Source organism: Pseudomonas sp. Snoq117.2 (assembly GCF_900110545.1).
Lineage (GTDB): Bacteria > Pseudomonadota > Gammaproteobacteria > Pseudomonadales > Pseudomonadaceae > Chryseomonas > Chryseomonas benzopyrenica.
In genome coordinates this window covers 562,014-753,460 of the sequence record NZ_FOED01000002.1, presented here as the reverse complement: position 1 = coordinate 753,460, position 191,447 = coordinate 562,014, and the positions used below count along the sequence as shown (strand labels likewise).

Genomic DNA, 191,447 nt, shown 5'->3' with positions numbered 1-191,447 from the left:
GCATGGGGTAGCCGGAGGTGTTGCCCCGGGCAACAGTGGGTACAGGCCAGGCAGATGTGTTGCCCCGTGCAACAGGGTGCATGGGGCAGTCGGAGGTGTTGCCCTGGGCAACGGGGCGCACAGGGCAGCCGGAGGTGTTGCCCCGGGCAACAATGGGCACAGGCCAGGCAGATGTGTTGCCCCGGGCAACAGTGAGGCCGTGGTAGCCGGGGTTGTTGCCCCGGGCAACATCACGAATGACGAAAATTGCGCGGCTATGCGCCGTGACGGTTGTGCGAAGGATCATCTGCTGACCCCACCACGTCCCATCATGGACCTGAGTTTATGCAAGGCATCACGGCCAGTCTGGGCGTCGGCTACAGCTTTTGGCTGGGGAGCGGCTGGCTCAAAGTGGGGAATAGTTGGGGCTGCAGGGGTTGGCTGGGCATGAGCGACTTGTTGTACCGCAGCGGGCTGCCAAACAGCGTTGAAGTCACCGGTCTGCGCTTTCTGGATGAGTCCCATGAGATAGGCGAAAGGCTTGGAGACCTTGCCAGAAGCGCAGCGAACACCCCATTGCTTGACTAGAGATGCCCGAATTTCAGCGGGAACGGCCAGTATCGCCAGCTGGGCCCGCTGCTGCTGCTCCGACGCCATCCGCTGATAGGCATCCGGCCACACAAGGTCCACGTCTGCCTGCTCGCGCAGTACAGAGCTTTTAGATACATCAGTATTTGTATTCGTATACGTACTAGATGAGTTCGGATTCCGAACTAAGGGCGAAACCCCCTGATTTGCACTGAGTTCGGAATCCGAACTGAGGCTCGAAGCCTGATCAACAATGCTTTTTTGACTGAGTTCGGAATCCGAACTCAGGTGATTCATAGCTGCCAACACCGGAGTTCGGAATCCGAACTCAGCGGGAGCGGTCGCAGCACGTGCCGGATCTTCGAGCCCCTGGGCGCGAAAGCGCTCTCTGAACACTTCCACGCGGGTGGGCAGGTCCTGGGTCTCGCTGACCAGCATCTCGTCAAAGGTTAGGCTGGCGATCTCGCGGACTGAGGTGTTGGTGTGCTCGAGGCCATTAGCCACGAGTGGCAGAAAGTCGTGATCGAGTTGGATGGCCTCGGAGTAGGCCACGGGCTCGTCGTGCAGAATGTAGATGTTGCCTTGGACCTGGCCGGTAATCGCGTCGCGAACACGGCGGCCGAGGCTCAGCCAGCGAGTCAGGCGCAGTACGGTCAGGGCCTTGGCCACGGTCTCACGCGAAGCAGGACGGCCTGGGTTATTGCCTAGGTGGGGACGCAGCTGATCGTAGGTTGGGAATGCAGTGACCCCATCACCATTCATGAGCAGGCGAAACACCTGCCAGGCATTGCGCTCAAGGGGCGAGAGGCGATCATCGAGCAGCAGTCGGCGAGGAACGGTCTCGTGAGGGTTACCGCTGAAAACGATGCCGGCGAATTCCCTGGGTAGGTCTTCGCCGGTTTTTTGCTTGTAGTCGCGCTGTGCTTGGACATGGACGTTCAGGTGTGACGCTGCAACGTCCAGGGCGCGACCGAGTAGATGGGAGCCGCGTGGAGCAGTGGTTTTCACCTATTGTCGCCTTCTGCCGAATCCAGCTCGATCAAGCTCATTTGCCCAAGGGCAGCGGACTGATCCTCTTCTTGTACTTGGGGCAGGGCATCGCCAGCGGCTTGCTCATCACCAAGCTGCCGATCTCGCCGCTTCCGAGCATCTGAAATCAGCAAGAGCGGTGCCCGGGCAATCTTGGGCGGATATAGGCCTTCGTTGAGCCAGGTCTGTACGAGATTCCAGATGAGGCCAAGGGTGATCTGATCGTGCTTGTCCTTGATGGACTCGAACGGGCCGTTGAGCTCCTCGGTGATCATCATGCAGATGTCGAGCAGAGCGATGGCGTCCTTGTGATCCACCTCATGAGTGCTCATCAGGTCCAGAAAGCGATACCAGACCTGATCGGTATCGTTGAGCCCTGCCACCCGGCCGGAGCGACCGGGGACGTTCAGAAGCTGGCGCACCACGCTGATCTCGCTGGGGGCCATGCCGAAGAACTCGCGGATCATGCCGTTGGTGGCACCCAGCTGGATGGCGCGATGCACGAGGCGGGTCTCGCGCTCATCGCGTTCGCAGTTCTCCAGGAGCTTCTTGACCATGTCGAGATCGATCTGGATCTTGCACCAGCGCGCCGGGGCATTTTTCAGGATGCTGTGAGCCTGGGGCTGACGCAGCAGGTTCAAGACTTCGACGTCTAGGCCAATGTCCAGGCAGCGCTGGACCTGGCCGTTGCGCAGGTGATGGAGGATCAGATCCATCAGCGCCTGGTTCATGGGGTTGTACTTCGTGGACATATGCGACTTCCTAATGCAGGTCCAGAAGGTGACCGGGCTACTGCCCGGCCTCGAGTTCGATTAGCCGGCGGGCGAGACGGATCACCCGGAACAACTTCACGACGGCGGCATCGGTCATGCGGCCTTCGGTGCTGGCTGGCTTGCTATCGAAAAGGGGATCGCCAAGGAGCAACTGGCCCAGGTTCAGGGCAAAGGTCGCGTTCTCTTCCGCGATGCTTGCCTTGAGCTCCTCGGCAGTGTCTGGATCACGCGACACCACGTAGCTGTACATGCCGGTCAACGACTGCAGGAATTGCCAAGACGTTGTTCCGCGTGCGGTCAGCTCTGACTGAGGGGTAGAAAGCGTGAAGCCGAGTGCGAAATCGGTGGGCTTGAGCAGCTCACCAGGAACGTCGCACAGCTGGGCAATTTCGAAGACCAGCGTTCGCAGGACCTTACGCAACTCCTCAGGGGTATCGGTGTTGCGCTCGATGTACCAGACATCCGAGATGGCATGCAGGCCGCCGGCTTGGACCGGGATCGCACGCAAGGCATCACTGTTGAAGTCAGGCAGGGTCTCGCCGTGCTCGGCCGCGATGCGGCGCTGAACGTCCCGCACCTTCTGACCAATGCCATCGGGCGTGACAATGTGGCCGTTCAGGCGAGCGGCACGTTCTTCTTCTGAGAGCTGCTCGGGAGCCGGCGGAGTGTGCTGCGGCGGGGTGGTGTCGACTGCACCTGAGCCACCGGTACGCTCAGGGGGTGGCGGTGGGGTGGAAGGGGAGACAGCTCCCTGCTTCTGCTTGCTAGGCGCTCCTGACGGTTGTTCCTGCGTAGTACTGTTTCCCGGCGCGTGCGCGATAGCACCGTTAGTAGGAACCTGCTGAACCTGACCGTCAGGTACCTGCACCCCTACCAGCTGCGAGCGGCGGCTGCTGTCCTGATGATCGAGGACTGCCTTGAGCACTTCCTCATAGCCTACTTTAAGCGCCCTGCGGATCTGACCGATCAGCTCGTCTTGGATGGCCTCGAAGACGAAGTTGTCAGTGGGGCCATCGAAGCTGTTGAGCACATCTTGATAAAGGAACTCGAAATCATCTTCCTGCCCATCAAAGCTCACCCATGCTTTTAAACCTGAGCTACGCAGCGTTAGGAGCTTCTCGACCTGATGCTTGCCAAGACCGCTGTACAACAAAGCAGGTATGGCAGGTACAAGCGTCCTGAGCGCTTCTTGCATTCGACTGATATGGGAGTTGGAGATCGAATAGCCATCCTGTTTGAGCAATCTCGCCAGCTCGCGTTGGGAGATGTCCTTGCCCAACTCTTCTGCATACAGTTGCCTCGCATTTTCAATGCTGACTGCGCGCTCGATGAACATGAGGTTGCCCCGCAGATCATTCTCTGCGAGGTGGCCAGTCAGCGAGACGATCTCGCCGCGGTCAGTCCAAGGACGGAACAGGCAATGGATGCGGTAGTAACGCTCGTCCCGGGTTTCCTTCCAGAGTTCATTGAGGATGGCCAGGCGTGTGTTGCCACCAGTACGGATGATGTAGTGATCCTCACCGGGCCGTTTGGTGACTGGCGGAGGCGTGTCCAGCCCCCGGGCCTGGATGGATGCTTTGATCTCATCGTGCAGCGGGTTTCGGGTGGTTCGGGGGTTGCGGTTGTAAGGGGCCAGCTCATCCAGCGTTAGGACCATGGGCGTTTCTTTGATCGGATCCGCCAGGCGTGCAACAGGAGTGCTCGAACCGGCAAAGCCGCCGGCCAACAGACGCTGAGTGACTGCTTCGTTGCTGGGCTTGCTCATGCGTGGATCTCCTGAGCGGCACGACTTACCGGCCGGCTGGGCTCATCATTGGCGGCCAGCAGTTGGTCGATGACGCGCTGCAGGCGAAAGACCTCATCCTCGAGCTCGAGCGTGCGGCCCATGCGGCTGATGATCTCGGCGTTCATCGACCGATGGGCCTGCTTGGCGGCCTCGGCGATTTGAGGACGAAGTCCCTTGGGAAAGCGGACGACGAACTTCTCATCCTCTGTTGCAGATTTCCGTACGGATGGCTTGCGCTTGGTTGCGGTAGTCATAGGGTTTGGTCCAATTCGTTCATAGGCTGGGCGCGGCGCAGCAGGGCGCGGGCATTGAGGCCGGCGCGGCGATCGCTGGGCGTGAAAGACGTGAAAATGGGGCAATAGCCGACTTTCAAGAACTTGACGTGGCCGCCCTTGGTACGAGCGACGATCCAGCCTTCATCCAGGGCGAAGGCCACCAGGTCCTGCAGGTTCTTGTTGGCACCGCGTAGGGCATGGGCGGGCGTCGTCATGAGCGGCTACCCCCTTTCACGTACCCGACTTTGAAAGGCAGGCGATGCGCTCTGGCAAGGGCATGACAACGCTCCAGGGGCTGCTGTAGGCGCTTGGACGCGGTACGCAGGGTATCTCCGAGCAAGGCGCGGGCTCGAAGGAGCCGCACCAGATCCTCTTCGGAGGCTTCGGTCGCCGGCTTGGCCTCGGCCAGCTGGCGCAGCTCTTCGCGCTGCGCGCTGATGACGAAGCTGGGACCGCCGGCGGCGCGCTCGGTGGGCTTCACTTCAACGACCTGGCCACCATTGGCCAGGAAGTCGTTCAGCGCTGCATCCAGCCTCTTCCGGTCACGTTCGCGACCGGTATGAGAGGGGAGATCCTGTTCCGGGGTGTGATAGGGGAGCATGTCATTGGCCTCCCGCCCGGTGCTGGAGCTGGTTACCCGACTCAATGGCAACGATCTCGGCAAGTCCATCGTCCTTGAACAGCAGATCCAGGGTCTTGATCAGCCCTGCCGCGTCATTGCGGGAGCCGGCGACGCGGAATACCACGGTGGTTTCGTGGTAAGGGCCAGGCTCGGGCTGCTCTACAGGCTCCAGCGGCTCTACATCGAACGAATGGCATACGCTGCAGACGAGGAGCTCATCTGGCGTTAGGGAGCGACGGCAAAAGTGATGGCCGCAGTGGCGGCACTGGTGAGTAACCCCAGACAACATAGCTTGCGGGCTCATCGAGCAGCTCCTTGCCGGCTCCCGCCGGCGAACGATCGAGGGGAAGGGCAGGGAAGAGGGTTGCGACTCATCGGTAATGGGCACGAGGGCATCGAGGATCATGCGTTCATCTCCTGCCAGGCCTGCGCGCTCAGGTTCTCGAAGCGCGTCTGCTTGGCGATGAAGGCGGCGCGGACCGTGCCGACTTCGCCGTTGCGGTGTTTGCCAACGATCAGCTCAGCAATCCCCTTGAACTCGGTTTCCGGGTGGTAGTACTCGTCGCGGTACAGGAACATGATCACGTCCGCGTCCTGCTCGATGGCGCCTGACTCACGTAGATCGGCAAGGCCAGGGCGCTTGTTCGGCCGGGACTCTAGTCCCCGGTTGAGCTGGGATAGCGCGATGACAGGGCACTTCATCTCTTTGGCGAGCGCCTTGAGCGAGCGAGAGATCTCGGCGATCTCGTTGGCGCGGTTCTCCTGGCCTTCGCAGCGCATCAACTGCAGGTAGTCGACCAGAATCAGCGCAGGCGGGCCGAAACGACGCGCGGCGCGACGGGCTCTGGCACGCAGCATCGTGGGGGACAAGCCAGCCTGGTCGTCGATGACCAGGCGATCGCCAAAGCCGTTGATGGTGTTGACCGCCATGGTTAGCTTCGGCCAGTCCTCGTCCTCCAACTGCCCAAGCTTGAGCTTCGTAGCATCGATGTGCCCGATGATCGCCACTAGCCTGAGCATCAGCTGTTCAGCCGGCATTTCCAGGCTGTAGACCTGTACCGATTTGCCAAGCGCATGGTGGAGCGCTTTGGTGATGCAGTTGAGCAAGAAGGCGGTCTTGCCCATGGCAGGACGGGCACCGACGATGATCAGGTCGGTGTCCTGCCATCCCGAGGTGAGGGTATCGAGGTCGGTAAGACCTGAAGGAACGCCCGTCACCGGCATAGGGTTGTTGAAACGCTCGTCGATGGTGTCGATCAGCTTGCTCAACGTTGCCGTGACGTTGCAGAACTCAGCGCCCTTGCGGTCTTGGCCAAGCGCGAACAGCCGCTGCTCTGTCTGCTCCTGCACTTCGGCGGCATTGGCACCTGGTGCTGACGCCTCGCGGCTGCTGGCAAAGCCCAGCAGGATCAGGCGGCGCAGATGCGCGCGCTGGGCGACGATCTCCGCGTAGGCGACAATGTTGGCCACCGAGGGGGTGTCCTTGGCCAAGGTCCCCAGATAGGCAAGGCCGCCTACCTCGTCGATGTCGGGCATCACCTCGGCAAGAGTCACGACATCGAAGGGCCGCGACTGTGAGGCGAGCAGGCCGATTCTCCGAAATATGAGCTGGTGGTGCCGGAAGAAGAAGTCTTCTTCCAGTAGGACGTCAGCGATCAGGTCCCAGGTGCTGTTGTCGAGCATCAGTCCGCCCAGGACGGACTGCTCGGCTTCTTGAGAGTGAGGTGGGACCAAGCCGGCCGCTACGCGCTCAGCGTCTGAGACATGCACGGAGTGATCGTGGGCGGGGGCTTCCAAGAGCTGAACGACGCTCATGGCCGACCTCCCAGCGCAACTTGGTCGCCGCGCTGGCCAACGCCGCGGTGGAGCTGTGCTTGAGTCCCCAGCTCGTAGCCCTGATAGCGCGCTCGCACATCGTGGCCTTTGGCCTCCAGGTGCTCAAGCTCCACGGTGGTCAGGTCCGGATGGTGAACGGCCAGGTAGGCATCGATGACGCGCTGGGTCTCATCTGGCTTGCCTTTGGCAAACTGGTGGACCTTGAAGCTGACCGCTTCGATCCAGCCTTCGGCGAAGACCTGGCCACGACGGCGTTTTGTGGCCAGCTTGCAGCGCGTTTGACTGCGGACGAAGACCTTGCGCGCGGCCAGGAGCTGCTGGTGGAGCGCGGAATAGGCGTAGCTGGCCATCTCAGGCCCGACACCAATACCGACGAACTTGAAAGCCCAGCCCAGGCGCTGATCGCGAAAGGCCAGGGGGTCGCAATCGAATGCCTGGGCGCACACCAGTGCAAGCTGGTGAAGCCAATGGGCGGGCGCTTTGCGGGTGCCGGTGGCAACGACTGACTCGCTGGCCAGCACCGCCTGGACGTCAGCGTCCATGAGGTTGTGCTGCTGCATGAGCTTGCGCGCTTGACGCAGCGCGATTTCAGCTTCGTTCGGCGCGGCGCCGGCGTCCTTGGCTAGAGCGAAGCATTTGGCAACCCGCTCCAGGATCTTCTGCTTGTTGGCATCCATTCACTTGCCCTCTTTCACCAGGGCATGCACGGCAGCTTCGTCTAGGGCCGTGAAGCGATCAGTCCACTCAGGGAAGAGTTCGATGGCGAGGTCACGTATGACCTGCAGGGCCGCAGGAGCCTTACGATCCGAGGGTTGGCGGTATTCAAGACGGTGAGCTGGGATACCACGGGTCGCGGACTCTCGGTAGACGACCGCCTTAGGAATGATGGTGCTCGTTACCTGAATGTCGGGATGATCTCTGAAGGTCTGGCGGATCGTCGCATCCAGCTGGCGAGCGTCTGAGGTGAGATCAAGGCCGTTCACGACGGCCTTGATGGGCGGTATCGGCAGCCCAAGGCGAGCGTAGGGCCGAAGTCCCTCCAACATCTGGAGAGTGCCGCGGTTGAATTCGCGGGCAGACAGCATTTCGGGGGGGAGGGGGGAGACGGCGAGATCCGAAGCGAGCATCACCATCTCGAGGAGAACGGTACGGGCGCCCTGTGTATCGATCAGCACCAGGTCGAAGTCGTCCTGGAAGATGTCCTTGAGATGAGCCAGGCGAAGCCGGCCATCAGGCGCCTGCAGGAGGAGGTTGATCAGGTGGTTGTGCGGATCGTTGGAATAGATCAGCGACAGGTTATGGATATTCGTCTTGGAGACGATGCGGTCGAGGCGTGTCTCGTTGCTGGCGATCAGCTCGAAGACGCCGCAGGAGGCGGGCTCTATGAGGTCGTAGTAGGACGAGAGGGAAGGCTGGACAGGATCCAGATCGATCAGTAGGGTGCGCAGCCCTGCATCGGCACAGAACGCGCCTAGGTTGGCTACCGACGTTGTTTTTCCGGTGCCACCCTTGCCAGAAATCTTGGATGTAGTTTTCAAATTTGCAGCCTCTAATGGGTTCATTAGAGGCCGCTTGTTTTCGCTGAGAGGTGCGTCGCGCCTGGGTGTAGCGGTGGATCAAAAGCAATTGGCTTTTAACCAATTGGTCGTAGGTTCGAATCCCACACGACCCACCATCTTCACCAGAAACCCTCCGCAAGGAGGGTTTTTGCGTTTCAGGGTGTTTGAAAGGCCGCGATCGGTACGTTTGATCCCTAGTTACACTGCCGCTTGCCCACTGAATGATGTGGCAGAGGCGTGACGATCCTTGCCGTGTCAGGCCATGAGTCGAGAAGAAGGCTTGCATACCGCAAGATCTTACGATCTGGGTGCGTTCTACTTAACCGACCCGCCACCTCAGGGTGCACTTTCTTCACACCATCACGGAGCACGGCAATGAGCCCAGATAGCAGCGAAGTGACAGAGGGTTTCCTCCTGCTAGGGTACGCAGATGCCCGGTTGTTGAAGCTTTACCGAACTGGTGAAGTGGACACCCTTGAACTGGTGCGTGATATGGCTTCGCTGACCCTCAACGCCGAGGGCAGTGGGGAAGCGGTACCTGTTTATGAGCAGACCCTTGCCTACGACTCCTTGCCCCAGGCGTGCATGAACAAGACCATTTGCCTTGCCGGAGCGAATGAGGAAGGCGCTATGGATACGCTGATTCGGCATCTTGAAGAGGGTCCCGCCGAAGGCCTTGAATTGCATCCGTTCGATGAGCATGAGCAGCGACTGGATCTGCCGGAGGAGGAGTTCGCGGATTACTCCGAAGAAGATCTGATTGAAGCCACGCGCCTGGCCATGGCGGAGCTCGCAGCTGATGAGGAGGCTAGCGGAGCGAGTTACCAGGGGCTGCCTCCCAGGTCCAAGCGCTAAGGGTTCTCGTAAAGCTGCCTTGATCAGCCTTTAGCCAAGATGGTAGGTCCTCACACCCTGCGGAGGATTGGCAACGGAGCCAGGAGCGCCTGACTGTCCGGCAGGCATTGAGCGAATGGCGTATCCAACGAAGTCTCGCTGCAAAAAAGGACGTAGTGGCAATTGGCTACTCTGACAGGTAAGGTTAATAACCTTAACATCGACCTGTGTCATTCTTAGTACCTTCTCAGCCTTTTCTCGTACGTATGACTGCCTCACGAAGACCTCCCCGCGGCGCGGGCCGCACCGCCAAGCCCGATTCGCTCCGCGCTGCCCACGAGCAGATCACCCGCAACAACGGCACGCTCGCCGATATCGCCGATCTTATCGAGATGGAGGGCAAGGCCAGGCCTGGGCGGCAGCAACCTGACCCTTCCAAGCGCTCCCGTTCCGCAGCCGACAGCCCGACCGGTACGCCCCAGGCGAAGACGGTGGAGCAGGGCAGTCATGGCTCTTTCCTCGCGCAGCCAGTGTTCGGAATCCCATTGCTGGCGCTGCTGGTTTGCACACTGATCCTGGGCGCTGCCGTCGGGGTGCCTCTCGGTGTGGTGACCTACGGAACCGCGCTCTACACGGCGGTGCTGGACGGAATGGCGATCTTCTAGGTTCTGTAAGAAAAATCGCCGAGCGAAGGTCAGGCGAGGCGAAAAAGGCTGAGGAAGCGGAGTTTACGAGCGGTAAATGAGCATTCCGAAGCCTGTTTCAACGAAGCGTCACCGAGCGTAGGCATTTTTCGTACAAAACCTAGGCAGTCTGTGGTGGGGCGTCGTGGTCGCCGCTCGGAACGAGTCGAGGGCAGTGGCTGGTTATTGCGCGTCAGGCTTCCAGAGACGCCGTAAGCTGCCGCTCCTGGCCATCCGGATCTGCCTCGGGTCTGCCCAGCAGATAGCCCTGGGCGAGCCGCACGCCCAGGTGTCGCAGCTGCGCCAACTGATCAGCAGTTTCCACACCCTCGCAGAGCACTTCCAGTTTCATGGCCTCGCCGAGCAACAGCAGGGAAGTCAGGACCTGGCCGCGCTGTTCTTCATCCTTGATCGCCAGAATCCGGCGATCAAGTTTGATCAGCTGAAAGGGCAGCTCCAGGATGGGGCCCAATCCAGCATAGCCACTGCCGAAATCATCCAGGGCCATGCGGATGCCCAGCAACTGGAGGAGGGCGAAGGACTGACGGGTCTTGGTATCTATGACCAGTTCCACGCCTTCGGTGACTTCCAGGACCAGCCGACTGGGGGCGAGACGGGAGAGCCTGAGCGCCGCGGATACCCGTTCGTGCAGCATGGGGTCGGCGAACTGCAGCGGTGAAAGATTGATGGAAACGCTCAGGTGAGGCGACCACTGGCTGGCTGCCAGGCAGGCCTCCTTCACTACCCATTCGCCCAGGGCGATGATGAAGTTGCCCTGTTCGGCCAGCGCAATGAAGATGTCCGGCGATACCATGCCGAGGGTGGGGTGGTTCCAGCGCAGCAGCGCCTCATAGCCGATCACCTGCTGCGGCTGAACGCGATAGATGGGTTGGTAGTGCAGCAGGAATTCATTACTGGCGAGTCCCTTGCGGACATCGTCCGGCGTGAGCAATGCCGCATGCTCAAGAGGCGCACCCAGGACGGCCTCGACACCACCTTCGAACACCCGATCACGGCCATCGCGTTTGGCGCGGTAGAGGGCTCGATCCGCGCAATCCAGCAGATCGTCCGCGGTACTCAAGCCGACGATGCCGCTACGCGCGATGCCTATGCTGACGGTGACATAGGTCTTGTCGTCTTGACGCCCCTGATGCGGAATCTGCAGGTCACGAATGCGTTGCAGGATGGTTTCCGCCGCAGCGAGTGCCTGAGCCGGACCGACGTGCCTTAGGATGACGACAAACTCTTCGCCTCCGTAACGGCCAACCAGGTCGCCAGCGCCTAGGCCTACTGCCAGGGTGGTAGCCACGGTGCGTAGGCATTCGTCTCCGGCGAGGTGGCCATAGTGATCGTTGTAGCGCTTGAAATGATCCACGTCGATCAGGAGCACGGCGCCTTGCTCACCTGCCAGGCGCGATTGCCAGAAGGCTTCGAGCAGCGGACGCAACTGACGGCGATTGGCGAGGCCGGTGAGCGAATCCGTTTCCGAGAGGATCTGCAGGTCCTGATTGGCCGAATTCAAGGACGCCAGGCGGACTTCTTCGCGCAACTTGTACAGATAGGTGCGACGACCCTCGACATTGAGCCAGTAACTGGCCAGAAGGGAAAAGAACGCCATCACGACGGCATTGGTGATCATCAAACCGCCCACGATGGCCGATACGGGGGCTTCGTGAACGGCGATGCAGATGACGGTTAGCGCGAAGCCGTTGAACGCAAGGGCAGGCGGCAGAGCGCTCTTCATGCAGGTGTTGACGAAGGTGAGCATCAGCGGCCAGGTGAAAATGAACAGCGTCTGGTTCATTTCCTTGCCGGCCGGGCCATTGATCACCAAGTTGTAGACCACCAGCAGACCGACGTAGAACGGTAGCAAGGCCAGAGCTTCACGCCAACGAACGGGGACTACCCGCAGCAGGCAGATGACTAGCAGTGTGAAGGGGGTGGCTATTCCCAGCATCTGGCCGGCTGCCCACGGCAGGGCATCTTCCATCAGCAGCCACCACCAGAGCAGGAAGCTGTTGTAGCTCAGGGTCCCGATGAGGAGGCAGCGCGTGAGATGGCGGCTACGCTGTTCATGGATGTCCTGATGAAACAAGCGCTCCAGCACCGGCGCGAAGGAAAAGGGCCCCACGGGCACGGCAAGCGTCTGATCGACGAGCCGACCAAGCTCTGGAGAGGTTTTCATAGGGGGTCCGGGCTGACAGGGTGAATAGCAAGGTCCGAAGGCTGACGTTTGGTGGCAATATGATGGCACTTTGTGACCGGCCTCTCGGTTAGAGATTCAGCCCACATGACCGGCGGTTGAGTTGGAGAACCTGACGGCTCGCCCCCTCCGCACCGCGGAGGAGGCTAGGGTCTTTTCAGACCTTGAAGCGAGCGGTCGTCTCCTGCAGCCGCACCCCGATACGTGCCAGTTCCAGGCTTGACGAAGCCGTCTCTTCGCTGGCCGCAGCGGTCTGTTCGGAGATGTCGCGGACAGTGGTGACGCTGCGGCTGATCTCTTCGCCCGCCGCACCCTGCTGTTCCGCGGCGCAGGCGATCTGGCCGTTCATCGACTCGATGTCCTTGACCGACTGGGTGATCCGCTTGAGCATCTCGCCCGCCTCGCGGGACAGGCCGACGCTGCTGTCGGTCAACTGCACGTTATGGTCGAGCACCGTCGCCATGCGGTCGGTGCTCTGGTGCAGACCGGTGATGAGCTGGGCGATCTCGTCCGTCGAGGAGCGGGTACGCTGGGCCAGACCGCGGACCTCGTCGGCGACCACGGCGAAGCCGCGTCCCGCCTCGCCTGCGCGGGCGGCTTCGATGGCGGCATTGAGCGCCAGCAGATTGGTCTGTTCGGCCACGGCCTTGATCACGTCGAGCACGCCGCCAATGCTGTCGGCGTGGCCGCGCAAGGTGGTCATGGCGATCTTGGTCGACACCATCTCGCTGGCCAGCAGCTCAATCTGGGCGACGGCCTTGCTGACGGCCTGGTCGCCCTGCTGAGCCTGCTGACTGGCTTCCAGCGCCGAGCGGGCGGCTGCCCCGGCATTGCGCGCCACCTCGTGGGTAGTCGCCGTCATTTCCTGCATCGCGGTGGCGATCTGATCGGTTTCGCTCTTCTGGGATTGCACGCCGGCGCTGGTCTGTTCGGTAACCGCCGAGAGCTGTTCGGCGGCACTGGCAACCTGGACGACGCCGTCCTTCATCTCGCCGATCAGCCCACGCAGGTTGGTGGTCATCTGCTGCATGCTGATCTGTAGCGCGCCCAGTTCGTCCTTGCGGGTCACTTCCAACTGACGGGTGAAATCGCCGTTGGCGACCGTTTGCGCCAGGAGGACGGTGTCCTTCAGGGGATGGACGATGGACCGCGTGATCAGCCAGGCGCCGATGAGGCCCAGGGCGATCGCGATGGCCAGCCATACCAGCAACAGCTGACGTGCACCGCTTACATCCGTCAGCTGCAATTCCTTCTGGATCGCGGTGAGCTTGTCGGCAATCGACAGCAGCGACGTGATGGTCGTGGTGATACCGGCCTGACCCTGATCCACCTGTACCTGGGTGGTGATCAGTTGCTGCAGGCGTTGCTGGTAGCCCGCGATTTCATTGCCAAGTGTCTGCAGGGCCTCGGTCGGCAGGCCGCTGGTCGTGCCGAGCAGCTTGACCTTTGCCTGAATCTCATCCAAGGCGCGGTGGGCAGCGCTCTCGTTTTCCTTGCCGGGCGTGGTGGCATAGCTGCGCAGGGCAATGCGCATCTGCTGCAAATCGATGAAGAGGGCCGCCACCTGCTGGCGGTCTTCGAAACGCCCCTCCTGGGCATTGGCTGCTGTGGCTAGGGCCAGCAGATAGGTGTTGGCCGCTTCCGCCGTGGCGGTGGCAGCCTGCTGGACGGCCGCGCGTTCGCGGGTTGCCGTCACCACCTGGTTGTAGAAGTCCCGATAGCGCTTGAGGGCGGCCTTGGCTTCGCTCAGCAGGGCTTCGTTGGCCTTCGAATTGAAGTTGGGCGTGACGCTCTGCAACTGAGCCTCGATCTTGTCGAGCGCGGCCAGCCATTTGGCCGCCTGGGTATCGTCGGCCTTGACGATATAGACGAGCCGCTCGATGCGCATGTCGCGCGCCAGGGTACTGAATCCGGAGATATCGCTGATCCTTTCACTGCGGTCGCGCAGAGCGTCCGTGGCCTGCCATCCGGTATAGGCAACCAGCAGGATCATGCCAATGAGTAGGGAGAAACCAAGCGTCAGCTTGGCCCGAACGCTGATGTTGCTGAGAAGATTCCAGCCATTGTGCTGCATGGTGACTACCTGGATAGGGGGCGGGGTTGAGTGAGCCTCAGCCGGACATACATTTTTTGTTATCGCAATACCTATCGGTGTAAGAGGGCACCTGGAATAGCTAGCGCGATGGAGTGTGATTTTTTGCTACCAGCCGCTCACCAGATCTGTGCAGTGATGAGCCCAGTGGCGCGCGTCTTTACGGACAACCTAAATGTTGCGAGTTAGTCTGACCTTAAGAGTGAAAAAGTGATCCATGTCACAGCTTTTGGGGGGATGGCTGGCGGTTATCTCTGGATAGACGGCTTATTGCCATTCTGGCTGATGGCTCGGGGCTGATCAGCCGAACGCAGGCGGAGTAGGATCCATGACCTTGACTCGGGGCCGTCAGCAAATCGAGGTGCTTGGCCTGGAGCGTTCGTCTGGCGTCAGTGCAGGAGAACGCTTGTTAGGCAATTGCCGTTCGGCGCTGGGCACCTCTGCCCGCACCACCGGTTCTGCTGGTGTCCGGAAACTTGCCAGTCGCCTGGATCGAGGGCTACTGTGTAAATAGACAGTTATGGAGCCTGTGCCCATGGCTCATAGCCAGCCGCCCCAGCCGACCTCCTATGAGCGCCTGACGATGCGAGTGTCGCGGCTGGTCAACAATGCGCGCGGGATCCTCGACAAGCACGTGCACGTGGAGCGTCTGGCGGCGAGCCGTGAGGACTGGGCACTGTTGCTGGAAGCCTTTGGCGAGACCGAAGGCCTGATCGTGGCCCATCGCGATGACGGTAGCATCGACCTGTTCTGGAGGGTCAGCTACGACGACTACTGAGCGAAGGCGCGGCCGACAGCGCCGGACAGGCGTCGCACGACGTGCCGGATCGTGACATTGTCGCAGGTCGAGAGCTGGCGACGTCACGGCCGTGCAGTAGGGCTGGCTTAGATGCCATTTCAGGGATCGTCGCTTGGAAGGAGATCAGGATGGACATCCAGCGCTTGGGAACGGCCTGGGCTCCGGCCTATCGGCAGCTGATGTTGGAGGCTTACACCGCACATCCGGAGGCCTTCACTTCGAGCCCGCAGGAGCGGGAGAGTCTGCCGCTCAGTTGGTGGGAGGGTCGTCTGCAGGAAGGCGCCCAGGCGGGCGAGCGGGTCTGGGGTGCGACCCATGGCGCGGATCTGCTGGGCGTTGTCGGCCTTGGCCTCGAGACGCGGGAAAAGGGCCGGCACAAGGCGATTCTGTTCGGGATGTACGTGCCCATCCAGTACCGGCGCCTGGGCATAGCGAAGGCCTTGCTGGACGAGCTGCTGGCCCATGCGCAGGAGCTGTCCAGGCTCAGGGTCATTCAGCTCACGGTCACCGAAGGCAACCATGCCGCTCAGGCGCTCTATGAACAGGCAGGCTTCACGGTCTTTGGCCGCGAGCCGCTGGCAGTCGCTGTGGGCAATACCTTTGTCACCAAGCTGCACCTCTGGTGTGATCTGGACACCCTGAGGCGCCGCTAGCGCTCAGGCGCTGGACTGCGTGACCGGGACCGGGCCAGGATCAGGGCTTTCAGCCAGCAGCACTATCGGCAGCGACCCGGGGCATGCCTTTCCTGCCTCGACCCTGGGTCGCCGTTCTGTACTCTATAAGATGTCGTAAAACCGCCTCGAAAGAATTGTCATAGCGTCACATCTGCCCTCTAGGCTCGCCGCCCCAGACAACTTGTAACAAGTTGTATCAAAGAGGCTAAGGGGAAGAGTCGGTGAAACGTTCAGGCAATAAACCCGCGGTAATCACGGCCGTGTTGACGGCATCACTGCTGGCGGTGTCGGTGCAGGCCGCTAGCCGCTCGGGTAGCAATGCCACCAATGGGGTCGATCTGCTGTCGGGATACAATAAGCTCTGGACGCCGGGCGCTACCTGGAATACTGGATCCCCGACCGCCCTGGGCGCGCCCATCCTGCAGCGCAACGTGCAGTATGTGATCGATCTGTCCCACACCCGTACCCACGACCAGGAAGTGGCTGCCTATTACGACGACCGTCGTGACCAGAGCTACAGCCTGATCAGTGGCCTGGGTCCCTTGGCCGAGGCCTATCGAGTCGGCGCGGGAGCCTTCACCACCATTCCCCAATTCGACGCCTCGACCCAGACGGTCAAGTACGAAGACCAGGGCAATGGCTCGGGCGACATCCATTCGCGCCTGGGCAAGGTCGCCCAACTGGTCAAGGCGATTCGCGACGACGCCTCCACCAGTTCGGCGAAGAACTTCTATCAGTATCCTCGGCCCTGGAGGCAAACCAGCGAAGACATCGTGGCGCCGTCCCTGCGTCCGGCGCGCAGCCAAACGCCCGCGAGCGATGGCGGCTTTCCCAGCGGCCATACCAATGCGGCCTATCTGGCCGGCATCGGCTACGGCTACGCCGTGCCTCAGCGCCTGGGAGAGGAACTCTTCCGCGCCTCTGAGCTGGGCAACAATCGCATCGTCGCCGGCATGCACTCGCCGCTGGATGTGATCGGTGGGCGCATCACCGCTACCTATTTCGCCATCGACAACCTGGTCAACAACGCCCAGTTGCGCAGCGATGCCTTCGCCCAGGCCCAGGCCTACTTCGCTCAGCAGTGTGGCGGCGACATCAACAACTGCGTGGCTCAAGTCGATCCGGCTACCGACCAGCAGTCGCAGCACGCGCGGGACCGGGCGCTGTACACCGCCCGCATGACCTACGGCTTCGCCCCCGTTGGCCCGACCAATCTGGCGCCGGTGGTACCGGTCAATGCCGAGGTGTTGCTGGAAACGCGCTTCCCTTATCTCAGCGCCAGCCAGCGCCGCGACATCCTGGCTAGCACCGAGTTGTCCTCGGGCTATGTGGTCATCGACGAATCCAACGGCTACGGTCGGCTCAACCTGATGGCTGCGGCCGATGGCTACGGCGCCTTTAACGGCAACGTCAGCGTCAACATGGATGCGAGCCAGGGTGGCTTCAACGTCCTCGATGCCTGGCGCAACAACATCGGTGGCAGCGGCAGCCTGACCAAGAATGGCAGTGGCGAACTCACCCTCACTGGTCTCAACATCTACAGCGGTGGCACGCTGATCAATGGCGGTACCCTGCGTGGCCATGCCCAGGCCTTCGGCAGCGGCGACATCACCGACAACGCCACCCTGATACTGGAGCAGTCGGTCAACGACAGCCTAGCCAACAGACTGCATGGCACTGGCAGCCTGGTGAAGACCGGGGTCGGCTCCCTGAGCTTGACCGGCAATAGCGATTTCGCCGGTACCACCCGCATCGATCAGGGTCGCCTGGCCATCAATGGCAACCTCGGCAACTCGGCGGTCACCGTCAATACCGGCGCCACCCTGGGCGGTAACGGCAGTCTGGCCAGTCTTCACGTCGCCCAGGGCGGCATTCTCGCTCCCGGCAACTCGGTAGGGCAGCTCGACGTCAACGGCAACGCCACCCTCGACCAAGGCTCGATCTATCAGGTCGAGACCGGTGCCAGCAACCGCGCCGATCGCCTGGTCGCCACGGGCAGCATCGCCGTCAACGGCGCCACCCTGGCACTGGTTTCCAGCCCCTACTGGCAGCCCCTGGGCAGCTATCAGCTACTCAGCGCCGGTAACCGCCTGAGCGGTCGCTTTGGGCAGATCCAATCCGATTTCGCCTTCCTCACCCCGACGCTGAGCTACAGCGCTAACCAGGCGATCCTAAGCCTGCCACGCAATGGCGTGGCCTTCGCCGACCTGGCCGATGGCCGCAATGCCCGGTCCGCTGCAGAGGGGCTGGATAAGGCCGGCGCCGGCAATGCGCTGTGGAATCAGGTCGTCGCGACCAATGCCACTGGTGCTCGCTCGACCTTCCAGAGCCTGGGCAACGAACTACATGCCTCGACCAAGACGGTGCTGGTGGAGGACAGCCGCCTGGTACGCAACGCCATGGCCGAGCGTCTGCACGACGCCCAGGACGACGCTCCGTCCGGTTCCGGCATCCAGGGCTTGGCCGGCAGCCCCGAGCGCGGCCTGGTCTGGACCCAGGCGCTCGGTGCCTGGGGCCGCAACGACGGCAGTCACGACGCCAGCAGCCTGGACAGCCACAGCCATGGCTTGCTGATTGGCAGTGACATCCCGCTGGACAACGGCTGGCGCGTCGGGGGGCTGGTGGGCTTGGGTCATACCGATCTGGATCTGCGCGACGAATCCGGCTCGCTCGACAGCACCAACTACCACCTGGGGCTCTATGCCGGCCAGCATTGGGATGCCTTTAGTCTCAAGCTGGGCCTGGCCCACAGCTGGCATTCGGTGGCGGCGCAGCGCGACCTGGCGGTCCTCGGCAGCAATCAGCACCTGGCGCCGGACTATGACGCCGACACCACCCAGGCCTTTGGCGAACTGGCCTATCGGATCGACGCGGGCAGCCTGAACCTCTCGCCCTTCGCCAACCTGGCCCAGGTGCACCTGCGGACCGACGGCTTCCACGAGCGCAGTGGTGCCTTGGCGCTGGACAATCCGCGGCAGAACACCGACGTGACCTTCAGCACCCTCGGTCTGCGCCTGGCGAGCAAACCGCTAGGTGACTGGAAGGTGGTGCCGAGCGCCACCCTGGGCTGGCGCCATGCCTATGGTGATACCACGCCCGAGCACGAGGCGGCCTTCGCCGGTGGCCCGGATCTCAAACTGATGGGGGCGCCCATCGCGCGTGAGTCCGCCGTGATGCAGGGCGCGCTGGACATGGCGCTGAGCGAGACGGTGTCGCTAGGCCTGGGCTATGACGGGCAACTAAGTGGCCGGACCAAGGACCAGGACCTCAAGGCTCGACTCAGCTGGCGATTCTGAACGGGGCGTGCCAAGTGCCGGAACGGGCAGGGCGCGCAGTTAAGCGCGAGGCGAGGCCGCCGAAGAAGGACGACCCCGCTGCGGCCAAGGGCTAGAAAGACGCCAGGTTGTCCGGGGTGATCAGCTGGAAGGGCACCTGGGTGAGCGTGTTGCTGGTGGGGCCATTGGCCAGGCGCAGCGCCATGTCCACCGCGCCTTCGCCCTGGCCCTTGGCATCCTGCAGGACGCTGACCGCCAGCTTGCCCGCGCGCATTTCCTGCAACCCGTCGGGCGTGCCGTCGATGCCGCCCACCAGGTATTGCGCCAGTGGCTTGCCGGCCTTTTCCAGACCCCGGATCGCACCGATGGCCATCTCGTCGTTGTTGGCGGCGACGATGTCGAAGGCCACGCCCTTGTTGACCCACTGCATGACGAGATCGGTAGCCTCGCTGCGCTGCCAGTTGGCCGAGGCCTTAACCACGACCTGCATGTCCGGGTACTTGGCCACCACCTTCTCGACGCTTTCGGTACGCAGCTTGGTCGCCGGGTGGTGCGATTCGCCCATCAGGATCGCCACCTTGCCCTTGTAGCCGGCGCGGCGGGCCAGCTCCTCCATCTGCATCGTCGCGGCTTCCACCTCGTCCGAACCGACGAAGCCCGCATAGGCCGGCAACGGCGAGACGTTGGGGCGATAGTTGATGAACACCAGCGGCACCTTGCTGCTCATCGCCAGGGACAGCATCTCCTGGGTGTTGCTGTCATCGATGAGATTGACGATGACCGCATCGACCCGGGCGGCGATCAGGTTGCGGTACTGGCGTAGCTGCAAGGCGCTGTCGCTACTGGCGTTTTCCAGGAACAGATCGGCGTCCAGGGTACGGGCGCGTTCCTCGACATTATTGATCAGCGCGGTACGGAAGTTGTCGCGCTTGGAGGTCAAAACGCCGATCAACGGGGCACTGGCCTGGGCCACGTTGACGCAGGTGGCGGCCAGCATGAAACCGGCGAGGAGACGAAGCGTTGGCTTGAACATGAGTCGATCCCCGATCAGACACTGAAACGTTGCAGCAGCTCGCGCTGCCGGCTGGCCATGAGCGAAAGGTCCTCGCTGCTGTGCGCGGCACGCTCGGCGCCTTCTGCAGCCCGGAGCGCGGCGTCGTTGATCTGCACCATCATGCGGCTGGTTTGCTGCACGGTGACGCTCTGCTCTTCGGTCGCGGCGGCGATCTGGGTGTTCATCTCGCGGATGGTGCCGACCGCCTGGCTCATGTTCTGCAGAGCTTCGCGGGTGGAGGAGGCCAGTTGCACGCACTCCCCGGAGTGGGCGCGACTCACCCCCATGATGTCCACTACCGAGTGGATCTTCTGCTGCATCTGTTCGATCTGCTGCTGGATCTCGCTGGTGGAGCTCTGGGTGCGACTGGCGAGGGAGCGTACCTCGTCGGCGACCACAGCGAAGCCGCGCCCCTGTTCACCGGCGCGGGCGGCTTCGATGGCGGCATTGAGCGCCAGCAGGTTGGTCTGCTCGGCGATATTGCGGATGGCATCGACGATGCCGTCGATGCTCTGGCCATAGCCCTGCAGTTCATCGGTGGCCTGGGCGGCGACCTGGATCTGCTGGGCCTGGCGCTGGATGCTGTCGATGGTCTCGGCGACGGTGGTGCCGGTCGTGGTGCTCAGCTCGAAGGTGTGGTCCACGGCATCCTTGGTGTCGAGCGCGCGCTGGGCCACCTCGGCCACGGTGCTTTCCATCTGAGTCATCGCCGAGGCGGCGGACCCGAGGCGTTCGGTCTGCTCCTCCACGGCGCGGGTGGTGCTGGCGCTGATGTCGGCATTGGCCTGGGCGGTACGACGGAGGTCGTCGGCCGACTGGGTAAGGGTGGTCACCGTGGTTTGCAGCGAGCGGATCAGTTCGTTGAGATAGCCGCCCAGCTCGCTGAATTCGTCGTTGCGACTCACATCGAACTGGACCCGCAGATCGCCAGCCGTGACCTGGCGCAGCGATTCGCGGAACGCCTGCAGCGGACGCCGCAGGCCGCGCGCGACCCACAGGCCGATGAGCACGGCGGCGCAGATCGCCAGCAGGGCGACGATTAAGAGTACCTGGCGACTGGTGGCCACGCTGGCATCGGTATCGTTCTTGGCTTGCTGCGCCACGGCGACGGCCCCGCCGCTGAGGGTGCGCAGGGCATCCAGGGTCGCCTGCAGCGCCGTGCTGGTACGCTGGCGTTGGTCGTCGAACTGGGCTTCGGCCGCGGCCTGCCGCTCATAGGCCTGGCGCAGCCCATCGGGCGCGGTCATCTCGTGCAGCAGGCGCGTGACCATCACGCCCACGATACGCGCGTTGCGCTCGTCGAGGGCGGCCAGATCGCGCAGCCGGTCGGTGATGACATCCTGCTGCTGGTTGAGCGCCACGGCCAGGCTCGGCAGATCCACGCGTGCCGCCTGGGCGGCGAAGGCGGCGTAGGTCTTGTCCGTTTCGATCAACAGCAACTGGGCGGCACGGACCGCCGAAGTGGCGCCTTCCGCCTTCCGTTGTGCGCTGTAGGCCTGCAGGTAGCTGGACAGTCGATTGGCCTCGGGCGTGGCATAGCCCTGCAGGGTCCGGGTTTCACGGCGCACGGTGACCAGCTGGCGGTAGCTGTCGATGAGGATTTTCGCCTGCTGGCCGTAGGCATTGCCCAGTTTCTGCTCTTGATCGAGTGCCTGGACCAGTTGCTCGTGGTCGCGCAACAGCGCCGGCAGGCGCTGGTGCAGCTGCAGGTAGTTGGCGAATTGCTGGTGGAATTGTTGTTCGCGCGTGGCGATCTGAGCGGTATCGGACTCGGCTAGCAGACCGAGCAGGGCTTGGTTGGCGCTCAGCAGCTGCACGTTGATTTCGCCGACCGCCTGGCCGAGCGGGGCGGACTGCTCAGTGATGACCGTCAGCCGTTCATGGATGGACTGGGTACTGTTGAAGCTCACGGCGACGATGCCCAGCAGCAGAAACACCAGGAGAGCGATGCCGCCGACTACCCGTTGAAGAAGCGTCATGGTTGTTCCCTGCTTTATTGGCGATGTTGAGGCAGGAGGCCAACGGCGGCAGACGTCATGGCGCGTCTCGATGCCTGTCCATGGCCAACAGCTCCGCAGCCTAGTCGTATCACCCGACCTTTCCGCATCGTCTGCGGACGTGCGGCCTTCGCCGGGCGACCAGCTGTTGTCGATAATGATCAGATGCGCGCGCTAGAGCCTGGCGGTGCGGTTCAGGCGCTCGACGACTATCAGCTCGCTGGGCAGGCATGCGGGTTCCGCCACGCCCACCGTGCGACGGACACCTCAGGTCGCAAAGCCGGTGCGGCGGGTCAGAAACCAACCAGTGCTTCTCCAGGTCTCTGAAAGGTCTCTTTTCACAGGAATACCCGATGTCGAAAGTTCTGCTGTGCTCCCTCGTACTGGCTACTGCCGCAACCCTGGCGGCGTGCGACAAGACTTCCGAAGACCATGCCCGGGAGGCTCAGGTCCATAGCCAGAAGGCCGAGGAAAAGGCTGCCGAAGGCAAGGTCGACCGGGCTGCCCAGGAGCAGACCAAGGCCCAGGAAGACCGTGCCCAGGCCAATGACGCCGCAGCCAGCGAAGGGCGCCACTCGCCTCCCGATTCCGCCGTGCCCGGCTACATCAAGACGCCCAGCAAGGAAAATCCCTGAGTCTCGTCCTCGGTCCGCTGTCGGTTTCGGACCGGTAGCAGAGGAGGGGAGGTGAGCGCGATACGGGCGGGCACAGCGGCTGCTGTCACTGATCGCGGGGGCCGCTCCTGGCGCCTCGCGAGTCGGAGTGCCCAGGGGATGAGGTAAGAAGGCCATGGCAAGGCCTTGCCCGGGCGCAGGACAACACCCCTGGGCGAGCGGATGACCGCTATCGCCCAGGCGCGCAACGGCTGTTTACATCCGGGCCAGGAGGATTAGAGTAGGAAGCCACTTCGCCATCACTCGCCTCTCCCTGGAGCCGCCATGAGCCCTTCGCGACCGATCCACTGGTATCGTACCCGCAGCACGCTCGAACTCGTCGTCCTGGGGCTGGGCGTCATCGCTCTGGTGGTTGCGCTCGATCAGGGGCTGCGCAACTCGCCTTCCGAACACCTCGCCGACTATCACGCCTGCAAGGGCGATGGTGGTCTGGCACGCATGAATGCCATCGGTGAGATCGTTTGCCGGCTGCCCAGCCCGGTGATCGGTCAGGTGGCGGCCAAGACCCCCGCGGTGTCCGGTCTCTAACGACTTCGCCGGCTTCTCTGGGGCCTGCTCAAGCCAGGCCTGATTCCCCTCCGGTCGGACCGTGCACGTTCGACCGCGGCTTTCTCCCTCCTTTCTTCTCCATTGCGCCCGCAGTACCAGGCGTGGATCACGGCTGCCTGTTCGCCGCAATGCAAACAGCTATTACTTAACGTAACATTTGATAATGAGAGTTTTTATCATTTAAAGTGCTGGCCCTCGCGCGATGCCGCGAAGAGCAGCCTTCAAGTGCACGGCGTCGGCTGCAACGCCACGGTCACAAGGATCACCATGAACACCCAAGGAACCCTCTGCCAGCCCATCCGCCTTCCTCGCGCGGCCCTTCGTCAGTTGCTCCTGATCGGCGCGCTGATTCCCTTTCCGCTGACGGCCCTGGCCGCCACGGTGGCCGAGCAGAACGCCACGGAACTGGACACCCTGACCATCGAAGGCAATCGCCTCTACGACATGGCGCCCTCGGAACAGACCGGCGGCTATACCGTGGATTCGGCGACCGTGGGCACCAAGACGCCGGCCGCCCTGCGCGACATTCCCCAGTCGATCACCTCCTATACCAGCGACTACATCAAGGATCGCAACTTCAACACCCTGGACGAGCTGGCCAAGTCCACGGCCGGGTTGCGGGTGCTGACCAACGACAGCGGGCGTTCCTCCATCTATTCGCGCGGCTACGAGTACGACGAATACAACATCGACGGCCTGCCGGCGCCCATGACCAGCATCTTCGGTACCGTGCCCATCCTCTCGCCCTTCGACCGGGTCGAGATCATGCGCGGCCCCTCGGGGCTGTTCAACAGCACCAGCGAACTGGGCGGTATCGTCAACATGGTGCGCAAGCGCGGCACCGACGAATTCCAGGGGCATATCACCGGGCGCTACGGCTCCTGGGACACCAATTACCAGGAAATCGACCTGGCCGGTCCGCTCACCGCGAGCAAGAACGTCCGTGGCCGCTTCGTCGCCTCCCGCGCCGACAGCAATGGCGAGGTGGATTACAACGCCAATACCGACCAGAGCTACTACGGCGATCTGGACATCGACCTGTCCGACGCCACCCAGATCTCCTTCGGCCTGATCCATCAGGTCAAGAACCTCACCCCGCACAACGGCTATCCCACCGATACCCAGGGCAATCTGCTGGATTTCAGCCAGTCGCGCTTCCTGGGGGCGGACTGGAACTACTTCGACGGCAAGACCACCGACGGCATCTTCGAGCTGACCCACAGATTCGATAACGGCGGCTATGGGCGCATCGCCGCGCGGGCGTCGCATCGGGAAGCGGATTACCTCTATGCCTTCACCGCCCAGAACAACGACGCCTATCGACTCCAGGCCAGCAACCGCGATTTCGGGCAGGATGCCTACTCGCTCGACGCCAGCTACAGCCAGCCATTCGAGGCGTTGGGACAGGTCAGTGAGTTCGTCGTAGGTGCTGATTACAAGCATTACGACACCGACTATCGCAATGGCAACATCAATCTGGGTAGCATCAATCTTGCGACCTATGGGCCGACACTGTTTGCCAAGCCGGCGAAGAGCTATCAAACCCGGGTCAATAGCGATGAGAAGGAATTCGGTCTCTATTCCAAGCTGACCTTCCGCCCACTAGAGCGACTAGCGCTGATCGGTGGCGCCCGGATCGGCTGGTACCGCGGTGAGGCTAATACTAGGACCTTCGCCACCGCGAGCGCCCCGGAACGTAACGCGCCTGCCGATCAGAGCCACGACGGCTATGTGACGCCCTACGCAGGCCTGGTCTATGACCTAGACGATCATCATTCGCTCTATGCCAGCTACTCAAGGGTCTACAAGCCGCAAACTTCTTACCTAGAAGCAGACGGCAGTCCTATCGATCCGCGCGAAGGCGAGCAGTACGAGACCGGTATCAAGGGCAGCTATTTCCACGGCGACCTGAATACTCGCCTGTCACTGTTCCAGCTCACAGATGAAAATCGCGCCAGCGCGCTGCTCAACCCGAACGGTACCTCCACCGGCTTCTACACCAACTCGGGCAAGACGCGGGTACGGGGCGCCGAGATTGAGGCCAGCGGCAAATTGACAGAGCAGTGGGAGGTGCTGGCCGGCTATACATACATGCGCAGCGAAAATCTCAGCGGTGTGGCCAATACCCTCTTCGAAAGCATGCCCAAGCACATGGCCTCGCTGTGGACCAAGTACACCCTGGCCGGTGGTCCGTTAACCGGGTTGAGCATCGGCGGTGGGGTGACCGCGATGAGCGATTTCTCGCAGACCAACAATAACGTCACCGTGTCCGCCCCCGGCTATGCCACCGTGGATGCCAAGTTCTCCTATCCGGTCACCAAACAACTCACCGCGACCCTGGACGTGAACAACCTCCTCGACAAGGAATACTGGTCGCGCGTAGGTTCGGTCTCCACCTTCAACTTCCAGGGCCCCTCGCGTAGCGTGATGGTCGGCGCGCGTTACGACTTCTGAGGTCCAGGCCGACCCGGGCCAAGCTCGGGTCGGTCGGCGCGATACAGGCCATGACGATCTCTTCCACGATGCACTGAGATGCGATGAAAGATTCACTCTTCCAGCGGGACGATGTGGGCAGCGAGTCCTGGTGGCAGGCCGTCGCCTGCCGCGGCACGCCGCTGATCGAACCCACCGTGGGCGGGCGCTATCGCCTGACCTTTGTCTGGCGCGATCCCGAGGGTTTGGCCGAGCGCTCCGGTACCCAGCGGGTCTGGCTCAATATCACCGGGGTCACCGACCACCATCAACCGGGCCTGCCGCAGAGCCTGCGGCGTCTGCCAGGCACCGATGTCTGGGCGTGGGAGACCGAGCTGGAGGGTCGCTGGCGCGGCAGTTACTGCCTGATCCCCAGTGGGGAGCCGGCGCCCTTCGAAGGCGAGGTCCAGCCTGATCTCCAGGGCATCCGCCTCTGGTGGCGCAGCGTCTTTCCCCTGGCCCAGGCCGACCGGCTCAATCCCCGCCGCGCCTGGCAGGGTGGCCGCGGGTTGGCGGTGTCGGGCGTGCATCTGCCGGATGCGCCTGCGCAACCGGCCTGGGCGGCCTTCGACACCGATCGCACCCTGTCTCCCGCGGCCTGGCCGAGCCTGCAGCAGTTCCAGTGGGACAGCGCCAGACTGGGCAACAGCCGCCCGGTGTGGCTCTTCGCTACCGGTAATACCACCCCTATGGAGCGGCCGCTGGCCATTCTGCTGGATGGGCAATTCTGGGCCCAGACGATGCCCATCGGCGTGCCGTTGCAAGAGCTCACGGATGCCGGCCAGTTGCCGGAAGCGGTCTATCTGCTGATCGACCACAGCGATCGCGCCCTGCGTGGTAGCGAGTTGCCCTGCAATCCCGAGTTCTGGCTGGCGCTGCAGGAAGAGCTGCTACCCCAGGTGCGCGACTGGGCGCCCCATGCCCAGTCGGCCACCTCGACCGTGGTCGCCGGGCAGAGCTTTGGCGGGTTGGCGGCGCTCTATGCCGCCTTGCACTGGCCGGAGCGCTTCGGCTGCGCGCTGAGCCAGTCCGGTTCCTTCTGGTGGCCGCAACGCGGCAAACCAGGCCGACTGTTCGAGGCGCTGGAAAGCGGGCGGGGGAGGGGGTATCCCTTGCGGCTGTTCATCGAGGCGGGGCTGCGCGAGCCGGCCATCCTCGAAGCCTCCCGGGCCTTGGTCCCGCGCCTGCGCGAGCAGGGCCACGCGCTCGACTATCGCGAGATCGATGGGGGCCATGATGCCCTCTGGTGGCGCGGAGGCCTGCTCGACGGCCTGGTCCGGCTCTGGCAACCCCTGGTCGCCGCCGACGCCCACCGCTAATCCCTACTGCCAGGAGGTCCGATGGACGCTCTCAATCCCTTCGACGATCCCGCGCAGGTGCTGCTGATCCTGCGCAATGCCCGGGGCCAGTGCAGCCTCTGGCCGGAGGCTATGGCCGTTCCCGCCGGCTGGGCGCCGGTGTTCGGGCCCGCGCCGCGCGCGGCCTGCGACGACTGGCTGGCCAGCCACTGGCGCGATATCCGCCCGGTCGCCTCTCTGCTTTCCTGACTGGAGTTCCTGTGTCCTCTACGCCCTCTTGCGTCTTTCCCGAGCTGCCCCTGGTCGCCGCCCAGCCCGGTATCTGGATGGCCGATCAGCTGTCGCCCCATGCCAATGCCTTCGCCGTGGCCCATCTGGTCGAGTTGCGCGGGCCGCTCGACGCCCAGGCGCTGCTGGCGGCCATCGTCCAGGGCCTCGGCGAACTGGACAGCCTGCAGCTCAGGTTCGCCGAGCGTGAGGGCGAACTGGTGCAGTGGATCGACCACACTGCGGTGATCACTGCGCCCGAGTGGCTGGATCTGCGCGATGCGGCGGATCCCGAGCATGCGGCGCGAACGGCCATCCGCGCCGATCTCGACGGCGACCTGCGGGCCACCAGTGGCGGTCCGCTGTGGCTCAACCGGATCTACCAGCTGGGCGACGATCACCTGTTCTGGTACCAGCGTTATCACCACCTGCTGATCGACGGCTATGGCTTCGCCGCCCTGGCCAAGCGGGTGGCCGCCCTGTACAGCGCCGCGATGCGGAACGAGACGGCCGAGGCCTCGCCCTTCGTCTCCTTCGCCGAGGTGGTGCGCGAGTATCAGGACTATCAGCAGTCGGCCGTCCGCGAGCGCGACGAAGCCTTCTGGCGCGAACGCGGTGCGACCTTGCCGCCGGCGGCCTCCCTGGCGCCGGGTGGCCTGTCGGGACAGGTGCCCACGCCGCGGGTGGTGGAGGCGCGCGCCCGGGTACCTGCCGAGGTCTTCGCCAGACTGGCCGAACAGGGCAAGGCCCAAGGGGTGACGCCAGCGGATCTGGCTGTGGCCCTGGCCGCCACCTGGTTCGCCCGTCTCAGCGGGCAACCGGCCTTCAGCGCCGGCTTCATCTTCATGCGGCGCATGGGGTCGGTGGCGCTCAAATCCGGTGGCGCGACCCTCAACGTCCTGCCGCTGGGCGTGCGTACCGACTCGACCCAGAGGCTGCCGGAGCTGGCTGCCGGGTTGGCCGCCGAGCTCAAGAAGGTGCGTCGCCACCAGCGTTACGACGCCGAGCAGATCGCCCGCGATCTCGGCCGGCCGGGCGATGCCGAGCCGCTGACCGGACCAGTCATCAACCTCAAGCTGTTCGATTTCGCCCTGGATTTCGCCGGGGTGCCGGGCATCACCCACGAACTGGCCTCGGGGCCGGTGCGCGACCTGGAGATCGCCCTCTACCTGGAGGCGAGCGGTGCCCTGGACATCAAGCTGCTGGGCAATGCCGAGCGCTATGCCGCCGAGCTGCTGCAGGGACACGCCGCGCGCTTTGGCCTGCTGGCGGAGCAATTCGCCGATCACCCTGGCCTTACCCTGGGTGAAGCAGACCTGTTGGCCCCGGCAGACCGGAACTGGCTGGCCGCGATCAACGCCACTGAGCGCGCGCTACCGGCGACCACCCTGGTGACCCTGTTGGCCGACCAGGCAGCGCGCACGCCGTCGGCGCCCGCGCTGGCCGATCTGCAGCACGCCTTCAGCTATCGGGAAACGCGCCAGCAGGTGCTGGCCCTGGCCCAACGGCTGAGCGCGGCCGGGGTAGGGCGGGGCGATATCGTTGCCGTGGCCCTACCGCGTTCGGTGTTCCTGTCCCTGGCGCTGCTGGCCACGATCGAACTGGGCGCCGCCTACCTGCCGCTGGACAGCGGCTATCCTGACGAGCGCCTGCAACTGATGCTCGACGACGCCCGGCCACGGGTGCTGGTGACCGATGCCAGCCAGCGCGGGCGTTTCCCGGGGTTGGACGATAGCCAGGTGCTGATTCTGGATGCGCCCCTGAAGGGGTTGGACCAGGATCCGGTGTTCGAAGGGCCGCGCCCCGGCGATCCGGCCTATCTGCTCTATACCTCCGGCTCCACCGGTCGCCCCAAGGGCGTGGTGGTCGGCCATGCCGCCATCGTCAATCGCCTGCTGTGGATGCAGGACAGCTATCCCATCGGCGCCGGCGACACCGTCTTGCAGAAGACACCGAGCAGTTTCGATGTCTCGGTCTGGGAGTTCTTCTGGCCGCTGCTAGTGGGCGCCCGGCTGTACCTGGCGCCGCCCGAGGCCCATCGCGATCCCGCGGCGCTGCAGGAGCTGTTCGCTCGCGAGCGGGTGACCACGGTGCACTTCGTGCCGTCGATGCTGGCGGCCTTCGTCGCCAGCCTGGACGAGCCGGCCGCGGTGGCCCGCTGCGCCAGCCTGCGTCAGGTGTTCTGCAGCGGTGAAGCCCTGCCCGCCGAGCTGGCCCGTACCTGGGAGCGCCGGGTCGGCGCGCCCCTGCACAATCTCTATGGCCCCACCGAGGCCGCGGTGGACGTCTCCTACCATCCGGCCCATGGCGCCGCCCTGGCGGCTGTTACCGGCAGCAGCGTGCCCATCGGCAAGCCGGTGTGGAACACCGGGCTGCACATCCTTGATGAACGCCTGCGTCCAGTGCCGCCGGGTGTGGCGGGGGAGCTCTATCTGAGCGGGGTGCAACTCGCCGATGGCTACCTGGGCCGACCGGAGCTGACCGCCGCACGCTTCATCGCCGCGCCGGACGGGCAGGGCGAGCGGCTGTATCGCACCGGCGACGTGGCGCGCTGGCTGCCGGAGGGCGTCGTCGAGTACCTCGGGCGCAGCGACGACCAGGTCAAGCTGCGCGGGCAGCGCATCGAACTGGCGGAAATCGACCATGCCCTGCTGGCGCTGCCAGGCGTGGCCCAGGCGGTCACCCATGCCCGGGTGCTGGGCGAGGCGGCCAACAGCGCGGGTGGCGATGCGCGCCAACTGGTGGGTTATCTGATCGCCCAGCCGGGCGCCGCACTGGACCTGGAGCGCCTGCGCACGCGCCTGGGCGAAAGCCTGCCGCCGCATCTGGTGCCAGTGGCCCTGGTGGAGCTGGACACCCTGCCTCTGGGGGCCACCGGCAAGCTGGATCGCAAGGCTCTGCCGGCGCCCCAGGGCGTGGCCAGGGCCGCGAGCCGACCCCTGGCGCCGGGGCTGGAGAGTGAATTGGCGGCGGCCTTTTCCGAGGTGCTCGGCTGCGCCATCGGTGGCGCGGACGATGACTTCTTCGCCCTGGGCGGTCATTCGTTGCTGGCCATGACCCTGGCGGCCAATCTGCGGCGGCGGCTGGGGCAGCCGGTGTCCATCGGCCAGATCATGGTGGCCTCCAGTGTCGCCCGCCTGGCGCGCCAGCTGGAGCAGGACGCGGCCCGCGAAACCCGTGCCGGCTTCGAGACCCTGCTGCCGCTGCGCCCGGGCGACGGTCCCACGCTGTTCTGTTTCCATCCGGCCTCGGGCTTCGCCTGGCAATTCAGCGTGCTGGCTCGGCACCTGGATCCGCGCTGGTCGTTGCTCGGTATCCAGTCGCCGCGTCCGGACGGCCCCCTGGCCCAGGGCGCCGATCTGGAAGCCGTCATCCAGCGCCATCTGCGCACCCTGCGCGAGGTGCAGCCGCAGGGTCCCTATCATCTGCTCGGCTATTCCCTGGGCGGTACCCTGGCCCAGGGCCTGGCGGCGCGGTTGCAGGCGGCCGGGGAGCAGGTCGCCTTCCTTGGCCTGCTCGATACCTATCCGCCGGAAACCCAGAACTGGCAGGAGCGCGAGGGCCAGCGCGAGCTGGATCCGGAGGTGCTGGCCGAAGTGAATCGCGAGCGCGAGGCCTTTCTCGCCGCCCAGCAGGGGCTGGCCGATCCGGCGCTGGGGGAGGGGGCGCAGCTGTTCGCCACCATCGAGGGCAACTACGCCGATTCGGTTCGGCTGCTGGCCACGGCGCGCAGCGCTCGCTTCGACGGCGAAGCGCTGATGTTCGTTGCCCGCCGCACCCTGCCCGCGGGAATGGACGTCAAGGCCACCTGGGCGCCCTGGATCACCCGCCTGCAGGCCCATGAGGTGGATTGCGCCCATGTCGACATCATCGCCCCGGCCCAGCTGGCGCAGATCGGTCCGGTGCTGAATCGGGCGCTGAAAGGACTCTAGCCAGCCGAGCGCCGTGCCAGGGGCACCACCATGGGTGTCCCGGCCACCGGGTCGTCGATGATCAGGCAGTCCAGGTCGTAGACCGCCTTGATCAATTCGGGGGTGACCACGTCGCGCGGGCGGCCGGTGGCCAGTACCTTGCCGCCGCGCATGGCCACCAGGTGGGTGGCGTAGCGGCAGGCGTGGTTGAGGTCGTGCAGCACCATCACCAAGGTATGGCCCTGCTGGCGATTGAGGTCTTCCAGCAATTCCAGCAGGTCGATCTGGTGGGTGATGTCGAGCCAGGTCGTGGGTTCGTCCAGCAGCAGCAGGGGTGTTTCCTGGGCCAGGGCCATGGCGATCCATACCCGCTGGCGTTGGCCGCCGGAGAGGGTGTCCACCGCCCGGTCGGCCAGTTCGAAGACGCCGGTGGCCTGCATGGCGTGGGTCACCGCACGCTCGTCGTCGGCGCGCACGCCGCCGAACAGGGTCTGGTGCGGATAGCGTCCGCGGGCCACCAGATCGCGCACCGAGATATCGCCCGGGGCCTGAGAGCTCTGCGGCAGCAGGCCCAGACGGCGGGCCACCTCCTTGGTGCGATAGCTCTGGATCGCCTGGCCGTCGAGCCAGACCTGGCCCTGGCTGGGCGCCAGCAGCCGGCTCAGGGTGCGCAGCAGGGTCGACTTGCCGCAGCCGTTGGGGCCGATGATGACCGTCAGTTCGCCATCGGGAATGGTCAGCGAGAGGTCCTCGGCGATCAGCTTGCGGCCGTAGCCCAGGGTCAGGCGCTCGGCGTGCAGGCGCGAGGAAGGGGCGTCGTTCATGAGCGGCGGGACTCCCAGATGAGCAGGCCGATCAGGTAGAGCCCGCCCAGGCTCACCGTGACCAGGCCCACCGGCAGGACATAGGGCAGGAACAGGCGCTGGGCGATGAGATCCGCGCCCAGCAGCAGGACCGCGCCGGTGAGGGCGGCGGCGGGCAGCGCCAGACGCTGGGTGCCGGTCAGGCGGCGGGCGATCTGCGGCGCGGCCAGGGCGATGAAGGAGATGGGGCCGGCCACCGCGGTGCCGGCGGCGGTGAGCACCACGCCCAGGCCCAGCAGCGACAGCCGGGTGCGCTCCACCGGCACGCCCAGGGCGCAGGCGGTGTCGTCGCCCATCTCCAGCAGGAACAGCCGGCGACTCAGCGCCAGGCTGGCCGCACCCGCCAGCAGGATGAAGACCACCGCCGGCCAGGCCTTGGCCCAGGTGATACCGTTGAGCGAACCGGCACTCCACAGGCCGGCGCTGAAGGCGGCTTCCAGGGAGGCGTGGACGATCAGCCAGGTATTGAGCGCCATCAACAGGGCGCGCACGCCGATGCCGACGATGATGAGTCTGAGGGTATCCACACCGCTGCCGCGCCAGGTCAGGGCATAGACCAGCGCCGCGCTGAGCAGGCCGCCGATCAGGGCGGCGGTGGTGCTCCAGAGGATGCTGGCCTGGAACAGCACCAGGGCGACCAGCACGCCGCTGTAGGCGCCGGTGTTGAACCCCATGATATCCGGGCTGCCGAGAGGATTGCGCAGCAGCGACTGGAACAGCGCCCCGCTCAGGCCCAGGGCGGCGCCGATCAGCAGGGCCAGGGCCACCCGCGGCAGGCGCCACTGGGTGACCACCAGTTCGATGCCGCGCGGCGCTTCGCCGAGCAGGGCGGCCACTACCTGGGCAGGGCTCAGGGCCAGGCTGCCGCTACCCAGGGCGAACACCGCCAGCAGCAGCGCGCCGCCGAGCAGGGCCAGCAGCACGGCGGGTAGGCGCAGGCGACCGGGGCGGTTCATGCTCGACCTCCCTGGCGCTGACGGCGCGCCAGCCAGATCAGCAGGGGTGCGCCAAGGAAGGCGGTCACCACCGAGACGCGCAGCTCGTTGGTGACCAGCAGGCGGCCGACGATGTCGGCGGTGAGGAGCAGGCTGGGGGTGAACAGCAGCACGAAGGGCAGCAGCCAGCGATGGTCCTCGCCGATGGCCCAGCGGCCCAGGTGCGGCACCATCAGACCGACGAAGGCGATGGGTCCGACCGCCGCGGCAGCGGCGCCACAGAGCAGGGTGATGGCCAGCAGGCCGAGCAACTGGGTCTGACGGACCCGGGTGCCGAGGGCCACGGCCAGGTCGGTGCCCAGGCTCAGGGCATTCAGTGCCGGAGCCAGCAGCAGGGCGATAGCCACCCCGCCCAGTACCGGCGGGCTGGCGCTGCGCAGCAGCTCCAGCTGACGCACGTCCAGCGAGCCGAATTGCCAGAATCGCAGCTGATCGTAGACCTGGGGATCGAGCAGGGCGATGCCCGAGCTGACACCTTCGAGCATGGCCCCCAGGGCCACCCCCACCAGCACCAGACGCATGGGATTGAAGCCGCCGCCACCGGCGATACCGGCCAGCAGCACCACCAGGCTGGCGAGCAGGGCGCCAGCGAAGGCATAGCCCAGGTAGTGCTCGGGACCGCTGGCGCCGAACAGGGCGATGCCCAGCACCACGGCGAAGCTGGCACCGGCGTTGACGCCGAGAATGCCCGGATCGGCGAGGGGATTGCGCGTCAGCGCCTGCATCAGGGTGCCGGCCACGCCCAGGGCCGCGCCGGCGAGCAGACCGGCGAGGGTCCGTGGCAGCCGTGCCTCGCGCACGATCAGACAGGCCGGATCGCTGCAACCGTGGCCCAGCGCCTGCCAGACGTCGGCCAGCGGTATGGCGGTGGAGCCGAGCGCCAGGCTGGCAGCCATCACCAGGAGCAGCAGGAGGGCGGCGCAGCCGAGGATGAAGAGGCGGCGCCTGGTCATCCGGGACGACCGACAGGAAGGGGAGTGGATGAGAACAAGGCGTATTAACACATGATAGTCTGTATTACATGCTAACAGCCTTGCCTCGGCGGCTCGATAGCGTCCCCTGTGTTTTTCCGGTGATTCATGTCCAAGACGTCCTTTCTGCTCGACTTCGGCCTGCTCAGGTCCCACGCCGCCTTTCGTACCCTGTTCATCGCCCGTCTGGTGTCCGTGCTGTCCCTCGGCCTGCTGGCCGTGGCGATACCCATTCAGGTCCAGGCCCTGACCGACTCGCCGCTCAAGGTGGGCCTGGCGCTGAGCATGGCCGGCATCGGCATGTTCGTCGGCCTGCTCACCGGCGGGGTGCTGGCCGATCGCCTGGAGCGGCGCCGGCTGATCCTCGCCGCCCGCTCCATCTGCGGCCTGGGCTTCATCGGCCTGGCGGTCAACGCCAGCCTGCCCGAGCCATCGCTGACGGCCATCTACCTGCTGGCGCTGTGGGATGGCTTCTTTGGTGCCCTGGGCGTCACCGCGTTGCTGGCGGTGACGCCGATCCTGGTCGGTCGGGAGTCCATGGTGCAGGCCGGCGCCCTGAATATGCTCAGCGTGCGGGTGGCGGCCATCGTCGCGCCGCCGTTGGGCACCTTGCTGATCGCCCAGAGCGGCGTGGCCTGGAACTACATGCTGACCGCCGGCGGCACCCTCATCACCCTGCTGGTGCTACTGCGCCTGCCGCCGCTGCCCCCGCCGGAACAGCCGCGCGAAACGCCCTGGCAGGCCCTGGGAGGCGGCATCGCCTTCCTCTTCGAGAATCGCCTGCTGGGCGCGGTCGCCCTGGTCGGCGCCCTGGTGACCATGGCCAATGCGGTGCGGGTGCTCTATCCGTCGCTGGGCGAGAGTTGGGGGCTGGATACCGGACACCTGGGCTGGCTCTATGCCGCCGCACCCCTGGGCGCGGCCATCGGCGCCCTCACCAGTGGTCGACTGAACCAGGCACCACGCCCCGGCCGTACCCTGCTGATGACCGCGGTGGCCACCTTTCTGGCGGTGGCGGTGTTCGCCCTGTTGCCCGGCTTCTGGCTGTCAGCGCTGTGCCTGGTGCTGTTCGGCTACCTGGGTGCGCTCAATTCCCTGGTGCAGTACGCGCTGATCCAGCGCCTGACCCCGGATCGCCTGCTGGGGCGCATCAATGCGCTGTGGACGGCGCAGAACATCGGCGGCGAGGCCATCGGCGCAGCGCTGTTCGGCGGCCTGGCCAGCCTGCTGCTGCCGGCGCAGGCGGCCTGCGTCTTTGGTCTGGTCGCCACCGGGGTGGCCGCCCTCTGCTGGGCGCTGGCCCGCGGCCTGCGCCGGGCGGAAAGCCTCGGCGCCTGATCCGCTCCGGTGCGTCTTGCGTAGTGTGGAAAACCGCGTAGCGTTTTCCACGATTTCTCGGTTCAAGGCTTGGCGTAGCGCTGTTCCAGGCGATCCAGCAGCAGGTTGGCGCTGTAGGGGTCGAGGCGGAAGGTCTCGGCGCCCAGGGCTTCCACGCGGTTGTCCTTGACCGCCGGCAGGTGCGCCAGCAGCGGATTGCCGCGTACCGCTTCGGCTTCCTTGGTGTCCGCGGCGAACAGCAGAAAGGTCTGGCCGGTGAGGCCGGTGGCGACGTTTTCGCCGGCCAGCTGCAGGATGTCGTGGCGCTGGCCCTGGCTGTGTCCCGTGGTCAGCCCGGCCGGCAGCGTCGCCAGGGTGAAGCCCAGGCTTTCCAGCAACTGGCCCTGGGACGAGGCCGCGGTCCAGAGATTGGCCTGGCGCGTCGCCGGGTTGTAGACGAAGGCGGACACCGGTTGCGGCGGTAGCTGCAGGCGCGCCTTGAGGTCGGAGACCCGCCGGTCGAAATCTGCGACTACCTTGGCAGCAGCGTCCTCGCGACCGGTGGCCTGGCCGAGCAGTTCCACCACCTGTTGCCAGCTGCGATTGTCGTAGCCCACCACCAGTACCGGGGCGATGGCCTTGAGCTGATCGACCAGGCGCAGCGCCGAGTCGTTACCGGCGGCACTGACCAGGATCAGGTCCGGCGCCTCGGCGGCCACCGCCTCCGCATTGGCCTCGCCGATGTACAGCCGCTTCACCTCGTGTTGCTTGGCGACCTGCCCCCACTGGCGCAGGAACCCCTGGTCATCGGCGAATCTGTTGTTGGGCGAGGTGGCGCCGCTGGCCACCACCGGCGCGCCGATGGCGAGCAGGGCGCCGGTGAGGGTGACGCTGGTGGAAACGATGCGTTGCGGCTTGGCCGGCAGGGTCACCTGATTGCCGTCGGCGCTGATCTGTCGGGGCCAGTCCGCCGCGCGGGCGGTACCGCCCAGCGCCAGAATGGCGAGGATCAGCGGGGTGAGAATGCGAAACACTGACGACGAGCTGAACATGGACGCCTTCCGGTTGTAAGATAATCACTCTCATTTTCAAAGATGCACCTCGCTACAGCAAGGGCTGTCGATGGCGGCCAGGGGCGAGCGCGCGCAAAGCGGAAGGCCAGAGCGGTCCGACAGTCTTGCCGATGTTCTGCCCAGTGGCGATTTGCCGACCAGATCAAAGGGTTGCGTGCTGTAGAGGGAAACCGTTTGGCAGCTAACGAATTGACTTCCGCTGATACAAAAGTTAATTTCTGCTTATTGATAAGCATTATCATTTGTGTAGAGGTCCGTAGCAATGTCGAGTAAAAGGGCTGACGTGGTCGGGCAGATCGCCACCGAGCAGCAGGAGCAGGCCGCCTTCCTGTTCCAGTCGGGTGACCGTGTCCTGCGCGGACGCGGCATCTGTGCCCGGGTCGAGACGCCAGCCAGCGGCGGCGCGCACCGGGACAGTCTGTTTTTGCATGCCGTGGAAGAGGCCTTCGCTCGTGCCCGTCAGGCCGGCATCGCCGAGCCGGTGATCATGGGCGCCATTCCCTTCGATACCACCAAGCCCTCCTGCCTCTATGTGCCCCGCGAGCATGCCTGGATGGCGCGCCCGGCACCGGTCAGCAGCGCACCGGTGACCCCGGCGCAGGTGCGCGAGGTGCGCAACCTGCCCAGCGCGGACGGCTTCTGCCTGGCGGTGGAGGAGGCCATCGAGGCCTTCCGCCGCGGTGAGCTGAGCAAGGCGGTGCTGTCACGCATCCAGGAAATCCAGCTGGCCGAGCCCGCCGACGTGGAGGCCATCCTCGCCAATCTGGCGCGGCAGAATCCCACCGGCTATCAATTCCGCATCCCTACCGCCGAGGGCGGCGAGCTGGTCGGGGTCAGCCCCGAGTTGCTGGTGCGCAAGCAGGGCGCGCTCGTCCATACCAATCCCCTGGCCGGTTCGGCCAAGCGCCGCGCTGATCCCCTGGACGACCAGCGGGTGGCCCGCGAACTGCTGGAGTCCAGCAAGGACCATTACGAGCACCGCCTGGTGATCGAGGACATCCGCCAGCAGCTGGCGCCCCTGTGCAGCCGCCTGGACGTGCCCGAGGCGCCGTCGCTGCTCAGCACCAACGCCATGTGGCACCTGTCCACCGCCATCGACGGCGAACTGGCCGACAGCCGCACCTCGGCGCTGCAACTGGCCTGCCGGCTGCACCCGACCCCGGCGGTCTGCGGCTTTCCGACGGTGGCCGCGCGCCAGCTGATCGAGCGCATCGAGCCCTTCGACCGTGGCCTGTTCACCGGCATGGTCGGCTGGTGCGATGCCCAGGGCAACGGCGAGTGGGTGGTCACCATCCGCTGTGGCACGGTGCAGGGCGACTGGCTGCGGCTGTTCGCCGGCGCCGGTATCGTCGAGGCCTCCGACCCCGCGGCGGAATGGGCCGAGGTCACCGCCAAACTGGGCACCATGCGCGCCGCCTGTGGCTTGCTCGACGAGGAGAACCCCACGTGAGTCTGGAATTCACCCCCTGGCCGGAAGACCTGGCCGCCCGCTATCGCGCCCTCGGCTACTGGTCCGACCTGCCGATGACCGAGATCCTGGCCCGCAGTCGCGCGGCCCTGCCGGACGCCCCGGCGATCCTCTGTGGCGAGCGCCAGCTGAGCTATGCCGAGCTGGACGAGCGCTCCAGCCGCCTGGCCGCCCACCTGCAGGCCGCCGGTCTGCGCCGCCACGACACGGCGCTGGTGCAGCTGCCCAACGTGGCCGAGTTCTATGTGGTGTTCTTTGCCCTACTCAAGGCCGGCATCGCCCCGGTCAATGCGCTGTTCAGTCACCAGAAGCTGGAGCTGCTGGCCTATGCGCGGCAGATCCAGCCGCGGCTGTTGATCGCTTCCACCGAGCACAACCTGTTCCGTGACGATACCTTTGTCGCCGAGTTGCGTGACGTGGCGCCCGGGCTGAGCGAAGTGCTGCTGGACGGCGCGCAGGATGCACGCAGCCTGCAGCAGCGCCTGGATACCCCCCTGGAGGGTTATCAACTGACGCCCACCGCGGGTGGCGAGGTGGCCTTCTTCCAGCTTTCCGGTGGCAGCACCGGTACACCCAAGCTGATCCCGCGCACCCACAACGACTACTACTACAGCCTCAGACGCAGCGTCGAGATCTGTCAGCTGACCCCGGCGACGCGCTTTCTCTGCGCCTTGCCGGCAGGGCACAACTACACCCTCAGCTCGCCCGGCGCCCTGGGCGTCTTCATCGCCGGCGGCTGCGTGGTCATGGCCCGCGATCCCGAGCCGCTGCGCTGCTTCGCGCTGATCGAGCGCCATCAGGTGGACTGGGTGGCCCTGGTGCCGCCGGCGGTGGCGCTCTGGTTGCAGGCCGCGGCGGCGCCTGAGCAACGCGCGCGACTGGCCAGCCTGCGCATGGTGCAGGTGGGCGGCGCCAGCTTCGCCGAGGCCCAGGCCCGGCGGGTGCCCACCGAACTGGGTTGCCAGCTGCAGCAGGTGTTCGGCATGGCCGAGGGCCTGGTCAACTACACCCGTTTGGACGACGAACCCGAGCGTCTCTTCACCACCCAGGGCCGGCCCATGAGTCCGGATGACGAGGTGCGCATCACCGACGAAGACGGCCAGCCGGTGCCCGATGGCCAACCTGGTCTGCTGTCCACCCGCGGTCCCTACACCTTCCGCGGTTACTACCGCAGCCCCGAGCACAATGCCCAGGTGTTTGATGCCGAGGGTTTCTACTTTTCCGGGGACGTGGTCCAGCGCGATGCCGCCGGTTACCTCAAGGTGGTCGGCCGGGTGAAGGACCAGATCAACCGCGGGGGCGAGAAGATCGCCGCGGCCGAGATCGAGGGCCTGCTGCTGCGCCATCCCGGTATCACTCACGCGGCCCTGGTGGCCATCGCCGACGAGTTGATGGGCGAGAAGAGCTGTGCCTGCCTGGTGGTTAGCGATCCGGCGCTCAAGCCGGTGGCCCTGCGCCGCTATCTGCGCGAGCAGGGCGTGGCCGAATACAAGTTGCCCGACCGTTTCCAGTTCCTCGACCAGCTGCCGCTCACCGCCGTCGGCAAGATCGACAAGCGCCGCCTGCGCGAGCAGCTGCAGACCCCTTCCACCGAGCGTCTCTAAGGTTTCCCATGGCTATTCCCCGTCTTGCCTCCTATCCCTTGCCCCAGCCCGACGGCTTTCCTGCCAATAAGGTCGACTGGACGCCCGCGGCCGACCGCGCCGTGCTGCTGATCCACGACATGCAGCGCTATTTCGTCGAGTTCTATGGCGACAGCAGCCCGCTGATCGACCAGGTGGTGGCCAACATCGCCGCCCTGCGCGCCTGGGCCGACGCCCAGGGCGTGCCGGTGGTCTATACCGCCCAGCCCACCGACCAGCCGCCGGCCGATCGCGCTCTGCTCAACGACATGTGGGGTCCGGGTCTGACCCAGGCCGATCCCGCACTGCAGCAGGTGGTGGACGAACTGGCACCCAAGGACGGTGACGTGGTGCTGACCAAGTGGCGTTACAGCGCCTTCCACCGCTCCAACCTGCAGGACCTGATGACCGAGTGGCGACGCGACCAGCTGATCGTCTGCGGCGTCTATGCCCACATCGGCTGCCTGACCACCTGTACCGACGCCTTCATGAGAGACATCCAGGCCTTCCTGATCGGCGACGCCGTGGCCGACTTCAGCGAAGAAGAGCACCGCATGGCGCTACGCTACGTGGCCACTCGCTGTGGCAGCACCCTGAGCACCGCCCAGGTCACCGGCGCGGGCGCGGTCGTGCTGGACGAAGCCTGGCTGCGCGCCCAGGTCCAGCCGCTGCTCGATGCCGACGACGAGGAGCCGGCGCTGGACGACAACCTCACCGACTTCGGTCTGGATTCGGTGCAGGTCATGACCCTGGTGGGGGAATGGCAGAAGCGCGGCCTGCCTGTCACCTTCGCCGATCTCGCCGCCCAGCCGACCCTGCAGGGCTGGCTGGATCTGCTGCGCGCTCGCGCCTAGGGAGCCGCTGATGACGCAACTGGATTTCACTGGCAAGCGCGTCTGGGTGACCGGCGCAGGGCAGGGCATCGGCCTGCAGGTGGCACGCCGCTTCCAGGCGGCCGGCGCCGAGGTGATCGGCCTCGACCGGCACTTCGCCGAGAGCAGCTATCCTTTTCGCATTCAGCTGCTGGATGTCGCCGACGCGGCCCAGGTGGAGGAAGTCTGCCAGGCGCTGCTGGCGGAAGAACGCCGGCTGGACGTGCTGGTCAATGGCGCCGGCGTGCTGCGCCTGGGCACCAGCGACAGTCTGAGCCTGGACGACTGGCAGGCACTGCTGGACGTCAACGTCTCCGGGCCCTTCTATCTGTTCCGCCAGCTGGTGCCGCTGTTCAAGGCCCAGGGCCGCGGCGCCATCGTCAACATCGCCTCCAACGCCGCCCATGTGCCGCGCCTGCAGATGGCCGGCTACTGCACCTCCAAGGCGGCGCTGGTGTCCCTGAGCCACTGCGTGGCCCTGGAACTGGCGGGCTCGGGCGTGCGCTGCAACGTGGTCTCGCCGGGTTCCACGGCGACCCCCATGCTGGCCGGCATGCTCGGCTCGCCCGAGGGTTATCAGCGCCTGGTGGACGGCCTGCCGGAAGACTTCAAGCTGGGCATCCCGCTGCGCAAGATCGCCCAGCCCGACGAGATCGCCAACACCGTGCTGTTCCTCGCCTCGGACCTGGCCAGCCATATCACCATGCAGGACATCGTGGTGGACGGTGGCGCAACCCTGGCAGCGTGAGGGCTTTTCGTAGGTTGGGTTGAGCGTTAGCGAAGCCCAACAGGCGTTGTCCGGCGACCGCCTGTGTTGGGCTTCGACGATGAGGCTGTCTCAGCCCAACCTAGGGGATGACGTCGAACCGGTAGGCCCGTAGGTTGGGTTGAGCGTGAGCGAAGCCCAACATCCCTATCAAACGAATCGCGGCCATGGGCCGCTCCTACGGTTCTGTAGGAGCGGCCCATGGCCGCGCTAGGTATCACTGAAGGGCTTCGTTAACGAAGCCGTTCCACTCAACCCGCCACCAGCACCCGAATGGCTTCCAGCCGCAGCGAGGCCTTGTCCAGGTAGGTCAGGCCTTCTTCGCGCTGCTGGCGCAGGCGGTCGATCTCGTCCTGGCGGACGCTGGAGTTGACCGCGCGCAGGGCTTCCAGGCGGGCGATTTCCTCGTCCATGCCCGAGAGGTACGCCTGGCGTGCTTTGGCGACGCGCTCCTCGTGGCGCGGCAGGGCCTTGCTTTCGCCGCCGCCGATCAGCTTGGCCAGGGAGTCGCGCTGGGCCTGGACGAACTTGTTGGCGCTGGTGCGTGGCACACTTTCCAGCTGGTCGTTGAGGGTCTCGAAGGCCACCCGGGCAGCCAGGTCGTTGCCGTTAGCGTCCAGCAGGCAGCGGATCGCCAGCGGCGGCAGGTAGCGACCCAGTTGCAGGGCGCGCGGCGCCACCGCCTCGCTGATGTAGATCAGTTCCAGCAGCACGGTGCCCGGCTTGAGCGCCTTGTTCTTGATCAGCGCCACGGCGGTGTTGCCCATGGAGCCGGACATCACCAGGTCCATGCCACCCTGGGCCATGGGGTGTTCCCAGGTCAGGAATTGCATGTCCTCGCGAACCAGGGCCACGTTGCGATCGTAGGTGATGGTCACGCCTTCGTCGTCGCCCAGGGGGAAGCCGGCGTCAAGCATCTTCTCGCTGGGTTTGAGGATCAGGGCGTTATCGGAGTGGTCCTCGCTGTCGATGCCGAAGGCGTTGAACAGCTCTTCCATGTACATGGGCAGGGCGAACTGATCGTCCTGCTCGAGGATGTCCTCGACCAGCTGCTCGCCGGCACCGGCGCCGGAGGAATTGAGCTCCAGCAGGCGGTCACGACCGTTGTGCAGCTCGGTTTCCAGCGCCGCGCGCGCCTGGGCGCCCTGTTCCAGCAGCGCCTGCCAGGTGGCGTCATCGCCGCCGGCCAATTGCTCTTCCAGTTCGCTGGCGAAGCGTGCCTGCAGGGCGCTGCCAGTGGGCGAGGTGGCCAGGAAGGCGTTCAGAGCCTGGTGGTACCACTGGAACTGGCGTTCCTGGCGGCTGCCTTCAAGGTAGGGCACGTGCAGCTGGATGGTGTGGCGCTGGCCGATCCGGTCGAGACGGCCGATGCGCTGCTCCAGCAGGTCCGGGTGGGCCGGCAGGTCGAACAGCACCAGGTGATGGGCGAACTGGAAGTTGCGGCCTTCACTGCCGATCTCGGAGCAGATCAGCACCTGGGCACCGAATTCCTCGTCGGCGAAGTAGGCGGCGGCGCGGTCGCGTTCGAGGATGCTCATGCCCTCGTGGAACACCGTGGTCGGGATGCCGGACTTGAGGCGCAGGGCGTCTTCCAAATCCAGAGCGGTTTCCATGCGCGCGCAGATGACCAGCACCTTGTGCGGCTTGAGCGCCTTGAGGGTATCGATCAGCCACTCGACGCGGCCGTCGTGGCGCCACCAGCGATCATTGTCGTCTTCCGGGGCGAATTCGGTTTCCGGTTGCAGCGACTGGCCGGGCATGACGCCCTCGTCCAGGTAGGCATCCGGGAAGGGCAGGGCATGGGCGTGCAGCTCGCGCTCGGGGAAACCCTTGACCGCGGCGCGGGTGTTGCGGAACAGCACGCGACCGGTGCCGTGGCGATCCAGCAGCTCGCGCACCAGGCGGGCGCGGGCCTCGGCATCGCCGGCGGCGGCCGCCCCCAGCAGGGTCTCGCCTTCCTGGCCGAGGAAGCCACCGATGGCGTCCTGGGCAGCCGGGCTCAGGGCGCCGGCATCGAGCAGTTCCTGTACCGCTTCGGCCACCGGGCGGTAGTGCTGGGACTCCTGCTGGAAGGCGGCGAAGTCATGGAAGCGGCTGGGGTCGAGCAGGCGTAGACGGGCGAAGTGACTGTCCTGGCCCAGTTGTTCGGGGGTCGCGGTCAGCAGCAGCACGCCGGGAATGACCTCGCCCAATTGTTCGACCAGGCTGTATTCGCGGCTGGCGCCCTCGGGGTGCCAGACCAGGTGATGGGCTTCGTCGACCACCAGCAGGTCCCAGCCGGCGGCGAAGGCCGCATCCTGGGCCTTTTCGTCGCGCACCAGCCAGTCCAGGGAGACCAGCGCCAGCTGGGCGTCCTCGAAGGGATTGCCGTCTTCGCTGGCCATGAAGCGCTCGGCGTCGAACAGCGCTACTTCCAGGTTGAAGCGGCGGCGCATCTCCACCAGCCACTGGTGCTGGAGATTTTCCGGGACCAGGATCAGCACCCGGCTGGCGCGACCGCTGAGCAGCTGGCGATGGATCACCAGGCCGGCCTCGATGGTCTTGCCCAGGCCCACTTCGTCGGCCAGCAGGACGCGCGGCGCGACGCGGTCGGCCACGCTGCGGGCGATGTGCAGCTGGTGCGGGATCGGCTGGGCGCGGGTGCCGCCGAGGCCCCAGAGGCTGGACTGCAGCAGGCGGTTGCGGTGCTCGTGGGTGTGGTAGCGCAGGCCGAACCAGGGCAGGGGATCGATCTGCCCGGCGAACAGGCGGTCGCTGGCCAGGCGGAACTGGATGAAGTTCGACAGCTGGGCCTCGGGCACGCTGCGTGCCTCGCGCTCGGCGGTGAAGCCGTGATAGGTCAGCAGGCCGTCCGCTTCGGAGACCTCGCGCACGGTGAGCTTCCAGCCCTCGAAATGGGTCACCTCGTCGCCCGGCGCGAAGCGCACCCGGGTCAGGGGCGCATTGCGCTGGGCATACTGGCGCGTCTCACCGGTGGCTGGATAGAGCACCGTGAGCAGGCGGCCGTCCAGGGCCAGGATGGTTCCCAGGCCCAGTTCGGCCTCGCTGTCACTGATCCAGCGTTGTCCCGGTTGATGTGACGCCATGTAGAAGCCTCTCCCCTGCTATCAAAAAGCCGGCTATTTTAGCCAAAGCGGAGTCATAAGCCCAACCTGCTGTTTTGACGCAGAGCCTGTTCAAAATCTCGCGAGCTAGAGCCAAACAAGGCGAAAAGGCCTGAGGAAGCGGAGTTTACGAGTGGTAAATGAGCATTCCGAAGGCATTTTCAACGCGGTTTGGCCGACGCGCAGCAGATTTTGAACAGGCTCTCAGTTCGCTAAATTCGAGGTGCTTGTCATGATCCCCATCATTCCACCCCTTGGCGTGACCCCACCGAACCAGTTGGACCCGGTCCCGGTACGCCCACCCGTGGCCCCGGTGGCGCCCGTGGAACCGGCGGCCGAGACGGCCCATGCGCCCCTGGAAGACGAAGCCACCCTGGATCGCGAGGCGCGTCGTCGCCGCCGGCAGCGCGAGGCCCTGCGCCAGGGCCTCGGCGCCGAACGTGCCCAGGCCCTGGAAGAGCCGGAGCAGGTGGGCGTCCAGGTGGATCTGCGGGTCTAACCCATGGTCGAGCACCTGGAGCTGGAAGACGCCGAGCTGGCCTTCTACCCGCAGTGGCTACCTCTGGAACAAGCCGACGCCTGGTTGCAGCAGCTGGAGGACGAAACCCCCTGGAGCCAGCCGCAGGTGCGGGTCTTCGGGCGCTGGCACCCGGTGCCGCGGCAGGTGGCCTGGTACGCCGATCCCGGCGTGTTCTACGGCTATGCGGGCCTGGATCATGCCGCTTTGCCCTGGACGCCGCTGTTGCAGCGGATTCGCGACGCCGTCGCGGCGGCCTGTGGTCAGGCCTTCAACGGCGTGCTGCTCAATCGCTATCGCGACGGCCAGGATTCCATGGGCTGGCACAGCGACGACGAAGCCAGTCTCGGCGCCAATCCGCTGATCGCCTCGCTCAATCTCGGGGCCGCGCGGCGCTTCGATTTCCGTCGCAAGGGCACCAGCCGCATCGGCCATTCCCTGGAACTCGGTCACGGCAGCCTGCTGGTCATGGGCGGCGCGACCCAGCATCATTGGCAGCACCAGATCGCCAAGACCCGCAAAGCCAGTGGGGTGCGGCTGAATCTCACCTTTCGCCGGATAGCCCCATGAGCGACGACAGCAATCTCATCGACTTCACCACCGAGCGCGGCAAGCGCATCCACGACCTCAAGGAGCGTCGCCTGCAGGAGGTGCGCTCGGCCTTCGAGCAGGCCCTGCCGCTGGCCGCCGCCAAGAAGAAAAAGCGCAAGCCGAAGAAGAAATAGCGGCACTACCGTTCGTCGGGATTGGCCCTTGAAATTTTTTGGGGAATTCCTATCTAGGTTCGTGCGGGATGCCGAAGTCGGGTCCCGCAGGCAATACCGAAACTTGCTGAACCTATCAGGAGATTCACCATGAGCAATGTACTGTCCCTGGCCCCGCTGTTCCGTCATTCCGTTGGCTTCGACCGGTTCAACGACCTGTTCGAATCCGCGCTGCGCAACGACGCTGGCAGCTCCTATCCGCCCTACAACGTCGAGAAGCACGGTGACGATCAGTATCGCATCGTGATCGCCGCCGCCGGTCTCCAGGAAGATGACCTGGACATCGAAGTCGAGCGTGGCGTTCTCACCGTCAAGGGTGGCCGGCGCGAGAACAGCGCCGAGAGCGTGACCTTCCTGCATCAGGGCATCGCCCAGCGCGCCTTCAAGCTGTCCTTCCGCCTCGCCGACCATATCGAGGTGAAGGGTGCCGATCTCAAGCATGGCCTGCTGAGCATCGAACTGGTGCGCGTGATCCCGGAAGAAGCCAAGCCCAAGCGCATCGCCATCTCCGGCCAGCGCCCGGCCCTGGACAACTGATCGTCCAGGCGTCCTGCCCAAGAGCCCCAGCCCCGCGCTGGGGCTCTTTCGTTTGTGGCGACTGCGCTAGCGATGGTGGCTGAAGAGCTCCAGCAGCACCCCGCGCAACCAGCGATTGCCGGCATCCTGGTGATAGCGCGCGTGCCAGTGCTGCCTGACCGCGAAGCCCTCGACTGGCAGCGGGCATTCGTGGACCCTGAGGCCGTAAGTCTGCGCCAGGGTGGTGCCGATGTGCCGCGGCAGGGGGACGATGAGGTCGGAGTTGCCGACCACCGCGCCGACGCCCAGAAAGCCGGGTAGCTCCAGCACGATGCGGCGCTGCAGGCCACCGAGTCCAGCGAAAGGGCACGGCTGGCCCGGGCGGCCAATGCGCTGAAGTTCGAGGGCGAGCGGGTGCTGGCGGAGAACTTCGATGGCATCGGCCTGCTGCGCGACATCGAGGTCAATCTCGGTCAACCCCTGGCCGGCAAGCGGGTGCTGTTGCTGGGCGCCGGTGGTGCGGTGCGTGGCGCCTTATTGCCCTTGCTCGCGGCGAAGCCGACGGAGCTGGTGCTGGTCAATCGCGACGGGCAAAAGGCGACGACGCTCGCCCAGGAAATCGACCATCCGCTGCTGAGCCTAAAGAGCTACGCGGCGTTGGAAGGGGAGACATTCGATCTGGTGATCAATGCCACCTCGGCCAGTCTGGTCGGCGAACTGCCGCCGGTGCCGGCAGGCGTCTTCGCCCAGGCCGCGCTGGCCTACGAGCTGGCCTATGGCAAGGGGCTGACGCCTTTCCTGCGTCTCGCCCGCGAGCAAGGCGTGGCGCAACTGGCGGACGGCGTGGGCATGCTGGTGGAACAGGCTGCCGAAGCCTTCGCCTGGTGGCGCGGCGTGCGCCCCGAGACCCGGCCGGTCATCGACCAGCTGACCCTTCCCCTGACCTGAGCGAACCCATGAAGATCCTGATGCTGCACGGTATCAACCACAACATGTTCGGCAAGCGCGATCCGCTGCAGTACAGCACCGTGACCCTGACGGAGATCGACGCCAGGCTAACGGCCCTGGGTGCTGAACTGGGCGTCGAGGTGGAAAGCTTCCAGAGCAACCACGAAGGGGCGATGGTGGAGCGCATCCACCAGGGCCACGAGGAGGGCGTGGATGGCGTGCTCATCAACGCCGGCGCCTGGACCCATTATAGCTACGGCATCCGCGACGCCCTGGCGATCCTCACCGTGCCGGTGGTGGAGCTGCACATGTCCAACATCCACGCGCGCGAGAGTTTCCGCCATCACTCGGTGTTCGCCGAGATCGTCCTGGGGCAGATCGCCGGCTTCGGGGTGGACAGCTATCTGTTGGCGCTGCGTGCGGCGGTGAGCGTGGCCCAGGCCAGGCGGTAGTGAACCCCTGGCCCTCTTCCTCGAGTAGAGGGGAGCTCCCGTAGGTTGGGCTGAGGCGGCTCTATCGCCGAAGCCCAACAGGGGCGGGTAACCATCGACACCTAAGTGTTTGGGAGCAGGCCGTGTTGGGCTTCGCTGCGCTCAGCCCAACCTACGAAAACAGGCCGCCAACGGGTGCCGCTATTCATCGGACGCCTGCGCCCTACCCAAATGCGGCCCCAGCTCCCGCTCAGGGCAGTCCCGCCACTGCTTATCCCCAAGACTCGCGGTGAATTCCGGATGCAGCGGATAGTGCAGCCGATTGTCCGCCCGGCTGGTATCGCCCACCACCAGCAGCTCCACCGGCTCCGCGGTCTCGTTGATGAAGGTATGGGCGACGCCGTCGCCGGCCTTGAAGCCCACGCCGTCCCCCGGCTTGAGCCGGTGGGCGTGACCGTCGATCCAGGCGGTGGGGTGGCCGGCGATCACATAGATGAATTCGTCCTCGGTGGCCTCGGCATGGGGCCTCGAGGTGCGGCGGCCGGGTGGCAGCCATTCATGATGGATACCCAGGCGGGCGAAGCCGAAGTGGCGGCCGAAGGCGGCGCCTAGGGAAAAGCGTTCGTCACTGTCGGGATAGCCCGGACCGTCGGGGGCCTGGAGCTGGGACCAGTGGACGATCTTGTCGAAATCTTTCCGGGATTGCATGGGGTGCTGCGCCTCGCGGGAAAATAGCTCAAGCTTGGTCATTTAGGCGGACATCACCGCCCAGATCTCTTTCGGTAGCGGAACGCGATGCCCAGACTGTCCAGACACCTTTTCGCGCTGTCGACCCTCGTGCTGCTCGGGGGTTGCTCACCCGCTGATACGCCGATCAACAGCCCCTATCGCGCCGGGGCGGAGGGCCAGAATACCCTCTATACCGCCTTTACCACCCGCTCGCCGAAATACTTGGATCCCGCCAGCTCCTATTCCGGCGACGAGACCAATTTCACCTACAACATCTATGAGCCGCTCTATAGCTATCACTATTTCAAGCGGCCCTATGAGTTGATCCCCCGCGGCGCGGAGCGGGTGGTCGCACCCTATTACCTGGACGCTCAGGGCCGGCGCCTGCCGGACGATGCGCCGCCGGCGCAGATCGCCCAGAGCGTCTATGACATCCCCATCCGCCGCGACGCCCGCTATGCGCCCCATCCGGCCTTTGCCCGCGATGCCCAGGGCCGCTATCGCTATTTCCCGATCACGCCCGAGGACCTGGCCGACCGCTACCAGATTCCCGACTTTCCCGAGACCGGCAGCCGCGCCGTCACCGCCGCCGACTACGCCTATGGCCTGCGCCGCCTGGCCAGTCCTCGGCTGGTGTCGCCCAGCTACGCGATCTTCGCCGAGCACCTGGTAGGGATGCAGGCCTTTGGCGATGGCCTGCGCGCCGCCGACAAGGCCCTGCGCGCCAGCCTGCCCAAGGGCGCACCGCTACTCTGGCTCGACCTGCGTCAGGGCGAGCTGCCCGGGGTGGAGGTGCTGGACAACCACACCCTGCGCCTGCGGGTGATCGGCAAGTACCCCCAGTTCAACTACTGGCTGGCCATGACCTTCGCCGCGCCGGTGCCCTGGGAGGCGGAGCGCTTCTACAGCCAGCCGGGTATGGCCGAACACAATCTCAGCCTGAACAGTTGGCCGGTGGGCAGCGGGCCCTATCGCCTCGCCGAATCCATCCCTAATCGCCGCCATGTGCTGGAGCGCAATCCCAACTACCGCGCCGATCCCTATCCCTGCGAGGGCGAGGCCGAGGATCGCGAGCAGGGCCGGCTGGACGACTGCGGCAAGCCCATGCCACTGATCGATCGGGCGGTGTTCAGCCTGGAAAAGGAAGGGGTGCCGCTGATGGGCAAGTTCATCCAGGGCTATTACGACGCGCCGCAGATCGAACGCGGCGAATACGGCGTGGCCTTGCGCACCCGCGCCGGTGACTCGCTCGACTCCGCCGAGCTCTATCGCGAACGTGGCCTAAAGTTGCCCACCGCGGTGGAGGCCTCCAACTGGTACCTGGGTTTCAACTGGCTGGATCCGGTGGTGGGGCAGGGTGCCACGCCCGAACAGCAGGCGCGCAATCGCAAGTTGCGCCAGGCGCTGTCCATCGCCTTCGACTGGGAGAGCTACATCACCGTCTTTCTCAACGGCAACGGCCTGGTCGCCAACGGCCCGCTGCCGCCGGGCGTGCTGGGCTATGAGCCGCCGCCGGCCGGCACCAACCCCGTGGTCTATCGGTTGGTGGACGGCAAGCCCGAGCGGCGTCCCATCGAGGAAGCCAAGCGGTTGCTCGCCGAAGCCGGTTACCCCGACGGTCGCGACGTCCAGAGCGGGCGACCGCTGATCCTGCAATACGATGCCCAGACCAGTGGCGACAGCGCCATGTTCGACTGGATGCGCCAGCAGACCGCCAAGCTGGGCATCCAGCTGGAGCTGCGCGGCTCGGACTACAACAGATTCCAGGACAAGATGCGCAAGGGTGCGGCGCAGATCTTCTTCTGGGGCTGGAACGCCGACTATCCCGATGCCGAGAACTTTCTCTTTCTCTTCTACGGTCCCCAGGGCAAGGCCAAGCATGGGGGCGAGAATGCCGGCAACTACAGCAATCCCGAATTCGACCGGCTGTTCGAGCAGATGAAGAGTCTCGACGACGGCCCGGAAAAGGTGGCGTTGATCCGGCGCATGGTCACCATCGTGCAACAGGACGCGCCCTGGCTGTTCGGCTGGAATCCCCTGTCTGGTGGCGCCTACCACCAGTGGGTCTACAACGCCAAGCCGACCCAGATGGTGCGTGACCAGCTGCGCTACCTGCGCCTGGACCCGGCCCTGCGCGAGCGCAAGGTGCTGGAATGGAACCAGCCGGTGCTCTGGCCGCTGTGGTTGCTGCTGGGCGTGGCCCTGCTGCTGGTCTGGCCGGCCTGGCGCATCCTCAAGCGCCGCGAGCGGCAGACCGCCTTTGGCGACTCGGCAGGGGAGGAGCGGCCATGATCGGCTATCTGCTGCGACGCCTGGCCTATGGCGTGCTGATCCTCATCGGGGTGAATCTGCTGACCTTCGTGCTGTTCTTCACCGTCAATACCCCGGACGACATGGCGCGCCTGGCCATCGGCGGCAAGTACGTCACCGCCGACGCCATCGAGGACTGGAAGGCGGAGCACGGCTACGACAAGCCACTGCTGATTAATACCACCCGTGAAGGCGTCGAGCGATTCACCGATACGCTCTTCTTCGAACGGTCGGTCAGTCTGCTGGTGTTCGATTTCGGCACCGCCGACAACGGACGCGACATCGGCCGGGAGATCGCCGAGCGCGCCGGACCGAGTCTGGCGCTGGCGCTGCCGACCTTTGTCCTCGGTCTGCTGGCCAGCGTCGGTTTCGCCCTGCTGCTGGTGTTCTTTCGCGCCACCCGGCTGGACTTCTGGGGCGTGGTGCTCTGTGTGGTGCTGCTGTCGATCTCCTCGCTGTTCTACATCATCGCCGGCCAGTGGCTGTTCGCGAAGATCCTGCGGCTGGTGCCCTATTCGGGCTATGAAGAGGGCTGGAACCTGTTGCGCTTCCTGGCGCTGCCGGTGGTGGTGGCGGTGATTTCCGGCCTGGGCAGCCAGGCGCGCTTCTATCGCGCGCTGTTTCTCGAAGAGATCGGCAAGGACTATGTGCGCACCGCCCGCGCCAAGGGCCTGGCCGAGCGCCAGGTGCTCCTGCGCCATGTACTGCGCAATGCGGCGCTGCCGATCCTTACCGGGGTGGTCTCGGCCATTCCGCTGCTGATCATGGGCAGCCTGATCGCCGAATCCTTCTTTGGCATCCCGGGCCTGGGCAGCTACACCATCGACGCCATCAACGGCCAGGACTTCGCCGTGGTCCGCACCATGGTGTTCCTGGGGTCGGTGCTCTACATCGTCGGCCTGATCCTGGCGGACCTGTCCTACACCCTCGCCGATCCGCGCGTTCGCTTCAGGTAGCCGCCATGCCGAAATTCGTCTTGCTCTGGACCGACCTCGCCCTCTACCTGCTGGTGGCCGGCAGCCTGTTCTATGCCTGGCGTGCGCGTCGCCAGCCGGCGCTGCGCGCCAGTTGGCGACGGGTGCTGCAGGATGCCCCGGCGATGAGCGCGGCCGTGGTGCTGGCCAGCTTCGTCACCATTGCCCTGCTGGATTCGGTGCACTACCGGCCGCAGTTGCCGGCCGCGCCCGGTGCCACGGCGCCGATCTATTCGCCCACGGTGCTCTCCGCCTTCGATGGCCTGCTGGCCGACACCAGCCTGACCCAGCGCGAAAAGACCTATTCCGCGCCCCTGGCCACCCACCAGTTCACCAAGGAAACCTTGGGCACCAGCGCCGAGGGCACGCCGCTGCGCGACTTCCCGCGCCTCAAGCACGCCGGCACCACCCTGGGCGATCCCGCCCGCGAATGGCGTGGCGACGTGCTCCGGCGCCTGGGGCTGGGCCTGCTCGGTGGTCTGGGGTTGGCCCTGGCCACCGCGGCCCTGGTGGCGGCGCGGCTGCGCGAAGGGGGCAGCTTCGCCGCGCGTACCGGACTCATCCTGCGCGGCCATACCGCCACCCCCTGGCGCGCCATCCTGCTGACCTGGCTGGGCGTCTGCCTGGTGGCCGGCAGCGTGATCGCCCTGGCCAGCGGCTATCACGTGCTGGGCACCGACAGTACCGGCAACGACGTCCTCTACCAGTCGCTCAAGAGCATCCGCACCGCCTTCGTCATCGGCAGCCTGACCACCCTGGCCATGCTGCCGCCGGCGATCGTTTTCGGCCTGGCCGCAGGCTACTTCAAGGGCCGGGTGGACGACGTCATCACCTATCTCTATACCACCCTGACCTCCATTCCCGGGGTGCTGCTGGTGGCGGCCTGTGTGCTGATGATGCAGGTGTTCATCGACCGCCACCCGGAGCTGTTCGACACCGGTGCGGCGCGCGCCGACCTCCGGTTGTTCATGCTCTGCCTGATCCTCGGCCTCACCGGTTGGGCCGGGCTCTGTCGGCTGCTGCGCGCCGAGGCGCTCAAGCTACGCGAGCTGGAATACGTCCAGGCGGCGCGCGCCTTCGGCGTCTCCCATTTCACCATCCTGCGCCGGCACCTGCTGCCTAATGTCTTCTACCTGGTGCTCATCACCCTGACCCTGGAATTCTCCAGCCTGGTGCTCTACGAAGCGGTGCTGTCCTACCTGGGGATCGGCGTGGACCCGACCATGAATTCCTTTGGTTCCATGATCAACGACGCCCGCACCGAGATGTCCCGTACCCCCATGATCTGGTGGAATCTGTTCAGCGCCTTCGCCTTCATGCTGGCCCTGGTGCTGGCCGCCAATCTATTCGCCGATGCCGTGCGCGACGCCTTCGATCCACGCAGTCGCCGGCTGAGGTCCGCCTGGCTCAGACGCCGTCCCGGCCAGGGTGAGGTGCAGCCATGACCCCGGTGCTGGAGATTCGCGATCTGGAGATCCTGGTCGAGGGCGAGGAGGGCACACGGCAGGCGGTCCGTGGCCTGAGCCTGGCCATCGCCCGTGGCGAGACCTTCGCCCTGGTAGGCGAGTCGGGCAGTGGCAAGAGCGTCACCGCGCTCTCGCTGTTGCGGCTGCTGCCACCGTCGCTGGGTATCGCCCGCGGCGCGGCGCTGCTGGCCGGGACCGACCTGCATCGACTGCCGGAAGGACGCCTGCGCGAACTGCGCGGCGGGCGCGTCGGCACCATCTTCCAGGAGCCCGCCACCAGCCTGAATCCGGTCATGCGCATCGGCGAGCAGATCGAGGAAACCCTGCGCGCCCATACCGCGCTGCGCGGTGCCGCCGCCCGTGCCCGGGTGGTGGAATGGCTGCGCCGGGTCGGCATTCCCGAGCCGGAGCGGCGGATCGACGACTATCCCTTCCAGTTCTCCGGTGGCCAGAAGCAGCGCATCATGCTCGCCCTGGCACTGGCCGCCGAGCCGGACCTGCTGATCGCCGACGAGCCCACCACGGCGCTGGACGTCACCGTCCAGACGCAGATTCTCACCCTGCTGGCCGACATCCAACGCGAGCTGGGCATGGCCATCCTGCTGATCACCCATGACCTGGCGGTGGTGCGCCAGGTGGCCGATCATGTGGCCCTGATGCGCCATGGCGCGATCGTCGAGAGCGCCCCGGCGGCGGAATTCTTCCAGGCGCCCCGGCATCCCTATGCCCGCGAGCTGTTCGCCGCCATTCCCACCTTCGCCAAACGCGGCCAGACCTTGACCGGTAGCCCACGCACCCTGCCCGAGCGCCAGCCGGGCGACCGCTTGCTGGAGGTGCGCGACCTGGCCGTGCACTATCCGATCCGCCGCGGCGCCTGGGGCCGGACCCGCGACTGGGTCAAGGCGGTGGACGGCGTGAGCTTCGACCTGCACGCCGGCGAGACCCTGGCGCTGCTGGGCGAATCCGGCTGCGGCAAGACCACCACCGGCAAGGCGCTGCTGCGGCTGCTCGATGGACCGCGCATCAGCGGCAGCGCCCAGCTGGGCGGCGAGGACCTGCTCACGGCCGACCGGCGCACCCTGCAGCGGCTACGGCGGCAGATCCAGATCGTCTTCCAGGATCCCTTCGCCTCGCTGGATCCGCGCATGCGCATCGGCGCCACCCTGGAGCAGGGCTTGCTGGCGCTGCGTCCCGAGCTGGATGACGCCGAGCGCCAGCGCCGCGCCGCGGCCCTGGTGGAGCGGGTCGGGCTGCCCGGCGACACCCTGCAGCGCTTCGCCCACGAATTTTCCGGCGGCCAGCGGCAGCGCATCGCCATCGCCCGGGCGCTGATCGTCGAGCCGCAGGTGCTGGTATGCGACGAACCCACCTCGGCGCTCGACGTCTCGGTGCAGGCGCAGATCCTCGATCTTCTGCGCGAGCTCCAGGCGGAGCGGGGGCTGGCCTATCTGTTCATCACCCACAATTTCGGCGTGGTCGAGTACCTGGCCGATCGCATCGCGGTGATGGACGGCGGCCACATCGTCGAACAGGGCAGCGCCGAACGGGTGCTGCGTGCGCCCGCCCACGCCATGACCCAACGCCTGCTGGCCGCCGTGCCGCGCCTGGATTTCGGGACCCCGCCATGAATCTTCCACCGCGCATCGCCCTGGCCGACTTCGCGCTGGTCTGGCCGCAACCGCGCCTGGCCGAGGCTTTCGCCGAGGCGCTGAACTGGAGCTATGCCGAGCATCGCCGCTTCCTCGGCTGGGCCCGGGAACACACCACGGTCGCCCAGGCCCGCGACAGCCTGCTCGCCGCGCGCGGTGCCTTCACCCTGGCCCAGGGCGAGAAACGCTACTTCCTGGTGCGCGGTCACGCGTTGCTCGGCTGCCTGGGGCTCACGCCACTGGACGGCGGGCGGCGCTACGAGATCGGCTACTGGCTGCACAGTCTGCATACCGGCCAGGGCCTGATGACCACCGCGCTGCGCTACTTCGTCGAACAGCGCGGCGAAGTGGGGCTCTATCTCACCACCTCGGCCGCCAACGACTCCAGCCAACGGCTCGCCGAACGGGTGGGTTTCCGGCGCGTCCGGGTGCTGGAAAACGATCGGGAAGGCCCGGACGGGCAGCGCTGCGCCACCTGGGTCTACGAATTGCCGCCGCAGGTCAGGTCATGACCGCCCTGAGCGTTCCGCTGCAGTATCCACCCCGCTTCGCCGTGACCGAGGCGGTGGAGCTGATCGACCTGACCCTCGCCGATCCCGCCGCGGTAGCCGACTACTATCGGCGCAATCGCCAGCATCTGGCGTTGTCGATGCCACGGCGCTCCGATGGCTTCTATACCCTGGCCCAGTGGCAGGGGCAGGCGGCCGCCTATCGTGCCGGTGGACCGGGCCTGAGCGATTTGCGCCTGGTCCTGCGGACGGGGCCGCTGGTCATCGGTACGGTTAATTTCAGTCAGATATTCCGGGGTGGTTTCCAAGCCTGCTACCTGGGCTACGGCCTGGATGAAGCCTGGCAGGGACGCGGGCTGATGCGCAATGCCGTCCGCCTGGGCCGCGATTTCGTCATCGCCGAGCTGGGCCTGAATCGCATCATGGCCAACCATCTGCCGGATAACCTGCGCAGCGCTCATCTGCTCCAGAGCCTTGGCTTCGAGCGCGAAGGCCTGGCGCGGCGCTACCTGGAGATCGATGGGGTCTGGCGGGATCACGTGCTGACCAGCTATGTACGTCCCGCCACCTGAACGACGAAACCCGGCGGATCGATCCGCCGGGTCCTGGTTCAGACGCGTGCCGCGGTGACCGCCGCCGAGCCCCAGGTGGTGCGCCAGCGGCGCTTGACGCTGAGCAGGCCGAACCAGGCGAGTACGCCGAGGGCGGCGAACAGCCAGAGGCCCAGCTGATAGTCGCCGGTGGCCTGCTTGACCGCGCCCAGGCCGGCGGTGAGGGCGAAGCCACCGATGCCGCCCGCCATGCCGATCAGCCCGGTCATGACGCCGATTTCCTTGCGGAAGCGCTGGGGCACCAGCTGGAATACCGCGCCGTTGCCGGCGCCCAGGCTGAGCATGGCCACCACGAACAGGGCCAGGGCGGCCATGGCGCTGGGCAGGTGGAAGCCCACCGCGGCGATGCAGATGGCCGCCACGGTGTACATGCCGAGCAGGGCGCGGATACCGCCGATACGGTCGGCCAGGGCGCCGCCCAGGGGCCGCATCAAGCTGCCACCGAAGACGCAGGCGGCGGTGTAGTAGCCAGCCATCAGCGGATCCAGACTGTACTGGTCATGGAAATAGCCGGGCAGGGTGCTGGCGAGGCCGAGGAAGCCACTAAAGGTCACGCTGTAGAAGAACATGAACCACCAGCTGTCCCGGTCGTTCAGAGCGCGACCGTAGTCCGCCAGCTTCTTCGGCGCCGGACGTTCCGGCGCGTTGCGGGCGCAGAGCACGAAGACCACCAGGGTCAGGATCAACGGGATCAGCGCGAAGCCGAACACGTTGGTCCAGCCAAAGGCCTTGGCTAGCGCCGGGGCGAAAAGGGCGGCGAACACCGTGCCGGAGTTGCCGGCACCGGCGATGCCCAGCGCCTTGCCCTGATGCTGCGGCGGATACCACTGCGACGCCAGCGGCAGGGCCACGGCGAAGGAGGCCCCGGCGAAACCGAGGAACAGCCCCAGCAGCAGGGTCTGCTCATAACTGTGCACGCCATGCAGCCAGGCCACCAGCAGGGCGAGAATCACCACCACCTGGCCGATGATGCCGGCGGTCTTGGGCGACAGCCGATCGGCGACGAAGCCCAGGATCAGCCGCAGGACCGCGCCTGCGAGGATGGGGGTGGCAACCATCATGCTGCGCTGCTGGGTGGTCAGTTGCAGGTCGGTGGCGATCTGCACGGCCATGGGGCCGAGCACGTACCAGACCATGAAGCTCAGGTCGAAGTAGAGAAAGGCGGCGAACAGGGTCGGCGCATGGCCGGCTTTCCAGAAACTGGGACTCATGGAGGCACCTCGGGCACGTCACGGGCATGAAAAAGGCGCCAGTCCCCCTTGCCCGTTGCCGGGAGGTGAACTGACGCCTTTGTCGGTAAGGTGACCGCCGTTGGCCACCGCTATCCGGGTCTTTGCAAGAGCGAAGCCAAGTCGTCCGAGCCCTGGCCAGATCGCGCCTGGGAGGATCGGGGGTGGGTATCAGGGGTAGGTTGCCGCCCAAAGATTGGGCGCTGCTCCAGACCTTCGCCCTTTATTGGCGCTCTACAGCGCCGTGCCATGGTCGCGACCGTCGATGTAGGTTGGGTTGAGCGGCGCGAAGCCCAACAGTGCCGCTGGCTCCATGGCACTGTTGGGCTTCGACGATAGCGTCGTCTCAACCCAACCTACGATCCGCCGCTGTTACTTCGCGTACTTGGTCTGCAGCGCCTTGGCTTCCTGGAGGTGGTGCTCCAGCTTCGGCAGGGTCTTCTCGGCGAAGGCCTTGAGCGCGGCGTCATCGCCGGTCTTGGCTTCGTTACGGAAGATCTCGATGGTCTGCTCGTGGGCCACGACCTGATTGTTGGCGTAGGAGCGATCGAAGGAGTCGTCACGCACCTGCAGGATCATGGCCTTGGCCTTGTCCATCAGCTCGGCGTCGGTGGAGACCTTCAGCTTCTTCTCCTGGGCCAGGCTCTTGAGTTGCTCGTTGGCCTTGGTGTGGTCGTCGATCATGCTCTGGGCGAAGGTCTTGATGTCCTGGGACTTGCTCTTTTCCAGGGCCAGCTTGCCTGCTTCGATCTCGGCGATGCCCTTGGCCGAGGCGTCGTCGACGAATTCGGCCGGAGACAGCTTGTCAGCGGCCTGGGCCAGACCGGCACCGGCAGCCAGCAGGATGGCGAGGGACAGGCTGGAGGCTTTCTTCAGCATGGGCGTCATGGACGTGCTCCTGATTTTCTTGGGCAGTTAGGGAAGGGCATCACCGCAGGGCAGTGAAGGCGCCTGCAAAATGGGACCTGCCTAAAAAGTCATACGTTCCCTGGAAAACGATACGAAGCCACATCAGGTGCGGCTTACGCTTGAGCGAAACGCTTCGTAGGCGTCGAAATCGAAGCGCGTCGCCGAGACGATCTGGCTCTGTTTCAGGGTCAGGTAGATGTCCTTGCCCTTGTCCGCATAGTGGGTGGTGAAGGTCACCCAGAGTTTGTCCTTGTCGCGGTAGCCGCTCATGATCGGCTTGATGCAGACGTCCTGGTCGGCCCCTTGCGTTTCGCTCGGTTCGCCCAGGGTGGTGATGCGGCCGACGTACACCTTGCGCTCTTCCAGGGTCAGCATCAGCGTCTCCCGGTTGATCGAGGCGGTCATCAGCAGATCGTCCAGCGGACTGTCCTTGAGGATGCCGGCCAGGATGAAGGTGCGGTAGTTATCCTCGGTGAGGCCGTACTTGCGCTTGATGGTCCAGCGCGCCAGTGCGGCCCAGGCCGTGGGGATGAGCAGGGCCGTCACCGTTACCAGCAGGATCCAGGCGGCCTGCAGCGGATCGTCCAGGGTACCGGTGCGGCGCAACAGCTCGGCGAGACCGGTGAAGTAGTCGAGGGAGAAGGTCCACCCGCCCAGCGACCAGCTACGTCTCTGCAGCAATTGGGCGATGCCCAGGTGCAGGACCACGGCGAGCAGGGTGCAGAACAGACCGAAGCGGGCGCTCTGCAGATAGAGGTACTGGCCCTCGTAGCGATGCAGGCGATAGAAGTACAACGGATGCTTGTGACAGACGAGAAATCCGCTGACCAGGATCGGCAGGAGCAGCAGCAGGAACATCAGCGGGTGATGAGCCGCCGGGCGCGGTCCAGGTCTTCCTTGAATTCGGGGGAGTCGAAGACCTCCGCCGGATCGATGCGCAGGGTGCCGCGGCCGACCACGCGCATGGACTTGTAGGAGTTGTTGATGCTCGCGGCCAGCTTGAGATCGTCCGCGGAGGGCGATTTGAGCAGGTTGAACAGGCCTTTCAGCATGACGATATCCCGAGGGTGCACTAGGCGCTTATAGCTTGGAACACCAGAACCGGCAAGGATTCGCCGCGCCGCCGGTCGACGGCGCGGCGCGGGCTCAGGCCGGTTCGACCCCGGTTCTACGCGCGGCTGCCTTGGGCAGCAGGCCGTCGGCGCGGAACATCTGCTTGATGCCGCGCACCGCCTGGCGGATGCGGTCCTGGTTCTCGATCAGGGCGAAGCGCACATGGTCGTCGCCATAGTCGCCAAAGCCCAGGCCCGGCGAGACGCAAACCTTGGCCTCGGCGAGGAGCTTCTTGGCGAACTCCAGCGAACCCAGCTGGGCGTAGGGCTCGGGAATCTTGGCCCAGACATACATGGAGGCCTTGGGATTCTCCACCATCCAACCGGCCTCGTGCAGGCCGCGCACCAAGACATCGCGGCGCTGCTGGTATTGCTGAGCGATGTCGCGCACGCACTGCTGGTCGCCTTCCAGGGCGGCGATGGCCGCCACCTGCAGCGGGGTGAAGGTGCCGTAGTCGTGATAGCTCTTGATGCGCGCCAGGGCGGCGACCAGCTCGGGGTTGCCGACCATGAAGCCGATCCGCCAGCCGGCCATGTTGTAGCTCTTGGACAGGGTGAAGAACTCCACCGCGATGTCCTTGGCCCCGGGCACCTGCATGATGGAAGGCGCCTGCCAGCCGTCGAAGACGATGTCGGCATAGGCCAGGTCGTGCACCACCAGCACGTTGTAGCGCTTGGCCAGTTCCACCACGCGCTCGAAGACGTCCAGCTCCACGCACTGGGCGGTGGGGTTGGAAGGAAAGCCGAGGATCATCATCTTCGGCTTGGGAATGCTCTCGCGAATGGCCCGCTCCAGCTCGGCGAAGAAGTCCATGCCCTGCACCAGGGGCACCGAACGCACCTGGGCGCCAGCGATCACCGCGCCATAGATGTGGATCGGATAGCTGGGGTTGGGCACCAGCACGGTGTCGCCGGCATCCAGGGTCGCCAGCATCAGGTGCGCCAGGCCTTCCTTGGAACCTATGGTGACGATGGCTTCGCTGTCGGCATCGATTTCCACCTGGTAGCGGTCGCGATACCAGTGGGAGATGGCGCGACGCAGGCGGGGAATGCCCTTGGAGCTGGAATAGCCGTGGGTGTCTTCGCGCTGGGCGACCTGGCAGAGCTTCTCGACGATGTGCGGCGGGGTAGGGCCGTCGGGATTGCCCATGGACAGGTCGATGATGTCCTCGCTCCGACGGCGTGCGGCCATCTTGAGTTCGGCGGTGATGTTGAAGACGTAGGGGGGCAGGCGATCGATGCGCGCAAAGCGGCGCACGGGACTGGAATCAGTCATGCGTTCCTCGAAGTACGTAAGCGCCCGGAACCGTCCGAGCGACGTGGGTCACGGGAGGTGACCTGCAGCGGACATTAGCCGCAGGCCGCTGCGCTTGTCGAGGACTTTGTCCGCTCCAGACGCACCAGGGGCCGCAGCGCCTCCAGCCGGGCGTCGATCAGGGGTGTGAGCAGGGCATAGCAGCCTTCCGGGCTGAGCCTGACCTGGGGCGTGTCCAGCACCTCCTTGTTCAGCCGCTCCAGGGCCTGGGCCAGCGCGGGTTCCAGCGGGCCGTTGAGCAATTGCTCGCAGAGGTATTGCAGGCGTACCCGCAACGCCAGGGGGCAGCGCGAATGCCCGGCCGCTCTTACGCCGATGCCGCGGATCAGCCCCAGATTCTCGATGGCCTGGCAGTGCTCGACCAGTGACGGCCGCTGGGGATGCAGCGCTCTCAGGCGCAGTTCCAGCAGCCGCCAGCGCTGCAGCAGGTTTTCGATCAGTTGGCAGTGGGCCTCCAGATCGGTCGGTGCCTGACGCACCTCCTGCCAGCGCCGGTACTGACCGTCGTCGTCCCATAGCTGCCACAGCGGCTCCAGGCGCTGGTGCAGGGCCGTGCGGCGCTGCTGCGCCTCACGGCTGGTCTGGCCGCCAAGTCCGCGGTGTTGCTGGATGCCCTGCAGCAGATCGAGGCCTACCTGCAGACCCAGAATCAATTCCTGGCTGGCGTCCTGGTCTCGCCGGCGTTCGAGCAGGTTCCAGCCGACCACCCATCCGGCGGACAGAGTGGCAGCGGTGAGCAGCGTACCCAGCATCGTCATGGCTGCACTCGCCTGGTCAGCTTGCGCAGATAGGCGGTGAGGCCATGCAGGGCTTCGCGCTGTTCGGCGTAGGCCTGGGCGCCGAGATGCAGCTGGTGCAATTGTTCGCTCAGCGCATGGTTGGCCTGGCCATGTTCGGCCAGCGCCTGGCGCATCTGGCCCAGTTGTTCGAGATTGCGGTGACTGCGCTGGGCAATGGCATCCAGCTCCTTGGCCAGACCTGCGCAGCGGTGCTGCTGTTGACCCAGCAGACCCTCGTGCTCGTCGACCTGGCTGGCGACCTGGCGAATGGCGGCGACGATGGTGCCGGTGACGTCGGTGATGCTGCGGGTCGCCTGATCAGTGGCCTGGGCGAGATGCCGCACCTCCTCGGCGACCACCGCGAAGCCGTGGCCCTGCTCGCCCGCCCGTGCCGCCTCGATAGAGGCGTTGAGTGCCAGCAACTGGGTTTGCCGGGCCAGTTGCTGGATGGCCACCACGGCCTGTTCCACGTGCTGGGTGCCGCTGAGCAGGGTGCCTACGGTGGTCGCAGTGGCGTCCAGGCTGTGGCGGATGGAGGCCATGCCCTCACCCAGCTGGCCGGCACTGGCATGGCCGGCGAGGCTTTGTTCGTGGCTGTCAGCGAAGGCCTCGCCGGCGGCCTCGGCGAGGCCGCGAATGCTGGCCAGGGTACGTTCGATTTCCTCGGCCGCGGCGGCGATCATGGCGATGCCGCGCGCCTGCTCGTCGCCCTGACGGCGTGACTCTTCGCTCAGCTGGCCCAGGGCCTGACCGGCGTAGTCCGTCTCGCTGCGGATGCGCTCGCTACGTTCCAGCCGTTCGGCCGCGGCGACCAGCAGGGCGGCAGGATCGATGTCGGCCGGTGTCTCGAGCAGCCGGGCAAGTTCGGCGTGCCAGAAGCACTGTTGACGGTGATGCTGGTGCAGCGCCAGGTGGAAGCGCCAAGCCAGCAGCAGCAACAGCCCAAGGCTGCCGACCGCGGCGCTGGCCTGCGCGTTGCCTGCCAGCAGGGTCGACAGGGTCGCCAACAGCACGCCACCCCCCGGGCCCATGGCGAGCCTTGAAGGCAGGGCGGTAGCGGAGGGTGGACGCCGATCGAGAGCGGTGGACGAGGCGCTGGCAAAGGAGGGTGCGGTCATGACGACTCCAGTAGGGGCGGCATCCAGGGGCGACCGCGCTAGAGCGGTTGAGCGGGTTCCTCGACCAAGCAATACCTTTGCCAGAGAGCCAGGAACGCGGCCAGTCCGTCTCTCTCGTGATCGCCGCCGCCGCGCGCTGCACCAGCTTCGATCGAGGTGCTCCACGGCGGGGCGCTGTACCGCACCGCGATCCGCCAGGTGGCGGCTGCATCCGACTGTGCCGCTGGCGCCAGCGCCGGTATTGGCTGGCACCCACCATGGACCGTTGCCGACCCGGAGTGCCAGCAGGGATGGCCGCGCCGGTACGATCCGGGTGGCCACTGCTTCCCGCGCCATCCCAGGGCGAACCGGCGTCCCAGCCGGCGGGTTGCCGCGCCGCGTTCAGGTCACTCAGGGCTGACGGATGGCATCCAGCAGATCCAGGCGTTGCCACTGCTCATGGGCGGGGTCCAGGCCCAGTTCGGCGACGCCATGGGACTTGGCCAGACGGGTCTGGGCCGTCGCAAGGGATAGCGTGGGGGCCATGGCCTGGAGCAGCGCTGGCGCCCCTTCCGGGACCTGGACCGGCCGCCCGGCGGAACCCGCGACAGCAGGTAGGCCATAACTCAGGGTGTAGTGCTGGAAGGCCACCGCCGCCTGACTGTTCCAGGGGTCCTGGTCAGCGGCGCTACCTGCCGCGCACTGGGCCAGCGCCATCCCACAGGCCTTGGTCAGCGCCGTGCGCAACTGCTCGCGCGCCTCGTCGAACAGGCGGCGATAGGCCGGATCGGCCAGGTAGTGGGCGACGTTGTACTGGGCGATCATCCGGCCGCCGATGACGTCCAGCGGGTAGTGCACCCCCAGCACCTGGCGCGAGTAGCCATAGCCGGCACCGCGCGCCAGGATCGCCGTGGCGCGCTCGGGCAGCATGGCGGCGAGCAGCAGGGTGTCAGTGTAACCCACGGTGCTATGGCCGCTGGGGAAGGCGCCCGCCGAGGCCAGGTAGGGCTGGTGGTTACCGAGCACGACCCGGTCCTGGACCAGGGTCACCGGGTGCTCGGGGCGCAGGAAGGGCCGGGGATAGTCGAAGTGTTTCTTCGCCGGTGCCGTGCTGACTTCCGAGGCCTTGATCAGGGCGGCCGCCTTGCCCAATTCACCTCTTTCGTAGGCGTCGAGAAACGCCTGGCCCAGGCGCGGGCCCAGGGCATCGGCGGTGAAATACAGGAAGGCGATCCCCTCGGCATCGAGCAGCGCGCGATCCTGCAAGGCCGGTGAGGCGTCGTGGTTGATCCGGGCGACGGTGGCGGTACTCGCGGTCAGCAGGCTGGCGGGCAATTGGCGGAAGCCTTCGAGGACCTGGATATCGGCCTGCTGCAAGCCTTCCTTGGCGAAGTCGTAGTGCTGGGCGGTCAGCCAGGCCTGGTCGGCCAGGGGCGTACCCTGCTTGACCCGTTCGATACCCGGCTGATCGAAGGGCTGGGCGGACTGGCGCAGGCGCTGCACCAGCAATTCCCGCTGGCGTTGTTCCAGTTGGGCGAAGGCACCTTGCTCGCCCGCCTGTTCCAGGTTGGCGAGAAAGGCCTGTGGCTGAGTGCTGGCCGCCTGGGCCAGGGGGGTGAGCAGGAGTCCACAAACGAGGGGCAGTAGGGTAAGGCGCATGCTAGAGCTCTCGGAAAGGTTGAGCTCCAGTTTCGGCTGTCCCAATTGCAAGAATGTTACAAGGTGTGTCAGCCCAGCAATTCGCTCATGGCGATAATCTGGTCGGCTACCTGGATCAGCTTCTGTTGCTTGCTCATGGCCTGGCGGCGCATCAGGGTGTAGGCCTCGTCTTCGCTGCAGCCACGCATCTTCATCAGCAGACCCTTGGCCTGGTCGACCTTCTTGCGCTCCAGCAACTGCTGCTCACGGGCCTGGAGTTCGGCGCGTAGCGCCTGGTCGGTCTCGAAGCGGGCGCGGGCGACGTCGATGATGGCCTGCAGGCGACTGGTCTGGATGCCCTCGACGATGTAGGCGCTGACCCCCGACTGGATGGCCCGGCGCATCACCGCCGGGTCGTGCTCGTCGGTGAACATGACGATGGGGCGCGGCAGATCGCGGGTCACCAGGCAGACCTGCTCCATGACGTCGCGTCCGGGTGATTGGGTGTCGAACAGGATGACGTCCGGGCGCAGCGCCTCGATGCGCGCGGGCAGGTCGATGGTCAGGCCGGATTCCTCGATGACTTCGAAACCGGCCTCGATCAGCGCGGCCTTGAGGCGGCCGACCTGCTTGGGGGTGTCGTCGATGAGCAGAATGCGCAAGGTCGTTCTCCCTAGTGATCGCTGAGCGCGTGGATGGCGAAGCTGCGGACATAGCCGGCTGGGTCGCTGCCGTCCCAGGTGCGCCCGTCGAACAGGGTGCTGCTGCGCCGGGTGGGCGGAATCGCCAGGCCGGCGTCGATGGCCGCCTGCCGGTACAGCTCGGTGCACTGCACCGCCTCGGCGATGTCCAGGTAATCCGGATCCTCGCGCAGCAAGCCCCAACGACGGAACTGGGTGAGAAACCAGAGGCCGTCGGACAGATAGGGCGGATTGACCTCACCCTGGCGATGGAAGGCCAGCGGGTGCTGGTCTTCCCAGCGGCCATCGAGGCCGTCTTCGTAGTGACCGAGAAAGCGCTGGGCGAGCAGCGCCGGGTCGGTGTTCACATAGTCGGCGCCGCTGATCAGCTGGGCGGTGCCCAGACGATTCTCGCGACTCTCCTCGATGAAACGACTGGCGTCGAGCAGGGTGCGGATCAGCGCCCGGGCGGTGTTGGGATAGCGCTCGGCGAAGCGGCCGGTGCAGGCCAGCACCTTTTCCGGGTGGTCCGGCCAGATGGCCTGGGTGGTGGTCAGGGTGAAGCCCTGGCCGCGGGCCACGGCAGCAGCGCCCCAGGGTTCGCCGACACAGAAACCGTCGACCCGGCCAGCGGCCAGGTGCTCGGGCATCTGTGGGGGCGGCACCAGGGCAGTGCGCACATCGCGCAGGGGATGGATGCCCTGGGCGGCCAGCCAGTAGTAGAGCCAGAAGATATGGGTGCCGGTAGGAAAGGTGTGCGCCAAGGTCAAGGGCCTGGCGTCCGGTTGGCGGATCCGCTCGACCAGGGAGGCGGTATCCTGCACGCCTTCCCGGGCCAGGCTGCGCGCCAGATTGAGGCTCTGGCCGTTTTGCGCTAGCCCCATGAGCACCGCCATCGGCGTAGCGGCGGTGCCGCCCAGGCCCAGATGCGCGCCATAGACCAGGCCATAGAGACAATGGGCGGCATCGAGCTGGCCATTGAGCAGGTTGTCGCGCAGGGCCGACCAGGAGGGCTGGCGATGCAGATTCAGCGTCAGGCCATGGGGTTCGCCGAAACCCTGAGTCGCCGCCACGATCAGCGAGGCGGCGTCGCTCAGGGGCAGGAAGCCCAGATTGAGTTCGGGCTTTTCCGGGGCATCCGAACCCGCGACCCAAAGATTCGCGGCATGAGGGGAAGACAGGGCAGGCATGGGGTCTCCGGCAACTAACGGACGCCAGGGCACCTCTCTGTGCACCGCCATGGACGTCTCGACTGGGGCCTGCACCATTATGGTGACAGACACGGCACCATCACCGGGCGCCTTCGCGGTCAGGGCGCCTGCGGGAAAGCGCCTCCGCAGCGGTCCGCAACACGGCCTAAAGAGGCGATACCGGCTAAGGTTTGCCAGGAGACCGGCAAAACCCGCGCCAAGTCGCGGGCTGCCAGCGGAAAAGGCTACCGTTGCGGAATCAGCAGCAGGCGGTCGCGCCCATAGACGCGCTCCAGATTCTGCGGCTGCAGCGGCAGACTCTGGTACTGCCCCTTCGCCCAGCCCTTGCCCGGGGTGCCGGCCTGACTCGCCTGCAGGGGCTCGGCCAGGCTGAAGTCCACCACCAGGCGCAGCGTCGGCGCCAGCCAGGCCTGGTCATCGCCGCCCCAGTGGCTGGCGGTCAGGTCCAGGGTCGAGCCGTCGCCACCGCTCGCCTGGCCGTCCAGGCGATGCAAGCGGCCCCACTGCCAGGCGGCGCGATTGCTGCCCAGCTTGGCCTCGCAGGTTTCGACGGCTCCGGCCAGCGCGCGGGCGAAGATCGCCGGCTTGTCTTCACGGGTAGGCGTGCTGACGTCATCCCAATAGGGGCTGTCGTCACGGGCCAGGAGATGATCGACGATGGCGTTGTAGCCGGTATCGCTGAGGGTGGTGAAGGCCTGCCAGGCCGGGCTCCTGGTGCCCCCCAATTCATCGGCGAAGGTCTTTTCGGCCAGGGCCTGCAGGAAGGCCTCGTAGAGCGCCGCATCCGCGGAGCCGGCGGCCAGGCGACCGTCGAAGCCCTGCAGACGGCGCAGGGCTTCTTCCGCCTGCTGGCGCTGGGTGGCCGGCAGGGCGGCGATGGCCTGGCGCAGTGGCGCGGCGAAGCCGGGGGCGTCGAGCTGCGTCTTGAGCTTGGCCGCCAGGGTGGTGGTCTGGTCCTGCTGCAGGGCCATGGCATCGCGGGTATCGAGGCGCGCGGAGCGCCCGGCCAGTTGCGCCAGGCGCTCCTGGCGCTCGGGGCCCGACCAGTTGCTGGACAGCTGCATGCCGTAGCCGCGCGGTACCACGCGCTGGTTGGCGGCGCCCAGCCAGCCCTGGGCCGGATCCTGGTCGTAAGGGTGCAGCATGGGATCGGCGTAGCCATCCCAGGCGTAGCGCTCGTCCCAACCGGGCGAGGGCAGCAGCCCCAGACCGCTGCGGCGATTGGGATAGCGCCCGGTCACCTGCCAGCCGACGTGCTCGGCATCGGCGAACACCAGATTCCAGTCACTGGCGCGCAGCTCGCGGGCCAGTTCGAAGGCGCGCTCCACGTCCTTGGCGCGGGTGAGGTCGAAAAGGGCGTCCAGGCTCTTGTCGGCTTCCAGGCGGCTGCTGCGCAGGGCCAGGCCATAGCCGTTGGCGCCCGGCGCCAGGGCCAGGTTCAGCAGAGGGCCGCGTGGGCTGGTGTAAAGGGTCTCGCGGCGCGGTTTTTCACCGCGGACGAAAAAGGTTTCCACCCGCTCGCCGGCGGGTTGCCACTGACCGCCGCTCTGCACCTGGAGACGACCGCCCTGGCGTTGCAGGCGCTCGAGGTAGAGGTCCTGGCTGTCGCCCATCAGGGTCGCGGCGCCCCAGGCCAGCTTGCCGTTGTAGCCGTCGAGCAGCAGCGGCAGGCCGGGCAGGGTGGTGCCCACGGCCTCGAAGCGCGGCGCCCTCAGGGTCACCAGGGTAAAGGGCGACTGGCCGTTGAAGGCGCTGACCTTGTCCACCGCGAGCAGGCTGCGCCCACTGCGGGTATGACCCGGTGTCGCCGCCCAGGCGGTGCCGGTGGGGCCGCCGAAAGGGGCGAGCTGAGCCAGCTGGCGCTGGACGTCCAGCAGGGCGTCGAGGCCGGGCAACTGGCCACGCAGATTCAGGCCGCGCAGCTTGGCGGTCTCCTCTTCCGGCAGGGGTTCGTCCGGGTAGGTGGGCAAGAGCCAGGCCAGGCGCTCGGGGCCGACCTGAGTGGCCAGGGCCAGCGCCGCGGTCTCCTTGCGCAGGTCCACCGCCTGGGCGAAGTTCAGCAGCTCGAAGAGCAGGGCGCTGTCTTCGGCTTTCCAGTATTCGGCGCGGTAGTCGTGGCCATCCAGCTCGACTCGCTCGCCGGCGCGATAGAGATAGGCGTTGACGCCCCGGGCATAGACTTCGAAGAAGGTCTTCAGACGCGGCGAGGCATTGCCGTAGGCCACCTGGGCAGCCTTGCGCAGATCCACGGTGCGCATGAAACGGTCGCTGTCCAGGCGGCTGTCACCGTAGGCCTCGGCCAGTCGACCCTGGGCCAGCAGGCGCAGCTCGACCATCTGCGCCAGGCGCTCGCTGGCGTGGACATAGCCGAGGGCGAAGAGGGCATCGTGGAAGGTGGTGGTCTCGATCAGCGGCTGGCCGTCGGCGTTGCGGCGCACCGAGGCGGTCTGCGCCAGGCCGCGCAGCGGCAGGCTGCCCTTGACTTGCGGTTGGCTGTGGGTCGGCTGCTCTTCGCCGAAATACTGGCAGCCGGCAAGGGCGGTCAGCAGGCCGAGGGTAGCGAGGCGCAGAGGCGCACGCGGGCGAAACAGCAGAGGCGAGACCATGAACAGCGGACACTCCGGGCGGATGGATGCGAACGGGTGGCTACGTTAGCAGGGTCCGCCGGGGGAGCAAGCCTCGGGCGAGGGGTGGCGCCTGGGCGCTGCCGACAGGTCGTCTGCAGCGACGTCTAGCGCAGCGCCATCCAGATCAGCAGGGCGGCCTGGAACAGGCAGAACACCGCCAGGCAGCCGATGGCGAAACGCAGGGAGATGTCGTCACGGCGATAGAGGGCGATGCGGTCCTCCAGTTGGCGCAGGCTGGCATCGCGCTCGTCGATCACCCGGTCGCACTGCTCCAGCAGGGTGGCGCCGTCCAGCAGCGACAGCAGCTGGACCTTGTCGGCGTTCCAGTCCTCGCGCAGCTGGCTGACCCGCGCTGCCCGGCAGAGCTGCTGACGTTCGTCGTCCGTTGCGGTTTCGATGGTGAAACCCTGGGCGCCGAGCACGTGGTCGCGGCGTTTGCGGCTGTCTTCGTCGAGGGCGTCGCGGCGCGCCAGGGGCAGGTCCTGCACCCCGTAGTGGCTCCAGCGCAGGCGCGCCCAGGCGGCGGCCCGGGCCAGCAGGAAGCGGCCCAGGCCACGTTCTTCCGGCTCAATCTGCAAGCCGCGTTCGGGCCCCAGGCGGATCTGGCCCTGGCGATGGTCGACCCAGACCTCCAGCACGTTCACCTCGCGGTGCAGCAGCTGACCAGGAATCTGCACCGTCAGTCGCAGCAGGCTCTCCTCGTCGCCATGGCGCTCGACCAGGCCGAGTTGCACGAAGCGCAGGGGGCGTGCCCCGACCCGTCGATCCGCGGGCTGGGGCATCAGTCGCAGCAGCTGAAAGCGCTCCGGCGGCAGGCTGGCCCAGGGATGGGGTTCATGGGGCGCGGCTTCGACGGCCGGCGATGCTTGGTCAGGGGTTTCCACGGGCAGGCTCCAGCTGTGCGCCTCCTGGGCGCCTTTGCCGGCTTATCGGCCAGTGGGCGGGGAACCTGAGCGCGCGACGAAGGCGGTCACGCGCTCGACCAGCGCGCGGGCCAGCGGCAGGTTGGGGTTGTCGTAGGTGGGCAGTTGCGCCTGGAAGTCCGCCGGGGCGATACGCAGCACATGGTTCATGCCGGCAATGATGGCCAGTTCCGCATCCGGCTTGGCCCGCTGCAGGGCGCGGGCATCGTCCACCTCCACCTGGACGTCATGGGTGCCCTGGATGATCAGCGCCGGGGCGTGGATGCCGGCGAAGGCCTTGGCCGGATCCTGGCGGAACAGCGAGATGAGATAGGGCTGGACGCTGGGGCGGAACAGCACCAGCAACTCCTTCGGCACCTCGGGCACCGGCGTGCCGCGCAGCAACTGGTCGATGATCCACTGGGCGCTGGCCAGACCGGCGGGCGACAGCTTGCCGGCCAGTTGCTCGCGCAGCACCACGTCGATGGGACGGCCGCTGCCGGCCAGGGTCACCACCCCGGCGACCGGCACCCGGTCGGCGGCCAGGCTGGCGATCAGGGCGCCTTCGCTGTGACCGAGCAGGATCACCTTGGAAAAGCGTGGATCGGCGCGCAGCAGGCGGATCCAGCCAACCAGGTCGTCGACATAGCGCTCCACGCTGAGACGACTCTCGTCCGGCTCGGCGCCGCGACTCTCGGCCACCCCGCGCTTGTCGAAGCGCACGCTGGCGATCCGCTGCCGGCCCAGGGCCTCGGCCAGTCGCTGCAAGGCCGCGTTGCGCGCGCCGGGTCCGTTGCCGTTGCGGTCAAGGGGCCCGGAGCCGGAGACGAAGAGCACCACGGGTTGCGGCCGCTCGCTGCGCGGCAGGATCAGGCTGCCCTTGAGCACGCCGCTGCCGGTGTCAAGCTGGACGGGGCGATAGAGCACGGGGTCGGCCGCGGTGGCGAGGGCGGGCAGGGCGAGGCACAGCAGCAGGGAGAACAGCAGACGCATGACGAAGAGGGCACCGGAGGGCTGGGGTGTGAGGGCCTATCCCGCACACAATCCGTGTAAAAGACCACGGCGCGTGTAAAATCGCCCATTCCCATTTTGCATCCATACCTTTCACCCGTAGCGCGGAGCCCTCGCATGTCCGGCAATACCCTCGGCACGCTGTTCACCGTCACCACCGCCGGCGAAAGCCATGGCCCGGCGCTGGTCGCCATCGTCGACGGTTGCCCGCCCGGACTGCCCCTGGACATCGCCGACCTGCAGCGCGACCTGGATCGGCGCAAGCCCGGCACCAGCCGCCACACCACCCAGCGCCAGGAAGCGGACGAGGTCGAGATCCTGTCCGGGGTCTTCGAGGGCGTCACCACCGGTACCCCCATTGGCCTGCTGATCCGCAACACCGACCAGAAGTCCAAGGACTACTCGGCGATCAAGGACCTGTTCCGCCCAGCCCATGCCGACTACGCCTATCACCACAAGTACGGCCTGCGCGACTACCGCGGCGGCGGTCGCAGCTCGGCGCGGGAAACCGCCATGCGCGTGGCGGCCGGTGCCATCGCCAAGAAGTACCTGGCGACCCAGGGCATCCGGGTGCGCGGCTACATGAGCCAGCTGGGCCCCATCGAGATCCCCTTCAAGACCTGGGACAGCGTGGAAGAAAACGCCTTCTTCAGCCCCGATCCGGACCGGGTGCCGGAGCTGGAAGCCTACATGGACCAGCTGCGTCGCGATCAGGATTCGGTAGGCGCGCGCATCACCGTGGTCGCCGACGGCGTGCCGCCGGGTCTGGGCGAGCCGATCTTCGACCGCCTCGACGCCGAACTGGCCTATGCGCTGATGAGCATCAACGCGGTGAAGGGCGTCGAGATCGGCGCCGGCTTCGCCAGCGTCGCTCAGCGCGGCACCGAGCACCGTGACGAGCTGACCCCGGAGGGCTTCCTGTCCAACAACGCCGGTGGCGTGCTGGGCGGCATCTCGTCTGGTCAGCCCCTCGTCGCCCACCTGGCGCTGAAGGCCACGTCCAGCATCACCACTCCGGGGCGCTCCATCGACGTCCATGGCAATCCGGTGGATATCATCACCAAGGGCCGCCACGATCCCTGCGTGGGCATCCGCGCCACCCCCATCGCCGAAGCCATGATGGCCCTGGTGCTGATGGATCACCTCCTGCGCCACCGCGCGCAGAACGCCGAGGTGAAAGTGCACACGCCCGTCCTGCCCCAGCTCTGATCCGCGGACGGACGATGCCGGTTCCCTATTGGCGGCTGTCGGGCTTCTACTTCGCCTACTTCGCGCTGCTGGGGGCCACGGCGCCCTACCTGGGGCTGTATTTCCACCACCTGGGCTTTTCCGGCACCGCCATCGGTCAACTGGTGGCCATCCCCATGCTGATGCGGGTGCTGGCACCCAACCTCTGGGGCTGGCTGGCCGATCGCACCGGCCGCCGGCTGAGCATCGTCCGCCTCGGCGCCGCCTGCACCCTGCTGTGCTTCTCCGGCATCTACCTCGGCCAGGGCTTCGCCTGGCTGGCGCTGATCATGGCCGGTCATGCCTTCTTCTGGCACGCGGTGCTGCCCCAGTTCGAAGCCATCACCCTGGCTCATCTGCGCGATCAGCCGCAGCGCTATGCGCGCATCCGCCTCTGGGGCTCCATCGGCTTCATCGCCGCGGTGGCGGGGCTGGGCTGGGCCTTCGAGTACGTCAGCCTGGATCTCTATCCGGCCTATCTGCTGCTGGTGATGGCGATCATCCTGCTGGCCTCGCTGGCGGTGCCGGGGGTCAAGGTCGACCCCGGCCAGCGGCCCGAGGCGCCGGCCGAGCCCTTCCTGACCACCCTGCGCCAGCCGCGGGTGCTGGCCTTCTTCATCGCCGCGGCACTGATGCAGCTGTCCCACGGCCCTTACTACACGGTCTTCACCCTGCATCTGGAAGAACTCGGTTATGGCCGCGGCGTCATCGGTCAGCTCTGGTCGCTGGGCGTGGTCGCCGAGGTGCTGATCTTCCTGGTGATGCCGCAACTGCTGGCGCGGATCGCTCTGACTACCCTGCTGGTCGGCGCCTTTCTGATCGCCGCCGGGCGCTGGCTGCTGCTAGGCGCCCTGGCCGACCAGTTGCCAGTGCTGTTGTTCGCCCAGCTCCTGCATGCGGCCACCTTCGCCTGCTTCCACGCCGCCGCCATCCAGTTCGTCCAGTCCCATTTCGACCGCCGCCGCCAGGGCCAGGCCCAGTCGCTCTACGCCGCCCTGTCCGGAGCTGGCGGTGCGCTGGGCGCGCTGTATGCTGGCTATGCCTGGCAGGTATCCGGCGCCCTTGCCGCCTTTGCCGGCGCCTCCCTGGCGGCGCTGGCAGGCGCCTTCCTCATCCTCTTGTCCGTTAGGAGAACCCTCCATGATCCAGCAGCGTGAGCAACTGGCCCGGGAAATCATCGATGCCGGTCGCTTCCTCTATGGCCGCGGCTGGTCGCCGGCCACCAGCAGCAACTATTCGGTACGGCTGTCCGACAGTCGCCTGCTGTTGACCGTCTCCGGCAAGCACAAAGGTCAGCTGGAGCTGGACGACATCCTCGCCACCGACCTCGACGGCACCCCGCTGGAGGCCAAGAAGCCTTCCGCGGAGACCGCGCTGCACACCCAGCTTTATCGCTGGCAGCCGGAGATCGGCGCCGTGCTGCACACCCACTCGGTGAACTCGACTGTGCTCTCGCGCCAGCTCGAAGGCGATCGCCTGGTGCTGGACGGCTACGAATTGCAGAAGGCCCTGCATGGCGTCACCACCCACGACGTGCGGGTGGAGATCCCGGTGTTCGACAACGACCAGGACATCCCGCGCCTGGCCGACCAAGTGCAGACCTGGCTGAACGTGCATCCCGACTGCGTGGGGTACCTGATCCGCGGGCACGGCCTCTATACTTGGGGCCCGCGCATGGCCGATGCCTTGCGCCACGTGGAAGCCTTCGAATTCCTCTTCGAATGCGAACTCAAGACCCGGAGCCTGCGTCCATGAGCCGACTGACCGTCTACCACGATGCCGAACCCCGCCAGCCGCTGAAGGTGATCAGCGATGGCGAGCACATCGCCGCCACCCTGGCCGAGGTTGGGGTGCGTTTCGAGCGCTGGCAGGCCACCGCCCCGGTGGCGCCCGGCGCCAGCCAGGAGGAGGTGATCGCCGCCTACCGACCGGAGATCGATCGCCTCATCCAGGAGCGCGGCTACCAGACCGTCGACGTCATCAGCATGCATCCCGAGCATCCGCAGAAGGAGGCGCTGCGCGCCAAGTTCCTCGAAGAACATCGCCACAATGAAGACGAGGTGCGCTTCTTCGTCGCCGGCCAGGGCCTTTTCACCCTGCACATCGACGACCAGGTCTATGCCGTGCTCTGCGAGAAGGACGACCTCATCTCGGTGCCGGCCGGTACGCCGCACTGGTTCGACATGAGCGAGTCGCCGTCCTTCGTCGCCATCCGCCTGTTCGACAATCCCGACGGCTGGGTCGCCCACTTCACCGGCGTGGACATCGCCCAGCGCTTTCCGCGCCTGGAGGTCGAGGCGTGACGATCAAGGCCATCCTCACCGATATCGAAGGCACCACCAGCGCCGTCAGCTTCGTCTTCGACGTGCTCTTCCCCTATGCCCGCGCGCACCTGCCGGCCCATGTGCGCGCCCATGCCGGAGAGCCGGCGGTGGCCGAGCAACTCGATGCCGTGCGTGCCGAAGCCGGCGAGCTGGACGCCGACGTGGAGCGGGTGATCGCCATCCTGCTGGAGTGGATCGCCACCGACCGCAAGGCCACGCCGCTCAAGGCGCTGCAGGGGCAGGTGTGGGAGCAGGGCTATCGCGCCGGCACCCTCCGGGGGCACGTCTATCCCGACGCCGTCCAGGCCCTGCGCCAGTGGCATGCCGCCGGACTGCCGCTGTACGTCTATTCCTCGGGCTCGATCCAGGCGCAGAAGCTGATCTTCGGTTGCTCCGAGCATGGCGATCTCACGCCTTTGTTTTCCGGGTATTTCGATACCCTGACCGGCGGCAAGCGTGAAGCTGCGTCCTATGCCCGCATCGCCTCGGCGACCACCCATGCGCCGGCGGAACTGCTGTTCCTTTCCGATGTGGTGGAAGAGCTGGATGCCGCGCGCCAGGCCGGTCTGCCGACCTGCGGCCTGGTGCGTGCCGGTGGCCAGCTGGGCGACCATCCGTGCGTGGCGTCCTTTGCTAACATCGATCTCACCGCCTTCGGTTGAGGCCCATGGCCGGCGTCGCTGCCAAGCGAGCCGGCCGAACTCCACGCCCTCATCGCCAGTCCCAAGTGACGAGACCTGTGTCCTCGCAACGGGAGTCGCGACATGATCAATTCCACCATCGGCGGTGTACTGGGCTTCATCGTCTTCCTGCTCGACATCTGGGCCATCGTCAACGTCATCCGCAGTGACAGCACCAGCAATGCCAAGATCGGCTGGACCGTGCTCATCATCGTGCTGCCGGTGATCGGTCTGATCGCCTGGGCCGCCGCCGGTCCGCGCGGCAATCGCTCGGCCACCGCGCCTACCCATAAAGGCTAACCAGCACAACGCTGGAGCCTGTCACATCCAGCTCTTACAATGCCCGGCTTTTGGCCGGGCATTGTCTGTCTCGGCCCGCCACCTGCGGAGATCGACATGAGCGACTACCTGGAAACCCTCTACGACGGCTATGGCCAGAGATTCACCGTCGAGCGCCTGCTCCACGAGGTGCGTACCGAGCATCAGCACCTGGTGATCTTCCAGAACGCCGTGCTGGGCAAGGTGATGGCCCTGGATGGCGTCATCCAGACCACCGAGGCTGACGAATTCATCTATCACGAGATGCTCACCCAGGTGCCACTGCTCGCCCATCCGGCGCCGAAGCGGGTGCTCATCATCGGCGGTGGCGACGGCGGTATCCTGCGGGAGGTGGCCAAGCACCGGGGTGTCGAGCACATCACCATGGTCGAGATCGACGGTTCGGTGGTGGAAATGTGCAAGGAGCACTTTCCCGGTCATTCGGCTGGCGCCTTCGAGGATCCGCGGCTGAATCTGGTGATCGACGACGGCATGAATTTCGTCGCCAACACCACCGAGCGCTATGACGTCATTATCTCCGACTCCACCGATCCCATCGGTCCGGCCGAGGTGCTTTTCTCGGAGAACTTCTACCAGGCCTGCCATCGTTGCCTGAACGACGGCGGCGTGATGGTAGCGCAGAATGGCACGCCCTTCCTGCAGCTGGACGAGGTCAAGACCACCGCCAGCCGGATGTCCGGGCTGTTCGCCGACTGGCACTTTTATCTGTCAGCGGTGCCTACCTACATAGGGGGCGTGATGACCCTGGCCTGGGGCAGCAAGGACGTGACCTTGCGTCGGCAAGGTGCCGAAACCCTGGCGCAACGCTACAGTGATACCGGCATCCAGACCCGTTACTACACCCCGGAGCTGCATGCCGCCGCCTTTGCTCTACCTCGATACGTGCTGGAGGCCATCGGCAAGGCGTAAGCCCTGACGGTCGCGGCACCGTTCGAGTGCTCAGCCGCAACTCGCCGGGCGTCGGTAGCGACGGCTCGGCGAGAAGATCATCCGAACCAGAGGAGGGTTGTCCTATGTCCTTGTCGTTTGCCGATGATGTGAGCTTGAACCTGCTGCAGCGGATGAAGGAGGGTGGTTTCGACTTCGCCCGCTTCCATCCCATCGACTTCTTCGCCATCTTCGCCGACGAAGGCAAGGCCCGCATCGCTGCGGACCAGTTTCACGGCGAGTCCCTCAACACCCAGGTAATGCCCCACGAAGAGGGGGGCTGGCATCTGCAGGTCAGCAAGGTGATGTTCGCCACCCACGCCACCATCGATGATTTCGAAAGCGATCTCGAGGCGGTGGTGGTGCCTCTGGGCGGCCAACTCGATGGCTGGGGCGTCACCCAGGAAGTCAGCCGCAGCTCCGCCTGATCCCTGGCTTGTCGAGGCGGCATCCCGAAGGGGATGCCTGTCTCACTCTCTGTAATCACTCCGCCGCTCAATCATCGCACTTTCCGCCGGGCGCACCGTCTTAGGCTCATGACGGAAACGTTGCGGTGCATGCGCACGCTTACGTGCCTGGCTTTGGTGCACCGCGCGACCCGCCGCCTCGCAAGAGCTTGATCCACAAGGCTCTGGTGCTGGCACGCGGCTTGCGAAGCTGCACCGTGGGTGACAAGGAGATCGGCATGAGCCGCCAACTGTATAACGAGATGTATGACGCCCAGGCGCACTGTCGACCGCACTACGGTCGCTATGCGCAATGGCTGAGTGAGACACCCCCGGAACTCCTGGCCCAGCGTCGTCGCGAAGCCGACCTGCTTTTCCATCGCGCCGGTATCACCTTTACCCTCTATGGCGACGAGCAGGGCACGGAGCGCCTGATTCCCTTCGACGCCCTGCCGCGAGCCATCCCCGCCAGCGAATGGCAGATCATCGAGCGCGGCTGCATTCAGCGCGTCCAGGCGCTGAATCTCTTTCTCCACGACCTCTATCACGACCAGCGCATCATCAAGGCCGGGGTCATACCCGCCGAGCAGGTGCTGGCCAATGACCAGTACCAGCTGGCCATGCAGGGGCTGGACCTGCCCAATGGCATCTATGCGCACATCGCCGGGGTCGACCTGGTGCGCGATGGCGACGGCGCCTACTACGTACTCGAAGACAACCTGCGCACTCCCAGTGGGGTGTCCTACATGCTCGAGAACCGCAAGATGATGATGCGGTTGTTTCCCGAGCTGTTCACCCTGGAGCGCATCGCGCCCATCGACCACTACCCGAACATCCTGCTCGATACCCTGCGCAGCTCCACCCCGGTCAACAACCCCACGGTGGTGGTGCTCACCCCGGGCCGGTTCAACAGCGCCTACTTCGAGCACGCCTTCCTGGCGAGGGAGATGGGCGTGGAGCTGGTGGAGGGGGCCGACCTGCTGGTGCGCGACGAACAGGTGTTCATGCGCACCACCTCGGGCTTTCGCAAGGTCGATGTCATCTACCGCCGTCTCGACGACGCCTTCCTCGATCCCCTGGCCTTCAATCCGGACTCCCTGCTGGGCGTACCCGGCCTGCTGGCCGCCTATCGCGCCGGTAACGTCATCCTGGCCAACGCCATCGGCACCGGGGTGGCCGACGACAAGTCGATCTATCCCTATGTGCCGGAGATGATCCGCTTCTACCTCAGCGAAGAACCCATCCTCTACAACGTACCCACCTGGCAGTGCCGCAAGCCGGACGAGCTGTCCCATGTGCTGGCCAATCTGCCCGAGCTGGTGGTCAAGGAGGTCCATGGCTCCGGCGGCTACGGCATGCTGGTCGGCCCTACCGCCAGCAGCCTGGAGATCGAAGCCTTCCGCGCGCGGCTCAAGGCCAATCCCAGCGCCTACATCGCCCAGCCGACCCTGTCGCTGTCCACCTGCCCGACCTTCGTCGAGAGCGGTATCGCACCGCGGCACATCGATCTGCGGCCCTTCGTGCTGTCCGGGCGCAAGACGCGCCTGGTGCCCGGGGGCCTCACCCGGGTCGCCCTGCGCGAAGGCTCGCTGGTGGTGAATTCCTCCCAGGGCGGCGGCACCAAGGACACCTGGGTGGTCCAGGACTAGATCGCCAAGAAACAGTGGCCGCTACGGCGGCCTCGCAAGGACCTTTGAAAGGCGACCCCACCATGCTGAGTCGTACCGCTGCCGATCTGTACTGGATGTCCCGCAACCTGGAGCGCGCCGAGAATCTCGCGCGGATGCTGGACGTCAGCTATTCGCTGTCGATGATGCCGCAGAGCGGGCAGGGCGGAGGCCTGGACGAGCTGGCCATGCCGTTGCTCATCACCGGCACCCTGGATGACTACCGGGAAAAGCACGGCGCCCTGCACCCCGAGCGCCTGCTGCATTTCTTCGCCTTGGACGAGCGCAACCCCGGCAGCATCTATTGCTGTCTGCAGGCTGCGCGCAGCAATGCCCACGCGGTGCGTGGGCGCATCACCGCCGACATGTGGGAGAACGTCAACTCCACCTGGCTGGAGATGCGCGAGATCGCCGTTACCGGCCTGATCCGCTTCGGCATCAGCCGTTTCTGCGAGTGGGTCAAGGAGCGTTCCCATCTGTTCCGCGGCGCCACCGTCGGCACCATCATGAGAAACGACGCCTATCGCTTCATCCGCCTGGGTACCTTCGTCGAACGCGCCGACAATACCCTGCGCATGCTCGACGCCCGCTACCAGGTGCTCGGCGAAGAGGAAGCGGAAGCCATCAGCGATGCCTCCGCCCGCGGCTTCTATCAGTGGAGCGCCTTGCTGCGCGCCCTGAGCGCCTTCGAGGCCTACACCGAGCTCTATCGCGATGCCCTCAACGTGCGCAACGGCGCCGAGCTGCTGCTGTTGCAGGAAGACCTGCCGCGCTCGCTGCTGGCCTGCGTGATCGAGCTGCACCGGGTGCTGGTCAGTCTGCCCGGGGAGAATGGCCGCGAGGCCAAGCGTCTGGCCGCGGGTCTCGAGGCGCGGCTGCGCTACACCAGCATCGACGAGGTGCTGGACGAAGGCCTGCACGCCTGGATCGGTGATTTCATCGTCCATGTCCGCCAGCTCGCCAGCGCCATCAACACCGCTTACCTGGAGGCCGTATGAGGCTCGCGATCCATCACGAAACGCTTTATCGCTATGCCGATCAGGTCCGCGCCAGCATCCAGTACCTGCGCCTCACGCCTCAGGACGATGCACGCCAGAAGATCCTTGGCTGGGAGCTGGCCTTGCCACGGCCGGCGCGGGCGCAACGCGATCCCTTCGGCAACATCCTCCATGTGCTGACCCTGGACACCCCGCATGACGCCATCACCATCACCGCCAGTGGTCAGGTGGAAATCGACGAGGGCTTCGAATCCGAGCCCTGCCAGGCCTCACCCTTTCCCTTCCTGCGTCAGACCCGGCTGACCGAGGCCGACGAAGCGCTGACCGCCTTCGCCCGCGAGGTCTGCGACGGGCGCCAGGATCGCGACAGCCTGATCCAGCTGATGGAGCGCCTGCACGAGCGCATGATCTATGTACCCGGCTCCACCGAGGTGGACGGCAATGCCGCCCAGGCCTTCGCCAAGGGCGCCGGGGTCTGCCAGGATCATGCCCATGCCTTCCTGGCCTGCGCCCGCAGCCTGGGCATCCCGGCGCGCTACGTGTCCGGCTATCTGTGCACCGACGACAGCGCGCACCTCTCCAGCCATGCCTGGGCGGAAGCCTGGCATGACGGCGCCTGGTACAGCTATGACGTAACCAATCGCCTGACCCGACCGGAGCGCCACCTGCGGCTGGCCATCGGCCTGGACTACCTGGATGCCTGCCCGGTACGCGGCATGCGCCGCGGTGGTGGGGTGGAGCACATGGAGGCCAAGGTGCTGGTCGAGCCGTTGCAGCAGGTGCAGCAACAGCAATAATCAGCACTGCCGGCAGCGTACGAAGAGACGGCCAGGGGCCGTCTTTCTTTTTCCTCGCCGCTGCGGCAAAAATCGTCTCGATACCCGAGGTTCGCATGACCTATTGCGTCGCCATGAAACTGCACGACGGCCTGGTGTTCGTCGCCGATTCCCGCACCAATGCCGGAGTCGACAACATCGCCACCTTTCGCAAACTGCATCTGTTCCGGATTCCTGGCGAGCGCCTGATCGCCATCCAGTCGGCAGGCAACCTGGCTACCTCCCAGGCGGTCATCAGCCTGTTGCGGCAGCGCCTGGACAGCGAACAGGACAACCTGCACGGAGTGCCCACTCTGTATGAGGCCGCCCGCTTGCTAGGGCAGACCTTGCGCGAGGTCCTGCAGCGCGATGCCGAGGATGCCCCCAGCGGTCATGGCCTGGATCTGAGCTGTTCCTTTCTCCTGGGCGGGCAGATCCGCGGCGCGGAGCCGGAGTTGTTCAACCTCTATCCGCACGGCAATTTCATCGGTGCCACCGAGGACACGCCCTATTTCCAGATCGGCGAGAGCAAGTACGGCAAACCCATCCTGGATCGGGCGCTGACCTTCGCGACGCCGCTGGAAGAAGCCCTGCGCTGCGCGCTGCTGTCCTACGACGCCACCATTCGCAGCAATCTATCGGTGGGGCTGCCGTTGGATCTGGTGGTCTATCCGCGCGATGCGCTGGCGCAGGTTAGCAGCCATCGAATCGACGAGCACGATCCCTACTTCCAGGCCTTGCGCAAAGGCTGGGGAGAGGGGCTGCGTGACCTGCTGGCAGCCTTGCCGGCAGCACCAGCGGATTATTGGCGCTAGGGATCAGCCAAAGAACCGGGAAAGATTGGGGATGACCAGTACGACGGTGGTGACGATGAGCACGAAACTCGCCTGACGCCACTTGGGGACGGGATTCTTGAACATGACTCGGGGCCTTTATTGTTAGCTGTTTGAAGCCTTTACGTCTTCAGCGGGAAGCGCTTGCGCGACAGCGGCATGCAGTTACTGATACCCGCAGGCTTGAGCACTATCCAGTAGCTATAGAACATAAATTTCAGTTTTGTGGCGATGACCGGCCAGCCGGTTATCAAAAATGTCGCACTAGACGATTTCTCCTTTGCTTTCAGGCAATTGGAAAAATGCTTGCGACGCTACCGTTGGTCGGAGGTATAGAAGGTAACGCAGGGCAGAGAGGCGACTGACCGGTCATCCCGTGAACGGCGCAGAGCAGCGGACTTTCCCAGCCCTGCGTGCAAATGTATGAATCGATTGAAGAAAAAGCTTGCCATCGAAATCGCCTTTGCCTATAGTTGCGCGCCTCGGTGATGCAGATGCAGCCGCCGAGCAAATCTGGTGAGGTGTCCGAGCGGTTGAAGGAGCACGCCTGGAAAGTGTGTATAGGAGAAATCTTATCGAGGGTTCGAATCCCTCCCTCACCGCCAGATCTGAGAGAACCCCTGAGAGCCCAGCTCCAGGGGTTTTTTCTTGCCTGCGATTCGGCCAGGCTTCGGTGGATCAGGCCGCCTGGGCGAAGGTCGCGGCGGTGTCCCGCGCGTTGGGCAGCACGGCCGTCAGCTGTTCCAGGTCGATGCTGGCGAACAGCGGACCGCTCAGGTCCTGCACCTTGCTGTCACCGACATTCTCCTGCAGCACCTCGGCCACGGCGACCGCCTGGGCCACGATCAGCGCATAGCCGTTGCCTTCCGGTGCCTGCAGCGGGCGGGCCTGGTAGCCGATGGCGTCGCGCAGGACCTGGGGTAGCTGCCAGCGGCGGGCGAGTTCGGCACCCACTTCCGGATAGCCGAAGCCCAGTTGCAGGGTCTCGTCGGCGGCGCGATGGCTGCTGGCGGTGGCGCGACCGGCCAGGCTCGGTGCCAGTTCGGGGGCGCCGCTCTGGATCAGCAATTCGCCGATGTCGTGGAGCATGCCGCAGGTAAAGGCGGTTTCCTGGTCTAGGCCGGCCTGCTTGGCCAGTGGCTTGCACAGGCTGGCGACCAGAAAGCTGTTGTACCAGAAGGCCTGCAGATCGAAACCGGGCGCGGCCTTGAAGCCGCCGGCGAAGGCCGAGGCCAGTACCAGGGTGCGCAGGGTGTTGAAGCCCAGGCGCAGGGCGGCGTCTTCGATGCTGGTGGATTCACGGGCGCCGCGGAAGCGCGCCGAGTTGGCCAGGCGCAATACCTTGGCGGCGATGACCGGATCGCGCGCCACGGTGCGCGACAGGGTTTCGATGCTGGTGTTGGGGTCGTCGAACTGCTGGATCAGGACCTGCGCCACTTCGGGGACGTTGGGCAGGTTGTGCAGCTGGGCAAAGAGGGTGTCGAGTTGCATGGGCGTCTCCGCGGAAAAGGGTTACATCTCCTTACACCCTCGTCATCGGTCACCCGTGCGGATTTCTGTAGCGACCATGTGACGATCGGTCGCAGTCCTGGCAGCGGCGATCTGGCAGGCGCGCGGAATTACCTTTTAGGCCAGTCACTTGTCGCGAAAAAGCCAGGTACGCCTGGTGAAGGCCTTACCGTTCGTCGAGGGCGAAATCGACCTGGCTCAGGCCCGCTTCGCTGGCTTCCAACACCCAGCCACGGCGGTCCCAGTCCCCCAGCACGATACGCTCGGCCGGCTGGCCATCGAGCAGCAGCTCATGGTGGGCGGGTCTGTGGGTATGACCGTGGATCAGCGTCGTCGCCCGGGCGGCGCGCAGTTCGCGCTCGACTTCGGCCTCGGTGACATCGGTGATGTCCATGGCCTTGGCGCGGGTCTGCTGGCGACTCTCGCTGCGCAGCTTGCGCGCCAGCTTCTGGCGGCTGGCCAGCGGCAGGTGGCGCAGGACGAAGAGGGTGAGGGGATGGCGCAGGATGCGACGCAGCTTCTGGTAGCCCTCGTCGCGGGTGCAGAGGGTATCGCCATGCATGAGCAGCACGCGGCGACCCGGGAAGTCGGCGATATGGCGATCCGGCAGCAAGCGGCAACCCGCCTGGCGGCAGAAGGCCTTGCCGATGAGGAAGTCGCGATTGCCATGCATCAGATAGACGGCCGTGCCGCTGTCGGCCAGCTGGCGCAGGGCGGTGGCGATCTCCTGCTCGAAGGGCCCCATGGCGTCATCGCCGATCCAGGCTTCGAACAGATCCCCAAGGATGTACAGCGCCTCGGCACCGCGGGCACGGGTTTCGAGGAAATGCAAAAACGCCCGGACCAAGTCCGGGCGTTGCGGTTCGAGATGCAGGTCGGAGACCAGTAGAATCACTCGACGATCTCGGCCTTCTCGATGATCACGTCTTCGCTCGGCACGTCCTGGTGACCGGCCTTGCTGGTAGTGGCGACGCCTTTGATGGCGTTGACCACGTCCATGCCCTCGACCACCTTGCCGAACACCGCATAGCCCCAGCCCTGGCTGGTGGGCGCGGTGTGGTTGAGGAAGGTGTTGTCGGAGACGTTGATGAAGAACTGCGCCGAGGCGGAGTGCGGATCCATGGTGCGGGCCATGGCGACGGTGCCGATCGCGTTGGAGACGCCGTTGTTGGCTTCGTTCTTGATCGGGGCGCGGGTCGGCTTCTGCTTCATGCCCGGCTCGAAACCACCGCCCTGGACCATGAAGTTGCTGATCACGCGGTGGAAGATGGTGCCGTCGTAGTGACCGCTCTTGACGTATTCCTTGAAGTTGGCCGCGGTTTCCGGCGCCTTGTCCTCGAAGAGTTCCAGGGTGATGACGCCGTGGTTGGTGTGCAGCTTGATCATGGCAGCGAATCCGTAGCTAAGGGGGACAGCATCCAGACCCGGCGAGGGCCTCAAGGGTTTCGCCGGGACTTGACGGGTTGGGCTATGATACGGGTTTACCTTTGCCCGGCCTACCCTGGCCGTGCGTCTGCCCAGTTAAGGATCCCATGAGCAAGCCGACTTCCGACTCGTCCACCGCCGCCAAAGCCGCCCCCGCGCATTTCCTGCGGCAGATCGTCCAGGCTGACCTGGACGCCGGCAAGCAGGCCAAGATCGTCACCCGTTTTCCCCCGGAGCCCAATGGCTACCTGCACATCGGCCACGCCAAGTCGATCTGCGTGAACTTCGGCCTGGCCAAGGAATTCGGCGGCGACTGCCATCTGCGCTTCGACGACACCAACCCGGCCAAGGAAGACCAGGAATACATCGACGCCATCAAGAGCGACGTGCACTGGCTGGGCTTCGACTGGGCCGGCGAGGTGCGCTATGCCTCCGCCTACTTCGACCAGCTCTACGCCTGGGCGGTGAACCTGATCGAGCAGGGCCTGGCCTATGTCTGCGACCTGACGCCCGAGCAGGCTCGCGAATACCGCGGCAGCCTCACCGAGCCGGGTCGCAACAGCCCCTTCCGCGACCGTTCGGTGGCCGAGAACCTGGACCTCTTCGCCCGCATGAAGGCCGGCGAGTTCAAGGACGGCGAGAAGGTGCTGCGCGCCAAGATCGACATGGCCTCGCCCAATATGAACCTGCGCGATCCCATCCTCTATCGCATCCGTCACGCCCATCATCACCAGACCGGCGATGCCTGGTGCATCTATCCGAGCTATGACTTCACCCATGGCCAGTCCGATGCCCTGGAAGGCGTGACTCACTCCATCTGCACCCTGGAGTTCGAGGACCACCGTCCGCTGTACGAGTGGTTCCTGGCCAAGCTGCCGGTGCCGGCCCAGCCACGCCAGTACGAATTCGCCCGCCTCAACCTGAACTACACCGTCACCAGCAAGCGCAAGCTCAAGCAACTGGTGGACGAGGCTCATGTGCACGGCTGGGACGACCCGCGCATGTCGACCCTGTCGGGCTATCGCCGCCGTGGCTACACCCCGGCCGCCATCCGCAACTTCTGCGAGATGATCGGCGTGACCCGTTCCAATGGCGTGGTCGACGTGGCCATGCTGGAATTCGCCATCCGCGAGGACCTGGACCAGAACGCCCCGCGCGCCATGTGCGTGCTCAAGCCGCTCAAGGTGGTGATCACCAACTACCCCGAAGGCCAGGTAGAGAATCTGGAGCTGGCACGGCATCCCAAGCAGGATCTGGGCGTGCGCCAGCTGCCCTTCACCCGCGAGCTGTACATCGACCAGGGCGACTACGAAGAGAATCCGCCCAAGGGCTACAAGCGCCTGGAGCCGGGTGGCGAGGTGCGCCTGCGCGGCAGCTACGTGATCCGTGCCGATGAGGCCATCAAGGATGCCGACGGCAACGTGGTCGAACTGCGTTGCAGCTACGATCCGGACACCCTGGGCAAGAATCCCGAGGGCCGCAAGGTCAAGGGCGTGATCCACTGGGTGCCGGCCGAGGGCAGCGTGGAGTGCGAGGTGCGCCTCTACGATCGCCTGTTCCGTTCGGCGCAGCCGGAGAAGAGCGAGGAGGGCGGTAGCTTCCTCGACAACATCAATCCTGATTCCCTGGTGGTGCTCAAGGGCTGCCGTGCCGAGCCGTCGCTGGCCCAGGCCCAGCCGGAAGACCGCTTCCAGTTCGAGCGCGAAGGCTACTTCTGCGTCGATCTGAAGGATTCCGCGCCGGGCAAGCCGGTGTTCAATCGTACCGTGACCCTGCGCGATTCCTGGGGGCAATGATGGGGCTGCACCTCTACAACACCCTGACCAAGACCAAGGAAGCCTTCACGCCGCTGGTGCCGGGCCAGGTGCGTATGTACGTCTGCGGCATGACCGTCTACGACTACTGCCACCTGGGGCATGGTCGCAGCATGGTGGCCTTCGACGTCATCACCCGCTGGTTGCGCCATAGCGGCTACGACCTGACCTACGTGCGCAACATCACCGACATCGACGACAAGATCATTAAGCGCGCCAATGCCAACGGTGAGCCCTTCACCGACCTGGTGGCGCGGATGATCGAGGCGATGCACGAGGACGAGGCGCGGCTGAATATCCGCAAGCCCGACCAGGAGCCGCGCGCCACCGATCACATCGATGGCATGCACGCCATGATCCAGACCCTGATCGACAAGGGCTATGCCTATGCCCCGGGTAACGGCGACGTCTACTATCGGGTCAATCGCTTCGCTGGCTACGGCAAGCTGTCGCGGCGGCGCGTCGAGGACCTGCGCATCGGCGCGCGCATCGAGCCGGGCGAGGCCAAGGAAGATCCGCTGGACTTCGTGCTGTGGAAGGCCGCCAAGCCGGGCGAGCCGAGCTGGCCGTCGCCCTGGGGCGCCGGGCGACCGGGCTGGCACATCGAGTGCTCGGTGATGTCCACCTGCTGCCTGGGCGAGACTTTCGACATCCATGGTGGCGGCAACGATCTGGAATTCCCGCACCACGAGAACGAGATCGCCCAGAGCGAGGCGGCCACCGGCAAGACCTACGCCAATGCCTGGCTGCATTGCGGGATGATCACCATCAACGGCGAGAAGATGTCCAAGTCCCTGGGCAACTTCTTCACCCTGCGCGAGGTGCTGGAGAAGTATCACCCGGAAGTGGTGCGCTACCTACTGATCGCCAGCCACTACCGTAGCCCGATCAACTACTCGGAAGACAACCTGCGCGAAGCCAAGGGTGCTCTGGAGCGCTTCTATCACTCGCTCAAGGGCCTGCCGCAAGCACCGGCGCAAGGCGGCGAAAGCTACGCCGAGCGCTTCGCCCAGTGCATGGACGACGACTTCAACACCGCTGGTGCCTGCGGCGTGCTGTTCGAGCTGGCCCGCGAGATCAACCGCCTGCGCGAGAGCGATCCTGCCGCGGCGGCTGGCCTGGCCGGGCGTCTGCGCGAACTGGGTGATGTACTGGGCGTGCTGCAGCTGGAGCCGGAAGCCTTCCTGCGCGCTGATGCGGCGGGGCGGGTGGATGCCGCCGAGGTCGAGGCGCTGATCCAGGCCCGGCTGACTGCGCGCGCGGAAAAGAACTGGGCGGAATCCGACCGCATCCGCGACCAGCTCACCGCTCTGGGCGTGGTACTGGAAGACGGCAAGGGCGGCACCACCTGGCGCCTGGCGGAGTAAGCGACGCCTAGCATATCGCGGCCATGGGCCGCTCCTACAAAAGCATCACCCCCTGTAGGAGCGGCCCATGGCCGCGATTAGCAACACACCAGACCCCTTAGGCGTAGCCGCATCGGCGGACCGCCATGGTCGCGATCAGCACTTGGGGTGGATGACGGCGCTAGCCTCATCCACCATCCCTGCGACAGTTTTAAGGCCGCCCCCGGAAAACGCTGCGCGGTTTTCCAGGCTACGAGGTGGGGCCGTAGGGTGGACAACGGCGCAGCCTTGTCCACCCTTCCTAGGCTCAGGGCTTCTTGCGCGCCTTGCCGAAACCCGGCGCCTTGCGTACCGACTTGACCTTTGGCTTGCCGTCTTCCACCCAGCGACCCAGGGGCTTGTCCGATACCGGACCGCCCACCTTGGGTTTCTTCGGCTTCTTGGGTTTCTTCATGACCAGGCCGCCCGGGCCGGTCTGGGGGACGCGATGGTCGGGGATCAAGTCCGGCTCGTCGCGGCGCATGAGGATCTGGCCGATCAGGGTCTCGATGGCCGCCAGCTGCTCCACTTCATCGGCGCACACCAGAGACACCGCCTGGCCCTGGTTGCCGGCGCGGCCCGTCCGGCCGATGCGGTGGACATAGTCCTCGGCGACGATGGGCAGGTCCAGGTTGACCACCAGCGGCAGGTCCTGGATGTCCAGGCCACGGGCGGCCACGTCGGTAGCGACCAGGATGTCGGCCTCGCCGGCCTTGAAGCGGGCGAGGGAGCGCAGTCGCGCGGGCTGGGGCTTGTCGCCATGGATGGATTCCGCCGCCAGCCCCTCGGCCTGCAGCGCCTCCACCAGTTGTTCCACACCCTTGCGGGTCTTGGCGAACACCAGCACCTGGCCCTGGCGACCGCTGCGATAAAGGTGCAGGAAGAGTTCGGTCTTGCGCTTCTTGTCGACCGGCACCACCCACTGCTTGACGGTGACCGCGGCGGTGTTGCGCGGACTGACGTCGATAGTCTGGGGATCGCGCAGCACCGGGGCGGCCAGCTGACGCACGGCGTCGGAGAAGGTCGCCGAGAACAGCAGGGTCTGGCGCTTGCGCGGCAGCATGACGAACAGCTCGCCCAGTTGCCGGGAAAAGCCCAGGTCGAGCATGCGATCGGCTTCGTCCAGCACCAGCAGCTGTACCTGGTCGAAGCGCACGGCGTTCTGGTTGAACAGGTCGAGCAGGCGCCCGGGGGTCGCCACCAGCACGTCCACGCCCTTGCGCAGCTTCATCATCTGCGGATTGATGCTCACGCCACCGTAGGCCACGGCGGTACGCAGGGGCAGGTGCTGGGCATAGTCACGCAGACTGGCATGAACCTGCTCGGCCAGCTCGCGGGTGGGGGTGAGGATCAGGGCGCGAATATGGTTGGGCGCTACCGCCGGGCCTTCCTGCACCAGTCGCTGCAGGAGCGGCAGTCCGAAGGCGCCGGTCTTGCCGGTACCGGTCTGGGCGGCGGCCAGCAGGTCGCGACCGGCCAGCACCGCCGGGATGGCCTGGCGCTGGATGGGCGTGGGGGAGCTGTGCTCCAGGGCGGTGAGCGCCTGCAGCAGCGGATCTATGAGGCCGAGGTCGGCAAAGGTCATGACAGGCCCGGATGGCGTCGAAAAGGGAGCGAATTCTAGGCCGACTGTGAAGCGCGCTCAAACTTTGTAGCCAGGCGGCGGCTGCAGCCGGAATCCCGGCACGGCATAGTGGTCAGTTGCGTGGCTACAGGAGACCCCATGAGCGCTACCCCTACCTTGCCCCCGGTGCTGGCCGGTCCGCTGCTGCGGCGCACCGAAGCGTCCCGGTTGCTGCTGTGGCTGGTGACCCGCTCGGCCGAGACGCCCGTGCCGCGGCTGTGGCAAGGGGCGACCGAGCTCGGCGTGCAGGGGGAGACCCAGTGCCTGCGCCTGGGCGAGCAGGCCTATCTGCAGCTGATCGAGGTCCGGCCGGACACCGAGTTGCCCACGGACGCCTTCCTCCACTACGACCTGCAGCTGAGCGCCGGCGGAATCCGCGACTGGGCGCCGCATCTGCTCTCCGCCGAGGGTGAATTGCCGCGCTTCGTCCTGCGCGCGCGTTTCGATCATCTGCTGCACGGCTCCTGCCGCAAGCCCCACCATGCCTCGGCCGATGGCCTGCTCGCCGTGGATCGCCTGCTGCAGGCCTGCACGACGCCCGAGGAGCGGCCCGCGGCCTTGCTGCTCACGGGCGATCAGGTCTATGCCGATGACGTCGCCGGGCCGATGCTGCTGGCGGTGCAGGCGCTGATCCGCCGCCTCGGGCTCTATGGCGAAGACCTCGAAGGTGCGGTGGTGGCGGACAGCGAGGCGCTGATGGCCCATGCCGCCAACCTCTATCACCGCGAGGACCTGCTACCGGCTTTCAAGTCCAACCGGGCGCTGCGCGAGAAATTCTTCGGCGGGGTGGAGAAACCCATCTTCACCTCCACCAATGCCCACAACCACCTGGTGACCCTGAGCGAGGTGCTGGCGCTCTATCTGCTCTGCTGGTCGCCGACGCCCTGGACCCTGATCGAGGTCGTGCCACCGGCGCTCGACGCCAAGGACGGTGAGCGCTACGCCACCGAGTCGCGCTGCATCGAGGGCTTCGTCGCGACCCTGCCCCAGGCGGCGCGGGCCCTGGCCGGGGTGCCGACGCTGATGATCTTCGACGACCACGACGTCACCGACGACTGGAACCTCTCCGCGCGCTGGGAGGAGACCGCCTACGGCCATCCCTTTTCCCGGCGCATCCTCGGCAATGCGTTGCTGGCCTATCTGCTCTGCCAGGCCTGGGGCAACGCCCCGGAAGCCGTGGCCGAACCCCTGGCCGCCACGGCCCGGCTGCTGGACACGGCGGGGGACGACGGCAAGCTGGAATGTGCGACGCAGAACGCCTGCATCGACGACCTGCTGCGCTTCCAGGGCTGGCACTACGTGCTCAAGACCAGCCCGCCGCTGATCGTGCTGGACACCCGGACCCGTCGCTGGCGCAGCGAGCGACGCCTGGAGCACCCCTCGGGGCTGATGGACTGGGAAGCCCTCTGCGAATTGCAGCAGGACCTGCTGGACCATCCCTCGGCGGTGATCGTCTCGGCCGCGCCCATGTTCGGCGTCAAGCTGATCGAGGCGGTGCAGCGCATCTTCACCTGGTTCGGCCAGCCGCTGATGGTGGATGCCGAGAACTGGATGGCCCACCCCGGGGCGGCCAAGACCATGCTCAACATCTTTCGCCACCGCCGCACCCCGGGCAACTACGTGGTGCTCTCCGGCGACGTGCACTATTCCTTCGTCTACGACATCCGCATCCGGGACCGACGCGGTGAGCCGCGGCTCTGGCAGATCACCAGCAGCGGCATCAAGAACGAATTCCCGCCGCGCCTGCTGGCCACCCTGGACCGGCTCAATCGCTGGCTCTATGCGCCCTGGTCGCCGCTCAACGGCTTCACCAAGCGCCGCCGCTGGGAGCTGCAACCGCGCCTGCCGGATCGCCGCGAGGCCGGCGAGCGACTTTGGAACGGTGCCGGCATCGGCCAGGTGCTGCTGGACGCGGAAGGGCGCCCGGCGGTGATCCGTCAGCACAATGCCGATGGCTCGCCGGCCACCGAGTTCGTCGAGCGCCCGGGCTGAGCTCGGCGCCGCCGTGCCTTAGGGCCTTCCGGGTGACAGGCGCCTGATCAGCCAGGTCGAGAGCCAGTACACCGGCTCCAGCACCAGAAAGCCCAGCAGGATACCGCCCAGCCGGGCCAGGCCCGCCACCGGGTCGATATGGTCATAGTGGTCAGGCACCATCACCACCAGAAACGCCAGCGCGAACTGCATGCCGAGATAGCCGATACCGAGCGGACCGTTCTCGAGGTGTCTGCCAATCAGCACACCGAGCGCAACGCCCGCCAGCGTCAGCCAGAGGCTTTCCTGGCTGACCAGCAGCAGGAGGGCCGCCAGGCCACCCCCGAGCAGGCAGCCGAGCATTCGATGCAACAGCCTTCTGGAGACCGCCTTGCCGGCGCTGCTCAGGCCGTCGAAGGGAACCACCATGACCGCCAGGATGGTGATGGCCGCCTGGCTGACATCCACCCCGATCTCTGCCGTCGCGCCCAGGGACAGCAGGGCCAGGGCCAGACCTCCCTGCAGTGCATGGCGCAACGCCAGGGGCTGCCAGACACCCAGGGTCCGCGGCGTCGAGGCCACCGTGGTTGGCGTCCTGGGCCACAGGCGCGCACGGACGCCGTAGGTGGACAGCGCGCTCACCAGCACGCAGGCCGAGGTGCCGAGCGCCACCTCCAACAGCCGTGACAGGGCGTATCGCTCGAGCTGATCGGGCGCCTGGAGGCTCGCCAGGACCACCATGGCGTAGGTGAGGCCGCCCAGCAACCAGGCATAGCCATAGCGGCCCACCAGTGTCAGATAGAGGGTGACGCTGCCCACCGTGCCCAGCAGGATGGCCTGCTCGTAGGGGTTCAGCTGCAGGTGGCGCAGGACCAACAGGGCACCGGCGGCGCCGATACCGGTACCCAGCACCCGCAGGCAGCCGCGCGAGAAACTGTCGCGGACATCTGACCTCATCACGATGTAGCCGCTGAACGCCGCCCAACCGACATGCTGAACCCCGGCCAGGTGGCCGAGCAGGATCGCCAGAAAGACCGAGGTCAGGGTCTCCAGTTCGTCGACCAGACGGCGCCGGTCGCGGCCGAACTGGCGGAGATCGCCTGCCAGATCGCGCAACAACTGCCTGAATTCCGACAACGCCTGGGAAGGGGGCATGGATCCATGATGAGTGCCGTGGTCGCTGCCTATGCTACCGCGCCCGAGCGCCGTCTGGCAGCACAGGGGCCGGCCGCGAACGGCAGAGGCGCATCGCGACCGGACCGCTCAGGCCGAGCTGCCGCCAGCGGCCAGCCAGCGCAGCACCCCCTGGCCCGCTGCCCGGCCGCTGGCGAAGCAGGCCGTGAGCAGATAGCCGCCGGTGGGTGCTTCCCAGTCGAGCATCTCGCCGGCGCAGAAGACGCCCGGCAATTGCCGCAGCATCAGGCCAGCGTCCAGCGCTTCCAGGGGCACGCCGCCCGCGCTGCTGATCGCTTCCGCCAGGGGCCGTGGCCTGACCACGGTGAGGGGCACGGCCTTGCAGGCCTGAGCCAATCGGCCCATGTCCTGGAAGGTCTCCGGCGGAGCCAACTCGCGGAGCAGGGCGGCCCGGGCGCCGTCGATCCCGGCATGGCGCCGCAGGTGGTTGGCCAGGGACTGGCTACCGCGGGACTTGGCCAGGGCCCGGCCGAGTTCGGCCAGGTCACGCTGCGGCGCCAGATCCAGGGTCAGGGTCGCCTGGCCATCCCGTTCGATGGCCGTGCGGATCTCGGCGGACAGCGCATAGACCAGGCTGCCCTCGATCCCTGTGTCGGTCAGCACGAATTCGCCCTGGCGTGGCGGCTGACCCGGAAGGGCCAGGGCGGCGGGCTTGATCGGCGCGCCGGCGTGGCGGGTCTTGAGGAAGTCACTCCAGCCAGCCACCTCGAAACCGCAATTGGCCGGTTCCAACGGGCGCAGTCTGATCCCCCGCGCCGCCAGCAGCGCCTGCCAGGCCCCATCCGAGCCGAGCCGCGGCCAGCTGCCCCCGCCCAGTGCCAGCACCGTGGCCTGGGGCTGCAGCAGACGCTCGCCCTCCGGGGTGGCCAGGCGCAACCGGCCCTCGGCGTCCCAGCCCAGCCAGCGACTGCGGGTGTGGATGCGCACGCCCTGGTCGCGCAGCCGATGCAGCCAGGCACGCAGCAGGGGCGCGGCCTTCATGTCGGCGGGAAATACCCGGCCCGAGGTGCCGACAAAGGTCTCGATGCCCAGCTCATGGATCCAGGCGCGCAGGGCATCGCTGTCGAAGCTGTCGAGCCAGGGGCTGACTCCGCTCTCGCGCTCGCGATAACGCTGGCGAAAGGCGGCCTGCTCCTCGGCATGGGTAATGTTCATGCCACCCACGCCGGCCAGCAAAAACTTGCGGCCCACGGAAGGCATCGCATCGAAGAGATCCACAGGGACGCCCGTGGCGGCCAGGGTCTCGGCCGCCATCAGCCCGGCGGGGCCACCCCCTATGACAGCGACGGCGGGCGTGGCGGAGAGGAGAGACATGGCGGCATCCAGGAGCTGAGGAAAACCGCCATTGTACGCGACGCGACTAGAGCACGCCGGCTTGGCCCAGGGGCGCTGCCAGGGGTTCTTCCAGCCGCTCGGGAATCAGCGGCTCGCTGCGTCCGGGCGTCAGGATCACCTTGCGGCAGTCCTCCTGCTTCTTGTCGAAGATCTTGTAGCCCTCGACCGCCTGCTCCAGGGACATCCGGTGGGTGATGATGGCCTCCGGCGCCAGGTCACCGCGCTCGATGTGTTCGAGCAGCTCCGGCAGATAACGCTGCACGTGGGTCTGGCCCATCTTGAAGGTCAGGCCCTTGTCGAAGGCGTCACCGAACAGGAAGCCGTGGATGAAGCCGGCATAGACCCCGGGCACGCTCACGGTGCCACCGCGCCGCACGGCCGCGATGCACTGGCGCAGGGCCTTGCCGCTGCTGCCTTCCAGCTTGAGGTTGGCGAGGATGGTCTCGGTGGTGCTGCCCTTGGCCTCGAAGCCCACGGCATCCACGACTCCATCCACACCCCGCTTGCCGGGCGTCTGCTCGATGATGGTGGCCGCCGGATCGTCGTCCTCGTCGAAGTTGATCGGGATGACGCCATAGGTCTGCTGGGCATAGGCCAGGCGATAGGGGTGGTGATCGACCATGAAGATACGCTCGGCACCCAGCATCCGCGCACAGGCGGCCGACAGCAGGCCGACCGGTCCGGCGCCATAAATGGCGATGCTCGAACCCTGGCCGATACCGGTGTTGAGCACGGCCTGCCAGGCGGTGGGCAGGATGTCGGACAGGAACAGCACCTTTTCGTCAGCCAGGGTGCCGGGCACCTTGAAGGGGCCGGTATTGGCTTTAGGTACGCGCACGTATTCGGCTTGGCCGCCCGGTACGCCACCGTAGAGATGGCTGAAGCCGAACAAGGCCGCGCCCGGCGGGATCTGCTTCTTGTTGAGGATGGCGCCGCGCCCGGTGTTGGTGGTCTCACAGGCCGCGTAGAGATCCTGGTTGCAGAAGAAGCAGCTGCCGCAGGCGATGACGAAGGGAATCACCACCCGGTCGCCCTTCTGCACGGCGGTGACCGCCGGGCCGGTCTCTTCGACGACGCCCATGAATTCGTGGCCGAAGATATCCCCGTGCTCGACGGTGGGGATCTTGCCGCGATAGAGGTGCAGGTCCGAGCCGCAGATGGCCGTGGCGGTTACCCGCAGGACGATGTCGTCGGCGTCCTGGATGGTCGGATCGGGGACGGTATCGACACGGACATCGTGGGCACCGTGGTAGGTCAAGGCTCGCATGGCGGTCTCCGTTGGGTAGCGTTTACCTAGAGGTGGAGGCCGCCGCCAGCCGAGCGGTTCCGCGATGTCTGACCGGTGGTATGGCACCTTGATGGCGACCGATCACGGCTTTTCGCCGCCAAGGCCCGGGCCAGAGCCGGGCAGGCGGAACGGTGTCAGCGGTTGCGGATGTACACGGCCTTACCCGCGCTGCCATCAGCAGGATCGCGTTCCTGCACCTCGAACCTGTCGCCATGGGCCTTCACCAGGCCACTGAATTTGCGATGCCCATAGAGGCGGGCATCGAAGTCCGGACGCACCTTGCCCAGGTTGGCCCCGACCATGCCCAGGTTGGCCCAGCCGCCTTCGTCGGAGGCGTCCTCCACGGCCTGTTCGATGAGCTTGAGAATGGTGTTCAACTTGGGCTTGCCACGGTTGGTGGTCGCGGGCTTGTCGGTGGCGCTGGTGGTTTCGCGAGCCTCTTCGCGTGGCTTCGACCTGAGGATCTCGGTGTAGATGAATCTGTCGCAGGCCGAGACGAAGGGATCCGGTGTCTTCTCCTCGCCGAAACCGTAGACCGTCAGGCCTTCCTCGCGCAGCCGCGCCGCCAGGCGGGTGAAGTCGCTGTCGCTGGAGACCAGGCAGAAGCCGTCGAAACGACGGGTATAGAGCAGGTCCATGGCATCGATGATCAGGGCGCTGTCGGTAGCGTTCTTGCCCTTGGTGTAGCCGAATTGCTGCACCGGCTGGATGGAGTGGTCGAGCAGCACCTTCTTCCAGCTGTTCAGTTGCGGCTGGGTCCAGTCGCCATAGATGCGCTTGACGCTGGCCACGCCGAAGCGGGCGATCTCGGCCATGAGGCCGTCGACGATGGCGGCCGGTGCGTTGTCCGCATCGATCAGCACCGCCAGGCGCGCCTGGCTGGATTCGGAGGTCTTGGCGGTCTTGCTCATTGAAGCTCCCGTTCAGTTCAGACCCAGCTCCTGCCAGACCTGGGTCGCGGTGTGATGGAGGATGCCGTGCCGGCGGGCCAGCGCCAGGCGATCGGCCGAATAGCCGCCACCGATCACCCCTACGACCGGTATATCCGCCGCCAGGCAACGCCGCAAGACCAGACCGTCGCGGGCGGCGAGACCGGCATCGGTGAGGTCCAGATAGCCCAGGGCGTCATCGCGATGGACGTCCACCCCAGCGTCGTAGAGCACCACATCGGGCTGATAGAGGGGCAGCAGATAGCCCAGGGCGTCATCGAGCACCCGCAGGTAGCCGGCGTCGTCCAGACCGCGGGGCAAGGGGATGTCCCAGTCGCTTTGCGCCTTGCGCGCTGGATAGTTGGTGGCGCAGTGCAGGGAGACGGTGATGGCGTCAGGGACCTCGGCGAGGATGCGCGCCGTGCCGTCGCCCTGGTGCACATCGCAATCCAGGATCAGCACCCGCCCGGCGCGACCGCTTTCCAGCAGCGACAGCGCCAGGATCGCCAGGTCGTTGAAGATGCAGAAGCCGGCCGGATAGTCATGGTGGGCGTGGTGGGTCCCTCCGGCGAGGTGACAGGCCAGGCCATGGCGCAGCGCCAGCTCTAGGGTGAGCAAGGAGCCGCCCACCGCGCGGATGGTCCGGCGCACCAGGGCTTCGCTCCAGGGCAGGCCCAGCTGGCGCTGCAGCGGCGGTGCCAACTCTCCGGCCTGGAAGGCCCGGATGTAGTCCGGTGCATGGGCCAGCGTCAGCAACTCGTCCGGGCAGGGTTTGGGGCGCCGCCAGTTATCGGCGCCCAGGATGCCGCTGGCACTCAGGTGCTCGTGCAGCAGACGGAATTTCTCCATCGGAAAGCGATGGCCGGCGGGGAAGGACGGACTGTAGTCCTCGTGGTAGACCAGCGGCAGGCGGGCGCTCAAAACACCAGGAGCTCCAGGATGAACCAGAGGATACCGGTGCAGAAACCCAGCGCCAGGAGGAACAGCAGGCCGTCACGGGCGATCAGCGACAGGGCGAAAGAGGTCAGCGCCAGCCCGGCCGTGGTGTTGGCGAAGGGCACCAGATCCAGCACCGGCATGGTCGCGGCGATGAGAATGCAGAGCAGGGCGGTGACGAAGTGCGCGGGCCGCGAGGTGAGTACCCGCAGGCGCGACTTGACCACCTTGTCCACCCAGCGCGCCGGCCGCTGCAGCAGGCGCAGCGACTTGCGCAATTTGCCGCGCGAGATCGAGCGCTGCAGCACCCAGCGCGGCAGCCAGAAGTGGTCACGCCCCATCAGCAACTGGCCGCTCACCAGCATGACGAAGACGGCGATGGCGGTGGCGATGCCGGGAATGCCGGTCAGCGGCGAGATCGCCAGTACCCCTGGCAAGAGGATCATGGGACCAAAGGAGCGACTGCCGATGGCATCGATCAGGTGCTGCACCGAGACCTGGCTGGGGCTGTTGCCCACCCGCTCCAGACAGGCCAGAAAGCTCTGGAGGTCCACCGGGCCATCCTGCCCGGTGTCGCAGCTGGCGGGCTCGCGCTCCAGGGCTTCGTTCTTCATGGCTGGGCGCTGTCCAGCATGCGGCGGATCCAGCGGGTCAAATCCTGGCGGCCATAGGGCTTGTTGAGAATGGGGAAGCGCTCGCCGTTGCCTTCCTCCAGTTCCAGGGCGTTGTTGGCATAGCCCGTGGTGAGCAGGATGCGCAGCTCGGGTTGGCGCCGCTGCGCCTCCTTGGCCAACATCACGCCATTCATGCCGCCGGGCATGATCAGGTCGCTGAATAGCAGGTCGATGGCGGGTTCGCGGGCAAGGATGTCCAGCGCCTGCTGGCCATTGTGGGCGACCAGCACCTGGTAGCCGGTCTCTTCCAGAATGGCCTGGGCCAGGGCCGCCACGTCCGGGCGATCGTCCACCACCAGGATGGTCTCGGAACCGCCGCCGTCCTCGTGCGGGGTCGGCAGGGGCGCCGGATGGTCGCGCGCCTCCTCTTCGGAGACCGGGAAGTAGAGACGCACCGAGGTGCCTATGCCGACTTCCGAATATAGCCTGACCAAGCCGCCCGACTGCTTGAGAAAGCCATAGACCATGGACAGGCCCAAGCCGCTGCCCTGGCCTTCGTCACGGGTGGTGAAGAAAGGATCCAGGGCCCGACCGAGCACGTCGGTGGACATGCCGCAGCCGGTGTCGGTCAGGGCGATGCAAACATAGTGCCCCTGGGCCAGGCCGCCGTGAGCCAGATCCTGGCCATTGACCTCGACGTTGAGGGTCTCCAGGGTCAGGGTGCCGGTACCGCGCTCCTGCATGGCCAGGCGGGCGTTATCGACGATATTGAGCAGCGCCGTCTCTAGCTGGATCGGATCGAGCCGGCAATTCCACAAGGCCGGTGCCGGCCGGAAGATGAAGCGGAAGGGCCCGCCCAGCGCCTGGGACAGGCGCCCCTGACGGGCCTCAATGAGTTTGTTCAGGTCCACCGCGCGCCCGGTCAGGCGCTGCTTGCGGGCAAAGGCCAGCAACTGCTGGGTCAGGGTGGCTGCCCGATTCACCGCGTCACGGGTGTTGTCGACATGGCGCTTGGCCTTGTCCTTGTCCAGTTCCGGACGATCCAGATTGATCCTCAGGATGTCCAGGTAGCCGACCATCACCTGCAGCAGGTTGTTGAAGTCGTGGGCGATGCCCCCGGTGAGCTGGCCGAGGGCTTCCATCTTCTGCGCCTGCCGCAGGGCGTCCTCGGCGTCGCGGCGGCGGGAGACGTCCAGCTGCGAGGCGAAGTAGTAGAGCAGCTGGCCCTGGGGATCGAGCACCGGGGAGATGAACAGCGCGTTCCAGAAGGTCGAACCATCCTTGCGGTAGTTCAGCAATTCAATGTCGCAATCCCGTTGCTCGCGCAGCGCGCTGCGGATTTCAGCGATGTGTTCCGGGCGCGTGTCCGGGCCCTGCAGGAAGCGGCAGTTACGGCCCATGACCTCGTCCAGCGCGTAGCCCGTGGTGCGCAGGAAGGACTCGTTGGCGAAGATGATCGGATTATCCGGCTGGTGCGGATCCGTCACGATCATCGGCATCCGGGTCTTTTTCACGGCGGCAAAGAAGATGTCGTCGTGCCCGAGACCCTTGCCCAGCTCCGCGATCTTGGCCGCGGACGGATGGGGAGACGAGGCGTTGGCGGTTTCGGTCATGGGGAGGAAGCCTGCGAGCGGACAGCGGTACCCTAATTGTGACCGCTTATGGGGCCACAAGCTCCACCAGTTATCGTCATACGATGAGTAATGTGTCTGGAAGCACGGCGAACGCACAGGATTTGACCGGTTTTGCGTATGATGATCGCTCTCTGTCAAGGAACCCTTCCCATGAGCAAGGTGCTGGACAACCTGGTCGAACTGCTGACCCTCGAATCCCTGGCCCCCGATCTGTATCGCGGCGGCAGCCAGGATCTCGGCTTTCCCCAGCTCTTTGGTGGGCAGGTGCTGGGGCAGGCGCTGTCAGCGGCCAGCCAGACCGTGCCCGAGGCGCGCCAGGTGCACTCCCTGCATGGCTATTTCCTGCGCGCCGGTTCGGCCGTGGAGGCGGTGACCTACCAGGTGGATCGCATCCGCGACGGGGGCAGCTTTTCCACCCGCCGGGTCACTGCCTTCCAGGGTGAACAGCCGATCTTTTTCTGCAGCGCTTCCTTCCATATCGAAGAGCCGGGCTTCGAGCATCAGACCACCATGCCGGACGTGCCCGCGCCCGAGACGCTGCAATCGGAGATCGCCCACGCGCAAAAGTACGCCGAGCTGATTCCTGCGCCCTTGCGCGACAAGCTGCTCGGGCCGCGGCCGATCGAGATGCGCCCGGTGGTCTTTACCGACCCCTTCAAGCCGGAGCCCACCGAGCCGGTTCGCCACGTCTGGTTCCGCGCCACCGGCGATCTGCCGGACCAGCCGGCGCTGCATCGCTATCTGCTGGCCTATGCCTCGGACTTCAATCTGCTGCCCAGCTCGCTGCTGCCCCACGGCACCAGTTTCTGGGATCGCTCGCTGCAGATCGCCAGCCTCGACCATGCGGTCTGGTTCCACCGCGATTTCCGCCTGGACGACTGGTTGCTCTACGCCATCGACAGTCCCTGGGCCGGCGGAGCTCGCGGTCTGTGCCGCGGCAGCATCTACAACCGCGCGGGACAGCTGGTGGCCTCGGTGGCCCAGGAAGGACTGATTCGCAAACGCGGCTGAGACCAAGCCCTCTAGCTGGCTATTTCGGTAGCACCCTTATAGGCTCTTGCCTGCGAAGCACCGGCCGCCTAGTTAGGCGTCCCAGACACATCATTAGTTTGAGGCATCGTTCTTGAATCGACTCGAGCGCGTCGTAACCGGTATCCAGGGGCTGGATGAGATCTTGAAGGGAGGCCTGGTTGCAGGCGCGTCCTATGTCATCCAGGGCCGTCCGGGCTCCGGCAAATCGATCATGGCCAATCAGATCGCCTTCAACCATGTGCGCGGCGGTGGCCGGGTGCTGTTCGCAACCATGCTGTCGGAAACCCATGAGCGGATGTTCCAGTTCTTTTCCACGCTGGATTTCTTCGACCGCTCCTGCATCGGGGATCAGGTCCAGTACCTGAGCGCCTTCGATACCATGGAAGGCGAGGGGCTGGATGAGGTCGTGCGTCTCCTGCGGCGGGAAATCAGCCGGCAAAAGGCTAGTCTGCTGGTGGTGGATGGTCTGCTGAACGCTCGGTCGCGTGCGGAAACGCCCATAGACACCAAGAAGTTCATCGCCGAGTTGCAGGGGCATGCGGCCTTTGCCGGTTGCACGGTGATCTTTCTCACCAGCGCGCGTCTCGAAGACGGTAGCCCGGAGCACACCATGGTCGATGGCGTGCTGGATCTGCACGAGGAAGAGATCGGCAGTCGCACCATCCGCCGTCTGGCACTGCGCAAGACTCGCGGTAGCGGCGCGTTGCCGGGCTTCCACGAATTCACCATCTCCGATGCCGGCATCACCGTGTTTCCACGGTTGGAAACTCTCTATCGCGATCCCTCGGTGGGCGCGACCTACCGCTTTGGGCACCAGCGCGTAACCAGCGGCGTGGCTTCGCTGGATGCGATGATCGAGAACGGGCTACCGGAAAGCTCGACCACCCTGCTCATGGGGCCTTCGGGTGCCGGCAAGACGTCCATCTCGCTGAATTTCCTGGCCGCCTGCACGTCCGAGGCCCCCGGTCTGATGTTCAGCTTCTATGAACCGCCGGAGCGGCTGCAGCTCAAGGCCGACGCCCTGGGGCTCGATCTGGCCGGCCGTATCGATCAGGGCGCGCTGCACATGCACTGGCAGCCCACGACCGAATTGCGCCTTGATGAAGTGGGTCTGAAGCTGCTCGCGCTGGTCCAGCAGCACGGCATCAAACGGCTGGTGATCGACAGTCTGGGCGCCATTGCCCGCTTCGCCTTGCCCCAGGGGCGGCTCATCGAATACTTCAGTGCATTACTGAACGAGCTGCGTACCCAGGGCGTCACAGTTCTAGCTACCTGGGAACTACGGGACATGTTTGGCGCGGATATAGCAGCGCCGGCTCCCGAACTTTCCAGCATGGTGGACAATCTGATTTTGCTGCGATTCGTCGAGGCCGAGGCGGAGATCAAAAGAGTTCTGTCCATCCTCAAGGTGCGGGATAGCCTTTATGACCCCTCGCTACGCGAGATGGTGATAGACAACTCGGGAATCGAACTGAAAAAGGCGTTCAAAGACATGGTGAAGGTGCTTTCCGGTTCAGCCATGCCCTCAATACAACCATGATCGCGTCGGCTGGGAGAGTCTCCACATGACGACGATACTGGTAGTCGATGACGAATTTCTGATAGCGGACATCCTGGCCTTCGCTCTTGAAGACGAAGGCTACATGGTGGTCAAGGCGAGCAACGGCCGCCGAGCGCTTGATGTCTTCGATCGAGAACTACCGTCGCTGGTCATCACCGACTTCATGATGCCGGTGATGAATGGCCGCGAATTGGCGGAGGCCCTGTGCGAACGCCAGGGCCTGCAACACCTGCCCATCATCCTGATGAGCGGTGCCCAGGCGCACCTGGCCCAGGAAAGCGCTGAGCTGTTCGATGCCGTGTTCCAGAAGCCCTTCAACATCGGCGATATCGTGGACACGGTGCGCAAGCACCTCGTTGCCCTGGAATCCTGAGCGAGTCCCAAAACAAAAAGGCCTGTCTGAGCAGGCCTTTTCGTTTTGGGGCTGGCGCATCGGCCAGCCCCGCGTCTCCGATCAGGAGCGCGACAGCAGTACGCCCAGAACGAAACCGACACCGCCGGCGATGGCCAGGGCAGTGAAGGGTTTGTCGGCGGTCACGTTGCGTGCGCAGTCGATGGCCTGGCCATATTGCTCCTGCAGCTTGCCTTCCAGTTGACGGGCCTTGCCCTCGGCTTGCCAGTCGGCATTGCCGGTCGCGGCGCCGAAGCTGTCCTGGACCTTGCCGGTAGCGTCCTTGGCATTGCCTATGATCTGATCGGTATTCATGAATGCACCTCGTGTTGGGAAACGGGAGAGGTCATGCCAAGCGGCATGCTTCCCTTATTGATCCGCGCCAGACGCATTTCGTTCAGGTCAATTTGCTGTTCGCGACAGCCATCGCGGTTTTCAGCCGAGAGGAACCATGATCTCCAACCGTATTTACGCCTTCTGCCTGCTGTCGCTGCTGGCCGGTTGCAGCACCCAGCAGCCGCCTGCCGAACCGGTGACCGATGCCGAGGAGCTCTTCACCCGGCCCGTTATGGCTGAAAGCATCCTGCGCCAGGGCTCTCGCCTGCAACTGGCGCTGGCCCTGGCGGATGGCGGCGCCGCGTTGGTGGCCTTGGATTGCGTGGATGAACAAGCCGAATTGCTCTTTCTGGAGGGCGATCAGCGCGTCTATCCCGGACGGGTGAATGGCTATGCCGCGCCCCTGGCGCTGAGCGCCGCCAAGGTCGAGGCGCTCAAGCAGCGTCCAGACGTGGCTGCGCTCTGCGCCCAGCCGGCCAGTGAGGATTGGCGTGTCCTCGCCAGTGGCGCCGGTGGCGACACCCTGGTCATCGACCGCAACAGCCTGGTGGACGCCAACGGGGTGCGCCGCTTCTGGGGAGGCCAACAGTTGCCCGTCCAGCTGCAGACGCCGCGCTATGGCGCTCCGGTGCGCCAGTGGCGCGAATCCCTGGCCGCCGACTGTACCGCGCGCCGTTATCTGCTGCTGGCGCGTTACGGCCTGGATGACGCCGGGCGGATAACTGACAGCCAGCCAGGCGCCCAGGGGCAAGAGACCTTCGCTGCCGCTCCCGTCGAGCGGCGCACCCTGCTGGAAGCCGCCTGTGACCGCCGGGATGCCTTACTGGCCACGCCACGCCTGGGCGGGATCAAGGCCGCCGCGACAACGCCGGCTGCACCGTCGCCCGCTGGCGAGTTGCCCGCGGCCCAGGCTCAGCCTCTGCAGGCGCTCAAGGCGCTGGCGCTACCCGCGCCAGCCATGGCCGTGCAGCGCTTCGTAGAGGCGGGCGAGAGCCGTTACGAAGGCCAGACCCAGGCCTATCGCGAAGAGGTCCGGGTCAGCCCTGGCGCGCAGCCAGGCTTGTTGCGCTTCAGCGCCCAGGGCAGGGCGGCACGGGTCGACTCGCTCAATTGGCGCGGGCTGATCGACCTGGTACGCCGCACCCGCCTCGACAACGGCAATCTGCCGGTGGAAGAACTCGCCAGCCTGGATCGACTGAGCTTCAGCGGCGACTGGCGGAGGCTCGCGGTGGGCAGCCAGGTCGGCTACCAAGCCCGGCAGACCCTGACCGGCAATCTGAAGGGCGCGGAGCAGCGGGAGATCAAGCTGTCCTGCAAGGTGGTGGGCGAGGGTGAGGCGCGCAAGGTGCTGGCTACTCTCAGTGGCAGGGCCAAGACTCTCGAATGCCGACATGGCATCTCAGGCAATGGTCCTTTGAGTCGCTGGACCTATCTGGAGGCCTATGGCTTGTTCCACCTGACCAGTGTCGGGGCAGGCCAGGCCATGGGCCTGGAAAAACAGCTGAGCGAGTTGCAATAGGTGGGCAGCGCGCCTGGCCGATGAGCGAATTTCCGAGGCAGTATCAAGACGTTCCCTGGTGATATTTGCCTAATAGGTAAATATCACTCACGGAAACGCGACTTTTTGGCGGATTAGTACTGGGAGTACGCTGTGTCTATCGAAACAGCACAACCAAGAGGTATTCGCTATGAAAGTCCTGGGTATCCAAGCGCTCGTTGCCGTCCTGTTCATGGGCCTGCTGTCGGGTACCGCATCCGCGGCCAGTCGCGACCTGTCCAGCAAATCGATCCGGGCCAATGCCCAAGCGCAATTCCAGTCGGAACATCCCGCCCGTGCTTCCGCGCTGTACCAGAACAACGCCAACTAGTCTGATGTTTGTCGCGACGCCCCGGCGATCCACTCATCGCCGGGGCGTCGTTCTATCTGCCTGCCCGTCCGCACCGGCTGAGCGGTCGCCAACGTCTCTTCCCACCGCTTGCCGGTAGTTCCAGAACCCTTGCCCCAGGGCCGCGAGCGCGGCAGGCTGTCCGGATGTCAGCGGAGCGAGAAAGGCACGATGAAGATTGGCGAATTGGCCCGGCGCACCGACTGCGCGGTCGAGACCATCCGCTACTACGAGCGTGAAGGCCTGCTGCGCCCGGCGGCGCGTAGCAGCAGCAACTACCGCAGCTATGACGAGGATCAGGTCGAGCGCCTGATCTTCGTGCGTCATTGCCGTTCCCTGGACATGACCCTGGAAGAGATCCGGGCGCTGCTGGCGCTACGGGATACCGCCACGCCGGGGTGCGCCCAGGTGGACGCCCTGATCGGCGCCCATCTGCATCATGTCGAGGTGCGCATTCGCGAGTTGAATCAGCTGCGCGAACAGCTGGTGACCCTGAGACGGCAGTGCCAGGGGGAAGGCGAAGGCGACCGTTGCGGCATCCTGCGCGAACTCGGTCAGCCGGCGGCGCCATCGGCGACCACCGCCAGCTGCAGTGCGGCCGGGCACGCCCATGTGCCCGGCACCCACCGTCTGCATGACTAGCTAGGGATCAGAGCGCCTCTGCCCAGAGGTCGTACTCGTCGGCGTCGGTGACCCGCACCCAGACCTTGTCGCCTGGCTTGAGGGGATTGGCGCTGTCGACATAGACGTTGCCGTCGATTTCCGGGGCATCGGCGTAGGAGCGGCCAATGGCGCCTTGCTCGTCCACCTCGTCGATCAGCACCTCGATCTCGCGACCGATCTTGAGCTGCAGGCGCGCGGCGGAGATGGCCTGTTGATGCGCCATGAAACGCTCCCAACGCTCCTGCTTGACCTCGTCCGGAACGGCTTCCAGACCCAGCTCGTTGGCCGGCGCGCCCTCGACCGGCGAATACTGGAAGCAGCCGACGCGATCCAGCTGGGCTTCGGTGAGCCAGTCCAGCAGGTACTGGAAGTCTTCCTCGGTCTCGCCGGGGAAGCCGACGATGAAGGTGGAGCGGATGGTCAGCTCCGGGCAGATCTCCCGCCAGCGCTTGATGCGCGCCAGGGTCTTGTCCTCGAACGCCGGGCGCTTCATGGACTTGAGCACCTTGGGGCTGGCGTGCTGGAAGGGGATGTCCAGATAGGGCAGCAGCTTGCCGGCGGCCATCAGCGGAATGACGTCGTCGACGTTGGGGTAGGGGTAGACATAGTGCAGGCGCACCCAGACCCCCATGCCCGACAGCGCCTCGCAGAGTTCCAGCATGCGCGTCTTGACCGGTTGGCCGTTCCAGAAGTCCAGTTTGTACTTGAGATCGACGCCGTAGGCGCTGGTGTCCTGGGAGATCACCAGCAGCTCCTTCACGCCCGCCTTGACCAGCCGCTCAGCCTCGGACAGCACGTCGCCCACCGGGCGGCTGACCAGCCTGCCGCGCATGGAGGGAATGATGCAGAAGCTGCAGCTGTGGTTGCAGCCTTCGGAAATCTTCAGGTAGGCGTAGTGGCGCGGGGTCAGCTTGATGCCCTGGGGCGGGACCAGGTCGATCAGCGGATTGTGCTCCAGCTGCGGCGGCACCACCTCGTGGACGGCGCTGACCACCTGCTCGTACTGCTGGGGACCGGTCACCGCCAGCACGCTGGGGTGCACGCCGCGGATGTTGCCCTCGTCGACGCCCATGCACCCGGTGACGATCACCTTGCCGTTCTCGGCGATGGCCTCGCCGATGGCGTCCAGGGACTCGGCCTTGGCGCTGTCGATGAAGCCGCAGGTGTTGACCACCACCACGTCGGCGTCTTCATAGGTCGGCACGATCTCGTAGCCTTCCATGCGCAGCTGGGTAAGGATGCGTTCGGAGTCGACGGTGGCCTTGGGACAGCCGAGGCTGACGAAACCGACCTTGGGGGCGGACGTTTGGATGGACATGGGCTAACCTCGGCGGGCGCTCAGGAGGCGCCTTGATCAAAAAACGCGCGATTCTAGCCATCTCTGCCGCTGCTTGGAAGGGGTACGCCGGTCCTGGCGACCGCACAGAGCTTTTTGCCGACCAGAGAGTCTATGGTCCTTGAAGCGCTGCACCGAGAGGTTGCCCGCGCCACGCTACCGGCCTTTTCAACTTGATCCTGACGCCGCTTCGGCGCAGGATGCGCCGATTTTAGACTCTAGGAGCCCTGCATGAGCCGTCCGGAACACGAGCACGGTGGTAAAGCCCCTTCGGCCTTGGGAATGATCGTGCTCGCCACCGGCGTGGTATACGGCGACATCGGTACCAGTCCTCTCTATACCCTCAAGGAAGTCTTCTCGCCGCACTATGGCCTGGCGCTGAACCACGACAGCGTGCTCGGCATCCTGTCGCTGATCTTCTGGTCGCTCATCTGGGTCGTCACCCTCAAGTACATCACCTTCGTCATGCGCGCCGACAACCAGGGCGAGGGCGGCATTATGGCCCTCACCGCCCTGGCCCGTCGCGCCGCCCAGGGCTCGCCGCGCCTCGCCACCACCCTGGTATTGCTCGGCCTGTTCGGCGCCGCGCTCTTCTATGGCGACAGCATGATCACCCCGGCGGTCTCGGTGTTGTCGGCGGTGGAGGGGCTGGAGCTGGCCTTCGACGGTCTGGAAGCCTGGGTCGTGCCCATCGCCCTGGTGATCCTGGTCGGCATTTTCGCCATCCAGAAGCGCGGCACCGCCACCATCGGCAAGTTCTTCGGCCCGGTGATGGTGCTCTGGTTCACCACCCTGGGCGCCCTGGGCGTCTATGGCATCGTCCAGCAGCCCGAGGTGCTCAAGGCCTTCAATCCCTATTGGGCAGTGGAGTTCTTTGCCGCCAATCCGGTGAAGGGTTTCATCGTCCTGGGCGCGGCCGTGCTGGCCCTGACCGGGGCCGAGGCACTCTATGCCGACATGGGCCACTTCGGGCGCAAACCCATCGCCCGGGCCTGGCTGCTGCTGGTGCTGCCGGGGCTGGTGCTCAACTACTTCGGTCAGGGCGCACTGCTGCTCGCCGATCCCTCGGCGGTCCGTAATCCCTTCTATCTGCTGGCCCCGGAATGGCTGCTGCTGCCGATGATCGGGCTGTCGACCCTGGCCACCGTCATCGCCTCCCAGGCGGTGATCACCGGCGCCTTCTCCATGACCCGCCAGGCCATCCAGCTGGGCTATATTCCGCGCATGCAGATCCAGCACACCTCCAGCCAGGAGCAGGGGCAGATCTACATCCCGCTGATGAACTGGGCGCTGATGCTGGGGGTGATCTTCCTGATCCTGACCTTCCAGTCCTCGGCCAACCTGGCCGAGGCCTATGGCGTGGCCGTGACCGGCACCATGCTGATCACCAGCTGCCTGGTGTCGGCGGTGATCCTCTTGCTGTGGAAATGGCCGCGCTGGATCATGGTGCCGTTGCTGATCGGCTTCCTGCTGGTGGACGTCCTGTACTTCTCGGCCAATGCGCCGAAGATCTTTTCCGGCGGCTCCTTCCCGGTGATCGCCGGTATCGTCATCTTCATCCTGCTGACCACCTGGAAGCGGGGCCGGCAACTGGTGGTGGAGCGCCTGGACGACGGCGCGCTGCCATTGCCGATCTTTATCAGTAGCATCCGTGCCCAACCGCCATTCCGCGCCAAGGGCACCGCGGTGTTCCTCACCGCCCGGACCGACGTGGTCCCCCATGCCATGCTGCACAACCTGCTGCACAACCAAGTACTGCACGAGCAGGTGGTGCTGCTCACGGTGCGCTACGAGGATCGCCCGCGGGTATCGCGTGGCGAGCGCATGGAGGTCGAGGACTTCGGCGACGGCTTCTATCGCGTGGTGCTGCACTACGGCTTCATGGACGAGCCGGACATCCCCCTGGCCTTGAGCCACTGCCCTTATCCAGGCCTGGATTTCACCCCGATGCGCACCACCTATTTCCTCAGCCGGGAAACGGTGATCGCCTCCAAGCGCCTCGGCATGGCGCCCTGGCGCGAGAATCTCTTCGTCTTCCTGATGAAGAACGCCAACGGCAACCTGAGATTCTTCAAGCTGCCGGTGAACCGGGTGATCGAGTTGGGCACCCAGGTCGAGATCTAGCCGAGCGCAGAAAGAACAAAGGCCCCAGCAGGGGCCTTTTCTTTGCCTAGTTGAATACCGGCGGCGGCAGGGCGTCAGGATCGGTGATGAAGGGCATCTGCCAGCTGTCGAGGGTCTGGCCGCGGCCTTCCAGCTCGCTGCGCACCGTGCCTATGTAGCCAGCCAGGCGCAGCGGATCGCTGTAGTCCGTCTCGCTGAGTTGTTCTTCGGTGTAGAGCGTCTTGCCCTGGGCATCCACCACGCCCAGCGCCAGGTCATGGCCATCCGCGCCGGACGATACCACGCAGCCGAGGGGTTGGAAGGCATCCACCAGGATCTTGCTGGCGGCGTCGGCGGAAAGCGGTGTGCTCATGACAGAGGTCTCCGTGGCTGTTGCAGCCATAGACCGTTGGAGACCGCCCCCTTGTTCCGGCCGTTCGTCCGGGCCGCAGGCCCGGACGAGGTACGCTATTGCGGCGTACGGGCCTCAATGGCCTTGACCATGAAGTCGGCCAGCTTGTCGTAGTTCTCGTCGAAGTGATGACCGCCCGGGCGGGCCAGCTTCTCACCCGGTTGACCCGGCTGGGTGCAACCACTGTCGTCCTTCTCTTCCTCGCCATAGACGCAGAACAGCTTGGCGGCGGGAATCCTGCTGGTTTCCGGCAGGGTATCGGCCTCATCGCCCGGTTTGCCGAGCCAGCCTTCCACGGCGATCTCGAAATTGCTCTTGCGGCTGAAGGCCAGCAACAGCAGCGAGGTCACCTGGTCCTGATCCGCCTTGGGCAGGCGGTTGTAGACCGCTGGCAGGATGTCGGCGCCAAAGGAGTAGCCGGCCAGGACGAAGTGCTTGGCGTTCCACTTCTCGCGGTATTCCTGCATCAGGTTGGCCAGATCGGCGGCGACCTGCTCGGGACTCTTGTGCTGCCAGAAGTAGCGCAGGGAGTCCACGCCGACGACCGGATAACCCGCTTCGTTCATGGCCTGGGCCGAGAGACGGTCGATGTCGCGCCAGCCGCCGTCACCGGAATAGAAGATGGTCACCACGTCGGGGTGGCTGGGCTTGACGTCCGGATCGGCCGGCATCTCGATGGTCGGGATGTCGTTGTGCTGGCCCAGCAGACGATTCTTGAGCTGGGTGCGCAGGACCACCGGCAGGGCGGTGCCGTAGTCGGCGATGGTCAGATCGGCGTTGCTCTGCTGGCGCACGAAGATGGCCGAATCGTCGGTTGGATGATCGTTCCAGGCGATGTGCCATTGACCCGCGGCTGCCTTGGCCGGCAGGGCGTCCGGGCAATCCAGGGTTTCCAGGTTGAAGCCGACGCTCAGGGCAGCGGCCTTCGGATTGTCCTGGGTGGCCAGCCAGCGCCAGGCGCGGGCGGCGCCTGGGCCGATGCCGCCGACGAAGGTCGGGGCGCCACTCAGCTGCTTGGCCGCGTTGGCGAAGTCATCGCTCTGCGCCTGGCAGCCATTGGATACCCTGACCTCGTACTGGACGATTTCGGCGCCGGTGTTGGTGGCCAGGCCCAGCAGATCGGCATCCGCCAGCTGCAGGTCCGACGGCGTGGCCAGCACCACGCGAGCATGGGGCTCGCCCTTGGGCGCGGCCATGGTCAGCAGACGACCATCCGGCTGCTCCAGGACCTTGACCTGGGGCGCCGACGGCCAACGATGGAGCCACCACCAGCCCAGGCCCCCCGCGATCAGCAGGATGACGAGCAGTACTGCGAGTGCACGTTTCAGCATAGGAGTCTCAACGTTTGACCAGGCCGGTGTAACCCCCGGCGATTAGGGCGGCGGTATCGGCGAAGGCGACCAGGGGGTCCAGGCCGGCGGGTACCGCCATGTAGCGCGGCTCCCACTCCGGATCGAACTTGTCCTTGAAGCGGCGCAGGCCCTGGAAGTTATAGAACTGTTCACCGCGTCTGAACACCATGGCGCCCAGGCGTTGGGTGATGGGGGCGCCACGGCGGGGATGCAGTCCGGCCAGCGGGACCATGCCCAGCGAGAAGCGGGCGAAGCCGGCGGCCTTGAAGTGCAGGATCAGCCCGAGCATGAGGAATTCCATGGTCTGCTTGGGCGCATCCGCAGTGACCCGCATCAGGTCGATGCTGGCCAGATCCGGGCGTTCGGTTTCCAGCAGGTTGGCGAAGGCCACCGCCTTGCCCTGGAAGCGCACCACGGCGATGCGGAAGTGCTGGAGATAGGCAGGGTCGAAACGACCCAGGGAAAAGCCTTTCTCGCGCACCTGCTTGCTCTCCAGCCAGACGTCGGAGATCGCCTTGAGTTCGTCCAGTGGCGCCTCGCCCGGGGCATGGAATTCGATGGCCAGGCCATCGCGCTGGCCACGATTCCAAGTGTAGCGCAGGTCCTTCTTACCCTTGCTGTCGAGATCGAAGGCGTGCAGGTCCACGCGCGCCTCTTCGCCGAGCTTGAGCGCGGTGAGGCCGATGTCCATATAGAAGGGTAGATTCTCGGCGCGCACCTGATAGAACACCGGTCGGGCGTGGTGCAGGTCGCAGAGATCACGAAACTTCCAGATCAGCTCGGCGCGTGGCTGGGAGCGACCGATAGGGTCGAAGAGGGCGATCAGGCTGCGCCCACGCCGGCCGTACATCAGGAAGGCATCGTCGCTTTCATGGAAGAGCAGGGCCTTGTCGCCGGTCATCACCAGTCCGCCATCCGGCTGACTGGATTTGCGCACGATACCGAAGGCGCGCTCGAGCTCGGCGTTGGTTGGGGCTTCGATGGGCGGCGGCGCGGCGCGCAGCAGCCAGCCCAGGGCGATGATCAGCAGCAGGACCGAACTGCCCAGGGCGGCACGCAGGCCGCGTGGCGCATCGGCGTCCAGGGCGAATTGCCACCAGAGACGGGTATCGTAGGGCACGTCCTGGTAGGCGAACAGCAGCAACCACACCGAGGCCGCGACCACGCAGATGCTGGCGGTTACGTACAGCGGCGAGAAGGGTTGCTCCATCAGCCGGCTGCGGCGATAGAAGGATTTGCGGAAGGTGGCGAGCAGCGCCGCCGTCAGCGCCAGGATGGAGGCTTCCTCCCAGTCGAAACCTTTCAACAGGGACAGCAGGGAACCGAGCAGCAGCAAGACCAAGGTCACCGCCCAAGCCGCGGACAGGCGCCGGCGCAATCCCTGCGCCAGCAATAGACAGACGACGCCGATCAGGCTCGCGCCCAGGTGGGAGGCATCGATCAACCGCTGGGGCAGCAGGAAATCCATGCCCTCCAGGCGGGTGTCTATTTCAGGGGTGACCCCAGAAAAAAGCAGGACCACCCCAGAAAAAAAAACCAGGATGGCGAGGATGGGTGCCGCGAGTCCCGAGGCGACCCGTACCGCAGGACTGTTCGACAGCAGGCGCCGGCCTTCGCTGAACAGCAGCACCAGACAGGCGATCACGAACGGCAGCAGCACATAGAACAGCCGGTAGACCACCAGCGCCGCAGCGAGCTGAGCGGCACCCAGTTCGTTGGCGAAGGCTGCCAGCAGCACCGCTTCGAACACGCCGACGCCGCCCGGGACGTGGCTGAGCACGCCCGCGGCCAGCGCCAGCAGATAGACCAGCAGGAAGGCACCGAAGGGCGGAGCCGTCGGCAGCAGCAGATAGAGCACCATCGAGGCGGCGGTCACGTCGAGGATGGTGATCACCAGTTGCAGCGCGGACAGCCGCAGGGTCGGCAGGCGCAGGGCGCGCTTGCCGATGCGGAAATGCAGGGCATGGGCGCAGGGCTGCTCAGGTGCCCGCCAGCGACGCAGCGCCAGGATGCCGATCGCATAGCCGATCAGGATCACGGCGGACGCGGTAACGATCACCGCTTCCGGTACGCGCAGGGCCTGGGTGGAGGCGGGCAGGTTGGTCAACGCGGCGATGGCGGCCAGGGGCGGCAGGGCGGTGCCCAGCGCCAGACTGGAAAACACCGTCATCCGCGCCACTTCCAGGGCGCTGAGGCCCTGGCGGGCATAGAGGCGATAGCGTACCGAGCCGCCGGACAACATGGAGAGCCCGACCGCGTTGCCGATGGCGAAGGCGGTGAGGCCGCCCATGGTCCAGGCGCGGGCCGGCAGCTTGACGTCGGCGAAGCGCATGGCCGACCACTCGTAACCGAGCAGGATGGTGAAGCCGGCCGCGGCGGCGATCAGGGCGCCGATCAGGGATGAATGTGGGATATCGTGAAGGGCATCGTGGAGCGCCTCGCCATCGATGCTGCTCAGCAGATGCCAGCAGACCACCAGCGCGGCGGCGAACAACACCAGGGTCACACCCAATTCGATGGGTTGTCGATAGGCCGTCAACCGCTCCAGCAGGCGCCAGGGCAGCGCTTGAGGGGGCGAAACAGGATGGTCCGCAGGGGATGCCGGCTTCGAGGAGACCTCTTTGGCTGGATCAGGTGCAGTCATGCAAACTCCTCTAGACAGGAACGCGCGTCAGATTACTGGTCGCGCGCGGTTTGCCAAGCCTTGTACAGATAAAAAAGCTCTATACCAACCTTTGTAGCTCGCGTAGCTACAGAGTTCGCACCGCTGTGATCTGACCCCGGTCAAATTCAGCGCAAAAAAAAACCACTCAAGAGAGTGGTTTTTTCGAATTTGGTTGCGGGAGCTGGATTTGAACCAACGACCTTCGGGTTATGAGCCCGACGAGCTACCAGACTGCTCCATCCCGCGTCCGATGTGGCTCAGTATAGGGCCAAGAAAAAATTCGTCAAGGAAAAATTTAATATTCTTCAAAGGCTTATTTAGTCAGGCAGGGTCGAGGTCACTTGTCGCCGTCGCTCTTCTGCATCTGGACCGAGGCCTTTTCACCACTGGAGCGATTCTGCTGATCAGACTGATCGCGATCGAAGCAGCCGCCGAGCGCCAGGGTGACGAGCAGGGCGGAGGATAACAATAGAGGGCGTTTCATGGGTGGTCTCCTAGATGTACGTCCTCAGTCGACCTATGAGGATGGCAAAGAGTCCGAAAAGCCGATGAGAGTCCACCGCGCTGACAAGTGAGACGGTGATAGCAAAACGCCGCTTGGTCGCTCAAGCGGGTGGTGGCCATGTGCTATCCTCGCTGGGTGTTATGGAGAACCTCATGCACCCTTCTCAGGATTCGAGTGGTCTGGACCAGCGCATCATGCGCGTGATGGAGCACGACATCGCGACGCTCGTCGCCCAGTTGTGCAATCTTTCGCTGGCGCTGACCGGCAGTAGTGCCAATGGCGCCGCCGATATGGCACTTCAAGTCGTGGAAAAAGTCGAATTGCTCGTCGACGACATGAAGACACTGCGCGTTTCCGCGCAGGCGCTGCTGGACACCACGTCCCGCCATGTTCGATCCGGCCATTTCGAAGAGCGGATCGTCATCGCCGACGACGAGAGTGCACCTTTCGACGATGGGCAACGCGACTGAACCGTTTGACCAGGAAAGTCCAAGGGGTCGCCATGAATCTCCTGCTGGAAACCTTGCTTCAGCATCTCCAAGGTCTGGGGCGTATCGAATTCTTCGAGCGCAGTGAGCATTTCGCGCGCCTGATGATCACCACCCCGGATGGGGTCATCGCCGAGCGCCACCTCTATTACGATCAGTTGCACCATGCCCATGATCTCAAAGCGGTGGTCGACGAGCTGCGCGAAGAGGTCGTGCATCGGCAGCGCCTGCTCCAGGACGTCGGTTAACCGGCGATTCGTCGTCCGCCATGGACAAATCCGGGCGGTCTTGGCTTACTGTACGGATAATCAGCCGCAGTGCCCGGCCCGGCATCTTTCTCCATGGCTCCGGACAATTCCCCCGCCCAGCTCCCACCCAAGCGCCAGCGCAAGATCATCCATGTCGACTGTGACTGCTTCTATGCGTCCATCGAGATGCGCGATGATCCGCGCCTGGGCAACAAGCCGCTGGCGGTAGGTGGAACCCCTGATCGCCGTGGGGTGGTCGCCACCTGCAACTACGAGGCGCGGGCCTTTGGCGTGCGCTCCGCCATGTCGTCCCATCAGGCGCAAAAGCTCTGTCCCGACCTGGTCTTCGTCAAGCCGCGCTTCGACGTCTACAAGGAGGTGTCGCGGCAGATCCACGCCATCTTCCAGGACTACACCGAGCTGATCGAGCCGCTGTCCCTCGACGAGGCCTACCTGGATGTCACCCAGTGCGAGCTGTTCAATGGTAGCGCCACCCTGATCGCCCGCGACATCCGCCGCCGGGTCTGGCAGGAGTTGAACATCACGGTGTCGGCGGGCGTCGCGCCGAACAAGTTTCTCGCCAAGATCGCCAGTGACTGGAAAAAGCCCAACGGCTTGTTCGTCATCGCGCCCCATGAGGTGGACGACTTCGTCGCCGTGCTGCCGGTGGCCAAGCTGCATGGCGTCGGCAAAGTCACCGCCGACAAGCTCAAGCGCCGTGGCATCGTCCTGTGCAGCGATCTGCAGACCTGGTCGCGCTTCGATCTGCTGCGTGAATTCGGCAGCTTCGGCGAGCGCCTCTGGGCACTGGCCCATGGTATCGACGAGCGCCAGGTCAAGGTGGACAGCCAGCGGCAATCGGCCAGCGTCGAGCGCACCTATGACCGCGACCTGCCCGATGCCGCCGCCTGTGCCAAGGAGTTGCCCGAGTTGCTGGCCAAGCTCGAAGAGCGGTTGACGCGCCTGGCCGACCGCTATCGCCCGGAGCGGCCCTTCATCAAGGTCAAGTTCCACGACTTCACCCAGACCACCCTGGAACAGCAGGGCGCCGGACGCGATCTCGACAGCTATCGGCGGCTGCTGGAGCAGGCCTATCGGCGGGGCAATCGACCGGTGCGCCTGCTCGGCGTGGGCGTGCGCCTGACCGATCTGCGCGAGGCGGCGCTACAGTTGCGGCTGTTCGAGGACTAGCCCGCTAGAGCGGGCTCTTGGCCTGGGTGGACAGATTGACGATGGCCGCGTCCAGTTCTTCCAGCGCCGGGCTGGAGGTCGGGGCGCCCTGCTTGAGCAGGGTTTCGCTGTGCTGGCAGGCAGCGCGCAGCTGGGGCACGCCGCAATAGCGGGTAGCGCCATGCAGGCGGTGGACGCGCTCGATGAGGGCTATGCGGTCACCGTCTTCGCGGGCCTGGCGAATGGCCTGACGGTCCGCTGCCAGGGAGGCGAGCAGCATGCTCAGCAAATCCTTGGCCAGATCCGGCTTGTTGGCCGCCAGGCGCAGGCCTTCGTCCGCATCCATCACCGCCAGCGTGGAAATGTCCTGGCCGCCACTGTTGAGGCTGGTGACCTCGGGCGCCGAGCTGTGCAGCAGGCGCAGGCCGGTCCATTTGAGAATGACCTGGGCCAGTTGCCGATCGCTGATGGGCTTGGTGAGGTAGTCGTCCATGCCGCTTTGCAGCAGGGCGCGTTTCTCGTTGGCCATGGCGTGGGCGGTAAGGGCGACGATGGGCACCGGAGTGCCGCCTTCGCTGGCTTCCCAGTCACGGATCGCCTCGGTGGCCTGGCGGCCATCCATGCCGGGCATCTGCACGTCCATGAACACCAGGTCGAAGCGCTCCTGCTGGACGGCTTCCACCGCCGCATAGCCGCTCTCCACCGCGGTGACCTGGGCGCCGAGATCGGTCAGCAGGGTCTCCACCAGCAGCAGGTTGGCTGGATTGTCGTCGACGCAGAGCAGGCGCGGTGGTCTGTCGGTGATGCCCAGGCCGCCACTTTCATTGCGTTGCGGACGCTGGTTGAGCAATTCCGCCACGGCCTGTTCCAGCTTGCGGCTGCAGGCCGGCTTGGAGTGCAGTTGGCAATGGACGTCGGGCAGCGAGGCATGGAACACCGCCTGGTCGGTGGTGGGGCAGTAGACCAGGGTATTGCAGTCCTGGCGACCCAGTTCCCAGATGCGTTCGGTGAGCAGGTCCGGCGGAATGCTGCGCGCGCTGACGCCCAGCACCGCCAGGCTGACCGGTAGTTTGCCGGAGGCCGGATGGGCGACGGCTTCGCTGAGCTGTTCCAGGGTCTCGAACGGCTCCACGCTCAGGCCGCATTCTTCCAGCTGATGCTGCAGCGCCTGGCGGGTGAGGGGGTGGGGCTCGACCAGGCCGACGCGACGGCCGGCCAGGGCGATGCGCTTGTGGCTCTCGACGCTGCCGTGGGCCTTGGGCAGGTTGAGGGTGATCCAGAATTCCGAGCCCTCGCCGGGAATGCTCTCCAGGCCGATCTCGCCACCCATCTGCTCGATCAGGCGTTTGGAGATGACCAGGCCGAGACCGGTTCCGCCGGCCTGGCGGGTCAGGGAGTTGTCGGCCTGGGAGAAGGCCTGGAACAGCATCTGGCGGTCTTCGTCGGTCAGGCCGACCCCGGTGTCCTGGACGCTGATGCGCAACTGGGCGTGGTCGTCGGTCTCTTCCTCGACCATGGCGCGCACGGCGATGGTGCCGGAGTGGGTGAACTTGATGGCATTGCTCACCAGGTTGGTGAGCACCTGGCGCAGGCGCTGCGGATCGCCGACCAGGTGGGTCGGGGTGTCGCGGTAGACCAGGCAGACCAGCTCCAGGTGCTTTTCATGGGCCGACGGCGCCAGGATGGTCAGGGTGTCCTGGATCATGTCGCGCAGATTGAACGGCAGATTCTCCAGCACCAGCTTGCCGGCTTCGATCTTCGAGAAGTCGAGGATCTCGTTGATGATGCCCAGAAGGCTCTCGGCGGAATTCTGGATGGTGCTCAGGTAATCCTGCTGGCGCGGGGTCAGCTCGCTCTTCTGCATCAGATTGGTGAAGCCGATGATGCCGTTGAGCGGGGTGCGGATCTCGTGGCTCATGTTGGCCAGGAATTCCGACTTGATGCGGCTGGCCTCCAGCGCCGCCTTGCGCGCCAGATCCAGCTCGATGTTCTGGATCTCGATGGTTTCCAGGTTCTGGCGCACGTCCTCGGTGGCCTGATCGATGTTGTTCTGCATCTCGAACTGGGCATTTTCCATGGCTTCGGCCATGCGGTTGATGCCGGTGGCCAGTTCGTCGAATTCGGGGCTGCCGAGCTGGGTCGGCAGGCGTGTCTCCAGGCGCCCCTCCTGCAGCTGGCTGACGCCCTGGGCGATCACCTGCAGCGGCCGGTTGATGCGCCGGCCCATGCGCACGGCGATGAAGGCGGTGAAGGCCAGGCCGAGCAGGATCAGCAGGAGGCCGGCCACCAGGTTGCGATAGCCGCGCAGCAGGGTGGCGTGATGGGAGAGTTCGAGCTGGATCCAGCCCAGGGTCTGGGGCGTGGCCGGGTTGCCGTCGCTGCGGGTCAGGCGCAGGTCGTGGGTCTGCACCGGCAGATTGAAGTGGGTGATGTCGAGGCCAGACCTCATGCTGATGGTCTGGTAGTCCCGCCCGGTGAGCGCCACCGTCATCGAGGGGCCCGCATGGGCGAGGACGTTGCCATCGTCATCCAGGAAGGTGATGGCCCGGACATCGGCCTGGTCGAGGGCGCGCTGGGCGATACGGTTGAGCTGGTCGTTGTCGCCGGTACGCATGGCCGGGGCAATGAGCGGGGCCATCTGCTGGGCCACCAGCTGACCGTGCTCGATGAGCTGGTTGCGCATGTCGGACAGCTGCACCCAGCTGAAATAGACCCCCAGCAGCGCCGCCATGCAGCAGGTCGGGAGGACGCTCAACAGCAAGATGCGCCCCTTGAGTCCCAATTCGTCCAGCACTGCACGTCCCCCGAGGAAAATGGCGAGTCTAACCCCTTTACCAAATGTAAAGAGAGTCTTTGCGAAAGGGGTCGCACCCCTTGGCGCGCTGATTCGAGAAAATCCGCGAAGGCTGCCACGGCTTCTGGCCGAGGTGCACAACCATTGACCCCGTCGGCGGTCTGGTAGGGACTGCCGGTCGTTCCGGTACGGTTGCGTTCGAGGAGATCCTTTGAAGAAGAGTTGCAGTCTGATGCTGGCGGGTGCCCTGTTGCTGGGGACCGGCTGGATGGTGCCGACCCAGGCCCAGGAGCCCAAGAAGACCACCCTGGTGGAGCGGGGGTCGATGTACTACAGCTTCGAGACGCACCTGCTCGACTCGGCGGATGGCAAGCGCCGCTATCGGGTCTATATCGGCATCCCCAAGCAACCGGCGCCGATGATGGGCTATCCCGCGCTCTTTCTGCTCGATGGCGATGCCGCCCTGGCACAGCTGCAGGATGTCTGGCTGTCCCCGCATAAACTGAAGAGTCCGCCGGTGCTGGTGGCCATCGGGTACGCCGATGCCGCGGACGCCATGCAGGAACGCACCTACGACTACACCCCGGCGATCGGCAGTGGGCGCAATCATGACGACGTGCGCAAGGACTGGCCAGCAGGGGGCTCGCGGGCGTTTCTCGATCTGATCGAACAACGCATCAAGCCGCTGCTGACCCAGAGCGTACCGGTGGACCCCAACCGCCAGACCCTCTGGGGCCATGGCTACGGCGGGCTGTTCGTGCTCGATACCCTTTATCGGCAGCCCCAGGCTTTCCAGCGCTATGTGGCGAGCGATGTCGCCTTTGGCTGGCAGCAGGGTTTCATCCTCAAGCGGGCGCAGGAATTCCAGGGTGTGGGGGGTGCCCGTCCGGTGCAGCTGTGGCTGTACTCCGGTACCGAGGACCTCACCCGCAAGGTCGCGCCCGAGGCCGCCAAGCGGCTGGCCGAACGGCTGGCCGGGTTGCCGGGGCTGCAGGTGACGCCGCAGGTGCGGCCCAACCTGGGGCCGGAGGGCATCCTGTCGCTGAGCCTGCCCGCCGCCCTGGAGGTGGCCAGCGACGGCGCCGCCACGCCGCGGCCTTAGCCAGGCGCCGGATGGGTAGGGTCAGCGGTGCTTTGGGAGTATCATGGAAGGCTTTCACCCCTGGCGGAACGAGCTGATTCATGAGTCTGCACTATCCCACCATCGCCGATTGCATCGGTAACACGCCGCTGGTGCGCCTGCAGCGCCTGGCCGGCGACACCCGCAGTACCGTGCTGCTCAAGCTGGAAGGCAACAACCCGGCGGGTTCGGTCAAGGACCGCCCGGCGCTGTCGATGATCCGCCAGGCCGAGGCCCGTGGCGACATCCTGCCCGGGGATACCCTGATCGAGGCCACCTCCGGCAACACCGGGATCGCCCTGGCCATGGCCGCCGCGATCATGGGCTATCGCATGATCCTGATCATGCCCGACAACTCCAGCGCCGAACGCAAGGCGGCCATGACCGCCTACGGCGCCGAGCTGATCCTGGTCAGCAAGGAAGAGGGCATGGAAGGCGCGCGGGATCTGGCCACCCGCATGCAGGCCGAGGGCCGCGGCAAGGTGCTCGACCAGTTCGGCAATGGCGACAACCCGGTCGCCCACTACCTGGGCACCGGTCCGGAAATCTGGCGCCAGACCCACGGCAGCATCACCCATTTCGTCAGTTCCATGGGGACCACCGGGACCATCATGGGTACCTCGCGCTACCTCAAGGAGCAGAATCCCAAGGTGCAGATCGTGGGTCTGCAACCGGAGGAGGGCGCGGCCATTCCCGGTATCCGCCGCTGGCCGGAGGCCTACCTGCCGAAGATCTACGAATCCAGTCGCGTGGATCGCATCATCGACATGGGCCAGCAGGAAGCCGAGGACACTATGCGCCGCCTGGCCCGGGAAGAAGGCATCTTCTGCGGTGTGTCGTCCGGCGGTTCGGTGGCGGGCGCCCTGCGCATCGCCCGGGAAGTGGACAATGCGGTGATCGTCGCGATCATCTGTGACCGAGGCGATCGCTACCTGTCGACCGGCGTCTATGACCCGCGCTAAGCGAGGCGGCGGCGGGCTGCGCTTCCAACCCGCCGGTGGCGCCCGGGCGGCGGCGGTGCCGACTGGCAAGCGGCAGCTGCTGGCCATCGAGCGGCTGTCCCATGACGGCCGCGGCGTCGCCCGCGAAGGCGGGCGGACCTGGTTCGTCGCCGGTGCCCTGCCGGGCGAGCAGGTCGAGGCGCGGGTGCTCGGTGCTCGTAGCCAGGTGGTCGAGGCCCGTACCCTCAGGGTGCTGGAAGCCAATCCGCTGCGGCGCACACCGCCCTGCAGCGTGGCCGACCGCTGCGGTGGTTGCACCCTGCAGCACCTGCCCCATGCCGATCAACTGACCCTCAAGCAAGACGCCCTCGCCGAGCAATTCCGCCGGCTGGCCGGGGTGCAACCGCTGGCCTGGGCCGCGCCCATGGTCGGTCCCGAATTCGGCTATCGCCGGCGCGCCCGCGTCGCGGTGCGCTGGGACGAACGCCAAGGGCGCCTGGAGGTGGGTTTTCGCGCCGAGGCCAGCCAGGACATTGTCACCCCCGACGACTGCCTGGTACTGGTACCGGAACTGCAGCCGCTGCTGCGGGCGCTACCTGACGTGCTGAGCGGGCTGGAGCGCCCCCAGGCGATCGGTCATGTCGAACTCTTCCAGGGTACGGCCACGGCCCTGCTGGTGCGCCATACCCAAGCGCTGCTGCCAGGCGACCAGGCCCGCCTGCGCGACTTCTGCGCGGCCGCTGGCGTCCAGCTCTGGTGGCAGGGCAAGGGCGAGCCGCAGCCGGATCAGGCCGACGCCAGGCTGGGCTATCGATTGGCGCCCTGGGACCTGACGCTGGCCTATCAGCCGGGCGATTTCGTCCAGGTCAATGCCGCCATCAACGAGGCCATGGTCGCCCAGGCGCTGGACTGGCTGGCGCCCACCGCTGACGACCGGGTGCTTGATCTGTTCTCCGGCCTGGGCAATTTCGCCCTGCCATTGGCGCGGCAGGCAGCGGCGGTCACCGGGATCGAAGGGGTCGCGGCGATGACATCCCGGGCAATACAAAATGCGCGTGACAACGGCATCGGCAACGCGCACTTTCTACAGGTGGACCTGTCGAACCCGCTACCCGCCGATCTGGGCAGCCATTCGCTGGCCTTGCTGGATCCGCCGCGCGACGGTGCGCTGGAGGTGGTCCGGCAGCTCAGAGGGCTCGGCATCGGGCGACTGGTCTATGTTTCCTGCAACCCGGCCACCTTGGCGCGGGATGCGGGAGAGCTGGTCCGACAGGGCTATCGCATGACAAGGGCGGGCATTCTCGACATGTTCCCGCAGACCGCCCATGTGGAAGCCATGGTGCTGTTCGAAGCGGGCAGGATGCCCGGGTAACGACGGCTCGCCAACCGATGCGAGCCAATCCGGCGAGAAGGCTACGCCGTGAGGAAGGGGTAGATGGTACAGGTCAGAGCGCATCAGCCAGTCAACGTCGATGGCAGCATCAACCTCCACGCCTGGCTGGATCATATCCAGAGCGTGGATCCGAATCTCGATCGCGAGGCCTTGCTGGATGCCTGCGGCTTCGCCCGCACGGCGGAAGAGAATTCCGGCCAGGTCGAGCACACCTGGGCGGAGGGTACTTCCAGCTTCCATACCGGGCTGGAGATGGCCGAGATCCTGGCCGACCTCAAGCTGGATCAGGACAGCCTGATCGCGGCCATCGTCTATCGGGCGGTGCGCGAGGGCAAGGCGACCCTAGAATCGGCGACCGAGCATTTCGGCCCGGTGGTGGCCAAGCTCATCGAAGGCGTGCTGCGCATGGCGGCGATCAGCGAGAGTCTCAATCCGCGCAAGTCCATGGTGCTGGGCAGCCAGACCCAGGTCGACAACCTCCGGCGCATGCTGGTGGCCATGGTCGACGACGTCCGCGTGGCCCTGATCAAGCTGGCCGAGCGCACCTGTGCCATCCGCGCGGTCAAGAACGCCACCGAAGAGCGCCGCAACCGGGTGGCCCGCGAGGTGGCCGACATCTATGCGCCCCTGGCTCATCGCCTGGGCATCGGCCATATCAAGTGGGAGCTGGAGGACCTGTCCTTCCGCTATCTGGAGCCGCAGCAGTACAAGCAGATCGCGACCCTGCTGCATGAGCGGCGGCTGGATCGCGAGCAGTACATCGCCGACGTCATGCAGCAGCTGCGGGACGAACTCACCGCCACTGGCATCAAGTCCGACCTCAGCGGTCGGGCCAAGCACATCTATTCCATCTGGCGGAAGATGCAGCGCAAGGGTCTGGAGTTCAGCCAGATCTACGACGTGCGGGCGGTGCGGGTACTGGTGCCCGAGATGCGTGACTGCTATACCGCGCTGGGCATCGTGCATACCCTCTGGCGGCATATTCCCCGCGAATTCGACGACTATATCGCCAATCCCAAGGAGAACGGCTACCGTTCCCTGCATACCGCGGTGATCGGCCCGGAAGGCAAGGTGCTGGAGGTGCAGATTCGTACCCACGCCATGCACGAAGAAGCGGAGCTGGGGGTCTGCGCGCACTGGCGCTACAAGGGGACCGACGTCAAATCGGCCTCCAACCACTACGAAGAAAAGATCTCCTGGCTGCGTCAGGTACTGGAATGGCACGAGGAGCTGGGCGACATCGGCGGCCTGGCCGATCAGCTGCGGGTCGACATCGAGCCGGACCGGGTCTATGTCTTCACCCCCGACGGCCACGCCATCGACCTGCCAAAGGGCGCGACGCCGCTGGACTTCGCCTATCGGGTGCACACCGAGATCGGCCACAACTGCCGCGGCGCCAAGATCAACGGCCGCATCGTGCCGCTGAACTACCAGCTGCAGACCGGTGAGCAGGTGGAGATCATCACCGGCAAGCAGGGTTCGCCCAGCCGCGACTGGCTCAACCCCAACCTCGGCTACGTCAACACCTCGCGGGCCCGGGCCAAGATCGTCCACTGGTTCAAATTCCAGGCGCGCGACCAGAACGTCGCCGCCGGCAAGGCCATGGTCGAGCGCGAGCTGTCACGTCTGGCGTTGCCGCCGGTGGACTTCAACACCCTGGCTGAGAAGGTCAACTACAAGGGCGCCGAGGACATGCTCGCGGCCCTGGGCGCCGGCGATCTGCGCCTGGCCCATGTGATGCACGCCGCTCAGCAACTGGTGGAGCCGGACAAGGGCCTCGATACCCTCGATCTCCTCCCGCGCAAGCCCACCAACAAGCCGGGCAAGCGCGGCGATGTACAGATCCAGGGGGTGGGCAATCTGCTGACCCAGATCGCCGGGTGCTGCCAGCCGGTACCGGGTGATGCCATCGTCGGCTACATCACCCTCGGCCGCGGTGTGACCATCCACCGGCAGGATTGCGCCAATGCCCTGCAGCTGGCCAGTCGCGAGCCGGAGCGGACCATCCAGGTGAGCTGGGGCCCGGTGCCGGTGCAGACCTATCCGGTCGATATCGTGATCAAGGCCTTCGACCGCTCCGGTCTGCTGCGCGACGTCTCGCAGATCCTGCTCAACGAGCGGATCAACGTGCTGGCGGTGAACACCCGCTCCAATCGCGAGGAAAACACCGCCAACATGCTGCTGACCATCGAGATCCCCGGCCTGGACGCCCTCGGCCGCCTGCTCGGGCGCATTTCCCAGCTGCCCAATATCATCGAAGCCCGGCGTAATCGCACCGCCTGAGCGGTGTGACGACGGCCCCACGAGGCGCCTCTGGCGCCTCGTGCTTTTTCCAGCGACAGGATTCACTCATGTACCAGCTCGACGACCTGCTGCACCTCATGGCCCGGTTGCGCGATCCCCGGCACGGCTGCCCCTGGGATTTGCGCCAGGACTACGCCAGCATTGTGCCCCACACCCTGGAAGAGGCCTACGAGGTCGCCGACGCCATCGCCAAGCAGGATTTTCCCCAGCTGCGCGACGAGTTGGGCGATCTGCTGTTGCAGGTCGTCTACTACAGCCAGTTGGGGCGTGAGGATGGCCATTTCGACTTTGCCCAGGTGGTGGACGGCATCACCCGCAAGCTGGTGCGGCGTCATCCCCATGTCTTTCCCGATGGCGACCTGCATGGCCCCCTGGACTTGCCACGGCTGGACGAGGCGACCATCAAGCGGCGCTGGGAAGAGATCAAGGCCGAGGAGCGTGCGGAGAAGGCCGCGGTGCCCGAGCAGCTGTCGCTGCTGGACGACGTACCGGCCGCGCTGCCGGCCCTGAGTCGGGCGGCCAAGCTGCAGAAGCGCGCCGCCAATGTCGGCTTCGACTGGGCCGATGCCACGCCGGTGGTGGCCAAGATCCAGGAGGAACTGGATGAGGTGCGCGAGGCCATGGCCAACGGCCAGGCCGCCCAGGTGGCGGAAGAGGTGGGCGATCTGCTGTTCGTCATGGTCAACCTGGCGCGCCACCTGCAGGTCGATGCCGAAGACGCCCTGCGCCAGGCTAACGCCAAGTTCGAGCGACGCTTCCGCTATATAGAAGAGGCGCTGAAAGCCCAGGGACGCACGCCGCAGGAAGCCAGCCTGGAGGAGATGGACGCGTTCTGGGACGCCGCCAAGGTGGAAGAGAAGGGCGTCGTCGGGCATTCGTTGCAGGGTCGCTGAAACCGGGCGTAGGTTGGTGCTCAGCATAGCGAAGCCCAACGCTGCCGAGATCTGGACGGGTTTCGACGTGTCGTCCAAGCCCGGCTGTTGGGCTTCGCTGCGCTCAACCGCAACCTACGGCATCCGCTCCCAGCCGTAGGACAGGTCCGGCTGGTCGGCCAGGTGGGCCGGGCACTTGCCCTTGAGGTGCCAGGCGAAGGCGATGATCTCGGCCAGGGTGCGGTAGAGCGCCTCGGGGATTTCCGCGCCCAGCTCCAGGCGCGCCAGGATCCGCACCAGGTCGGCGTTCTCGTAGATGGGCACCTCGTGCTCGCGGGCCGTGGCCAGGATGAGTTCGGCCAGTTCGGCGTCGCCCTTGGCGGACAGGATGGGTGCACTGCTGCCGTCATAGGACAACGCGATGGCCTGGCGGGGGGCGGACGTGCTCATGCGGTATCGTCGATCCAACGTTGTTCGAGAGAGGTGCGCGGATGGCGCGCAGGGCGGCCCTGGCGACTGCTGAGGTCGCCGACCACGAAGCCGGCGGCCAGCAGCCGGTCGCGCAGATGGGGCAGTTCGGTATCGATCAGCGTCGCGGTGGCGCCTTTTTCCGCCCAGAACTCGCTCGACAGCCGACCGCTGGCCAGCTGTGCCCGTACCTGCAGCGGGCCGAGCGGTGCCAGGTCGAAGGCCAGTTCCACCTTCCACAGGCTGTCGCGGGCTTCGCCGCGGGTATCCGGCGGCGGTCGTTCCTCCTGGAAGCGCACCTGCACCGCACCGAGGCGCTCGCCATCGCGCCAGGGAATCTCGGTCTGCCAGGTGGAGAGGTAGTAGCCGTCCGGCAGGACCTGGGTCTGGGCCAGGCTGGCGAGCTGGTGGGTCTGCAGGCGGGCGATGACGCCGGTGGCCAGTTGCAGCAATTCGTCGAGTTCGGCGTTGGCGGCGCTGAGGCCGCGACCGTCGCGTTCGCCCAGGGGAAAGTCCAGGGCGGTGGGTTGGCGACTGGCGGTGGCGGCGCCGCCCAGGGCCCGGCGCAGGGCATCGGGCAGATTCTGCTGGGCGGCCTGGGCCGCGACCTGGGGATTGCGCAGGGCATCGCCCGGTACGCTGGCCAGCAGTCGATCCACCAGGCGTAGCAGGTTGGCCTTGAAGTCTTCCTGGAGATCGGGACCGCCGCGCTCCAGCAGTTGCTGCTCCAGTTGCAGGCCGCTACGGGCCAGGGCGCGGGTCCAGCCCTGGGCCGTGGTGAGCGCCTCGGTGTGCTCCAGATTGGCCAGCAGCGCCTTGAGCGCGGCGCCCACCGACGGTGGCAGCTCCGCCTCGGGGACGTCCTCCAGCCATTGCAGCAGGGCGTTCATCGACAGCTGCCGCTGTCCCTGGCCCTGCAGTTGCCGATCGATGTCGAGCTGGTCGAGGCGCTGCGCCATGGGCAGCACCGTGACCTCCTGGCGGTCCTTGATCACCACGGTCAGCAGGCTGCCCACCGGCACCGGACGAGCTGACTCCAGCTTGAGCTGGCGGCCTTCGAGGTTGGAGCTCAGGGCCTTGGCGATCACCTCGTAGGTGGGTGCTGCGCCGGGCTGCTGTTGCAGCAGGCTGCTCAGCACCCGTAACTGCAGGGTGGTCCCCACCGGCAGCTGGCGCAGGTCCAGTTGCTGCAGCGGTGGTGGCGGGGCGTCGCCTTCCAGGCTCTGCAGCAGCACCGCCAGCTGGGTGGAACCCAGGGTGCTCACCAGCAGCTGGCTGCCCACCGGCAGGTTATTGGTCGGACTCTGGGTGGTGAGCAGGACGCTGCCGCCCTGGGCCAGCTGCAGCTGCAGCAGGAACTGGAAATTCTGGCCGGCTGGCCGGGTGGCGAGCACCTCGGCGGTGGCCGTGCTGCCGGGCGGTATCAGGTCATCGAGGGATTGCAGGGCCTGCAGGATCTGCGCGCCGGCATCCGACGCCTGCGCCGCCGCGGCCCGGACGGGCAGGGCGGGCGTGACGCCGACGCTGGGTGGAATCGCGGAGATGGGGGTCATCGGGCAGGTCCGGTGGAATCGCCTGTGTATAATGGCGCGCCTTCAAGGGCGTGTGCCGGGTTAACGGCCAGCGCCCGACCGACTTTAGTGCCGTGAGATCGCCTGTCTTGAATCAGCCCCTGCTCGACGCCGTCGCGCTCCGTTGCGAACGGGGCGGTCGCCTGCTGTTCGACGACCTGAGCCTGAGCCTGGCGGCAGGCGAGTCGCTGCAGATCGGTGGCGTCAACGGCAGCGGCAAGACCAGCCTGCTGCGCATCCTGGCGGGACTGTTGCCGGCGGATGCGGGCGAGGTGCGCCGACCCGCGGCGGCGGAACTGCTCTGGCTGGGTCATGCGCCTGGGATCGCCGAGGGGCTGACCGTGCTGGAAAATCTCTACAGCCTGGCCAACCTCTGGCGCCCGACCACGCCGGCTGCCTGCCTGGCTGCCCTCGCGGCGCTGGGTCTGGCCGACTGGACGGACGAGCCCTGCAGGCAGCTCTCGGCCGGTCAGCGCCGCCGCGTCGCCCTGGCCCGTCTCCACCTGCCCGCGCCGCCGCGACTCTGGTTGCTGGACGAACCCTTCACCGCCCTCGACGCCGCCAGCTGCACCCAGCTGGAAGAGCGCTTGCGCGCGCATTGCGCCGCGGGTGGCGCCCTGGTGCTGACCAGTCATCGCGAGCTGGAGGTCCTGCCCGAGGGGCATCGCCTGCTCTGGCTGGACGGTGGCCGATGAGCGGCGCCTGGCTGGCCATCCTCGGGCGCGAAGGGCGCCTGGCCTGTCGCCGTCCGGCGCTGTGGCTCACGCCCCTGGCCTTCCATGCCCTGGTGGTGACCCTGTTTCCCCTGGCGCTGGGTCCCGATAGCCAGCAGCTGGCCGCCCTGGCGCCGGGACTGCTGTGGATCGCCTTGCTGCTGGCCTTGCTGCTGGGCCAGGAGGCCCTGTTTCGCAGCGACTGGCAGGACGGCTCCCTGGAACTCTGGCTGCTGGCGCCCCAGCCCTTGCCGCTGCTGGTACTGCTCAAGCTGCTGGTGCACTGGTGCTTCGCCGGCCTTGGCCTGGTGGCCCTGACGCCGCTGCTGGCGCTGATGCTGGGGCTGCCCGCCGCGGCCCTGCCGGCGACCCTGGCGGCCCTGACCCTGGGCAGTCTGGCCCTCACGCTGATCGGCGCCATCGGCGCGGCCCTGACCGTGGGCCTGGCTCGTGGCGGGCTGCTGCTGGCGCTGCTCAACCTGCCGCTGCAGATCCCGGTGCTGATCCTGGGCGCCAGCACCCTGGACGCGGCGCGCCTGGGTCTGCCGGTGACCGGCTTGCTGCTCTGGCTGGGCTGCCTGACCCTGCTGGCCCTGACCCTGGCGCCCCTGGCGGTCGCCGCCGGCTTGCGCATCGGCGCGGCCCAATGACGAGGACGACATGAACTGGACCTGGCTGCACCGCCTGGGCTCTCCCGCCATCTTCTATCGCCTGGCCGGTCGGCTGCAGCGGCCCTGCCTGGCGCTGGCCGGACTGCTGCTGGCCGTCGGTCTGGTGTGGGGGCTGTTCCTGGCGCCGCCGGACTACCAGCAGGGCGACAGCTTTCGCATCCTCTATGTGCATGTGCCGGCCGCCTTTCTCGCGCAGTCCTGCTATCTGCTGCTGGCGGTCGCCGGAGCCGTCGGCCTGGTCTGGCGCCTCAAGCTGGCCGACGTGGCTCTGCGCGCGGCCGCGCCGATCGGCGCCTGGATGACGGTGATCGCCCTGGCTACCGGGTCGCTGTGGGGCATTCCCACCTGGGGCACCTGGTGGATCTGGGACGCCCGGCTCACCTCGATGCTGGTGCTGCTGTTTCTCTATCTGGGCGTGATCGCCCTGGGGCAGGCCATCGACCATCGCGAGAGCGCCGCCCGGGCCTGCGCCATCCTGGCGCTGGTGGGCTCGGTCAATCTGCCGATCATTAAGTATTCGGTGGAGTGGTGGAGCACCCTGCATCAGCCGGCCACCTTCAGCCTGGTGGAGCGTCCACCGATGCCCGCGGCCATGTGGCTGCCGCTGCTGGTGATGGTGCTGGCGTTCTATCTGTTCTTTGCCGGCGTGTTGCTGCAGCGCATGCGCCTGGAGGTGCTCAGGCGCGAATGGCGCAGTCGCTGGGTGCGCCTGGAGTTGGGCGAGGAGGGCGCGTGAGCGGCGTGGACTGGGCGCAAACCCTTGGCATGGGGCGTCATGGCCTCTATGTCTGGCCGGCCTTCGGCCTGACCTTGGTCATCCTCGGCGGCCTGCTGCTGCACGGCTGGCGGGCGCGTCGCCGGCTGCAGCGGGAACTGCGCCAGCGCTGGTTACGGGAGCGGCGGCCATGAATCCGCTTCGTCGTCGCCGGCTGCTGTGGATCCTGCTGCTGTTGCTGGGGGTGGGGGGCGCGGTGGCGCTGGCCCTCAGCGCCCTGCAGCAGAACATCAACCTCTTCTATACCCCGAGCCAGATCGCCCAGGGTGAGGCACCGCGGGACACCCGCATCCGTGCCGGCGGCATGGTGGAGCAGGGCAGCCTGGTGCGCGCCGCGGATTCCCTCGCGGTGAGCTTCGTCATCACCGACTTCCAGCGCGAGGTGTGGGTGAGCTATGCCGGCATCCTGCCGGATCTGTTCCGCGAAGGTCAGGGCGTGGTGGCCCTGGGCCGACTCGACGACCAAGGCCGCCTGGTGGCCGACCAGATCCTCGCCAAGCACGACGAGAAATACATGCCGCCCGAAGTGAGCCAGGCACTGCGCCAGGCCGGGCGGCCACTGGACGACGCGAGGCCGGCGCCATGATCCCGGAACTGGGGCAACTCTGTCTGCTGCTGGCGCTGGCCATGGCCCTGGTGCAGGGCACCTTGCCGCTGCTGGGCGCCTGGCGCGGTCAGGTCGACTGGATGCGGCTGGCGCGCCCGGCCGCCTTTGGCCAGTGGCTGTTCCTGGCGCTGGCCTTTGCGGCCCTGATCTGGGCCTTTCTCCAGGACGACTTCTCGGTGGCCTATGTGGCGGCCAACTCCAACAGTCGCCTGCCCTGGTACTACAAGGTCAGCGCCACCTGGGGCGCCCACGAGGGCTCACTGCTGCTCTGGGCGCTGATCCTGGCGGGCTGGAGCCTGGCGGTGGCCGTCTGCTCGCGCCAGTTGCCCCAGGCCCTGCTGGCGCGGATGCTGGGTATCCTCGGGCTGGTGGCCACGGGGTTCCTGGCCTTTCTGGTCGCCACCTCCAATCCCTTCGCGCGCCTGCTGCCGCAATTTCCGCGGGAGGGCAACGATCTCAATCCGCTATTGCAGGACCCGGGTCTCATCCTGCATCCGCCCCTGCTCTACATGGGTTATGTGGGCTTTTCGGTGGCCTTCGCCTTCGCCGTGGCAGCGCTGCTGGAAGGTCGGCTGGACGCTGCCTGGGCGCGCTGGGCCAGGCCCTGGACGCTGCTGGCCTGGGCCTTTCTCGGCTGCGGCATCGTGTTGGGCTCCTGGTGGGCCTATTACGAACTGGGCTGGGGGGGCTGGTGGTTCTGGGATCCGGTGGAAAACGCCTCCTTCATGCCCTGGCTGGTAGGGACGGCGCTCCTGCATTCCCTGGCGGTGACCGAGAAGCGCGGCCTGTTCAAGGGCTGGACGGTGCTCCTGGCCATCGCTGCCTTTTCCCTCAGCCTGCTGGGGACCTTTCTGGTGCGCTCGGGGGTGCTGACCTCGGTGCACGCCTTCGCCAGCGATCCCACTCGCGGCGTCTTCATCCTGGCCTTCCTGCTGCTGGTGGTCGGCGGTTCGCTGGCGCTGTTCGCCTGGCGCGCACCGGCGCTCGGCGGCTCGGCGTCCTTTGGCCTGGCCTCCCGGGAGGCCTTGCTGTTGATCAACAACCTGATCCTGGTAACCGCCGCTGCCATGGTGCTGCTCGGCACCCTCTATCCGCTGATCATCGACAGCCTGACGGGTGCCAAGCTGTCGGTGGGGCCGCCCTATTTCGACCTGCTGTTCGTGCCGCTGATGGCGCTGCTGATGCTGGCGCTGGGCGTCGGGGTGCTGGTGCGCTGGAAAAGCAGCCCGGGGCGCTGGCTGGCCCGCTTGCTGGCGCCCATCCTGCTGGCTTGCGCCGTGCTCGCCGGACTCGCCGGTTGGTGGCTGGACCAGCCCAGGGCGGGGATCCTGGCGGTGCTGGCGCTGGCGGCCTGGATCCTGCTGACCGCGCTGCGCGATGTGCTGGGCAAGGTGCTGGCGCTGGGCTGGCGCCGTGGCCTGCGCAGCCAGCCGCGCAGCTACTGGGGCATGCACCTGGCGCACCTGGGCCTGGCGGTGCTGGCCCTGGGCGTGGTGCTGGCCAGCCAGCTGGATGTGCAACGCGATCTGCGCCTGGCGCCGGGCGAGCATGTCGAGCTGCAGGGCTATCGCTTCGGCTTCGCCGGGACCCAGCATTACCAAGGGCCGAACTTCACCGCCGAGCGTGCGCTGCTGCAGGTCGAGCGTGAGGGGCGGGTGATCGCCCTGCTGACCCCGGAGAAGCGCCGCTATCTGGCCAGTGGCGCGGTCATGACCGAAGCGGCCATCGATGCCGGCCTGACCCGCGATCTCTATGTGGCCCTCGGCGAGCCGCTGGGGGAGGGCGTCTGGGCCGTGCGCCTGCAAATCAAGCCCTTCGTCCGGCTGATCTGGCTCGGCGGCCTGCTCACCGCCTTGGGTGGCCTGCTGGCCCTGGCCGATCCGCGCTATCGCCGCCGGCGCTCGTCTTCCCCTGTCGCTGCCACGGAGTCCGCCTGATGCGCCGTCGCCTGTTGCTCTGCCTGCCACTGCTGGCCTTTCTGGTGCTGGCCGGCTTGCTCTTTCGCGGGCTCCATCGCGATCCCCAGGCGCTGCCTTCGGCGCTGGTCGGCCAGCCCTTTCCGGCGTTTTCCTTGCCGGGCGTGCAGGATGAGCGACTGTTCACCCGGCAGGATCTGCTCGGCCGCCCGGCGCTGGTCAATGTCTGGGGCACCTGGTGCGTGGCCTGCCGGGAAGAGCACCCGGTGCTCACTCGACTCAAGGCCGAGGGCGTGGTGATCCACGGCATCAACTACAAGGACGACAATGCCAGCGCTCGGCGCTGGCTGGCGGAATTCCACGATCCCTACCAGCTCGATATCCGCGACGACGAAGGCCGGCTGGGCCTGGACTTGGGCGTCTATGGCGCGCCCGAGACCTTTCTCATCGATGCCCGCGGCGTGGTGCGCTATCGCCATGTCGGGGTGGTCGATCAGCGCGTCTGGGACGCAGACCTCGGGCCGCGCTACCGAGCCCTGGTGGCGACGCCATGAGGGTCGGCTGGCTGCTCCTGTTGCTGGTCTGGTCGACCCTGAGCCAGGCGGCCATCGACCCCTATGGCTTTCGCGACGACGCCGAACGCGCGCGCTTCCAGGCGCTGACCCGCGAACTGCGCTGTCCCAAGTGCCAGAACCAGGACCTGGCCGATTCCAATGCGCCCATCGCCGGCGATCTGCGTCGCGAGATCCAGCGCCTGATGGCGGCCGGGCGGAGCGATGAGGAGATCATCGCCCACCTGGAGCAGCGCTACGGCGAATTCATCCGCTACCGGCCGCCCTTCGAGGGCCGCACCCTGCTGCTCTGGCTGCTGCCGGGCTTGGCACTGCTGGCTGGGGCCGGGCTGTTGTTGGTCCTGACGCGGCGCCGCCGCCCGGAGCAGACGCTGAGTGACGCCGAACGCCAGCGACTGGCGCAGCTGCAGGCGGAGGAGGAGCCGTGATACTGACCTTCTGGGGGCTGGCGGGATTGCTGCTGATCCTGGCGGTGCTGATCCTGCTGGTGCCGCTGCTGCGCGGTGGACGTGTCATGGCGGATCAGCGGGCGGTGCTCAATCGTACCCTCTATCAGGAACGCCTGGCCGATGCCCGGGCGCGGGCCGCACGGGGGGAGCTGGACATCCAGGCCCTGGCGCTGGCCGAAGCCGAGGCGGGCCGCAGCCTGCTCGCCGACAGTCCTGCCGAGGGTTCTTCGCCGCTGCGCCAGGGCCGGCGCCTGGGTGTCGCGGTCGCCCTGGGCGGCCCGGTCCTGGCCCTGGGGCTCTATCTGCTGCTTGGCGCCTGGCCGGCGCTGCAGCTGAGCCAGCGCCTCGCTACGCCGCCAGCGTCGCCCCAGGCGCTGCTGGCCGATCTGGAAGCGGCGACGCGACTGCAACCCCAGGCGGCCGACAACTGGTATCTGCTGGCGCGTGCCTATGCCGGCCTGGGCCGCTACCAGGCGGCGGTAGCGGCCTTCGAACAGGTCATCTCGCGTGATGGCCGGCGGGCGGAGGTCCTCGGCCAACTGGCCCAGGCCCGTTTCTTCGCCGCGGGCCGCACGCTGGATGCCCGCACCCAGGCGCTGGCCGACGATGCCCTGGCCGCCAATCCCGGTGAGCCCACCACCCTGGGACTGCTGGGCATGGCCGCCTACGAGCGGGGCGCCTACGCCGATGCGGCAGGCTACTGGCAGCGCCTGGTCGCCGTACTGCCGCCGGCCGATCCCCTGCGCGGCACCCTGGCCGAAGGGGTCGCCCGGGCGGAGCGCGCGGCGCGGGCCGCCGGTCAGGTGCTGACCACGCCGGGGCTGGAGGTGGAGGTCAGTCTGTCGCCCGCGGTGGCGCAGCGGGTGCGGCCCGAGGACAGTGTCTTCGTGCTGGCGCTGGCGGTGGATCAGCCCGGTCCGCCGCTGGCGGTACGGCGGCTGCGGGTCGCCGATCTGCCCCGCCGGGTGCGCTTGGATGACGGCGATGCCATGCTGCCCCAGCGCAAGCTGTCCGACTATCGCCAGGTGCGACCGGTGGTGGTCATCGCCCGCAGCGGTGATCCGCTCAATGGGGACTGGCGTCTGGAGGGGCGTCCGCTGGAACGCTCTTCTAGTACGTTCAGCCTATTGCGCGTGGAAGCCGACGATGCCATTACGCCATGATCGCGCAGGATGTCGACAATCAGAGCAAGGACGCCATGTATACCTACGAAGACGCCGTCGCCGCGACCACCGAACTCTGTAGCCAGATCGAGAATCTGCCCGCCAGGCGGCGGGCGGTCCGTGAAGATTTCTACAGGAGCTTCGGCGACGCCGATAACGATGGTCTGAGTTATGGCGACTCGGAACTGGCCTTTCTCGACTGGGAAATCCAGGCTGGCGTCCTGGATCCGGTGACGGGCAGCGCCTGGTGGCGCAACGTCAATCTGCACTTCATCTACCTGTCCGAGTTGGCGGGCTGCCTGGCGACTTATCAGCTGCCAGGCGCCCTATCCGACGCGCTGCTGGTTGACCTTTATCGCCGATCCCACGCCGCGCCATTGGTACCGGGCGCACAATGCCTCCATCCTGGCCGGTTTCGCCCTGCATCAGGAGGACGCCCGCGCGGAAAACGCGGTGGGTCAGCTGTTTCTCAACATCACCCTGTATCGGCTGATGTTCGCCCAGGCGCTGGTGGAGGAGGCGACGCTGTTTGCCGAGCTGGGCGCGCTGCTGGCCGATCCGCGTGGCTTCTCGGTAAAGTTGCTGGTCAGCCTGGCCGACTTCTATCCGCCGCACTATCCCCTCACCGAGGCCGATCGCGAGGTGATCGAAGGGCATGGCCTGGGCATCGAGGAGCTGGGCGTGCGTCTCATGGACGGCTGGATCCGCCTGGAATTGCGCAAGCTGTACCGGGAGGCCGCCGAGTGGAATCAGGCCCCCGAGCTGTTGAATTACCTGGATGGCGACCAACCCGCCTATCCGCCCGCCCTGGACCGCTGCGCTGTCTACGCGACGGCCCAGGCGGTGGCGTCACTGGAAGGCGTCCTCGCCGGGCAGGATCTCGCGGTGGCCGAGGACGGCACGAGCGGTCTGCAGGCCGGATAGGGTCGCCGATTCCACGCAGCCCATGTTGAAGCCGTTGCGGATCCAGTCACCGGTCAGATAGAGGTTGCGGCAGACGCTGCCGTCGGTCGCCAGGCGATAGCGACTGCTGCCGGCCACGCTCTGCACATAGCGTTCGCTGGGGTCGACGTTGGCGCGCCAGTATTGATAGTCGAAGCGCGCCACGCCGCTGACCGTGGCGGGAGCCAGCAGGTATTCCCAGCGATAACCCTGGTCGGTCCCGGCGTCCGGCCAGTAGTCGCGCAGGTTGCCGTTCATGAAGTCGATGAAGGCCTGGTGCACCCGGGCTGCCTGGCGCGCGGGATAGTCGTTCTGCGTGCCGATGGGGGGCGCGGCGTCGGCAGCGAAGACGCCGCAGAAGTAGCTGATGTCCTGGGGCGGGGTGCCGCTAGACCAGTCTTCGCGCGCCACCAGATAGCTGACGTCGGCCCAGGAATCCATCGCCTGGGCGGCGAAGCCGAGCAGTTCCGGTGCCTGGCCGCCTTGGGGCGAGCCGGTCCAGCCCAGTTGCCAGACGTCGCGATCCTGCCAGAGCTGCACCGCCTGGGTAGCCACGGTAGCGACGGCCCGGGTCATCTGGGCGAAGGCCGGATCCAGGGCGCAGAGGCTGGGGGAGAGATCGGCCAGACCGGCGACGGAAATACCCAGGATCACCTCGTCGAAGTCGCGGTCGACCTGCAGTTCCAGTTGTTCAACGCCCGACCAGCCGCTCCAGTTGGACTCCAGATTGATGTGCTGCTCCTGCAACCGCTGGGCGACGTCGTCGGAGATCTGCGCGCACAGCGGCGCCGAAGGCCAGCAGGGCAGGCCCTTGACGTCCACCAGGGGCTGGTAGGGCTCCTGCTTGAGCGATACCTGGCGCTGGATCTGCAGGCGGGTCACCCGCGGTCCCTGGCCCTCGTCGGCGGCCTCGATACCGGTCACCTGATGGAAGAACTTGAAGTTCACGCCTCGCTTGGCCAGCACCTCGTAGTAGGGCGCGAAGACCACGTCGCCCATGCCTGCCTGCATGCGCCAGATGAAGGAGCCCTTCGACGTGGTCAGGGCCAGCAGCGCCGCTCGCAGCACGGTGCCGGCCTCGACATCGGGTTGGGCGAGATCGCCGTCGCGATAGGCGAAGATGCCGCCATGCAGCGACTTGAGCACGGCGCCGTCCAGGGTCGCGGCGCTGGCGCCATGGCGGCTCAGCCAGGCCTGGAAGGTTTCCGCGTTGAGCATCTCGAAGCCCTTGGAATAGACCTCGTCGGCGAGCATGCCGATAAGTACCGTCAGGCCGAAATCCATCAGCAGCCACAACCGGTGAGCGCCGACCTGGGTCTGGCTGCGTTCGTGCAGGATCTCGCCTAGGAGGCTGCGTGCCTTGCGCAGGAGCCACAACAGCAACGGATGATCGACGCCGTCGGGCAATTCCGTGCGCGCGCGCTGCAGGTGCCGCTCGGCTTCGTCCAGGGCCAGCTCCTGCAATTCCTCGCGGCAGTGCGCACGCAGGCGGGCGAACAGGCCGGTCGGCGCGGCGGTTGGCGGGGTATCGTCCACCTCGCCCAGGCGTAGCAGCCACTCCAGCAGATCGCCGAGGGCGCCCATGAACGGCTTGGGGTTCCAGCCCTCGCCGGGCTTGCCGGGCAGGGCCAGGGTGTCGATGGGCCAGGTGGTCCATTGATCCTGGAAGTTGTCGGCGAAGGCGGTATGGGAATGCGGGAAGAAGGCCTGGTCGAGGGTCGCCAGGGGCGCGCCGGCGGGTCGGTCCAGCTCCTCGTAACACTGCCTCAGGCTATGGAAGGCGTTGTAGTAGAAGCCGAACCAGACATGGATGCCGTGTTCCTCGATGCGCTGGTGGTCTTCGGCGTTGCGCCCGCTGGCGCCCTTGCCGCCGAGTCGCCAGCCCTGCTGGTAGAGAGTGAGCTGATAGCGTTCCTGCCAGTTGGGCTCGCTCGTAATACGAAAGGCGGCGGTGACGGCGGACACGCCGCCACCCAGAATGGCGATCTTGCGGACAGAAGGGATAGCTTCCATGCCTATTGCTCCGAAGTGTGCAAATTGTTGCACCAGTGGACGAATGCCAAGTGATGGCTAAGGTAATATCACTTTATCGAAAAGTTCCCTTGGGACTTTAGCAAGGCAACGGAAATAGTTGAGGTGCTGACCCGGTGTGCCCGGTTGGCCGAGGATCGAGGCGAGCGCGGTGTTGAGGATTCCAGGCTATAGCTGCAAGACGCAGGTGAGCGAAAGTCGCCATGCCCTGATCTACCGCGGCACGCGCCTGGCCGATGGTCAGCCGGTGATCCTCAAGCAGCTGGCCGCCGACTATCCGACGCCCCAGGCCCAGGCCGGGTTGCGCCATGAGTTCGACCTGACCCGGCGCGCCAGCGCCAGCGGCGCGGTGAGCGCGGCCCTGGAACTGCTGGAATTCCAGGGCCGCCAGGTACTGGTACTCGAAGACATCGGTGGTACCGACCTGGCCGAGCTGCTCGCCGCCGGGCCGCTGGCGCTGGACGACTTCTTCGACTGGGCGCTGGCCATCGTCCGCGCCCTGGCCCGGCTGCACCGGCTGCGCATCGCCCACAACGACCTCAATCCGCGCAACATCGTCTGCAACTGCACCACGGGCAGTCTGCGCCTGACCGATCTGGGCATCGCCACCGTCTTTGGTGCCGTCAAGGGCGGCGACGCCCGCCTGGAGGGCTCGCTGACCTATCTGGCGCCGGAGCAGAGCGGCCGGACCGGACGTCACCAGGACTATCGCAGCGACTTCTATGCCCTGGGCGTGACCTTCTACGAGATGCTCGCGGGCGAGCCGCCGTTTCGCGCCCAGGACCCCCTGGAACTGGTGCACGCGCACCTGGCGATGCGCGCGCCCTCGCTGGTCGAGCGGGTGCCGACGGTACCGCCCATGCTGGCGGCGCTGGTGGACAAGCTCATGGCCAAGGCCGCCGAAGAGCGCTATCAGGGCTGCTTCGGCATCCTGCGCGATCTGCAGCGCTGCCAGGCGGCCCATCAGGCGGGTGAACGCAGCCCCTTCGCCCTGGGCGAGCAGGATCCGCCCGCGCGACTGGTACCGGTACGCACCCTACAGGGCCGCGGAGCCCCCCTGCGGCTGCTGGAAGAGGCGCTGGCGCGGGCGACCCTGGGCCGGATCGAAGCCGTCTTCGTCAGCGGCCCTTCCGGGGTGGGCAAGTCGGCGCTGGTGCAGGCCTTCGTCCGCCGCCAGGGCGAGCGGGTGCTGCTCGCCCATGGCAAGTTCGAGACCCTTGGCAGCGGCGTGCCCTATGGCGCCCTGCGCCAGGCGCTGCGCGAACTGGTGGAAATCGGCCAGACCCTGGGGGAGCCCTTCGCCGCTCGCCTGGTCGAGGCCCTGGGCGGCAACGCCGGGGTGCTGACCGAAGTGTCCCCGGAGCTGGCCGCCTGGCTCGGTCCCCAGCCGCCAGTGGCCGAATTACCGCCGCAGCAGGCCGAGCAGCGCTTCGACGAAGCCGTGATCGCGCTGCTGCTGGCCTTTGCCGCGGATACCCGTCCGCTGCTGCTGTGGCTGGACGATCTGCAATGGGCCGACAGTGCTTCGCTGCGACTGATCGAGCGCCTGCTGGCCCGTGCCGACCAGGGTCCGTTGCTGCTGGTGGCGACCCTGCGGGAAGAGCAACTGTCCGGCAGCGGCCTGGAGCGGCTGCTGGGCGCGGCCCTGATCCGCACCCTGTCGCTGGGTCCCCTGTCGCGGGTGGAGATCGAGCGGCTGATCGCCGAACTGCTGCCGGCGCCGGCCGCGGACCAGGCGGCCCTGGCCGGGCTCTGCCTGGACAAGACCCTCGGCAATCCCTTCTTCATCGAACAGCTGCTGCGCAGTCTGCAACAGGAAGGCCTGCTGGAATTCGATGGCGAGACCGGCCAGTGGCATTGGGAACTGGCCCGGCTCCAGGCACTGGACGTCTACGACAACGTCGTCGATTTCATGGTCGGCAAGCTCAAGGACCTGCCGACCGCCACCTCGCAGTTGCTGCAATGGGCAGCCTGCCTGGGCACTCATTTCTCCAGCGACCGCCTCGCCGCGCTGATGGCGGAATCCCCTGCGGATATCCGCCGACTTTGCCAGGCGCTGGTGCAGGAGGGGCTGCTCACCGAACCCGAAGGCGGCCAGGTGGGCGAGCACACGCCCACGCACTACAGCTTCCTGCACGATCAGGTGCGTCATGCCGCCCACTCGTTGCTGGCGCCTGCCGAGCGCGAGCGGGTCCACCTGCGCGCCGGTCAGCTGTACCTCGCCGAAGGCAGCACCGCGCGGCTGGACGCGGTCAGTCACCTCAACCTAGCCCTGGCGCTGATCGAGACGCCCGCCGAGCGGCTGCAGCTGCTGGAGCTCAATCTGGACGCCGCGCGCAAGGCGCGCCAGGCCAACGCCTATCCGGCCGCCCAGGCCTTTCTGCGCACGGCGGTCGCGCTGATCGACGCCGGCGCCTGGGAGACCCGCCATGTGCTGCTGTTCCAGCTGCATCGGGAATGGGCCGAGGTCGCGCACCTCTGTGGCGATGCCAACGAAGCCTTGCGCATCTGCGAACTGCTGCTGCCACGCGCCCGCACCACCCTCGAAGAAGCCGGGGTCCGCGCCCTGCAGATCGACCTCTACAGCGGCCTCGGGCGCTTCACCGAAGCCCTGACCGTGGCCAAGGCCGGCATTCAGGTGCTGGGCGAGCCCTGGCCAGAGGCACCGGACGACATCAATCAGGCCATCGGCAGCGACAGTGCCGAGGTCGAGGCCTGGCTCGCCGAGCGCCATCCCGCGGCGCTACTCGATCTGCCGCGCATGGAAGACCCGCGTGCCCAGTTGCTGATCCGCCTGTTGGGCCTGCTCTGGGGCCCGGCGATCAACGTCGACCTGCCCATGAGCCTGCTGGCGGTCATGCGTATCGTCAAGCTGTCGATCCAGTACGGCAATGGCGATCTCTCGCCCTTCGGCTACGCCAACTACGGCTCGTTGCTGTCAGCCTTCCATGGCCGCTACGAACTGGGTTACCAGGTCGGGCGGCTGGCCGTCGACCTGGTGGATCGCACCGGCAATCTGCCGCTCAAGTGCAAGGTCTACACCATGTTCGCGGTGACCAACAGTCCCTGGTCGACCCCCATCGCGGACAATGTCGCCCTGCTGCGCGAGGCCCTGGCGGCCGGTCAGCGTACCGGCGACGTCATCTTCACCGCCTACAGCGCCTTCCACATTCTCAAGCACCTGCAGCACGCCGGCGCGCCGCTCGACGACATCCTGGGGGAAACCGCGGAGGTCGAGCGGATCCTGTTGGGGGTCGGCGATCCCAATACCCTGGAGATCTTCACCATCCTGCGCCAGTCGCTGCGCCTGCTGCAGGGCCTCACCCCGGGTCAGGCGACCTGGGACGAGGAGGGCCAGGACGAAGCGGCGTTGGTGCGGCAGATGCAGGACAGCGGTCATGTCCTCTGTCTGAACTACTACGACTTCAACAAGATGCAGGCGGCGCTGCTGTTTCGCCGACTGCCCCAGGCACGGCAGCACGCCGAGGCCATGGAGGCTTCGCTGGCGGCGAGCTTTGGCTGGTTCAGCATCGCCGAGCACGCCTTCTACCAGGCGTTGATCCTGCTCGCCGAGGGCGAACTGGCGGGCGAGGCGCTGGCCAAGATCGAGGCCGCCCAGGAGCGGTTGAGCGGCTGGGCGGCGCACTGCCCGGAAAATTTCGCCCACAAGCGCGATCTGGTGGCGGCCGAGCGGGCGCGCCGCGAGGGCCGCGTCGAGGCCGCCATGGACCTCTACGAGCAGGCCCTGGAATCCGCGCGGCTGCATGGCTTCCGCCAGGGCGCGGCGCTGGTCGAGGAACTCTATGGGCGGTTCTGGCTGGAACAACAGCGTCCGCGGATCGCCCGGACCTACCTGCAGGATGCCCAGCGCAGCTATCTGCACTGGGGCGCCGTGGCCAAGGTCCAGGCGCTGGAAAACGAATTCCCGCACTGGCTGCGCGCCGCCGAGACCAATGCCCTGACCGTGCAGCGCACTCAGGGCCAATCCACCAGCGAGATGATGCGGCTGGACTGGCTGTCGGTGCTCAAGTCGCTGCAGACCATCTCCAACGAACTGGCGCTGGACCAGCTGCTGGCGCGGATGATGCGCATCATCCTGGAGGAGGGCGGAGCCCAGCACGGTTTGCTGCTGTTGCCCGAAGGCGGTCGCTGGCTGGTGCAGGCCTCGGTCTGCAGCGGCGCGACCGAGCCTCAGGTATTGCAGAGCCTGCCGCTGTCCCTGAACGAACAGGAGTCCGGCGAAAGCCTGGTGCCCCTGACCCTGGTGTCCCAGGTGATCCGGCAGCGCGAACCGGTGATTCTCGATGACGCCGCCCGCGCCGGCCGCTTCGTCCGCGACGCCTATATCCGCGCGCGCCGGCCGCGTTCGGTCTGCTGCCTGCCGATCCTGCGCCAGGGTCGCCTGATCGGCATCCTCTATCTGGAAAACAACCTGCTGGCCCAGGCCTTTACCCCGGGACGCCTGCAGGTGCTGGGGATCCTGGCCACCCAGGCGGCGATCTCCCTGGAGCACGCGCAGATCTACGAGACCCTGGAGCAGCGCGTCGGCGAACGCACCCGCGAGCTGGACCAGGCGCGCATTCGCGCCGAGGAGGCGGCGGCGGCCAAGTCGCTGTTCCTGGCGACCATGAGCCACGAGATCCGCACCCCGCTCAACGCGGTGATCGGCCTCAGTCGCCTGACCCTGGGCACGCGGCTGTCCAGCGAACAGCGTGGTCACGTCGGCAAGATCCTCGACTCCGGCGAGACCCTGCTGGGCGTGATCAATGACGTCCTCGACTATTCGCGCAACGAGGCCGGCGGTACCCAACTCGAACAGCTGGGCTTCAACCTGGCCAAGGTGCTCGAACGGACCCTCAACCTCTGTGCCCTCAAGGCCCACGAGAAGGGCGTCGAGCTGGTGCTGGATTGCGGTCCGGACATTCCCCTGGCGCTGGAAGGCGATCCGCTGCGCCTGCAGCAGGTGTTGGTCAATCTGCTGAGCAATGCGGTCAAGTTCACCGAGCGGGGCCATGTGCTGATTCGCGTCGGCGCCATCTGCGAAGCCGGTCGCGCCCATTTCAGCCTGGCGGTGGAAGACACCGGCATCGGTCTGACCGAAGCCCAGCAGGCGCAACTCTTCCAACCCTTCACCCAGGCGGATGGCTCCATCAGCCGCCGCTACGGCGGTACCGGACTGGGCCTGGCGATCTCCCGCCAGCTCACCGAGCTCATGGGTGGCACCCTGGAGGTCCACAGCGAAGCCGGGCGGGGCTCCTGTTTCACCCTGCGTCTGACCCTGCCGGTGGTGGGCGAGCCCGAGCGGCCGCTCAGCCAGACCTCCCGGCAGGTCCTGCTGGTGGACGACCACGGCCTGGCCCGGCGGACCCTGGGGCAGCGCCTGCGCGAACTGGGCATGCAGGTGGTGGAAGCGGAATCCACCCAGCAGGCCCTGGCGGCCATGGCCACGTCGGTCTTCGAGCTGGCCATCGTCGACTGGCGCCTGGGCACCGAAGACGGTTTGGCCTTGGCGCGTCAGCTGCGTGCCCGGCAGCCGGAGCTGGCGTTGACCCTGCTGGCCTCGCCCTATGAGGCGGAAGAGGTGCGTAGCCTGGGCGAAGACCTGGGCGGCCTGGAACTCCTCGACAAACCCGTCACCGGTCCCGCGGTGCAGCGGTTGCTGGCCGGTCTGGGACTGGCGCCGGTCGCCACCCCGACGGTGGGCCAGAGCGTGGTGGATCTGCAGGGCATTCGCCTGCTGCTGGTGGACGACAACGCCATCAATCGCCAGGTGGTCATCGGCTTCCTGCAGGGCAGCGGCATCCTCATCGAGGTGGCCGAAGATGGCCAGGCCGCGCTGGACCAGCTGGAACGGCAGCGCTATGACCTGGTGCTGATGGACGTCCATATGCCGCGCCTGGACGGCCTATCGGCCACCCGCGAATTGCGCACCCGCCCGGCGCTGGCCGGGCTGCCGGTCATCGCCATGACCGCCAACGGCCTGCCGGGCGATCGGGAGCGCTGCCTGGAGGCCGGCATGAACGATCACCTGGTGAAGCCGCTCGATCCCGCCGAGCTGTTTCGCATCATCGCCGCCTGGGCCAACCTCGAACAGCTGCAGCGCGCCGAGCGCAAGGCGGTGGAGGAGGTGGTCGAGATCAAGGAGGCCGGCGTGCTGGCGCGTGCCCGTGCCAGTGCGGCGCTCGAACCCGAGTCGGCGTTGCGCCTGCTGCGTGGCAGCGCCGAACTCTATGAGCAGTTGATGCGGGATTTCCGCGTGCAACAGGCCGAACTGCCGGGGCGGATCGCTGCCTGGCGGGCAGCGGACGATGTCACCGCGTTGTTCGAGTGCGCCCATGGCCTGCAGGCCACCGCCGCCTATGTCGGTGCCATCGCCCTGCAGGAAGCAGCGCAACGCCTGACCAACCGGATCCGCCTGGCCCAGCCCATCGGCGAGGACGTGCGCCGCCTGCACGCCGAAGCCGAGCGCTGCCTGGCGTCCCTCGACGAGATCCTGGTCGAGGTCGCGGGTGACGAGGAAGCCACCGTCGAGGAACTGGAGGCCCTGCTCGAACGCCTGGTCGGACTGCTGCAGACGTCGGACTTCGCCGCCGAGGAACTGCTCGACCTCTTGCTGCGCGCCTGCGTGAGCACCCCCCACAGCGCCGATCTGGTGCGCATCCGTGAGTGGGTCAATGACGTCGAGTTCGAGCATGCCGCCGATGCCACCGCGGATCTGCTGCGGCGGGTGCGGCAGGCCGGACAACGGTCGGGATAACTGCCCATGGAGGGGCGTCGTCCCGACCTGCCATTGATCCTCATCGTCGACGATCAGAAGAGCAACCTGCGTGTCCTCGGCGACCTGCTGCGCGATGAGGCGCGCATCATGCTGGCCAAGAGCGGGGTCCAGGCCCTGACCAAGGCCGCCCGCGAACACCCCGATCTGATCCTGCTGGACGTGGTGATGCCCGGCATCGACGGCCTGCAGCTGATCCAGCTGTTCAAGCGCCGCGCCGAGACCAGCGCCATCCCGGTGATCTTCATCACCGCGGCCAACGACCTGCATCGCGAGGTGGAGTGTTTCGAACTGGGCGCCAGCGACTTCATCCAGAAACCCTTCAATCCGCTGGCGGTGCTGGCGCGGGTGCGGCTGCACCTGCAACTGGCCCGCCAGCGGCGGCTGCTCGAACAGCTGGCGCACATGGATCCGCTGACCGCCGTGGGCAATCGCCGTCGCTTCGACGAGCAGCTGACCATCGAGTGGCAGCTGGCGGTCAGCCGGCGCGGCGCCTTGGCCATCGCCATGCTCGATATCGACTACTTCAAGCAGTACAACGATACCCATGGCCATGGCGCCGGGGATCAGGCCTTGGCGCGGGTCGCCCAGGTGCTGGAGCAGCGCATCCGCGAGCGCGATTGCCTGGCGCGCTACGGCGGCGAGGAATTCGTGCTCTTGCTACCCGGCGCCTCGCGCACGGCCGCGGAAGCGGTGCTGGAACGCTGTCGGCAGGGCATCGCCGAACTGCGCATCGCCCATCCGCTGGCCGAGGATCGCCTCTGGTTGACCATGAGCATGGGCCTGGCCTGCTGCAATCCGACCCCCGAGCAGACCCCGAACGGTCTACTCAAGGCCGCCGACGACCTGCTCTATCAGGCCAAGGCAGAGGGGCGTGATCGCCTGGTCAGTCGCAGCTTCTAGGTCGGTGCCGCCGCGTCCCTAGGCTGGAAGGTCCTTGCCGCTGCCCTCGACCAGATGCACCCGGTTGCGGCCTTCGGCTTTGGCCTGGTACAGCGCCTGGTCGGTACGTTCGATAAAGGCTTCATGATCGTCGCCGCTTTGCGGCTGGATGCTGCCGACGCCAATGGAGATGGTGACGAAGCCCAGGTCGCTGCTGGAGTGGGCGACCTGTAGCCGCTCGACCCCTGCGCGACAGCCTTCGGCGACCTTGCGTGCGCCCTCGGCATCGGTTTCCGGCAATACCATGGCGAATTCTTCGCCACCGTAGCGGGCCACCAGGTCGGCCGGGCGCTTGAGCTGTTCGGTGAGCACCGCCGCCACCTTCTTCAGGCAGAGATCGCCGCTGAGATGACCATAGGTGTCGTTGTAGCGCTTGAAGTGGTCGACGTCGCACAGCAGCAGGGCGAGCGGCTGGCGATTGCGCCGGGCACGCAGCCATTCGCCTTCGTAGGTCTGGTCGAAATGACGCCGGTTGTTGATGCCGGTGAGGCTGTCGATGGCCACCAGCTTCTGCAGCTGGATATTGGCCTCGGCGAGCTGGCGCTGGCTCTCGCGCAGGAAGCGAAAGGCCTCGTCGCGCTGGGCGCGCAGGACATGGGCCTCGGAGTGGTAGCGCACCCGCGCCAGCAGCTCCAGCTTGTCGGGTAGCTTGACCAGATAGTCGTTGGCGCCGGTGGCGAAACTCTGCGCCTTGACCTGGGGATCTTCCTTGGAGGAGAGCACCACGATGGGCACGTCGCGCAGCCCCGGCTCGGCACGGAACCGTCGGACCGTTTCCAGGCCGTCGATCTCGGGCATGATCAGGTCCTGCAAGACCACCGTGGGCTTGAGTTGCAGGGCCATGTTGACCGCCTGGTGGGCATCCAGGCAGTAATGCAGCTCGATATCGGGCTGATCCGCGATCATCCGCCGCAGGGCTTCGATGATGATCAACTGATCGTCTACCAGCAGCAGGCGTACCTTGGGTGCGGTCAGGCTGTCCAGAGTGCTGCCCTCATTCGTGGCCATTACTGCGAGTCCTTGTGCGGGCGGGGTCAGGCATCCCGCGTCTCACCTTGGCCAATCCCTGCCACTGCGCCGTCCAACGCTCCTGTTGGCGACCGGTCATGTCATGCTACGCGAGCTGTTGCCGAAGCGCCGTTGCAGCCAGGCACCGATCTGCGTGGGGCTGAGAACACGTTCCGCGGCGCCCATTCTAACCGCAGCAGCGGGCATGCCGTATACGGCACAACTGGCCTCGTCCTGGGCCAGGGTGGGGCAACCGCTCTGGCGCAGGGCGTAGAGGCCACTGGCGCCGTCCCGTCCCATGCCGGTCAGCAGGATGCCCAGGGCCTTGCCGACCCGGCGCGGGTGGCTGGCGAGGTTGGCGAAGAACACGTCCACCGAGGGACGATAGGGATAATCGGCCGGCTCGACGGTATAGGCGAAGCGGCCACGTGCATCCAGCAGCAGGTGATCGTCGCCCAGGGCCACCGAGACCTGACCGGGCTGCGGCAGGGCGCCGGGCATGGCCGCCGTGACCGGCCAGGCGATCTGGGTCCCGAGCCAGCCGATGAAACTAGGGGCGAAACGCCGATCGATGTGCTGCACCAGCACCACGCTCGCCTCGGGGGTCGGCGTCCAGGTTTCGAACAGACTCACCAGGGCCGCCGGCCCACCGGTGGAGGCGCCGATGGCGACCAGGGTGTCCGGCGTCGCTTGAGCGTGCTCGGTCGGTGCGGTGGCACTGACCAGCTGCGGGCGGGCGGCGCGTTCCGGCAGGCGCACCAGGGGCTCGATGCGGGCGATCTTGCGCAGCAGGGCACCGCCATCGGCACCGCCGCTGAGTGCCGGGGTGGCGGTCACGTCCAGGGCACCGGCGCCCATGGCCCGAAACACCCCCTCGCAATCGTCGGGGGTGGCGGTGACCATGAGGATGGCGCAGGGCGACTGCGCCATGATCCGGCGCGTCGCCTCGATGCCGTCCAGCCGCGGCATCTGCAGGTCCATGAGAATCAGGTCGGGGCGGTCCTCGGCGCAACGGGCCACCGCTTCCTCGCCGTCGTGGGCGATCCAGGCGACCGTATGGCGCCCATCGCTGGCCAGCAGGCGGCGCAGGGCTTCGGTGGCCAGTAGCAGATCGTTGACGATGGCGATTCTCATGGTGCTCCGATGAGGTCCTGTACGGCGGTGATGAGGGCATCGTCGTGGAAGCTGCCCTTGGTCAGATAGTAGTCGGCGCCGGCTTGCATGCCCTTGAGGCGGTCTTCGGGGCGATCCTTGTAGGACACGATCATCACCGGCAGGGCATGCAGACGCGGATCGCGGCGCACCAGTTCCACCAGTTCGATGCCATTCATGCGTGGCATGTCGATGTCCGACAGCAGCATGTCGAATTCGCCGCCGCGCACCGCGTTCCAGCCGTCCATGCCATCCACCGCGACCTCCACCTGATAGCCCTGGCCTTCCAGGAGCTTGCGCTCCATCTCGCGCACGGTGAGGGAGTCGTCCACCACGAGGATGCGCTTGACCCGTCGGGTGGCGACAGCGGCACCGCCCTGCACCTGACGCAGCTGCCCCTCGCCGAGCAGGCGCTCGATACCGGTGAGCAGATCGGCGACGTCCAGCAGCAGCACCGGGCTGCCGTCGTCGAGCAGGGCCCCGGCGGTGACCGAACGTAGCTTGCCGAAGATCTCGTCCAGCGGCTTGAGCGCCAGGCCCTGCTCGCCGCGCAGGCGATCCACCACCAGCCCATAGCGGCGCGCCCCGCTGCCGATCACCAGCACCGCCAGGTCGCCGCTGGGCGGCGCGCCTTCCAGCTCCAGCAACTGATGGGCGGCGACCAGGCCCAGGCGATCCTCGCCGAGCAGGAAGAAGGCCTTGCCCTCCAGCGCGTGGACCTCGGCGGGATCCAGGCGCAGTACCCGTTCAATGCGGTTGACCGGCAGGGCATAGGCCTCGCCGGCGATGTCGACGATCAGGGCGCGGACGATGGAGCGACTGACCGGTACCAGCAGGTGGGTAGTGAAGCCCAGGCCAGGGCGGGTTTCCAGGCGGACTTCGCCATCCAGGGCGCGGATGGCATCGGCCACCACGTCCAGGCCCACCCCACGACCGGACAACTCGGTCACCGTCTCCTTGAGACTGAAGCCGGGCAGCAGCAGGAATTCCAGCAACTCGGCCGCGCTCAGTTCAGCGGCCACCGGCGGCGGACTCAGGCGGCGGGCGATGACCGCGGCGCGGATGCGTTCCAGGTCCAGGCCGCGGCCGTCGTCGTGCAGGCTGACCTGCAGGCGCCCGGCGACATGCCGGGCTTCGAGGCGGATCTGGCCGCACTCGGGCTTGCCCAGGGCGCGGCGTTCGGCCGGGGTTTCCAGGCCATGGTCCACGGCGTTGCGCAGCAGGTGATTGAGCGGACTTTCCAGCCGCGCCAGCACCTCGCGGTCGATCAGGGTATCGGCGCCTTCGACCTGCAGCACGGCCTCCTTGTCCAGCCCCCGGGCCAGGTCACGCACCAGCCGTGGAAAGCCTTGGACGGCATCGCGCAGTGGCCGCATGCGCACCCCGAGCACCTCGTCCAGCAGCCCCTGGCAGACGCCGAGCAGGCGCCGTTCGTAGGCTTCCAGCGCCTGGAGCTGCTGCTGGTAGCGATCGAGCAGGCCTTCCTGGCGCTGGCGCACGTCGCTGCTGACCGCCTTGGCCTGACCGAACAGCCCCTGCAATTCCGCGCGATAGCCCTGGAAGCCCTGAACCAGGCCGTGCAGACCGAGGCCCATCACCCGGGCCTCGCTGGTGAGGGCGAGAATCTGATTGAAGCGGCCGCTGTCCACCCGTAGCGGATCACGGCTGCGCTCGGCTTCGGGGGCCGGGTCTTCCGCCACGGCGGGCGCCAGCTCCCGGGCTGGCGCCGGCGCCATCGGGGCAGGGGCAGCGGCGCCAGCGCTCAGCGCCTGTGCCAGCGCCCGCTGGGCATCCCGCTGTTCGCTCTGCCAGCGCTGGCTGGCGGCTTCGTCCAGGCGGCTGACCTCACCGAGGACGTCGACGCAGCGAAACAGCTGATCGATGTCCGCCGGACCGAGCTGGCGGCGACCGGCCTGGACGGCGACCAGGCAATCCTCCATGGCGTGGGCCAGCTCGACCAGGCCGTCGAGGTCGACGATGCGTGCCGCGCCCTTGATGGAATGGGCCGCCCGCATCATCGGTTCGATCACCCCGGTGTCGTGGGGATCGCGCTCCAGGCGCAACAAGCCGCTGTCCAGCGCCTGCAGATGGCTCTGCACCTCGCTGGCGAAAAGATCGTAGAGGGACATCTCGCGCACATCGCGCGGTGGCTGACTCATCGCAGCGCCTCTTCCAGGGCCCGCTCCAGGCGCGGCAGATCGAGCAGCCCGACCTGATGCGCGCCTTCGCGATAGACGCCACTCAGGTAGCTGAGCAACTCGCCGCCCAGGGTCGCGGGCGGCGGTTGCACCTCGCTGGGGGCATAGCGCTGCAGTCCTAGCACCTCGTCCACCTGCACGGCCCAGTCACGGCGACCGATATGCAGCAGCAGCAATCGCGGAAAACCGCCGGTCTGCTCGCCCGGGGCCACCGCCAGCAGCAGCTGCAAAGCGATGCAGGGCTGCAACTGACCCCGCACCGGGACGATACCGCGCAGCAGCGGCGAACGCCGGTGGGGCACCCGATGGACGGCGGTGGGTTCGGTGGCCGTGACCAGGCAACCGCCGGGCAAGCCCAGCCATTCCGCGCCGAGGCGAAAGACCAGCGCACTGGCCGACTGCGCCTGGCGATCGTCCAGGGGTTCGGCATAGCGCTCGGCCCAGTCGGCACGCTCCAGGGCGCTGAGTTCGCGGTTCAGGCTCATGCGTCGTCACCGGCACGGGTCTGGATGCGCGCGGCGCGGTCGCGCAGGCGTCCGGCTTCGTCGAGTCGGCCGGCTCTTTCGCAGATCAGCGCCAGGCGGCACAGGGCCGGATAGTGCTCCGGCTCCAGATAGAGCGCCTGGCGTAGCGCCCGCTCGGCCTCGGCGGCGCGGGCATCGGGCAGGATGAGCGCCAGCAGGAAATGGGCACCGGCCTGGCTGCGATCCGTATCGAGCAGGGTGCGCAACAGTGTCTCGGCTTCGGCGCCTCGTCCGGTATCGGCCAGCCGCTGGGCTTCTTCCAGGGGCGGGCAGACGGCCGGGATGGGCGCGGTCGGTAGCGGTGCGGGAGCACTTCTGGCCCGCAGGCGGGTAGGGAGCGTCGTCGCCGGGGGCGGCGGGCGCACCGCGGCCTTGCGCCGGGGCGCCGCAGGCGGTGGCGGCCGTAGCGGATCGGCGGTGTCCGCCTGGCGCTTGATCAACGCCGAGGCGTGCGCGACGCCCAGGCTGGCGAAACCATGGCGCATGGCGCTGACCATCTCCGAGCTGCCGACGCAGAGCAGGCCGTCGTCGTGCATGAGCGCGGCCAGGTGGCTGAGGGCTCGGCCCTGGGTCTGGTCGTCGAAATAGATCAGCAGGTTGCGGCAGAGCACCACGTCGAAGGGGGCGCCGTCGCGCAGACTGCCCAGCTGCAGGATGTTGCCCTGACGAAAGCGCACCTGGTTGCGCACCCGTTCGGTCAGACGCTGGCGATCGCCTTCGGGCTGGAAATAGCGCTCGCGAAAGGCCAGGTCGCGGGCGCGAAAGGAGTTGCGCCCATAGAGGCCGCGGCGGGCGCGCTCCAGGGACGGCTCGTTGATGTCCACCGCGGTGACCTGGAACGCCTGGGCCGGCAGGCCGGTATCGAACAGCGCCATGGCCAGGGTGTAGGGTTCTTCACCGGTGGAACAGGGCAGGCTGAGCAGGCGTACCGGCGCGCCGCTGCGGGCATGGCGCTCCTGGGCGAAGCGCGCGGCATGGGCGATGGCCTGGGGGTCGCGAAAGAACCAGGTCTCGGGAATGACCAGCAGGTCCAGCAGATCGGCGAATTCGCTTTCGTCGTCGAGGATGCGCGCCATATAGACCTCGGCATCGCTCTCCTGGCGCTCGCGTAGGCGCTGGCGAATGGCGCGGCCGAGCATGTCGTCGGCGATGGCCAGGCCGGTGCGCGCCCGCACCAGGGGCGCCAGCCGGGGATCGAGCTTCACGCGGCCTCCTGGAACAGCAGGGCGGCCAGGGCAGGTGACAGCAAACGATCCTGATCGAGCCACAGCCAGAGGCCTTCTGGCGTCTCCAGCACCTCGCCGAGCCAGGGATAGTCAGGCAGCCGGATGCCCGCGGGGCGAGGCGTGGCGGCGCTGATCCGCCGCACGCCGGCGACGCCTTCCACCACCAGGCCGAGCGGGCGACGGGTGCCATCGGGCAGGGCATGGTCGACCAGCAGGATGCGGGTGTCCTGGCGCGCTTGGGCGGCCGGTCCGCCGCTCATGGCGGTGATGTCCACCACCGGGATGGCCGCGCCGTGCAGATTCATCAGCCCGGCCACTCCGGGTGGCGCGGCGGGAAACCGTGTCAGCTGCAGAAAGGGCAGCACCTGGCGGATCGCCGTCGTGGGCAGGGCCGCGGCAGCGTCGGCCAACTGGAAGACCAGGATCTGCATGGTCAACGGGTGACCGAGAAGGTGGCGACGCTGCTCTGCAGGTCCTGGGCCGCCTGCTGCAGATACTGCACCGCTTCGCTGGTGGCCTTGAGCGCCTCGGTGGTCTGCTGGGTGCTGTCGTTGAGCTGGGTGATGGTCTCGGCGATCTGGCCGGCGCCAACCGCCTGGGACTGCATGCCTTCCAGGACGATATCGAAGCGTGCCGGCAATTTCTGCACGTCCTCGATCACCCCGGCCAACTGATCGCTGACGCTGGCCACCTCCTGCACGCTGCGACGGATCTCTTCGGAGAACTTGTCCATGCCCATGACGCTGGCGGATACCGCGGAATTCATGTCCTTGAGCATCTGCTCGATGTCGTCGGTGGCGGCGGTGGTCTGGTCCGACAGCCGGCGGATCTCGGTGGCCACCACCGAGAAGCCGCGGCCCGCCTCGCCAGCCTTTTCCGCCTCAATGGCGGCGTTGAGCGACAACAGATTGGTCTGGTCGGCGACCTTGGTGATGGTGGTCAGCACCTTGTTGATATGACTGGACTTCTCCGACAGGGCGGCGAGCTTGGCATTGATCGAGTCGGTCGCCGCCACCATGCGCTGCATGGTGCTGTCCATGCTCGCCAGGTTGCTGCGCGCCTGCACCGCGCCCTGGGTGGTCTCGTCCGCCACCTGCACGGCTTCCTCCATGGTGCGCACCAGGGCATTGGCGTTGGCGGCGATTTCCCGGGTGGTGCTCAGCACTTCCACGCTGGTCTGTACCTGTTCGATGCTGGTGGCTTCCTGCTGGCGCGACGAGGCGGCGATCTCGGTAGTGGAGGAGGTCACCTGGATGCCGGCGCGCTGCACCTTGGCGATCATCCCGCGCAGGTCTTCGATCATCTTGCCCAGGCCACGGGCCAGCTGGCCGATGGCGTCATCGCCGCTGACCGCGGTGCGTCCGGTGAGATCACCGGCGGCAGCCCGGTTGACCACGCTCAGCAGATCGTCGACATCGGCGCGCAGGCGCTGCATCAGGACCTGCTCGCGGGCATGGTCGTCCTGGATCTGTTGGGCCATCTGGTTGAAGGCCAGCCCCACCTGGGCGAGTTCGTCTCGGCCCTGCACGTCCACGCGGGCGCCGCTTTCGCCCGCGGAGATGCGCGCCACGGTAGCGGTCAGGCGGCGGATCGAGCGCAGCAGATGACGGGAGAGCAGCCAGGCGATGAGCGCGGCCAGCAGCACGCAGAGGGCACCGCCGGCGACCAGGGTCCAAGTCAGCTGGTTGCGTACCTCCTCGGTATGGCCGGCGCGTTGCGCGGACAGGCGTCGCTCTTCATCGGCAATAGCCTGGATCTCCTGGCGCATCGCCGCGACCTGGCTGGTGAGGTTGTCGATCAGCGGCTCGTTGGCCAGTTGGACCGCGCTGAGATTACCCGTGGCACGCAGGCGCAGCAGCGGTTCGAAGGTGTTCTGTCGCCAGCTGTCGAGCTCGGCGATCAGGCGCGCGAAGCGTTGTTGCTGACTGACATTGTCCTGGGTCAGTTGCTGGGGCACACGCAGGGCAGCGGCCAGCGACGGCAGGGCCTGGCGCGCGGTCTCCGCATCGGTGGCGGTCCCGGAATACCAGTAGGTACGCAACTTGGCGCGGGTTTCGAGCAGGTTGTTGTCCAGCGCCGTGACCGACAGCAGCACCTCGGCGGTGTGCCTGTCCCAGCGATTGGCATCGACCAGGCTCTGCAAGGCGGCATAGGTCAGCCAGAGCAGCAGGACCACCAGGGCGATGATGGCGGCGAAGCCGGCGAAGAGTTTGTTCTGGATGCGAATGTTGTTGAGCATGGGCACCGGTGCAGGCGGACGAGGGCGAAAGGAGTAGGCCCTAAGGGCCACTCGGGCTGTCCGATAACGGTAGCACGGCCATGCATTTATGTGAGTTGGGGCTCACTTGGGAAGGCGCAATAGGAGAGGGGTACTGGTCTGGCAGGGATACAGAGGCAGCCTTCTGGCGTGGAGGACAGGAGGCTGCCGGCAAAACGGTGGATTTCAGGTCGCGGCCGCTTCGCTCTCTGCTTCTGTGCGCCGGGTGCCATGACTGTTCTGGCCACCCTTGCGCCCGGCTTCGGAGGCACGAGCGGGATTGTTGGCGAAATTGCCACCACTGGCACGCCCACCCTTGCGCCCGGCCTCGGCGGCGCGGTCGCGATTATTGGCGAAGTTGCCTGGGTTGCTGCTCTTGTTAGCCATGAGGACTTCTCCCAATTACGGTTATTGATGAAGCGAACGCCGTACCCGCAAAGGCCAAGCGGCTCAACTATTAGGAGTAGGGTTTTGTAAGGGCGGTTCGAATGTGGTGATAGAGGGTGGTTTTATTCGACGGACTTCAGGTTGGATACAAGGTTGGTGATGACCATGATCGTGCCAGAGCCCTTGGTAAAAAGGCTGTACAGGAGTTGTAAAAGAATCCGGAAGGTTCGCTAGCAGAATTTCTTACGCACAGCTGAAAAGAGTGAAATCTTTTGAAATATTTTGTCGCAGGGTGCGTCAGCGCTGATTTTTTTGCTGCTGGAGGCTGAGACGATTTTTCTCGACGCTGGTTCTTTTGCACGGCCGAAATCATCGCTGGCAAGGCGCTTTTTTCTGAGCGGTAATTGTTACGGGTCGTTCTTTCAGTGATCTGCAAGAGCTCGGCAAAGGTGTCTTCCAGAGCCTTTTGTAAAGTTGGCAGACGATAATGTCTGTAGTCATCAATATTTAAAAGCTAATAATTTTTCCGATAAAGATTAAGGCGATAGTCAGAGCGAAAGTTAGAAGCAAGGGGCTCTCCCACTACGAGACGCTTGTGCTGTTCTCTCTTTTGTGAGAAAAAATCCCCAATATGGGAGGTGGTCATGCTCGATGAACGTTTGGCATCCAGGCTCAGGGCCCTGCGCCTGGAGCGCGGGCTGTCGCTGGACCAACTGGCGGCCCTCAGTGGGGTCAGTCGCGCCACGCTGTCGCGGCTGGAAAATGCCGAGGTCAGCCCGACCACGGCGGTTCTCGGGCAGCTCTGTTCGGCCTACGGCCTGACCCTGACGCGCCTGCTGCATAGCGTGGAAAGCGCCTATCCGGCCCAGGTCGAGCGCCAGGCGCAGCAGATCTGGGCCGATCCCGAGCAGGCCTTCACCCGTCGTTCGGTTTCGCCGCCGGCCCAGGCGCTGGCGGGCGAGGTCATCGAGAGCCAGCTGGGGCCAGGGGTGGATATCCGCTATCAGGCAGCGCCCCGTCCCGGGCTCGAACACCATCTGCTGTTGCTCGAAGGCGAGTTGCAGCTGTGGATCGAAGAGCAGCCCTATCGGCTGGGCGTCGGCGACTGCCTGCGCTATCGCCTCTGGGGTAGCAGTCGCTTCCTGAGCGGCCCGGCGGGCGCCCGTTATCTCCTGTTCATGATCTGAGGTGTGTCCATGAGTGCTTCCCTGCGTATCGAACAGCTCGATGCCGCCGCTTTCACGAGGCATCTGAATGAATTCCAGCAACTACTGGCCGCCTGTGTCGAGCAGGGCGCCAGCATCGGCTTCATCCTGCCGCTGGGTGACGCCGTGAATCGGCGCTTCTGGACCGAGGCCGTGGCCCCGGGCCTGGCCCAGGGTACCCGGCTGCTGTTCGCCGCGCTGCAGGGCGACCGGGTGGTCGGCAGCGTGCAACTGGTGCTGGATACCCCGGCCAATCAGCCGCACCGCGCCGAGGTGGTCAAGTTGCTGGTGCATCCGGACTGCCGTCGCCAGGGGCTGGCGCGTCGGCTGATGCAGGCGGTGGAGGCGGCCGCCCAGGCCCAGGGGCGGGACTTGCTGACCCTGGACACCCGTAGCGACGACCATGCCGAGCCGCTCTATCTGTCCCTGGGCTATCAGGTGGTCGGCCGGATTCCCGGCTATGCCCTGGATGCTCGCCAGCCCGAACGCCGAGACAGCACCACCCTGATGTACAAGACGTTGGCGGTCGCGCCCGCTAAGCTTGGCGCCCCCCGTTAAGGACCCTTTCCTGCCATGCCGCCTCGCTCCGCTACCGAACTCTGGCAACTCCTGCGCGCCCAGGCCGAAGCAGGGTGCCGCGACGCCCCAGCCCTGGCCGAGGGCCTGACGCGAGCGCTGCTGCAGCCGGTGGATCTGGCCGCCGTCCTGGTGCGGCGCTGCGCCGAGGCCCTGGCGGAAGATCCGCGACAGGCCGAGGCACTCGCCGAGCGCTTCGCCGCGCTGCACGCCGAGTGGCCGGAATTGACCGCGGCCGCCTGCGCGGACCTGGAAGCCGTGCTGGCGCGGGATCCGGCCTATGCCAGCCTGCTGGAGATCCTGCTGTTCTCCAAGGGCTTCCTGGCGTTGCAGACCCAGCGCCTGAGCCATGCGCTCTGGCGCAACGGCGAGCGCCTGCTGGCCCTGCACCTGCAGGCGCGCTGCAATCGCCTGCTGGCCATCGACATCCATCCGGCCGCGCGGCTGGGGCGCGGCATCATGCTCGACCACGGCACCGGCATCGTCATCGGCGAGACCGCGGTGGTGGAAGACGACGTCTCCATCCTGCAACAGGTGACCCTGGGCGGTACTGGCAAGGAACAGGGCGATCGCCATCCCAAGGTGCGGCGCGGGGTGATGATCGGCGCCGGGGTCAAGATCCTCGGCAATCTGGAGATCGGCGAGGGCGCCAAGATCGGTGCCAACAGCGTGGTCCTGCACCCGGTGGCGCCCCACACCACGGTGGTGGGCATTCCCGCCCGCCCGGTGGGCCGTCCGCGCGACGCCCATCCGGCCGAGAGCATGGATCAGTCCTTCGACGACTGAGCGAGAAAGACTTCGGCCTTAGGATAGCGCTCGCTGTTCAAGGCGCTGGGCGCCAGCCCTTCGGCATGGGCCAGGCTGCGCACCAGCTCGCGATTGAAGGCGCTGTTGCCCGGGTCCGCCAGGTAGTCGGGCAGCGCCAGCCAGCGGGCATCCTCGATCTCGTCCGGATCCTGGATGGCGATCTCCGCACTCAGGGGGTCGAGGCGGCAGACCACATAGAGATTGGACTTGCCGAAGCGATAGGGGTGGGTGGTCACCAGCCCGACCACGCCGCGCAAGGCGCTGCGGATACCGGTTTCCTCCCAGACCTCGCGGATCACCGCAGGACCCAGGTCCTCGCCCAGCTCGACATGGCCGCCCGGCCGCTTGTAGCCCTGGCTGCCGCGTTCGCGGATCGCCAGGAGTTCGCCATGGCTGTTCAGCACCAGGCCGCCGACACCCAGGCTGTGGGTCGGGACGAAGGGCGCGAAGGCGGTCGGTGTGCCGCGCCAGACCAGGGTCAGTTCCTCTTCCAGGCAGTTGTGAAAGACGAAACCGGCGGCGGTGGCCACGCCGACCAGTTCGCCAAGGGCGAGGGGCAGGGTCAGCCAGATCAGGTTGCGACCCTCGCGGCGAGCCCTGTCGAGCAACTCGGCCAGCGCCGGGGCAAAGGCCTCGCGGGTGGCGGGCAGCGAGGCGGCATCGATGATCAGGCCGTTGAAGGCGTCTTGGCGATACTGCACGGGGTTCACTCCGCAGGCCGTGGCTGGATGGGCGAGGAGGGCACGATACCGGCTTCGCTAGGCAGCAGCAGACTGGCGCGCGGATTGGCGATCTCGATGCCGCGCTCGCGGAAGCGTTCGAGGATACGTCGGTTGAGTTCGCGCTGCACGCCCCAGCGGCCCTTGTCTAGGCATCTCATCTGCCCGGCGATGGTCACCATGGCGCCGTCGACGGCATCTACGCCCCAGATCTCCAGATCGGCGAGGATCAGGTCCTTGAAGGCCTCGTCGGCACGCATGCCGGCGCCGATGTCCTTGAGTTCGGCGATGACGCGCTCGATGTCTTCGCCGTAGCCCACGCTGATGCGCAGGGCGGCATTGCCCAGCCCGCGGTTAATGTTGTTGACCGCCGACACCGAGCTGAAGGGCACGATGTGCAGCGAGCCATCGCCGGCGCGCAGGCGCACGGTGCGGATCGACAGGTATTCCACGGTGCCCGAGACCCCGGCCACGGTGACCCAGTCGCCTACCTGCATGGCGTTTTCCAGCAGCAGGAAGATGCCGGTGATGAAGTCCTGCACCAGCTTCTGCGAGCCGAAGCCGAGGGCCACCCCGATGATGCTGGCGCTGGCCAGGAGCGGCGTGGTGTTGATGCCCAGTTCGCTCAGGGCGGTCAGGCCGACGATCAGCGCGACCAGGATGAACAGCCCGGTGCGCAGCATGGGCAACAGGGTGCGCAAGCGAGCGGCCCGCACCGTGTCGCCGCGTTCGTTCCAGCTGCTCAGCCGACGATTTACCGTGGTGTTGGCGCCTTCCCAGACCACTACGGCGATGACGGCGGCGATGAGGATGGTGAGAAAGGCGGACAGCAGGCTGCGCCCGATGCTGCCCGTGCCGAACCAGTCCAGCACGCTCCAGCCCCAGGACTGGAACAGCGCCAGGACGGTGATCAGGGTGACGATCACCCCCACCAGCCAGCGCGCCAGCGGATAGTAGCGCTGCAGGTGCAGCTCGGTGCCGCTGGCGCCTTCGGTGGTGGCCGGCTGGAACAGCCGACCCAGCAAGCCGAGCAGGAACACCGCCGCCAGGCGTCCGAGGATGACGATACCGGCGGAGAGGGCGACGAAATTCATCAGCCGCGGCAGCCCGTTCTCGATGTCCAGCGCCCACATGGTCCAGCCACCCATGACGAACACGGCGGCGAATACGGCCCAGACCTGACCCAGCCAGGCGCGCAGCACGGTCAGGGCACCATTGCCGTCCTGGCGCCCGGCGATCCGCGCGGCCACCGGTCGACGCATGTGGAAGATCAGCCCTACCACCAGCAGATGGGCCAGCAGCGAGACCAGCTTGACGATGGCTTCACGGCCCTCTTCGTTGGCCCCCAGGATGTCCGCGGCCTGGGCCAGCGCCAGGCCGAAGGTGACCAGGGCAACGAAGGCGTGCAGCCAGCGCAACAGGGTGCAGGCGAGGGCCGTCTTGACCTTGAGCAGGCGGATGCCGTGGGCGGCAGGATCGATCAGCAGGCGGATGACGATCAGCGCCAGGCGGGTGGTGAGATAGGCCCCGAGGAAGCCACCGACCAGCTCGCGCTGATTGGCATCCGACCCCACCAGATAGTGGATCAGCAGCGCCGCCGTGGCCCAGAAGGCCAGCAGTGGCAGCACTTCCAGCAACAGCAGTCCCAGGGCGAAGGGCAGGTGCCGCAGGGTGGTCCAGTGCTCCTCGCCGCTGGGTCGGGCGCGGTTGGCGGGTGTGGGATCGGTGGCGGCGGACTCGGTCGCCGGCGCGGCTGGCGCGGGCGCCGCGCTGTCGGACGGGGCGATGGGCACCTCTTCGAGCCGATCCACCCCATCGATCTGGGTCTTGACCAGCGCCACAGCAGGTTCCGTGGGGCGGGTAGCCGTGTCTTCGGTCGTAGTCGCCGAGGCTTCAGGCGGAGGCTGCTGGGCCGCCGTCTGCTGGGCTTGGCGCCGGGCGCGACTGTCGGCGAGATCGGCATGGCGCTGCAGTCGTTGCCGCGGGCGCCGGAGCGCCCGATGGATCAGCCACTCGCCCACCAGGCCGGCGGCAAAGAGAGTGGCCAGGGTCAGCAGGGCTTGCAACAGGGCATGGCGACCCGCTGCGGAGGTGAAGCTGGCGCGCGACCAGTCCGGCAGGGTACGCACGGCCCGCTGTATCTGGTTCAGCTCGCTGCCCAGGTTGTCCGCCCAGCGCCCGACGCGACTGAGGGTCTGGGCGATCAGGCCATTGGCCTCCAGCGGTACCAGCGCCCTTTCTTCGCCTGCCGCCGGGGGGGTGGCCGCACTGGGCGCGGTGGCGGCCGCGGGCGCCGTAGCGGCCGGCGTCGCCTGCGTCCCGGTAGTGCTCGTCGGCTGGCTGGCGATGGCCTGCAAGGTCAGGATCAGCTCCTGGCGGCGTTGCGGATCCTGCAGCAGGGCGGCGACCTGGCGCGCCTGCTGGGGGTCGAGGCCGGCCGCTGCCTGGGCAGGGGGTTCGGCGGCGCGCAGGGGCAATGCCAGGCACAACAGCAACAGGGCGAGCAAGGCTTTGAACATGGTTAAGACCTGAGCAGTACCGGAAGACGAGTCTGGCCTCATAGACTCGTCAGGCAGCGCGATGACTCCCTGGCGAATGACGACGCCAAGAAATGGCCTGTCCTGCATTCAATCGGTCTTAAATGTAAATTTTGCATATTAGATTAGTTCTAAATTGAATTTTACCAATGATCCGCCTGTGTTTTACCGTCGCGCTATTGGATCGCCGCGGCGTATCTGACGTCGGTTCCCGGTCAGGCTCAGCGTCCGCAGCAGGGGGAGCGAGCGGGCGCCTGGTACCTGACTCGGAATCGGCTCGATCGCGCTGGTCCGGCCTTAGCGCTAATGCGCGCCCCACGTGGATTCACTCCTCTCGGGCATGACGGGAGACGGCTCGCCGCGGCCGTCGCAAGTCGGTTCATCCGTTCTTTACATCTTCATCGGCACGCCACCCGACGCTGTGGAGCCTGCCCGGATACGTTCAGGAGGCTTCATGACCATCCATACCTTCAATCGCCGCCGCCTGCTCGGCATGGCGGGTGCCGCTACCGCTGCAGCGCTGGTCGGCCGGCTGGGCTTCGCTGCCGAGGCGGGCGATGTCCATGCAGGGCATGCCGGCCATGGGGTGGCCCCTGCGGCCAGTCCGGTGGATTTCCTGCAGGACACCGCGCGCTGGGCCTTGCCGGAGCCGCGCAAGGTGCGGCTGGCGGTCAATCTCAATGCCGTCTGCCTGGCACCGGTGACCGTCGCCGATACCCAGGGCATCTTCAAACAGCACAACCTGGACGTGGAGTTCGTCAACTTCGGCAACTCCACTGAAGTACTGCTAGAATCCATGGCCACCGGCAAGGCCGACGCCGCAGTGGGCATGGCGTTGCGCTGGCTCAAGGCGCTGGAGCAGGGCTTCGACGTCCAGCTCACTGGCGGCACCCACGGCGGTTGCCTGCGACTGCTGGCGCGGGAGGGCGGCCCCGGCGACCTGGCGGCGCTCAAGGGGGCCACCATCGGCGTTACCGACATGGCCGCGGCGGACAAGAACTTCTTCGCCCTGATGCTCAAACGCCATGGCGTCGACCCCAGCCGCGACATCACCTGGCGAGTGTATCCGGTGGACCTGCTCGGCCCGGCGCTGGACAAGGGCGAGATCCAGGCGGCCAGCGGCTCGGACCCCATGATGTACCGGGTCAAGCAGCGGCCTGGCATCGTCGAACTGTCCAACAACTTGGTGGAGGATTACGCCAACCTCAGCTGCTGCGTGATCGGGGTCAGCGGCACTCTGGCGCGCCAGGACAAGCCGGTGGCAGCGGCCATCTCCCATGCCATCCTGCAGGCCCACGCCTGGGCGGCGCAGCATCCCGAGGTGGTGGCCGAGCGCTTCCTGCCACTCACGGTGAACAGCTCCCGGGAGGAGTTGCTGGCCATCCTGCGGGAGCACACCCACGCTCACTACTCGGTGGGCGAGGCCTTCGTCAGGGAGATTGCCGTCTACGCCCGTGACCTCAAGCAGATCGAGGTGCTGCGGCCGCGGACCGACCCCCTCGCCTTCGCGGAGAGCATCCATGCCGACGTCTTCGCTTGAGCGCATCCACTCGGTCCCGGCGACCGCTCTCACCTGGCGGGGTGGTCTGCTCGCCGCGGCGGCCTGGCTGGCCCTGGCGGTGTTCCTGCCGTTCTATCCCGAGCACGGGCGGCCCTGGCCTTTTACCCGCGAACTGGCCGTAGCGGCCACGGTGTTCGCCGGACTCCTGGCCTTGCTGGCACTGCTGCCCGGGCGTAGCGAACGGCTGCTGGCGAGGCTGCGGCGTGCGGGGCCCTGGCTGATCGCGCTACCCCTGCTACTGGGGCTTTGGACCCTGGCGACCGCCAAGCTGCGGCTGCTGCCGGTCCCCTTCTTCGCCCCGCCCCAGGCACTGGTCGAGGTGTTCGTCGACGACTGGCCGCGGCTGGGCTTGAGTCTGGCGCACTCGTTGTGGCTGTTGCTCAACGGGGTCGCCGCCGGCGCCTTCTGCGGTTTTCTCGCTGGTCTCGCCATCGGTTGGTCCCAGCGCATCGGCTACTGGGTGCATCCGGTGCTGCGCCTGCTCGGTCCCATCCCGTCCACCGCGCTATTGCCAATCTGCTTCTTCTTCTTTCCCACCAGTTGGAGCGCGAGCGTCTTTCTTATCGCCCTGGCCACCTGGTTCCCGGTCACCGTACTGACCTGGTCCGGCGTCGCCAGTGTCGATCGCGCCTATTACGAGGTGGCACGGACCCTGGGCGCGAGCAATGCCTTCCTGATCCTGCGGGTCGCCATCCCGGCGGCCTTGCCACAGGTATTCGTCGGGCTGTTCATGGGACTGGGAGCCTCCTTCTCGGTGCTGGTGGTGGCCGAGATGATGGGGGTCAAGGCCGGTCTCGGCTGGTATCTGCAATGGGCCCAGGGCTGGGCAGCCTACGCCAACATGTATGCGGCACTGCTGGTGATGGCGCTGCTCTGTTCGGGGTTGATCACCCTGCTGTTCGCTATCCGCGACCGGGTGCTGGCCTGGCAGAAGGGGACGATGAAATGGTGAGTGCAGCAACTTCGATAGTCTCGGAAACCAAGGGGATGGTCATTGCGGTGCGCGGTCTGAGCCACGCCTTCGAGTTGGCGGATGGCCCGCTGCCCGTGCTGGACCGAGTGGATCTGCAACTGGCGGCCGGCGAGAGCCTGGGGTTGCTGGGTCCCTCGGGCTGTGGCAAGTCGACCCTGCTGCGGCTGGTGGCAGGCCTGGAGCCTGTGCAGAGTGGCAGTCTGCTGGCCGATGGCGCCGCCATTCCGGGGCCGCATCACTCCCGGGTCCTGATGTTCCAGGATCCCACCCTTTATCCCTGGCGCCGCGTCTGGGACAACGTCGCCCTCGGTCTGCAGGCGCGTGGCCTGCTCGCCACCCAGCGCGAACGGGTGGACGAGGCCCTGCGCCGGGTCGGGCTGCTGGAGTTTCGCAACGCCTATCCGCGACAGCTGTCCGGGGGCATGGCGCAGCGTGCGGCTCTGGCGCGGGCACTGGTCAACGAGCCACGGCTGCTGCTGCTCGACGAGCCTCTGGGCAAGCTGGATTCCCTGACCCGCATCGCCATGCAGAGCGAGCTGATTCGTCTCTGGCAGCACCAGCGCTACAGCGCCTTGCTGGTCACCCATGACGTCGAAGAGGCCCTGCTGCTGTGCGACCGGGTACTGGTGTTCTCGGCGCGACCGGCTCGGGTGCTGGCCGAGATCGTCGTCGATCGCTCCTATCCCCGACGGCGCGATGATCCCCGGCTGCTGGAATTGCGCCACCACGCCCTGGAGCTGCTTGGGCAGGGCAGCGACTGGTAGCGCCTGGGCCGCACGTGGCGGGGGACCGCGCAGGTCAGGCCAGGCGCGCGGTCCGTCGCCAGTCGCCGGGCGTCTGTTCGGTCCAGCGCTTGAAGGCGCGCTGGAAGGCCGCGGGAGAGGCGAAACCGAGCAGGTAGGCGATCTCGCCGAAACTGGCCTCGGTGTCGCGGATATAGGCGAGTGCTAGGTCGCGACGCGTCAGGTTGAGCAGGGTGCGGTACTGGGTACCTTCCTCGGCCAGCTTGCGCCTCAGCGTCCAGGGGGGCAGGCGCAGTCGACCGGCGATCTGCTCCAGGGTCGGCTCGCCATGGCGCAGCAGTGGCCCCATGACCTCGACCACCCGCTCGGTGAGGCCGCGGGTCCGGGTCAGGCGGCCGTGCTCGGCTTCGCTCAGGGCCAGCAGCTGGCGCCAGGTGGCCGGACAGTGTTCGGGGCCGGGTAGGCTGAGGCTGGCGGCATCGAGCAGCAGGGCATTCTCGGCGGCGCCGAATTCCACCGGGCAACCGAAGGCGGCCGCGTAGGGTGCCGGATCCGCCGGCGCGGGGTATTCGATGAGCACGCGACGCGGTTGCAGCGCCTGCCCGGCCACCGTGCCCAGCAGCGCCAACCAGGCGCTGAGCACCACGTCCACCACGAAGCGGTTGTAGCCGTTGTAGGGGCTGATGCTATAGAAGTGCAGCCAGGCGTCGCGGCCCTGGGCCGCATAGCGCGATCGGCCCCGGTAGTTGCGGCCATAGAGCGGCTCCAGGGTCAGCAGCGTCTCGGCGGCATGCCGCACGTCCGGCGCCTGGCCCACGGTGATGCCGGCAAGGCCGAGCAAGGCCGGGCGCATCGCCTGGCCCATGGCCAGGCCCAGCGCCGGATCACCGGTCAACTCCAAGGCGGCATGGCCCAGGCGCATGTAGTGAGGGATCGACAGCCGTCCGCCGGGTTCGGCCAGCCGCGCCGCGGTCAGGCCGAAGCGGGCCAGCAGGGCGGCGGCATCGGTCCCCCGCTGGCTGACGGCAGCCGCCAACGCCAGCACGAAACCGGTGGAGAGATCGCCCAGGCGCAGCGCCGGCGCACTCATAGCCGCAGATTGATCAGCTTGCTGCCGGCCCGGGCGGGATCGGTAGCCGCTGCCGCATCCGGGGTAAAGGCCTGGCTGCCGCCAGCGGCCTGCCATTCCCAGAGACGGCCGCGCAGCTGCACTTCCAAGGCGGCGCGAATGCCGGCGGCGCGCAGGCGCTGCACATCGAAGGGCGCCGGTGCGGGGGTGGTGCCCGAGGCGAGGGCAGGGATCGCCAGCAGGTCCACCTGGGGATCGTCGAGCACGCCGACGCGACCGGTGTCGCTGCCCTGGATGACGCCCAGGCGACCCAGCGGCGTCTCCAGCCGCAGCAGCGGCGGACTGAGATCATCGCCGTGCGCCTGGGCCGTCAGCGGTCGCACCAGGGGCTGGCCCAGGGGCTTGCCGTCAGGACCAAAGACCAGGGTGACGTTGCGCAGCGGTCCGCTGCCCACCCGCAACTCGCCGTCGACCAGGGTCGGGCCGGGCAGAACGATGGAGCCGGCCACCAGGGTGACGCCGTACTGGCGGGCGAGTCCGGCGAAAAGCTGCTGATAGGCGCTGGCCATGTCCCAGGCCTTCATGCGCAACAGGCTGTCGGCCAGGCGCCGGTCGCCCTCGGTCTGGAACCAGGCGCGGGCCACGCGCAGCGGATTGCCCAGCAGCAGCCATTGGATGGCTTCTTCGCTGCGGGCCGCGGCATAGACCTCGGGTTTCTCGCCCATCAGCGCCAGGGGTGTGCCCAGGTGTTCGGGCAGCACCACGATGGTCTGGGTGCCGATCAGCCCCAGCCGGCGGGCGTTGGCCAGAGAGGCGTCGAGCTTGAGGCGCAGCCGCTCGGGATTGCCGTAGTCCAGGGCGATCAGCTCGGGCTCGATCCCCAATAGATTGCCGGTGGTGGCCGCGGCTGGCGTGGTGGTCAGGTCCACCGCCAGGCTGCTGCGCAGGTCCGACAGATAATGGAAGGCTGGCCGCTGGGCCACCCAGCCCGCCAGCACGGCGAACAGGGCGATCAGCACCAGGAACACGAGCTTGCGCATCGGCACTCCAGAGCGGTCCCGGCCCCTGTGGCCGGGTGAGATGAAGGTGCTCAGGGTAGGAGACCAGACCGCCACTGCCAAGGGGTGGCTGTGCATTTGGGTAAAGAGGTTGTCATTTCTGGTGATTGAGGCCGGGGCGCGCCGCTCCTATCGTGGCGCCAGGCTTTCCCAGAAAGGCCAACCACCGGAGACCGCCATGATCGAGTTTGCCCCTCGTAATACCACCCCTGTGAATAGCTATCCGCATCTGCTCGAACCCCTGCCCGTGGGGTCGATCATGTTGCGCAATCGTGTGGTGATGGGGTCCATGCATACGGGGCTGGAAGAACGGCCGGGCGGTTTCGCGCGGATGGCGGCCTTCTTCGCCGAGCGGGCGCGGGGTGGGGTCGGCCTGATCGTCACTGGCGGCATCGCGCCGAACGAAGAGGGCGCGGTGGCCAAAGGCGCGGCCAAGTTGACCACACCCGAGGAAGCCGAGCACCACCGGCCGGTGACCGAGGCGGTGCATGCCGCCGGCGGGCGTATCTGCCTGCAAATCCTGCACGCCGGTCGCTATGCCTATAACCCCCAGCTGGTGGCGCCCTCAGCGCTGCAGGCACCGATCAATCCCTTCACCCCGCGCGAACTGGACGAGGCCGAGGTGGAGGGGCAGATCGCCGCCTTCATCCGCTGCGCCACGCTGGCGCAACAGGCCGGCTACGACGGCGTCGAGGTGATGGGGTCCGAGGGCTACTTCATCAACCAGTTCATCGCCGCGCGGACCAACCACCGCACGGATCGCTGGGGCGGCGACTTCGCCCAGCGCTGCCGCTTGCCGCTGGCCATCGTCGCGGGCATCCGCGCCGCGACTGGCCCGGACTTCCTGATCATCTTCCGGCTCTCACTGCTTGATCTGGTGGAGCAGGGCAGCACCCCCGAGGAATGCCTGCAGCTGGCACTCTGGCTGGAAGACGCCGGGGTCAGCCTGATCAACACCGGCATCGGCTGGCACGAGGCGCGCATCCCCACCATCGCCACCCTGGTGCCGCGCGGCGCCTTCGCCGCCGTCACCGCCCAGCTCAAGGGTCGCGTCCGGGTGCCGCTGATCGCCACCAATCGCATCAATACCCCCGAGGTGGCGGAAGCCATCCTCGCCGCTGGCCAGGCCGACCTGGTGTCCATGGCCCGGCCGTTGCTGGCCGACGCGGATTTCGTCGCCAAGGCCGCCGCCGGCCGCGCCGACGAGATCAATACCTGCATCGCCTGCAACCAGGCCTGCCTGGACCACACCTTCGCCGGCAAGCTGACCAGCTGCCTGGTGAATCCGCGCGCCTGCCACGAGACCGAGTTGCAGATCCTGCCCGCTGCCGAATCACGCCGCTTTGCCGTGGTCGGCGCCGGACCGGCGGGCCTGGCCGCCGCCTGCACCCTGGCCGAGCGCGGTCACCAGGTGGTGCTGTTCGAGGCCAGCGAGCGCATCGGCGGCCAGTTCAATGTGGCCCGGCGCATTCCCGGCAAGGAAGAATTCGGCGAGACCCTGAGGTATTTCCAGCGTCGCCTGGAGCGACTGGCGGTGGATGTCCGCCTCAACCATCGCGTCAGCGCCGCCGAACTGCAGGCCGAGGGCTTCGCCGCGGTGATCCTGGCCACCGGGGTGACGCCGCGGGTGCCGCCGATTCCCGGCGTCGACCATCCCAAGGTGCTGGGCTACCTGGACGTGCTGCTGGAGCGCCAGCCGGTGGGGCGGCGGGTGGCGCTGATCGGCGCTGGCGGCATCGGCTTCGACGTCGCGGATTTCCTCACCCATGGCCACCAGGAGGCGGAGCCCATCACCGCCTTCTATCGCGAGTGGGGCATAGACCCCAGTTTCAGCAACCGCGGCGGGCTGGCACCGGCCGCGCTGCCGGCGGTGCCGCGCGAGGTCTGGTTGCTGCAGCGCAAGCCGGGCAAGCCCGGCAAGGGCCTCGGCAAGACCACCGGCTGGATCCACCGTGCGCGCCTGCAGCAGCGTGGCGTCAAGGCGCTCGGTGGGGTGGAATACCTGCGCATCGACGACGCCGGCCTGCACCTGCGCCTGCCCGATGGCGCCGAGCAGGTGCTGGACGTGGACAACGTGGTGCTCTGCGCGGGCCAGGAGTCCCTGCGCGAGCTGGAAGCCGAGCTGCTCGGCGCCGGCGTGGCGGTGCATCGGGTGGGCGGAGCGGATGTCGCCGCCGAACTCGACGCCAAGCGCGCCATCGATCAAGCCACCCGGCGGGCCGCGGAGCTGTAACTCTTCGTTGCAATCAGGGATGATTTCTGTGATCCACTCCGCATAACATCCGATCCGGACCGACCCTCGTCCCAATGTCTGGCGTCTGTTCCATCCCGCTGACCAGGATTGGCTAAGCTGCCGTCCTGATGCGTCGGGTGGGGGCCTGGCGCATCGGAGCAGTCGGGCAGAGGCGCGAGATACAGGCGTCGCCGCCAGAGGTCGGGCGCGGATGCACGTCCGGTCGCCCGGTGGCGAGACGCCGGCCTCGGAATTCATGTGGGATCGACAGAGCACGCGGCGAGAGATGGCAGAGACGTTGAACGAAGAGGCGGTACTGACCCCGGTGGTGCTGGGGTTCGGCGACCAGGGTGTGAATCGCGCCTTGCTGTTTCCCGATTTTCAGGCGCTCTGGCAGGGCGATCAGACGCTGCTCGACTGCGCCGGACGGCGCCATCGCTTCGTCTATCTGCTGCTGGACGACCATCGCCGGGTCAAGGCCACGGTGTTTTTCCTGCTGGCCTTCGATGCCCAGGGCAGTCCGCTGCCGGAATGGGACCTGCCGCTGGTGGAGCTGGCCGAGCGCGGCGGGGTCGGTCCCGACCTGGGCGCCGGGCCGATCCGCCTGGCCAGTCGCAGCCATTGTCCGATCTCCTGGCACCAGGGCGATCTCTGGGATCCGCGCAGCGATGCCGAGCACGACGACTGGCAGGCGATCCGCGATTGCCTGGGCCTGGTCGCACCGCGCGATGGCGAGGTGGAGCTGGCCGGGGAATACCATCCCAGCGCCGCCGATGGCATCGACGTCGAGGCCCGTCTCGAACGGGTCCGCCGCATCCTTGCCCAGGAACACCAGGAGGCGCTGGACAAGCTGATCGCCGGCCAGCGCACCCGGCTGCTGACCCTGACCCGCCAGCACCAGGAAGACCTGGCGCGCCTGCAGCGCGATGCCGACGAATTGCGTACGGCCAAGGCCGAGCTGGAGGTGCGCTATGCCGCCCTGGCCCAGCACCTGGAGCAGCAGCACGACCTGGCCCGCCAGGAGCGTGAAGAACTCAACGAACAGATGCGCACCCTGGAGCGCAACGCCCTCTACAAGATCGAGGCGCTGCGCATCCAGTCCGAAGCCGAAAGCGAGGCCCGGGTGGCCGCGGCGGTGGGCGAGCTGAAGAATCAGCTGACCATCCGCGAGGTGGAACTCAAGTACCGCGACGAGCTGGACGGCCAGTTGCAGGAAGACATCCGCCAGCTGCGCGAGCGCTGCGCCCAACTGATCGGCGACAGCAACGAAGGCCAGCTGGAGCGCCTGGCGCGCCAGGGCATCCTGTTCGTCACCTTCCAGCCTGGCGCCGGTCATCTGATCCTCAGTCGCCAGGATGTCCCGCGTTTCAGCGCCGATCCGCTAGGGTATGTCGCCGAGCACTGCAAGGTCAGTCGCGATCAGTACCAGCGCTGGCTGGAGCATCACCAGCAGCCGGTGTGCCTGGCCGAGGTGGACGGCGAACGCTGCGGCCGACCGGTGGTGCGAGTGGAGCATCCGGCCCAGTTCGATCCTCAGCACTCGACGCTGTGCGCCGAGCACCGCGGCGATGACAGCGATGGTGACGTCGCCAATCTCTGAGCCCCTGGCTGATGACGTTTCCCACCCCCGCCGCACTCCAGGAGGTGCGGCTCGCCGCTCTGGCCGCACGCGGCCTGCGCCTGGCGGTGCTACGCCTGGATCAGCGTCCCGCCGCCCATAACGGCAACAAGGGCTACAAGCTGCAGCCCTGGCGCGAACGCCTGGCCCGGAGCGCGGGCCGTGGGCTCATCAGCCTTGGCGGCGCCCACTCCAATCATCTGCACGCGCTGGCCGCCCTGGGCCGGGAGGAAGGCTTCGCCACCGTCGGCCTCCTGCGTGGCGAGCCCTGCCTGACGCCCACCGTCGAGGATCTGCAAGCCAATGGCATGACCCTGCACTGGCTGGGCTATGGCGGCTATCGCCGCCGCCATGACGCCGACTTCTGGCAACCCTGGCAGGCCCGTTATCCCGGGCTGCTGTCGGTTCCCGAAGGCGGCTGCGACGAGTCGGCCGCCGCGGCCTGCATGGCGATCGTTACCGAGCTGCGCCAGGGGCTCGCCGCCCTGGGCTGGCCCGATTGCCAGCAACTCTGGCTGGCCGCCGGCACTGGCACCACTCTGGCCGGCGTGATCCGCGCCGCCGATCCCGCCTGGCAGGTGGTGGGTGGGCTGGCGGTGCCGCCCGGGCATGGCGTCGAAGCCAACCTGGACCGGCTGCTCGCGCAGCACACCAACCCGAATTGGCGCTTGCTGGACGCCAGCCGCGGTGGCTTCGGGCGCATCGATGCCGAGCTAGCCCGGGCCATGGCGGACTTCGAGGCGCAGACCGGGATCGCCCTGGAGCCGCTCTATACCGGCAAGCTCTGGCTGGCCTTGCGCCAGGAGATCGAAGGCGGCGCGCTGCTACCGGGTAGTCGCCTGGTGCTGATCCACAGCGGCGGCCTGCAGGGCCGCCGCGCCCTGGAGGCTCAGCTGACGGCGTTGGCCGCGGGCTGAATCGGCCAACCGCACGGCACCAGAAACAGTCGGGCGTCCTCGTCGCCTTGGGCGTCGCGACGCACCAACAATTGCGGCCAGATCGGCTCGCCGTCCGGCAAGGGCAGGCAGGGCGTGTCGGCGACCGCGGGTGCCAGCCAGTGGCCCTTGGGCAGCACCTCCCAGGGGCCGTCCGGTAGCTGCCCGCGCTCGCACCACAGCTGGGGTTGCCTGGGCGGCAAGGCACCGGTCGGCCAGGGCAGGGGGCGGTCGAGGGGCTGGAACAGATAGCCGCCCAGCCACAGCGCCGCCTGCGGCGGAGCGATGTTCAGCGCGGCTAGATTGGCCCGGGCCAGGGGCGTGGCCGACAGCGGCAGCTGGCGCTGGCGCAGATGGGCGAGCTTGCGCGCCAGCTGATCCTCGCCGCCGGGACCCAGCCAGCGTGGTGCCTGCGCTGGTCCTTCGCCCAGGTAGAACTTCACCGCCAGTTCCAGGTGATGGACGCCTTCGGCGTCCTCCACCAGCAGGTCCAGCTCACCCAGGGTGCGCTCGCCCTCGCGCAGGGGCAGGTTGGCCGCCCGCAGGCGCAGCCCCGGTGCCCGTTCCAGGGCGAATTGCCAGAGTCTTTCGTACTGGCGCCCCAGGCGGCGGTCGCTGCCCTGGGCAAGCCACGCGGCCAATTCAGCGGGTGCCGCGTCCTGTTGCCGCAGCCAGTCGGCCAGTCTTGCGGGGTGGCTCGCCCAGTCGCTGGCGGCCAGGGGGTGGCGGGTATCGGCGGCAGTCAGCAGCGGCGGGGCGACCAGGGTCCAGGCAAGGTCGCGCACCTGGGGCTGGCTCAGGCGGCGGGGCAGGGCGTGCAGCTCGGCGAAGGGCGTCATGGTGCCAGCATAGGCCAAGCCGGGCCGCTGCGGATCACCGGCGGCGACCCGTGGTCGGATGAGGGCGGTTTGCCGCTGCCACGGGCTTTCGCCCATACTTTCCGCACTTTCCAGCCAACGGGGCCGCCGGCGCGTCATGGACTCCTTTCGTAACATCGGCATCATCGGTCGACTCGGCAGCACCCAGGTGCTGGACACCATCCGCCGGCTCAAGACCTTCCTGCTGCAACGCGGGCGCAACGTCATCCTGGAAAACACCATTGCCGAGGTGCTGCCCGGGCACGGCCTGCAGACGGTGTCGCGCAAGCTCATGGGCGAGATCTGCGACCTGGTGATCGTGGTCGGCGGCGACGGCAGCCTGCTCGGCGCCGCCCGCGCTCTGGTGCGGCCACGGGTGCCGGTGTTGGGCATCAATCGCGGCAAGCTGGGCTTTCTCACCGACATCCGTCCCGACGAGCTGGAAACCAAGGTCGCCGAGGTGCTCGACGGCCAGTACCTGATGGAGACGCGCTTTCTGCTCGATGCCTTCGTCGAGCGCGGCGGCGAGATGATCGGCCAGGGCGATGCCCTCAACGACGTGGTGCTGCACCCCGGCAAGTCCACCCGGATGATCGAGTTCGAGCTGTACATCGACGGCCAGTTCGTCTGCAGCCAGCGCGCCGACGGCCTGATCGTCGCCACGCCCACCGGCTCCACCGCCTACTCGCTGTCGGCCGGCGGCCCCATCATGCATCCCAAGCTGGATGCCATCGTGGTGGTGCCCATGTATCCCCATACCCTGTCCAGCCGACCCATCGTGGTGTCCGGCGACAGCACCCTGTCGATCCTGGTATCGCCGAACATGACGATCTATCCGCAGGTCTCATGTGATGGCCAGAATCATTTCACCTGCGCACCCGGCGATACCGTGACCATTCAGAAGAAGCCCCACAAGCTCAGGCTGATCCATCCGCTGGATCACAACTACTACGAGATCTGCCGGACCAAGCTCGGCTGGGGCAGTCGCCTGGGAGACGACTGATGCCCCTGGGCTACGATCTGATCGGCGACCTCCACGGCTGCGCCCATACCCTGGACCTGCTGCTGGAGCGCCTCGACTATCGACAGGTGGACGGCGTCTGGCAGCACCCCGAGCGCCAGGCGATCTTCCTCGGTGACCTGGTCGACCGCGGGCCGCGTATCCGCGGTTCCCTGCGCCGGGTGCGCGCCATGGTCGAGGGCGGCCACGCCTACTGCATCCTCGGCAATCACGAACTCAACGCCCTGGCCTGGCACACCCCGGCGCTACCCGGTACCGGCCAGACCTGGGTGCGTGAGCATACGCCGCGCCACCGTCAGCTGATCCAGGAGACCCTGGCGGCCTTCGCCGATCATCACCAGGAGTGGCAGGATCACCTGCGCTGGCTGTACACCTTGCCGCTGTGCAAGGATTTCGGCCACTTCCGCATCGTGCACGCCTGCTGGGATCAGCGGCTGATCGACGAATTCCTCCACCATTATCCAGATGCCTGCATCGACGAAGACTTCGTCCGCCAGTCCATCGTCGGTGGCAGCCTGGCCAGCCGGGTCGCCTCGCGCCTGCTCAATGGCGTGTCGCTACCCTTGCCCCATGGCCTGCGCCTCACCGGCAGCGATGGCTATGTGCGGGCGCGCTTTCGCACCAAGTTCTGGGAGCGCGATCCCCAGACCTATGGCGACGTGGTCTTCCAACCCGATGCCCTGCCGGCGGAAATCGCCTGCGAACGCCTGAGCGATGAGGAGAAGGCCGGGTTGCTCTGCTATGGCGAAAGCGAGCCGCTGCTGTTCGTCGGCCACTACTGGCGCGACGGCCATCCCGAACCCCTGCGACCCAACCTGGCCTGTCTGGACTACAGCGCGGTCAAGTACGGCAAGCTGGTGGCCTACCGCCTCGACGACGAACGCCAGATCGACCCGGCCAAGTTCGTCTGGATCGATGTCCAGCGCGAGGAGGGCCGATGAACCAGCCGCAACCCGTGCTGCGCGTGCCCCTGGGCCGCGACCTGCTGGCCTTCACCCGCCTGCTGCGGCGCCTGCAGATCCGCCATCGGGTGGTGGAAGAGGGCGACAGCCAGGTGCTCTGGGTGCTGGACCCGGCGCGGGTCGAGGAGACCCGCAGCCTCTATGAACGCTATCCCGACGGCGATCCGCGCGGCGAGGTCCAGGCTACCCGTAGCCCGCGGGGGTTCGGCCTGCTGGCGCAACTCAAGACCAGTCCGGTCAGCGCCGTCTTTCTCGCCGTCACCCTGCTGCTGGGCCTGGCCACCGAACTGGGCGACAACCTGGCGTTGATCCACTACCTGACGCTGCAGGAATTCCGCCTGATCGACGCCGAGCACATCGCCTTTCTCGATCTCGATGTCAGCCTGTCCCGTGGCGAATGGTGGCGGCTGGTCACCCCGATCTTCTTGCACTTCGGCTTGCTGCACCTGGCGATGAACGCCCTCTGGTACTGGGAGCTGGGTCGCCGCGTCGAATTCCGCCAGGGCGGTGTGATGCTGCTGCTCCTGACCCTGGCCTTCGCTGCCGGCTCCAACCTGGTGCAGTACGCCTGGACCGGACCGGCGCTGTTCGGCGGCCTGTCCGGGGTGCTCTATGGCCTGCTCGGCCATTGCTGGCTGTTCCAGTGGCTGGCGCCCAATCCGGCCTATCGCATGCCCCGTGGCGTGGTGGCCATGATGCTGATCTGGCTGGTGATCTGCCTGACCGGCGTCTTCGATCTGCTCGGCTTCGGCTCCATCGCCAATGGCGCCCATGTCGGCGGCCTGGTACTGGGCTGCCTCACCGGTCTGCTGGGTGGTGGCCTGGCGCGGCTGCGGCGGTCTTGATCAGCGCCGCCGCTTGAGCTCGGGCGCCAGACTCAGGGCATTGCGATAGCGCCAGCGCCGCTGGCTGCGGCGGCGCAGCCAAAGCCCGCACAGCAACAGCAGGGCACCGCCAGCCAGGAAGCCCTGGGCAGTCTCGCGTGCCGTCGTCAGATAAGGCGCCAGTTGTGGCAGCTGCAACCAGGCGGCGGCGCCGACCAGCAGTGCGGCCAGGCCAATCAGGACGGAAAAGACCCCTAGGCCGGCGGTCAGGGTGGTCAGGAAGGGTCGCCGCAAGCGCAGCGGCGGCGGATCGAAACGGTCGTGCTCGGGCAACTGCATGCTCATACCCTAGGCTTGGTCAGGCCGCCGAGGTTATACGCCTCGGCGGCTATTGGCGAGCCTGAGACGCGCGGGCTAGCGCAGCAGCTGGCGGGCTCCCTGTTTGAGCATGTCCCAGCGGTTCGGGTCACCGCTGGCGATGGCGCCGAGGAACGCCCTGGCCTGCTCGAAGCTGATATGGGGCGGCAAAGGCGGCACGCTGGGGTCGGTGACGAATTCCAGCACCACCGGGCGATCCGCCTCGAAGGCCTGCTGCCAGGCATCGGCCACCTCGTCCGGGCGATGGATGCGCAGGCCCTTGAAGCCCAGCAACTCGCCATAGCGGGCATAGGGAAAGTCGAGCACGTCCTGGGCCGGGGCGAACTTGGGATCGCCGGCCAGGGCGCGCTGCTCCCAGGTCACCTGGTTGAGATCGCCGTTGTTGAGCACCATGACGATGAAGGTCGGGTTGCTGAATCTCTTCCAGTACTGCTGGAGGGTGACCAGCTCGGCGTTGCCGTTCATCTGCATGGCGCCGTCACCCACCAGGGCGATCACCGGGCGATCCGGATGGGCGAACTTGGCGGCGATGGCATAGGGAATGCCACAGCCCATGGTGGCCAGCTTGCCCGACAGCGAACCCAGCATCTGGCCGCTCATGCGGATGTCACGGGCATACCAGTTGGTGTGGGAGCCGCTGTCGCCGCAGAGGATGGCATCCTGCGGCAGCTGGCTGGAGAGTTCATGGAACACCCGCTGCGGATTGATCGGCTCGGCGGGCGCCAGGGCGCGCTGCTCGATGGAGTGCCAGGAGTCGGCCACGCTCTTTTCGATGCGCGCCCGCCACCTGTCATGGGGTTTGCTCTCCAGCAGCGGCAGCAGGCGCCTCAGGGTCTCGGCGGCATCGCCCAGCAGCGGCTGCTCGATGGGATACCTCATGCTGATGTTGCGCGCGTGCAGGTCGATCTGTACCGCCCGCGCCTGGCCCTCCTGGGGCAGGAATTCGGTGTAGGGAAAGGTCGAGCCGACGATCAGCAGGGTGTCGCATTCCTTCATCAGCAGATCGCTGGCTTCGGTGCCGAGCAGGCCGATGGAACCGGTGACATAGGGCAGCTCGTCGGAGACCACGCCCTTGCCTAGCAGCGCCTTGGCCACCCCGGCGCTGAGCTTTTCCGCCACCGCCATGACCTCGCTACGCGCCTGCAGGGCACCGGCGCCCACCAGCAGGGCGACCTTCTTGCCGGCATTGAGGATGTCGGCGGCGGCCTGCAGGTCGTCTTCCTGGGCATAGGGGCGCGGCGGAATGGCGCCGGCACCGGAGAGGACATTGGCGTGTTGGTGCGGCGGGCTTTCCACCGCCGGCAGTTGCTGGATGTCGTTGGGAATGATCACCGTGGCCACCTGGCGTTCGGCGATGGCCACGCGAAAGGCGCGATCGATGACATGGCGCAGCTGCGCCGGATGCACCACCGTCTCCACGTAGGCGGAGACGTCCTTGAACAGGGTGTGCAGGTCGACTTCCTGCTGGTAGTCGCTGCCAAGCGAGGAGGCCGCCTGCTGGCCCACCAAGGCGACCACCGGCATATGGTCCATCTTGGCGTCGTACAGCCCGTTGAGCAGGTGGATGGCGCCGGGCCCGGAGGTGGCCAGGCAGACGCCGACCTCGCCGGTGAACTTGGCATGGGCGCAGGCCATGAAGGCGGCCATCTCCTCATGGCGTACCCGCACGTAGTCGAACTGGTCGGCCACCCGACCCAGGGCGCCCATGATGCCGTTGATGCCATCGCCGGGATAACCAAAGATGCGCTCGACGTTCCACTGGCCGAGTCGCTCCCAGAGATGGTCGGCTACGGTCTTGCTCATGATGTTCTCCTCGTTGAAGGTCTAGGCTTAGGAAGAAGGGCCCGGACGTTAAGTTCCTGCAGCCGGACCGGGCGCGGGTTAGAATGCGCGGCTGATCATCCGGAGCCTTTCATGAGCGAATCCCGCCTGCGCACCTTGCGCGACCACATCCGCTGGGCCGTCAGCCGCTTCCATGCCGAAGAGCTGTTCTTCGGCCATGGCCATGACAACGCCTGGGACGAGGCCCGTGCCCTAGTGCTGGGCGCCGTGCACCTGCCCTGGGACACCGCCGACCGCTACCTGGACTGCGCCCTGGAAGACGACGAGCGCTACGCACTCGGGGTGCTCTTGCACAAGCGCATCCAGGAGCGCGTGCCCACCGCCTATCTGCTCGGCGAGGCCTGGTTCTGCGGTTTGCCGTTCAGCGTCGACGAGCGGGTGCTGGTGCCGCGCTCGCCCATCGGTGAGCTGATCGACGGTCAGTTCGCCCCCTGGCTGCCGGCCGCGCCGGCGCGCATCCTCGATCTCTGCACCGGCTCGGGCTGCATCGGCATCGCCTGCGCCTATGCCTTTCCCGAGGCCGAGGTGGCGCTGGGCGATCTGTCCTACGACGCCCTCGAAGTGGCCTGGCAGAACATCGAGCGCCACGGCCTGGAAGATCGCGTCTATACCGTGCAGGGCGATGGCTTCGCCGGTCTGCCGGGGCAGCGCTTCGACCTGATCGTCAGTAATCCGCCCTATGTGGATGCCGAGGACTTCGCCGACATGCCGGCCGAATACCAGCACGAACCGGCGCTGGGCCTGGCCTGTGGCGAGGACGGCCTGGATCTGGTGCGGCGTATGCTGGCCGAGGCCGCCGATCACCTCACCGAGCAGGGCATCCTCATCGTGGAGGTGGGCAACAGCCAGGTCCACGTCGAGGCGCTCTATCCGGAAGTCGATTTCACCTGGCTCGAATTCGAGCGTGGCGGCCATGGCGTCTTCCTGCTCGCCGCCGCCCAGTGCCGCGAGCACCAGGCGCTGTTCCGCAGCCGTCTGGTCCCCTGATCATCCGCGGTCGCCCGCGGCGGCCGCCCTTTCTTTACCGAGGTCTACCCGTGTTTACCGAACTCGCTCTGCACGAGCGCCTGCTCAAGGCCCTCGATACCCTGGGCTTCAAGACGCCCACCCCGGTCCAGGCCGCTGCCGTGGGCCCGGCCCTGGAAGGCCATGACCTGCGGGTCACCGCCCGGACCGGCAGCGGCAAGACCGCGGCCTTCCTGCTGCCGCTGCTGGATCGCCTGCTCAAGGATCCCAAGCCCCGCTCCGGCGCTCGCGCCCTGATCCTGCTGCCGACCCGCGAGTTGGCCCAGCAGACCGCCAAGGAAATCGAACGCTTCGGCCAGTTCACCTTTCTCAAGGCCGGCCTGGTGATCGGCGGCGAGGACTTCCGCGTCCAGGCCGCCGGCCTGCGCAAGAATCCGGAGATCCTGGTGGCCACCCCGGGGCGGCTGCTGGAGCAGCGCAACGCCGGCAACGTGGATCTCAAGGACATCGAGATGCTGGTGCTCGACGAAGCCGACCGCATGCTCGACATGGGCTTCTCCGAGGACGTGTTGCAGATCACCGCCAGCTGCGAGCGCGAGGGTCGTCAGACCCTGCTGTTCTCCGCCACCAGCGGTGGCAACAGCCTGCGTCAGGTGGTCGAGCAGGTCCTGCGCGAGCCGCAGAACCTCATGCTGGACCGTACCGGCGAGCTCAACGAAGCCGTGGTGCAGCAGGTGATCCTGGCCGACGAGCCGCCGCACAAGGAGCGCCTGCTGCAGTGGCTGCTGGCCAACGAGACCTATCGCAAGGCCATCGTCTTCACCAACACCAAGGTGCAGGCCGATCGCCTGACCGGCCGCCTGGTGGCCGAGGGCCTCAAGGTCTTCGTGCTGCACGGCGACAAGGACACCAAGGACCGCAAGCTGGCCGTGGAGCGGCTGCAGAGCGGCGCGGTCAAGGTGCTGATCGCCACCGACGTGGCCGCCCGCGGCCTGGACGTGGACGGCCTGGACCTGGTGATCAACTACGACCTGCCGCGCAGTGGCGACGAGTACGTCCACCGCATCGGCCGCACCGGGCGCGCTGGCGAGGCCGGCCTGGCGATCTCCTTCGTCACCCATGGCGACTGGAATCTGATGTCCAGCATCGAGCGCTATCTCAAGCTGAGATTCGAACGCCGTCACCTGCTGGGTCTCAAGGCCAGCTACAGCGGTCCGAAAAAGCTCAAGGCCTCGGGCAAGGCGGCGGGCGTGAAGAAGAAAAAGACCGAGGGCAAGAAAGACGGCAAGGCCAAGAGCAAGGCCAAAGCCAAGTCCGAGCGCCGCCCCGGCGCCCTGGTGCCGACCTCGGCCGACGGCTTCGCGCCGCCGCGCAAGCGCACCCAGGAGTGATCCCGCGCTGAGCCGGTTCAAAGTCTGCTGCGCGTCGGCCAAACGGTGTTGAAAACAGCCTGGGTCGCCAGCCCCGCCTAGGCGGCCCCGTCGCAATGCTTCTTTACCACGTAAACCCGAGCGCGGGTCTGATCCGCTTTTTCAGCTACTTTCGTAAGGCCGTCTAGGCCTGCTTTGGCTCTAACTCGCTATGCTTTGCACAGGCTCTAAGAAGCATGAACTGCCTTGGGAACTCCGGAGGCGAGTCATGCCGCTTGGGCCGACGCTGATAGTGGATTGCTTCGGCTTCTGCCTGCGGCCCATGCTCATCCGCTTACTGCTCCCTAACCTTGTGATCGTTTGGATTTGATTCTCAACAAACCCTAATGCCTGCACCCTTTTAGCATGAGGAAGACGAATACCCCGAGGCTTCCCATCATGGCCGAGCAGGTCATCAGCAACACGCTATGCGTTGTCGAAAAGGCCTCGCTGGCAGCCTTAATCAATGCCCCACTCTGAGGCGCTATCAGACCCTGGGCTACGATACAGCTGTCGCCGATTGATCGCATCGCACGGTCAGCCAAAGGCTGAGCAAGGTCCACCGGCAGCTCAAGCATATGGGCGAACACTACGGACATAAACATACCGAAAAAAGTGATTCCCAGCGCTGTCCCCAGCTCATAGGCAGTAGCTTCCAATGATCCCGCTGCTGCACCTTTGCTGGCTTCTACCGAACCCAGGATTGCAATAGAGGCAGTTGTCAGCCCTATACTAAGTGTGAGGCCCAGCAAGGCCAGTATTGCAGGTACCAAGAAACCCGGTTGGTGTAGGTCAGCCGAGGCCATTAAGGCCATGGTCATCGCGCACAGCCACAAGGAAGCACTGGCCACCCAGCGCAGGCTGCCGAGTCTGATAAGATAGCCGGCCAATGGCCCACCCAAGGCCGCAGCAGCCATGATCGGAATCATGAAGGTGGCGGCCTGCAGCGGCGTTTTTCCCAGCATGTACTGAAGTTCCTGTGCAAGCGTAAGCTCCACGCCGGTTAGCGTGCCGCACGTCACCATCGCCATGGCAATCCCGGCCACGATTGCAGGCTGGTTGAACAGCGACGCTCCAGCATGGGCGTGGTCGAATGCAATTGCAGCCGCACGAAGATACTCAGCAGAGCGACTCCTAGCAGCGCGATCGGCACAGCCAGGGCCAGAGGTTGAGTAGCGCCGAATGCCGCCTTTACCCCGTAAATCAACGCCAGCATTCCTGCGATCAAGAGCAATGCCTGGCCAGGTGCCCAATCGGAAGGAGTGGTCTGCTGGTCTCGGTCAAGTAGCAGCAACACCAGGGGCGCAACTACCAGCATGATCGGGACATTGACCAGAAAGACCGCTCCCCACCAGAAGTACTCCAGCAGCGCGCCACCAATCAGCGGCCCAAGTGCTGCACCAGCGGCAGCGACCATACTTCACAAACCCAGCGCCGTAGCACGCTCTTGCTCATCTTCGAACGTGCGGCGAATGATGCCCAGCACGCATGGCATGATCATCGCGCCACCAAAAGCCAGAAGCACGCGGGCAGCGATGAGCCAGGTAGTGGTCGAAGCCAGGGCTGCCAACAGCGATGCAACTCCGAACACTACCAGGCCGATCAGGAGCAGACGACGGTTGCCTAGTCGATCGGCTAGCGTTCCCATGGGCACCAGCAGGCCTGCCATCAGCAATGGATAGATGTCCATTATCCACAGGACTTCGGCGGCAGAAGCCCCCAGCGCCAGGGTCAGGGTGGGCATGGCTACAGTAAGTATGGTCATGTCCAGAACCACGGGTAGGAAAGCGAGCATGATCGCGACAAGGGCAAGCCAGTGACGGGGATTGGCTGCATGCATAGCTCCTTTCCTTTCGAAGCCCTAAACCGGCAGCGTTACGTACCTATGACAATGCCACTCTGTACCTTACGAAAAAGATTCCAACACCGTAACGCACACAGTAAAAAAACGGTCATCTGGATTGCTCTTCAGATGTCACATGTCACGTTAGCCAATCACATTTGGCTCCCTCGTTTTACACGATTTTTTTAATTTCCATCAAGCTATTGGGCCAATTCATACAACTCGAAACATTTTCCGATTTGGAAAAGCCTCTGCGGAAAGGTAATTATTTTCTTGCGCCGAAGAAAAGGCTTCCAGGCGTGTTTCAACCCATCGTCTGCACGGGCGGACACACAACTTTTCTCAGATCATTGCAGCGATTCATAATGATTGTGTGGCTGTGCGTGCGGGCAAATATTTTTGCCAATCATTTTAGAAGGAAAATGCAACATGAACTTCGAAATGGACATGCTGAAAGCAGGTGAGCGCCCTGATGCCCTGAAGACGGGCGTGCGACCGGATGCCCTCAAGGCCAGGGTTCGCCCGGACGCCATGAAGGCGGGTGTACGGCCCGACGCGATGAAGGCAGGCGTGCGACCTGACGCCTGAGTGCGGTAAGCGCCGGCCGCTGCGAGTTGCAGCGGCCGGTCATTTCAACAGCGAGTAGCGTTGCTTTCGATTAGCGAAGGAACTTCTCGATATGTTTGAAGCAAAATTATGGGACGATTTTGATCAAAAGACCGCAGGGGGGGCGAGCACCCTACTTATTCGAATCCATTCTGCCGATACATAAAGGTTTTTCCGGCCCTGAAGTAGTTGAACAAGCATTTTATGATCTGGCCGAGCAATCTGATAGGAAAACTACCGATAGCCGTATTCATATTTATGATGGTGAACAGCGTCGGGATGACCTCATTGAGCAGGCCTACCGTCAACTACGCCTCAATGGCGAAACGCTGGTCGCATTTATGCAGCGCCTTACTGCAAGGACGCGGTTCAGTCTGGTAATCAACAATCTCGAACAGATCAGCCCTCGCCTGGCAGCAGACTTTGGTCGCTTCATTCGCTCATTTTTCGCGTTTCGCGGCATGCCCGTGGGTGGCGTGGAGCAAGCAGCGTTTTTCGGCAATTATGCGGGCACTGCATTCGGTATACACGAAGGCTTCGAGCACGCGTTTCTTTGCCATCTGGGCCCCGGCGTGAAGGAATTTTACTGCTGGACTCGCGATGAATACATTGCCCTAGCCGGCGGCCGGGCGCCCACCTTCGCTGGTGCCAGCGCATACGACGCCTTACTCAAGACCGGCAAACTGTTCTTGCTCAAGCCTGGGGACGTGCTGTACCTGCCGGCGTCGGTTTATCACATCGGACGCCAGGACGAGTATTCAGTATCGGTGGCCCTGCCATTCTACACCTATCCACTGACGCGCTTTCTTTCACGTCGGGTGATCCCGGAGCTCAGTGAGCAGAGTCTGGCATTCGACCAGGAAGGTATCTCCGACCTGCTTCCTTTCGGTAATCGCAATCCGCTGCTGGTGCCGCTCGGGCAGTTGCTGGACGACAACTTGCGGCGCTGGAGCGACGGTGCGCTACACGAGTACCTCGGTTACCACTGGCACCGACTGATCAGCAACGGCGGCTGGGAGCTGCCACGGCGCATCTCGGCCAAAGTCTGCGAGGAAGGCCCGTTGCAGGAGCCGTTGCCCATCCAGATAGGCCAGCGCATCCGCCTGCGTGAACCCTTGCACGTCAGCCACCAGGCAGCTCTAGGCTGCTCTGCTGCTCAACGGCGTGTGTTTGCCGGAGCACGCAGTGTGGTCATTGATGACCCGCACGCCAGACAGGTCGCCTGGCTGGAGCAACTGAACAGCTATGACTCTGTGCCGGTGGAAACTGAGCAACAGCGTGAAGCCTGCCGGGCGCTCTCGCGTACCGGTAGTCTCGAACTGGTTTGAACTGGTGAAGGAGCGTCGAACATGTACAGAAGTTTCCCCAGTCTCGTCGACGAGGCACTGGCTCAGGCAACGCATACGCGCCAGATCTTCGAACAGGCAATCAGCGAAGGCCGGGCGGTCATTTCCGGTGAGCGGCTGATCATCGAACACCTCGATCCATTGATCGAGGCTCTTTACCAACAGATCTGGCAACGCGTCGATCCTGCCGCCCTGACCGCCGAACAGGCGCGTCTGTACATTGGCGAGCTGTCAGTGTTCGCCCGTTACAATTCGACCCTGTTGCTGCGTGCGGCCGATACCGTGCGCGGCTTCTGTCCCGAGCTGGCACAGGAACTGACGCGCAACTATCTCGAGGAAGGGGGTGAGCGCGGCAAGCTACCCGCTCACTACGTGGTCTTCAGCGGCGCGCTGATTGCCGACCTCGGCTTCAGAGTCAATGGTTGGATGCCCAGGGCCGCGTCCACCCGCAGCCTAGTGTCAATGATCGATGTACTGGCCTGGTCCCATTGCCCTTCCACCATCCTCGGCATGTACTACGCCACCGAAGCAGTGGCGATCGCCGAAACCCGTCTGCTGCAAGCGATCACCGACCGCCTCGGCGTGGTACTGGGGCGTGGCCAGGGTGCCGATCTGCCCAGGTTGCACGACTATTACCGCATGCATCTGGACGAGGAACACGAGGCTGCCACTGGCAAAGTGGCGGTCGAGCAAGGGCACCAGGATGGCATTGCTCGTTTCATTCGCCAGGCCCAGTTGTTCGGCTTCCTGCAGCCGCAAGTCATCGACGGTTTCCTGCAGATGCTCACCCCGTTCGTCGATCAATGGGTAGAACTGAGTACGCTGATCGACGCCGCGCGTGACGGCAAGGACTAGTCCCATGAAAGTCACTGTTCATACCGGTGGTTGCCTGTGCGGCCGCATTCGGTTCAGCGCCAAGGGCGAACCGCGATTTCCGCATACCTGCTCGTGCAGCATGTGCCAACGCCACTCGGGTAGTCTCACCCTGTGCTGGGTGGAGTTTGACAAGGCCGACGTCGAATGGACCGGGGAAGGTGGCATGCCGGCGCTGTACCGCTCTTCGAAGCAATCCAGCCGTGCGTTCTGCCCTACCTGCGGCAGCAGTCTCGGCGCCATTGACGACGCGCCCACTGTCGGCCTGCTGCTGGGCTGTTTCGACGCTAAGGGCGACAAGGCACTGCGCCCGACGTCCCATTCATTCACTTCGTCCCGGCCTCGCTGGTGGAAGATCAACCCGCAACCCTGAGTCGACCGCGACCGGTCAAGATACTCGCCAAGGAGTGTGCAGGGCCCCCGACATACATCCCGTGATCTACAAGGCTCGGATGCTGCAGCGTATTCGCAGGTTGCTCGACAGCGAAGGCTACCTGGAGATCATGACGCCGATTCTACGCCGCTACCCCGGCGATGCAGATCGTCCTCGCCTGCAACTGAGCGACGGCCGGTGGCTGCGCGAGTCCTCGGTCTTCGCTCTGCGTTGCAACCTGCAGCACGCACCGGCGATCTACGAACTGGCAGCCTGTTTCAGGCCAGACGAGCTCGATAGCACCCACCTACCCGAATTCACCATGCTCGATCTCTATCGTCAGGAGGCCAGCCTGGGCGAAATGCTCGAACTAGCCTGTCGACTGGTCCGCACCTTCTACAAAGGCCAGATCGAGACCTTGTCGTTCGCCGGCCACCTGTTCGAAGACCTAGGCATAGACCTGTTCAGCGACCCCGGCGCTAGTGAGGCCCTGGTGCGCAAGTTTCGCCAAATGTATAACAAGCCGGACATCTCGCCCCTGTGGTTGATTGATCGCTACATCACCGAGCAGATCGAGCCGCTATCGCGGGGACGCTGCATGGTGGTAACCGACTTCCCGCTGTTGCCGGAAGTGCGCGCCCGGCGTCGGGACGGCCAGGGTGCCATCGTTGAGCGTTTCGAGATCCTCATCGATTGCGTGGAAGTGCTCCACGGCTACACCGACGAAGACGATCCGGAACGCTTCGAGGCCCAAGCTCGCCATCTCGCCAGTTTCGGTCCTGAGGACGCGATCATGTGCGACTTGATGCGTGACGGCAGCGTTCCACCACGCAGCGCGGGCTTCGGCATCGGCATTGAGCGCCTGTGCCGCATGGCACTGGGCCTGGACAGTGTCGAACCGTTGCGCACATCACTGCCCTTCACCGCGCCCTGAGCCCCTCTGCGAGGACTTCACATGCCGACACTCGATCACGTGCTGCCCTTGGCGCTGCTTGCCTCACTGATCCTCGTAGTGCCTGGGCCTACTAATACCTTGTTGTTCTCCGCTGGGGTGCAACTCGGCTTGTGGCGGGCCTTGCCGCTGGTAGGTGCAGAGGCGGCAGGCTACGCCCTATCGATCCTGGCCTGGGGCTGCTTGCTGCTGGCCTACGGAGCAGACCGGCCCTGGCTTCTCATTGCCATGAAATGGCTGTGCGCGGGCTACCTGCTATGGCTGGCTACCCGCCTATGGCGCAGTAGCGTATCTCGCCTGGTCTCCAATCAGCAGTGCGCTGGCGGGCTGGAGGTGTTTCTTGCAACCTTGCTCAACCCCAAAGCGTTTCTGTTCGCCAGCAGCGCATTTCCATTGACAGCATTCCAGTCACTGCCGCAGTTCGTCTGGTTCATGGGTGTTTTCCTGCTGGTGCTGATTCCAATCGGCAGTCTGTGGACCTGCCTGGGCCACCTCCTAACCCTGCGCCGAGCCTGGTCAAGGTATACCGGCAGATTCCTGCGCTGCGCCTCAGTCCTGCTGATGCTGTTCTCAGCATCAATTGCCTATTCGGCGCTGGAAGGGCAAGACACTCACTCCAAGCAGGTTGCGATGGGACGTGTCCTACTACCGCTGGCCTAACTCGGCAAGGAGACATCTGATGAGCTGGAAACCGGTGGCCAGCCTCCTGGTCGGTCTGAGCGGCTTTTTGTTGAGCACGGCGGTCAGCTCCGCTGGTACCCTAACCCTGTACAACTGGGAGAGTTACACCAGCCCCGAACTGCTGGCTAGCTTCGAGCAGGCCTATGACATCAAGGTCCGGCTGATCGAGTACCGCACCAGCGAAGCGGCTTTATCCGAGATTAGAGATGGCAGAGTTCAGGCCGATCTTGCCGTGGTCGCCAGCAACTTTCTGCCTGCCTGGCGCGAAGCGAAGCTGCTACGTCCAAGTGGCGCCATCGACCTGGCCAACTACCGATATGTACAGAAGGCGTGGACCAATCCGCCCTTCGATCCAGAACGCATGTATTCAGTCCCTTGGGCATGGGGCGTAGTAGGGGTGACAGTGCACGCCGACCGTTATGAAGGCGACATCAATACCTGGTCGGTGGTGCTGGATCCACCCGAAGCGCTGAAGGGCACCATCAACATCGGTGCCGACCCAAACGAGGTGATCTACGCCGCGGTACGCATGCACGGCGGGCGCATGTGCGATGCAGAGCCGGCGTTGATGTCCAAAGTACGGACAACCTTACTCAAGGCACGCCCGACGTGGAAGGCTATGGACTATGGCAGCGTGGAAATGATGGCCAGTGGGCACTTCCAGGCAAGCATCGACTGGAATGGAGCCGCCTTGCGCCAGCGCCTGGCCAACCCACATGTTCACTTCGGACTACCGCGTGAAGGCACTCAAGTGTTCAGCGACAGTCTGGTTCTGCTGGCCGAGGCTCGGAACGTGGAAAATGCCAGGCTGTTCATGAACTTCATACTATCCCCGCGCAACGCTGCGCTGAATTCGAGTTTCCACGGCTATGACACCGGAATTGAAGGTGCCGACATGTTCCTTTCAGAGGAACTTAGAAGCGCGCCGGAACTGAATATTCCTAAAGCAGTGCTGGACAGTGCCGAGTACACAGTGGCTTGCCCACCAGAGGTGCAGGAGCTTTATGCCAAGGTATGGGATGAACTGCAGCACTAGCACTAGCACTGGCCAGCAGACACTGTGCAGTGAGCTTTGTGTGGCGCCAGCTCGCATTCGCTCGAAGCCGACTTGGTCAAGGTTTTTCATGAAGTAACGCTTGTCATTTCATTGCAGCAATAGGGCTTTAAAAGGCATCCCCTTCAAGGTCTTTTTAGCCGCGCCTTGCTCGAGTACGCGAGCGGTGGACGCATGAGCGCGAGCAACGGAGCTGTCGACGTAGCTTTTGCCCTGCGGCCTTGGGTTTTCGTTTGGACGTGGCCGACTGCTTGGGGTTCGCTTGTCCAGCAGCAAGTGCTCGACGAGTTGGCCGGGGGCGTCGTCTGCGCGCGATTGATTCTGCGGCGCTAGCAGGCGCAGCATTGGCCCGTAGTCGGCGGCGATGTCCACGGCTATGTGGTAGGTGGACACGTCCAGCTCCGGATGACTGTGGCGACGCGCATGCTTGATGAGCTGTTTGAGTAGGGCTAGCACGTTGTAGGCCAACACTGCCACAGTGAAGCCCTTCAAGGCGGCACGTGGATGGCCCAGCATCTTCATATCGCTGTTAAGCACCGACTCTAGGCGCCCGAACAGGCCTTCGATGCGCCGTCGCTTGCGGTACAGTGCCGCGGAGGGTGGCCGCTTCGATCTCATGGGGCATGTTGCTCCATAGCACGAAGGTCTTATCGCCGGACTCGGTGGGCGTGTGCAGCGTGATCTCGATGCGGCGCCAGTGCCGCAGGGCGCCTTTAGGGAGCTCGGCCTGTTCGATGAACTGCTCGCGCATGTGCCCGGTCTAAGTGTCGATCTGCTCGTTCCATGGGGCAGTGGGTCGCGGCTTGGGGCGGCGCGCACGCTCGCGCACGCTCGCGCACGATGCAGCCTGCCCCTCGTTCGGTCAGTCCTTAAACGATGGCCTGGGTGCTGAAGTGCCGGTCGCCGATCCACACCTGCTTGTCCTGGGCCTTCGCAAGGAGCAGGGCCGGGGCGCTTGCTCTCATAGGCGTCTTCGCACGCCACGATGTCGCATACCAGCGCACTGTCCGCGTCGTAGATCACTAGCGCGTGCCCCGGCAGTGCCGCACCACGAAAGCCGCATAACGGCGCCAGCCGTTTCTCGCTGGCCTGAAGGTAACTGCCGGCTGCCGTCGAGCTACCGCAGTTGCCAGCCCCGGCAGGTTCTGCCGCCCATGAAGACCGTGTACTAACAGGCAAGGCTCGGTCCAACGCCTGGTGCGCCATCACCGCACCAAGGGCTTGCTATTCGAATCTCTCAACGACTTCTTTCCAGATGAGGTTGCGTTCCTAAGTTCCACGAACATCCCGTGATAGGGGCAGTTAAGATCATCAAGGATGGAAAAGCTTGAAATGGATGGTTCTGAGGGTTAGCTCTTGGCCGCGCCATCGAACAGCTGGAATACCGGGGCCCGGCGCGCCGGGCGCTGCAGATCGGGTTGCTGCACCAGCAGCCAGGCCTGCAATTCCGGTTCCGCCATGGGCTTGCCGATCCAGAAGCCCTGGCCTTCGTCACAGCCCATCGCCAGCAGGCTGGCCAAAGCCTCGGCGGTCTCGATGCCCTCGGCGGTGATGCGAAAGCCCAGCTGATGGGACAGTTCGATCAGCGAGCTGACGATCAGCCGATCCTTGGTGCGATGGGTCAGCTCGCGGACGAAGCTGCGGTCGATCTTGATGGTGTCGGCCGGCAATTCGCGCAGGTGCGAGAGGTTGTTGTAGCCGGTGCCGAAGTCGTCGATGGCGATGCCGATGCCCAGCTCGCGTAGCGCCGCCAGCTGCCGATGGATCAGGGCCACATCGCCCAGCAGGGCATTCTCGGTGACCTCCAGTTCCAGGCGCCGGGGATTGACCGGATAGCGCTGCAGCAGGTCGGTGGTGTGCTCGGTGAAGTCCGGATCGTTCAGATCATGGGCCGAAATGTTGATCGCCACCCCCAGCCCTCGTCCTTCGCGTTGCCAGGCATAGGCCTGGCCGATGGCTTGCTGCATCACCCAACGACTCAGGGCGGTGATCAGCGCGGTCTTTTCCGCCAGTGGAATGAATTCCGCCGGACCGATCGGGCCCAGGTGCGGATGCTGCCAGCGCAGCAGCGCCTCGACGCTGTGACAGCGACCGGTGGCCAAGTCGATACGCGGCTGGTAGACCAGGCTAAGTTGGTCGTCGGCGCGCAGCGCCTGGGGCAGGGCGCTGAGCAGGGCGAAGGCGCGGCGGTAGGCGGCGTCGTGCTGCGGATCGAAATGCCGGCAGCCCCGCATCTCGGCGCGGGCATCGTCGGCGGTGGCGATCAGGGCGCGCAGCCAGTCGGTGGGATGATCGTCGGTCAGGGACATCACCCCCAGGCCCAGGCGGGTCTGGATGGGAATGCCATTGTAGTCGAGCACCCCGGTCAACTCCTGCTGCAGGTGTTCGAGCAGCGCCTGTTGCGCGGCTTCGTCGGTATCGTGCAAGAGAAAGCCGAAGCGTGCCGGCCCCAGGCGATACAGCGGTTGTTCAGCCGGTAGCAGGCGGCGCAGGTGTTGCTTGATGGCGCGTTGCAGGCCATCGAAATGGGCCTGGCCCATGGCCTTGATGAAGTCGTTGAGATAGCTCTGGGCGAACAGGTCGGCCGCCACGGCCACCACCGGGGTGCCGGCGCGGATCAGGCCTTCGGCGTCTTCGATGAAACGCTGGCCATTGGGCAATTGGGTGACCGGATCCCAGAACGCCTCGGTACGCAGCAGTTCGATGTGCTGGCTGGCGAGGGCCGCCAGCTGCTGCAGCCCCAGCAGTCGGTCTTGCGACAGGGCGGCCCGCGGCGCCGAATCGAACAGGCACAGACTGCCGAGCATCAGCCCCTCGGCCGTACGCAGCGGTGCGCCCAGATAGTAGCGGATATTGGGCTCGCCCTTTACTACCCTCAGGCCAGCGAAGCGCACGTCGTGGCGAGCGTCTTCCACCTGCAGCGGCAGAGCGGTCTCCTGCAGATGCTGGCAGAACGACTGCGAACGCGGCACGGTGAAGGGCTCACAGCCCACCGTGGCCCGGCAATGGACCTGCTGGCCGTCAAGAAAGCAGATCATGGCGTAAGGGACATCGAACAGCCGTGCGCAGAGGGCGGTGAGGTCCTGAAAGGCACGGTCGGAAGGACGGTCGATCAAGGCGAGATCGCGCAGCAGTGCAAGACGCTGGCGTTCATTGGCCGCAGTGAGTGGAGCAGGCTCCATAGCAACGTCTCGATGCGCTGTAGTAGCAGATTGCTACTTAGAGCGTGATCGGGTCGAGAGTTCCCTCACCACCCGCCTCACACTCTGCCAGTCGTCATTTATCTGTCGAAAGGCTCAGGCCGCGAAGTAGAAGACTGCAAACAGCGCCTGGGGGTCGGTCCACACCCGTACCTGTCTGAAACCGGCGTCTTCGGCCAGCACGCGAAAACTCTCCAGGCTGTACTTGTAGGAATTCTCGGTATGCAGGCGTTCGCCTTCATGGAAGGCGAAGCGGCGGCCTTCGAGACGTACGGTCTGGTCGCGGGTGCTGACCAGGTGCATCTCGATGCGCGCCTGTTCTTCGTTGAAGAAGGCCAGGTGCCGGAAGCGCTGCGGATCCAGATCGGTATCCAGCTCGCGGCGGATGCGTTCGAGCAGGTTGAGATTGAAGGCGGCGGTCACCCCGGCGGCATCGTTGTAGGCTGCATCCAGCCGCGCCCGATCCTTGATCAGGTCGACCCCGATCAGCAGGCCACCGGTCGCTGGCAGCATCCGGTGCAGATTGCGCAGGAAGACGCTGGCCTCCTCGGGTGTGAAATTGCCGATGCTCGAACCCGGAAAAAAGGCGATGGGCCGCAGGCCGTCGAGACTGTCGGGCAGGGTCATGGGTCGGCTGAAGTCGGCGCAGGCGGCGCTGACGTCCAGCCAGGGATAGTCGGCCGCCAGGCGCTGGGTGCTGCTGAGCAGGAATTCCCGGGAGATGTCGATGCCCAGGTAGCCGGCCGGGTGCATGGCTTCCAGCAGCAGGCGTACCTTGCGACTGGCGCCGCTGCCCAGTTCGACCAGGGCGGCATCACGGCCGGCCAGGCGGGCGATCTCGGCTGCAGCCTTGGCGAGGATGGCTTCTTCGGTGCAGGTGGGGTAGTACTCGGGCTGGCGGGTGATGGCCTCGAACAACTCGGAGCCGCGCTGATCGTAGAAGTACTTGGGCGACAGCGCCTTGGGGGTCTGGGCAAAGCCCTGGAGCACGTCGTCCCGCAGCGAGCTGTCGGCGACGGTCACCGGTTGCTGATCGAAGAAGCGCACCGCTAGAGCCATGGGTCAGACCTCTCTGGCCAGGCGCAGACCGGAGAACTGCCAGCGCATGGTGGGATAGAAGAAGTTGCGATAGGTGGCGCGCACATGGTCCTGGGGCGTGGCGCAACAGCCACCGCGCAGGACCATCTGCCCAGACATGAACTTGCCGTTGTACTCGCCCAGACTGCCCGGCAGCGGCTTGAAACCGGGGTAGGGACGGAAGGCGCTGCCGGTCCACTCCCAGACATCGCCGAACAGCTGGCGCATGCCCTGACCTTCGCCGGCGACCGGTTGCAGGTGATCCTGCTCGACGAAGTTGCCCTGGATCGGCTGGCGCGCCGCCACGGTTTCCCATTCCGCCTCGGTGGGCAGCCGGGCGCCGGCCCAACTGGCGTAGGCGTCGGCCTCGTAAAAGCTCAGGTGGCAGACCGGTGCCGCCGGATCCACTGGGGTCAAGCCGCCCAGGGTGAAGTGATGCCAGACGCCATCGAGCTTCTGCCAGTACAGCGGCGCCTGCCAGCCGAGGCTGCGGACGGCCGCAGCGCCGTCGGACAGCCAGAGATCACTGCGGCCATAGCCATTGTCTTCGATGAAGGCCAGGTATTCGCCATTGGTGACCAGGCGATCGGCCAGCTGGAAGTCGTCGACGAATTGCCGGTGGACCGGCGTCTCGCAATCGAAGGCGAAGCCTTCGCCACCATGGCCGACATGCCGGACGCCGCCTGGATGGCTTTCCCAGCCCAGGGGCGCTATCGGCGCTGCGGCGCCCTTGACCAGGTCGGCGCGATAGACCGGATGCAACGGGTTCTGCGCCAGGATGTGCTTGATGTCCATGAGCAGCAATTCCTGGTGCTGCTGCTCGTGGTGCAGGCCCAGCTCCAGGCGTCGGGCGATCTCGGCGGCGTGCTCGGCCGGCGGGGCGCTGAGCAGCTCGGCCATGGCCGCGTCCACCGCCGCCCGGAAACGATAGACGTCGTCCACGCCAGGCCGTGATAGGTGCCCGCGGGCCGCCCGCGGAAAGGGCTTGCCGTGGGTCTCGTAATAGGAGTTGAACAGGTAGTCGTAGCCCGGATTGGGCGTCTGGTAACCCTTGAGGAAGGGTTTGAGGATGAACGCCTCGAAGAACCAGGTGACGTGGGCCAAGTGCCATTTCGGCGGACTGACGTCGGCCATGCTCTGGATCACGTAATCCTCGACGGTGAGCGGGGCGCAGAGCGCCTCGCTGGCCCGGCGCACGCGCTGGTAGCGGTCGAGCAGGGTGGTGGCGGTGTCACTCGCTGCGGGCAGCGCGCGGGCGAGAGGATTCATGGCGTTCTCCCTGGTCGGCCTTTGGTTGTCAGGAAACCGACCGGGCGCCAGGGGTTTAGTTCGCCCCCTCAGGACGGGCGGTCTCGCTTGCCGCTCTCTACCACCAGGTTTCCAGCTGCACGCCGAAGTTGTTGCCGTGGCGGGCATCGCCGAAGGCGCCGCTGTCGGACAGCGCCGTGCCGGCCACCGCAGCGTCCTGGGCGCCGTGGTTCCAGCTGGCGTAGGTCCAGTAGAGGCGGATCTCCGGGCGGTCCATCAGCCCCATGCCGCCCAGCGCCAGCGTCGGCGCCACGGTGACCTTGTTCAGCTTGCGGGTAGCCCCGCTGTCGGGGTGGATCTGGTCGTGGCCGAATTCCACCTGCAGCTTGAACAGCCGGGTGAAGGCGTAACTGGGCCGCACCCCGAAGGAATACCAGGTCTGGCCACCATCGCCCGGCGCCCGGTCGCGTTGGTAGAGCGCCAGCAACTGGCCGCCGAAGCGCGGGGTGAGCTGCCAGCGCGGCGATTCGAGCACGCGCAGGCTTTCGTAATCCTGGTCGGCGGTCAGGCTGCCGGTGGCGCCTAGTCCGGTGCCCGGGCCGCGACCGTACTGCACGGTGAAGACATTGACCCCGCCGAAGAACTGCGCCTGCTTGTGCTCGGCGGTAGCCGACCAGCCGCTGTGGGCGTTCTGCACCTGGCCGGCGCGCTGGATATAGGACAGCCCCAGTTCGATCTCGCCGCCGGGATTGGTCTTGATGCCGCCGAGGTTGAGGTCATGGCGGTTGGCCTTGTCCGGCTGGTCGATGTTGTCCTCGCGACTGAAGGCATAGCTCAGCCGCATACCGCTGTCGCCCAGGCCATAGTCCTCCACGCCGAAGCCGGTACCGCTCGGATTCCAGTAGTAGAAGTCGTTGATATGGATGTCGTGACGCTTGTAGTAGCGGCGGCCGGCCCAGAGACCGCCACCATTGAGTGCCGGCAAGCTGAGGCTGGTCCAGATCTGCGGCAGGCGCACGTTGCCATTGTCGCCGCTGAAGGTCGGCGTCTGGTCGTAGACGTTGTAGAGGCTGGCCATGCCGTGCACCTTGAGTTCGGTGCCGTCGACGCCCTTGTACAGCGTCTGGTGCAATTCGAGTTCCCAGTAGGTCTCGCATTCGTTACCCAGGCGGTACTTGGCCGGTGCGCCGGGCAGTTGGAAGCAGCTCTGCTTGCCACCTTCCGCAGAGCCGCCGACACCTACCCGGCCGTAGCCACTGAATTCCAGTGCCGCGGCGCTCTGCGGCAGACCGGCCAGCAAGGCAAGGCAGGACGCGGTACCGACCTGGCGGAGAACTCTACTCATCCCAAAAATCCCTGTGTGGTTGGCGGACGCCGATCGGACCTGGCATCAGGTCCACAAGTTGCGTGAAAACCCAAGCCATTCAAGGGCTTGGGTCGGTTCCACCGCCACGGTGAAGGGGGGCGCAAGCGGCGGCCTAAAGAGAATGGTTGACGACCATGCCCTCCGCTGGCGACGCTGGGTTTTTTGGCCAAGGAAAGTATTACAAGATGAAACCGACGCTGCTGATGGCCCCGCAATTGCCCCAGGGTCTGGTAACCCAGCTAGAAGCTCATTACCGGGTACTCGGGCCCTTTTCGCCGAACGATCCTACGGCGCTGCCCGTCGGTGCCGAGGAGGCGGTTGCGCTGCTGACCATTGGTGGCCTGCCGACCCGTGCCGCCCTGCTGGACGCTCTGCCGGCGCTGCGCCTGGTGGCCTGCTACGGCACCGGCTACGAAGGCGTGGTGCTGGCCGCCTGTCGCGAGCGCGGCATCGCGGTGACCACCGCCGGCGATGCCAATGCCACCGCC

At 66.1% G+C, this 191,447-nt stretch carries 168 protein-coding genes, 2 tRNA genes and 4 pseudogenes (1 of these 174 only partly in view); 93 read left to right on the top strand and 81 right to left on the bottom strand.

The annotated features are described in order from the left end of the window. Positions 1-282 precede the first annotated feature (282 nt). From BMZ43_RS09330 to BMZ43_RS09285, 10 genes are read right to left on the bottom strand one after another with little or no spacing between them, the layout of a single operon-like run. Positions 283-1,575 (bottom strand): STY4528 family pathogenicity island replication protein, encoded by a 1,293-nt coding sequence (locus BMZ43_RS09330; RefSeq protein WP_093252705.1) that lies wholly within the window; start codon positions 1,573-1,575, stop codon positions 283-285. Further along, positions 1,572-2,348, bottom strand: coding sequence for an STY4526/YPO1902 family pathogenicity island replication protein (locus tag BMZ43_RS09325; protein ID WP_093252702.1), 777 nt, complete (start codon positions 2,346-2,348; stop codon positions 1,572-1,574). Before BMZ43_RS09325 ends, BMZ43_RS09330 begins: the two co-directional genes overlap by 4 nt. Before the next feature lie 37 nt (positions 2,349-2,385). Continuing rightward, entirely contained in the window at positions 2,386-4,134 is a 1,749-nt protein-coding gene (locus tag BMZ43_RS09320; protein WP_093252700.1) for a ParB family protein, read from the bottom strand. Next, positions 4,131-4,409 (bottom strand): Arc family DNA-binding protein, encoded by a 279-nt coding sequence (locus BMZ43_RS09315; protein ID WP_093252698.1) that lies wholly within the window; start codon positions 4,407-4,409, stop codon positions 4,131-4,133. The genes BMZ43_RS09320 and BMZ43_RS09315 overlap by 4 nt, the downstream gene beginning before the upstream one ends. Then, positions 4,406-4,645, bottom strand: coding sequence for a hypothetical protein (locus BMZ43_RS09310; RefSeq protein WP_044340809.1), 240 nt, complete (start codon positions 4,643-4,645; stop codon positions 4,406-4,408). The genes BMZ43_RS09315 and BMZ43_RS09310 overlap by 4 nt, the downstream gene beginning before the upstream one ends. Continuing rightward, positions 4,642-5,031 carry a hypothetical protein gene (locus tag BMZ43_RS09305; RefSeq protein WP_093252696.1) on the bottom strand — a complete coding sequence of 130 codons (390 nt, stop codon included), beginning with the start codon at positions 5,029-5,031 and terminating at the stop codon, positions 4,642-4,644. Before BMZ43_RS09305 ends, BMZ43_RS09310 begins: the two co-directional genes overlap by 4 nt. A 1-nt stretch (position 5,032) precedes the next feature. Continuing rightward, entirely contained in the window at positions 5,033-5,458 is a 426-nt protein-coding gene (locus tag BMZ43_RS09300; protein ID WP_093252693.1) for an FYVE zinc finger domain-containing protein, read from the bottom strand. Continuing rightward, complete coding sequence (gene dnaB, locus BMZ43_RS09295) at positions 5,455-6,867, bottom strand: replicative DNA helicase (protein ID WP_093252690.1); 1,413 nt, start codon at positions 6,865-6,867, stop codon at positions 5,455-5,457. The genes BMZ43_RS09300 and dnaB overlap by 4 nt, the downstream gene beginning before the upstream one ends. Continuing rightward, the gene (locus BMZ43_RS09290; protein WP_093252687.1) at positions 6,864-7,565 is read right to left on the bottom strand and encodes a DUF2786 domain-containing protein; all 702 of its coding nucleotides are present in this window, start codon (positions 7,563-7,565) and stop codon (positions 6,864-6,866) included. Before BMZ43_RS09290 ends, dnaB begins: the two co-directional genes overlap by 4 nt. Further along, the gene (locus BMZ43_RS09285) at positions 7,566-8,450 is read right to left on the bottom strand and encodes a ParA family protein (protein WP_371913859.1); all 885 of its coding nucleotides are present in this window, start codon (positions 8,448-8,450) and stop codon (positions 7,566-7,568) included. Positions 8,451-8,822: 372 nt separating this feature from the next. Between BMZ43_RS09285 and BMZ43_RS09280 the strand changes: the two genes are divergently transcribed. Next, positions 8,823-9,302, top strand: coding sequence for a hypothetical protein (locus BMZ43_RS09280; protein ID WP_017642126.1), 480 nt, complete (start codon positions 8,823-8,825; stop codon positions 9,300-9,302). Positions 9,303-9,547: 245 nt separating this feature from the next. Beyond that, positions 9,548-9,946, top strand: a complete 399-nt coding sequence (locus tag BMZ43_RS09275; protein WP_017642127.1) for a hypothetical protein — start codon at positions 9,548-9,550, stop codon at positions 9,944-9,946. A gap of 211 nt (positions 9,947-10,157) precedes the next feature. Here the strand turns inward: BMZ43_RS09275 and BMZ43_RS09270 are convergent, their stop codons facing one another. The 3 genes and pseudogenes from BMZ43_RS09270 to BMZ43_RS27275 form a co-directional block, all read right to left on the bottom strand. Further along, positions 10,158-12,149, bottom strand: a complete 1,992-nt coding sequence (locus BMZ43_RS09270; RefSeq protein ID WP_017642128.1) for a putative bifunctional diguanylate cyclase/phosphodiesterase — start codon at positions 12,147-12,149, stop codon at positions 10,158-10,160. Between the two features lie 175 nt (positions 12,150-12,324). Beyond that, positions 12,325-13,155 (bottom strand): methyl-accepting chemotaxis protein, encoded by an 831-nt coding sequence (locus BMZ43_RS27280; RefSeq protein ID WP_371913867.1) that lies wholly within the window; start codon positions 13,153-13,155, stop codon positions 12,325-12,327. Between the two features lie 27 nt (positions 13,156-13,182). Further along, positions 13,183-14,160 (bottom strand): annotated as a pseudogene (locus BMZ43_RS27275) (methyl-accepting chemotaxis protein); the annotation flags it as partial. Positions 14,161-14,794: 634 nt separating this feature from the next. On the opposite strand from BMZ43_RS27275, the gene BMZ43_RS09260 reads away from it, so the two are divergent. The 3 genes from BMZ43_RS09260 to BMZ43_RS09250 all read left to right on the top strand — a co-directional run bounded on the left by BMZ43_RS09260 (position 14,795) and on the right by BMZ43_RS09250 (position 19,028). Then, positions 14,795-15,037, top strand: coding sequence for a DUF1654 domain-containing protein (locus BMZ43_RS09260; protein WP_017642130.1), 243 nt, complete (start codon positions 14,795-14,797; stop codon positions 15,035-15,037). 149 nt (positions 15,038-15,186) lie between these two features. Then, positions 15,187-15,711 carry a GNAT family N-acetyltransferase gene (locus tag BMZ43_RS09255; protein WP_082900440.1) on the top strand — a complete coding sequence of 175 codons (525 nt, stop codon included), beginning with the start codon at positions 15,187-15,189 and terminating at the stop codon, positions 15,709-15,711. Between the two features lie 272 nt (positions 15,712-15,983). Next, on the top strand, positions 15,984-19,028 hold the full coding sequence (locus BMZ43_RS09250; protein WP_371913866.1) for an autotransporter domain-containing protein: 3,045 nt from the start codon (positions 15,984-15,986) through the stop codon (positions 19,026-19,028). A 91-nt stretch (positions 19,029-19,119) separates the two neighbouring features. Here the strand turns inward: BMZ43_RS09250 and BMZ43_RS09245 are convergent, their stop codons facing one another. The 3 genes and pseudogenes from BMZ43_RS09245 to BMZ43_RS27265 all read right to left on the bottom strand — a co-directional run. Further along, complete coding sequence (locus BMZ43_RS09245; protein WP_093252682.1) at positions 19,120-20,040, bottom strand: substrate-binding domain-containing protein; 921 nt, start codon at positions 20,038-20,040, stop codon at positions 19,120-19,122. A gap of 14 nt (positions 20,041-20,054) precedes the next feature. Then, positions 20,055-20,810: a methyl-accepting chemotaxis protein gene (locus tag BMZ43_RS27270; RefSeq protein ID WP_371913865.1), complete on the bottom strand. Its 756-nt coding sequence runs from the start codon at positions 20,808-20,810 to the stop codon at positions 20,055-20,057. Positions 20,811-20,912: 102 nt separating this feature from the next. After that, a pseudogene (locus BMZ43_RS27265) lies at positions 20,913-21,308 on the bottom strand (HAMP domain-containing protein); the annotation flags it as partial. 1,103 nt (positions 21,309-22,411) lie between these two features. On the opposite strand from BMZ43_RS27265, the gene BMZ43_RS09235 reads away from it, so the two are divergent. From BMZ43_RS09235 to BMZ43_RS09210, 6 genes are all read left to right on the top strand, one after another. Continuing rightward, positions 22,412-22,693, top strand: coding sequence for a hypothetical protein (locus BMZ43_RS09235; RefSeq protein WP_017642136.1), 282 nt, complete (start codon positions 22,412-22,414; stop codon positions 22,691-22,693). A gap of 303 nt (positions 22,694-22,996) precedes the next feature. Continuing rightward, positions 22,997-23,260: a hypothetical protein gene (locus tag BMZ43_RS09230; protein WP_093252677.1), complete on the top strand. Its 264-nt coding sequence runs from the start codon at positions 22,997-22,999 to the stop codon at positions 23,258-23,260. Between the two features lie 288 nt (positions 23,261-23,548). Then, a complete protein-coding gene (locus BMZ43_RS09225) occupies positions 23,549-25,735 on the top strand; it encodes a TonB-dependent siderophore receptor (protein ID WP_093252674.1) in 2,187 nt (728 codons plus the stop codon). Positions 25,736-25,818: 83 nt separating this feature from the next. Continuing rightward, positions 25,819-27,072, top strand: a complete 1,254-nt coding sequence (gene fes / locus BMZ43_RS09220; RefSeq protein ID WP_093252671.1) for an enterochelin esterase — start codon at positions 25,819-25,821, stop codon at positions 27,070-27,072. A 21-nt stretch (positions 27,073-27,093) separates the two neighbouring features. Further along, on the top strand, positions 27,094-27,300 hold the full coding sequence (locus BMZ43_RS09215; RefSeq protein ID WP_017642140.1) for an MbtH family protein: 207 nt from the start codon (positions 27,094-27,096) through the stop codon (positions 27,298-27,300). An 11-nt stretch (positions 27,301-27,311) separates the two neighbouring features. Continuing rightward, positions 27,312-31,250: an enterobactin synthase subunit F gene (locus tag BMZ43_RS09210; RefSeq protein ID WP_093252667.1), complete on the top strand. Its 3,939-nt coding sequence runs from the start codon at positions 27,312-27,314 to the stop codon at positions 31,248-31,250. Here BMZ43_RS09210 and BMZ43_RS09205 read toward each other — a convergent pair. The 3 genes from BMZ43_RS09205 to fepD are packed head-to-tail and all read right to left on the bottom strand — an operon-like array spanning position 31,247 to position 34,040. Beyond that, entirely contained in the window at positions 31,247-32,053 is an 807-nt protein-coding gene (locus BMZ43_RS09205; protein ID WP_017642142.1) for an ATP-binding cassette domain-containing protein, read from the bottom strand. The genes BMZ43_RS09210 and BMZ43_RS09205 overlap by 4 nt on opposite strands. Next, positions 32,050-33,048, bottom strand: coding sequence for an iron-enterobactin ABC transporter permease (gene fepG / locus BMZ43_RS09200; RefSeq protein WP_064308277.1), 999 nt, complete (start codon positions 33,046-33,048; stop codon positions 32,050-32,052). The genes BMZ43_RS09205 and fepG overlap by 4 nt, the downstream gene beginning before the upstream one ends. Next, on the bottom strand, positions 33,045-34,040 hold the full coding sequence (gene fepD / locus BMZ43_RS09195; RefSeq protein ID WP_017642144.1) for a Fe(3+)-siderophore ABC transporter permease: 996 nt from the start codon (positions 34,038-34,040) through the stop codon (positions 33,045-33,047). Before fepD ends, fepG begins: the two co-directional genes overlap by 4 nt. A gap of 126 nt (positions 34,041-34,166) precedes the next feature. Between fepD and entS the strand changes: the two genes are divergently transcribed. Beyond that, on the top strand, positions 34,167-35,396 hold the full coding sequence (gene entS, locus BMZ43_RS09190; RefSeq protein ID WP_017642145.1) for an enterobactin transporter EntS: 1,230 nt from the start codon (positions 34,167-34,169) through the stop codon (positions 35,394-35,396). A gap of 62 nt (positions 35,397-35,458) precedes the next feature. Here entS and fepB read toward each other — a convergent pair whose 3' ends face one another. Then, positions 35,459-36,427, bottom strand: coding sequence for a Fe2+-enterobactin ABC transporter substrate-binding protein (gene fepB / locus BMZ43_RS09185; protein WP_064308276.1), 969 nt, complete (start codon positions 36,425-36,427; stop codon positions 35,459-35,461). A 283-nt stretch (positions 36,428-36,710) separates the two neighbouring features. On the opposite strand from fepB, the gene BMZ43_RS09180 reads away from it, so the two are divergent. From BMZ43_RS09180 to dhbA, 4 genes are read left to right on the top strand one after another with little or no spacing between them, the layout of a single operon-like run. Beyond that, the gene (locus BMZ43_RS09180; protein ID WP_178121574.1) at positions 36,711-37,898 is read left to right on the top strand and encodes an isochorismate synthase; all 1,188 of its coding nucleotides are present in this window, start codon (positions 36,711-36,713) and stop codon (positions 37,896-37,898) included. Next, on the top strand, positions 37,895-39,520 hold the full coding sequence (locus BMZ43_RS09175) for a (2,3-dihydroxybenzoyl)adenylate synthase (RefSeq protein WP_064308274.1): 1,626 nt from the start codon (positions 37,895-37,897) through the stop codon (positions 39,518-39,520). Before BMZ43_RS09180 ends, BMZ43_RS09175 begins: the two co-directional genes overlap by 4 nt. An 8-nt stretch (positions 39,521-39,528) precedes the next feature. After that, positions 39,529-40,392 (top strand): isochorismatase, encoded by an 864-nt coding sequence (locus BMZ43_RS09170; protein WP_093252661.1) that lies wholly within the window; start codon positions 39,529-39,531, stop codon positions 40,390-40,392. A 10-nt stretch (positions 40,393-40,402) separates the two neighbouring features. Further along, the gene (gene dhbA, locus BMZ43_RS09165) at positions 40,403-41,158 is read left to right on the top strand and encodes a 2,3-dihydro-2,3-dihydroxybenzoate dehydrogenase (RefSeq protein ID WP_093252658.1); all 756 of its coding nucleotides are present in this window, start codon (positions 40,403-40,405) and stop codon (positions 41,156-41,158) included. A gap of 269 nt (positions 41,159-41,427) precedes the next feature. Here the strand turns inward: dhbA and rapA are convergent, their stop codons facing one another. After that, positions 41,428-44,262: an RNA polymerase-associated protein RapA gene (gene rapA / locus BMZ43_RS09160; protein WP_093252654.1), complete on the bottom strand. Its 2,835-nt coding sequence runs from the start codon at positions 44,260-44,262 to the stop codon at positions 41,428-41,430. Between the two features lie 250 nt (positions 44,263-44,512). On the opposite strand from rapA, the gene BMZ43_RS27075 reads away from it, so the two are divergent. The 4 genes from BMZ43_RS27075 to BMZ43_RS09140 all read left to right on the top strand — a co-directional run bounded on the left by BMZ43_RS27075 (position 44,513) and on the right by BMZ43_RS09140 (position 46,098). Further along, positions 44,513-44,779: a hypothetical protein gene (locus tag BMZ43_RS27075; protein ID WP_093252651.1), complete on the top strand. Its 267-nt coding sequence runs from the start codon at positions 44,513-44,515 to the stop codon at positions 44,777-44,779. Positions 44,780-44,782: 3 nt separating this feature from the next. Continuing rightward, positions 44,783-45,367: an alpha-ketoglutarate-dependent dioxygenase AlkB family protein gene (locus BMZ43_RS09150; protein WP_093252645.1), complete on the top strand. Its 585-nt coding sequence runs from the start codon at positions 44,783-44,785 to the stop codon at positions 45,365-45,367. Then, positions 45,364-45,522, top strand: coding sequence for a hypothetical protein (locus tag BMZ43_RS26495; protein WP_017642154.1), 159 nt, complete (start codon positions 45,364-45,366; stop codon positions 45,520-45,522). Before BMZ43_RS09150 ends, BMZ43_RS26495 begins: the two co-directional genes overlap by 4 nt. 129 nt (positions 45,523-45,651) lie before the next feature. Continuing rightward, positions 45,652-46,098: an Hsp20 family protein gene (locus BMZ43_RS09140; protein WP_017642155.1), complete on the top strand. Its 447-nt coding sequence runs from the start codon at positions 45,652-45,654 to the stop codon at positions 46,096-46,098. 66 nt (positions 46,099-46,164) lie between these two features. On the opposite strand, the pseudogene BMZ43_RS09135 reads toward BMZ43_RS09140, so the two are convergent. Then, a pseudogene (locus BMZ43_RS09135) lies at positions 46,165-46,455 on the bottom strand (LysR family transcriptional regulator); the annotation flags it as partial. Between BMZ43_RS09135 and aroE the strand changes: the two are divergent. Further along, positions 46,423-47,025, top strand: a pseudogene (gene aroE, locus BMZ43_RS09130) (shikimate dehydrogenase); the annotation flags it as partial. The pseudogenes BMZ43_RS09135 and aroE sit on opposite strands and share 33 nt — an antisense overlap. Positions 47,026-47,033: 8 nt before the next feature. Continuing rightward, positions 47,034-47,477 carry a type II 3-dehydroquinate dehydratase gene (aroQ, locus tag BMZ43_RS09125; RefSeq protein ID WP_093252640.1) on the top strand — a complete coding sequence of 148 codons (444 nt, stop codon included), beginning with the start codon at positions 47,034-47,036 and terminating at the stop codon, positions 47,475-47,477. Positions 47,478-47,657: 180 nt separating this feature from the next. Here aroQ and BMZ43_RS09120 read toward each other — a convergent pair whose 3' ends face one another. Further along, positions 47,658-48,164, bottom strand: a complete 507-nt coding sequence (locus BMZ43_RS09120) for a cupin domain-containing protein (protein ID WP_093252828.1) — start codon at positions 48,162-48,164, stop codon at positions 47,658-47,660. An 87-nt stretch (positions 48,165-48,251) separates the two neighbouring features. Between BMZ43_RS09120 and BMZ43_RS09115 the strand changes: the two genes are divergently transcribed. The 6 genes from BMZ43_RS09115 to BMZ43_RS09090 are packed head-to-tail and all read left to right on the top strand — an operon-like array spanning position 48,252 to position 55,665. Then, complete coding sequence (locus BMZ43_RS09115; RefSeq protein WP_093252637.1) at positions 48,252-50,477, top strand: ABC transporter substrate-binding protein; 2,226 nt, start codon at positions 48,252-48,254, stop codon at positions 50,475-50,477. After that, positions 50,474-51,451 (top strand): ABC transporter permease, encoded by a 978-nt coding sequence (locus tag BMZ43_RS09110; protein WP_017642166.1) that lies wholly within the window; start codon positions 50,474-50,476, stop codon positions 51,449-51,451. Before BMZ43_RS09115 ends, BMZ43_RS09110 begins: the two co-directional genes overlap by 4 nt. Before the next feature lie 5 nt (positions 51,452-51,456). Continuing rightward, complete coding sequence (locus BMZ43_RS09105) at positions 51,457-52,914, top strand: ABC transporter permease (RefSeq protein WP_017642167.1); 1,458 nt, start codon at positions 51,457-51,459, stop codon at positions 52,912-52,914. Then, entirely contained in the window at positions 52,911-54,563 is a 1,653-nt protein-coding gene (locus BMZ43_RS09100; protein ID WP_064308268.1) for an ABC transporter ATP-binding protein, read from the top strand. Before BMZ43_RS09105 ends, BMZ43_RS09100 begins: the two co-directional genes overlap by 4 nt. Further along, entirely contained in the window at positions 54,560-55,096 is a 537-nt protein-coding gene (locus tag BMZ43_RS09095; protein ID WP_093252632.1) for a GNAT family N-acetyltransferase, read from the top strand. Before BMZ43_RS09100 ends, BMZ43_RS09095 begins: the two co-directional genes overlap by 4 nt. Continuing rightward, positions 55,093-55,665: a GNAT family N-acetyltransferase gene (locus BMZ43_RS09090; protein WP_017642170.1), complete on the top strand. Its 573-nt coding sequence runs from the start codon at positions 55,093-55,095 to the stop codon at positions 55,663-55,665. The genes BMZ43_RS09095 and BMZ43_RS09090 overlap by 4 nt, the downstream gene beginning before the upstream one ends. A gap of 38 nt (positions 55,666-55,703) precedes the next feature. Here BMZ43_RS09090 and BMZ43_RS09085 read toward each other — a convergent pair whose 3' ends face one another. From BMZ43_RS09085 to BMZ43_RS09025, 13 genes are all read right to left on the bottom strand, one after another. Further along, entirely contained in the window at positions 55,704-56,915 is a 1,212-nt protein-coding gene (locus BMZ43_RS09085) for a NarK family nitrate/nitrite MFS transporter (RefSeq protein ID WP_093252627.1), read from the bottom strand. A 390-nt stretch (positions 56,916-57,305) separates the two neighbouring features. Further along, positions 57,306-57,821 carry a DUF4142 domain-containing protein gene (locus BMZ43_RS09080; protein WP_064308265.1) on the bottom strand — a complete coding sequence of 172 codons (516 nt, stop codon included), beginning with the start codon at positions 57,819-57,821 and terminating at the stop codon, positions 57,306-57,308. A 123-nt stretch (positions 57,822-57,944) separates the two neighbouring features. Further along, positions 57,945-58,700 carry a hypothetical protein gene (locus BMZ43_RS09075; protein WP_064308264.1) on the bottom strand — a complete coding sequence of 252 codons (756 nt, stop codon included), beginning with the start codon at positions 58,698-58,700 and terminating at the stop codon, positions 57,945-57,947. Continuing rightward, on the bottom strand, positions 58,700-58,894 hold the full coding sequence (locus BMZ43_RS09070; protein WP_064308263.1) for a hypothetical protein: 195 nt from the start codon (positions 58,892-58,894) through the stop codon (positions 58,700-58,702). Before BMZ43_RS09070 ends, BMZ43_RS09075 begins: the two co-directional genes overlap by 1 nt. A 94-nt stretch (positions 58,895-58,988) precedes the next feature. Then, positions 58,989-60,230 (bottom strand): alanine transaminase, encoded by a 1,242-nt coding sequence (gene alaC, locus BMZ43_RS09065; protein WP_093252623.1) that lies wholly within the window; start codon positions 60,228-60,230, stop codon positions 58,989-58,991. A 74-nt stretch (positions 60,231-60,304) separates the two neighbouring features. Further along, entirely contained in the window at positions 60,305-61,027 is a 723-nt protein-coding gene (locus BMZ43_RS09060; RefSeq protein WP_093252619.1) for a hypothetical protein, read from the bottom strand. Continuing rightward, positions 61,024-61,590, bottom strand: a complete 567-nt coding sequence (locus BMZ43_RS27260) for a methyl-accepting chemotaxis protein (RefSeq protein ID WP_371913864.1) — start codon at positions 61,588-61,590, stop codon at positions 61,024-61,026. The genes BMZ43_RS09060 and BMZ43_RS27260 overlap by 4 nt, the downstream gene beginning before the upstream one ends. Before the next feature lie 966 nt (positions 61,591-62,556). Beyond that, a complete protein-coding gene (locus BMZ43_RS09050) occupies positions 62,557-63,804 on the bottom strand; it encodes an acid phosphatase (RefSeq protein ID WP_064308260.1) in 1,248 nt (415 codons plus the stop codon). A gap of 68 nt (positions 63,805-63,872) precedes the next feature. Next, a complete protein-coding gene (locus BMZ43_RS09045) occupies positions 63,873-64,445 on the bottom strand; it encodes an ANTAR domain-containing response regulator (protein ID WP_017642176.1) in 573 nt (190 codons plus the stop codon). A gap of 11 nt (positions 64,446-64,456) precedes the next feature. After that, positions 64,457-65,653 (bottom strand): CmpA/NrtA family ABC transporter substrate-binding protein, encoded by a 1,197-nt coding sequence (locus BMZ43_RS09040; RefSeq protein WP_093252607.1) that lies wholly within the window; start codon positions 65,651-65,653, stop codon positions 64,457-64,459. 245 nt (positions 65,654-65,898) lie between these two features. Next, a complete protein-coding gene (locus tag BMZ43_RS09035; RefSeq protein WP_093252602.1) occupies positions 65,899-68,280 on the bottom strand; it encodes a penicillin acylase family protein in 2,382 nt (793 codons plus the stop codon). 125 nt (positions 68,281-68,405) lie between these two features. Then, the gene (locus BMZ43_RS09030) at positions 68,406-69,185 is read right to left on the bottom strand and encodes a hypothetical protein (protein ID WP_064308257.1); all 780 of its coding nucleotides are present in this window, start codon (positions 69,183-69,185) and stop codon (positions 68,406-68,408) included. A gap of 42 nt (positions 69,186-69,227) precedes the next feature. Then, a complete protein-coding gene (locus BMZ43_RS09025) occupies positions 69,228-70,196 on the bottom strand; it encodes an alpha/beta hydrolase (RefSeq protein WP_064308256.1) in 969 nt (322 codons plus the stop codon). 135 nt (positions 70,197-70,331) lie between these two features. Here BMZ43_RS09025 and aroC point away from each other — a divergent pair, with 135 nt between their 5' ends. The 13 genes from aroC to BMZ43_RS08960 all read left to right on the top strand — a co-directional run bounded on the left by aroC (position 70,332) and on the right by BMZ43_RS08960 (position 81,075). Beyond that, a complete protein-coding gene (gene aroC, locus BMZ43_RS09020; protein WP_017642181.1) occupies positions 70,332-71,423 on the top strand; it encodes a chorismate synthase in 1,092 nt (363 codons plus the stop codon). 14 nt (positions 71,424-71,437) lie between these two features. Further along, positions 71,438-72,598, top strand: coding sequence for an MFS transporter (locus BMZ43_RS09015; RefSeq protein WP_093252597.1), 1,161 nt, complete (start codon positions 71,438-71,440; stop codon positions 72,596-72,598). Next, complete coding sequence (locus BMZ43_RS09010; RefSeq protein WP_093252593.1) at positions 72,582-73,196, top strand: methylthioribulose 1-phosphate dehydratase; 615 nt, start codon at positions 72,582-72,584, stop codon at positions 73,194-73,196. The genes BMZ43_RS09015 and BMZ43_RS09010 overlap by 17 nt, the downstream gene beginning before the upstream one ends. After that, entirely contained in the window at positions 73,193-73,744 is a 552-nt protein-coding gene (locus BMZ43_RS09005; protein ID WP_017642184.1) for a 1,2-dihydroxy-3-keto-5-methylthiopentene dioxygenase, read from the top strand. Before BMZ43_RS09010 ends, BMZ43_RS09005 begins: the two co-directional genes overlap by 4 nt. Further along, entirely contained in the window at positions 73,741-74,427 is a 687-nt protein-coding gene (gene mtnC / locus BMZ43_RS09000; protein WP_064308255.1) for an acireductone synthase, read from the top strand. The genes BMZ43_RS09005 and mtnC overlap by 4 nt, the downstream gene beginning before the upstream one ends. A gap of 105 nt (positions 74,428-74,532) precedes the next feature. Further along, positions 74,533-74,745: a PLD nuclease N-terminal domain-containing protein gene (locus BMZ43_RS08995; protein ID WP_026083979.1), complete on the top strand. Its 213-nt coding sequence runs from the start codon at positions 74,533-74,535 to the stop codon at positions 74,743-74,745. A 96-nt stretch (positions 74,746-74,841) separates the two neighbouring features. Then, positions 74,842-75,693, top strand: a complete 852-nt coding sequence (speE, locus tag BMZ43_RS08990) for a polyamine aminopropyltransferase (RefSeq protein WP_017642186.1) — start codon at positions 74,842-74,844, stop codon at positions 75,691-75,693. A gap of 104 nt (positions 75,694-75,797) precedes the next feature. Continuing rightward, positions 75,798-76,139, top strand: coding sequence for a ribonuclease E inhibitor RraB (locus BMZ43_RS08985; protein WP_017642187.1), 342 nt, complete (start codon positions 75,798-75,800; stop codon positions 76,137-76,139). 257 nt (positions 76,140-76,396) lie between these two features. Then, positions 76,397-77,806: a circularly permuted type 2 ATP-grasp protein gene (locus BMZ43_RS08980; protein ID WP_017642188.1), complete on the top strand. Its 1,410-nt coding sequence runs from the start codon at positions 76,397-76,399 to the stop codon at positions 77,804-77,806. A gap of 62 nt (positions 77,807-77,868) precedes the next feature. Continuing rightward, positions 77,869-78,822 carry an alpha-E domain-containing protein gene (locus BMZ43_RS08975; protein WP_093252587.1) on the top strand — a complete coding sequence of 318 codons (954 nt, stop codon included), beginning with the start codon at positions 77,869-77,871 and terminating at the stop codon, positions 78,820-78,822. Beyond that, entirely contained in the window at positions 78,819-79,619 is an 801-nt protein-coding gene (locus BMZ43_RS08970) for a transglutaminase family protein (RefSeq protein WP_093252582.1), read from the top strand. Before BMZ43_RS08975 ends, BMZ43_RS08970 begins: the two co-directional genes overlap by 4 nt. A gap of 95 nt (positions 79,620-79,714) precedes the next feature. After that, the gene (locus tag BMZ43_RS08965) at positions 79,715-80,452 is read left to right on the top strand and encodes a proteasome-type protease (RefSeq protein WP_017642191.1); all 738 of its coding nucleotides are present in this window, start codon (positions 79,715-79,717) and stop codon (positions 80,450-80,452) included. A 533-nt stretch (positions 80,453-80,985) separates the two neighbouring features. Then, positions 80,986-81,075: transfer RNA gene (locus tag BMZ43_RS08960), tRNA-Ser, on the top strand. Between the two features lie 73 nt (positions 81,076-81,148). On the opposite strand, the gene BMZ43_RS08955 is transcribed toward BMZ43_RS08960, so the two are convergent. From BMZ43_RS08955 to BMZ43_RS08945, 3 genes are all read right to left on the bottom strand, one after another. Beyond that, entirely contained in the window at positions 81,149-81,961 is an 813-nt protein-coding gene (locus tag BMZ43_RS08955; protein WP_017642193.1) for an HDOD domain-containing protein, read from the bottom strand. Positions 81,962-82,145: 184 nt separating this feature from the next. After that, positions 82,146-82,874 carry a UDP-2,3-diacylglucosamine diphosphatase gene (gene lpxH, locus BMZ43_RS08950; protein ID WP_093252578.1) on the bottom strand — a complete coding sequence of 243 codons (729 nt, stop codon included), beginning with the start codon at positions 82,872-82,874 and terminating at the stop codon, positions 82,146-82,148. After that, entirely contained in the window at positions 82,871-83,365 is a 495-nt protein-coding gene (locus BMZ43_RS08945) for a peptidylprolyl isomerase (protein ID WP_007158996.1), read from the bottom strand. The genes lpxH and BMZ43_RS08945 overlap by 4 nt, the downstream gene beginning before the upstream one ends. A gap of 146 nt (positions 83,366-83,511) precedes the next feature. Between BMZ43_RS08945 and BMZ43_RS08940 the strand changes: the two genes are divergently transcribed. Together BMZ43_RS08940 and cysS are read left to right on the top strand one after the other, a co-directional pair. Continuing rightward, positions 83,512-85,200: a glutamine--tRNA ligase/YqeY domain fusion protein gene (locus BMZ43_RS08940; protein WP_093252573.1), complete on the top strand. Its 1,689-nt coding sequence runs from the start codon at positions 83,512-83,514 to the stop codon at positions 85,198-85,200. Continuing rightward, a complete protein-coding gene (cysS, locus tag BMZ43_RS08935; RefSeq protein ID WP_177344795.1) occupies positions 85,200-86,585 on the top strand; it encodes a cysteine--tRNA ligase in 1,386 nt (461 codons plus the stop codon). Before BMZ43_RS08940 ends, cysS begins: the two co-directional genes overlap by 1 nt. A 286-nt stretch (positions 86,586-86,871) precedes the next feature. Here the strand turns inward: cysS and BMZ43_RS08930 are convergent, their stop codons facing one another. Further along, the gene (locus BMZ43_RS08930) at positions 86,872-88,188 is read right to left on the bottom strand and encodes an RNA helicase RhlE1 (protein WP_093252565.1); all 1,317 of its coding nucleotides are present in this window, start codon (positions 88,186-88,188) and stop codon (positions 86,872-86,874) included. A 138-nt stretch (positions 88,189-88,326) separates the two neighbouring features. Here BMZ43_RS08930 and BMZ43_RS08925 point away from each other — a divergent pair, with 138 nt between their 5' ends. Next, positions 88,327-90,219, top strand: coding sequence for a metallophosphoesterase family protein (locus tag BMZ43_RS08925; protein ID WP_064308248.1), 1,893 nt, complete (start codon positions 88,327-88,329; stop codon positions 90,217-90,219). Positions 90,220-90,237: 18 nt separating this feature from the next. On the opposite strand, the gene BMZ43_RS08920 is transcribed toward BMZ43_RS08925, so the two are convergent. From BMZ43_RS08920 to BMZ43_RS08890, 7 genes are all read right to left on the bottom strand, one after another. Further along, positions 90,238-91,353 carry an FUSC family protein gene (locus BMZ43_RS08920; RefSeq protein ID WP_064308247.1) on the bottom strand — a complete coding sequence of 372 codons (1,116 nt, stop codon included), beginning with the start codon at positions 91,351-91,353 and terminating at the stop codon, positions 90,238-90,240. A gap of 108 nt (positions 91,354-91,461) precedes the next feature. After that, positions 91,462-92,706, bottom strand: coding sequence for a BaiN/RdsA family NAD(P)/FAD-dependent oxidoreductase (locus BMZ43_RS08915; protein ID WP_093252559.1), 1,245 nt, complete (start codon positions 92,704-92,706; stop codon positions 91,462-91,464). A 46-nt stretch (positions 92,707-92,752) separates the two neighbouring features. Next, on the bottom strand, positions 92,753-93,994 hold the full coding sequence (locus BMZ43_RS08910; RefSeq protein WP_093252554.1) for a zinc-dependent alcohol dehydrogenase: 1,242 nt from the start codon (positions 93,992-93,994) through the stop codon (positions 92,753-92,755). 155 nt (positions 93,995-94,149) lie between these two features. Next, a complete protein-coding gene (locus tag BMZ43_RS08905; protein WP_017642202.1) occupies positions 94,150-94,926 on the bottom strand; it encodes an NYN domain-containing protein in 777 nt (258 codons plus the stop codon). A gap of 12 nt (positions 94,927-94,938) precedes the next feature. Next, on the bottom strand, positions 94,939-95,865 hold the full coding sequence (locus BMZ43_RS08900; protein ID WP_093252549.1) for a histone deacetylase family protein: 927 nt from the start codon (positions 95,863-95,865) through the stop codon (positions 94,939-94,941). Next, positions 95,862-96,494 (bottom strand): exopolysaccharide biosynthesis protein, encoded by a 633-nt coding sequence (locus BMZ43_RS08895; RefSeq protein ID WP_064308243.1) that lies wholly within the window; start codon positions 96,492-96,494, stop codon positions 95,862-95,864. The genes BMZ43_RS08900 and BMZ43_RS08895 overlap by 4 nt, the downstream gene beginning before the upstream one ends. Continuing rightward, a complete protein-coding gene (locus tag BMZ43_RS08890) occupies positions 96,491-98,107 on the bottom strand; it encodes a histidine kinase famiy protein (RefSeq protein WP_093252545.1) in 1,617 nt (538 codons plus the stop codon). The genes BMZ43_RS08895 and BMZ43_RS08890 overlap by 4 nt, the downstream gene beginning before the upstream one ends. Positions 98,108-98,278: 171 nt before the next feature. On the opposite strand from BMZ43_RS08890, the gene tesB reads away from it, so the two are divergent. From tesB to BMZ43_RS08875, 3 genes are all read left to right on the top strand, one after another. Further along, the gene (gene tesB, locus BMZ43_RS08885) at positions 98,279-99,139 is read left to right on the top strand and encodes an acyl-CoA thioesterase II (RefSeq protein ID WP_017642206.1); all 861 of its coding nucleotides are present in this window, start codon (positions 98,279-98,281) and stop codon (positions 99,137-99,139) included. Between the two features lie 112 nt (positions 99,140-99,251). Further along, the gene (locus tag BMZ43_RS08880) at positions 99,252-100,700 is read left to right on the top strand and encodes an ATPase domain-containing protein (protein WP_093252542.1); all 1,449 of its coding nucleotides are present in this window, start codon (positions 99,252-99,254) and stop codon (positions 100,698-100,700) included. A 25-nt stretch (positions 100,701-100,725) separates the two neighbouring features. After that, positions 100,726-101,094 (top strand): response regulator, encoded by a 369-nt coding sequence (locus BMZ43_RS08875; RefSeq protein WP_093252538.1) that lies wholly within the window; start codon positions 100,726-100,728, stop codon positions 101,092-101,094. 81 nt (positions 101,095-101,175) lie between these two features. On the opposite strand, the gene BMZ43_RS08870 is transcribed toward BMZ43_RS08875, so the two are convergent. Then, positions 101,176-101,427 (bottom strand): CsbD family protein, encoded by a 252-nt coding sequence (locus BMZ43_RS08870; protein ID WP_017642209.1) that lies wholly within the window; start codon positions 101,425-101,427, stop codon positions 101,176-101,178. Positions 101,428-101,563: 136 nt separating this feature from the next. Here BMZ43_RS08870 and BMZ43_RS08865 point away from each other — a divergent pair, with 136 nt between their 5' ends. The 3 genes from BMZ43_RS08865 (at position 101,564) to cadR (ending at position 103,976) form a co-directional block, all read left to right on the top strand. Continuing rightward, positions 101,564-102,967, top strand: coding sequence for a hypothetical protein (locus BMZ43_RS08865; protein ID WP_064308240.1), 1,404 nt, complete (start codon positions 101,564-101,566; stop codon positions 102,965-102,967). 169 nt (positions 102,968-103,136) lie between these two features. After that, on the top strand, positions 103,137-103,316 hold the full coding sequence (locus BMZ43_RS08860) for a hypothetical protein (RefSeq protein ID WP_017642211.1): 180 nt from the start codon (positions 103,137-103,139) through the stop codon (positions 103,314-103,316). 189 nt (positions 103,317-103,505) lie between these two features. Further along, positions 103,506-103,976, top strand: a complete 471-nt coding sequence (gene cadR, locus BMZ43_RS08855; RefSeq protein ID WP_017642212.1) for a Cd(II)/Pb(II)-responsive transcriptional regulator — start codon at positions 103,506-103,508, stop codon at positions 103,974-103,976. A 7-nt stretch (positions 103,977-103,983) separates the two neighbouring features. Here cadR and rimO read toward each other — a convergent pair whose 3' ends face one another. Then, on the bottom strand, positions 103,984-105,309 hold the full coding sequence (gene rimO / locus BMZ43_RS08850; protein ID WP_093252824.1) for a 30S ribosomal protein S12 methylthiotransferase RimO: 1,326 nt from the start codon (positions 105,307-105,309) through the stop codon (positions 103,984-103,986). Between the two features lie 306 nt (positions 105,310-105,615). On the opposite strand from rimO, the gene BMZ43_RS08845 reads away from it, so the two are divergent. Beyond that, complete coding sequence (locus BMZ43_RS08845; RefSeq protein WP_017642214.1) at positions 105,616-107,457, top strand: potassium transporter Kup; 1,842 nt, start codon at positions 105,616-105,618, stop codon at positions 107,455-107,457. A 46-nt stretch (positions 107,458-107,503) separates the two neighbouring features. On the opposite strand, the gene BMZ43_RS08840 is transcribed toward BMZ43_RS08845, so the two are convergent. From BMZ43_RS08840 to BMZ43_RS26490, 5 genes are all read right to left on the bottom strand, one after another. Next, a complete protein-coding gene (locus BMZ43_RS08840; protein ID WP_082900435.1) occupies positions 107,504-107,809 on the bottom strand; it encodes a hypothetical protein in 306 nt (101 codons plus the stop codon). Positions 107,810-107,904: 95 nt separating this feature from the next. Continuing rightward, positions 107,905-109,179 (bottom strand): virulence factor family protein, encoded by a 1,275-nt coding sequence (locus BMZ43_RS08835; protein WP_093252535.1) that lies wholly within the window; start codon positions 109,177-109,179, stop codon positions 107,905-107,907. 7 nt (positions 109,180-109,186) lie between these two features. Beyond that, positions 109,187-111,844, bottom strand: a complete 2,658-nt coding sequence (gene mprF, locus BMZ43_RS08830) for a bifunctional lysylphosphatidylglycerol flippase/synthetase MprF (protein WP_256562900.1) — start codon at positions 111,842-111,844, stop codon at positions 109,187-109,189. Positions 111,845-112,034: 190 nt separating this feature from the next. Continuing rightward, positions 112,035-112,111, bottom strand: a tRNA-Met gene (locus BMZ43_RS08825). Between the two features lie 91 nt (positions 112,112-112,202). After that, the gene (locus BMZ43_RS26490) at positions 112,203-112,349 is read right to left on the bottom strand and encodes a hypothetical protein (protein WP_017642218.1); all 147 of its coding nucleotides are present in this window, start codon (positions 112,347-112,349) and stop codon (positions 112,203-112,205) included. 173 nt (positions 112,350-112,522) lie between these two features. Here BMZ43_RS26490 and BMZ43_RS08820 point away from each other — a divergent pair, with 173 nt between their 5' ends. From BMZ43_RS08820 to dinB, 3 genes are all read left to right on the top strand, one after another. Then, positions 112,523-112,840, top strand: coding sequence for a hypothetical protein (locus BMZ43_RS08820; protein ID WP_017642219.1), 318 nt, complete (start codon positions 112,523-112,525; stop codon positions 112,838-112,840). Positions 112,841-112,872: 32 nt separating this feature from the next. Beyond that, positions 112,873-113,106 carry a hypothetical protein gene (locus BMZ43_RS08815; protein WP_017642220.1) on the top strand — a complete coding sequence of 78 codons (234 nt, stop codon included), beginning with the start codon at positions 112,873-112,875 and terminating at the stop codon, positions 113,104-113,106. Positions 113,107-113,199: 93 nt separating this feature from the next. Continuing rightward, entirely contained in the window at positions 113,200-114,297 is a 1,098-nt protein-coding gene (gene dinB, locus BMZ43_RS08810; RefSeq protein ID WP_017642221.1) for a DNA polymerase IV, read from the top strand. A 4-nt stretch (positions 114,298-114,301) separates the two neighbouring features. Here dinB and BMZ43_RS08805 read toward each other — a convergent pair whose 3' ends face one another. Further along, positions 114,302-117,070, bottom strand: a complete 2,769-nt coding sequence (locus BMZ43_RS08805; protein ID WP_017642222.1) for a response regulator — start codon at positions 117,068-117,070, stop codon at positions 114,302-114,304. A gap of 211 nt (positions 117,071-117,281) precedes the next feature. On the opposite strand from BMZ43_RS08805, the gene BMZ43_RS08800 reads away from it, so the two are divergent. The 5 genes from BMZ43_RS08800 (at position 117,282) to mazG (ending at position 123,721) form a co-directional block, all read left to right on the top strand. Continuing rightward, a complete protein-coding gene (locus BMZ43_RS08800; protein WP_173148021.1) occupies positions 117,282-118,172 on the top strand; it encodes an alpha/beta hydrolase in 891 nt (296 codons plus the stop codon). 80 nt (positions 118,173-118,252) lie between these two features. After that, positions 118,253-119,152: a cysteine synthase CysM gene (cysM, locus tag BMZ43_RS08795; RefSeq protein WP_017642224.1), complete on the top strand. Its 900-nt coding sequence runs from the start codon at positions 118,253-118,255 to the stop codon at positions 119,150-119,152. Then, positions 119,139-120,503, top strand: coding sequence for a 23S rRNA (uracil(1939)-C(5))-methyltransferase RlmD (rlmD, locus tag BMZ43_RS08790; RefSeq protein WP_093252523.1), 1,365 nt, complete (start codon positions 119,139-119,141; stop codon positions 120,501-120,503). Before cysM ends, rlmD begins: the two co-directional genes overlap by 14 nt. 63 nt (positions 120,504-120,566) lie before the next feature. Continuing rightward, on the top strand, positions 120,567-122,807 hold the full coding sequence (gene relA / locus BMZ43_RS08785; protein ID WP_093252518.1) for a GTP diphosphokinase: 2,241 nt from the start codon (positions 120,567-120,569) through the stop codon (positions 122,805-122,807). Between the two features lie 68 nt (positions 122,808-122,875). Further along, positions 122,876-123,721 carry a nucleoside triphosphate pyrophosphohydrolase gene (gene mazG, locus BMZ43_RS08780; protein ID WP_093252515.1) on the top strand — a complete coding sequence of 282 codons (846 nt, stop codon included), beginning with the start codon at positions 122,876-122,878 and terminating at the stop codon, positions 123,719-123,721. Between the two features lie 114 nt (positions 123,722-123,835). Here mazG and BMZ43_RS08775 read toward each other — a convergent pair whose 3' ends face one another. Both BMZ43_RS08775 and BMZ43_RS08770 read right to left on the bottom strand, forming a co-directional pair. Further along, entirely contained in the window at positions 123,836-124,150 is a 315-nt protein-coding gene (locus tag BMZ43_RS08775; RefSeq protein WP_017642228.1) for an EscU/YscU/HrcU family type III secretion system export apparatus switch protein, read from the bottom strand. Then, positions 124,147-125,721, bottom strand: coding sequence for a flagellar hook-length control protein FliK (locus BMZ43_RS08770; RefSeq protein ID WP_093252513.1), 1,575 nt, complete (start codon positions 125,719-125,721; stop codon positions 124,147-124,149). The genes BMZ43_RS08775 and BMZ43_RS08770 overlap by 4 nt, the downstream gene beginning before the upstream one ends. Positions 125,722-125,828: 107 nt before the next feature. Between BMZ43_RS08770 and ccmA the strand changes: the two genes are divergently transcribed. The 10 genes from ccmA to BMZ43_RS08720 all read left to right on the top strand — a co-directional run bounded on the left by ccmA (position 125,829) and on the right by BMZ43_RS08720 (position 133,529). After that, entirely contained in the window at positions 125,829-126,434 is a 606-nt protein-coding gene (ccmA, locus tag BMZ43_RS08765) for a cytochrome c biogenesis heme-transporting ATPase CcmA (RefSeq protein WP_093252510.1), read from the top strand. Then, on the top strand, positions 126,431-127,102 hold the full coding sequence (ccmB, locus tag BMZ43_RS08760; RefSeq protein ID WP_017642231.1) for a heme exporter protein CcmB: 672 nt from the start codon (positions 126,431-126,433) through the stop codon (positions 127,100-127,102). Before ccmA ends, ccmB begins: the two co-directional genes overlap by 4 nt. Before the next feature lie 10 nt (positions 127,103-127,112). Next, a complete protein-coding gene (locus BMZ43_RS08755) occupies positions 127,113-127,859 on the top strand; it encodes a heme ABC transporter permease (RefSeq protein ID WP_017642232.1) in 747 nt (248 codons plus the stop codon). Next, positions 127,856-128,032: a heme exporter protein CcmD gene (gene ccmD / locus BMZ43_RS08750; protein WP_064308939.1), complete on the top strand. Its 177-nt coding sequence runs from the start codon at positions 127,856-127,858 to the stop codon at positions 128,030-128,032. The genes BMZ43_RS08755 and ccmD overlap by 4 nt, the downstream gene beginning before the upstream one ends. Continuing rightward, the gene (gene ccmE / locus BMZ43_RS08745) at positions 128,029-128,484 is read left to right on the top strand and encodes a cytochrome c maturation protein CcmE (protein WP_093252507.1); all 456 of its coding nucleotides are present in this window, start codon (positions 128,029-128,031) and stop codon (positions 128,482-128,484) included. Before ccmD ends, ccmE begins: the two co-directional genes overlap by 4 nt. Then, positions 128,481-130,442 (top strand): heme lyase CcmF/NrfE family subunit, encoded by a 1,962-nt coding sequence (locus BMZ43_RS08740; RefSeq protein ID WP_093252503.1) that lies wholly within the window; start codon positions 128,481-128,483, stop codon positions 130,440-130,442. Before ccmE ends, BMZ43_RS08740 begins: the two co-directional genes overlap by 4 nt. Next, positions 130,442-130,975 (top strand): DsbE family thiol:disulfide interchange protein, encoded by a 534-nt coding sequence (locus BMZ43_RS08735; RefSeq protein WP_017642236.1) that lies wholly within the window; start codon positions 130,442-130,444, stop codon positions 130,973-130,975. Before BMZ43_RS08740 ends, BMZ43_RS08735 begins: the two co-directional genes overlap by 1 nt. Further along, positions 130,972-131,421, top strand: a complete 450-nt coding sequence (locus BMZ43_RS08730; protein ID WP_017642237.1) for a cytochrome c-type biogenesis protein — start codon at positions 130,972-130,974, stop codon at positions 131,419-131,421. Before BMZ43_RS08735 ends, BMZ43_RS08730 begins: the two co-directional genes overlap by 4 nt. Next, on the top strand, positions 131,418-132,605 hold the full coding sequence (gene ccmI / locus BMZ43_RS08725; RefSeq protein WP_093252498.1) for a c-type cytochrome biogenesis protein CcmI: 1,188 nt from the start codon (positions 131,418-131,420) through the stop codon (positions 132,603-132,605). Before BMZ43_RS08730 ends, ccmI begins: the two co-directional genes overlap by 4 nt. Positions 132,606-132,950: 345 nt before the next feature. Next, complete coding sequence (locus tag BMZ43_RS08720; protein ID WP_093252495.1) at positions 132,951-133,529, top strand: hypothetical protein; 579 nt, start codon at positions 132,951-132,953, stop codon at positions 133,527-133,529. Here the strand turns inward: BMZ43_RS08720 and BMZ43_RS08715 are convergent. After that, complete coding sequence (locus BMZ43_RS08715; RefSeq protein WP_093252490.1) at positions 133,455-135,560, bottom strand: NAD(P)/FAD-dependent oxidoreductase; 2,106 nt, start codon at positions 135,558-135,560, stop codon at positions 133,455-133,457. The two genes, BMZ43_RS08720 and BMZ43_RS08715, sit on opposite strands and share 75 nt — an antisense overlap. Positions 135,561-135,765: 205 nt before the next feature. Between BMZ43_RS08715 and BMZ43_RS08710 the strand changes: the two genes are divergently transcribed. Next, positions 135,766-142,335 carry a response regulator gene (locus BMZ43_RS08710; protein ID WP_256562898.1) on the top strand — a complete coding sequence of 2,190 codons (6,570 nt, stop codon included), beginning with the start codon at positions 135,766-135,768 and terminating at the stop codon, positions 142,333-142,335. Between the two features lie 6 nt (positions 142,336-142,341). Continuing rightward, positions 142,342-143,256, top strand: a complete 915-nt coding sequence (locus tag BMZ43_RS08705) for a diguanylate cyclase domain-containing protein (RefSeq protein WP_017642241.1) — start codon at positions 142,342-142,344, stop codon at positions 143,254-143,256. A gap of 18 nt (positions 143,257-143,274) precedes the next feature. Here BMZ43_RS08705 and BMZ43_RS08700 read toward each other — a convergent pair whose 3' ends face one another. The 8 genes from BMZ43_RS08700 to BMZ43_RS08665 all read right to left on the bottom strand — a co-directional run bounded on the left by BMZ43_RS08700 (position 143,275) and on the right by BMZ43_RS08665 (position 152,047). Further along, positions 143,275-144,303, bottom strand: coding sequence for a GGDEF domain-containing response regulator (locus tag BMZ43_RS08700; RefSeq protein WP_093252482.1), 1,029 nt, complete (start codon positions 144,301-144,303; stop codon positions 143,275-143,277). A 96-nt stretch (positions 144,304-144,399) separates the two neighbouring features. Beyond that, on the bottom strand, positions 144,400-145,437 hold the full coding sequence (cheB, locus tag BMZ43_RS08695) for a chemotaxis-specific protein-glutamate methyltransferase CheB (protein ID WP_017642243.1): 1,038 nt from the start codon (positions 145,435-145,437) through the stop codon (positions 144,400-144,402). After that, positions 145,434-147,614: a hybrid sensor histidine kinase/response regulator gene (locus BMZ43_RS08690; protein WP_064308946.1), complete on the bottom strand. Its 2,181-nt coding sequence runs from the start codon at positions 147,612-147,614 to the stop codon at positions 145,434-145,436. The genes cheB and BMZ43_RS08690 overlap by 4 nt, the downstream gene beginning before the upstream one ends. Further along, positions 147,611-148,138, bottom strand: a complete 528-nt coding sequence (locus BMZ43_RS08685) for a chemotaxis protein CheW (RefSeq protein ID WP_064308947.1) — start codon at positions 148,136-148,138, stop codon at positions 147,611-147,613. The genes BMZ43_RS08690 and BMZ43_RS08685 overlap by 4 nt, the downstream gene beginning before the upstream one ends. Further along, positions 148,135-149,382 (bottom strand): CheR family methyltransferase, encoded by a 1,248-nt coding sequence (locus BMZ43_RS08680; RefSeq protein ID WP_064308948.1) that lies wholly within the window; start codon positions 149,380-149,382, stop codon positions 148,135-148,137. The genes BMZ43_RS08685 and BMZ43_RS08680 overlap by 4 nt, the downstream gene beginning before the upstream one ends. Further along, positions 149,379-149,834, bottom strand: coding sequence for a chemotaxis protein CheW (locus BMZ43_RS08675; RefSeq protein WP_017642247.1), 456 nt, complete (start codon positions 149,832-149,834; stop codon positions 149,379-149,381). Before BMZ43_RS08675 ends, BMZ43_RS08680 begins: the two co-directional genes overlap by 4 nt. 2 nt (positions 149,835-149,836) lie before the next feature. Then, positions 149,837-151,642 (bottom strand): methyl-accepting chemotaxis protein, encoded by a 1,806-nt coding sequence (locus BMZ43_RS08670; protein ID WP_064308949.1) that lies wholly within the window; start codon positions 151,640-151,642, stop codon positions 149,837-149,839. Between the two features lie 204 nt (positions 151,643-151,846). Beyond that, the gene (locus BMZ43_RS08665) at positions 151,847-152,047 is read right to left on the bottom strand and encodes a con-10 family general stress protein (protein ID WP_017642249.1); all 201 of its coding nucleotides are present in this window, start codon (positions 152,045-152,047) and stop codon (positions 151,847-151,849) included. 644 nt (positions 152,048-152,691) lie between these two features. On the opposite strand from BMZ43_RS08665, the gene BMZ43_RS08660 reads away from it, so the two are divergent. The 3 genes from BMZ43_RS08660 to cysE are packed head-to-tail and all read left to right on the top strand — an operon-like array spanning position 152,692 to position 154,614. After that, positions 152,692-153,234 carry a helix-turn-helix domain-containing protein gene (locus BMZ43_RS08660; protein WP_017642250.1) on the top strand — a complete coding sequence of 181 codons (543 nt, stop codon included), beginning with the start codon at positions 152,692-152,694 and terminating at the stop codon, positions 153,232-153,234. 9 nt (positions 153,235-153,243) lie between these two features. Further along, on the top strand, positions 153,244-153,810 hold the full coding sequence (locus BMZ43_RS08655; RefSeq protein ID WP_093252478.1) for a GNAT family N-acetyltransferase: 567 nt from the start codon (positions 153,244-153,246) through the stop codon (positions 153,808-153,810). Between the two features lie 15 nt (positions 153,811-153,825). Next, the gene (gene cysE, locus BMZ43_RS08650) at positions 153,826-154,614 is read left to right on the top strand and encodes a serine O-acetyltransferase (protein WP_093252473.1); all 789 of its coding nucleotides are present in this window, start codon (positions 153,826-153,828) and stop codon (positions 154,612-154,614) included. Here the strand turns inward: cysE and BMZ43_RS08645 are convergent. Together BMZ43_RS08645 and BMZ43_RS27070 are read right to left on the bottom strand one after the other, a co-directional pair. Then, positions 154,596-155,336, bottom strand: a complete 741-nt coding sequence (locus BMZ43_RS08645) for an NUDIX hydrolase (RefSeq protein ID WP_093252467.1) — start codon at positions 155,334-155,336, stop codon at positions 154,596-154,598. The two genes, cysE and BMZ43_RS08645, sit on opposite strands and share 19 nt — an antisense overlap. 5 nt (positions 155,337-155,341) lie before the next feature. Next, positions 155,342-157,873 carry a mechanosensitive ion channel domain-containing protein gene (locus BMZ43_RS27070; RefSeq protein WP_093252462.1) on the bottom strand — a complete coding sequence of 844 codons (2,532 nt, stop codon included), beginning with the start codon at positions 157,871-157,873 and terminating at the stop codon, positions 155,342-155,344. A gap of 472 nt (positions 157,874-158,345) precedes the next feature. On the opposite strand from BMZ43_RS27070, the gene BMZ43_RS08635 reads away from it, so the two are divergent. Genes BMZ43_RS08635 through BMZ43_RS08625 form a run of 3 tightly spaced genes read left to right on the top strand, consistent with a single transcriptional unit; the run spans position 158,346 to position 161,189 of the window. Next, entirely contained in the window at positions 158,346-159,431 is a 1,086-nt protein-coding gene (locus BMZ43_RS08635) for an ABC transporter substrate-binding protein (RefSeq protein WP_017642255.1), read from the top strand. Continuing rightward, positions 159,412-160,404, top strand: coding sequence for an ABC transporter permease (locus BMZ43_RS08630; protein ID WP_093252457.1), 993 nt, complete (start codon positions 159,412-159,414; stop codon positions 160,402-160,404). Before BMZ43_RS08635 ends, BMZ43_RS08630 begins: the two co-directional genes overlap by 20 nt. Next, entirely contained in the window at positions 160,398-161,189 is a 792-nt protein-coding gene (locus BMZ43_RS08625) for an ABC transporter ATP-binding protein (protein WP_093252453.1), read from the top strand. Before BMZ43_RS08630 ends, BMZ43_RS08625 begins: the two co-directional genes overlap by 7 nt. Before the next feature lie 34 nt (positions 161,190-161,223). On the opposite strand, the gene BMZ43_RS08620 is transcribed toward BMZ43_RS08625, so the two are convergent. Together BMZ43_RS08620 and BMZ43_RS08615 are read right to left on the bottom strand one after the other, a co-directional pair. Beyond that, positions 161,224-162,258, bottom strand: coding sequence for an AraC family transcriptional regulator (locus BMZ43_RS08620; protein ID WP_093252448.1), 1,035 nt, complete (start codon positions 162,256-162,258; stop codon positions 161,224-161,226). Continuing rightward, entirely contained in the window at positions 162,255-163,277 is a 1,023-nt protein-coding gene (locus tag BMZ43_RS08615) for a carbon-nitrogen hydrolase family protein (protein WP_093252443.1), read from the bottom strand. The genes BMZ43_RS08620 and BMZ43_RS08615 overlap by 4 nt, the downstream gene beginning before the upstream one ends. 196 nt (positions 163,278-163,473) lie before the next feature. Here BMZ43_RS08615 and BMZ43_RS08610 point away from each other — a divergent pair, with 196 nt between their 5' ends. The 3 genes from BMZ43_RS08610 to BMZ43_RS08600 all read left to right on the top strand — a co-directional run bounded on the left by BMZ43_RS08610 (position 163,474) and on the right by BMZ43_RS08600 (position 168,063). Further along, entirely contained in the window at positions 163,474-165,528 is a 2,055-nt protein-coding gene (locus BMZ43_RS08610) for an NADPH-dependent 2,4-dienoyl-CoA reductase (protein ID WP_093252439.1), read from the top strand. A gap of 286 nt (positions 165,529-165,814) precedes the next feature. Beyond that, complete coding sequence (locus BMZ43_RS08605) at positions 165,815-167,128, top strand: chromosome partitioning protein ParA (RefSeq protein WP_177323674.1); 1,314 nt, start codon at positions 165,815-165,817, stop codon at positions 167,126-167,128. A gap of 11 nt (positions 167,129-167,139) precedes the next feature. Further along, entirely contained in the window at positions 167,140-168,063 is a 924-nt protein-coding gene (locus BMZ43_RS08600; RefSeq protein WP_064308956.1) for a 1-aminocyclopropane-1-carboxylate deaminase/D-cysteine desulfhydrase, read from the top strand. Here the strand turns inward: BMZ43_RS08600 and BMZ43_RS08595 are convergent. Continuing rightward, positions 168,036-169,016, bottom strand: coding sequence for a DUF1853 family protein (locus tag BMZ43_RS08595; protein ID WP_082900466.1), 981 nt, complete (start codon positions 169,014-169,016; stop codon positions 168,036-168,038). The genes BMZ43_RS08600 and BMZ43_RS08595 overlap by 28 nt on opposite strands. Positions 169,017-169,056: 40 nt before the next feature. On the opposite strand from BMZ43_RS08595, the gene BMZ43_RS08590 reads away from it, so the two are divergent. Genes BMZ43_RS08590 through BMZ43_RS08580 form a run of 3 tightly spaced genes read left to right on the top strand, consistent with a single transcriptional unit; the run spans position 169,057 to position 171,766 of the window. Next, entirely contained in the window at positions 169,057-169,941 is an 885-nt protein-coding gene (locus tag BMZ43_RS08590) for an NAD(+) kinase (protein WP_007158929.1), read from the top strand. Further along, a complete protein-coding gene (locus BMZ43_RS08585) occupies positions 169,941-170,900 on the top strand; it encodes a metallophosphoesterase (RefSeq protein WP_064308957.1) in 960 nt (319 codons plus the stop codon). Before BMZ43_RS08590 ends, BMZ43_RS08585 begins: the two co-directional genes overlap by 1 nt. Beyond that, on the top strand, positions 170,897-171,766 hold the full coding sequence (locus BMZ43_RS08580; protein WP_064308958.1) for a rhomboid family intramembrane serine protease: 870 nt from the start codon (positions 170,897-170,899) through the stop codon (positions 171,764-171,766). Before BMZ43_RS08585 ends, BMZ43_RS08580 begins: the two co-directional genes overlap by 4 nt. On the opposite strand, the gene BMZ43_RS08575 is transcribed toward BMZ43_RS08580, so the two are convergent. Beyond that, the gene (locus tag BMZ43_RS08575) at positions 171,767-172,084 is read right to left on the bottom strand and encodes a hypothetical protein (protein WP_256562897.1); all 318 of its coding nucleotides are present in this window, start codon (positions 172,082-172,084) and stop codon (positions 171,767-171,769) included. Positions 172,085-172,159: 75 nt separating this feature from the next. After that, positions 172,160-173,926: a thiamine pyrophosphate-requiring protein gene (locus tag BMZ43_RS08570; RefSeq protein ID WP_017642267.1), complete on the bottom strand. Its 1,767-nt coding sequence runs from the start codon at positions 173,924-173,926 to the stop codon at positions 172,160-172,162. Positions 173,927-174,037: 111 nt separating this feature from the next. Between BMZ43_RS08570 and prmB the strand changes: the two genes are divergently transcribed. Then, positions 174,038-174,952, top strand: coding sequence for a 50S ribosomal protein L3 N(5)-glutamine methyltransferase (gene prmB / locus BMZ43_RS08565; RefSeq protein WP_064308961.1), 915 nt, complete (start codon positions 174,038-174,040; stop codon positions 174,950-174,952). 50 nt (positions 174,953-175,002) lie between these two features. Continuing rightward, on the top strand, positions 175,003-176,322 hold the full coding sequence (locus BMZ43_RS08560) for a DEAD/DEAH box helicase (RefSeq protein ID WP_093252435.1): 1,320 nt from the start codon (positions 175,003-175,005) through the stop codon (positions 176,320-176,322). A 362-nt stretch (positions 176,323-176,684) separates the two neighbouring features. Here BMZ43_RS08560 and BMZ43_RS27255 read toward each other — a convergent pair whose 3' ends face one another. The 3 genes from BMZ43_RS27255 to BMZ43_RS27245 are packed head-to-tail and all read right to left on the bottom strand — an operon-like array spanning position 176,685 to position 178,180. After that, the gene (locus tag BMZ43_RS27255; protein WP_371913858.1) at positions 176,685-177,371 is read right to left on the bottom strand and encodes an MFS transporter; all 687 of its coding nucleotides are present in this window, start codon (positions 177,369-177,371) and stop codon (positions 176,685-176,687) included. After that, positions 177,359-177,757 (bottom strand): MFS transporter, encoded by a 399-nt coding sequence (locus BMZ43_RS27250; RefSeq protein ID WP_371913857.1) that lies wholly within the window; start codon positions 177,755-177,757, stop codon positions 177,359-177,361. The genes BMZ43_RS27255 and BMZ43_RS27250 overlap by 13 nt, the downstream gene beginning before the upstream one ends. A 3-nt stretch (positions 177,758-177,760) precedes the next feature. Beyond that, complete coding sequence (locus BMZ43_RS27245) at positions 177,761-178,180, bottom strand: MFS transporter (protein WP_371913856.1); 420 nt, start codon at positions 178,178-178,180, stop codon at positions 177,761-177,763. A gap of 432 nt (positions 178,181-178,612) precedes the next feature. On the opposite strand from BMZ43_RS27245, the gene BMZ43_RS26485 reads away from it, so the two are divergent. From BMZ43_RS26485 to BMZ43_RS08520, 7 genes are all read left to right on the top strand, one after another. After that, positions 178,613-178,771 (top strand): hypothetical protein, encoded by a 159-nt coding sequence (locus BMZ43_RS26485; protein ID WP_177344787.1) that lies wholly within the window; start codon positions 178,613-178,615, stop codon positions 178,769-178,771. A 95-nt stretch (positions 178,772-178,866) separates the two neighbouring features. Next, positions 178,867-180,117, top strand: a complete 1,251-nt coding sequence (locus BMZ43_RS08545; RefSeq protein ID WP_143075241.1) for a cupin domain-containing protein — start codon at positions 178,867-178,869, stop codon at positions 180,115-180,117. A 21-nt stretch (positions 180,118-180,138) separates the two neighbouring features. Continuing rightward, positions 180,139-180,990: a DUF3865 domain-containing protein gene (locus BMZ43_RS08540; protein WP_093252426.1), complete on the top strand. Its 852-nt coding sequence runs from the start codon at positions 180,139-180,141 to the stop codon at positions 180,988-180,990. A gap of 4 nt (positions 180,991-180,994) precedes the next feature. Beyond that, a complete protein-coding gene (locus BMZ43_RS08535) occupies positions 180,995-181,381 on the top strand; it encodes a GFA family protein (protein ID WP_093252414.1) in 387 nt (128 codons plus the stop codon). Positions 181,382-181,415: 34 nt separating this feature from the next. Next, positions 181,416-182,315: an amino acid--tRNA ligase-related protein gene (locus BMZ43_RS08530; RefSeq protein WP_371913855.1), complete on the top strand. Its 900-nt coding sequence runs from the start codon at positions 181,416-181,418 to the stop codon at positions 182,313-182,315. 21 nt (positions 182,316-182,336) lie between these two features. Continuing rightward, entirely contained in the window at positions 182,337-182,993 is a 657-nt protein-coding gene (locus tag BMZ43_RS08525) for a LysE family translocator (protein ID WP_093252410.1), read from the top strand. A 19-nt stretch (positions 182,994-183,012) separates the two neighbouring features. After that, positions 183,013-184,050: an extracellular solute-binding protein gene (locus BMZ43_RS08520; RefSeq protein WP_093252408.1), complete on the top strand. Its 1,038-nt coding sequence runs from the start codon at positions 183,013-183,015 to the stop codon at positions 184,048-184,050. A gap of 108 nt (positions 184,051-184,158) precedes the next feature. Here the strand turns inward: BMZ43_RS08520 and BMZ43_RS08515 are convergent, their stop codons facing one another. The 5 genes from BMZ43_RS08515 to BMZ43_RS08490 all read right to left on the bottom strand — a co-directional run bounded on the left by BMZ43_RS08515 (position 184,159) and on the right by BMZ43_RS08490 (position 190,938). Further along, positions 184,159-184,686: a hypothetical protein gene (locus BMZ43_RS08515; protein WP_143075239.1), complete on the bottom strand. Its 528-nt coding sequence runs from the start codon at positions 184,684-184,686 to the stop codon at positions 184,159-184,161. Between the two features lie 731 nt (positions 184,687-185,417). Continuing rightward, entirely contained in the window at positions 185,418-187,250 is a 1,833-nt protein-coding gene (locus BMZ43_RS08505) for a putative bifunctional diguanylate cyclase/phosphodiesterase (protein ID WP_093252406.1), read from the bottom strand. Between the two features lie 114 nt (positions 187,251-187,364). Beyond that, positions 187,365-188,327 carry an L-histidine N(alpha)-methyltransferase gene (egtD, locus tag BMZ43_RS08500; protein WP_017642281.1) on the bottom strand — a complete coding sequence of 321 codons (963 nt, stop codon included), beginning with the start codon at positions 188,325-188,327 and terminating at the stop codon, positions 187,365-187,367. A gap of 3 nt (positions 188,328-188,330) precedes the next feature. After that, positions 188,331-189,614, bottom strand: a complete 1,284-nt coding sequence (gene egtB, locus BMZ43_RS08495) for an ergothioneine biosynthesis protein EgtB (protein ID WP_093252404.1) — start codon at positions 189,612-189,614, stop codon at positions 188,331-188,333. 97 nt (positions 189,615-189,711) lie between these two features. Beyond that, on the bottom strand, positions 189,712-190,938 hold the full coding sequence (locus tag BMZ43_RS08490) for a maltoporin (protein ID WP_017642283.1): 1,227 nt from the start codon (positions 190,936-190,938) through the stop codon (positions 189,712-189,714). A gap of 206 nt (positions 190,939-191,144) precedes the next feature. Between BMZ43_RS08490 and BMZ43_RS08485 the strand changes: the two genes are divergently transcribed. Beyond that, a protein-coding gene (locus BMZ43_RS08485) for an NAD(P)-dependent oxidoreductase (protein WP_093252402.1) crosses the window boundary here: on the top strand, positions 191,145-191,447 show its start. It continues 642 nt past the right edge of the window; the window shows 303 of its 945 coding nt (coding positions 1-303); the start codon lies at positions 191,145-191,147; its stop codon lies off the right edge, out of view.

What these genes read in the sequence shown, in the direction of transcription:
- BMZ43_RS09325 (WP_093252702.1), bottom strand. Translation starts at nt 2,348, where the DNA reads ATGTCCACGAAGTACAACCCCATGAACCAGGCGCTGATGGATCTGATC.
- BMZ43_RS09320 (WP_093252700.1), bottom strand. Translation starts at nt 4,134, where the DNA reads ATGAGCAAGCCCAGCAACGAAGCAGTCACTCAGCGTCTGTTGGCCGGC.
- BMZ43_RS09315 (WP_093252698.1), bottom strand. Translation starts at nt 4,409, where the DNA reads ATGACTACCGCAACCAAGCGCAAGCCATCCGTACGGAAATCTGCAACA.
- BMZ43_RS09310 (WP_044340809.1), bottom strand. Translation starts at nt 4,645, where the DNA reads ATGACGACGCCCGCCCATGCCCTACGCGGTGCCAACAAGAACCTGCAG.
- BMZ43_RS09305 (WP_093252696.1), bottom strand. Translation starts at nt 5,031, where the DNA reads ATGCTCCCCTATCACACCCCGGAACAGGATCTCCCCTCTCATACCGGT.
- BMZ43_RS09300 (WP_093252693.1), bottom strand. Translation starts at nt 5,458, where the DNA reads ATGATCCTCGATGCCCTCGTGCCCATTACCGATGAGTCGCAACCCTCT.
- dnaB (WP_093252690.1), bottom strand. Translation starts at nt 6,867, where the DNA reads ATGAGCGTCGTTCAGCTCTTGGAAGCCCCCGCCCACGATCACTCCGTG.
- BMZ43_RS09290 (WP_093252687.1), bottom strand. Translation starts at nt 7,565, where the DNA reads ATGGATGCCAACAAGCAGAAGATCCTGGAGCGGGTTGCCAAATGCTTC.
- BMZ43_RS09285 (WP_371913859.1), bottom strand. Translation starts at nt 8,450, where the DNA reads ATGAACCCATTAGAGGCTGCAAATTTGAAAACTACATCCAAGATTTCT.
- BMZ43_RS09280 (WP_017642126.1), top strand. Translation starts at nt 8,823, where the DNA reads ATGAGCCCAGATAGCAGCGAAGTGACAGAGGGTTTCCTCCTGCTAGGG.
- BMZ43_RS09275 (WP_017642127.1), top strand. Translation starts at nt 9,548, where the DNA reads ATGACTGCCTCACGAAGACCTCCCCGCGGCGCGGGCCGCACCGCCAAG.
- BMZ43_RS09270 (WP_017642128.1), bottom strand. Translation starts at nt 12,149, where the DNA reads ATGAAAACCTCTCCAGAGCTTGGTCGGCTCGTCGATCAGACGCTTGCC.
- BMZ43_RS27280 (WP_371913867.1), bottom strand. Translation starts at nt 13,155, where the DNA reads ATGAAGGACGGCGTCGTCCAGGTTGCCAGTGCCGCCGAACAGCTCTCG.
- BMZ43_RS09260 (WP_017642130.1), top strand. Translation starts at nt 14,795, where the DNA reads ATGGCTCATAGCCAGCCGCCCCAGCCGACCTCCTATGAGCGCCTGACG.
- BMZ43_RS09255 (WP_082900440.1), top strand. Translation starts at nt 15,187, where the DNA reads ATGGACATCCAGCGCTTGGGAACGGCCTGGGCTCCGGCCTATCGGCAG.
- BMZ43_RS09245 (WP_093252682.1), bottom strand. Translation starts at nt 20,040, where the DNA reads ATGTTCAAGCCAACGCTTCGTCTCCTCGCCGGTTTCATGCTGGCCGCC.
- BMZ43_RS09235 (WP_017642136.1), top strand. Translation starts at nt 22,412, where the DNA reads ATGTCGAAAGTTCTGCTGTGCTCCCTCGTACTGGCTACTGCCGCAACC.
- BMZ43_RS09230 (WP_093252677.1), top strand. Translation starts at nt 22,997, where the DNA reads ATGAGCCCTTCGCGACCGATCCACTGGTATCGTACCCGCAGCACGCTC.
- BMZ43_RS09225 (WP_093252674.1), top strand. Translation starts at nt 23,549, where the DNA reads ATGAACACCCAAGGAACCCTCTGCCAGCCCATCCGCCTTCCTCGCGCG.
- fes (WP_093252671.1), top strand. Translation starts at nt 25,819, where the DNA reads ATGAAAGATTCACTCTTCCAGCGGGACGATGTGGGCAGCGAGTCCTGG.
- BMZ43_RS09215 (WP_017642140.1), top strand. Translation starts at nt 27,094, where the DNA reads ATGGACGCTCTCAATCCCTTCGACGATCCCGCGCAGGTGCTGCTGATC.
- BMZ43_RS09205 (WP_017642142.1), bottom strand. Translation starts at nt 32,053, where the DNA reads ATGAACGACGCCCCTTCCTCGCGCCTGCACGCCGAGCGCCTGACCCTG.
- fepG (WP_064308277.1), bottom strand. Translation starts at nt 33,048, where the DNA reads ATGAACCGCCCCGGTCGCCTGCGCCTACCCGCCGTGCTGCTGGCCCTG.
- fepD (WP_017642144.1), bottom strand. Translation starts at nt 34,040, where the DNA reads ATGACCAGGCGCCGCCTCTTCATCCTCGGCTGCGCCGCCCTCCTGCTG.
- entS (WP_017642145.1), top strand. Translation starts at nt 34,167, where the DNA reads ATGTCCAAGACGTCCTTTCTGCTCGACTTCGGCCTGCTCAGGTCCCAC.
- fepB (WP_064308276.1), bottom strand. Translation starts at nt 36,427, where the DNA reads ATGTTCAGCTCGTCGTCAGTGTTTCGCATTCTCACCCCGCTGATCCTC.
- BMZ43_RS09180 (WP_178121574.1), top strand. Translation starts at nt 36,711, where the DNA reads ATGTCGAGTAAAAGGGCTGACGTGGTCGGGCAGATCGCCACCGAGCAG.
- BMZ43_RS09170 (WP_093252661.1), top strand. Translation starts at nt 39,529, where the DNA reads ATGGCTATTCCCCGTCTTGCCTCCTATCCCTTGCCCCAGCCCGACGGC.
- dhbA (WP_093252658.1), top strand. Translation starts at nt 40,403, where the DNA reads ATGACGCAACTGGATTTCACTGGCAAGCGCGTCTGGGTGACCGGCGCA.
- rapA (WP_093252654.1), bottom strand. Translation starts at nt 44,262, where the DNA reads ATGGCGTCACATCAACCGGGACAACGCTGGATCAGTGACAGCGAGGCC.
- BMZ43_RS27075 (WP_093252651.1), top strand. Translation starts at nt 44,513, where the DNA reads ATGATCCCCATCATTCCACCCCTTGGCGTGACCCCACCGAACCAGTTG.
- BMZ43_RS09150 (WP_093252645.1), top strand. Translation starts at nt 44,783, where the DNA reads ATGGTCGAGCACCTGGAGCTGGAAGACGCCGAGCTGGCCTTCTACCCG.
- BMZ43_RS26495 (WP_017642154.1), top strand. Translation starts at nt 45,364, where the DNA reads ATGAGCGACGACAGCAATCTCATCGACTTCACCACCGAGCGCGGCAAG.
- BMZ43_RS09140 (WP_017642155.1), top strand. Translation starts at nt 45,652, where the DNA reads ATGAGCAATGTACTGTCCCTGGCCCCGCTGTTCCGTCATTCCGTTGGC.
- aroQ (WP_093252640.1), top strand. Translation starts at nt 47,034, where the DNA reads ATGAAGATCCTGATGCTGCACGGTATCAACCACAACATGTTCGGCAAG.
- BMZ43_RS09120 (WP_093252828.1), bottom strand. Translation starts at nt 48,164, where the DNA reads ATGCAATCCCGGAAAGATTTCGACAAGATCGTCCACTGGTCCCAGCTC.
- BMZ43_RS09115 (WP_093252637.1), top strand. Translation starts at nt 48,252, where the DNA reads ATGCCCAGACTGTCCAGACACCTTTTCGCGCTGTCGACCCTCGTGCTG.
- BMZ43_RS09110 (WP_017642166.1), top strand. Translation starts at nt 50,474, where the DNA reads ATGATCGGCTATCTGCTGCGACGCCTGGCCTATGGCGTGCTGATCCTC.
- BMZ43_RS09105 (WP_017642167.1), top strand. Translation starts at nt 51,457, where the DNA reads ATGCCGAAATTCGTCTTGCTCTGGACCGACCTCGCCCTCTACCTGCTG.
- BMZ43_RS09100 (WP_064308268.1), top strand. Translation starts at nt 52,911, where the DNA reads ATGACCCCGGTGCTGGAGATTCGCGATCTGGAGATCCTGGTCGAGGGC.
- BMZ43_RS09095 (WP_093252632.1), top strand. Translation starts at nt 54,560, where the DNA reads ATGAATCTTCCACCGCGCATCGCCCTGGCCGACTTCGCGCTGGTCTGG.
- BMZ43_RS09090 (WP_017642170.1), top strand. Translation starts at nt 55,093, where the DNA reads ATGACCGCCCTGAGCGTTCCGCTGCAGTATCCACCCCGCTTCGCCGTG.
- BMZ43_RS09085 (WP_093252627.1), bottom strand. Translation starts at nt 56,915, where the DNA reads ATGAGTCCCAGTTTCTGGAAAGCCGGCCATGCGCCGACCCTGTTCGCC.
- BMZ43_RS09080 (WP_064308265.1), bottom strand. Translation starts at nt 57,821, where the DNA reads ATGACGCCCATGCTGAAGAAAGCCTCCAGCCTGTCCCTCGCCATCCTG.
- BMZ43_RS09075 (WP_064308264.1), bottom strand. Translation starts at nt 58,700, where the DNA reads ATGTTCCTGCTGCTGCTCCTGCCGATCCTGGTCAGCGGATTTCTCGTC.
- BMZ43_RS09070 (WP_064308263.1), bottom strand. Translation starts at nt 58,894, where the DNA reads ATGCTGAAAGGCCTGTTCAACCTGCTCAAATCGCCCTCCGCGGACGAT.
- alaC (WP_093252623.1), bottom strand. Translation starts at nt 60,230, where the DNA reads ATGACTGATTCCAGTCCCGTGCGCCGCTTTGCGCGCATCGATCGCCTG.
- BMZ43_RS09060 (WP_093252619.1), bottom strand. Translation starts at nt 61,027, where the DNA reads ATGACGATGCTGGGTACGCTGCTCACCGCTGCCACTCTGTCCGCCGGA.
- BMZ43_RS27260 (WP_371913864.1), bottom strand. Translation starts at nt 61,590, where the DNA reads ATGGCCTCCATCCGCCACAGCCTGGACGCCACTGCGACCACCGTAGGC.
- BMZ43_RS09050 (WP_064308260.1), bottom strand. Translation starts at nt 63,804, where the DNA reads ATGCGCCTTACCCTACTGCCCCTCGTTTGTGGACTCCTGCTCACCCCC.
- BMZ43_RS09040 (WP_093252607.1), bottom strand. Translation starts at nt 65,653, where the DNA reads ATGCCTGCCCTGTCTTCCCCTCATGCCGCGAATCTTTGGGTCGCGGGT.
- BMZ43_RS09035 (WP_093252602.1), bottom strand. Translation starts at nt 68,280, where the DNA reads ATGGTCTCGCCTCTGCTGTTTCGCCCGCGTGCGCCTCTGCGCCTCGCT.
- BMZ43_RS09025 (WP_064308256.1), bottom strand. Translation starts at nt 70,196, where the DNA reads ATGCGTCTGCTGTTCTCCCTGCTGCTGTGCCTCGCCCTGCCCGCCCTC.
- aroC (WP_017642181.1), top strand. Translation starts at nt 70,332, where the DNA reads ATGTCCGGCAATACCCTCGGCACGCTGTTCACCGTCACCACCGCCGGC.
- BMZ43_RS09015 (WP_093252597.1), top strand. Translation starts at nt 71,438, where the DNA reads ATGCCGGTTCCCTATTGGCGGCTGTCGGGCTTCTACTTCGCCTACTTC.
- BMZ43_RS09010 (WP_093252593.1), top strand. Translation starts at nt 72,582, where the DNA reads ATGATCCAGCAGCGTGAGCAACTGGCCCGGGAAATCATCGATGCCGGT.
- BMZ43_RS09005 (WP_017642184.1), top strand. Translation starts at nt 73,193, where the DNA reads ATGAGCCGACTGACCGTCTACCACGATGCCGAACCCCGCCAGCCGCTG.
- speE (WP_017642186.1), top strand. Translation starts at nt 74,842, where the DNA reads ATGAGCGACTACCTGGAAACCCTCTACGACGGCTATGGCCAGAGATTC.
- BMZ43_RS08985 (WP_017642187.1), top strand. Translation starts at nt 75,798, where the DNA reads ATGTCCTTGTCGTTTGCCGATGATGTGAGCTTGAACCTGCTGCAGCGG.
- BMZ43_RS08980 (WP_017642188.1), top strand. Translation starts at nt 76,397, where the DNA reads ATGAGCCGCCAACTGTATAACGAGATGTATGACGCCCAGGCGCACTGT.
- BMZ43_RS08975 (WP_093252587.1), top strand. Translation starts at nt 77,869, where the DNA reads ATGCTGAGTCGTACCGCTGCCGATCTGTACTGGATGTCCCGCAACCTG.
- BMZ43_RS08970 (WP_093252582.1), top strand. Translation starts at nt 78,819, where the DNA reads ATGAGGCTCGCGATCCATCACGAAACGCTTTATCGCTATGCCGATCAG.
- BMZ43_RS08965 (WP_017642191.1), top strand. Translation starts at nt 79,715, where the DNA reads ATGACCTATTGCGTCGCCATGAAACTGCACGACGGCCTGGTGTTCGTC.
- BMZ43_RS08955 (WP_017642193.1), bottom strand. Translation starts at nt 81,961, where the DNA reads ATGCAACTCGACACCCTCTTTGCCCAGCTGCACAACCTGCCCAACGTC.
- BMZ43_RS08945 (WP_007158996.1), bottom strand. Translation starts at nt 83,365, where the DNA reads ATGATCAAGCTGCACACCAACCACGGCGTCATCACCCTGGAACTCTTC.
- BMZ43_RS08940 (WP_093252573.1), top strand. Translation starts at nt 83,512, where the DNA reads ATGAGCAAGCCGACTTCCGACTCGTCCACCGCCGCCAAAGCCGCCCCC.
- cysS (WP_177344795.1), top strand. Translation starts at nt 85,200, where the DNA reads ATGGGGCTGCACCTCTACAACACCCTGACCAAGACCAAGGAAGCCTTC.
- BMZ43_RS08930 (WP_093252565.1), bottom strand. Translation starts at nt 88,188, where the DNA reads ATGACCTTTGCCGACCTCGGCCTCATAGATCCGCTGCTGCAGGCGCTC.
- BMZ43_RS08925 (WP_064308248.1), top strand. Translation starts at nt 88,327, where the DNA reads ATGAGCGCTACCCCTACCTTGCCCCCGGTGCTGGCCGGTCCGCTGCTG.
- BMZ43_RS08920 (WP_064308247.1), bottom strand. Translation starts at nt 91,353, where the DNA reads ATGCCCCCTTCCCAGGCGTTGTCGGAATTCAGGCAGTTGTTGCGCGAT.
- BMZ43_RS08915 (WP_093252559.1), bottom strand. Translation starts at nt 92,706, where the DNA reads ATGTCTCTCCTCTCCGCCACGCCCGCCGTCGCTGTCATAGGGGGTGGC.
- BMZ43_RS08910 (WP_093252554.1), bottom strand. Translation starts at nt 93,994, where the DNA reads ATGCGAGCCTTGACCTACCACGGTGCCCACGATGTCCGTGTCGATACC.
- BMZ43_RS08905 (WP_017642202.1), bottom strand. Translation starts at nt 94,926, where the DNA reads ATGAGCAAGACCGCCAAGACCTCCGAATCCAGCCAGGCGCGCCTGGCG.
- BMZ43_RS08895 (WP_064308243.1), bottom strand. Translation starts at nt 96,494, where the DNA reads ATGAAGAACGAAGCCCTGGAGCGCGAGCCCGCCAGCTGCGACACCGGG.
- BMZ43_RS08890 (WP_093252545.1), bottom strand. Translation starts at nt 98,107, where the DNA reads ATGACCGAAACCGCCAACGCCTCGTCTCCCCATCCGTCCGCGGCCAAG.
- tesB (WP_017642206.1), top strand. Translation starts at nt 98,279, where the DNA reads ATGAGCAAGGTGCTGGACAACCTGGTCGAACTGCTGACCCTCGAATCC.
- BMZ43_RS08875 (WP_093252538.1), top strand. Translation starts at nt 100,726, where the DNA reads ATGACGACGATACTGGTAGTCGATGACGAATTTCTGATAGCGGACATC.
- BMZ43_RS08870 (WP_017642209.1), bottom strand. Translation starts at nt 101,427, where the DNA reads ATGAATACCGATCAGATCATAGGCAATGCCAAGGACGCTACCGGCAAG.
- BMZ43_RS08865 (WP_064308240.1), top strand. Translation starts at nt 101,564, where the DNA reads ATGATCTCCAACCGTATTTACGCCTTCTGCCTGCTGTCGCTGCTGGCC.
- BMZ43_RS08860 (WP_017642211.1), top strand. Translation starts at nt 103,137, where the DNA reads ATGAAAGTCCTGGGTATCCAAGCGCTCGTTGCCGTCCTGTTCATGGGC.
- cadR (WP_017642212.1), top strand. Translation starts at nt 103,506, where the DNA reads ATGAAGATTGGCGAATTGGCCCGGCGCACCGACTGCGCGGTCGAGACC.
- BMZ43_RS08845 (WP_017642214.1), top strand. Translation starts at nt 105,616, where the DNA reads ATGATCGTGCTCGCCACCGGCGTGGTATACGGCGACATCGGTACCAGT.
- BMZ43_RS08840 (WP_082900435.1), bottom strand. Translation starts at nt 107,809, where the DNA reads ATGAGCACACCGCTTTCCGCCGACGCCGCCAGCAAGATCCTGGTGGAT.
- BMZ43_RS08835 (WP_093252535.1), bottom strand. Translation starts at nt 109,179, where the DNA reads ATGCTGAAACGTGCACTCGCAGTACTGCTCGTCATCCTGCTGATCGCG.
- mprF (WP_256562900.1), bottom strand. Translation starts at nt 111,844, where the DNA reads ATGACTGCACCTGATCCAGCCAAAGAGGTCTCCTCGAAGCCGGCATCC.
- BMZ43_RS26490 (WP_017642218.1), bottom strand. Translation starts at nt 112,349, where the DNA reads ATGAAACGCCCTCTATTGTTATCCTCCGCCCTGCTCGTCACCCTGGCG.
- BMZ43_RS08820 (WP_017642219.1), top strand. Translation starts at nt 112,523, where the DNA reads ATGCACCCTTCTCAGGATTCGAGTGGTCTGGACCAGCGCATCATGCGC.
- BMZ43_RS08815 (WP_017642220.1), top strand. Translation starts at nt 112,873, where the DNA reads ATGAATCTCCTGCTGGAAACCTTGCTTCAGCATCTCCAAGGTCTGGGG.
- dinB (WP_017642221.1), top strand. Translation starts at nt 113,200, where the DNA reads ATGGCTCCGGACAATTCCCCCGCCCAGCTCCCACCCAAGCGCCAGCGC.
- cysM (WP_017642224.1), top strand. Translation starts at nt 118,253, where the DNA reads ATGAGTCTGCACTATCCCACCATCGCCGATTGCATCGGTAACACGCCG.
- rlmD (WP_093252523.1), top strand. Translation starts at nt 119,139, where the DNA reads ATGACCCGCGCTAAGCGAGGCGGCGGCGGGCTGCGCTTCCAACCCGCC.
- relA (WP_093252518.1), top strand. Translation starts at nt 120,567, where the DNA reads ATGGTACAGGTCAGAGCGCATCAGCCAGTCAACGTCGATGGCAGCATC.
- mazG (WP_093252515.1), top strand. Translation starts at nt 122,876, where the DNA reads ATGTACCAGCTCGACGACCTGCTGCACCTCATGGCCCGGTTGCGCGAT.
- BMZ43_RS08775 (WP_017642228.1), bottom strand. Translation starts at nt 124,150, where the DNA reads ATGAGCACGTCCGCCCCCCGCCAGGCCATCGCGTTGTCCTATGACGGC.
- BMZ43_RS08770 (WP_093252513.1), bottom strand. Translation starts at nt 125,721, where the DNA reads ATGACCCCCATCTCCGCGATTCCACCCAGCGTCGGCGTCACGCCCGCC.
- ccmB (WP_017642231.1), top strand. Translation starts at nt 126,431, where the DNA reads ATGAGCGGCGCCTGGCTGGCCATCCTCGGGCGCGAAGGGCGCCTGGCC.
- BMZ43_RS08755 (WP_017642232.1), top strand. Translation starts at nt 127,113, where the DNA reads ATGAACTGGACCTGGCTGCACCGCCTGGGCTCTCCCGCCATCTTCTAT.
- ccmE (WP_093252507.1), top strand. Translation starts at nt 128,029, where the DNA reads ATGAATCCGCTTCGTCGTCGCCGGCTGCTGTGGATCCTGCTGCTGTTG.
- BMZ43_RS08740 (WP_093252503.1), top strand. Translation starts at nt 128,481, where the DNA reads ATGATCCCGGAACTGGGGCAACTCTGTCTGCTGCTGGCGCTGGCCATG.
- BMZ43_RS08735 (WP_017642236.1), top strand. Translation starts at nt 130,442, where the DNA reads ATGCGCCGTCGCCTGTTGCTCTGCCTGCCACTGCTGGCCTTTCTGGTG.
- BMZ43_RS08730 (WP_017642237.1), top strand. Translation starts at nt 130,972, where the DNA reads ATGAGGGTCGGCTGGCTGCTCCTGTTGCTGGTCTGGTCGACCCTGAGC.
- BMZ43_RS08715 (WP_093252490.1), bottom strand. Translation starts at nt 135,560, where the DNA reads ATGGAAGCTATCCCTTCTGTCCGCAAGATCGCCATTCTGGGTGGCGGC.
- BMZ43_RS08705 (WP_017642241.1), top strand. Translation starts at nt 142,342, where the DNA reads ATGGAGGGGCGTCGTCCCGACCTGCCATTGATCCTCATCGTCGACGAT.
- BMZ43_RS08700 (WP_093252482.1), bottom strand. Translation starts at nt 144,303, where the DNA reads ATGGCCACGAATGAGGGCAGCACTCTGGACAGCCTGACCGCACCCAAG.
- cheB (WP_017642243.1), bottom strand. Translation starts at nt 145,437, where the DNA reads ATGAGAATCGCCATCGTCAACGATCTGCTACTGGCCACCGAAGCCCTG.
- BMZ43_RS08690 (WP_064308946.1), bottom strand. Translation starts at nt 147,614, where the DNA reads ATGAGTCAGCCACCGCGCGATGTGCGCGAGATGTCCCTCTACGATCTT.
- BMZ43_RS08685 (WP_064308947.1), bottom strand. Translation starts at nt 148,138, where the DNA reads ATGAGCCTGAACCGCGAACTCAGCGCCCTGGAGCGTGCCGACTGGGCC.
- BMZ43_RS08675 (WP_017642247.1), bottom strand. Translation starts at nt 149,834, where the DNA reads ATGCAGATCCTGGTCTTCCAGTTGGCCGACGCTGCCGCGGCCCTGCCC.
- BMZ43_RS08670 (WP_064308949.1), bottom strand. Translation starts at nt 151,642, where the DNA reads ATGCTCAACAACATTCGCATCCAGAACAAACTCTTCGCCGGCTTCGCC.
- BMZ43_RS08665 (WP_017642249.1), bottom strand. Translation starts at nt 152,047, where the DNA reads ATGGCTAACAAGAGCAGCAACCCAGGCAACTTCGCCAATAATCGCGAC.
- BMZ43_RS08660 (WP_017642250.1), top strand. Translation starts at nt 152,692, where the DNA reads ATGCTCGATGAACGTTTGGCATCCAGGCTCAGGGCCCTGCGCCTGGAG.
- BMZ43_RS08655 (WP_093252478.1), top strand. Translation starts at nt 153,244, where the DNA reads ATGAGTGCTTCCCTGCGTATCGAACAGCTCGATGCCGCCGCTTTCACG.
- cysE (WP_093252473.1), top strand. Translation starts at nt 153,826, where the DNA reads ATGCCGCCTCGCTCCGCTACCGAACTCTGGCAACTCCTGCGCGCCCAG.
- BMZ43_RS27070 (WP_093252462.1), bottom strand. Translation starts at nt 157,873, where the DNA reads ATGTTCAAAGCCTTGCTCGCCCTGTTGCTGTTGTGCCTGGCATTGCCC.
- BMZ43_RS08635 (WP_017642255.1), top strand. Translation starts at nt 158,346, where the DNA reads ATGACCATCCATACCTTCAATCGCCGCCGCCTGCTCGGCATGGCGGGT.
- BMZ43_RS08630 (WP_093252457.1), top strand. Translation starts at nt 159,412, where the DNA reads ATGCCGACGTCTTCGCTTGAGCGCATCCACTCGGTCCCGGCGACCGCT.
- BMZ43_RS08625 (WP_093252453.1), top strand. Translation starts at nt 160,398, where the DNA reads ATGGTGAGTGCAGCAACTTCGATAGTCTCGGAAACCAAGGGGATGGTC.
- BMZ43_RS08620 (WP_093252448.1), bottom strand. Translation starts at nt 162,258, where the DNA reads ATGAGTGCGCCGGCGCTGCGCCTGGGCGATCTCTCCACCGGTTTCGTG.
- BMZ43_RS08615 (WP_093252443.1), bottom strand. Translation starts at nt 163,277, where the DNA reads ATGCGCAAGCTCGTGTTCCTGGTGCTGATCGCCCTGTTCGCCGTGCTG.
- BMZ43_RS08610 (WP_093252439.1), top strand. Translation starts at nt 163,474, where the DNA reads ATGATCGAGTTTGCCCCTCGTAATACCACCCCTGTGAATAGCTATCCG.
- BMZ43_RS08605 (WP_177323674.1), top strand. Translation starts at nt 165,815, where the DNA reads ATGGCAGAGACGTTGAACGAAGAGGCGGTACTGACCCCGGTGGTGCTG.
- BMZ43_RS08600 (WP_064308956.1), top strand. Translation starts at nt 167,140, where the DNA reads ATGACGTTTCCCACCCCCGCCGCACTCCAGGAGGTGCGGCTCGCCGCT.
- BMZ43_RS08595 (WP_082900466.1), bottom strand. Translation starts at nt 169,016, where the DNA reads ATGGGCGAAAGCCCGTGGCAGCGGCAAACCGCCCTCATCCGACCACGG.
- BMZ43_RS08590 (WP_007158929.1), top strand. Translation starts at nt 169,057, where the DNA reads ATGGACTCCTTTCGTAACATCGGCATCATCGGTCGACTCGGCAGCACC.
- BMZ43_RS08585 (WP_064308957.1), top strand. Translation starts at nt 169,941, where the DNA reads ATGCCCCTGGGCTACGATCTGATCGGCGACCTCCACGGCTGCGCCCAT.
- BMZ43_RS08580 (WP_064308958.1), top strand. Translation starts at nt 170,897, where the DNA reads ATGAACCAGCCGCAACCCGTGCTGCGCGTGCCCCTGGGCCGCGACCTG.
- BMZ43_RS08575 (WP_256562897.1), bottom strand. Translation starts at nt 172,084, where the DNA reads ATGCAGTTGCCCGAGCACGACCGTTTCGATCCGCCGCCGCTGCGCTTG.
- BMZ43_RS08570 (WP_017642267.1), bottom strand. Translation starts at nt 173,926, where the DNA reads ATGAGCAAGACCGTAGCCGACCATCTCTGGGAGCGACTCGGCCAGTGG.
- prmB (WP_064308961.1), top strand. Translation starts at nt 174,038, where the DNA reads ATGAGCGAATCCCGCCTGCGCACCTTGCGCGACCACATCCGCTGGGCC.
- BMZ43_RS27255 (WP_371913858.1), bottom strand. Translation starts at nt 177,371, where the DNA reads ATGGCGATGGTGACGTGCGGCACGCTAACCGGCGTGGAGCTTACGCTT.
- BMZ43_RS27250 (WP_371913857.1), bottom strand. Translation starts at nt 177,757, where the DNA reads ATGGTCGCTGCCGCTGGTGCAGCACTTGGGCCGCTGATTGGTGGCGCG.
- BMZ43_RS27245 (WP_371913856.1), bottom strand. Translation starts at nt 178,180, where the DNA reads ATGCATGCAGCCAATCCCCGTCACTGGCTTGCCCTTGTCGCGATCATG.
- BMZ43_RS26485 (WP_177344787.1), top strand. Translation starts at nt 178,613, where the DNA reads ATGAACTTCGAAATGGACATGCTGAAAGCAGGTGAGCGCCCTGATGCC.
- BMZ43_RS08540 (WP_093252426.1), top strand. Translation starts at nt 180,139, where the DNA reads ATGTACAGAAGTTTCCCCAGTCTCGTCGACGAGGCACTGGCTCAGGCA.
- BMZ43_RS08535 (WP_093252414.1), top strand. Translation starts at nt 180,995, where the DNA reads ATGAAAGTCACTGTTCATACCGGTGGTTGCCTGTGCGGCCGCATTCGG.
- BMZ43_RS08525 (WP_093252410.1), top strand. Translation starts at nt 182,337, where the DNA reads ATGCCGACACTCGATCACGTGCTGCCCTTGGCGCTGCTTGCCTCACTG.
- BMZ43_RS08520 (WP_093252408.1), top strand. Translation starts at nt 183,013, where the DNA reads ATGAGCTGGAAACCGGTGGCCAGCCTCCTGGTCGGTCTGAGCGGCTTT.
- BMZ43_RS08515 (WP_143075239.1), bottom strand. Translation starts at nt 184,686, where the DNA reads ATGAGATCGAAGCGGCCACCCTCCGCGGCACTGTACCGCAAGCGACGG.
- BMZ43_RS08505 (WP_093252406.1), bottom strand. Translation starts at nt 187,250, where the DNA reads ATGGAGCCTGCTCCACTCACTGCGGCCAATGAACGCCAGCGTCTTGCA.
- egtD (WP_017642281.1), bottom strand. Translation starts at nt 188,327, where the DNA reads ATGGCTCTAGCGGTGCGCTTCTTCGATCAGCAACCGGTGACCGTCGCC.
- egtB (WP_093252404.1), bottom strand. Translation starts at nt 189,614, where the DNA reads ATGAATCCTCTCGCCCGCGCGCTGCCCGCAGCGAGTGACACCGCCACC.
- BMZ43_RS08490 (WP_017642283.1), bottom strand. Translation starts at nt 190,938, where the DNA reads ATGAGTAGAGTTCTCCGCCAGGTCGGTACCGCGTCCTGCCTTGCCTTG.